The 228,729-nt window shown below is 69.9% G+C and carries 201 protein-coding genes, 9 tRNA genes, 6 pseudogenes and 1 riboswitch (1 of these 217 only partly in view); of the genes and pseudogenes, 64 read left to right on the forward strand and 152 right to left on the reverse strand.

Going from position 1 to position 228,729, the window contains the following annotated elements; all coding sequences use genetic code 11:
- The 7 genes from uvrA to QFZ26_RS00035 all read right to left on the reverse strand — a co-directional run.
- Positions 1–1,692, reverse strand: a 1,692-nt coding sequence (gene uvrA / locus QFZ26_RS00005) for an excinuclease ABC subunit UvrA (protein WP_307038429.1), incomplete at its 3' end; no start/stop codon positions are given.
- A 114-nt stretch (positions 1,693–1,806) separates the two neighbouring features.
- Positions 1,807–3,873 (reverse strand): excinuclease ABC subunit UvrB, encoded by a 2,067-nt coding sequence (uvrB, locus tag QFZ26_RS00010; RefSeq protein WP_307038431.1) that lies wholly within the window; start codon positions 3,871–3,873, stop codon positions 1,807–1,809.
- 28 nt (positions 3,874–3,901) lie between these two features.
- Positions 3,902–4,513 (reverse strand): dephospho-CoA kinase, encoded by a 612-nt coding sequence (coaE, locus tag QFZ26_RS00015; RefSeq protein WP_307038433.1) that lies wholly within the window; start codon positions 4,511–4,513, stop codon positions 3,902–3,904.
- 149 nt (positions 4,514–4,662) lie between these two features.
- Positions 4,663–6,114, reverse strand: coding sequence for a 30S ribosomal protein S1 (rpsA, locus tag QFZ26_RS00020; protein WP_307038435.1), 1,452 nt, complete (start codon positions 6,112–6,114; stop codon positions 4,663–4,665).
- Positions 6,115–6,302: 188 nt separating this feature from the next.
- Positions 6,303–7,967 carry a DUF885 domain-containing protein gene (locus tag QFZ26_RS00025; protein ID WP_307038437.1) on the reverse strand — a complete coding sequence of 555 codons (1,665 nt, stop codon included), beginning with the start codon at positions 7,965–7,967 and terminating at the stop codon, positions 6,303–6,305.
- 89 nt (positions 7,968–8,056) lie between these two features.
- On the reverse strand, positions 8,057–10,750 hold the full coding sequence (polA, locus tag QFZ26_RS00030; protein ID WP_307038440.1) for a DNA polymerase I: 2,694 nt from the start codon (positions 10,748–10,750) through the stop codon (positions 8,057–8,059).
- A gap of 116 nt (positions 10,751–10,866) precedes the next feature.
- Positions 10,867–11,472, reverse strand: coding sequence for an ANTAR domain-containing response regulator (locus tag QFZ26_RS00035; protein WP_022892009.1), 606 nt, complete (start codon positions 11,470–11,472; stop codon positions 10,867–10,869).
- Positions 11,473–11,508: 36 nt separating this feature from the next.
- Between QFZ26_RS00035 and QFZ26_RS00040 the strand changes: the two genes are divergently transcribed.
- Positions 11,509–11,594 (forward strand) — tRNA-Leu (locus QFZ26_RS00040).
- A 12-nt stretch (positions 11,595–11,606) separates the two neighbouring features.
- On the opposite strand, the gene QFZ26_RS00045 is transcribed toward QFZ26_RS00040, so the two are convergent.
- The 34 genes and pseudogenes from QFZ26_RS00045 to QFZ26_RS00210 all read right to left on the reverse strand — a co-directional run bounded on the left by QFZ26_RS00045 (position 11,607) and on the right by QFZ26_RS00210 (position 48,466).
- A complete protein-coding gene (locus tag QFZ26_RS00045; protein ID WP_307038442.1) occupies positions 11,607–12,059 on the reverse strand; it encodes an SRPBCC family protein in 453 nt (150 codons plus the stop codon).
- 73 nt (positions 12,060–12,132) lie between these two features.
- A complete protein-coding gene (gene pyk, locus QFZ26_RS00050; RefSeq protein WP_307038444.1) occupies positions 12,133–13,548 on the reverse strand; it encodes a pyruvate kinase in 1,416 nt (471 codons plus the stop codon).
- An 80-nt stretch (positions 13,549–13,628) separates the two neighbouring features.
- On the reverse strand, positions 13,629–15,086 hold the full coding sequence (locus QFZ26_RS00055) for a glutamate synthase subunit beta (protein WP_307038446.1): 1,458 nt from the start codon (positions 15,084–15,086) through the stop codon (positions 13,629–13,631).
- Between the two features lie 68 nt (positions 15,087–15,154).
- Positions 15,155–19,733, reverse strand: a pseudogene (gltB, locus tag QFZ26_RS00060) (glutamate synthase large subunit).
- A 110-nt stretch (positions 19,734–19,843) separates the two neighbouring features.
- Complete coding sequence (lgt, locus tag QFZ26_RS00065) at positions 19,844–20,854, reverse strand: prolipoprotein diacylglyceryl transferase (protein ID WP_373460660.1); 1,011 nt, start codon at positions 20,852–20,854, stop codon at positions 19,844–19,846.
- A 58-nt stretch (positions 20,855–20,912) separates the two neighbouring features.
- Positions 20,913–21,698 (reverse strand): tryptophan synthase subunit alpha, encoded by a 786-nt coding sequence (gene trpA, locus QFZ26_RS00070; protein WP_307038448.1) that lies wholly within the window; start codon positions 21,696–21,698, stop codon positions 20,913–20,915.
- The gene (trpB, locus tag QFZ26_RS00075; RefSeq protein ID WP_307038450.1) at positions 21,695–22,903 is read right to left on the reverse strand and encodes a tryptophan synthase subunit beta; all 1,209 of its coding nucleotides are present in this window, start codon (positions 22,901–22,903) and stop codon (positions 21,695–21,697) included. The genes trpA and trpB overlap by 4 nt, the downstream gene beginning before the upstream one ends.
- 1 nt (position 22,904) lies before the next feature.
- Positions 22,905–23,675: an indole-3-glycerol phosphate synthase TrpC gene (trpC, locus tag QFZ26_RS00080; RefSeq protein WP_307038452.1), complete on the reverse strand. Its 771-nt coding sequence runs from the start codon at positions 23,673–23,675 to the stop codon at positions 22,905–22,907.
- Positions 23,676–23,906, reverse strand: a complete 231-nt coding sequence (locus QFZ26_RS00085; protein WP_307038454.1) for a DUF6704 family protein — start codon at positions 23,904–23,906, stop codon at positions 23,676–23,678.
- 35 nt (positions 23,907–23,941) lie between these two features.
- Positions 23,942–24,598, reverse strand: coding sequence for a Trp biosynthesis-associated membrane protein (locus QFZ26_RS00090; protein ID WP_307038456.1), 657 nt, complete (start codon positions 24,596–24,598; stop codon positions 23,942–23,944).
- Complete coding sequence (locus QFZ26_RS00095; protein WP_307038458.1) at positions 24,598–26,124, reverse strand: anthranilate synthase component I; 1,527 nt, start codon at positions 26,122–26,124, stop codon at positions 24,598–24,600. The genes QFZ26_RS00090 and QFZ26_RS00095 overlap by 1 nt, the downstream gene beginning before the upstream one ends.
- Positions 26,125–26,133: 9 nt before the next feature.
- Positions 26,134–26,541, reverse strand: coding sequence for a phosphoribosyl-AMP cyclohydrolase (gene hisI / locus QFZ26_RS00100; RefSeq protein ID WP_307038460.1), 408 nt, complete (start codon positions 26,539–26,541; stop codon positions 26,134–26,136).
- Complete coding sequence (gene hisF / locus QFZ26_RS00105) at positions 26,538–27,299, reverse strand: imidazole glycerol phosphate synthase subunit HisF (protein WP_307038462.1); 762 nt, start codon at positions 27,297–27,299, stop codon at positions 26,538–26,540. The genes hisI and hisF overlap by 4 nt, the downstream gene beginning before the upstream one ends.
- 9 nt (positions 27,300–27,308) lie before the next feature.
- Entirely contained in the window at positions 27,309–28,148 is an 840-nt protein-coding gene (gene hisG / locus QFZ26_RS00110) for an ATP phosphoribosyltransferase (protein ID WP_307038463.1), read from the reverse strand.
- Between the two features lie 62 nt (positions 28,149–28,210).
- Complete coding sequence (locus tag QFZ26_RS00115; protein WP_307038464.1) at positions 28,211–28,474, reverse strand: phosphoribosyl-ATP diphosphatase; 264 nt, start codon at positions 28,472–28,474, stop codon at positions 28,211–28,213.
- 9 nt (positions 28,475–28,483) lie between these two features.
- Positions 28,484–29,155 carry a ribulose-phosphate 3-epimerase gene (gene rpe, locus QFZ26_RS00120; RefSeq protein WP_307038465.1) on the reverse strand — a complete coding sequence of 224 codons (672 nt, stop codon included), beginning with the start codon at positions 29,153–29,155 and terminating at the stop codon, positions 28,484–28,486.
- Positions 29,156–29,164: 9 nt separating this feature from the next.
- Complete coding sequence (locus QFZ26_RS00125; protein ID WP_307038466.1) at positions 29,165–30,667, reverse strand: RsmB/NOP family class I SAM-dependent RNA methyltransferase; 1,503 nt, start codon at positions 30,665–30,667, stop codon at positions 29,165–29,167.
- The gene (gene fmt, locus QFZ26_RS00130; protein WP_307038467.1) at positions 30,664–31,596 is read right to left on the reverse strand and encodes a methionyl-tRNA formyltransferase; all 933 of its coding nucleotides are present in this window, start codon (positions 31,594–31,596) and stop codon (positions 30,664–30,666) included. The genes QFZ26_RS00125 and fmt overlap by 4 nt, the downstream gene beginning before the upstream one ends.
- 26 nt (positions 31,597–31,622) lie before the next feature.
- Complete coding sequence (locus tag QFZ26_RS00135; protein ID WP_307038468.1) at positions 31,623–33,581, reverse strand: primosomal protein N'; 1,959 nt, start codon at positions 33,579–33,581, stop codon at positions 31,623–31,625.
- A gap of 1 nt (position 33,582) precedes the next feature.
- Positions 33,583–34,776 carry a methionine adenosyltransferase gene (gene metK, locus QFZ26_RS00140; protein ID WP_307038469.1) on the reverse strand — a complete coding sequence of 398 codons (1,194 nt, stop codon included), beginning with the start codon at positions 34,774–34,776 and terminating at the stop codon, positions 33,583–33,585.
- Complete coding sequence (gene coaBC, locus QFZ26_RS00145; RefSeq protein WP_307038470.1) at positions 34,773–36,053, reverse strand: bifunctional phosphopantothenoylcysteine decarboxylase/phosphopantothenate--cysteine ligase CoaBC; 1,281 nt, start codon at positions 36,051–36,053, stop codon at positions 34,773–34,775. Before coaBC ends, metK begins: the two co-directional genes overlap by 4 nt.
- 13 nt (positions 36,054–36,066) lie before the next feature.
- Complete coding sequence (gene rpoZ / locus QFZ26_RS00150) at positions 36,067–36,324, reverse strand: DNA-directed RNA polymerase subunit omega (RefSeq protein ID WP_307038471.1); 258 nt, start codon at positions 36,322–36,324, stop codon at positions 36,067–36,069.
- Positions 36,325–36,387: 63 nt separating this feature from the next.
- Positions 36,388–37,290, reverse strand: a complete 903-nt coding sequence (gene gmk / locus QFZ26_RS00155; RefSeq protein ID WP_373460741.1) for a guanylate kinase — start codon at positions 37,288–37,290, stop codon at positions 36,388–36,390.
- A gap of 4 nt (positions 37,291–37,294) precedes the next feature.
- Positions 37,295–38,173 carry an orotidine-5'-phosphate decarboxylase gene (gene pyrF, locus QFZ26_RS00160; protein ID WP_307038473.1) on the reverse strand — a complete coding sequence of 293 codons (879 nt, stop codon included), beginning with the start codon at positions 38,171–38,173 and terminating at the stop codon, positions 37,295–37,297.
- Entirely contained in the window at positions 38,170–41,457 is a 3,288-nt protein-coding gene (gene carB, locus QFZ26_RS00165; RefSeq protein WP_307038474.1) for a carbamoyl-phosphate synthase large subunit, read from the reverse strand. The genes pyrF and carB overlap by 4 nt, the downstream gene beginning before the upstream one ends.
- Positions 41,457–42,629 carry a glutamine-hydrolyzing carbamoyl-phosphate synthase small subunit gene (carA, locus tag QFZ26_RS00170; RefSeq protein WP_307038475.1) on the reverse strand — a complete coding sequence of 391 codons (1,173 nt, stop codon included), beginning with the start codon at positions 42,627–42,629 and terminating at the stop codon, positions 41,457–41,459. The genes carB and carA overlap by 1 nt, the downstream gene beginning before the upstream one ends.
- 31 nt (positions 42,630–42,660) lie before the next feature.
- Positions 42,661–43,212, reverse strand: coding sequence for a PH-like domain-containing protein (locus tag QFZ26_RS00175; protein ID WP_307038476.1), 552 nt, complete (start codon positions 43,210–43,212; stop codon positions 42,661–42,663).
- Positions 43,205–44,545, reverse strand: coding sequence for a dihydroorotase (locus tag QFZ26_RS00180; protein WP_307038477.1), 1,341 nt, complete (start codon positions 44,543–44,545; stop codon positions 43,205–43,207). Before QFZ26_RS00180 ends, QFZ26_RS00175 begins: the two co-directional genes overlap by 8 nt.
- A complete protein-coding gene (locus QFZ26_RS00185; protein WP_307038478.1) occupies positions 44,542–45,495 on the reverse strand; it encodes an aspartate carbamoyltransferase catalytic subunit in 954 nt (317 codons plus the stop codon). Before QFZ26_RS00185 ends, QFZ26_RS00180 begins: the two co-directional genes overlap by 4 nt.
- Positions 45,495–46,037: a bifunctional pyr operon transcriptional regulator/uracil phosphoribosyltransferase PyrR gene (gene pyrR, locus QFZ26_RS00190; protein WP_307038479.1), complete on the reverse strand. Its 543-nt coding sequence runs from the start codon at positions 46,035–46,037 to the stop codon at positions 45,495–45,497. The genes QFZ26_RS00185 and pyrR overlap by 1 nt, the downstream gene beginning before the upstream one ends.
- A 139-nt stretch (positions 46,038–46,176) precedes the next feature.
- Complete coding sequence (locus QFZ26_RS00195; RefSeq protein ID WP_307038480.1) at positions 46,177–46,710, reverse strand: DoxX family protein; 534 nt, start codon at positions 46,708–46,710, stop codon at positions 46,177–46,179.
- A gap of 231 nt (positions 46,711–46,941) precedes the next feature.
- Positions 46,942–47,355 (reverse strand): transcription antitermination factor NusB, encoded by a 414-nt coding sequence (nusB, locus tag QFZ26_RS00200; protein WP_307038481.1) that lies wholly within the window; start codon positions 47,353–47,355, stop codon positions 46,942–46,944.
- Positions 47,355–47,918, reverse strand: coding sequence for an elongation factor P (gene efp, locus QFZ26_RS00205; RefSeq protein ID WP_307038482.1), 564 nt, complete (start codon positions 47,916–47,918; stop codon positions 47,355–47,357). Before efp ends, nusB begins: the two co-directional genes overlap by 1 nt.
- A 107-nt stretch (positions 47,919–48,025) precedes the next feature.
- Positions 48,026–48,466 carry a type II 3-dehydroquinate dehydratase gene (locus QFZ26_RS00210; protein ID WP_307038483.1) on the reverse strand — a complete coding sequence of 147 codons (441 nt, stop codon included), beginning with the start codon at positions 48,464–48,466 and terminating at the stop codon, positions 48,026–48,028.
- Between the two features lie 144 nt (positions 48,467–48,610).
- Between QFZ26_RS00210 and QFZ26_RS00215 the strand changes: the two genes are divergently transcribed.
- Positions 48,611–50,863, forward strand: a complete 2,253-nt coding sequence (locus QFZ26_RS00215; protein WP_307038484.1) for an esterase-like activity of phytase family protein — start codon at positions 48,611–48,613, stop codon at positions 50,861–50,863.
- Positions 50,864–50,925: 62 nt separating this feature from the next.
- On the opposite strand, the gene aroB is transcribed toward QFZ26_RS00215, so the two are convergent.
- The 10 genes from aroB to QFZ26_RS00265 form a co-directional block, all read right to left on the reverse strand.
- The gene (gene aroB, locus QFZ26_RS00220; RefSeq protein ID WP_307038485.1) at positions 50,926–52,011 is read right to left on the reverse strand and encodes a 3-dehydroquinate synthase; all 1,086 of its coding nucleotides are present in this window, start codon (positions 52,009–52,011) and stop codon (positions 50,926–50,928) included.
- A complete protein-coding gene (locus QFZ26_RS00225) occupies positions 52,008–52,544 on the reverse strand; it encodes a shikimate kinase (protein ID WP_307038486.1) in 537 nt (178 codons plus the stop codon). Before QFZ26_RS00225 ends, aroB begins: the two co-directional genes overlap by 4 nt.
- Entirely contained in the window at positions 52,522–53,742 is a 1,221-nt protein-coding gene (gene aroC, locus QFZ26_RS00230) for a chorismate synthase (protein ID WP_307038487.1), read from the reverse strand. Before aroC ends, QFZ26_RS00225 begins: the two co-directional genes overlap by 23 nt.
- Positions 53,743–53,763: 21 nt before the next feature.
- The gene (locus tag QFZ26_RS00235) at positions 53,764–54,585 is read right to left on the reverse strand and encodes a shikimate dehydrogenase (RefSeq protein WP_307038488.1); all 822 of its coding nucleotides are present in this window, start codon (positions 54,583–54,585) and stop codon (positions 53,764–53,766) included.
- Positions 54,586–54,589: 4 nt separating this feature from the next.
- Entirely contained in the window at positions 54,590–55,963 is a 1,374-nt protein-coding gene (mltG, locus tag QFZ26_RS00240) for an endolytic transglycosylase MltG (RefSeq protein ID WP_307038489.1), read from the reverse strand.
- A complete protein-coding gene (gene ruvX, locus QFZ26_RS00245; RefSeq protein ID WP_307038490.1) occupies positions 55,960–56,436 on the reverse strand; it encodes a Holliday junction resolvase RuvX in 477 nt (158 codons plus the stop codon). The genes mltG and ruvX overlap by 4 nt, the downstream gene beginning before the upstream one ends.
- 5 nt (positions 56,437–56,441) lie before the next feature.
- Entirely contained in the window at positions 56,442–59,099 is a 2,658-nt protein-coding gene (gene alaS, locus QFZ26_RS00250; RefSeq protein WP_307038491.1) for an alanine--tRNA ligase, read from the reverse strand.
- A gap of 57 nt (positions 59,100–59,156) precedes the next feature.
- Positions 59,157–59,360, reverse strand: a complete 204-nt coding sequence (locus QFZ26_RS00255) for a hypothetical protein (RefSeq protein WP_307038492.1) — start codon at positions 59,358–59,360, stop codon at positions 59,157–59,159.
- Positions 59,361–59,501: 141 nt separating this feature from the next.
- Positions 59,502–60,125 carry a 30S ribosomal protein S4 gene (rpsD, locus tag QFZ26_RS00260; RefSeq protein WP_307038493.1) on the reverse strand — a complete coding sequence of 208 codons (624 nt, stop codon included), beginning with the start codon at positions 60,123–60,125 and terminating at the stop codon, positions 59,502–59,504.
- Positions 60,126–60,341: 216 nt separating this feature from the next.
- The gene (locus tag QFZ26_RS00265; protein WP_307038494.1) at positions 60,342–61,769 is read right to left on the reverse strand and encodes a replication-associated recombination protein A; all 1,428 of its coding nucleotides are present in this window, start codon (positions 61,767–61,769) and stop codon (positions 60,342–60,344) included.
- A 160-nt stretch (positions 61,770–61,929) separates the two neighbouring features.
- Between QFZ26_RS00265 and QFZ26_RS00270 the strand changes: the two genes are divergently transcribed.
- Entirely contained in the window at positions 61,930–62,715 is a 786-nt protein-coding gene (locus QFZ26_RS00270) for a peptidylprolyl isomerase (RefSeq protein ID WP_307038495.1), read from the forward strand.
- 88 nt (positions 62,716–62,803) lie between these two features.
- A pseudogene (locus tag QFZ26_RS00275) lies at positions 62,804–64,038 on the forward strand (DUF349 domain-containing protein).
- 711 nt (positions 64,039–64,749) lie between these two features.
- Here the strand turns inward: QFZ26_RS00275 and QFZ26_RS00280 are convergent.
- The 13 genes and pseudogenes from QFZ26_RS00280 to thrS form a co-directional block, all read right to left on the reverse strand.
- Positions 64,750–67,002 (reverse strand): RelA/SpoT family protein, encoded by a 2,253-nt coding sequence (locus QFZ26_RS00280; RefSeq protein ID WP_307038496.1) that lies wholly within the window; start codon positions 67,000–67,002, stop codon positions 64,750–64,752.
- A gap of 78 nt (positions 67,003–67,080) precedes the next feature.
- Positions 67,081–68,100: a protein translocase subunit SecF gene (secF, locus tag QFZ26_RS00285; RefSeq protein ID WP_307038497.1), complete on the reverse strand. Its 1,020-nt coding sequence runs from the start codon at positions 68,098–68,100 to the stop codon at positions 67,081–67,083.
- Positions 68,100–69,831, reverse strand: a pseudogene (gene secD / locus QFZ26_RS00290) (protein translocase subunit SecD). The gene secF and the pseudogene secD overlap by 1 nt, the downstream one beginning before the upstream one ends.
- Before the next feature lie 63 nt (positions 69,832–69,894).
- Complete coding sequence (yajC, locus tag QFZ26_RS00295; protein WP_307038498.1) at positions 69,895–70,290, reverse strand: preprotein translocase subunit YajC; 396 nt, start codon at positions 70,288–70,290, stop codon at positions 69,895–69,897.
- A gap of 71 nt (positions 70,291–70,361) precedes the next feature.
- Entirely contained in the window at positions 70,362–71,405 is a 1,044-nt protein-coding gene (gene ruvB, locus QFZ26_RS00300; protein ID WP_307038499.1) for a Holliday junction branch migration DNA helicase RuvB, read from the reverse strand.
- Positions 71,402–72,022 (reverse strand): Holliday junction branch migration protein RuvA, encoded by a 621-nt coding sequence (gene ruvA, locus QFZ26_RS00305; protein WP_307038500.1) that lies wholly within the window; start codon positions 72,020–72,022, stop codon positions 71,402–71,404. Before ruvA ends, ruvB begins: the two co-directional genes overlap by 4 nt.
- Positions 72,019–72,627, reverse strand: a complete 609-nt coding sequence (gene ruvC / locus QFZ26_RS00310; protein WP_307038501.1) for a crossover junction endodeoxyribonuclease RuvC — start codon at positions 72,625–72,627, stop codon at positions 72,019–72,021. The genes ruvA and ruvC overlap by 4 nt, the downstream gene beginning before the upstream one ends.
- A gap of 9 nt (positions 72,628–72,636) precedes the next feature.
- Positions 72,637–73,395, reverse strand: coding sequence for a YebC/PmpR family DNA-binding transcriptional regulator (locus QFZ26_RS00315; protein WP_307038502.1), 759 nt, complete (start codon positions 73,393–73,395; stop codon positions 72,637–72,639).
- Between the two features lie 80 nt (positions 73,396–73,475).
- Positions 73,476–74,006 (reverse strand): DUF1697 domain-containing protein, encoded by a 531-nt coding sequence (locus tag QFZ26_RS00320; protein WP_307038503.1) that lies wholly within the window; start codon positions 74,004–74,006, stop codon positions 73,476–73,478.
- Complete coding sequence (gene pdxT, locus QFZ26_RS00325; RefSeq protein ID WP_307038504.1) at positions 74,006–74,653, reverse strand: pyridoxal 5'-phosphate synthase glutaminase subunit PdxT; 648 nt, start codon at positions 74,651–74,653, stop codon at positions 74,006–74,008. The genes QFZ26_RS00320 and pdxT overlap by 1 nt, the downstream gene beginning before the upstream one ends.
- Entirely contained in the window at positions 74,650–75,567 is a 918-nt protein-coding gene (gene pdxS / locus QFZ26_RS00330) for a pyridoxal 5'-phosphate synthase lyase subunit PdxS (RefSeq protein WP_307038505.1), read from the reverse strand. The genes pdxT and pdxS overlap by 4 nt, the downstream gene beginning before the upstream one ends.
- A gap of 99 nt (positions 75,568–75,666) precedes the next feature.
- Complete coding sequence (locus QFZ26_RS00335) at positions 75,667–76,230, reverse strand: HIT family protein (RefSeq protein ID WP_307038506.1); 564 nt, start codon at positions 76,228–76,230, stop codon at positions 75,667–75,669.
- Positions 76,227–78,173, reverse strand: coding sequence for a threonine--tRNA ligase (gene thrS / locus QFZ26_RS00340; RefSeq protein ID WP_307044866.1), 1,947 nt, complete (start codon positions 78,171–78,173; stop codon positions 76,227–76,229). Before thrS ends, QFZ26_RS00335 begins: the two co-directional genes overlap by 4 nt.
- 172 nt (positions 78,174–78,345) lie before the next feature.
- Here thrS and QFZ26_RS00345 point away from each other — a divergent pair, with 172 nt between their 5' ends.
- The 3 genes from QFZ26_RS00345 to QFZ26_RS00355 all read left to right on the forward strand — a co-directional run bounded on the left by QFZ26_RS00345 (position 78,346) and on the right by QFZ26_RS00355 (position 82,226).
- Complete coding sequence (locus QFZ26_RS00345) at positions 78,346–78,945, forward strand: hypothetical protein (protein WP_307038507.1); 600 nt, start codon at positions 78,346–78,348, stop codon at positions 78,943–78,945.
- A gap of 207 nt (positions 78,946–79,152) precedes the next feature.
- On the forward strand, positions 79,153–81,189 hold the full coding sequence (locus QFZ26_RS00350; protein WP_307038508.1) for a glycosyl hydrolase family 28-related protein: 2,037 nt from the start codon (positions 79,153–79,155) through the stop codon (positions 81,187–81,189).
- Positions 81,190–81,257: 68 nt separating this feature from the next.
- Positions 81,258–82,226: an NAD(P)-dependent alcohol dehydrogenase gene (locus QFZ26_RS00355; protein ID WP_307038509.1), complete on the forward strand. Its 969-nt coding sequence runs from the start codon at positions 81,258–81,260 to the stop codon at positions 82,224–82,226.
- Between the two features lie 210 nt (positions 82,227–82,436).
- Here the strand turns inward: QFZ26_RS00355 and QFZ26_RS00360 are convergent.
- The 3 genes from QFZ26_RS00360 to QFZ26_RS00370 all read right to left on the reverse strand — a co-directional run bounded on the left by QFZ26_RS00360 (position 82,437) and on the right by QFZ26_RS00370 (position 82,737).
- Positions 82,437–82,511, reverse strand: a tRNA-Val gene (locus QFZ26_RS00360).
- A gap of 23 nt (positions 82,512–82,534) precedes the next feature.
- Positions 82,535–82,608, reverse strand: a tRNA-Cys gene (locus QFZ26_RS00365).
- Between the two features lie 57 nt (positions 82,609–82,665).
- A tRNA-Gly gene (locus QFZ26_RS00370) sits at positions 82,666–82,737 on the reverse strand.
- Between the two features lie 238 nt (positions 82,738–82,975).
- Here QFZ26_RS00370 and QFZ26_RS00375 point away from each other — a divergent pair.
- Together QFZ26_RS00375 and QFZ26_RS00380 are read left to right on the forward strand one after the other, a co-directional pair.
- Positions 82,976–83,048, forward strand: a tRNA-Val gene (locus QFZ26_RS00375).
- Positions 83,049–83,163: 115 nt separating this feature from the next.
- Entirely contained in the window at positions 83,164–83,523 is a 360-nt protein-coding gene (locus QFZ26_RS00380; RefSeq protein WP_307038510.1) for a VOC family protein, read from the forward strand.
- 46 nt (positions 83,524–83,569) lie between these two features.
- On the opposite strand, the gene QFZ26_RS00385 is transcribed toward QFZ26_RS00380, so the two are convergent.
- The 3 genes from QFZ26_RS00385 to zapE all read right to left on the reverse strand — a co-directional run bounded on the left by QFZ26_RS00385 (position 83,570) and on the right by zapE (position 86,647).
- The gene (locus QFZ26_RS00385) at positions 83,570–84,106 is read right to left on the reverse strand and encodes a type II toxin-antitoxin system PemK/MazF family toxin (protein ID WP_307038511.1); all 537 of its coding nucleotides are present in this window, start codon (positions 84,104–84,106) and stop codon (positions 83,570–83,572) included.
- Positions 84,107–84,148: 42 nt separating this feature from the next.
- The gene (locus tag QFZ26_RS00390; RefSeq protein WP_307038512.1) at positions 84,149–85,411 is read right to left on the reverse strand and encodes an ammonium transporter; all 1,263 of its coding nucleotides are present in this window, start codon (positions 85,409–85,411) and stop codon (positions 84,149–84,151) included.
- 183 nt (positions 85,412–85,594) lie between these two features.
- Positions 85,595–86,647, reverse strand: a complete 1,053-nt coding sequence (gene zapE, locus QFZ26_RS00395) for a cell division protein ZapE (RefSeq protein ID WP_307038513.1) — start codon at positions 86,645–86,647, stop codon at positions 85,595–85,597.
- 141 nt (positions 86,648–86,788) lie between these two features.
- Between zapE and QFZ26_RS00400 the strand changes: the two genes are divergently transcribed.
- Complete coding sequence (locus QFZ26_RS00400; protein ID WP_307038514.1) at positions 86,789–87,688, forward strand: sulfurtransferase; 900 nt, start codon at positions 86,789–86,791, stop codon at positions 87,686–87,688.
- 45 nt (positions 87,689–87,733) lie between these two features.
- On the forward strand, positions 87,734–88,174 hold the full coding sequence (locus tag QFZ26_RS00405) for a SufE family protein (RefSeq protein WP_307038515.1): 441 nt from the start codon (positions 87,734–87,736) through the stop codon (positions 88,172–88,174).
- A 32-nt stretch (positions 88,175–88,206) separates the two neighbouring features.
- Here the strand turns inward: QFZ26_RS00405 and QFZ26_RS00410 are convergent, their stop codons facing one another.
- Positions 88,207–89,430: an alpha/beta hydrolase family protein gene (locus QFZ26_RS00410; RefSeq protein ID WP_307038516.1), complete on the reverse strand. Its 1,224-nt coding sequence runs from the start codon at positions 89,428–89,430 to the stop codon at positions 88,207–88,209.
- Between the two features lie 81 nt (positions 89,431–89,511).
- Here QFZ26_RS00410 and QFZ26_RS00415 point away from each other — a divergent pair, with 81 nt between their 5' ends.
- From QFZ26_RS00415 to QFZ26_RS00430, 4 genes are all read left to right on the forward strand, one after another.
- Positions 89,512–90,102 carry a DUF3000 domain-containing protein gene (locus QFZ26_RS00415; RefSeq protein ID WP_307038517.1) on the forward strand — a complete coding sequence of 197 codons (591 nt, stop codon included), beginning with the start codon at positions 89,512–89,514 and terminating at the stop codon, positions 90,100–90,102.
- The gene (locus tag QFZ26_RS00420; protein ID WP_307038518.1) at positions 90,095–91,291 is read left to right on the forward strand and encodes an HRDC domain-containing protein; all 1,197 of its coding nucleotides are present in this window, start codon (positions 90,095–90,097) and stop codon (positions 91,289–91,291) included. The genes QFZ26_RS00415 and QFZ26_RS00420 overlap by 8 nt, the downstream gene beginning before the upstream one ends.
- Before the next feature lie 76 nt (positions 91,292–91,367).
- Positions 91,368–92,573: a thiolase family protein gene (locus QFZ26_RS00425; protein ID WP_307038519.1), complete on the forward strand. Its 1,206-nt coding sequence runs from the start codon at positions 91,368–91,370 to the stop codon at positions 92,571–92,573.
- Positions 92,573–94,711, forward strand: coding sequence for a 3-hydroxyacyl-CoA dehydrogenase NAD-binding domain-containing protein (locus tag QFZ26_RS00430; RefSeq protein WP_307038520.1), 2,139 nt, complete (start codon positions 92,573–92,575; stop codon positions 94,709–94,711). The genes QFZ26_RS00425 and QFZ26_RS00430 overlap by 1 nt, the downstream gene beginning before the upstream one ends.
- 79 nt (positions 94,712–94,790) lie before the next feature.
- Here QFZ26_RS00430 and dxs read toward each other — a convergent pair whose 3' ends face one another.
- The 5 genes from dxs to dut all read right to left on the reverse strand — a co-directional run bounded on the left by dxs (position 94,791) and on the right by dut (position 101,719).
- Positions 94,791–96,737 (reverse strand): 1-deoxy-D-xylulose-5-phosphate synthase, encoded by a 1,947-nt coding sequence (gene dxs / locus QFZ26_RS00435; protein ID WP_307038521.1) that lies wholly within the window; start codon positions 96,735–96,737, stop codon positions 94,791–94,793.
- A gap of 131 nt (positions 96,738–96,868) precedes the next feature.
- Positions 96,869–99,679 (reverse strand): aconitate hydratase AcnA, encoded by a 2,811-nt coding sequence (gene acnA, locus QFZ26_RS00440; protein ID WP_307038522.1) that lies wholly within the window; start codon positions 99,677–99,679, stop codon positions 96,869–96,871.
- A 155-nt stretch (positions 99,680–99,834) separates the two neighbouring features.
- Entirely contained in the window at positions 99,835–100,635 is an 801-nt protein-coding gene (locus tag QFZ26_RS00445) for a DUF3159 domain-containing protein (protein WP_307038523.1), read from the reverse strand.
- Positions 100,636–100,640: 5 nt separating this feature from the next.
- Positions 100,641–101,264 (reverse strand): DUF3710 domain-containing protein, encoded by a 624-nt coding sequence (locus QFZ26_RS00450; protein WP_307038524.1) that lies wholly within the window; start codon positions 101,262–101,264, stop codon positions 100,641–100,643.
- Positions 101,261–101,719 carry a dUTP diphosphatase gene (gene dut, locus QFZ26_RS00455; RefSeq protein ID WP_307038525.1) on the reverse strand — a complete coding sequence of 153 codons (459 nt, stop codon included), beginning with the start codon at positions 101,717–101,719 and terminating at the stop codon, positions 101,261–101,263. The genes QFZ26_RS00450 and dut overlap by 4 nt, the downstream gene beginning before the upstream one ends.
- Positions 101,720–101,757: 38 nt before the next feature.
- On the opposite strand from dut, the gene QFZ26_RS00460 reads away from it, so the two are divergent.
- The gene (locus QFZ26_RS00460) at positions 101,758–102,222 is read left to right on the forward strand and encodes a DUF3093 domain-containing protein (RefSeq protein ID WP_307038526.1); all 465 of its coding nucleotides are present in this window, start codon (positions 101,758–101,760) and stop codon (positions 102,220–102,222) included.
- Here QFZ26_RS00460 and QFZ26_RS00465 read toward each other — a convergent pair.
- Complete coding sequence (locus QFZ26_RS00465; RefSeq protein WP_307038527.1) at positions 102,219–102,512, reverse strand: DUF4193 domain-containing protein; 294 nt, start codon at positions 102,510–102,512, stop codon at positions 102,219–102,221. The genes QFZ26_RS00460 and QFZ26_RS00465 overlap by 4 nt on opposite strands.
- Positions 102,513–102,704: 192 nt before the next feature.
- Between QFZ26_RS00465 and sepH the strand changes: the two genes are divergently transcribed.
- Both sepH and QFZ26_RS00475 read left to right on the forward strand, forming a co-directional pair.
- Positions 102,705–103,781 (forward strand): septation protein SepH, encoded by a 1,077-nt coding sequence (sepH, locus tag QFZ26_RS00470; protein ID WP_307038528.1) that lies wholly within the window; start codon positions 102,705–102,707, stop codon positions 103,779–103,781.
- Positions 103,782–103,889: 108 nt separating this feature from the next.
- Positions 103,890–104,204, forward strand: a complete 315-nt coding sequence (locus QFZ26_RS00475) for a hypothetical protein (RefSeq protein ID WP_307038529.1) — start codon at positions 103,890–103,892, stop codon at positions 104,202–104,204.
- A gap of 12 nt (positions 104,205–104,216) precedes the next feature.
- Here the strand turns inward: QFZ26_RS00475 and QFZ26_RS00480 are convergent, their stop codons facing one another.
- From QFZ26_RS00480 to QFZ26_RS00510, 7 genes are all read right to left on the reverse strand, one after another.
- On the reverse strand, positions 104,217–105,440 hold the full coding sequence (locus tag QFZ26_RS00480; protein WP_307044868.1) for a benzoate/H(+) symporter BenE family transporter: 1,224 nt from the start codon (positions 105,438–105,440) through the stop codon (positions 104,217–104,219).
- Between the two features lie 24 nt (positions 105,441–105,464).
- On the reverse strand, positions 105,465–106,742 hold the full coding sequence (clpX, locus tag QFZ26_RS00485; protein WP_307038530.1) for an ATP-dependent Clp protease ATP-binding subunit ClpX: 1,278 nt from the start codon (positions 106,740–106,742) through the stop codon (positions 105,465–105,467).
- A gap of 208 nt (positions 106,743–106,950) precedes the next feature.
- Positions 106,951–107,619 carry an ATP-dependent Clp protease proteolytic subunit gene (locus QFZ26_RS00490; RefSeq protein ID WP_307038531.1) on the reverse strand — a complete coding sequence of 223 codons (669 nt, stop codon included), beginning with the start codon at positions 107,617–107,619 and terminating at the stop codon, positions 106,951–106,953.
- Positions 107,620–107,646: 27 nt separating this feature from the next.
- Positions 107,647–108,231, reverse strand: coding sequence for an ATP-dependent Clp protease proteolytic subunit (locus QFZ26_RS00495; RefSeq protein ID WP_307038532.1), 585 nt, complete (start codon positions 108,229–108,231; stop codon positions 107,647–107,649).
- A 73-nt stretch (positions 108,232–108,304) separates the two neighbouring features.
- Positions 108,305–108,787: a tetratricopeptide repeat protein gene (locus tag QFZ26_RS00500; RefSeq protein WP_307038533.1), complete on the reverse strand. Its 483-nt coding sequence runs from the start codon at positions 108,785–108,787 to the stop codon at positions 108,305–108,307.
- Positions 108,788–108,857: 70 nt separating this feature from the next.
- Positions 108,858–110,321, reverse strand: coding sequence for a trigger factor (gene tig / locus QFZ26_RS00505; protein ID WP_307038534.1), 1,464 nt, complete (start codon positions 110,319–110,321; stop codon positions 108,858–108,860).
- A 50-nt stretch (positions 110,322–110,371) separates the two neighbouring features.
- Positions 110,372–110,445, reverse strand: a tRNA-Pro gene (locus QFZ26_RS00510).
- Positions 110,446–110,626: 181 nt separating this feature from the next.
- On the opposite strand from QFZ26_RS00510, the gene QFZ26_RS00515 reads away from it, so the two are divergent.
- Together QFZ26_RS00515 and QFZ26_RS00520 are read left to right on the forward strand one after the other, a co-directional pair.
- Positions 110,627–114,334, forward strand: a complete 3,708-nt coding sequence (locus QFZ26_RS00515; protein WP_307038535.1) for an SCO7613 C-terminal domain-containing membrane protein — start codon at positions 110,627–110,629, stop codon at positions 114,332–114,334.
- 78 nt (positions 114,335–114,412) lie between these two features.
- Positions 114,413–114,486, forward strand: a tRNA-Gly gene (locus QFZ26_RS00520).
- A gap of 9 nt (positions 114,487–114,495) precedes the next feature.
- On the opposite strand, the gene QFZ26_RS00525 is transcribed toward QFZ26_RS00520, so the two are convergent.
- Positions 114,496–114,840, reverse strand: a complete 345-nt coding sequence (locus QFZ26_RS00525) for a DUF3467 domain-containing protein (protein WP_307038536.1) — start codon at positions 114,838–114,840, stop codon at positions 114,496–114,498.
- Between the two features lie 119 nt (positions 114,841–114,959).
- Here QFZ26_RS00525 and QFZ26_RS00530 point away from each other — a divergent pair, with 119 nt between their 5' ends.
- From QFZ26_RS00530 to QFZ26_RS00540, 3 genes are read left to right on the forward strand one after another with little or no spacing between them, the layout of a single operon-like run.
- Positions 114,960–115,448, forward strand: coding sequence for a Dps family protein (locus tag QFZ26_RS00530; RefSeq protein ID WP_307038537.1), 489 nt, complete (start codon positions 114,960–114,962; stop codon positions 115,446–115,448).
- A 44-nt stretch (positions 115,449–115,492) separates the two neighbouring features.
- The gene (locus tag QFZ26_RS00535; RefSeq protein WP_307038538.1) at positions 115,493–116,221 is read left to right on the forward strand and encodes a hypothetical protein; all 729 of its coding nucleotides are present in this window, start codon (positions 115,493–115,495) and stop codon (positions 116,219–116,221) included.
- 60 nt (positions 116,222–116,281) lie between these two features.
- Positions 116,282–117,148, forward strand: a complete 867-nt coding sequence (locus tag QFZ26_RS00540; RefSeq protein ID WP_307038539.1) for a hypothetical protein — start codon at positions 116,282–116,284, stop codon at positions 117,146–117,148.
- Between the two features lie 11 nt (positions 117,149–117,159).
- On the opposite strand, the gene QFZ26_RS00545 is transcribed toward QFZ26_RS00540, so the two are convergent.
- The 9 genes and pseudogenes from QFZ26_RS00545 to QFZ26_RS00585 all read right to left on the reverse strand — a co-directional run bounded on the left by QFZ26_RS00545 (position 117,160) and on the right by QFZ26_RS00585 (position 125,607).
- Complete coding sequence (locus tag QFZ26_RS00545) at positions 117,160–117,822, reverse strand: response regulator transcription factor (protein WP_307038540.1); 663 nt, start codon at positions 117,820–117,822, stop codon at positions 117,160–117,162.
- Between the two features lie 74 nt (positions 117,823–117,896).
- On the reverse strand, positions 117,897–118,451 hold the full coding sequence (locus QFZ26_RS18800; protein ID WP_373460742.1) for a sensor histidine kinase: 555 nt from the start codon (positions 118,449–118,451) through the stop codon (positions 117,897–117,899).
- A 207-nt stretch (positions 118,452–118,658) separates the two neighbouring features.
- A pseudogene (locus QFZ26_RS18805) lies at positions 118,659–119,298 on the reverse strand (sensor domain-containing protein); the annotation flags it as partial.
- Positions 119,288–120,832, reverse strand: coding sequence for a multicopper oxidase family protein (locus QFZ26_RS00560; RefSeq protein WP_307038542.1), 1,545 nt, complete (start codon positions 120,830–120,832; stop codon positions 119,288–119,290). The pseudogene QFZ26_RS18805 and the gene QFZ26_RS00560, both read right to left, overlap by 11 nt.
- Before the next feature lie 79 nt (positions 120,833–120,911).
- On the reverse strand, positions 120,912–122,405 hold the full coding sequence (locus tag QFZ26_RS00565; RefSeq protein WP_307038543.1) for an amidohydrolase: 1,494 nt from the start codon (positions 122,403–122,405) through the stop codon (positions 120,912–120,914).
- Positions 122,402–123,064 carry an FMN-binding negative transcriptional regulator gene (locus tag QFZ26_RS00570; protein ID WP_307038544.1) on the reverse strand — a complete coding sequence of 221 codons (663 nt, stop codon included), beginning with the start codon at positions 123,062–123,064 and terminating at the stop codon, positions 122,402–122,404. The genes QFZ26_RS00565 and QFZ26_RS00570 overlap by 4 nt, the downstream gene beginning before the upstream one ends.
- 25 nt (positions 123,065–123,089) lie before the next feature.
- Entirely contained in the window at positions 123,090–124,094 is a 1,005-nt protein-coding gene (locus QFZ26_RS00575; RefSeq protein WP_307038545.1) for an Fpg/Nei family DNA glycosylase, read from the reverse strand.
- Positions 124,095–124,101: 7 nt separating this feature from the next.
- A complete protein-coding gene (locus QFZ26_RS00580) occupies positions 124,102–124,605 on the reverse strand; it encodes a ribose-5-phosphate isomerase (protein ID WP_307038546.1) in 504 nt (167 codons plus the stop codon).
- Between the two features lie 9 nt (positions 124,606–124,614).
- A complete protein-coding gene (locus QFZ26_RS00585; RefSeq protein ID WP_307038547.1) occupies positions 124,615–125,607 on the reverse strand; it encodes a DUF2332 domain-containing protein in 993 nt (330 codons plus the stop codon).
- A gap of 84 nt (positions 125,608–125,691) precedes the next feature.
- Here QFZ26_RS00585 and QFZ26_RS00590 point away from each other — a divergent pair, with 84 nt between their 5' ends.
- The 10 genes from QFZ26_RS00590 to QFZ26_RS00635 all read left to right on the forward strand — a co-directional run bounded on the left by QFZ26_RS00590 (position 125,692) and on the right by QFZ26_RS00635 (position 139,673).
- Positions 125,692–127,176 carry an SDR family NAD(P)-dependent oxidoreductase gene (locus QFZ26_RS00590; RefSeq protein ID WP_307038548.1) on the forward strand — a complete coding sequence of 495 codons (1,485 nt, stop codon included), beginning with the start codon at positions 125,692–125,694 and terminating at the stop codon, positions 127,174–127,176.
- 154 nt (positions 127,177–127,330) lie between these two features.
- Entirely contained in the window at positions 127,331–129,877 is a 2,547-nt protein-coding gene (gene pepN / locus QFZ26_RS00595) for an aminopeptidase N (protein WP_307038549.1), read from the forward strand.
- A 103-nt stretch (positions 129,878–129,980) separates the two neighbouring features.
- The gene (locus QFZ26_RS00600) at positions 129,981–130,892 is read left to right on the forward strand and encodes an ABC transporter ATP-binding protein (protein ID WP_307038550.1); all 912 of its coding nucleotides are present in this window, start codon (positions 129,981–129,983) and stop codon (positions 130,890–130,892) included.
- Complete coding sequence (locus QFZ26_RS00605; protein WP_307038551.1) at positions 130,889–131,740, forward strand: ABC transporter permease subunit; 852 nt, start codon at positions 130,889–130,891, stop codon at positions 131,738–131,740. Before QFZ26_RS00600 ends, QFZ26_RS00605 begins: the two co-directional genes overlap by 4 nt.
- A gap of 10 nt (positions 131,741–131,750) precedes the next feature.
- Positions 131,751–133,046: a sensor histidine kinase gene (locus QFZ26_RS00610; RefSeq protein ID WP_307038552.1), complete on the forward strand. Its 1,296-nt coding sequence runs from the start codon at positions 131,751–131,753 to the stop codon at positions 133,044–133,046.
- Positions 133,043–133,744, forward strand: a complete 702-nt coding sequence (locus tag QFZ26_RS00615; protein WP_307038553.1) for a response regulator transcription factor — start codon at positions 133,043–133,045, stop codon at positions 133,742–133,744. Before QFZ26_RS00610 ends, QFZ26_RS00615 begins: the two co-directional genes overlap by 4 nt.
- Before the next feature lie 43 nt (positions 133,745–133,787).
- A complete protein-coding gene (gene pepN / locus QFZ26_RS00620; protein WP_307038554.1) occupies positions 133,788–136,355 on the forward strand; it encodes an aminopeptidase N in 2,568 nt (855 codons plus the stop codon).
- Between the two features lie 11 nt (positions 136,356–136,366).
- The gene (locus QFZ26_RS00625; protein WP_307038555.1) at positions 136,367–137,491 is read left to right on the forward strand and encodes a mechanosensitive ion channel family protein; all 1,125 of its coding nucleotides are present in this window, start codon (positions 136,367–136,369) and stop codon (positions 137,489–137,491) included.
- 53 nt (positions 137,492–137,544) lie between these two features.
- Positions 137,545–137,952, forward strand: coding sequence for a globin (locus QFZ26_RS00630; protein ID WP_307044870.1), 408 nt, complete (start codon positions 137,545–137,547; stop codon positions 137,950–137,952).
- 41 nt (positions 137,953–137,993) lie between these two features.
- Positions 137,994–139,673, forward strand: coding sequence for an FAD-binding dehydrogenase (locus QFZ26_RS00635; protein WP_307038556.1), 1,680 nt, complete (start codon positions 137,994–137,996; stop codon positions 139,671–139,673).
- On the opposite strand, the gene QFZ26_RS00640 is transcribed toward QFZ26_RS00635, so the two are convergent.
- Positions 139,670–140,350, reverse strand: coding sequence for a hypothetical protein (locus tag QFZ26_RS00640; RefSeq protein WP_307038557.1), 681 nt, complete (start codon positions 140,348–140,350; stop codon positions 139,670–139,672). The two genes, QFZ26_RS00635 and QFZ26_RS00640, sit on opposite strands and share 4 nt — an antisense overlap.
- A gap of 93 nt (positions 140,351–140,443) precedes the next feature.
- Here QFZ26_RS00640 and QFZ26_RS00645 point away from each other — a divergent pair, with 93 nt between their 5' ends.
- The 3 genes from QFZ26_RS00645 (at position 140,444) to QFZ26_RS00655 (ending at position 142,449) form a co-directional block, all read left to right on the forward strand.
- Positions 140,444–141,328, forward strand: a complete 885-nt coding sequence (locus tag QFZ26_RS00645; protein ID WP_307038558.1) for an acyl-CoA thioesterase — start codon at positions 140,444–140,446, stop codon at positions 141,326–141,328.
- A gap of 97 nt (positions 141,329–141,425) precedes the next feature.
- Positions 141,426–141,917: a QcrA and Rieske domain-containing protein gene (locus QFZ26_RS00650; protein WP_307038559.1), complete on the forward strand. Its 492-nt coding sequence runs from the start codon at positions 141,426–141,428 to the stop codon at positions 141,915–141,917.
- Between the two features lies 1 nt (position 141,918).
- A complete protein-coding gene (locus tag QFZ26_RS00655) occupies positions 141,919–142,449 on the forward strand; it encodes a hypothetical protein (RefSeq protein ID WP_307038560.1) in 531 nt (176 codons plus the stop codon).
- Between the two features lies 1 nt (position 142,450).
- Here QFZ26_RS00655 and QFZ26_RS00660 read toward each other — a convergent pair whose 3' ends face one another.
- From QFZ26_RS00660 to ssb, 4 genes are all read right to left on the reverse strand, one after another.
- Complete coding sequence (locus QFZ26_RS00660; protein ID WP_307038561.1) at positions 142,451–142,927, reverse strand: acyl-CoA thioesterase; 477 nt, start codon at positions 142,925–142,927, stop codon at positions 142,451–142,453.
- A 1-nt stretch (position 142,928) separates the two neighbouring features.
- The gene (ettA, locus tag QFZ26_RS00665; RefSeq protein ID WP_307038562.1) at positions 142,929–144,611 is read right to left on the reverse strand and encodes an energy-dependent translational throttle protein EttA; all 1,683 of its coding nucleotides are present in this window, start codon (positions 144,609–144,611) and stop codon (positions 142,929–142,931) included.
- A 5-nt stretch (positions 144,612–144,616) separates the two neighbouring features.
- A complete protein-coding gene (locus QFZ26_RS00670; protein WP_307038563.1) occupies positions 144,617–145,108 on the reverse strand; it encodes a DUF6993 domain-containing protein in 492 nt (163 codons plus the stop codon).
- A gap of 80 nt (positions 145,109–145,188) precedes the next feature.
- Positions 145,189–145,722, reverse strand: a complete 534-nt coding sequence (gene ssb, locus QFZ26_RS00675; protein WP_307038564.1) for a single-stranded DNA-binding protein — start codon at positions 145,720–145,722, stop codon at positions 145,189–145,191.
- Between the two features lie 221 nt (positions 145,723–145,943).
- On the opposite strand from ssb, the gene QFZ26_RS00680 reads away from it, so the two are divergent.
- The 3 genes from QFZ26_RS00680 to QFZ26_RS00690 all read left to right on the forward strand — a co-directional run bounded on the left by QFZ26_RS00680 (position 145,944) and on the right by QFZ26_RS00690 (position 148,203).
- Positions 145,944–146,951: an aldo/keto reductase gene (locus tag QFZ26_RS00680; protein WP_307038565.1), complete on the forward strand. Its 1,008-nt coding sequence runs from the start codon at positions 145,944–145,946 to the stop codon at positions 146,949–146,951.
- Positions 146,952–147,236: 285 nt separating this feature from the next.
- Positions 147,237–147,482 (forward strand): hypothetical protein, encoded by a 246-nt coding sequence (locus QFZ26_RS00685; RefSeq protein WP_307038566.1) that lies wholly within the window; start codon positions 147,237–147,239, stop codon positions 147,480–147,482.
- A gap of 73 nt (positions 147,483–147,555) precedes the next feature.
- The gene (locus QFZ26_RS00690; protein ID WP_307038567.1) at positions 147,556–148,203 is read left to right on the forward strand and encodes a hypothetical protein; all 648 of its coding nucleotides are present in this window, start codon (positions 147,556–147,558) and stop codon (positions 148,201–148,203) included.
- Between the two features lie 33 nt (positions 148,204–148,236).
- On the opposite strand, the gene nadE is transcribed toward QFZ26_RS00690, so the two are convergent.
- The gene (gene nadE, locus QFZ26_RS00695) at positions 148,237–149,058 is read right to left on the reverse strand and encodes an ammonia-dependent NAD(+) synthetase (protein WP_307038568.1); all 822 of its coding nucleotides are present in this window, start codon (positions 149,056–149,058) and stop codon (positions 148,237–148,239) included.
- A gap of 136 nt (positions 149,059–149,194) precedes the next feature.
- On the opposite strand from nadE, the gene QFZ26_RS00700 reads away from it, so the two are divergent.
- From QFZ26_RS00700 to QFZ26_RS00725, 6 genes are all read left to right on the forward strand, one after another.
- Positions 149,195–150,415 (forward strand): cation:proton antiporter, encoded by a 1,221-nt coding sequence (locus QFZ26_RS00700; RefSeq protein ID WP_307038569.1) that lies wholly within the window; start codon positions 149,195–149,197, stop codon positions 150,413–150,415.
- Positions 150,416–150,448: 33 nt separating this feature from the next.
- A tRNA-Arg gene (locus QFZ26_RS00705) sits at positions 150,449–150,521 on the forward strand.
- A gap of 63 nt (positions 150,522–150,584) precedes the next feature.
- Positions 150,585–151,205, forward strand: coding sequence for an oligoribonuclease (gene orn / locus QFZ26_RS00710; protein ID WP_307038570.1), 621 nt, complete (start codon positions 150,585–150,587; stop codon positions 151,203–151,205).
- Between the two features lie 43 nt (positions 151,206–151,248).
- Positions 151,249–151,324 (forward strand) — tRNA-His (locus QFZ26_RS00715).
- A gap of 66 nt (positions 151,325–151,390) precedes the next feature.
- Positions 151,391–151,783 carry a metallopeptidase family protein gene (locus QFZ26_RS00720; RefSeq protein WP_307038571.1) on the forward strand — a complete coding sequence of 131 codons (393 nt, stop codon included), beginning with the start codon at positions 151,391–151,393 and terminating at the stop codon, positions 151,781–151,783.
- A 24-nt stretch (positions 151,784–151,807) separates the two neighbouring features.
- Positions 151,808–153,109 (forward strand): hypothetical protein, encoded by a 1,302-nt coding sequence (locus tag QFZ26_RS00725; protein ID WP_307038572.1) that lies wholly within the window; start codon positions 151,808–151,810, stop codon positions 153,107–153,109.
- Positions 153,110–153,135: 26 nt separating this feature from the next.
- Here QFZ26_RS00725 and QFZ26_RS00730 read toward each other — a convergent pair whose 3' ends face one another.
- From QFZ26_RS00730 to QFZ26_RS00805, 16 genes and pseudogenes are all read right to left on the reverse strand, one after another.
- Entirely contained in the window at positions 153,136–153,393 is a 258-nt protein-coding gene (locus tag QFZ26_RS00730; RefSeq protein WP_307038573.1) for a hypothetical protein, read from the reverse strand.
- An 82-nt stretch (positions 153,394–153,475) separates the two neighbouring features.
- Positions 153,476–154,078 (reverse strand): ATP-binding protein, encoded by a 603-nt coding sequence (locus QFZ26_RS00735; RefSeq protein ID WP_307038574.1) that lies wholly within the window; start codon positions 154,076–154,078, stop codon positions 153,476–153,478.
- The gene (locus QFZ26_RS00740) at positions 154,075–154,884 is read right to left on the reverse strand and encodes an energy-coupling factor transporter transmembrane component T family protein (RefSeq protein ID WP_307038575.1); all 810 of its coding nucleotides are present in this window, start codon (positions 154,882–154,884) and stop codon (positions 154,075–154,077) included. The genes QFZ26_RS00735 and QFZ26_RS00740 overlap by 4 nt, the downstream gene beginning before the upstream one ends.
- Positions 154,881–156,398 carry an ATP-binding cassette domain-containing protein gene (locus QFZ26_RS00745; RefSeq protein ID WP_307038576.1) on the reverse strand — a complete coding sequence of 506 codons (1,518 nt, stop codon included), beginning with the start codon at positions 156,396–156,398 and terminating at the stop codon, positions 154,881–154,883. Before QFZ26_RS00745 ends, QFZ26_RS00740 begins: the two co-directional genes overlap by 4 nt.
- On the reverse strand, positions 156,395–157,033 hold the full coding sequence (locus tag QFZ26_RS00750; RefSeq protein WP_307038577.1) for an ECF transporter S component: 639 nt from the start codon (positions 157,031–157,033) through the stop codon (positions 156,395–156,397). Before QFZ26_RS00750 ends, QFZ26_RS00745 begins: the two co-directional genes overlap by 4 nt.
- A gap of 38 nt (positions 157,034–157,071) precedes the next feature.
- Positions 157,072–157,181, reverse strand: a riboswitch (TPP riboswitch).
- A 54-nt stretch (positions 157,182–157,235) separates the two neighbouring features.
- Positions 157,236–157,583, reverse strand: a complete 348-nt coding sequence (locus QFZ26_RS00755) for a hypothetical protein (RefSeq protein ID WP_307038578.1) — start codon at positions 157,581–157,583, stop codon at positions 157,236–157,238.
- A 30-nt stretch (positions 157,584–157,613) separates the two neighbouring features.
- Entirely contained in the window at positions 157,614–158,915 is a 1,302-nt protein-coding gene (locus QFZ26_RS00760; protein WP_307038579.1) for a DNA polymerase IV, read from the reverse strand.
- 48 nt (positions 158,916–158,963) lie between these two features.
- Positions 158,964–159,590 carry a hypothetical protein gene (locus QFZ26_RS00765; RefSeq protein ID WP_307038580.1) on the reverse strand — a complete coding sequence of 209 codons (627 nt, stop codon included), beginning with the start codon at positions 159,588–159,590 and terminating at the stop codon, positions 158,964–158,966.
- A gap of 79 nt (positions 159,591–159,669) precedes the next feature.
- On the reverse strand, positions 159,670–161,193 hold the full coding sequence (gene gatB / locus QFZ26_RS00770; protein WP_307038581.1) for an Asp-tRNA(Asn)/Glu-tRNA(Gln) amidotransferase subunit GatB: 1,524 nt from the start codon (positions 161,191–161,193) through the stop codon (positions 159,670–159,672).
- Positions 161,193–162,728 (reverse strand): Asp-tRNA(Asn)/Glu-tRNA(Gln) amidotransferase subunit GatA, encoded by a 1,536-nt coding sequence (gatA, locus tag QFZ26_RS00775; RefSeq protein ID WP_307038582.1) that lies wholly within the window; start codon positions 162,726–162,728, stop codon positions 161,193–161,195. Before gatA ends, gatB begins: the two co-directional genes overlap by 1 nt.
- A complete protein-coding gene (gene gatC / locus QFZ26_RS00780; RefSeq protein WP_307038583.1) occupies positions 162,725–163,024 on the reverse strand; it encodes an Asp-tRNA(Asn)/Glu-tRNA(Gln) amidotransferase subunit GatC in 300 nt (99 codons plus the stop codon). Before gatC ends, gatA begins: the two co-directional genes overlap by 4 nt.
- Before the next feature lie 36 nt (positions 163,025–163,060).
- Positions 163,061–164,824, reverse strand: a complete 1,764-nt coding sequence (locus QFZ26_RS00785) for an alkaline phosphatase family protein (protein ID WP_307038584.1) — start codon at positions 164,822–164,824, stop codon at positions 163,061–163,063.
- A 52-nt stretch (positions 164,825–164,876) separates the two neighbouring features.
- Positions 164,877–167,168, reverse strand: coding sequence for an NAD-dependent DNA ligase LigA (ligA, locus tag QFZ26_RS00790; RefSeq protein ID WP_307038585.1), 2,292 nt, complete (start codon positions 167,166–167,168; stop codon positions 164,877–164,879).
- Between the two features lie 155 nt (positions 167,169–167,323).
- Complete coding sequence (locus tag QFZ26_RS00795; protein ID WP_307038586.1) at positions 167,324–168,076, reverse strand: YrzE family protein; 753 nt, start codon at positions 168,074–168,076, stop codon at positions 167,324–167,326.
- Between the two features lie 127 nt (positions 168,077–168,203).
- Positions 168,204–169,311: pseudogene (gene mnmA, locus QFZ26_RS00800) on the reverse strand (tRNA 2-thiouridine(34) synthase MnmA).
- Between the two features lie 47 nt (positions 169,312–169,358).
- The gene (locus tag QFZ26_RS00805; RefSeq protein ID WP_307038587.1) at positions 169,359–170,576 is read right to left on the reverse strand and encodes a cysteine desulfurase family protein; all 1,218 of its coding nucleotides are present in this window, start codon (positions 170,574–170,576) and stop codon (positions 169,359–169,361) included.
- A 79-nt stretch (positions 170,577–170,655) separates the two neighbouring features.
- Between QFZ26_RS00805 and glgX the strand changes: the two genes are divergently transcribed.
- Entirely contained in the window at positions 170,656–172,737 is a 2,082-nt protein-coding gene (gene glgX, locus QFZ26_RS00810) for a glycogen debranching protein GlgX (RefSeq protein WP_307038588.1), read from the forward strand.
- The gene (gene ybaK / locus QFZ26_RS00815; RefSeq protein WP_307038589.1) at positions 172,734–173,231 is read left to right on the forward strand and encodes a Cys-tRNA(Pro) deacylase; all 498 of its coding nucleotides are present in this window, start codon (positions 172,734–172,736) and stop codon (positions 173,229–173,231) included. The genes glgX and ybaK overlap by 4 nt, the downstream gene beginning before the upstream one ends.
- A 10-nt stretch (positions 173,232–173,241) precedes the next feature.
- Here ybaK and glgP read toward each other — a convergent pair whose 3' ends face one another.
- Both glgP and QFZ26_RS00825 read right to left on the reverse strand, forming a co-directional pair.
- Positions 173,242–175,809 carry an alpha-glucan family phosphorylase gene (gene glgP, locus QFZ26_RS00820; RefSeq protein ID WP_307038590.1) on the reverse strand — a complete coding sequence of 856 codons (2,568 nt, stop codon included), beginning with the start codon at positions 175,807–175,809 and terminating at the stop codon, positions 173,242–173,244.
- 46 nt (positions 175,810–175,855) lie between these two features.
- Positions 175,856–176,773: an alpha/beta fold hydrolase gene (locus tag QFZ26_RS00825; RefSeq protein ID WP_307038591.1), complete on the reverse strand. Its 918-nt coding sequence runs from the start codon at positions 176,771–176,773 to the stop codon at positions 175,856–175,858.
- A gap of 171 nt (positions 176,774–176,944) precedes the next feature.
- Here QFZ26_RS00825 and QFZ26_RS00830 point away from each other — a divergent pair, with 171 nt between their 5' ends.
- On the forward strand, positions 176,945–178,957 hold the full coding sequence (locus tag QFZ26_RS00830; RefSeq protein WP_373460663.1) for an alpha-1,4-glucan--maltose-1-phosphate maltosyltransferase: 2,013 nt from the start codon (positions 176,945–176,947) through the stop codon (positions 178,955–178,957).
- The gene (glgB, locus tag QFZ26_RS00835) at positions 178,950–181,154 is read left to right on the forward strand and encodes a 1,4-alpha-glucan branching protein GlgB (RefSeq protein ID WP_307038593.1); all 2,205 of its coding nucleotides are present in this window, start codon (positions 178,950–178,952) and stop codon (positions 181,152–181,154) included. Before QFZ26_RS00830 ends, glgB begins: the two co-directional genes overlap by 8 nt.
- A 23-nt stretch (positions 181,155–181,177) precedes the next feature.
- On the opposite strand, the gene QFZ26_RS00840 is transcribed toward glgB, so the two are convergent.
- On the reverse strand, positions 181,178–182,125 hold the full coding sequence (locus QFZ26_RS00840) for a tetratricopeptide repeat protein (protein ID WP_307038594.1): 948 nt from the start codon (positions 182,123–182,125) through the stop codon (positions 181,178–181,180).
- The gene (locus tag QFZ26_RS00845) at positions 182,122–183,960 is read right to left on the reverse strand and encodes a hypothetical protein (protein ID WP_307038595.1); all 1,839 of its coding nucleotides are present in this window, start codon (positions 183,958–183,960) and stop codon (positions 182,122–182,124) included. The genes QFZ26_RS00840 and QFZ26_RS00845 overlap by 4 nt, the downstream gene beginning before the upstream one ends.
- Positions 183,961–184,164: 204 nt before the next feature.
- On the opposite strand from QFZ26_RS00845, the gene QFZ26_RS00850 reads away from it, so the two are divergent.
- Positions 184,165–185,778 (forward strand): DivIVA domain-containing protein, encoded by a 1,614-nt coding sequence (locus QFZ26_RS00850; protein WP_307038596.1) that lies wholly within the window; start codon positions 184,165–184,167, stop codon positions 185,776–185,778.
- 28 nt (positions 185,779–185,806) lie between these two features.
- On the forward strand, positions 185,807–186,871 hold the full coding sequence (locus QFZ26_RS00855) for an AI-2E family transporter (protein WP_307038597.1): 1,065 nt from the start codon (positions 185,807–185,809) through the stop codon (positions 186,869–186,871).
- Between the two features lie 6 nt (positions 186,872–186,877).
- On the opposite strand, the gene QFZ26_RS00860 is transcribed toward QFZ26_RS00855, so the two are convergent.
- The 9 genes from QFZ26_RS00860 to rpsB form a co-directional block, all read right to left on the reverse strand.
- A complete protein-coding gene (locus tag QFZ26_RS00860; RefSeq protein WP_307038598.1) occupies positions 186,878–187,624 on the reverse strand; it encodes an alpha/beta hydrolase in 747 nt (248 codons plus the stop codon).
- Entirely contained in the window at positions 187,621–187,929 is a 309-nt protein-coding gene (locus QFZ26_RS00865; RefSeq protein ID WP_307038599.1) for a hypothetical protein, read from the reverse strand. Before QFZ26_RS00865 ends, QFZ26_RS00860 begins: the two co-directional genes overlap by 4 nt.
- A gap of 68 nt (positions 187,930–187,997) precedes the next feature.
- Positions 187,998–188,663: a lytic transglycosylase domain-containing protein gene (locus QFZ26_RS00870; RefSeq protein WP_307038600.1), complete on the reverse strand. Its 666-nt coding sequence runs from the start codon at positions 188,661–188,663 to the stop codon at positions 187,998–188,000.
- A gap of 54 nt (positions 188,664–188,717) precedes the next feature.
- Positions 188,718–189,272: a DivIVA domain-containing protein gene (locus tag QFZ26_RS00875; RefSeq protein ID WP_307038601.1), complete on the reverse strand. Its 555-nt coding sequence runs from the start codon at positions 189,270–189,272 to the stop codon at positions 188,718–188,720.
- A gap of 20 nt (positions 189,273–189,292) precedes the next feature.
- Complete coding sequence (locus QFZ26_RS00880; protein ID WP_307038602.1) at positions 189,293–190,276, reverse strand: phosphatidate cytidylyltransferase; 984 nt, start codon at positions 190,274–190,276, stop codon at positions 189,293–189,295.
- 11 nt (positions 190,277–190,287) lie between these two features.
- Positions 190,288–190,842: a ribosome recycling factor gene (gene frr / locus QFZ26_RS00885; RefSeq protein ID WP_307038603.1), complete on the reverse strand. Its 555-nt coding sequence runs from the start codon at positions 190,840–190,842 to the stop codon at positions 190,288–190,290.
- A gap of 33 nt (positions 190,843–190,875) precedes the next feature.
- Positions 190,876–191,607, reverse strand: a complete 732-nt coding sequence (pyrH, locus tag QFZ26_RS00890) for a UMP kinase (protein WP_307038604.1) — start codon at positions 191,605–191,607, stop codon at positions 190,876–190,878.
- 163 nt (positions 191,608–191,770) lie between these two features.
- Positions 191,771–192,601 carry a translation elongation factor Ts gene (gene tsf, locus QFZ26_RS00895; RefSeq protein ID WP_307038605.1) on the reverse strand — a complete coding sequence of 277 codons (831 nt, stop codon included), beginning with the start codon at positions 192,599–192,601 and terminating at the stop codon, positions 191,771–191,773.
- A 27-nt stretch (positions 192,602–192,628) separates the two neighbouring features.
- Entirely contained in the window at positions 192,629–193,630 is a 1,002-nt protein-coding gene (rpsB, locus tag QFZ26_RS00900) for a 30S ribosomal protein S2 (protein WP_307038606.1), read from the reverse strand.
- A 260-nt stretch (positions 193,631–193,890) separates the two neighbouring features.
- Here rpsB and QFZ26_RS00905 point away from each other — a divergent pair, with 260 nt between their 5' ends.
- On the forward strand, positions 193,891–194,508 hold the full coding sequence (locus QFZ26_RS00905; RefSeq protein WP_307038607.1) for a M23 family metallopeptidase: 618 nt from the start codon (positions 193,891–193,893) through the stop codon (positions 194,506–194,508).
- Positions 194,509–194,544: 36 nt separating this feature from the next.
- Here the strand turns inward: QFZ26_RS00905 and QFZ26_RS00910 are convergent, their stop codons facing one another.
- The 10 genes from QFZ26_RS00910 to QFZ26_RS00955 form a co-directional block, all read right to left on the reverse strand.
- Positions 194,545–195,519 (reverse strand): tyrosine-type recombinase/integrase, encoded by a 975-nt coding sequence (locus tag QFZ26_RS00910; RefSeq protein WP_307038608.1) that lies wholly within the window; start codon positions 195,517–195,519, stop codon positions 194,545–194,547.
- Positions 195,520–195,585: 66 nt separating this feature from the next.
- Positions 195,586–196,494, reverse strand: coding sequence for a phosphodiesterase (locus QFZ26_RS00915; protein WP_307038609.1), 909 nt, complete (start codon positions 196,492–196,494; stop codon positions 195,586–195,588).
- A gap of 79 nt (positions 196,495–196,573) precedes the next feature.
- On the reverse strand, positions 196,574–197,839 hold the full coding sequence (gene dprA, locus QFZ26_RS00920) for a DNA-processing protein DprA (protein ID WP_307038610.1): 1,266 nt from the start codon (positions 197,837–197,839) through the stop codon (positions 196,574–196,576).
- Positions 197,836–199,380 (reverse strand): YifB family Mg chelatase-like AAA ATPase, encoded by a 1,545-nt coding sequence (locus QFZ26_RS00925; protein ID WP_307038611.1) that lies wholly within the window; start codon positions 199,378–199,380, stop codon positions 197,836–197,838. Before QFZ26_RS00925 ends, dprA begins: the two co-directional genes overlap by 4 nt.
- Positions 199,380–199,736 (reverse strand): YraN family protein, encoded by a 357-nt coding sequence (locus QFZ26_RS00930; protein ID WP_307038612.1) that lies wholly within the window; start codon positions 199,734–199,736, stop codon positions 199,380–199,382. The genes QFZ26_RS00925 and QFZ26_RS00930 overlap by 1 nt, the downstream gene beginning before the upstream one ends.
- 106 nt (positions 199,737–199,842) lie before the next feature.
- Entirely contained in the window at positions 199,843–200,166 is a 324-nt protein-coding gene (locus tag QFZ26_RS00935) for a DUF2469 family protein (protein ID WP_307038613.1), read from the reverse strand.
- Positions 200,167–200,172: 6 nt separating this feature from the next.
- Positions 200,173–200,856 carry a ribonuclease HII gene (locus tag QFZ26_RS00940; protein WP_307038614.1) on the reverse strand — a complete coding sequence of 228 codons (684 nt, stop codon included), beginning with the start codon at positions 200,854–200,856 and terminating at the stop codon, positions 200,173–200,175.
- Positions 200,856–201,599, reverse strand: coding sequence for a signal peptidase I (gene lepB / locus QFZ26_RS00945; RefSeq protein ID WP_307038615.1), 744 nt, complete (start codon positions 201,597–201,599; stop codon positions 200,856–200,858). The genes QFZ26_RS00940 and lepB overlap by 1 nt, the downstream gene beginning before the upstream one ends.
- Before the next feature lie 84 nt (positions 201,600–201,683).
- Positions 201,684–202,031, reverse strand: a complete 348-nt coding sequence (rplS, locus tag QFZ26_RS00950; RefSeq protein ID WP_307038616.1) for a 50S ribosomal protein L19 — start codon at positions 202,029–202,031, stop codon at positions 201,684–201,686.
- Between the two features lie 210 nt (positions 202,032–202,241).
- Entirely contained in the window at positions 202,242–202,751 is a 510-nt protein-coding gene (locus tag QFZ26_RS00955; protein ID WP_307038617.1) for a hypothetical protein, read from the reverse strand.
- A gap of 85 nt (positions 202,752–202,836) precedes the next feature.
- On the opposite strand from QFZ26_RS00955, the gene map reads away from it, so the two are divergent.
- Positions 202,837–203,604, forward strand: a complete 768-nt coding sequence (gene map, locus QFZ26_RS00960; protein WP_307038618.1) for a type I methionyl aminopeptidase — start codon at positions 202,837–202,839, stop codon at positions 203,602–203,604.
- Here map and QFZ26_RS00965 read toward each other — a convergent pair.
- Both QFZ26_RS00965 and nirD read right to left on the reverse strand, forming a co-directional pair.
- Positions 203,588–203,731 carry a hypothetical protein gene (locus tag QFZ26_RS00965; RefSeq protein WP_307038619.1) on the reverse strand — a complete coding sequence of 48 codons (144 nt, stop codon included), beginning with the start codon at positions 203,729–203,731 and terminating at the stop codon, positions 203,588–203,590. The genes map and QFZ26_RS00965 overlap by 17 nt on opposite strands.
- Positions 203,728–204,078 carry a nitrite reductase small subunit NirD gene (gene nirD / locus QFZ26_RS00970; RefSeq protein ID WP_307038620.1) on the reverse strand — a complete coding sequence of 117 codons (351 nt, stop codon included), beginning with the start codon at positions 204,076–204,078 and terminating at the stop codon, positions 203,728–203,730. The genes QFZ26_RS00965 and nirD overlap by 4 nt, the downstream gene beginning before the upstream one ends.
- Positions 204,079–204,276: 198 nt before the next feature.
- Between nirD and nirB the strand changes: the two are divergent.
- The 6 genes and pseudogenes from nirB (at position 204,277) to QFZ26_RS01000 (ending at position 214,132) form a co-directional block, all read left to right on the forward strand.
- A pseudogene (gene nirB / locus QFZ26_RS00975) lies at positions 204,277–206,890 on the forward strand (nitrite reductase large subunit NirB).
- The gene (cobA, locus tag QFZ26_RS00980; RefSeq protein WP_307038621.1) at positions 206,887–207,663 is read left to right on the forward strand and encodes a uroporphyrinogen-III C-methyltransferase; all 777 of its coding nucleotides are present in this window, start codon (positions 206,887–206,889) and stop codon (positions 207,661–207,663) included. Before nirB ends, cobA begins: the two are co-directional and overlap by 4 nt.
- Positions 207,660–208,793 carry a uroporphyrinogen-III synthase gene (locus QFZ26_RS00985; RefSeq protein ID WP_307038622.1) on the forward strand — a complete coding sequence of 378 codons (1,134 nt, stop codon included), beginning with the start codon at positions 207,660–207,662 and terminating at the stop codon, positions 208,791–208,793. Before cobA ends, QFZ26_RS00985 begins: the two co-directional genes overlap by 4 nt.
- Before the next feature lie 172 nt (positions 208,794–208,965).
- Entirely contained in the window at positions 208,966–210,366 is a 1,401-nt protein-coding gene (locus tag QFZ26_RS00990; RefSeq protein WP_307038623.1) for an MFS transporter, read from the forward strand.
- Between the two features lie 5 nt (positions 210,367–210,371).
- Positions 210,372–212,498 carry a molybdopterin oxidoreductase family protein gene (locus tag QFZ26_RS00995; protein ID WP_307038624.1) on the forward strand — a complete coding sequence of 709 codons (2,127 nt, stop codon included), beginning with the start codon at positions 210,372–210,374 and terminating at the stop codon, positions 212,496–212,498.
- Positions 212,498–214,132 (forward strand): FAD-dependent oxidoreductase, encoded by a 1,635-nt coding sequence (locus QFZ26_RS01000; protein ID WP_307038625.1) that lies wholly within the window; start codon positions 212,498–212,500, stop codon positions 214,130–214,132. The genes QFZ26_RS00995 and QFZ26_RS01000 overlap by 1 nt, the downstream gene beginning before the upstream one ends.
- Here QFZ26_RS01000 and QFZ26_RS01005 read toward each other — a convergent pair.
- The 8 genes from QFZ26_RS01005 to rpsP form a co-directional block, all read right to left on the reverse strand.
- Positions 214,093–215,313, reverse strand: coding sequence for a molybdopterin molybdotransferase MoeA (locus tag QFZ26_RS01005; protein WP_307038626.1), 1,221 nt, complete (start codon positions 215,311–215,313; stop codon positions 214,093–214,095). The genes QFZ26_RS01000 and QFZ26_RS01005 overlap by 40 nt on opposite strands.
- On the reverse strand, positions 215,310–215,600 hold the full coding sequence (locus tag QFZ26_RS01010) for a DUF6457 domain-containing protein (protein WP_307038627.1): 291 nt from the start codon (positions 215,598–215,600) through the stop codon (positions 215,310–215,312). Before QFZ26_RS01010 ends, QFZ26_RS01005 begins: the two co-directional genes overlap by 4 nt.
- A complete protein-coding gene (gene mobA, locus QFZ26_RS01015; RefSeq protein WP_307038628.1) occupies positions 215,593–216,240 on the reverse strand; it encodes a molybdenum cofactor guanylyltransferase in 648 nt (215 codons plus the stop codon). Before mobA ends, QFZ26_RS01010 begins: the two co-directional genes overlap by 8 nt.
- Entirely contained in the window at positions 216,237–216,938 is a 702-nt protein-coding gene (locus QFZ26_RS01020) for a sirohydrochlorin chelatase (RefSeq protein ID WP_307038629.1), read from the reverse strand. Before QFZ26_RS01020 ends, mobA begins: the two co-directional genes overlap by 4 nt.
- A 172-nt stretch (positions 216,939–217,110) precedes the next feature.
- Entirely contained in the window at positions 217,111–217,809 is a 699-nt protein-coding gene (gene trmD / locus QFZ26_RS01025; protein WP_307038630.1) for a tRNA (guanosine(37)-N1)-methyltransferase TrmD, read from the reverse strand.
- Between the two features lie 9 nt (positions 217,810–217,818).
- Positions 217,819–218,433 carry a ribosome maturation factor RimM gene (rimM, locus tag QFZ26_RS01030; RefSeq protein WP_307038631.1) on the reverse strand — a complete coding sequence of 205 codons (615 nt, stop codon included), beginning with the start codon at positions 218,431–218,433 and terminating at the stop codon, positions 217,819–217,821.
- Position 218,434: 1 nt separating this feature from the next.
- Positions 218,435–218,671, reverse strand: coding sequence for an RNA-binding protein (locus QFZ26_RS01035; RefSeq protein WP_022891825.1), 237 nt, complete (start codon positions 218,669–218,671; stop codon positions 218,435–218,437).
- A gap of 3 nt (positions 218,672–218,674) precedes the next feature.
- Positions 218,675–219,082 (reverse strand): 30S ribosomal protein S16, encoded by a 408-nt coding sequence (gene rpsP / locus QFZ26_RS01040; protein ID WP_307038632.1) that lies wholly within the window; start codon positions 219,080–219,082, stop codon positions 218,675–218,677.
- A 280-nt stretch (positions 219,083–219,362) separates the two neighbouring features.
- Between rpsP and QFZ26_RS01045 the strand changes: the two genes are divergently transcribed.
- On the forward strand, positions 219,363–220,529 hold the full coding sequence (locus tag QFZ26_RS01045; protein ID WP_307038633.1) for a glutamate--cysteine ligase: 1,167 nt from the start codon (positions 219,363–219,365) through the stop codon (positions 220,527–220,529).
- On the opposite strand, the gene QFZ26_RS01050 is transcribed toward QFZ26_RS01045, so the two are convergent.
- Positions 220,526–221,968 (reverse strand): GH1 family beta-glucosidase, encoded by a 1,443-nt coding sequence (locus tag QFZ26_RS01050; protein ID WP_307038634.1) that lies wholly within the window; start codon positions 221,966–221,968, stop codon positions 220,526–220,528. The two genes, QFZ26_RS01045 and QFZ26_RS01050, sit on opposite strands and share 4 nt — an antisense overlap.
- Positions 221,969–222,073: 105 nt before the next feature.
- Between QFZ26_RS01050 and QFZ26_RS01055 the strand changes: the two genes are divergently transcribed.
- Positions 222,074–222,886 (forward strand): spermidine synthase, encoded by an 813-nt coding sequence (locus QFZ26_RS01055; protein ID WP_307038635.1) that lies wholly within the window; start codon positions 222,074–222,076, stop codon positions 222,884–222,886.
- Between the two features lie 60 nt (positions 222,887–222,946).
- On the opposite strand, the gene QFZ26_RS01060 is transcribed toward QFZ26_RS01055, so the two are convergent.
- Positions 222,947–224,023, reverse strand: a complete 1,077-nt coding sequence (locus tag QFZ26_RS01060) for a lipid II:glycine glycyltransferase FemX (protein ID WP_307038636.1) — start codon at positions 224,021–224,023, stop codon at positions 222,947–222,949.
- Positions 224,024–224,200: 177 nt separating this feature from the next.
- On the opposite strand from QFZ26_RS01060, the gene QFZ26_RS01065 reads away from it, so the two are divergent.
- The 3 genes from QFZ26_RS01065 to QFZ26_RS01075 are packed head-to-tail and all read left to right on the forward strand — an operon-like array spanning position 224,201 to position 227,547.
- Positions 224,201–225,013, forward strand: a complete 813-nt coding sequence (locus tag QFZ26_RS01065) for a spermidine synthase (RefSeq protein ID WP_307038637.1) — start codon at positions 224,201–224,203, stop codon at positions 225,011–225,013.
- 3 nt (positions 225,014–225,016) lie between these two features.
- Positions 225,017–226,903, forward strand: a complete 1,887-nt coding sequence (locus QFZ26_RS01070) for an LVIVD repeat-containing protein (protein WP_307038638.1) — start codon at positions 225,017–225,019, stop codon at positions 226,901–226,903.
- The gene (locus QFZ26_RS01075) at positions 226,900–227,547 is read left to right on the forward strand and encodes a DUF305 domain-containing protein (RefSeq protein WP_307038639.1); all 648 of its coding nucleotides are present in this window, start codon (positions 226,900–226,902) and stop codon (positions 227,545–227,547) included. Before QFZ26_RS01070 ends, QFZ26_RS01075 begins: the two co-directional genes overlap by 4 nt.
- Before the next feature lie 35 nt (positions 227,548–227,582).
- Here QFZ26_RS01075 and ffh read toward each other — a convergent pair whose 3' ends face one another.
- Positions 227,583–228,729 carry the 3' portion of a signal recognition particle protein gene (ffh, locus tag QFZ26_RS01080; RefSeq protein ID WP_307038640.1) on the reverse strand. 437 nt of this gene lie beyond the right edge of the window, so only the last 1,147 of its 1,584 coding nucleotides appear in the window; the start codon falls outside the window, past its right edge; it ends in the stop codon at positions 227,583–227,585.

The following is a 228,729-nucleotide window of genomic DNA, read 5'->3' on the forward strand; positions in this document are numbered from 1 at the left end:
GATGGTGTCTTCGTCGTGCTCGACGACGATGAGGGTGTTGCCGAGGTCGCGCAACGCGATGAGTGTGTCGATCAGTCGCCGATTGTCACGCTGGTGGAGCCCGATGCTGGGCTCGTCGAGCACGTAGAGCACGCCCGTCAACCCGGAGCCGATCTGGGTCGCGAGGCGAATGCGCTGCGCCTCGCCGCCCGAGAGCGTGCCTGCCGCGCGTGCGAGGTCGAGGTAGCTGAGTCCGACACGGATGAGGAAGTCGAGCCGCACCTTGATCTCTCGGAGCACCTGCGCGCCGATGGCCTGCTCGCGGTCGGTGAGCTCGAGGCGATCCATGAAGGCTCGTGCATCGGTGAGGCTGAGGAGGCCGACGTCGGCGATGCTCGCGTTGTGCACGAGCACGGAGAGCACCTCGGGCTTCAGCCGCTTGCCGTCGCACACGGGGCAGGGCACCTCGCGGAGGTACTCGGACCAGCGCGCTCGCTGCACGTCGGTCTCGGCCTGGAGGTACTGGCGCTCGATGTAGGGCACGACGCCCTCGAAGCCCGAGGAGTAACTCATCTCGCGGCCGTAACGGTTGCGCCAGCGCACCTTCACCTCGAAGTTGTCGCCGCGGAGCACCGCCTGGCGGGCCTCGAGGTCGAGCTCTTCCCATGGGGTGTCGAGTGAGAAGTCGAGCTGTCGGGCCAAGCCGTGCAGCAGCTTCTCGTAGTAGTTGTAGAGGCTCTTGCCCTGCGAGGTCCACGGCAGGATGACGCCCTCGGCGATGCTGAGCGCGGGGTCGCCGAGCAGGAGCTCTTCGTCGACCGACATGCGGGTGCCGAGGCCGGAGCACTCGGGACAGGCGCCGAACGGCGCATTGAACGAGAAGGTGCGGGGCTCGATCTCGGTGAGCTGGATCGGGTGCTGGTTGGGGCACGAGAGCTTCTCGGAGAAGCTGCTCCACGCAGCCGGGCCTTCTTCGTCGACTCGGTTCACCTGCACGAGTCCGTCGGTGAGCCGGAGCGCGGTCTCGAGGGAGTCGGTGAGCCGGCCGAGCACGTCGGGTGAGGCGACGAGACGGTCGATCACGACCGAGATGTCGTGCTTCACCTGCTTCTTCAGCACCGGCGGCTCGTCGAGCCGGATGACCTCGCCGTCGACCACCGCGCGCGTGTAGCCCTGCGCCGAGAGGTCGCGGAAGAGGTCGACGAACTCGCCCTTCTTCTTCGAAACGACCGGGCTCAGCACCTGGTAGCGGGTGCCCTCGGGCAGCTCCATGAGCTGGTCGGCGATCTGCTGCACGGTCTGGCGCTGGATGCGCTCACCGCAGACAGGACAGTGCGGCACGCCGATGCGCGCCCAGAGCAGGCGCATGTAGTCGTAGATCTCGGTGATCGTGCCGACCGTCGACCGCGGGTTGCGGTTGGTCGACTTCTGGTCGATCGAGACTGCCGGGCTGAGCCCCTCGATGAAGTCGACGTCGGGACGGTCGACCTGGCCGAGGAACTGGCGGGCGTACGCCGACAGCGATTCGACGTAGCGGCGCTGCCCCTCGGCGAAGATCGTGTCGAAGGCGAGCGAGGACTTTCCCGAACCGGACAGGCCGGTGAAGACGACCATCGCATCGCGCGGGATCTCGACGTCGACGTTCTGCAGATTGTGAACGCGGGCCCCGCGGACACTCAAGTGCGAATGGGCATCGAGACGTGAAACTGGCACCCTTCGAGTCTAGAGAGGGCCACCGACACGGATGCCTCGATCACACGCGCTCTGAGCGAACATACGTTCGATCGACGGTTCGAAACGCCCGCTCATCAGGGCGCGGCACTCCCCTCAGCCGAGGTGGCCGGCCTTCTCCATTTGCCTCAGCTCGCGCTTGAGGTCGGAGACCTCGTCGCGAAGCCGCGCGGCGAGCTCGAACTTCAACTCGCCCGCGGCTTCGAGCATCTGCTCGTTGAGGTCGCGGATGAGGTCTTCCAGATCGTTGGCGCCCTCGGCCGCGATCCCCTGCCGCCGGAGGTTCGGCACGGGCGCCTTGCGCTTGGCGTCACGGCCCGCGAGCAGGGCGGCCGTATCGGCCTCTTCACGCGCCAGCACCTCGGTGATGTCGGCGATGCGCTTGCGCAGCGGCTGCGGGTCGATACCGTTCACCCGGTTGTACTCGAGTTGCCGGTCGCGGCGACGTGTGGTCTCATCGATCGCCGACTTCATCGAGTCGGTGAGGACGTCGGCGTACATGTGCACTTCGCCTGCCACGTTGCGGGCCGCGCGCCCGATCGTCTGGATGAGCGAGGTCGACGAGCGGAGGAAGCCCTCTTTGTCGGCGTCGAGGATCGCGACGAGCGAGACCTCGGGCAGGTCGAGGCCCTCGCGGAGCAGGTTGATGCCGACGAGGACGTCGTAGACACCAGCGCGCAGCTCGGTGAGCAGCTCGACCCGGCGGAGCGTGTCGACGTCGGAGTGCAGGTACCGGACACGCACGCCAGCCTCGGTGAGGAAGTCGGTGAGCTCCTCGGCCATCTTCTTCGTGAGCGTCGTGACGAGCACGCGCTCGTCGCGCTCGGTACGCGTGCGAATCTCGTCGAGGAGGTCGTCGATCTGGCCCTTCGAGGGTTTGACGACGATCTGCGGGTCGACGAGGCCGGTGGGGCGGATGATCTGCTCGACGATGCCGTCGGCGATGCCCATCTCATAGCGCCCGGGGGTCGCGGAGAGGTAGACGGTCTGGCCCACGCGGTTCTTGAACTCGTCCCACTTGAGGGGTCGGTTGTCGAGCGCGCTCGGCAGCCGGAATCCGTGCTCGACGAGGGTGCGCTTGCGCGAGGAATCCCCCTCGTACATGGCACCGATCTGCGGCACGGTGACGTGCGACTCGTCGATCACCACGAGGAAGTCGTCGGCGAAGTAGTCGAGGAGGCAATGCGGCGCCTCGCCGGGCGCGCGCCCGTCGATGTGGCGTGAGTAGTTCTCGATGCCCGAGCAGAATCCGATCTGCTCCATCATCTCGAGGTCGAAGGTCGTGCGCATGCGCAGGCGCTGCGCCTCGAGCAGCTTGCCCTCGCGCTCGAGCTCGGCGAGCCGCTCTTCGAGCTCGATGCGGATCGTGCCGATGGCGCGCTGCATGACCTCGGTGCTCGCGACGTAGTGCGACCCGGGGAAGACCGGCACGGAGTCGAGCTTCGCCACGACCTGGCCGGTGAGCGGATGCAGGCTGTAGAGCGCCTCGATCTCGTCGCCGAACATCTCGATGCGGATCGCGAGCTCTTCGTAGATCGGGATGATCTCGATCGTGTCGCCGCGCACCCGGAAGTTGCCGCGCGAGAAGTCGACGTCGTTGCGCTGGTACTGCATCGACACGAACTTGCGGATGAGCCAGTCGCGATCGACCCGCTGGCCGACCTGCAGCGGCATCATCGCGCCGAGGTATTGCTCGGGCGTGCCGAGGCCGTAGATGCACGAGACCGACGAGACGACGATGACGTCGCGCCGGCTGAGCAGCGAATTGGTGGTCGAGTGTCGCAGCCGCTCGACCTCGGAGTTGATCGACGAGTCCTTCTCGATGAAGGTGTCGGTCTGCGGCACGTAGGCCTCGGGCTGGTAGTAGTCGTAGTACGACACGAAGTACTCGACGGCGTTGTTGGGCATGAGCTCGCGGAACTCGTTGGCGAGCTGAGCCGCGAGCGTCTTGTTGTGCGCGAGCACGAGCGTGGGCCGCTGCACCTGCTCGATGAGCCATGCCGTCGTCGCCGACTTGCCGGTGCCGGTGGCGCCGAGGAGCACCACGTCGGTCTCACCGGCGTTGATGCGCGCCGCGAGATCGGCGATGGCCGCCGGCTGGTCGCCGCTGGGACGGTAGTCGCTCACGACCTCGAACGGGCGGACGGAACGTGTTGCCTGCATCTGTCCAGTCTAGGATCGCCCGCCGACACTACCGCCGGGCGCGCTCCTCGACGATGCGGCGCCAGAGCGCGTCGGTCTGGCTCATCGTGTGCGCCAGGGTGCCGTCGGTGTCGATGACGACGTCGGCGATCGCGAGCCGTGCCGTGTTGTCGACCTGCGCGTCGACGCGCGCCTCCGCCTGGATCGGATCGAGGCCGCGCTCCTCGACGAGCCGCTGCACCTGGGTGCGCCGCGGCGCACTCGTCACGACGACGAGGTCGAACGGGTGGTCGACGGATGCCTCGACGAGCAGTGGCACGTCGTACACGATGACCGCGTCGGGGTCTTCGGCCTCGGCCTTCGCGATGAGCCGCGCCGAGAGCTCTCGCACCGCGGGATGGACGATGGCGTTGAGCTTCGCCCGCGCCTCTGGGTCGCCGAACACGCGCTCACCGAGCTTCACGCGATCGAGCGAGCCGTCGGACCGCAGCACGCCGTCGCCGAACTCCGCGACGATCGCCGCGAGGGCCGGGGTACCCGGCTCCACGACCCGACGCGCGAGCTGGTCGGCGTCGATGTGCACCGCCCCGTGTTCGTAGAGTCGGCGCGCGACGGTGGACTTTCCGGAGGCGATTCCGCCCGTGAGACCGATCAGATACACGACACCCACTCTAACCGTGCGACACTCGGCGCGACGGTGGGCGTTCGTGCGCCGTCGGCGTGCACGGCGATCGCGGCATCCGTCATCTGCCCCGTGAACGCCGGAAGGCCGGCCCCCTGAGGGACCGGCCTTCCGTCGTGCAATTGCGACTAGTTGTTGCTCGAGAGCTTCTCGCGCAGCGCCGCGAGCGACGCGTCGTCGGCGAGGGTGCCCGCGCCGGCCGCTTCGTTCGTGAACGATGCGGCGCTCGAGGTGAACGAGTCGTCGGCAGCGGCAGCAACAGACGCCTGAGCGACCTGCTTCTTGTGCGCCTCCCAGCGAGCCTGGGCGGCAGCGTAGTCCTGCTCCCACTTCTCGCGCTGGGACTCGAAGCCCTCGCGCCACTCGTTGGTCTCGGGGTCGAAGCCCTCGGGGTACTTGTAGTTGCCCTGCTCGTCGTACTCCGTGAGCATGCCGTAGAGCGCCGGGTCGAACTCGGTGCCCTCGGGGTCGACACCCTCGTTGGCCTGCTTGAGGCTCAGCGAGATGCGGCGACGCTCGAGGTCGATGTCGATGACCTTGACGAAGACCTCTTCGCCGACCGACACGACCTGCTCGGCGAGCTCGACGTGCTTGCCCGAGAGCTCGGAGATGTGGACGAGGCCCTCGATGCCGTCGGCGACGCGAACGAACGCACCGAACGGAACGAGCTTCGTGACCTTACCCGGGGCGACCTGGCCGATCGCGTGGGTACGGGCGAAGACCTGCCACGGGTCTTCCTGCGTCGCCTTGAGCGACAGCGAGACGCGCTCGCGGTCGAGCTCGACGGAGAGCACCTCGACGGTGACCTCCTGGCCGACCTCGACGACCTCGCTGGCGTGCTCGATGTGCTTCCACGAGAGCTCGGAGACGTGGACGAGACCGTCGACGCCGCCGAGGTCGACGAACGCACCGAAGTTGACGATCGACGAGATGACGCCCTTGCGGATCTGGCCCGGGTGGAGGTTCGCGAGGAACGTCGAACGCGACTCGGACTGCGTCTGCTCGAGGAGCGCACGGCGTGAGAGCACGACGTTGTTGCGGTTCTTGTCGAGCTCGAGGATCTTCGCTTCGATCTCCTGGCCGAGGTACGGCGTGAGATCGCGGACGCGACGCAGCTCGATGAGCGAGGCCGGCAGGAAGCCGCGAAGGCCGATGTCGACGATCAGGCCGCCCTTGACGACCTCGATGACCGAACCGGTCACGACGCCATCGGCTTCCTTGATCTTCTCCACGTCGCCCCATGCACGCTCGTACTGAGCGCGCTTCTTCGACAGGATGAGGCGGCCTTCCTTGTCCTCCTTCTGGAGAACGAGGGCCTCGACGGTGTCGCCGACGCCGACGACCTCGCTGGGGTCGACATCGTGCTTGATCGAAAGCTCACGCGAGGGGATGACACCCTCGGTCTTGTAGCCGACGTCGAGGAGAACCTCGTCGCGGTCGATCTTCACGACGGTGCCCTCGATGAGGTCGCCGTCGTTGAAGAACTTCAAAGTCTTCTCGACCGCGGCGAGGAAATCGTCAGCAGATCCGATGTCGTTGATCGCGACCTGCTTGGGTGCCTTGGTCGTTGCGGTTGTCATGTAGTGAATGCTCCGTAAAGGACAAAATCGAGCCCGTCGCGTGGTAGAGCGTTATGTTGGTTCCGCGACGGGCATGCGGACAGGGATGTCACACGAGTGACGCTCCATCCTAACGGAAGCGCTCCCCGTGCGGCAACCGAGCCGCTCACTGCCCCGCTCGTGCTGGCCCCGGTACGCTCATCGGCGCCTCAGCCGAGGAGCGCCGAGCGCAGGGTGTCGAGCCCCACACCGCCCAGGTTCAGTGCGCGGCGGTGGAACTCGCGGATGTCGAAGTCGGCGCGCTCGCGACGCGCCACCTCGTCGCGCAGCTGCTCCCAGATGCGCTGGCCGACCTTGTACGAGGGCGCCTGTCCGGGCCACCCGAGGTAGCGGTTCACCTCGAAACGGATGAATCCCTCGTTCATGTTGACGTTCTGGGAGAGGAATTCGAGGGCGTACTCGCCGTTCCACGCGCCGAGGCCGTCGGGCCGCTGCTTGCCGAGGTGCACGCCGATGTCGAGCACGACTCGGGCGGCGCGCATGCGCTGGCCGTCGAGCATGCCGAGCCGGTCTGCCGGGTCGTCGAGGTACCCCAGACCCTGCATGAGCCGCTCGGCGTAGAGCGCCCATCCCTCGGCGTGACCCGACGTGCCCGCAAGCTGGCGCCGCCACGTGTTCAGCTGCCCGCGGTTCACGACCGCCTGCCCGACCTGCAGGTGATGCCCCGGCACCCCCTCGTGGTACACGGTCGTGAGCTCGCGCCACGTGTCGAACTCGGTGACGCCCTCTGGCACCGACCACCACATGCGGCCGGGCCGCGAGAAGTCGTCGGTCGGGCCGGTGTAGTAGATGCCGCCCTCTTGCGTGGGCGCGATCATGCACTCGAGGGTGCGGATCTCGGCGGGGATGTCGAACTGCGTGGCGCCGAGCTCGTCGACCGCGCGGTCGCTCGTCTCCTGCATCCACCGCTGCAGCGCGTCGGTGCCGTGGAGCTTGCGGCTCGCATCGCCGTCGAGGAACGCGATGGCTTCGGCGACGGATGCCCCGGGCACGATCTCGCGCGCGATCGACTCCTGCTCGGCGACCATGCGGGCGAGCTCCTCGATGCCCCACTCGTAGGTCTCGTCGAGGTCGATCACCGCTCCGAGGAACCGGCGCGACTGGAGCGCGTAGATATCGCGGCCGACCCCGTCGTGGTCGACGGCTGCCGGCAGGAGCTCCTGTTCGAGGAACTCCGCGAACCGTGCATAGGCCGCCCCCGCCTCGGCCGCCCCGCCCGCAAGATCGGCGCGGAGCCCGGCGGGCAGCTCGTCGGACGCTCCTCCGACGAATTCGGCGAAGAACCCGTCGTTGCGCTCGAGCTTGTGCGCCTGCACTGCCACTTCGCGCACTTGTCGCTTCGCGGGCACGATGCCGCGCTGGATGCCGAGCCGCAACGTCTGGGTGTAACCGTCGAGGGCGGCGGGAAGGGCGCCGAGTCGAGTCGAGATCGTCGCCCAGTCGTCGGCGTCGTCAGTGGCCATGAGGTCGAAGATCTCGCGGAGCTCTTGGGCGGGGCTCGCGATGACGTTGAGGTCGCGCAGCGGCAGGCCCGCCTCGTGCGCCTCGAGGTCGAGCGCGAGCTCGCTGCGCAGGTCGGTGATGGTCACGACATCGACGTCATCGGCCGGCGTCGCGGCATCGAGTTGCGCGATTGTGCGCCGGACGGCCTCGGCCGAGCGCTCGAGGCCCTCGGGCGAGTAGTCACCGAACCGCGAGTCGACGTCTTTGCGGCCGATGTAGGTGCCCAACGTGGGGTTCAACTCGACGGCGGTGTCGACCCACTGTTCTGCGATGCGGTCGACGTCGGTCGGAGTGCGCTCAGGGAATGCCATGCAGCGAGCCTATGACACGCCGCCGACGCCGCACGAGGCATCTGGCCCGGTCGATCGCCGACGGATGCCCCGGCGCGTATGTACGCGGTTCAGTGCGCCGCATCCTCCCAATTGGCGCCCCGGCCGATCTGCACGTCGAGCGGCACGAGCAGCTCGGCGGCGTGCGCCATGCGATCGCGGACGACGGCTTCGAGCACCTCGGACTCGCCGTCGGCGACCTCGAAGATGAGCTCGTCGTGCACGGTCATGAGCATGCGGCTGCCGAGCCCCTTCGCTGCGATGTCGCCCTCGACGCCCACCATCGCGATCTTGATGATGTCGGCGGCCGAGCCCTGGATGGGCGAGTTGAGCGCCGCGCGCTCAGCGTTCTCGCGGTGCACCCGGTTCGGGCTCGCGAGTTCGGGGAACGGTCGCCGACGACCGAAGATGGTCTCGGTGTATCCGTCGAGCTTGGCCTGTTCGACGACGCCGCGCAGGTAGTCGCGCACGGCGCCGAACCGCTCGAAGTACTCCTTCATGAGCGTCGTCGCCTCGGCCCGGTCGATGCGGAGCTGCTTCGAGAGGCCGAACGCGCTCAGGCCATAGGCGAGGCCGTAGGACATCGCCTTCACCTTGGTGCGCATGACCGGCGTCACATCGGCGGGGTCGACGCCGAAGACGCGAGCACCGACGAAGCGGTGCAGGTCTTCGCCCGCGTTGAACGCCTCGATGAGCCCGGGATCGCCCGAGAGGTGCGCCATGATGCGCATCTCGATCTGCGAGTAGTCGGCGGTGAGGAGCTCGGTGTACTCCGGCCCGTGTCGGAAGGCCTTGCGGATGCGACGACCGTCTTCGGTGCGGATCGGGATGTTCTGCAGGTTCGGGTCGTTCGACGACATGCGCCCGGTCGCCGCCCCGATCTGCCCGTAGCTCGTGTGGATGCGGCCGTCGGAGCCGATGGCCTTGTCGAGGGACTCGACGATCTGGCGGAGCTTGGTCGCATCGCGATGTTCGAGCAGGAAGCCGAGGAACGGATGCGGGTTCGACTCCTGCAGGTCGGCGAGGGCGCTCGCGTCGGTCGTGTAGCCGGTCTTCGTGGCACGGGTCTTCGGCATGCCGAGCTGATCGAAGAGGACCTCTTGCAGCTGCTTCGGCGATCCGAGGTTCACCTCGCGACCGATCTCGGCGAAGGCCGCCTCGGCGAGGCCCGCGGCGCGGTCGCCGAGCTCGGAGGAGAGCCCCGCGAGCTCGGCGTGATCGACGGTGACGCCGCGGAGCTCCATCGCCGCGAGCACCGGCACGAGCGGCATCTCGACGTCGGCGAGGAGACGCCGCGAGCTCTCGGAGAGCGCTCGCAGTACCACGGGAGCCAATCGCAGCGAGTACCACGCGTATTCGGGAGCGCCGGAGTCGGTGCCCTCTTCGGGCACGAGCTGCGAGGGGTCGCCCTGCGGCACCGTCTCGCCGAGGTGGCGCGAGACGAGGTCGGCGAGATTCTTCTCCTGCAGGATCGGGCGCACGAGCCAGCCGGCGACGAGCGTGTCGACCACGAGGCCGTCGAACTCGAGCCCCGATCGCGTGACGGCCTTCAACTGCGACTTCGCGTCGGTCATGATCTTCGGCGCGTCGCTCGCGAGCCAGGCCTCGAACGGTGCGTAGTCGGCGCGCCCGGGCTGCCACGGCAGCTGCACCGTCTCGTCGGAGGTCGCGATGCCGGCGCCGATGACCCGGCCGTCGATGACCTCGAGGCTGAGCCCGAGGCCCGCAGGCTCGGCGGCGACGGCCTTCTCGAGCCAGGCGGCGAGCTCTTCATCGAGCAACGTTCGCGGCGTGGGCGCGGTCGGCGCCGCTACCTCGGGTGTCGTCTCGACGACCTCTGCCGGGGCGGGCGCCCCGGCGCTGCCGTTCGCCTCGCCCGCGGCGATCTTCTTCAGGCGCTCGAACAGGGTGCGGAACTCGAGCCGCTCGAAGATCGGCCGCACCGACTCGATGTCGATCGGCTTGGCCACGAGCTCGTCGAGCGCCACCTCGAGTTCGACATCGTCGACGAGACGATTCAGCCGGCGGTTGCGAATTGCATTCTCTTTCTGGTCGCGCAGGTTCTGCCCCACGACACCCTTGATCTCGTCGGCGTGCTCGAGGATGCCCTCGAGGTCGCCGTAGAGCCCGAGCCACTTGACCGCGGTCTTCTCGCCGACCTTCGAGATGCCGATGAGGTTGTCGCTCGGCTCGCCCACCAGGGCCGCGATGTCGGGATACTGCTCGGGCCTGATGCCGTAGCGCTCCATGACCGCGTCGGTGTCGTAGCGCTTCAGCTGCGAGACGCCCTGCGTGTTCGGGTAGAGCAGTGTGACGTCGTCGTTCACCAGCTGGATGGTGTCGCGATCGCCCGAGACGAGCAGCACCCGGTAGCCCTCGGCACGGCCGCGTGCGGCGAGGGTCGCGAGGATGTCGTCGGCCTCGTAGTCCTCCTTCTCGAGGGTGCGCACGCCCATCGCCTTGAGGGCGTCTTGCAGCAGCGGAACCTGGCCCTTGAACTCGGGCGGGGTGTCGCCACGCGTGCCCTTGTACTCGGCGAACTCGCGCGTGCGGAACGAGAATCGCGAGATGTCGAACGCCACGACGAGGTGCGTCGGCTTCTCGTTCGCCAGCAGGAGGAGCAGCATCGACAGGAAGCCGTGGATGGCGTTCGTGTGCTGGCCGTCGCGAGTGGTGAAACTGTCGACGGGAAGGGCGTAGAACGCTCGGAAGGCCAGTGAATGACCATCGACGACGAGGAGGGTGGGCTTATCTGCGTCCGGCACCCACCAAGACTACAAGCGGCCGACGACACCGCCCGACGGTCGTTTCGAACCGGTGACGAGACAGCGGATGCCGCGGCGACAAGGTGTCGCCGCGGCATCCGCTGATCGGTTCTTGCCTACTTCTTGGCTGCGAGTTGCTCGATGATGGCTTGCGAGACGTCTTTCATGGTGAGGCGCCGGTCCATGGATGCCTTCTGGATCCAGCGGAACGCCTCGGGCTCGGAGAGTCCCATCTTCTCGTTGAGCAGGCCCTTGGCGCGGTCGACGAGCTTGCGGGTCTCGAAGCGCTCGACGAGGTCGCCGACCTCGGCCTCGAGCGCGATGATCTGCGCGTGGCGGGCGAGGGCGATCTCGATCGCCGGGAGGAGGTCGTTGGGCGTGAACGGCTTCACGACGTAGGCGAGTGCGCCCGCCTCGCTCGCCCGCTCGACGAGCTCCTTCTGGCTGAACGCCGTGAGGAGCACGACCGGGGCGATGTGGCCCTTCGAGAGGCGCTCGGCCGCGGAGATGCCGTCGAGCTGGGGCATCTTGACGTCCATGATGACGAGATCGGGCCGAAGCTCGGTCGCGAGCGCGACCGCGGTCTCGCCGTCACCCGCCTCGCCGACGACCTCGAAGCCGTTGTCGCGCAGGATCTCGACGATGTCGAGGCGGATGAGCGACTCATCTTCAGCCACGACGACGCGGCGCGGTGCCGGCTGGGTTGATTCGGTGTCTGTCACGCAGGAAAGCCTACGGTATTCTGGGCGGGGCCTCTGGCCGGTGTGGCGGAATGGCAGACGCGGAGCACTCAAAATGCTTTGCCCGAAAGGGCGTGTGGGTTCGACCCCCACCACCGGCACCATATGATCGCGCGTCACAGCTCGGCGCCATCGCGGAGATAGGCGTTTCGGCGTTCGATGAGGCGGCGCAGGTACGGCCCGACCACGAACTCGGCGGCACGGCCCGCGATGCCGAGCGGCGCGGTGAACCGGACGTGATCGGTCATCATCGTGCCACCGTCGGGATCGGGCGCGAATCGGTGCTCGTGGCTGAACGACGCGAACGGCCCGCGCACCTGTTCGTCGACGAACGATGTCGGCGGCTCCATCTGCGTGATCCTGCTCGTCATGCGTATCGGCATCCCGAAGTGCCACGCCCGCCACGTCACCTCCTGGCCGAGGCCGATCAGCCCCGACGTCACGCCCGCGACGGCGCGCTCGCGCGACGCCGACATTGACGCCGTGTGGGCGTCGATGCTGCGCGATCGATCGAATGCCTCCTGGACGCCCATCGCGAGGCGGGTACGACACTCGAACTCCACGGCCACCCTCGCATTCTGGCAGCTTCTGGGAACGTCGAGAGCCGGCCCCGAGTCGGGACCGGCTCTGCGCGAGTCGGAGTTAGAGCACGTCTCCGACGCGGTGCACGCGCACGTCGTTGGTCGTGCCCGGGATGCCGGGAGGGGAGCCCGAGATGATCACGACGGTCTCGCCGACCGCGGCCTTGCCGGTCTTCGCGAGCACGTCGTCGACCTGGCCGACCATCTGGTCGGTGTGGGTGACTCGGTCGACGACGTAGGACTCGACGCCCCAGTTGAGCGCCATGCGGCGACGGATGGCCGGATCGGGGGTGAAGGCGAGGATCGGGATGACCGAGCGGATGCGGGACATCCGTCGCACCGACTCCCCTGTCTCGGTGAAGACGCAGAGGTACTTCGCCTCGACGAAGTCGGCGACCTCGACCGCGGCGAGCGTGATGGCACCGGCCTGCGTGCGCGGCTTCGTGCCGAGCGGCAGGATGCGGTCGAGCCCGTGCTGCTCGGTCGACTCGACGATTCGCGCCATGGTCTGCACCGTGATGACGGGGTACTCCCCCACGCTCGTCTCGCCCGAGAGCATCACCGCGTCGGCACCGTCGAGCACCGCGTTCGCGACGTCGGAGGTCTCGGCGCGCGTGGGCACGGGACTGTGGATCATCGACTCGAGCATCTGCGTCGCCACGATGACGGGCTTCGCGAGACGGCGGGCGATCTCGACCGCTTGCTTCTGCACGATCGGCACGGCCTCGAGCGGGAGCTCCACGCCGAGGTCGCCGCGGGCGACCATGATCGCATCGAACGCCTCGGCGATCTCCTCGAGCGCGTCGACGGCCTGCGGCTTCTCGATCTTGGCCACGACCGGCACACGGCGGCCGACCTCGTCCATGATCTCGTGCACGCGCTCGATGTCGGAGGCGTTGCGCACGAACGACAGCGCGATGAGGTCGGCGCCGAGCTCGAGGCCCCAACGGAGGTCGGCCTCATCCTTGTCGGAAAGCGCCGGCACGTTGACGGCGACGCCGGGCAGGTTGATGCCCTTGTTGTTCGAGACGGGTCCCGCGACGATCACGCGGGTCGTGACGACGGTGCCGTCGGTCTCGAGCACCTCGACGCGCACCTTGCCGTCGTCGATGAGCAGGAAGTCGCCGGGCTTCACGTCGTTCGGCAGACCCTTGAAGGTGGTGCCGACGATCTCGCGGTTGCCGATGATGTCGTCGGTGGTGATCTTGAAGATGTCACCGGCGGCGAGGTCGTAGGGGCCGCCCTCGAACTTGCCGAGCCGGATCTTCGGCCCCTGGAGGTCGACGAGCACGGCGACGGCACGTCCGGAGTCGTTGGCGGCCTTCCGCACGTTCTGGTACACCCCCTCGTGCACGTCGTAGGTGCCGTGGCTGAGGTTCATGCGAGCGACGTCGACGCCGGCATCGATGATCGCCCGGATCTGCTCATAGCTCGATGTCGCCGGCCCGAGGGTGGCGACGATCTTCGCTCGTCTCATGTGTATTGCTCCCGGTGTTCCGCGCCGTGGCGCTGGGTCGTGGTCATGGTCGTGCGACGCGCCCGGTGGCGCGCCCTGGTTCAGATGGAGATCGCGTGCGCCGTCGCGGGGATCGGGGCAGGCAGCAGGGTCTCGCCTTCAAGGTACCGGTCGACCGCGGATGCCGCAGCGCGGCCTTCGGCGATCGCCCAGACGATGAGCGACTGGCCGCGTCCGGCATCACCGGCGACGAATACGCCCGACTGCGCCGTGGCGTAGTCGGCGTCGCGCGCGATGTTGCCGCGTTCGGTGGCGGGGAGCTGTAGTTGCTCGTCGAGCTCGCGGGTCTCTGGGCCCGTGAAGCCCAGCGCGAGGAGCACGAGATCGGCGGGGATCTCCCGCTCGGTGCCGGCCTTCGGAACCCGTCGGCCGTCGAGGTACTCGGTCTCGGCGACGCGGATGGCCCGCACCTCACCGACCTCGTTCGCGAGGAACTCGACGGTGGAGGCGAGGAAGTGGCGGTTTCCGCCCTCTTCGTGCGCACTCTGCACCTCGAACACGGTCGGGTGCATCGGCCACGGCTGCTCGGCGGGCCGGGTGGTGCCCGGCTCCTTGCCGATCGCGAGGTTCGTGACCGAGAGGGCGCCCTGGCGGTGCGCGGTGCCGATGCAGTCGGCACCGGTGTCGCCGCCGCCGAGCACGACGACATGCTTGCCCTCGGCGGTGATCTGGTCGAACACCTGGTCGCCTGCCAGCTGGCGGTTCGACTGCGTGAGGTACTCCATGGCGAAGTGCACGCCCGGGAGGTCGCGTCCGGGGATCGGCAGGTCTCGCGGCACGATCGCGCCGGTGGCGACCACCACGGCGTCGTAGCGCTCGCGCAGCTGCTCCCACGTGATGTCGACGCCGATGTTCACGCCGGCGCGGAACCGGGTGCCCTCGGCCGTCATCTGCGCGAGCCGCTGGTCGAGGTGCTTCTTCTCCATCTTGAAGTCGGGGATGCCGTAGCGGAGCAGGCCGCCGATGCGGTCGTCACGCTCGAACACGGCGACCGTGTGACCGGCGCGGGTGAGCTGCTGGGCCGCGGCGAGTCCGGCGGGACCGGAGCCGACGACGGCGACGGTCTTGCCGGTGAGGCGCCCGGGCGGCTGCGGCTGCACCCAGCCGTTGCCGAAGGCCTGGTCGATGATCGACACCTCGACCTGCTTGATGGTCACGGCCGGCTGGTTGATGCCGAGCACGCAGGCCGATTCGCAGGGAGCCGGGCAGAGCCGGCCGGTAAACTCGGGGAAGTTGTTCGTGGCGTGCAGTCGCTCGATGGCGGCGCGGCCCTCGCCGCGGTACATGAGGTCGTTCCACTCGGGAATGAGGTTGCCGAGCGGGCAGCCCTGGTGGCAGAACGGGATGCCGCAATCCATGCAGCGGCCGGCCTGTCGCCGGAGCTGGGCAGGGTCGCCCTGCTCGTAGACCTCTCTCCAGTCCATGATGCGGACCGGCACGGGACGCCGCTTGGGCAGCTCGCGCTCGGTGACCTTGAGGAAGCCCTTCGGGTCAGCCATTCGACACCTCCAGGTGGTCTGTGGGCACAGCGTCGGGGAGCACGGTGCGGGTGAGAACGATCAGCCGGTCAGCCACCAGTCACCTCCAGGATGCGGGTCCAGACGACGTCGCCGTCGGGGTCGAGCCCCTCGTCGACCGCGCTCTGGCGGGTGCGCAGCACTGCGGCGTAGTCGCGCGGCAGCACCTTCGTGAAGCGATCGAACGCGACATCGCCCTCTGCGAGCAGCTGTGCGGCGACCGCGGACTCCGTGTTGAGCAGATGCTGCTCGAGCAGATCGCGGACGATCTCGATGTCGGCGCTGCCGAGCGGGAGCAACTCGAGTTCGCCGCTCGTGAGCGCCTCCCGGTTGACCCGTCCCTCGCGCAGGCCGAGGACGTAGGCCGTGCCGCCCGACATGCCGGCGCCCAGGTTGCGCCCGGTCTCGCCGAGGATGAGCGCGAGCCCACCGGTCATGTACTCGAGCGCGTGGTCGCCGACGCCTTCGACGACCGCCGTCGCGCCGGAGTTGCGCACGAGGAAGCGTTCGCCGACGATGCCGCGGATGAACATGCTGCCGCGGGTCGCGCCGTAGCCGATGACGTTGCCGGCGATCACGTTGTGTTCAGCGACGAACCCGCTGTCACGCGGGGGGCGCACCACGATCTGTCCGCCCGACAGCCCCTTGCCGACGTAGTCGTTCGAGTCGCCCTCGAGCCGCAGCGTGATGCCGCTCGGCAGGAAAGCGCCCAGCGACTGCCCGGCCGAGCCCGTGAGGGTGACGTCGATCGAGCCGGTGGGGAGTCCGTGCTCGCCGCGCCGCTTGGTGACCTCGTGGCCCAGCATCGTGCCCACGGCACGTTCGGTGTTCTTGATGGGGAGCGCGATCTCGATGGTGCCGCCATCTTCGAGCACGATACGGCTGCGGCGGATCAGCTCGTTGTCGAAGTGCTCCTCGAGCTCGTGGTCTTGACCGCGGGCATTGTGTCGCGGCTCCGACTCCGAGAAGTCGGGGCCGACGAGCACGGGCGTCAGGTCGAGACCAGAGGCCTTCCAGTGCTCGACGGCGCGGTCGACGTCGAGCAGCTCGCGACGCCCGATGATCTCGTCGAGTGAACGGTAGCCCAGCTCGGCGAGGTACTCGCGTACCTCCTGTGCGATGAACTCGAAGAAGTTCACGACGAACTCGGGCTTGCCGGTGAATCGCTTGCGCAGCTCGGGGTTCTGCGTCGCGACGCCGACCGGGCAGGTGTCGAGGTGGCAGACGCGCATCATGACGCAGCCCTGCACGACGAGTGGCGCGGTCGCGAAGCCGAACTCCTCTGCGCCGAGCAGAGCGCCGATCACGACGTCACGACCGGTCTTCAGCTGGCCGTCGACCTGCACGACGACCCGGTCGCGCATGCCGTTGAGCATGAGCGTCTGCTGCGTCTCGGCGAGGCCCAGCTCCCACGGGGTGCCGGCGTGCTTCAGCGAGTTCAGGGGGCTCGCGCCGGTTCCGCCGTCGTGGCCGGAGACCAGGATGACGTCGGAGAGCGCCTTCGCGACACCCGCAGCGACGGCGCCGATGCCCGATTGGCTGACGAGCTTCGTGTGGATGCGCGCCGACGGGTTGGCGCGCTTCAGGTCGAAGATGAGCTGCTTGAGGTCTTCGATCGAGTAGATGTCGTGGTGCGGCGGCGGCGAGATCAGGCCGACCCCGGCGGTCGCATGACGAGTTCGTGCGACCCACGGGTAGACCTTCGCCGGCGGCAGCTGTCCGCCCTCGCCGGGTTTCGCGCCCTGTGCGAGCTTGATCTGGATGTCGTCGGCGTGCGTCAGGTACATGCTCGTCACGCCGAATCGACCCGACGCGACCTGCTTGATCGCACTGCGGCGCTGCGGGTCGAGCAGCCGGTCGAGGTCTTCGCCGCCCTCGCCGGTGTTCGACTTCGCGCCGATGCTGTTCATCGCGATCGCGAGCGACTCGTGCGCCTCCTTCGAGATCGAGCCGTAGCTCATCGCTCCGGTCGAGAACCGCTTGACGATGGATTCGACGGATTCGACGTCGTCGATCGGCACGGGCGGGCGCGTGCCGGTGCGGAGTGCGAACATGCCGCGCAGCGTCATGAGCTCCTCGGCCTGCGAGTCGACGAGCGAGGTGTAGTCGCGGAACACGTCGTATCGGCGGTTGCGCGTGGAGTGCTGCAGGCGGAACACGGTCTCGGGGTTGAAGAGGTGCGGCGACCCGTCGCGGCGCCACTGGTACTCACCACCCGTTCCGAGTCGCTCGTGCGCGCGCACGGCGACATCCTGCGGATACGCCGCAGTGTGCCGGCGCAGGTTCTCGGCGGCGACGACCTCGATGCCCACGCCGCCGAGCTTCGACGTCGTGCCGGTGAAGTACTCGTCGATGAAGTCCTGAGCGAGGCCGATGGCCTCGAACGCCTGCGCTCCCGCATACGACGAGATCGTCGAGACGCCCATCTTCGACATGATCTTCAGCACGCCCTTGCCGAGCGCCTTGATGACGTTGCGCACGGCCTCTTCGGGGGTGACCCCGGCGATGACGCCGGACCGCACGAGGTCTTCGCACGACTCCATGGCGAGGTAGGGGTTCACGGCGGATGCCCCGTAGCCGATGAGGAGCGCGACATGGTGCACCTCGCGCACGTCACCGGCTTCGACGACGAGTCCGACCTTCATGCGGTTCTGCGACCGGATGAGGTGGTGATGCACGGCCGAGAGCATCAGGAGCGACGGGATCGGCGCGAGGTCCTTGTTGGAGTCGCGGTCGCTGAGCACGATGAAGGCGGCACCGTCGTCGATCGCGGCGTCGACCTCGGCGCAGATCGCCGTGAGGCGGTCGCGCATGGCGTCGGCCCCCTCGTCGACGCGGTAGAGGCCCCGGATCGTCACGGTGGTGCGGCGACCCGGCGACGGGTCGATGTGCACGATCTTCGCGAGCTCGTCGTTGTCGATCACGGGGAACGACAGGGAGACCTGTCGTGCGTGCTCGGGTCCGGCGCTGAGCAGGTTGCGCTCGGGGCCGAGCGACGTGCCGAGCGAGGTGACGACCGCTTCGCGGATCGAGTCGAGCGGCGGGTTGGTCACCTGCGCGAACTGCTGCGTGAAGTAGTCGAAGAGCAGTCGTGGCCGTTCCGACAGCACCGCGATGGGCGTGTCGGAGCCCATGGCCCCGAGCGGCTCCTGACCCGTGCGCGCCATCGGGGCCAGCAGGATGCGCACCTCCTCCTCGGTGTACCCGAAGGTGCGCTGGCGACGGTTGACGGACGCCGGAGGATGCACGATGTGCTCGCGCTCGGGCAGCTCCGAGAGTCGGATGCGCCCGGCTTCGAGCCACTCGTCCCACGGCTCGGATGCCGCGAGGTCGGCCTTGATCTCGTCGTCTTCGATGAGGCGGCCCGCCTCGGTGTCGACGAGGAACATGCGACCCGGCTGCAGCCGTCCCTTGCGCACGATCCGGCTCTGCTCGATGTCGAGCACGCCGATCTCGCTCGCGAGCACCACGAGCCCGTCGTCGGTGACGACGTAGCGGCCGGGACGCAGCCCGTTGCGGTCGAGGGTCGCCCCGACGAGGGTGCCGTCGGTGAAGACGATGGCCGCCGGCCCGTCCCATGGCTCCATGAGCATCGAGTGGTACTCGTAGAACGCCCGCCGGCGCTCGTCGATCTCGGTCTGGTTCTCCCAGGCCTCGGGCACCATCATCATGATCGCGTGCGGGAGGCTGCGGCCGGCGAGGGTGAGCAGCTCGACGACCTCGTCGAAGGACGCCGAGTCGCTGGCACCGGGCGTCACGATGGGCAGGATCGGGGCGAGATCGCCGAGGAGCTCCGACTCGAGCTGCGATTGCCGGGCGCGCATCCAGTTGCGGTTGCCCTGGATCGTGTTGATCTCGCCGTTGTGCGCGATCATGCGGAACGGCTGGGCGAGCGGCCATGACGGGAAGGTGTTCGTGGAGTAGCGCGAGTGCACGAGCGCGAGCTTCGAGGCGAAGCGCTCGTCGGAGAGGTCGGGATAGAAGGGCTCGAGCTGGAGCGTCGTGACCATGCCCTTGTAGACGACGGTGCGGCTTGACAGGGACGCGAAGTAGAGCTCGAGTTCGCGTTCGGCGCGCTTGCGGAGCCGGAACGTGAGCCGGTCGAGCGCGATGCCCCCGAGCCGCTCGCCGTTCGACGTGGTCGCCGCCGACTGCACGAAGAGCTGCTGCACGACCGGCATCGCGGCACGAGCGAGGGTGCCGAGCTCTTCTGGTCGCACGGGCACCTCGCGCCAGCCCAGGACTTCGAGCCCCTCGGATGCCGCGAGCTCGCGGAGTCCGCGCTTCACCGCGCTGCGCGACGTCGGGTCGACGGGCAGGAACGCGTTGCCGACCGCATAGGAGCCCTCCGCGGGCAGCGGGAATGCGACGACCTCGCGCAGGAACCCGTCGGGAAATCTGGGTGACGATGCCCGCGCCGTCGCCGGTGCCGGCGTCGGAGCCGACGGCCCCACGGTGCTCGAGGTGACGCAGCGCGTCGAGGGCGGCCGTGATGATGTCGTGGCCGGCCGTGCCCCGGAGGGTGGCAACCATCGCGAGGCCGCAGGCGTCCTTCTCCGCGGCAGGGTTGTAGAGACCCTGTGCAGCGGGGATGGAACCGAACCTCGAGAAGGGTGGCGTGAGCGACATGGAGACCGTCCTCATCAACTAGTTTGCAGCGGGGGACGTCGTCGGCCCATCAAGGGAGTGTCGCGACGCATGGTGCGGCGTCACGTCGGAGAACGTGTGAGTGGGGGCGCCTACGGAGAGGTTGACCGGCTCGAGCTTGTGGCTGCGGTCTCGCCCTTGTCGTTCTCGCCCTCGACGCCATCGTCGAGAGAGTCGGAGTCGGACTCGGTTTCGTCTGAGTCTACCTCAGCGTCGGGTCCCTTCCATTCACGCCCGGGAACATAGGGTGTGGGCTCGTCGCCGGTGTGCCGGCGACGCTGCACGAGGAAGATCACGACGCCGAGCACGATCGCCGCGAACGACGCCCACACGTTCGACCGGATGCCGAAGAGCATCTCGCTCGGGTCGACCCGGATGGACTCGAAGAAGGCCCGGCCGGTGCCGTACCAGATGAGGTAGACGGCGAAGGCCTTGCCCCAGCGGAGGTTGATCTTGCGCTCGAGGAAGATGATGAGTGCCGCGCCGGCGAGGTTCCAGATGATCTCGTAGAGGAACGTCGGGTGGAAGAGGGTGCCGTCGGGCAGGCCCGCCGGGAACGCCGGGTTGCTCGACTCTATCTCGAGGCCCCAGGGCAGGTCGGTGGGCATGCCGAAGAGCTCGTGGTTGAACCAGTTGCCGAGTCGGCCCGTGGCCTGCGCGACGAGCAGGCCGGGTGCGAGCGCGTCGGCGAACGACAGGAACCGGATGCCGGTCATTCGGCATCCGATGAAGACACCGATCGCTCCGCCGATGAGGGAACCGTAGATGGCGTTGCCGCCCTCCCAGATGTTCCAGATCGCACCTGGCTCGAAGGGATTCCAAACGTTGGCGCCCTCGTAGAAGTAGTCGCCGGGGTGGGTCAGCACGTGGTACAGCCGCGCGCCGATGATGCCCAGCGGGACCGCCCACAGCGCGATGTCGAGCACGATGCCGGGCTCGGCGCCGCGCTTCGTGAGCCGCCGCGAGGTGATGATCGTGGCGAGGACGATGCCGACCAGGATGCAGAGCGCATAGGTGTTGATGTTGAACTGCAGGCCGAAGAGGTTGAGTTCCCAGGCCCGCCATGCCTCATCGGGGCTCGGGATGCTGAACGGTGCGATCACTCGGGCTGCTGCCTTTCCTCAGACGACGGGCGGCCCTGAAGGCCTCAGCCAGCGTACTTCACTCGGACCGGGCACCGCGCGCGAGCTCGGCCGCGAGCTCGCCGGCGGCTCGAATGCCGCCGGTGGCGAGCGCGTTCACGAGCGCCGAGCCCACGATGGCGCCATCGGCGTAGTCGAGGACTTCGGAGACCTGCTTCGCGGTGGAGATGCCGAGCCCGACGCAACTGGCCGGGGCTCCGGCATCGGCGAGCCGCGCGACGAGGCTGCGGGCGGCTTCGTCGACATCGCTCCTCGCGCCCGTGATGCCCATCGTCGACACGGCGTAGACGAAGCCGCGGCTCGCGTCGACCGCCTGCCGGATTCGCGCATCGCTCGAGCTCGGCGCCGCGAGGAAGACGCGGTCGAGCCCCGTGCGCTCGGAGGCCGCGATCCACTCGGCCGCCTCGTCGGGAATGAGGTCGGGCGTGATGAGTCCTGCTCCCCCTGCCGCCACGAGGTCGTCCGCGAAGCGGTCGACGCCGTACTGCACGACCGGGTTCCAGTAGGTCATGATCAGCACCGGGGCATCCACCCGCTCGGTGATGCGGCGCACCGCCTCGAAGCCGTCGCTGAGCCGGAAGCCGTTCGCGAGCGCCTGTTGGGTCGCCGCCTGGATCACCGGCCCGTCCATGACGGGGTCGGAATAGGGCAGGCCCAGCTCGAGCACGTCGACACCCTGCTCGACGAGCGCCACCGCTGCCTCGACGCTCTCGTCGAGCGTCGGGAAGCCGACCGGCAGGTAGCCGATGAGCGCACCCTTCGCCTCGTCGTTGCGACGGCGGATGACACCACCCACGGTTCTCACTTGGGATTCTCCTGGTCGTAGAGCTCGAAGTACTTCGCGGCGGTGTCCATGTCTTTATCGCCGCGACCCGAGAGGTTCACGAGGATGGTCGCGTCGGGCCCGAGCTCACGGCCGAGCTCGATGGTGCCGGCGAGGGCATGCGCCGACTCGATGGCGGGGATGATGCCCTCGGTGCGGGTCAGGAGGCGGAGCGCGCTCATGGCCGCGTCGTCGGTCACCGCGCGGTAGTGGGCGCGGCCCAGCGCGGCGAGCCAGGAGTGCTCGGGGCCGACGCCCGGGTAGTCGAGACCGGCCGAGATCGAGTGCGACTCGATGGTCTGGCCGTCGTCGTCCTGCAGCAGGTAGCTGCGCGCTCCGTGCAGCACGCCGGGGCGGCCCTTCGTGATGGTGGCCGCGTGACGCGGGGTTTCGACCCCCTCGCCGCCGGCCTCGAACCCGTAGAGCCCGACCTCGGTGTCATCGAGGAACGCGTGGAAGATGCCGATCGCGTTGGAGCCGCCGCCGACGCAGGCCGCGACCGCGGTGGGCAGCGCGCCGGTGAGGTCGAGCACCTGCTGACGGGCCTCTTCGCCGATGATCTTCTGGAAGTCGCGAACCATCTCGGGGAACGGGTGCGGACCCGCGACCGTGCCGAAGATGTAGTTGGTGGAGCCGACGTTGGTGACCCAGTCGCGCATGGCCTCGTTGATGGCGTCTTTCAGCGTTCGGGAGCCCGCCTTCACGGCGACGACCTCGGCACCGAGGAGGCGCATGCGTGCGACGTTGAGCGCCTGGCGCTCGGTGTCGACCTCGCCCATGTAGATGACGCAGTCGAGGCCGAAGAGGGCGGCCGCGGTCGCCGTCGCCACACCGTGCTGGCCGGCGCCGGTCTCGGCGATGACCCGGGTCTTGCCGATGCGCTTCGTGAGCAGAGCTTGGCCGAGCACGTTGTTGATCTTGTGCGAACCCGTGTGGTTCAGGTCCTCGCGCTTCAGGATCACTCGGGCGCCGCCGGCGTGGGCCGCGAACCGCGGCACCTCGGTGATGATCGACGGACGGCCGGTGTAGCTGCGCCCGAGCTCGGCGAGCTCGGCGGCGAATCCGGGATCGAGTTTCGCGAGGTCGTAGGCCTCACCGAGCTCGTCGAGTGCGGCGATCAGGGATTCGGGCACGAATCGCCCGCCGAAGTCGCCGAAGTACGGACCGGTCTGCGCTCTGAGCGCCATGTCACACCGCCAGGAAAGCTGAGAGGTTTGCGATCGGGTCGCCCGTGACGAGCGCCTCGCCGACGAGCACGACATCGGCGCCCGCCGAACGGTAGTGGGCGACATCCGCCGCCGTGAGCACCGCCGACTCGGCGACCCGGATGGCGCCGTCGGGGAAGCGCGACGCGAGACGGCCGAACAGGTCGCGGTCGAGCTCGAAGCTCGACAGGTCACGTGCGTTCACGCCGATGAGGCGAGCGCCGAGCGCTGCGGCCCGGTCGAGCTCATCGGCGGAGTGGGTCTCGATGAGCGGCGTCATGCCGAGCGCGACGACCAGGTCGTAGAGCTCGCGGAGCACCTCGTCGTCGAGCGCGGCGACGATGAGCAGCACGAGGTCGGCGCCCGCTGCTCGCGCCTCGAGCACCTGGTACGGCGTCGCGATGAAGTCCTTGCGGAGCACGGGCAGCGCCACCGCGGCGCGCACGGCCTCGAGGTCGGCGAGCGAGCCGCCGAACTTCCGACCCTCGGTGAGCACGCTGATGGCACTCGCGCCGCCCAGCTCGTAACGGCGCGCGAGTGCCGCGGGGTCTGAGATCGCGGCGAGCGAGCCGCGCGAGGGACTCGACCGCTTGATCTCGGCGATCACCTTGACGTGGTCGGCGGGGCGCAGCGACTCAAGGGCGTCGATGGCCGCAGGCTTCGCGAGGGCGGCCGCCTCGACCTCGGCGAACGGCCGGGTCTCACGGCGCGCCAGCGCGTCGGCCACCGCGTTCGCGGTCAGCTCGGACAGCACCTAGTGCGCCTTTTCAGCGACCTTCGAGCCGCCGACGCCGTAGCCGGCGCGCGACAGCACCCAGCCCACGATGATGCCGACGACGAGCAGCCCTGCCGATGCCCACACGAGCCACTGCACCTCGAAGAAGAAGGCGATGGTGCCGATCGTGACCGCGATGAGCATGATCGTGACGGAGGTCCATGCCGCGGGCGAGTGTCCGTGGCCGGGATCTACGTGGTCGGTGCTCATGATGCTCCTTCGTGCGCTGGGTTTCGGTGGTCAGTCTAGCGGTTCGGGCCCGCCGGGCCGTCGTCGCCGGTGGGGTCGTCGGTGGGGTCGTCGCCGCGGCTCAGCTCATCCCAGTCGTCGATGGCGCGGTCGGATGTCGCACGCTCGCCGGCGATCGGAGCCGACCCCTCGTCGTCGACCAGGCGCGTGGCGCCGTAGCGCCGCGACCCGGCTGGCCAGCGGGTGCCGGTCACGAGCACGGCGACCCCGGCGAGCACGAGCAGCGCCCCGCCGACGAGGGCGAGCGCCGGCCACGCCGTCGCGGTCACGGTGGCCACGAGGGCGGCCGTCGGTTCGGCACCCGAGACGCCCGTGGCATCCGTCACGGCCGGCGACACCGAGGCGACCGGGTCGGCCACGGAGATCCACGCCGCCGCGATCAGGCAGCCGCCGAGCACGACCTCGAGCACGCCGAGCACCACCCGGATGCCCGGCCCGGCGATCGCGAGCGCAGCGGCGAGTGCGAGACCGGCGAGGGCGAGTGCCGCGAGGGCCGGCGAGGCGATGCTGCCGGCGACCTCGATCGGGGCGTCGTTCGCGACGCCGGCCGCGAGCTCGAGCTCGAACCAGGCCTGACTCCACGAGATCAGCGCAAGACCGGCGCCGACGATCGTCGCCAGGATCACGGGCAGCTTCATGCGGTCGGCCCGCATCAGTCGACGCGCCGCATCGCGTTGGCGATCGCGACCGCCCTGAGCGGCGCTGCCGCCTTGTTGCGGGACTCCTCGTACTCGGACTCGGGGTCGGAGTCGGCGACGAGCCCGCCACCGGCCTGCACGCGGGCGATGCCGCCCGAGATCGTCGCCGTGCGGATCGCGATCGCGAGGTCGGCGTCGCCGCCGAAGCCGAAGTAGCCGACCACGCCGCCGTACAGCCCGCGCTGCGCCGGCTCCAGCTCGTCGATGATGTCGAGGGCGCGCGGCTTCGGGGCCCCCGAGAGCGTGCCCGCGGGGAACGTCGCGCGGAAGACCTCGATGGCGTTGGCGCCGGGCAGCAGGTCGCCCTCGACCGACGAGACGAGGTGCATGATGTGGCTGAACCGCTCGACCCGCATGAACTCGGTGACCTCGACCGACCCCGCCGTGCAGACCTTCGCGAGGTCGTTGCGGGCGAGGTCGACGAGCATCAGGTGCTCGGCCTGCTCCTTCGCGTCGGCGGTGAGCTCCGCTTCGAGGTCGGCATCTTCCTCGGGGGTCGCGCCGCGCGGCTTCGAGCCCGCGATCGGATGCGTGAACACGCGGCCGTCTTCGACCTTCACGAGCGCCTCTGGCGAGGAGCCGACGATCCAGTACGACTCCCCCGCCGTGTCCTCGAGGTGCATGACGTACATGTACGGGCTCGGGTTCAGGCTCCGCAGCACCCGGTACACGTCGATCGGATGCGCCGTGGCCTCCTGCTCGAAGCGCTGCGAGATCACGACCTGGAAGATGTCGCCGTCGTGGATGTACTCCTTCGAGCGCTCGACCGCCGCGAGGAAGTCGGCCTTCTCGGTGCGATGCCGCGGCTCGGCGGGCGCCCCGAGGTCGATCTCGGCGAGCCACGCCTCGGACGGGCTCGCGAGGTCGTGCTGCATGCGATCGAGACGGCGCTGGGCGTCGCTCCAGAGGGCATCGGCGGAGTTGGCGCCGTCATTCAGTGTCGACGCGACGAGCTGCACGGTCCCGGTGCGGTGGTCGATGACGACGAGGTCGGCGACGAAGGCGAACGCTTGTCCTGGCATCCGGAACTCCGCCGGCGGCCGGTTCGGGAGGTGCTCGATCTGGCGGATGGCCTCCCAGCCGATGAACCCGACGAGACCGCCGGTCAGCGGCGGAGCGCCAGGGACGTCGTCGGTGCGCCAGCGCTCGAAGAGCGCCTCGATCGCGGCGAGTGGGGCGAGTGGGGCCGCGTCGCCGAGGGCTCGCTCGGCACCGAGCCCGTAGTCGAGCCATTCGACGTGGTCGTCATGCTCGGTGAGCACGCCGTAGGAGGCGACTCCGACGAACGAGTAGCGCGACCAGATGCCGCCCTGCTCCGCCGACTCGAGGAGGAACGTGCCGGGACGCCCGCCCGCGAGCTTGCGGTAGATGCCGACCGGCGTCTCGCCATCGGCGAAGAGCTCGCGCACGACCGGCACGACGCGACGGCCGGCGAGGAGCTCGGTGAAGTCCTCGAAGCTGGTGGTGGCGGCCAAGTGCATCTCCTCGAGTCAGCCGGCTGGCGGGAAGCCCTGGACGACCTCGAGCGGGTCGCCGTCGAAGCAGGAGTGCGTGCCGGTGTGGCAGGCGGCGCCCACCTGCTCCACCTGCACGAGCAGGGTGTCGGCGTCGCAGTCGAGCGCAGCGGAGCGCACGTACTGCACGTGTCCGGAGGTGTCGCCCTTGCGCCAGTACTCCTGACGCGAGCGCGACCAGAACGTGACGCGCCCCTCAGTGAGGGTGCGGCGCATCGCCTCGCGGTCCATCCAGCCGAGCATGAGCAGCTCGCCGGTGTCCCACTGCTGGATCACCGCGGGCAGCAGCCCGTCGGCGTTGAACGTCGCGCGGTCGAGCGGGGACCCGCCGGGAACCCAGGACTCCTCATCGCGCTCGAGCTCCTCGTCGCCCGGCTCGCTCATCGCACGATCCTCCCGTCGGCGGCGAGGGCGGCCTTGACCTCGCCGATCGTCACCTCGGCATTGTGGAACACGGATGCCGCGAGCACGGCATCGGCACCGGCCGCGATCGCCGGGGCGAAGTCGCCGACCCGTCCGGCACCACCCGACGCGATGACCGGCACGGTCGAGAGCTCGTGCATGAGGGCCGTGAGCTCGAGGTCGAATCCGGCCTTCGTGCCGTCGGCGTCGATGGAGTTCACCAGCAGCTCGCCGGCGCCGAGCTCGATGGCCTGTCGCGCCCACTCGAGCGCGTCGAGGTCGGTCTCGGTGCGGCCGCCGTGCGTGGTCACCACGAATCCGGACGGGGTGCGGCCCGATCGCTTCACGTCGAGGGACAGCACGAGCACCTGCGCGCCGAAGCGGTCGGCGATCTCGCCGATGAGCGCCGGGCGGGCGATCGCCGCGCTGTTCACGCCGACCTTGTCGGCGCCGTGGCCCTGGAGACGGGCGACGTCGTCGACCGAGCGGATGCCGCCGCCGACCGTGAGCGGGATGAAGACCTGCTCGGCGACGCGCTGCACCATGTCGTAGGTCGTCGAGCGATCGTCGACCGTCGCGGTGACGTCGAGGAAGGTGAGCTCGTCGGCGCCCTGCTCGGCGTACCGGGCCGCGAGCTCGACGGGGTCGCCGGCGTCGCGCAGGTTCTGGAAGTTCACACCCTTGACGACACGGCCGGCGGCCACGTCGAGGCAGGGGATCACGCGGACTGCGAGGGTCATGCGCTCACCTCACAACCGGGCGGCGTGGATCGCGCTCACGAGGATCGCGCGAGCGCCGAGCGAGTAGAGCTCGTCCATGACGTGGTTCATGTCGACGCGCGGGATCATGACGCGCACCGCGACCCACTCGGGGTCGTGCAGGGGCGAGACGGTGGGCGACTCGAACCCGGGCGCCGCCTCGGTCGCCCGCTCGAGGTGCTCGATCGGCACGTCGTAGTCGAGGAGCACGTACTGGCGGGCCACGAGCACGCCCTGGAGCCGCCGCAGCAGGGTCTGCGCTCCGGCCTTCTCGACACCCGAGCCGATCAGCACGGCCTCGGAATCGAGGATGACCGGACCGAAGATCTCGAGGCCCGCCTGGCGAAGCGTCGACCCGGTCGACACGACGTCGGCGACCGCATCGGCGACGCCGAGGCGCACGGCCGATTCGACGGCGCCGTCGAGCTTCACGAGCTTCGTGGTGACGCCGTGACCGGCGAGGAAGTCGCCGACGAGGCCGGGATAGCTCGTCGCCACGCGCACGTCCTGGAGGTCGGCGAGCTCGGTGAACCGCCCGCCGGGACCGGCGAATCGGAACGTCGAGTCGCCGAACCCGAGCGGCGCGATCTCAGTGGCATCCGACCCGGAATCGAGCAGGAGGTCGCGACCCGTGATGCCGACGTCGAGTGCGCCCGAGCCGACGTAGGTCGCGATGTCACGGGGACGGAGGTAGAAGAACTCGACCCCGTTGCGCGGGTCGGCGGTGTGCAGGTCGCGGGGGTCGCGGCGGCCGGTGTACCCGGCCTCATACAGCATCTGCGCGGCGGTTTCGGCGAGCGAGCCCTTGTTGGGCACGGCGATTCGGAGCATTTCCTGCCTTATGTCTCTGGCGACACTGTCGTGTCGACGATTCTGATCGGCCATGGGCGGGATCAGAGATGTCGGTACACGTCGGCGGGCGAGAGCCCCTTCGCGAGCATGAGCACCTGCAGGTGGTAGAGCAGCTGCGAGATCTCTTCAGCGGTCTCGTCATCGCTCTGGTACTCGGCGGCCATCCACACCTCGGCGGCCTCCTCGACGATCTTCTTGCCGATGGCGTGCACGCCCGCGTCGAGCTGGCGCACGGTTCCGGAACCCTCTGGACGGGTGCGGGCCGTGTCGCTCAACTCGACGAAGAGGTCGTCGAAGGTCTTCACCCGTCTAGGCTACCGGTGCTCGTGCGTGTGCGCGGACGCCGCGAGACGCAGCGCCTCAATGCGCTCGGCGGGCACGTCGCCGCCGAATACGGCCGAGCCCGCGACGAAGGTGTCGGCGCCCGCCTCGGCGGCGATGCCGATCGTCTCGGCCGTGATGCCGCCGTCGACCTGCAGCCAGACGTCGAGCCCGGAACGGCGTACCGCCTCGGCGATGCGGGCCAGCTTCGGCATGGTGCGCGGCATGAACGACTGGCCGCCGAACCCCGGCTCGACGGTCATGACGAGCACCTGGTCGAACTCGCGGAGCAGCTCGAGGAACGGTTCGGGCTCGGTGTCGGGCTTCAGGGCGATGCCGGCGCGGGCGCCGATGTCGCGAAGCCGCCGAGCGAGCGCCACCGGGTCGGCCGCGGCCTCGGCGTGGAAGGTCACCGAGAAGGCGCCCGCCTCTGCGTATCCGGGAGCCCAGCGGTCGGGGTGGTCGATCATGAGGTGCACGTCGAGCGGGATGGGGCTCACCTGCTGGAGGCGTTCGACCATCGGCAGCCCGAAGGTGAGGTTCGGCACGAAGTGGTTGTCCATGATGTCGACGTGCACGAGATCGGCGGTCGCGATGCGCCCGAGGTCGCGCTCGAGGTTCGCGAAGTCGGCAGCGAGGATGCTCGGGTTGATCCGCGTCGTCATGCTGACACCCTATCGAGCCGGGTCCGCCGTCGCGGTCGGCGGCGACAGCGGGTCGAGCTTGCGCAGCAGGGCGATGAACATGGCGTCGGTGCCGTGGCGATGGGGCCACAGCTGCACCGTCTGGCCGTCGCCGGGGAGATCGAGCGGATGCCGCGACACCTCCTGCACGACGGCGCGCGTGTCGAGCTGTTCCACGCGTCCGGCCCACCGTTCGAGCCCTGCACCGAGAGTGCCCTGTGTCTCGGCCGTGTGCGGCGAGCACGTGATGTACGCCAGGATGCCGCCGGGCGCGAGCGCGCCGACGGCAGCGTCGAGGAGCTCGCCCTGGAGCTTCGTGAGCTCCGCGACATCCGACGGCATCTTGCGCCACCGTGCCTCGGGCCGACGCCGCAGGGCGCCGAGGCCGGTGCACGGCGCATCGAGGAGGATGCGGTCGAACCCGCCGGGCGCCCCGAGCGCGGCGAGGTCGAGCTCCCGGCCGTCGGCCACTCGCACGTCGACGTCGACGGGCACCCCCGCGACGGCGGCGCGCACGAGGTCGGCGCGGGCGGGCACCATCTCATTCGCGACGAGCCGTGCGCCGACCGTGAGCGCCTCGGCGGCGAGGAGCGCCGTCTTGCCGCCGGGCCCGGCGCAGAGGTCGAGCCACTGCTCGCCGTCGTGAACCGGCACAGCCCGGCTGAGCGCGAGCGCCGCGAGCTGCGACCCTTCGTCTTGAACGCGGACGCGGCCGTCAGAGGCCTCCGCCGTGGCGATCGGATCGTCGGCGACGCCGCCCACGGGCGAGAAGCGATCGGGCGCGAACCCCGGAATCTCCGCCTCGTCGACCCCGAGACCCGGCAACACCGCGAGGTTCACGCGCGGCGCGGCGTTGTCGGCGTCGAGGAGCGCCTCGAGCTCGTCAGCGCGGCCCTCGCGGGCCAGCGCGGTGCGGAACGCCCGCACGATCCACGTCGGATGGCTCGTGACCCGGGCGAGCCGGTCGTCGACGTTGCGGGCACCGTCGGCGACGAGCACGCGCCACGCCTCGGGCGAGGTGCGTGAGACCGTGCGCAGCACCGCGTTCGCGAATCCCGCCGCCTTCGGGGCGACCCGTCGCGCGAGTGCGACCTGCTCGTAGACGGCGGCGTGCGTCGGCACACGGGTGGCAAGCAGCTGGTGCACCCCGAGTCGCAGGACGTCGAGGATCGCGGCGTCGATCGCCGTGGTCGCGCGCCCGGCGGCGATCTCGATGACGCGATCGTAGAAGCCCTGCATGCGCAGCGTTCCATAGGTCAGCTCGGTCGCGAAGGCCGCATCGGACCGACTGAGCCTGGCACGGCCGAGTCGCACCGGCAGGAGGAGGTTCGCGTACGCCTCGTCGGAGCGCACCGCCTCGAGCACCTCGAAGGCGATCAGCCGGGCGTCGGAGACCCGATCCGCTCCCCCGGCCTGCGGCTCGCGGCTCGCGTTGCCGGATCGTGCGCCACTCTCGCGCCGGTCGCGGCCCTCACCGCCGGTGCCGCGGCTCATCGCACGACCGCCGCGGCTCGTGCGGCGCCCCGCCACCAGTCGGCTGCATCCATGGCCGTGCGGCCCGCGGGCTGCACGCGCCGCAGCTCCAACGGGGCGGTTCCGGTGCCGATCAGCAGTCGGCCACCGGCGAGGGCGATCCCGCCGGGCTCGAGCGCGGGGACATCCGACGGTGCGGCCTCGGCGAGGTCGAGGACCTTGAGGCGATCGTCGCCGATGGTCGTCCACGCACCGGGCTCGGGCGTCACACCCCGGAAGCGAGACCGCACCTCGTGCGCGGGCCGCCGCCAGTCGAGCCGTGCGTCGTCGATCGTGAGCTTCGGGGCGAGGCTCGGGTCGCCGGTCTGGGGTTCCGCGTGCGCGGTGCCGGCCGCGATGGCGTCGACGACCTCGGCCACGAGATCTGCACCCGAGGCGGCGAGGGCGGCGAGCAGGTCTTCGGCGGTGTCGGCCTCATCGATCGGGTGGGAGACGGTCGCGAAGACGTCGCCGGCATCGAGTTGGGGCACGAGCTGGAACACGGATGCCCCGGTCACGGTGTCGCCCGCCATCAGGGCGTGCTGAACGGGCGCGGCGCCCCGCCACGCGGGCAGCAGCGAGAAGTGCAGGTTGATCCATCCGTGGCGGGGGGCCGACAGAAGCGGCTCCCGCACGAGCCCGCCGTAGGCGACGATGACGCCGAGATCGGGCCGGAGCGCCTCGATGGCCGCCGTCGCGTCGGCGTCGAGACGGCTCGCGGCGATCACCGGGATGCCCAGCCGATCGGCCGCCTCCGCGACCGGGGACGGCGTCAGGATGCGCTTGCGCCCGAGCGGGGCGGGCGGACGGGTGACGACGCCGACGAGCGTGTGCCCGGTCTTCGCGAGTCGCTCGAGCGACGGAACGGCGGCGGCCGGAGTGCCGGCGAAGACGAGGCGGAGGTTCTGCACACTCCATTCTCGCCGACCCTGGACGGCTACGGCACCTCGGGGTCGTCGAAGCGAACGCGGAGGACCGCCGGCCGCTTCGGCGGGCGGCCGGCGACCGGCCTGCGCCGCTCGGTCGCGACCCGGATCATCTCGGCCCGAAGGGCCTTCGCGACCGCGGCGCCCGCGGCGAAGTCGAATCGCACGATGGCCCGGTCGAGGCCGTCGTCGACGCCCGTCGGTCCGAGTGCGTCGACGCCGTCGGCAGCGGCGCGAGCGGCCTCGATGGCCCGCTCGACCATGGCGGGCGCCGCGGTCACGCTCGCGACGCGCACCGCGGGTGGGAAGCGGAGCGCACGGCGTGCCTCGAGCTCGGTGGCCGCCCAGTCGGGCTGCCGCCACGACGCGAGCGCGGTCGCGAGCGCGCCCGCCACGCCGACGAGGAACACCGGTGCGCCCGGGGCGGCCAGCGCCGCAGCATTCGACCACCAGCGCAGGCAGTCCTCCGCCACGCGGAGCGACTCTCGAAGGAGCATGCGCTCGCCGTCGAGGAGGAGCACCGCGCGGTAGCCGCCCTCGGCGATCGGCTCCGCACCGCGGGTGGCCACGACGAGTGCAGGTTCGGAGCCGACGCCGAGCACCGGGCGCTCGCCGTCGGAGAGGATGACGCGCGCGTTCGGGAACGCGCGACCGAGTTCTTCGGCTGTGCGGCTCGCACCGACCGTGGCGGCACGCAGCTTGGTGCCCTCGCACACCGGGCACTTCCAGGCGCTGCCGCTCGTGCCGCAGAGCGCGCATCGAGGATCGCCGCCCGACCGGGGCACGACGAGTGCGCCGCCGCAGGCAGCGCACCGGGCCGGCTCCCGGCACCGGTCGCACACGAGCAGCGGCGCATGGCCGGGCCTGGCGACCTGCACGAGCACCGGGCCGGTGCGAACGGCCTCCTGCGCCTGCCGCCACGCCGCCGAGGGGATGCGCGCCGACCCGGGCTCGGGCGACGATTGCTGCTCGGTCAGGATGACGCGCGGTCGCACATGGCGGCGAGCGGGGATCGCGTGCACCCAGCCGATCTCGACGAGACGCTCGACCTCGACGCTGCGCGTGTGGCCCAGGAAGAGCAGCGCCGCGCCGGACTGCTCGCCCCTGATGAGCGCCACGTCGCGGGGATGCACGCCCGGCGCGAGCTGCTCGTTCTGCAGTGAGTCGCCGTCGTCCCAGATCGCGATGAGCCCGAGCCGAGCGGCCGGCGCGTACACCGTCGAGCGGTTGCCGATCACGATCCGAGCGAGCGGCCCCGTCGCGTCGAGGAAGGCACGGAAGCGGTCGCCACCCGATTGACGGGCATCGGTACGCAGCACGCGGCGCGAGTCGACGGATGCCGCGAGCGCGGCCTGCAATTGCTCCTGGTCGCGATAGTCGGGCACGATCAGCAGACTCGAACGGTCGGCGGCGAGGGCGTGCACCGCCGCTTGCGCGAGCGTCACGGCCCAGGCCCCGACCCACGTGCCGTCGGGGAGCCGGACCGGCCGCGGATCGGCGGCGAGCGACATCCGCTCGCCGTCGGCGATGCCCGCCTCGACGCGGCCGGCTTCGTAGCCGACGATGGGTGCGGGTGCGACGGGGAGTTCGCCCGCATCGGGCGTTGCAGCCCGCCATGCGCGTTCGACGCGCACGTAGCGGCTCGGGACCGCGAGACGGAGGATGTCGCTCGCGTTGCCCGCCGCCCGGTCGGCAGCCGCACGGACGAGTGCCCACACCTCGGCGGTGAGGATCGGCACCTCGGAGACGACGTCTTCGAGCTCGCTCAGGCGGCCCTCGTACTCGCTCGACTCGGCGAGCTCGACGAGCCAGCCGTCGGCGATGCGGCCGCCGGATCGAATCGGCACGCGCACGCGCACCCCTGGCTGTGCAGCGTCGCGGAGCCGCGCCGGCACGGCGTAGTCGAATAACTGGTCGAGTTGCGGCAGCGGCGAGTCGACGAGGACCCTGGCGACGGGCCCGCCCGTCACGTCAGAGTCCGGAGGCCGTGCGGAGGTCGTCGACGCGGTCGAGCCGCTCCCACGTGAAGTCGGGCAGCTCGCGCCCGAAGTGCCCGTAGGTCGCCGTCTGCGCGTAGATCGGCCTGAGCAGGTCGAGGTCGCGGATGATCGCAGCCGGGCGCAGGTCGAAGACCTCCCGGATCGCGTCGATGATTCGGTCGTCGGTGAGGTGCCCCGTGCCGAAGGTCTCGACGTAGAGGCCGACGGGAGACGCCTTGCCGATCGCATACGCGACCTGGATCTCGAGGCGGTCGGCGAGACCCGCGGCGACCGCGTTCTTCGCCACCCAGCGCATGGCGTACGCCCCCGAACGGTCGACCTTCGACGGGTCCTTGCCGCTGAACGCGCCACCGCCGTGCCGGCTCGCACCACCATAGGTGTCGATGATGATCTTGCGGCCCGTGAGCCCGGCGTCGCCCTGGGGACCGCCGATCTCGAACCGGCCCGTGGGGTTGATGAGCACCGCGAGCTCGGGTCGCGTGAGCTCGACCGTGTCGAGGACCGGACGGATCACGAGCTCCTCCACCTCGGCGCGGAGCTGGTCGGTCGAGATGGCGGGTGAGTGCTGCGTCGACAGGACCACGGTCTCGATCGTCTTCGGCACCTGGCCGTCGTAGCCGACCGTGACCTGGGTCTTGCCGTCGGGGCGGAGGTAGTCGAGGTCCCCCTGCTTGCGCACTGCCGCGAGTCGCTCGGCGAGCCGGTGCGCCAGCCAGATCGGCACGGGCATGAGCTCGGGCGTCTCGCGCGTGGCGTAGCCGAACATGATGCCCTGGTCGCCGGCGCCCTGGAGGTCGAGCGCGTCTTCACTGGCGCGCTCGCGCGCCTCGAAGGCATGGTCGACTCCCTGCGCGATGTCGGGAGACTGGCCGCCGATCGAGAGCGAGACGCCGCAGGAGCGGCCGTCGAACCACACGTCGGAGGAGTTGTAGCCGATGGCGGTGATGCGCTCGCGAACGATCGCCGGGATCTCGACGTATCCCGAGGTGGTCACCTCACCGGCCACGTGCACGAGTCCGGTCGTGACGAGCGTCTCGACGGCGACCCGGCTGTGCGGGTCGACGGTGAGCAGCGCGTCGAGGATCGTGTCGGAGACCTGGTCGCAGATCTTGTCGGGGTGCCCTTCGGTGACGGACTCGGAGGTGAACAGGCGGAGGGCGCTCATGTGTTCTCGTGTTCCTTCGTGGTCGTCGCGGCCTTCGCCGCGGTCGTCGCGTCGGCGACAACCACATCGAGGATCGCGTGCGCCACCGACAGTTTGCTTCCGTGCGCTCGGGCGACGATCTCGCCACCGGTGCCGATGATGACGACCGCGTTCTCGTCGGTCGCGAAGCCCTCGTGCCACCCGACGCGGTTCACCACGAGCAGGTCGGCGCCCTTCGCATCGAGCTTGGCACGCCCGAGCTCCAGCAATCGACCTTCGTCGGCCTCGGTCTCGGCGGCGAAGCCGACGAGCACCGTGCTTCCGTGCGGGGCGTGGCCGAGCTCCGCGAGGATGTCGGGATTGCGCACGAGCTCGAGCGTGAGGCCGGCATCTGACCGGTCTTTCTTGATCTTGCCCGCGCTGACGCTCGCCGGCCGGTAGTCGGCGACCGCGGCGGCCATGATCACGACGTCGGCACCGTGGGCGGCGTCGACGACGGCGTCGCGCAACTCGAGGGCGGTCGACACTCGGCGGATGTCGCATCCGTCGGGCTCGGCAACCTCGAGGTTCGCCGCGATGAGCGTCACGTCCGCGCCGCGCTGGCGGGCGGCCGAGGCGATGGCGATGCCCTGCTTGCCGCTCGAGCGATTGCCGAGGAACCGCACGGGGTCGAGCGGTTCGCGGGTGCCGCCCGCCGAGACCACGACCCGACGCCCGCTGAGGTCCTGAGCCGGCGCACCCGTGCCGTACGTGCCCGCTGCCACGTCGCCTGCGCGTGCCAGTGCCGCCTCGACGATCGCGTCGGGCTCCTCCATGCGGCCGGGGCCGCTGTCGGCGCCCGTGAGCTGGCCGATGGCCGGGCCGACGATCGTGACGCCTCGCGCGCGGAGCGTCTCGATGTTCGCCTGGGTCGCCGGATGACGCCACATCTCGGTGTGCATGGCCGGTGCGATGACGAGGGGCGCCTCGCTCGCGAGCACGGTGTTGCCGAGGAGGTCGTCGGCGAGCCCGGCCGCGAGCTTCGCGATCGAGTTCGCCGTGGCCGGCGCGATGACGATGAGGTCGGCCGCTTGCCCGATGGCGACGTGCCGCACTTCGGCGACGCCCTCGTAGAGCTCGGTGTGCACCGGATTCCGCGAGATCGCCTCGAGGGTCGGCCGCCCGACGAATCGCAGCGCACCCTCGGTGGGGAGCACATGCACGTCGTGGCCTGCGAGCACGAGGGCGCGCACGACGCCGACGGCCTTGTACGCGGCGATGCCGCCGGTGATGCCGACGACGATGTTGAGGGGCTTCACGCGGCCCTCAGGTTCATTCGCCGGTGGGGCGGAGCCGGAGCTTGTCCTCGTTGATCTCGTGGAGCGCGACCGAGAGGGGCTTGTCGTCGATCGAGGAATCGACGAGGGGGCCGACGTTGTCGAACAGGCTGCCTTCGTGCAGGTCGGCGTAGTAGTCGTTGATCTGGCGTGCGCGCTTGGACGCGAAGATGACCAACTGGTACTTCGAGTCGACCTTGGAGAGCAGGTCGTCGATGGGCGGATCGATGATGCCGGACAGCTTCTCAGCCATGGAATGACTCCTTGATCGTGGGGTGCGCGCGCCTGGTGCGCGAAAAATCGTGGCGAGGGCAGCTCAACGCCGACCCTTGCGAGGTCTCATCAAGTCTACGACCTTCTGCGCCGCCTCGCCGACCTCGTGGTTCACGACCTGGTGATCGAACTCGTCGACGGCGGCGAGCTCGACCTTCGCGGTCTCGAGACGCCGTTGCTGTTCTGCCGGACTCTCGGTGCCGCGACCCACGAGCCGGCGCACCAGTTCGTCCCAGGTCGGGGGCAACAGGAAGACGAGCGTGGCGTCGGGCATCGCCCGGCGTACCGACCGCGCACCCTGGATGTCGATCTCGAGCAGCACGCTGTCGCCGGCGGCGATCGCCTCCTCGACGGGCCGCCGGGGCGTCCCGTACCGGTGCGCATTGTGCACGGTCGCCCACTCGAGCAATTCGCCCGCCTCGACCATGCGGTCGAACTCGGCGTCGCCCACGAAGTAGTAGCTCTCGCCCTCGACCTCGCCCGGACGGGGCGCGCGCGTCGTCGCCGAGACCGAGAGTCGCACATCGGGATGGTGGCGGCGGATGTACGACGCGACCGTGCCCTTGCCGACCGCCGTCGGGCCGGCGAGCACCACGAGCCGGTCGCCGGTGCCGCCGTGGGAGGCGACCCAGTCGGCCACGAACTCGCGCAACCGCCGTCGTTGCAGGCGTCCGAGGCCGCCGAGGCGCTTGGACGTGGAGATCTCGAGGTCCTGCATGATGCGGGCCGACTTCGTCTGCCCGATCGCCGGGATGGACGTGAGGAACTCCGTGACCCGCAGGCGGCCCTCGACGCCCTCTGGCGCTTCGAACGCCTCACGCAGCACATCGAGCGGGCTGCGCGTGCCGTTCGCGATCTCGGCCTTCACGGCCGCCCGGGCGCGTCGGGCGGCGACCGCGGCTCGGGATGCCGCGACCCGGTCGACCTCGGGGGGTGACGTCTTCACCGCGTCAGACACCGACTGCTCCGACCTGGTCGGCGCGGCGGGCGATCGCGTCGGCGATGCCGTCGGGACCGGCGGCGAGGATCGACCGGGACTCGCTCACGATGACACCCGCGGCCAGCGATCCGTAGATCAGCCGCAGATCGGACAGCTCGCCGCCCTGGTGACCGAAGCCCGGTGCGAGCACCGGGAGCCCGGGACGCGGCGGTTCGGAGTTCGTGTCGATGCCCGCGAGGGCGAGGTCGGTGGTGGCGCCGAGCACGACGCCGGCCGAGCCGAGCGCGCGCGTCGAGGCATCCGCTCGCCCCTGGTTCCAGGCGACCACGCCGGAGGTGATCGCGCCGGCGACGGTGGAGCCCGCCCGGCTCGACTGCTGCAGGACGGCCCGCTGGATCGCGCTCGCCTCGGGATTCGAGGTGGCGGCGAGCACGAAGACGCCCTTGCCCGCCTCCTCGGCCGCGACCATGACCTGCTCGATCGATCCGAGGCCCTGGTAGGCGCTGATCGTCATCGCGTCGGCCTCGAGGCTCGAGCCCGGGCGAAGCCAGGCGTCGCCGTAGGCTTCGACGCTCGAGCCGATGTCGCCGCGCTTCACGTCGGCGATGACGAGGAGGCCTGCGTCGCGGGCCTCGCCCATGATGCGCTCGAGCGCCGCATAGCCGGCTGCGCCGTGCCGTTCGAAGAACGCTACTTGCGGCTTGACGATGCCGACCCGGTCGGCCGCAGCCTCGACGGCGCGGAGGCCGAACTCGCGCACGCCCTCGGCGGAGTCGGGCTGGCCCCACTCCGCAAGGAGCGACGCATGCGGGTCGATGCCGACGCAGAGCCGACCGTAGGCGGCGAAGACGGCCTCGAGTCGGTCGCCGAAGGGAACGGGCTCGCTCATGCGGTCGCCTCCCGACGCAGCGCGTACTCCTGCAGGCTCGTGACCTCGAAGCCGCCGCGCACCGCGTCGAGCGACGCGACGGCTGCCGACAGCTCGGCGATCGTCGTGAAGAGCGGGATATCGGCGGCCACCGCCGCGGCACGGATCTCGTAGCCGTCGGCACGAGCCGATCGACCGCTCGGCGTGTTGATCACGACGTCGACGTCGCCGCGGTTGATGAGCTCGACGACGGATGCCGCGTCGGCGGAGGTCTTCTCGCTGAACTTCAGCACCTCCTTCGCCCGGATGCCGTTGCGGCGCAGCACCTCGGCCGTGCCCTCGGTCGCGGCGATGTCGTAGCCGAGCTGCTGCATGCGCAGCACGGGCAGGATGATCGCGCGCTTGTCGCGATCGGAGACCGAGACGAACACGGTGCCCGAGAGCGGCATCCCGCCGTATGCGGCGAGCTGGCTCTTCGCGAACGCCGTCGGGAAGTCCTTGTCGATGCCCATGACCTCGCCCGTCGAGCGCATCTCGGGGCCGAGCACGGAATCGACGATGAGGCCCTCGCGGGTGCGGAACCGGTGGAACGGCAGCACCGCCTCCTTCACGGCGACGGGAGCGTCGAACGGCACTCGCGAGCCGTCGGACGCGGGGAGCATGCCCTCGGCGATGAGCTCGGCGACGGTGGCGCCGACCATGATGCGAGAGGCCGCCTTGGCGAGCGGGATGCCGAGCGCCTTCGACACGAACGGCACGGTACGGCTGGCACGGGGGTTCGCCTCGAGCACGTAGAGCACGCCGGCGCCGATCGCGAACTGCACGTTGAGCAGCCCCCGCACGCCGATGCCCTCGGCGATGGCACGCGTCGCCTCGCGGACCCGGTCGACCTCGGCACGACCGAGGGTGACGGGCGGCAGGGTGCAGCTCGAGTCGCCGGAGTGGATGCCGGCCTCCTCGATGTGCTCCATGACGCCGCCGATGTAGAGATCGGTCCCGTCGTAGAGCGCGTCGACGTCGATCTCGATCGCGTCGTCGAGGAACCGGTCGACGAGCAGCGGATGACTCGGCCCGACGATGCCCTGCCCCTCGATGCGCACGAAGTAGTCGGCGAGCGAGGCGGAGTCGTAGACGATCTCCATGCCGCGGCCACCGAGCACGTAGCTGGGTCGCACGAGCACCGGATAGCCGATGCCCTCGGCCACGTGCACGGCGCCGGCGACGTCGATCGCGGTGCCGTTCTTCGGGGCGAGGAGTCCGGCCTGGTCGAGGATGCCGGAGAAGAGCCCGCGCTCCTCTGCGAGGTCGATCGCGTCGGGGCTCGTGCCGAGGATCGGGATGCCCGCGGCCTCGAGCCCCTTGGCGAGCCCGAGCGCGGTCTGCCCGCCGAGCTGCACGACGACGCCGACGAGCTCGCCCGTCTGCGACTCGGCGTGGATGACCTCGAGCACGTCTTCGAGCGTCAGCGGCTCGAAGTAGAGCCGGTCGCTCGTGTCGTAGTCGGTCGAGACCGTCTCGGGGTTGCAGTTGATCATGATCGTCTCGAACCCGGCCGCCGAGAGGGCGAACGAGGCGTGCACGCATGAGTAGTCGAACTCGACGCCCTGGCCGATGCGGTTCGGACCCGAGCCGAGGATGACGACCTTGCGCCGATCGGACGGCTCGACCTCGGTCTCGAGGTCGTAGCTCGAGTAGTGGTACGGCGTGAGCGCCGGGAACTCGCCGGCGCACGTGTCGACGGTCTTGTAGACGGGCCGGATGCCGAGGATATGGCGCACCTCGCGGGCATCCGATTCGCCGAAGCCGCGGAGCTGGCCGATCTGCGCGTCGGAGAACCCGTGGTCCTTCGCGAGGAGGAGGAGCTCGGTGTCGAGGTTCTCGGCCGAGGCGATCGTGTCGGCCACCTCGTTGATGAGCACGATCTGGTCGAGGAACCACGGGTCGATCTTCGTCGCCTCGAAGACCTGCTCGACGCTCGCGCCCTTGCGGAGCGCCTGCTGCACGAGCACGATGCGGCCGTCGGTCGGCGTGCGGGACTCCTCGACGAGCTCGTCGGCGCTGCGCGTCTCGTCGCCCCAGTGGAACGACGAGCCGCGCTTCTCGAGCGAGCGGAGCGCCTTCTGCAGTGCCGTCGCGAAGTTCCGGCCGATCGCCATCGCCTCGCCGACCGACTTCATGGTCGTCGTCAGCGTGGGGTCGGCGGCGGGGAACTTCTCGAACGCGAACCTGGGCACCTTCACCACGACGTAGTCGAGGGTCGGCTCGAAGCTCGCCGGCGTCACGCGCGTGATGTCGTTCGGGATCTCGTCGAGTCGGTAGCCGATCGCGAGCTTCGCGGCGATCTTCGCGATCGGGAAGCCGGTCGCCTTCGAGGCCAGGGCGCTCGACCGGGACACGCGCGGGTTCATCTCGATGACGATGACACGGCCGTCGGCCGGGTCGATCGCGAACTGGATGTTGCAGCCGCCGGTGTCGACGCCGACGGCGCGGATGATGTCGATGCCGATGTCGCGGAGCTTCTGGTACTCGCGGTCGGTCAGTGTGAGCGCCGGCGCGACCGTGATCGAGTCGCCGGTGTGGACGCCGACCGGATCGACGTTCTCGATGGAGCAGACGACGACCGTGTTGTCGGCCGTGTCGCGCATGAGCTCGAGTTCGTACTCCTTCCAGCCGAGGATCGACTCCTCGAGGAGCACCTCGGTCGTGGGCGAGTTCTGGAGCCCCTGCGTGACGATGCGCACGAGGTCTTGCTCGGTGTACGCGAAGCCGGAGCCGAGCCCACCCATGGTGAAGGAGGGCCGCACGACGAGCGGGTAGCCGAGGTCGAGGGCGAACTCCTTCGCCTCTTCGAGGGTCTTCGCGACGTGCGAACGAGCGACTCCTGCGCCCGCCTCGATCACGAGGTCCTTGAAGAGCTGACGGTCTTCGCCCTTGCGGATGGCCTCGACCTTCGCGCCGATGAGCTCGACGCCGTGCTTCTCGAGGATCCCCGCGTCGTGCAGCGCGATGGCCGCGTTCAGCGCGGTCTGGCCGCCGAGCGTCGGCAGCACCGCGTCGGGCTTCTCCTTGATGATGATCGACTCGATGATCTCGGGCGTGATCGGCTCGATGTACGTCGCGTCGGCGAAGTCGGGGTCGGTCATGATCGTGGCCGGGTTCGGGTTCACGAGGATGACGCGAACGCCCTCGGCGCGGAGCACCCGGCACGCCTGGGTGCCGGAGTAGTCGAACTCGGCGGCCTGTCCGATGACGATCGGCCCGGAGCCGATGACGAGGACGCTGTTGATGTCGTCGCGCTTGGGCATCAGGCGTTGGTCTCCTTGTTCGCGACGACCATCTCGCGGAATCGGTCGAAGAGGTAGTTGGCGTCGTGCGGGCCAGCGGCCGACTCGGGGTGGTACTGCACGGAGAACGCCGGGATGTCGAGGCAGTTGAGGCCCTCGACGACGTTGTCGTTGAGGTCGTAGTGGCTCACCTCGACCCGCCCGAAGCCCTCGGACGATTCGCTCACGCGGTCGATCGGCGCGTCGACGGCGAAGCCATGGTTGTGCGAGGTGATCTCGACGCGGCCGGTGGCCTTGTCGAGCACGGGCTGGTTGATGCCGCGGTGTCCGAACGTCAGCTTGTAGGTGCCGAAGCCCAGGGCTCGCGCGAGCAGCTGGTTGCCGAAGCAGATGCCGAAGTAGGGCAGGCCCTCGCGCAGGGTGGTGCGGAGCAGGTCGACATGGCGGTCGGATGCCCCGGGATCGCCCGGTCCGTTCGAGAAGAAGAGCGCGTCGGGCGACATCGCGAGCACCTCCTCGGCCGTGATCGACTGCGGCACGACGTGCACGTCGAATCCGCGCTCGGCGAGGTACTTCAGGGTCGACGTCTTCACACCGAGGTCGAGGACGACGACGGAGCCGACCCGCTCACCCTCGGCGGGCAGCGTGTACGCCTCGGTCGTCGAGACGGTGCCCGAGAGGTTCAGTCCCGCCATCTCGGCGCCCCCGCGCACCAAGTCGAGCTGCTCGCCCGCCGACAGCAGGGCGTCGTCACCCGAGAAGATGCCGGAGCGCATCGCACCGGCCGAACGCAGGTGCCGCGTGACGGCGCGTGTGTCGATGCCGCTGATGCCCACGATGCCGGCCTCGGCGAGATCGTCATCGAGGCTCCGCTGCGAGCGGAAGTTCGAGACGACGCGCGAGGGGTCGCGCACGATGAATCCGGCGACCCAGATGCGGGCGGACTCCATGTCCTCGTCGTTCATGCCGGTGTTGCCGATGTGCGGCGCGGTCATCATGACGATCTGGCCCGCGTAGGACGGGTCGGTGAGCGTCTCTTGATAACCCGTCATGCCCGTAGCGAACACGGCCTCGCCGAGCGTGCGCCCGCGGGCGCCGTAAGCGCGGCCGTCGTAGCGGCGTCCGTCTTCGAGGACGAGCACGGCGGGTTCGCTCGTGCGGCGGTCGGCGGATGCCCCCGCGGTCTCAGTCATCCCGATGGACTCAGTCATCTGTGTTGGGGTCTCAGTCATCCGAGGCCTCGCTCTCCTGCTTCGGCCGCTGCGCGGCGGGCGCGGCGGCGATGTCGTTGACAGCCCGGATGATCCGGACTGGATCGCCCGGGTGCCGGGCGCGGACGTAACTGTCGACGCGGAGCTCGGCCCCGGCCGGCTCGCGTTCGAGCGGGATCCAGGTGAGGGCGATGAGGCCCTCTGGCTCGACGCCACGGTCGATGGCATAGCTCGCGAAGCCGGCGCCGAGGAGACGATCTGCCGGGATGAAGGTCGTCGACTCCCCCGCGATGCGCAGGATGACGCCCTCGGCCAGCACCTCGATGCGTGCCGAGCCCCGGAACGCGAGGCCGGGGAGGGCGAGGCGCTCGAGCGGTTCCGCCGCCGGAGTCGTCGCCACGTAGAGCACTTCGGTCTCGAGTACCGGAGCGCCCAGCGTGGCGGGGACCGGATACGACGAGAGCGTCTCGTCGCGCGCGCTGCGGCGCCTCCACGAGCGCAGCATCAGCAGCGCCACGACGGCGAGGACGGCCGCGGCGGCGAGCACGCCGATCCACCTATCCATGCGACACCACCTCCTGGGCCGCGGCGCGGGCCACCTCGTCGGCGGGTCGGACCGCACCGTCGAGGAACGTCGGGTAGCCGCCGTGGAACGTCGCGATGACGCGACCCGGCAAGGTGCGCCCGAGGTAGGGCGAGTTGACGCTGCGGCCGGCGAGGCGGTCGAGGTCGAACGCGGATGCCGCGTTCGCGTCGTAGAGCGTGAGCTCCGCCGCAGATCCGGCAGCGATCGGCGCGCCGTGCCCGTGCAGTCGCCCGATGCGCGCCGGCGCCGCGGACAGCACGCGGGCGACATCCGCCCACTGCAGGAGGCCCGTCTCGACGACCGCCGCGTGCACGACCGCGAGTGCGGACTCGAGCCCGACCATGCCGTTCGCTGCGGCATCCCATTCGCTCTGCTTCGCCTCGGCGGGATGCGGGGCGTGGTCGGTCGCGACGATGTCGATCGTGCCGTCGGCGAGCGCGGCACGGAGCGCCTCGACGTCTTCGGCGCGGCGCAGCGGCGGGTTCACCTTGAATCGGGGGTCGTAGCTCGACACGAGGTCTTCGGTGAGGAGGAGATGATGCGGGGTGACCTCGGCGGTCACGTCGATGCCACGGGCCTTCGCCCAGCGGATGACCTCGACGGAGCCGGCGGTCGAGACGTGGCACACGTGCAGGCGACTGCCCACGTGCTCGGCGAGCAGCACGTCGCGCGCGATGATCGACTCCTCGGCGACGGCGGGCCAGCCCGTGAGGCCGAGCTCGCCCGAGAGGGCGCCCTCGTTCATCTGCGCACCCTCGGTGAGGCGCGGCTCCTGCGCGTGCTGGGCGATCACGCCGTCGAAGGCCTTGACGTATTCGAGGGCGCGGCGCATGAGGAGCGGGTCGGCGACGCAGAACCCGTCGTCGGAGAACACCCGCACGTTCGCGCGCGACCGGGCCATGGCGCCGAGCTCGGCGAGCTGCTGCCCCTTGAGCCCGACGGTGACCGCGCCGATCGGTTGCACGGTCGCATAGCCGGCGGCGCGTCCGAGGCTCGCCTCCTGTTCGACGACACCGGCGGTGTCCGCGACCGGTGAGGTGTTCGCCATCGCGAACACGGCGGTGAACCCACCGGCGGCAGCGGCCTGCGTGCCCGTGAGCACCGTCTCGCTCTGCTCGTAGCCCGGCTCGCGGAGGTGCGTGTGCAGGTCGACGAGGCCGGGGAGGGCGATGAGCCCATCGGCGTCGACCACCGTGGCGCCCGCGCCATCGGATACGCGGCCGGCCTCGACGATCCGGCCGTCGCGCAGCAGCAGGTCGGCGCGCTCGCCCGATGGCAGCGTGGCGCCGGTGATGAGGAAGGACTCGGTCATCGGGCTTCACCCCGCTCGCCGGACAGCAACAGGTAGAGGGCGGCCATTCTCACTGATACTCCGTTCGCGACCTGCTCACGCACCGTCGACTGCGGCGAGTCGGCGGCGCGCGCAGCGATCTCCAGCCCACGGTTCATCGGGCCGGGATGCATGACCATCGTAGTCGGGGGCAACCGGTCGAACCTGGCGTCGTCGAGCCCCCAGGTGCGGGCGTACTCCCGGCTGTTCGGGAAGTAGGCGCCGTGCATGCGCTCCGCCTGGATGCGGAGCATCATCACGACGTCGGGGGTGGAGGCGAGCGCCGTGTCGAGGTCGTACCCGACGGTCGCCGGCCACCCTGAGGTGTCGACGGGCACGAGCGTCGGCGGCGCGACGAGCTCGACCTCGGCGCCGAGCGTCGTGAGCAGCCAGACGTTCGAGCGGGCCACACGCGAGTGCAGGAGGTCGCCGACGATGACGACCTTCACGCCGTCGAGCCCACGCCCACGCGAGACCGCGCCGTGCAGCCGGCGGCGGATCGTGAACGCGTCGAGCAGGGCCTGCGTGGGGTGCTCGTGGGTGCCGTCGCCGGCGTTCACCACGCCGGCGTCGATCCAGCCGCTCGTCGCGAGCGTGTACGGCGCGCCCGAGGCATGATGGCGGATGACCACCCCGTCGGCGCCCATCGCCTGCAACGTCTGCGCGGTGTCCTTGAGGCTCTCGCCCTTGGAGACGCTCGAGCCCTTCGCGCTGAAGTTGATGACGTCGGCGGAGAGCCGCTTCGCAGCTGCCTCGAACGAGATGCGGGTGCGCGTGGAATCCTCGAAGAAGAGGTTCACGACGGTCTTGCCGCGGAGGGTCGGGAGCTTCTTCACCTCGCGGTCCTGCACCGCGGCCATGTCTTCCGCGATGTCGAGGAGGCCGACGGCCGTGTCTCGTGAAAGCTCGCGCGTGCTGAGCAGGTGGCGCATCAGTCGTCGCCCCCGTCGATCGTCACGGCGTCTTCGCCGTCGGTCTCGGTGAGGTGCACGTTGATGCGCTCGCGGGCCGAGCTCGGCAGGTTCTTGCCGACGAAATCCGCGCGGATGGGGAACTCGCGGTGGCCACGGTCGACCAGCACCGCCAGCCGCACCGCCCGGGCGCGACCGAGATCGGCGAGCGCGTCGAACGCTGCGCGGATGGTGCGGCCGGAGTAGAGCACGTCGTCGACCAGCACGACGGTCTTGCCGTCGATGCCGCCGGGCGGAACCTCCGTCGGCGACGGCGTGCGGGTGCGGGTGCGGGTGAGGTCGTCACGGTACATCGTGACGTCGAGCGCACCGGCGAGGGCGGGCGGGGCGTCGGGCTCGATGCGGGCGATCGTCTCGGCGATGCGACGCGCGAGGATCACCCCCCGCGTGGGGATGCCGAGGAGGACGAGATCCGAACTGCCGCGATTGGATTCGAGGATCTCGTGCGAGATGCGGGTCAGTGCCCGCGAGATGTCAGCCTGACCGAGCACAGCTCGTGCCATCTACCGACTCCCTTCTCCGCCTCACGGGACGGCCTTAAAGGTTGCCAACTCCATCGAGTCTAACGTGCCCGATGGGCGGGAACGGTCGAGGGGCGGGACGCAGATGCGTCCCGCCCCTCGAGCGGCATGGTGCGGCCGATCATCGAGACGTGCGTCCCGGGCCGCGCAGCACTCGCGATGCGACCACGAGTGCCGCGGCGATGAGCACGATGTTCTTCAGCACGTACTGCCCCAGCAGGGTCGGTCCACCGTCGGCGAAGAGTTCCGCGGGGAAGAACACGAGCGGCGAGAGGATGCCGACGAAGGCGATCGCGAGCATCACGAGACCGAGCCGTGCGAAGACGCCCGAGATGAGCGCGAGGCCGGCGACGGTCTCGATGGCGGCGGTGAGCACGAGGGCGAGTTGTCCGCCGACGACGCCGAAGGTGAGCGCGCCCCACGTCGCCTCGACGAGGGGCTCGACCGGGCTTACGCCCGGGAAGAACTTGAGCACGCCGAAGGCGACGAAGACGGCGCCGAGCGCCACGCGGAGCGCCGGGATGCTCCAACGCTCGAGCAGCGCCTTGAGCATCGCCTCAGCGGCGGCGAGGCGGGCGACGACGTCGATGCGGGTGATCGGCGTGGGACGAGGTCCGACGGGCTGGAGACCGGTCGGGGCGGGGATCGATGACATGGCTGAGATGCTCCTTCCAGAGCGGGTTCGAATCGGGTTCCGATGCCGCATTCGGCACCGTCATCCAGTGAACCTGCCCTGATCGGAGCTGGTATCCGGGCGCACTCGGGAATCCACCGAGGGACTCCACGCATCCGGTGCAGGGGCCAGCCCTGACACCATCCTCAGTGTGGAGCCCGCGTTCCCCCCAACGGTGGGACACGCCGTGGCCCGCCCCGGGGCTCGACCGGCTCAGGCCTTCGCGTGCGAGATCGCGGCGAGCAGTCCGTTCACGAACCCGGCCGAGTCGTCGGTCGAGAGCACGGTTGCGGCCTCGACGGCCTCGGAGATCGCCACCGGGTCGGGCACGGCGTCGTTGTAGACGATCTCCCACACGCCGATGCGGAGCAGGGCGCGGTCGACCGCGGGCATGCGCTCGATCGTCCAGCCGCGCGAGTGCGTCTCGATGAGCTCGTCGATCTCGTCGCGATGGTCGACGATGCCGTCGACGATCTCGCGTGCGTACAGCCACGAGGCCTGGCGCTCAGGCTCGCTCACGGCCCGCTCGGCCTCGACGACGAGCACCTGCTCGACCGGCACCTGGCGCATGTCGGCCGAGTAGAGCATGTCGAGCGCGCGCTTGCGCGCCTTGGTGCGCGCGCTCACTAGTCGTTCACGCGGCCGAGGTAGTCGCCCGTGCGGGTGTCGACCTTGACCTTGGTGCCGGTCTCGAGGAACAGCGGCACCTGGATCTCGTAGCCGGTCTCGACGGTCGCGGGCTTCGTGCCACCGGTCGAGCGGTCGCCCTGGAGTCCGGGCTCCGTGTAGGTGATCTCGAGCACGACCGACGCGGGCAGCTCGACGTAGAGCGGGTTGCCGTTGTTGAGCGCGACCGTGACCGACTGGTTCTCGAGCATGAAGTTCGCTGCGTCGCCGACCACGGTGCCGGGCACGGTGATCTGGTCGTAGTCGCTCGTGTCCATGAAGACGAATCCGTCGCCGTCGGCATAGAGGTAGGTGAAGTCGCGGCGGTCGACGTTCTCGACCTCGATCTTCGCGCCCGCGTTGTAGGTGCGGTCGACGACCTTGCCGGTCACGACGTTCTTCAGCTTCGTGCGGACGAACGCGCCACCCTTGCCGGGCTTGACGTGCTGGAACTCGATGACGCTCCAGAGCTGGCCGTCGATGGAGAGAACGACGCCGTTCTTGATGTCAGCGGTGCTTGCCATGCGAATGTGATCCGTTCAGTTGCGAAGAGGCTCGGCCGGAGTCGGCCCAGAAGTTCAGTCGGTCGAGTTTAGTCGTTGCGCTCTGGGGGCGCCAATGCGCCAGGACGTCACGCGTTCCTGACGACCCAGTCGACGGCGAGCCGGTAGGAATCGGCGCCGAAGCCGGCGATGACGCCCGTCGCGATGCCCGAGATCACGCTCGTGTGCCGGAACGTCTCACGGGTGTGCGGGTTCGAGAGGTGCACCTCGACGAGCGGGACGCCGGCCTGCTTCAGCTGGGCGGCGGCGTCGCGCAGCGCGTAGCTGTAGTGCGTGAACGCCGCCGGGTTCAGCACCACGGGCATGCGACGGTCGACGGCTTCGTGGATCCAGCCGATGAGCTCGGCCTCGTCGTCGGTCTGGCGCAGGTCGATGGAGACCTCGGCGGGCACGGATGCCCCCAACTGGGCCTCGATGTCGGCGAGGGTCTCGCTGCCGTACACCTCGGGCTCGCGGGAGCCGAGCCGGCCGAGGTTCGGGCCGTTGAGGACGAGGATGGTGGTGGTCACGCGGCAAGCCTATCCACCGGTGAACGGGAGGGGCCACGGTGGGTTGCGCCTCGTCCACGAGCGCACCCCCTGTTCACCGGCTGGTCCGCATCGGGTACGCCGGTGGACATGTGCGCGTGCCCTCCGGCCGATTGGGTGGCAGGCATGGCACATCGCAACCCACGCGCGCAGACGCGCTTCCTCGCACTGGCCGCCGCGGCCGCCGCCGCGGCCGTCATCCTGATCCCCTCCCCCGCGAGCGCAGCCGGCGACGGTGAGCACCAGGGCCCTTCGGCCAAGATCGTCGAACCGACGCTCGTCGCCCGTGCGACGTTGTCGGCCGACCACCTCGAGGCGGGACCGGCGTCGGGCGCGCTCGCCTCGGCGGCGAACGGCCGAACCGGTCCGTTCCCGGGCCAGGTCGTCCCCGGCTTCTCAGCGATGATCGACAACGGCGACGGCACCTTCTGGGCGCAGCCCGACAACGGCTTCGGCTCGAAGGCGAACTCGGCCGACTTCCTCCTGCGCAACTATCTCGTGCGCCCCGATTGGGAGACCGCCGACGGCGGCGACGGCGCGATCGAGATCGAACGCTTCATCTCCTACAACGACGCCGACCACGTGCTCGATTTCCCGATCGTGAACGAGGGCACGCCCGAGCGTCTCCTCACGGGAGCGGACTTCGACATCGAGTCGATCGTGCAGGCCAAGGACGGCACGTTCTGGGTGGGCGAGGAGTTCGGTCCGTTCCTCCTGCACTTCGACGCCGACGGGACCCTCCTCGAGCGACCCGTTCCGCTGCCGAGCGGCGCGAAGTCACCGCAGAACCCGTACCTCGCCCCCGGGGAGACGCCTCGGGTGCGCGCAAGCCGAGGATTCGAAGCCCTCGCGCCGTCGGCGAATGGGCGGTACCTCCATCCCATCCTCGAGGGCTCTTACGCCGACGATCCCGACCTCCGGCGGCGCGAGGTCCTCGAGTTCGACACCCGCAAGCACGCGTACACCGGTCGCTCGTGGAGCTACCAGACCGATCAGGACGCGAACGTCGTCGGCGACGCGTTCACCGTGCGCGGCGACGTGCTCCTGCTCGTCGAGCGCGACGACTTCGAGGGCGACCAGTCGGTCACGAAGCGCGTCTACGAAGTCGAGCTGTCCCGCGCCGACCACGAGGGCTATCTCGAGAAGACCCTCGTGCTCGATGCGCTGCGCATCGCGAACCCCGACCTCCTCGGCGCCGGCGATGGCTACGGGACGGGCGAGGTGTTCTCCCTGCCGGTGCAGTCCTTCGAGACGGTCGTGCGACTGCGTGACGGTCGGCTCCTCATCGGCAACGACAACAACTACCCCGGCAACGATGCGCGCATCGCGGGGACGCCGGATGACACCGAGTTCGACCTCATCGACCTCGACAAGGAGCGCGTCCCCTCGTCGGACGTCACCGTCGTGAGCCACCGGGGCGCCAGCGGGTATCGGCCGGAGCACACGCTCGCCGCCTACGAGACCGCGATCACGCAGTGCGCCGACTTCATCGAGCCCGACATCGTCGCCACGAAGGACGGCGTGCTCGTGGCACGTCACGAGAACGAGATCAGCGGCACGACGGATGTCGCGTCCCGCGCAGAATTCGCCGGTCGCAGGGCCACGAAGACGATCGACGGCGCCCCGGTGGCGGGCTGGTTCACCGAGGACTTCACCCTCGCGGAGCTCAAGACGCTCCGCGCGATCGAGCGGCTCCCCCAGGTGCGTCCGCAGAACACCGCGTTCAACGGGCTGTACCAGGTTCCGACCCTCGACGAGGTCATCGACCTCGCGCGGCACTCCGTGAGCTGCCAGGGCGAGCCCATCGGCGTCTACCCCGAGACGAAGCATCCGACGTACTTCGACGCGATCGGCCTCTCGCTCGAGGAGCCGCTGGTCGCCCAGCTCGCGGCGAACGGAGTCGATCACGCCGGCGCGCCCGTCATCGTGCAGAGCTTCGAGGTCTCGAACCTCAAGGAGCTCGACGGACTGACCGAGGTACAGCTCGCCCAGCTCATCAACGCGAGCGGCCGGCCGTACGACTTCACGGTTGCCGGCGACGCACGCACCTACGCCGACCTGGTCACGCCCGCCGGGCTCGCCGAGATCGCAGGCTACGCCGACGGGATCGGCGTCGAGAAGAGCGTGGCGATTCCCCGCAAGGCCGACGGGACGCTCGGCACTCCGACCACCGTGATCGCCGACGCGCACGACGCGGGTCTGGAGGTGCACGGCTGGACCTTCCGTCGCGAGAACGCGTTCCTGCCGGCTGAGTTCCGATCGAGCACCGACCCGGCTGGAATCGGCGACCTGGCGGGCGAGATCCGCGTCTTCGCGGCCGCGGGGCTCGACGGCTTGTTCAGCGACAACCCCGACGTGGCGGTCGCCGCGATCGACTGAGCGCCGCACGCGGAGCGAGGGTGGGCGGATGCCGGCGGCATCCGCCCACCGTTCGTTCCTCGTCAGGAACCGATCTCCTGGTATGCGGCGAAGAGCAGCGACGGGTCGGGGGCGAGCATCACCGTGGGCTTTGCGAGATCGTCGAGCACGATGAAGCGAAGCTGTCCTGCTCGCGCCTTCTTGTCGCGCTGCATGGTGGCGAGCAGGGTGTTCCACCGGCCCGCCGGGTAGGTCGTAGGCAGGCTCAGGAGATCGAGCACCCGCTTGTGGCGATCGGCGACCTCGTCGGAGAGCCGCCCCGAGAGTCGCCCGAGCTCGGCGGCGAACGCCATGCCCACCGCGACCGCGGCACCGTGACGCCACTGGTAGCGCTCGGCGTGCTCGACCGCGTGGCCGAGGGTGTGCCCATAGTTCAGGATCTCGCGGAGGCCCTGCTCGGTGAAGTCCTCGGAGACGACGTCGGCCTTCATCTGGATCGCGAGTTCGACGACGCGCCGGAACTCGGGGGTCGATGGGTCGGTCGCCACGTCGGGATCCGCCTCGATGATGTCGAGGATCTCGGGGTAGCGGATGAAGCCGGCCTTCACGATCTCGGCGAAGCCGGCGAGGATCTCGTTCTTCGGGAGGGTGTCGAGCAGGTCGAGGTCGCAGAGCACCGCGGCCGGTGCATGGAACACCCCGACGAGGTTCTTCCCCTCGTTCGTGTTGATGCCGGTCTTGCCGCCCACCGCCGCGTCGACCATGCCGAGCACGGTCGTCGGCACCTGCACGACGCGCACGCCGCGGAGCCACGTCGCGGCGACGAAACCGGCCAGGTCGGTGATCGCTCCCCCGCCGAAGCCGACGACGGCATCGGTGCGCGTGAAGTCGGCTTGGCCGAGCACCTGCCAGCAGAATGCCGCCACCTCGATGCGCTTGCCGGCCTCGGCGTCGGGCACCTCGGCGAGGAAGACCTCGAACCGGTCGGAGAGCGCCTCACGGAGTGCGGCGGCTCGCGCGCCCAGCGTCGCCGGATGCACCACGAGCACCTTGCTCGGTGCGCTGCCGAGCGCATCGGCGAGCTCGCCGAGCGTGCCGCGACCGACGACGACGTCATAGCCGGATTCGCCACCCACCCGGATGTTGGTGCGATCGTCGCGTGCCGTCATCGTGTGCCTCCGAGCTGCCCGGTGATGTCGTCGACGATCCGCGCGACCGGGCGGCGCGAGGTGTCGATGGCGAGGTCGGCGAGGGCCTCGTAGATCGGGCGCCTCGCCTCGAGGATCGCCTTCCAGGTCTCGAGACCGCCCTCGGCCAGCAGCGGCCGGTTGCCGCCTGAGAGTCGAGGGGCGACCGCCTTGGGCGAGACCTGGAGCCATACCACCGGCAGGTCGGCGAGGTCTTCGCGAGTCTCGGGGTGGAGCACTGCGCCACCGCCGAGGGAGATCACCGCCTCCTCGCGCAGCGCATCGGCCACCACCTCTCGCTCGACGATGCGGAAGTACTCCTCGCCCTCGCGCGTGAAGATCTCGTCGATCGGCCCGTACCGATCGGCGATGCGAGCATCGGTGTCGACGAACGGTGCACCGAGGGTCGCCGCGAGCCGCTGTCCGACCCGGGACTTGCCCGCCCCCATCGCGCCGATGAGCACGACGGGGAGGGGGACGCCGTCGCGACGGTCAGGCACGTTCGGCCGGGGCATCCGCCGACGCGACCTCGCTGCGGAGCGCGTCGGGGATCGCCGCGAGATAGGACTCGAGGTTGCGGCGCGTCTCGGCGATCGAGTCGCCCCCGAACTTCTCGAGCACGGCGTTCGCGAGGGTGAGGGCCACCATCGCCTCGGCGACGACACCCGCGGCGGGCACCGCGCACACGTCGGATCGCTGGTGGTGAGCCGCGGCCGCCTCGCCCGTGGCGACATCGACGGTGGGCAGGGCGTGCGGCACGGTCGCGATGGGCTTCATGCCGGCGCGCACGCGGAGCACGGTGCCGGTGGACATGCCACCCTCCGTGCCGCCCGCACGGTCGCTGGCGCGCACGATGTGCCCGTCGCCCTGGTGCAGTTCGTCATGTGCGGCGGACCCTCGGCGCGTGGTCGTGAGGAAGCCGTCGCCGACCTCGACGCCCTTGATCGCCTGGATGCCCATGAGGGCGGCCGCGAGCTGCGCGTCGAGGCGGCGGTCCCAGTGCACGTAGGAGCCGAGACCCGGTGGCACGCCATAGGCGAGCACCTCGACGACGCCGCCGAGCGTGTCGCCGTCTTTGTGAGCGGCGTCGACCTCGGCGACCATCAGCGCAGAGGTCTCGGCGTCGAAGCAGCGCAGCGGGTCGGCGTCGAGCCGATCGACATCACCGGGGAGCGGCAGGGGGCGACCCTCGGGAACGCGCACAGGGCCGATGGCGATCGTATGTGCCACGAGTTGGATGCCGAGCTCTCGGAGGAAGGCACGGGCGACGGCCCCGAGTGCGACGCGCGCCGCGGTCTCACGTGCGCTCGCGCGCTCGAGCACCGGGCGTGCCTCATCGAAGCCGTACTTCTGCATGCCGGCGAGATCGGCGTGGCCCGGACGGGGGCGGGTGAGCGGCGCCCCTCGACCGCGGCCGAGCTTCGCGGGGTCGATGGGCTCGGGGCTCATGACCTCCTGCCACTTCGGCCATTCGGTGTTGCCGATGCGCAGCGCCACGGGACTGCCGAGGCTGAGGCCGTGGCGCACGCCGCCCGAGATCGCCAATTCGTCTTGCTCGAACTTCATGCGCGCACCGCGGCCGTAGCCGAGCTTGCGACGCGCGAGATCGGCGCGGATGTCGTCGAGTGAGACGGGGGTACCGGCGGGAAGACCCTCGAGGATCGCCACGAGCTCAGGCCCGTGCGACTCTCCGGCAGTGAGCCAACGGAGCATGCCCACTATCCTTCCACAGGCTCAGGAGAGGGATTCGCGCATGACGGCGAGCACGGCGTCCTCGTCATCGAGCGGTGAGTGCTGGTCACCGTTCACGAAGACGCGGACCTGCAGCAGCGCCTGGTGCAGGAGCATCCCGAGGCCGTGCACGACGGTGCCGCCCGTCGCAAGCCATGGTGCCGCGAGCCGAGACGGCCACGGGTCGTACGCGGCGTCGAGGAGCACCGCGTGGCGCGCGAGGGCGTCGGATGCCGCGACGCCGAGGTCGGTGCCGCCTGGCACCGTGCTGACGACGAGATCGGCGCCGTCGGCTGTGGCGAGGTCGGCGATCGGCGCCTCGTCGACCGCGAGGCCCAGGCTCGTGCCGAGCGCTTGGAGCGGCGACGCGGCGCCCGGCCGCCGGACGAGCACGCGGACGTGTGCGGCCCCGAGCTGCGCCATCGCGATCAGCGCGGATGCCGCGGTGGCACCGCCCCCGATCAGGAGGCCCCGGTGCACCGAGTCGAGACCGTGCTCGCCGAGCGTGCGCACGATGCCGCCGACGTCGGTGTTGAAGCCGCGGAGCGTCGGCCCGTCGAAGAGCACGGTGTTGGCTGCGCCGGCTTGCACGGCGACCTGGTCGACGTCATCGAGCAGCGGCAGCACATCCTGCTTGAGCGGCATCGTGAGCGAGAGGCCGCGCCAGGACTCGTCGCGGGTGTCGAGGAAGGCCGGCAGGCGTGGTCGGTCGAGGTCGATCGCCGTGTACTGCCAGTCGAGACCGAGTTGCGCGTAGGCCGCGCGGTGCAATGTCGGGCTCTTCGAGTGCTCGATCGGCGAGCCGAGCACGGCGAGACGGTGCACGGCGTCAGTTCCCGTACTCGGGGTGCTCTTCGAGCCAGGCGAGGAAGCGCTCGACGGCGGCATCGTGTTCGTCGATGGTCGACGAGAACACCGTCTCGCCCGTGTCGAGGTCGACGGTGACGAAGTACAGCCACGGGCCATCGGCGGGATGGAGCGCCGCGTCGATCGCCAGGTCTCCGGGATTGCCGATCGGCCCGGGCGGCAGCCCGGGGTGCACGTAGGTGTTGTAGGGGTTCGCGGGGTCGGCCCGTTGGGCGTCGGTGGTCGTGACGACCGAGTCGTCGCCGACGCCGTAGTGCACGGTCGAGTCGAACTGGAGGAGGCCGCTGTCGAACAGCTCGGGGTTCAGGCGGTTCTCGATCACCCTCGACACCTTGTAGTAGTCGTCGCGGAGTCCCGCCTCCCGCTCGATGAGCGATGCCTTGACGACGGTGCGCCAGCGGTCCGCCGGGGCGACCCCCGCGGCATCGAGTGCTTCGAACGAACGGTCGACGAGCATCTTCACGACGCCGTCGGCCGTCATGCCCGGCTCGACCGTGTAGGTCGCCGGGAAGAGGAAGCCCTCGACACTCGTCGCCTCGGGCGGCAGGCCCAGGGCCGGGAGGTTCGCGGCGGCGGCCTGCAATTGCTCGATGGGGATGCCGGTGACGAATGCGACCTCGGCGAGGGCGTTCTTCGCCCACATTCCCTCTTGGATCACGAACGTGTTCTCGAGCTTGTTCGCCGGATCGAGCAGGGCATCGAGCGCCGCCTGCGCGCTCATCTCCTCGGCCATGAGGTAGGCGCCCGGGTGGAACTCGGGTTCGGGAGTCTCCTCCAGGAGGAGGTCGTAGAACGCGTCGTACGACGCGGTGACGCCCTCATCGACGAGGTTCTCGGCGATGCTCGAGCCGGTGTCGCCCTCGTGGATCATGAAGACGACCTCGCCGGTGCCCTCGCCCGAGTAGTCGGCGGCGGGAGTGAAGCGCTCGACGAGCGAGTTGATCGGACCCTGGAGGAAGAAGAAGGCGCCGGCCCCGAGCGCGACGACCACGATGAGGCCGATGAGGCAGCCCCACGCGCCGCGCCGCCTCGGCTTCTCGGGCTCGCCGTAGGGGTCGGTTGTCACGTCACGCGGATCGGTCCGCAACGGACGCACCTCGACCGGCTCGGCGACGTCCGCCTCCGCCTGCTCGGCGAGCGCCTGACGCCGTTGCTCGGCCTCGCGCGCCTCACGGCGGGTCATCGGCTGCGAGCTGTCAGAGGCCGGGGCAGCGCCGCGGGAGTCGGCTGCGGGAACGCCCGCACCGGTGGTCGGCCGCACGTCGCCGGCGAGCAGCGCGTGCCAGTCGATGGGTGCAGGGCCCTCGTCAGGTCGCTCTGGGGGGAGCTGGGTCACAGGGTTGGAAGCCCTTCTTCAGTGCCGAGCGCCCGCCCCGGGGCGATGCCCGAGGAGCGCTCCGCGTCGATCGCGTGTTGCAGAATGATAACGGCTGCGACTTGGTCGACGATGGGACGCTGCTTCCGCGACGACTTGCCCGATGCGCGGAGCGCCTGTTGGGCGCTCACCGTCGAGAGACGCTCGTCGACGAGGCGCACTCGTGCACCGGCATCCGCGAGCCGTTGGGCGAAGCCGATGGCGTCGTCGGTCGATGCCGTCGGGTTGCCCGAGAGTGAGAGCGGGTTGCCGACGACCAGCTCGACGACGCCGAATTCGTCGGCGAGCTCGAGGATGCGGCGCACGTCGGCGTCGCCCTCAGCCGCTCGCACGACAGTCTCGACGGGCACGGCGAGCACCGCGCCGGCGTCGCAACGGGCGACGCCGATGCGCGCCCGACCGACGTCGATGCCGAGCCTCGCACCCGTTCGCACGCGCGCTACCGGCTGAGCCCTGTGCGCACGGCCTCGAGTGCAGCAGGGATCGCCGACACATCGCTGCCACCGCCCTGCGCCAGGTCGGGCTTGCCGCCGCCGCCGCCGCCGAGCACGCTGGCCATGGCCTTCGCGAGCGAGCCGGCGTTGGCGCCGGCGTCGCGGGCAGCAGGCGAGGTGGCCACGATGGCGAGCGGCTTGCCGCCGACGACACCGGCGAGGGCGACGACGGATGCCGCATCGCCGATCTGCCCGCGCACCGAGAGTGCCAGCGAACGCAACTCGTCGCCGGAGCCGAGTTCACCGACGGACTCCGCCACCAGCAGCACGTCGCCCACCCGTGCCGCCTTCGCCGCGAGCGCCGGCACTCGGTCGCTCAGCGCCCGCGCCTCGAACGCCTGGATGCGCTTCTCCGCCGCCTTCAGGCTCGACACGAGTTCGCCCACCCGGTCGACGAGCTGCTCGGGTCGCGTCTTCAGGGTCGTCGTGAGCTCGGAGACGAGCGCACGCTCGGAGGCGAACCTGCGGAACGCGTCGAGGCCGACGAGCGACTCGACACGTCGGTTCGAGGCTCCGACGGATGACTCGCCGACGATGTTGATCATGCCGACCTCGGCGCTCGTGGACACGTGCGTGCCCGCGCAGAGCTCGCGCGACCAAGGACCGCCGATGTCGACGACGCGAACGACGTCGCCGTACTTCTCGCCGAAGAGGGCCATCGCGCCGAGCGACTTCGCCTCCTCGAGGGGCATCTCGCGAGTAACGACCTCGAGATTGTCGCGGATCGCCGCGTTGGAGATGTCCTCGATCTCGCTGCGGGTATCGGCCGAGAGCGCAGAGTTCCAGCCGTAGTCGAGCCGGAGGTAGCCCGCCTTGTTGAACGAGCCCGACTGGTGGGCATTGGGGCCGAGCACCTGTCGAAGGGCCGCGTGCACGAGATGCGTGCCCGAGTGGGCCTGCGTCGCGCCGCGACGGTACTGCTCGTCGACCAGGGTGGTCGCGGGAACGCCCACGCCGACCTCTCCGGTGGTGACCTTCACGGTGTGGCTGATGAGGCCCTTGATGGGCTTCTGCACGTCGAGCACCTCGAGCTCGAATCCGTCGCCGACGATGCGGCCCTGGTCGGGTGCCTGCCCGCCGGACTCCGCGTAGAGCGAGGTCTCGGCGAGGATGACCTCCGCGGTCTGGCCGGCCGTCGCGAACGGCACGGGGCGGCCGTCGACGAGCAGGCCGAGCACCGTCGACTGGGTCGTGAGATCGGTGTAGCCGGTGAAGATCGTCTCGCCCTTGGCCCGGAAGTCGGCGTACACGGAGAGGTCGGCGAGCACCTTCTTCTTCGACTTCGCGTCGGTCTTCGCGCGGGTGCGCTGCTGCGTCATGAGCGTGTCGAAGGCGGCACGGTCGACCGAGAGCCCGGCTTCGTCGGCCATCTCGAGGGTGAGCTCGATGGGGAATCCGTACGTGTCGTGCAGGAGGAACGCGGTGTCGCCCGCGAGCTCGGCCTGCCCCGAGCCCTTCGTCTTCGTGACGGCGAGGTCGAGGATCGAGGTGCCGGCCGTCAGCGTGCGGAGGAAGGTCTCCTCCTCGCCGAGCGCGAGCTGCTCGATGTGCGTGTAGTCGGCCGCGACCTCGGGATACGCGGACTTCATCGCGTCGCGCGACGCCGCGAACAGCTCGCGGAACGTCGGCCCCTCCACCCCGAGCAGCCGCATGGCACGGATGCTCCGGCGGAGCAGTCTCCGCAGGATGTAGCCGCGCCCTTCGTTCGACGGGCTCACCCCATCGCTCATCAGCATCAGCGCGGAGCGCACGTGGTCGGCGATGACCCGCATGCGCACGTCATCGTCGTGGTTCGCGCCGTAACGTCGCCCCGAGAGTTCGGCCGCGCGGTCGAGGACCGGCCGCACCTGGTCGATCTCGTACATGTTGTCGACGCCCTGCTTGATGAACGCGACGCGCTCGAGCCCCATGCCGGTGTCGATGTTCTTCTTCGGCAGGTCCTTCACGATGCGGAAGTCGGTCTTCGACACGACATCGTCGATGAGGTACTGCATGAACACGAGGTTCCAGATCTCGACATAGCGGTCATCGTCGGTCGCCGGACCGCCGTCGGCGCCGTACTCCGGTCCACGATCGAAGAAGATCTCCGAGCACGGGCCGGCGGGCCCGGGCTGGCCGGTGTGCCAGTAGTTGGTGTCCTTGCCGAGACGCTGGATCCGCTCTTCGGGGAGGCCCGCGATCGCCTTCCAGAGCTCGATCGCCTCGTCGTCGTCTTCGTACACCGTGACCCAGAGGTCGTTCGGGTCGAAACCGTAGCCGCCGTCGGCCTCGGACGTGGTGAGCAGCTCCCACGCCATGCGGATGGCGCCTTCCTTGAAGTAGTCGCCGAACGAGAAGTTGCCGCTCATCTGGAAGAACGTGCCGTGACGGGGCGTCTTGCCCACTTCTTCGATGTCGTTCGTGCGGATGCACTTCTGCACGCTCGTCGCACGCGGGTACGGCGGGGGAACGAGGCCGGTGAGGTACGGCACGAACGGCACCATGCCGGCGACCGTGAAGAGCAGCGTGGGGTCATCGGAGACGAGCGACGCCGACGGCACGACCGTGTGGCCGCGCTCGGCGAAGAAGTCCAGCCAGCGCTGGCGGATGTCGGCAGTCTGCATGGTTCCGTTCTGGTCCCGCCCGGTGCTTCCGGGCCGTCGAAGAGGTGGGTCGGCGTGTCAGCGAGCTGCAGGGGCGTCGCCGGCCTCCGCGCGGAGCTCGGCGTCACGGGCGTGGTAGCCCTCGGCGATCGCGTTGCCGAACGCCCGTGCCTTCGCGTCGACGCTGGAGAAGAAGTCCCTGCCCTGCGAGGTCTGGTTGACCTGATGCGCGACGACGAATCCGGCCGCGACGCCGACGGTGAACCACAGAATGCTCTTCACGAGGTGCTCCCTGATCGATTTCTCGCCGGCGCACTGCGCTCGGCACGCCTCGCAATAGTCTAGTGGCGCGCGCGGAGCGGCCGGCGAGACGAAACAGGGGCCGCGGGAAACATCCCGCGACCCCTGCTCGAGTGCTGTACGTCAGCGAGCGGCGTAGTACTCCACCACCAGCTGCACGTCGCAGGTCACGGGGACCTCGACGCGCTTCGGACGACGGAGGAGCTGCACCTGGAGCTTGTCGAGCTCGACCTCGAGGTAGCCGGGGAGCTTGGGCAGCACGTCGACGTGACCGCCGGCGGCCGCGACCTGGAAGGGCTCGGTGCCCTCGCTGCGTGCCTTGACGTGCACGAGCTGGCCCGGCTTCACGCGGAACGAGGGGCGGTCGACGAGCTGGCCGTCGACCAGGATGTGACGGTGCACGACGAACTGGCGGGCCTGTGAGATGGTGCGGGCGAAGCCGGCGCGAAGCACGATGGCGTCGAGACGCATCTCGAGCAGCTCGACCAGGTTCTCACCGGTCAGGCCCTCGGCGCGACGGGCCTCGTTGAAGGCGATGCGCAGCTGCTTCTCGCGGATGCCGTACTGGGCGCGCAGGCGCTGCTTCTCACGAAGACGCACCGCGTAGTCGCTGTCCTGCTTGCGCTTGGTGCGGCCGTGCTCGCCCGGGGCGTACGGACGCTTCTCCATGTAGCGGGCGGCCTTCGGGGTGAGGGCGACGCCGAGCGCACGGGAGAGGCGGGTCTTGCTGCGTGACTGGTTCGACACGAATGTCCTTTCGGAAGAATCTCAAGTGAATTCACGGCGCGATCATGCGCCGAAAAACTGTGTCAGAGGGATTCGCCAAGGGTGGATCGGCTACAGATCGCACCCATTCGCCGGTGACTCTCTCGCAGCCGCGCTCGAGAATCAGGCTTCAGGCCAACGGACAGGATATCACGCCGGCCGGGCCCCGCCCAATGCGCCGCGGTCGCCCGATTCGCATCAGCGCCCGCCACGCACGATGCGTCGCAGTTTCGCGAGCCGCGCGGAGACCTCGCGCTCGTTGCCGTGCTCGGTCGGCTCGTAGTAGAGCGCCCCGCGCAGGGATTCGGGCAGGTACTCCTGGGCGACGACGCCGATCTCCTCGTCGTGCGGGTAGCGGTAGCCCTTGCCGTGGCCGAGCCGCTTCGCTCCGGGGTAGTGCGCATCGCGCAGGTGCTTCGGCACGCGGCCGGCCTTACCCTCTCGCACGTCGGCGATCGCCCGGTCGATGCCGACGTACGCGGCATTCGATTTCGGTGCGGTCGCGAGGTGCACGACTGCCTGGGCGAGCGGAATGCGCCCCTCGGGCATGCCGATGTACTGCACCGCGTCGGCGGCGGCCACGGCCACGCCGAGTGCGGTGGGGTCGGCGAGGCCGATGTCCTCGGAGGCGAGCACGATGATGCGGCGCGCGATGAACCGCGGGTCTTCGCCCGCCTCGATCATGCGGGCGAGGTAGTGCAGTGACGCGTCGACGTCACTGCCACGCACCGACTTGATGAATGCGCTGATCACGTCGTAGTGCTCGTCGCCGTTGCGGTCGTAGCGGAGCAGGGCCCGGTCGACCGCGCGGGCCACGACCTCGGTGGTGATGACGGGCTTCACGGATGCCGCGGCATCCGCCTGCTCGTCGTCGTGGCCGTGCTCATCGTCGGGGGCCTCGTCGGCGTCAGTGTCGTCGGCGGCCGGAGGCACGGCGGCTGCCGCCGACTGGGTCGCGGCGACGGATGCCGCCTCGAGAGCGGTGAGCGCCCGGCGCGCGTCGCCCGAGGCGAGCCTGATGATCGTCGCGCGGGCCTCTGGGTCGAGGTCCACCGCGCCGGCGAGACCGCGCGGGTCGGCCACCGCGCGATCGACGAGCATGCCGAGGTCGTCGTCGGTGAGGAGTTCGAGCGTGAGCAGGAGCGAACGCGACAGGAGCGGGGAGATGACCGAGAACGACGGGTTCTCGGTGGTCGCGGCGACGAGGATCACCCAGCCGTTCTCCACGCCCGGGAGCAGGGCGTCTTGCTGCGCCTTCGTGAACCGGTGGATCTCGTCGAGGAAGAGGACCGTCGAGAGGCCGTAGAGGTCGCGACTCGCGCGCGCCTCCTCCATGACCTGGCGAACGTCGCGCACACCCGCGCTGACCGCGGAGAGCTCGACGAACTTGCGGCCCGACGACCGCGCGATCGCCTGCGCGAGGGTCGTCTTGCCGGTGCCGGGCGGGCCCCAGAGGATCACCGAGACCGAACCCGACTCGCCCGTTCGGTCGCCGGCAAGCGCAACCAGGGGCGAGCCCGGCGTCAGGAGATGGCGCTGGCCGGCCACCTCGTCGAGGCTCGTCGGGCGCATGCGCACCGCGAGGGGCGTAGCCCCCGAACGGAGGCCCAGGCCAGAATCCACCATGCTGCAAGCGTAGCCGCGGCATCCGACACCGCCGCCTGCCGGTGCAACGCGGACCGGCAGCCTGGAACCGGCCGCGAGCACCCCGTTTCAGCCCCGCGATTGGTGCGGGCACCGGGGCTTGCGTAGAGTCGGCACGCAGGAGTCCCGAGAAGGAGCATGCGTGGCAACGAATGACCGTCAGGCGCGTGAAGAACGAGCACGCCTACGCACGTACCAGGCCCGACAGGAGGTGCACGCGAGCAAGCAGCGCCGACGCACCCGCGACAACGTCATCGCGGTGATCGCACTCGTCGTCGTGCTCGCCCTCGCAACCGGCGCGCAGCTCTTCTACTTCAGCGGTGGTCCGGGCACGCCCGAGCCGGTCGCCTCCGAGACGCCCACACCCACGCCTTCGGCTCCAGCCGGCGAGAACCAGGGCGACGTGCCGTCGCCCGACCTCGCCGAGGCCCGCACCTGGACCGGCACGCTGACGCTCAACGAGGTCTCCCTCGGCATCGAGCTCGACGGCGCCGCAGCCCCCCAGGCCGTCGCGAGCGAGATCAGCCTCATCCAGTCCGGCTTCTACGACGGCACGACCTGCCACCGCCTCACGAAAGACAGCATCTGGGTGCTCCAGTGCGGCGACCCGGCCGGCGACGGCACGGGCGGTCCCGGCTACAGCTACGGCCCCGTCGAGAACGCGCCCCAAGACGGGCTCTACCCCGCAGGCACCATCGCCATGGCCCGCCAGCAGCAGAACGGCTACAGCAACGGCAGCCAGTTCTTCCTGGTCTACGAGGACACCACGCTGACGGCCGACGAAGCCGGCGGCTACACGGTCGTCGGTCGCGTCACGAGCGGCCTCGACGAGCTGAAGGCCGGCATCACCGACGCCGGCACCGCAGATGGCAGTACCGACGGCTCCCCCGCCGTCCCGGTGACGATCACCGGGTTCACGATCCAATGACGGTCCCGCGCCGCACTTTTCAGGTGCAATAGGCTTGATGCCGTCATCGCCGCGACCCGCGGCATCCGACCTACGACAAGGTGAGGCCGTGTCCGATTCAGAGCAGCAACCGTGGGGCCGCGTCGACGAGACGGGCACCGTCTTCGTGCGGACGAGCGACGGCGAGCGCGCCGTCGGGCAGTTCCCCGACGGCTCGGCTGAAGAGGCACTCGCCTACTTCGAGCGGAAGTACGCAGATCTCGCGGGCCAGGTCGGCCTCCTCGAGCAGCGCGTTCGGCGCGGCGCTCTCCCGCAGCCGACGTCTCGAAGGCGGTCGCCTCGCTCCGCGAGTCGGTGGCGACGGCCAACGCGGTCGGCGACCTCGAGTCGCTCGCGCGCCGGCTCGAGGCGCTCTCGGGCACCACGAAGGAACTGACCGAGCAGCAGCAGGCCGAGGCCAAGGCGGCCGTCGCAGAGGCCATCGCCGAGCGCACGAAGATCGTCGAGCAGGCCGAGGCGCTCGCGGCGCAAGACCCCGCGAAGACGCAGTGGAAGCAGGCGACCGCCGAGCTCGACGAGCTGTTCGCGACGTGGCAGCGTCACCAGCAAGACGGCCCGCGCCTGCCCAAGAACGAGGCGAACGAGCTGTGGAAGCGCTTCCGCGCGGCTCGATCGACCATCGAGCAGCACCGAAAGGCGTTCTTCGCCGAGCTCGATTCCGCGCACCGCGACGTGCGTACCCGCAAGCAGGCGCTCATCGAGCGCGCAGAGGCACTCGCGCCCCGAGGGGCCGATGCCGTCGGCGACTACCGCAACCTGCTCGACGAGTGGAAGCTCGCCGGCCGCGCCGGCAAGAAGCTCGACGATGCGTTGTGGGCGAAGTTCAAGGCCGCCGGCGACGTGCTGTTCCACGCCAAGGCAGAGATCGACGCTCAAGAAGACGAGGCGTACCGAGCCAACCTCGACGAGAAGCTCGCGCTCCTCACCGAGGCCGAGCCGCTCCTCACCGAGAAGGATCCCAAGCAGGCGCGGGCCGCGCTCAACCGCATCCAGCGCAAGTGGGACGAGATCGGCAAGGTCCCGCGCGACCAGGTCCGCGTCGTCGAAGACCGGCTCCGCAAAGTCGAGAACCACGTCAAGTCACTTGAAGACGAGCGCTGGCAGCGCGAGGACCCCGAGAAGAAGGCGCGCTCCGAAGGCATGCTCGGGCAGCTCCAAGCCGCGATCGACAAGCTCGAGGCCGAGCTCACCGCGGCCGAGGCGTCGGGCGACGAGCGCGCAGCGGCATCCGCTCGCGAGGCCCTCGAGGCACGTCGTGCGTGGCTGAAGGCCGTCGGCGGCTGACCCAGGCCAGCAGGGCCGCTCCACCACTCGACCGCACAACCGCCCCGGGGCTACGGGTTGTCCACAATTGCGGCTCCGACGCGCCGATGAGCTCAGCGGATGCTCCAACATGGGCTCATGGCGCGACTTCCCACGGTGCTCGGCACGCATGACCTCCCACTCGCCGAGCTCTGCGCGGCGCGCATCGACGGCGAACTCGTCGCGATCGACGACGGCTGGGCACCCATCGACGAACCCGACCTCCCGTCGCTTCGCGCCGCCGTCGTCGCCCTGCGTGTGCCGCGCTCGCTCATCATCGAGCGACGGTCGGCCGCATGGGTGCACGGCGCCCTCGACGCGCCACCCGCGATCGCGCAGTTCTGCGTTCCCCATCACGAGCGCATCGCGGCGATCAGCGACCGTCGAACCCACGTGCGCGAGGTGACCCTCAGCGACGGCGATGTCGACGATTACCGCGGCGCGCGATGCACGTCCGTATCGAGAACCGCATTCGACCTCCTCCGAGACCCATCGCCCGTCGAGGGCGACACGGTCGCGGTCGTGACGCGCCTCCTGCGCGGTCGGCCCGACGTCACCGAAGCGGTTCGACTGCGACTCGACTCGTCACGGCGCATGCCGCACCGAGCGCGTGCCGTCGACCGGCTCGATCGCGCGAGCGCACTTGCGACCTCCTCCCCGGGCACACCGGGGGCGCAGGCGACGCGTGGCCGCTCAGCCGTCGCTGACGCGGTAGACGTCGTACACCGCGTCGATGCGGCGCACGGCGTTGAGCACGCGGTCGAGGTGGGTGGTGTCGCCCATCTCGAAGACGAAGCGGCTGAGCGCGAGTCGATCGGTCGAGGTCGAGACGTTCGCCGAGAGGATGTTCACGTGATGCTCCGAGAGCACGCGAGTGACGTCTGAGAGCAGCCCCGCCCGGTCGAGCGCTTCGATCTGGATCTGCACGAGGAACACGCTCTTCGAGCTCGGCGCCCACTCGACATCGATCATGCGTTCCGGCTCACGCAGCAGCGATTGCACGTTGTGGCAGTTCGCCTGGTGCACGGAGACGCCCGAGCCGCGGGTGATGAACCCGACGATCTCGTCACCGGGCACCGGTGTGCAACAGCGCGCGAGCTTCACGAGGATGTCGGGCGCACCCCGTACCAGCACTCCGGAGTCCGAGCTCCGCGGAAGGGGTCGTGAGCGCACCGGCATCGGCAGGTCGGGCTCGTCGCCCTCCTCGACATCGCGCACGAGGGCGACGACCTTCTCGAGCACCGACTGCGTCGACACGTGCCCCTCGCCCACGGCGGCATAGAGCGACGACACGTCGTCGTAGCGCAGCTGCGCCGCCACCTCGGCGAAGGACTCCTGGTTCATGAGCTTCTGCAGCGGCAGGTTCTGCTTTCGCATCGCCCGCGCGATGGCGTCGCGACCCTGTTCGATCGCCTCGTCGCGGCGTTCCTTGGTGAACCACTGCCGGATCTTGTTGCGCGCACGCGGGCTCTTGACGAACCCGAGCCAGTCCTTGCTCGGCCCGGAGTCGGGATTCTTCGAGGTGAAGACCTCGACGACGTCGCCGCTCAACAGCTCGCTTTCGAGGGGCACCAACCGGCCGTTGACCTTCGCACCCATCGTGCGATGGCCGACCTCGGTGTGCACCGCATAGGCGAAGTCGACCGGCGTTGCGCCCGCGGGCAGTCCGATCACTCGACCCTTCGGCGTGAAGACGTAGACCTCCTTCGCGCCGATCTCGAAGCGGAGTGAGTCGAGGAACTCGCCGGGGTCGGCCGTCTCGGCCTGCCAGTCCGAGATGTGCGCGAGCCACGCCATGTCGGTCTCGTTCTGGCCCCCCTTCTCGGCCGTGCGACCGGCCGCCATGCGCTCCTTGTACTTCCAGTGCGCGGCCACACCGTATTCGGCACGCTGGTGCATGTCGTGAGTGCGGATCTGGATCTCGACCGCTCGGCCCTTCGGTCCGATGACCGTGGTGTGCAACGACTGGTAGAGGTTGAACTTCGGGGTGGCGATGTAGTCCTTGAACCGGCCGGGCAGCGGGGTCCAGCGGGCATGGATCGCACCGAGCACGGCGTAGCAGTCGCGTACCGAGTTGACGAGCACGCGGATGCCGACGAGATCGTAGATCTCGTCGAAGTCGCGTCCGCGCACGATCATCTTCTGGTAGATCGAGTAGTACTGCTTCGGCCTGCCCACGACCTTGCCGCGGATCTTCGCCACCTTCAGGTCATCGCTGACGAGATCGATGACGTTCTGGACGAACTCCTCGCGCTGCGGTGTGCGCTGCTTCACGAGGCTCTCGATCTCGGCATAGAGCTTGGGGTAGAGCACGGCGAACGAGAGGTCCTCGAGCTCCCACTTGATCGCCTGGATGCCGAGTCGGTGCGCGAGCGGCGCATAGATCTCGAGGGTCTCGGTCGCCTTGCGCGAGGCGGACTCGGCCGGGACGAAGCCCCACGTGCGCGCATTGTGCAGCCGGTCGGCGAGCTTGATGATGAGCACGCGGATGTCCTTCGACATCGCGACGATCATCTTGCGAACGGTCTCGGCCTGCGTCGAGTCGCCGTACTTGACCTTGTCGAGCTTCGTGACGCCGTCGACGAGCATCGCGATCTCGTCGCCGAAGTCGGCGCGCACCTGGTCGAGCGTGTACGCGGTGTCTTCAACGGTGTCGTGGAGCAGCGCCGCAGCGACCGTCTTGGATCCGATGCCGAGGTCGGCGAGGATCTGGGCCACGGCAACCGGATGCGTGATGTACGGCTCGCCGCTCTTGCGCTTCTGCCCCTCGTGGGCGCGCTCAGCGACCGAGTAGGCGCGCTCGACGAGCGAGAGGTCGGCTTTCGGATGGTGCATCCGCACCGTGCGCAGGAGCGTGTCGACCGCACCCGACGGCTGGGCCTTCGAAAAGATCCGAGGGACCAGACGGCGCAGCGATGCCGTCGAGTTGACCCCGGTCTCCGTCATCGCTCAGCACCTCCAGAACTCAATTATCGCCGTTTCTCGGGCACCGGGTGACCGGCCGCATCTCGCCTGACGCGAACATCACGCCGTGGGCAGCGCCTCAGCGTCGGCCGATGCGACGCCCGCACGCTCGCGTTCCTTCAGGACCTTCTGATCGTGACGGTGGATCGCGGTCTCTCCCTCGCGAAGCTGCGAGTAGAGCGGCGCAGCGATGAACACCGTCGACCACGTGCCCACGAGGATGCCGATGAGCAGCGCCAGCGAGATGTCGCGCAACGTGTCGGCACCGAGCACGCCGGCGCCGATGAAGAGGATCGCCGCCACCGGCAAGGCCGCCACGACACTCGTATTGATGGAGCGGACGAGCGTCTGGTTCACCGCGAGGTTGACCGACTCGGCGAAGGTCCGACGAGACTCCTGGCCGTCTTCGGCCGTGTTCTCCCGGATCTTGTCGAACACGACGACCGTGTCGTAGAGGGAGTAGCTGAGGATCGTGAGGATGCCGATCATGGCCGCGGGGCTGATCTCGAAACCGAACGCGGCGTAGAAGCCCGTGGTCACGATGAGGTCGGCCATGAGCGCGAGGATCGCGGCGACCGACATCTTCCAGGTTCGGAAGTACAGCGCCATGACGAGCGCGGCGAGGAGGATGAAGGCGAGCAGGCCGACGATCGCCTGGCGGGTGACGTCCGCACCCCAGCTCGGGCCGATGAACGAGGACGCGACCTCGGCCTCGGGAACGTCGTAGGCCTCGGCGAGGGCCGTGGTGACCTCGCGGGAGTCGGCCTGAGACAGTTGGTCGGTCTGCACGCGCACGCCGTCGTCTCCGACGATGGTCACCTTCGTCACCGCGTCGGGCACGACGGACGCGACGGCCTCGTGGGCGGGCTCGGGCGAGGCGTCCTCGACGCCGACGATCTGGAACTGCGACCCGCCGCGGAACTCGATGCTGAAGTTCACACCGGTGAACAGCGGCACGATCACCGACAGCAGGATCAGCACACCGGCGATGGTGTACCACTTCTTGCGTCCGCCGACGAAGTTGAACGAGCGCTTGCCCGTGTAGAGGTCGTTGCCGAAGGTCGTGAGACGGTTGGCCATCAGGACTCCTTCCCGTCGTTCGACGTAGTGCCGGCGCCGACCGACTCCGCCTTGCGCTCGGCGATCGTCTGGCGGCGCTGCGCCTCCTTCGAGCTCGACGCGGCCTTCCTTGCGGACACCGCGACGGGTTTGCGGAACTCGGCACGACCGCGATAGACGGCGCCGAGCGCGTTCGGGTCGAGACCTGACCACGGGTTGCCGCTCGAGAAGAACCTCGTCTGGGCGAGGAGCTGCAGCATCGGGTGCGTGAAGAGGATCACCACGACGACGTCGATGATCGTCGTCAGGCCGAGGGTGTAGGCGAAGCCCTTGACGCTGCCGACCGCGAGGATGAACAGCACGATCGCGGCGAGCAGGTTCACGCCCTTCGAGGCGAGCACTGTGCGGAACGCGCGCTTCCAGCCGGCCTCGACGGCGCCGACGAGCGGCCGGCCGTCGCGCAACTCGTCTCGCACACGTTCGAAGTACACGATGAACGAGTCGGCGGTGAAGCCGATGGCGACGATGAGGCCCGCGATGCCCGCGAGCGAGAGGCGGTAGCCCTCTCGCCACGACAGGATCGTGATCATCAGGTAGGTGATGAGTGCGGCGATCACGAGCGAGGCGATGGTCACCGAACCGAGCGCGCGGTACTGGAAGAGCGTGTAGATCACCACGAGGATGAGGCCGATGAGGCCCGCGATGAGGCCGCTCTGCAGCTGCGAGGTGCCGAGCGTCGCCGAGATCGTGTCGGATGACTGCACGGTGAAGCTGATCGGCAGTGCACCGAACTTCAACTGGTCGGCGAGAGACTTCGAGCTCTCCTGCGTGAAGCTGCCCGTGATCTGCGGCCGCCCATCGGTGATCGCGCCGTTCATCGACGGGGCCGTGAGCACGGCGCCGTCGAGCACGAAGGCGAACTGGTCGCGCGGTGTCTGGCCCTGGAGTCCGAAGAGGCGGGTGCTGACCTCCGCGAAGTCCTCGGTGCCCTTGCCGTCGAACTCGATGTTGACCGCCCACGTGCCGGTGGAGGCGCCGGTCTGGGTCTGCACCATGCCGTTCGTGGCGTCGACGATGTTCTCGCCGCTCGCCTCGACCGGGCCGAGGAGGTACTTCGCGGTGCGCGAGAGGTCGCACGTGACGAGCGGCTCGTCGGCGGGGGCGACATTCGTGGCGGCCTCGTCGATGGTGGCGCAGTCGAAGTTGTCGAACTCGTCTTGCAGCGCCGGGGTGACCCACGCGAGGTCGCTGCCGTCGGTCGGTTCCGTGGTGGGCGTCGACTCCAGCTCGGCGGGCTCTTCGGTCGGCTCCGCGCTCGCCTCGATCGACGTGTTGGTCGCCGCGTCGGCGAGCAGCACGGCGCGCAGCTCGAGCTTCGCCGACGACTCGATGCGGGCTCGCGTCTGGTCGTCGAGCTCGCCCCGGGATGCGGACGACGACGTTGTCACCCTCGGTGTTGATCTCGGCCTCGGCGACACCCGACGCGTCGACACGCTGCCGGATGATCGAGACCGCCTGGTCGAGCTGCTCTTGCGAGACGTCGGCGCCGGTCTCGACCTTCGGCGCGAGGATGATCTGCGTGCCGCCCTCGAGATCGAGCGCGAGCTTCGGGGTCCAGGATCCTCCGCCCCAGATGACTCCCGCGGCATTGATGCCGAAGAGGATCGCAATGATCACACCCAGCCAGGTGAGTGAACGCCATGCCTTACGGACGGGCGCCGGCCGGGATGACCGCTTCGATGGTGCAGCCACGGTGTTCTGCTTTCTTTGCAGGAGCCCGCGCAAGAAGCGCGGGCCGAGCGTCGGGGAGGAGTCTTAGTCGTCCGACTTCTTGGTGTCGGGCGTCTCGTCGGTGGTCACGTCGGTCGTTGCGTCTTCGACGCGCTCGCCGTACTCGGGCGAACCCTCGACCGCGACCGGAGCATCGTCGACGACCACGTCGGCCTTCGGCTCGACCACGCGCGCGACGGTCTGGCGGTGAACCGTGAGCACGGTGCCGGGCGAGGTCTCGAGCAGCACCTGGTTCTCGTCTTCATCGATCGAGAGGATGGTGCCGAACACGCCGAAGTTCGTCATGACCTTCGCGCCCGCCTGGACCTTCGACTGCAGCTCGCGCGCATCTGCCTGGCGCTTGCGCGAGTTACGGAACATGAAGAAGATCAGGACCGCCAGGACGGCGAGCATGATGATGGTGAACGGATCGAACGTCATGAGAGGGAGGTACCTTCCGGTGTGCGGCAAGCGCACGAAGTCAGTGGCGTTGAGGGCTGTGCCTCAATGGATTATAGGTCATCGATCGGAAGGGCGGTTCCCACGTCGGGAGCGCGGTCGGACAAGCCGAAGTGACGCCACGCGGCTGAGGTCGCGACGCGCCCGCGAGGAGTGCGCGTGATGAGGCCGATGCGAACGAGGAACGGCTCGACGACCGCCTCGATGGTCTCGGACTCCTCGCCCACCGATACGGCGAGCGTGTTCAGGCCGACGGGACCGCCCCCGAAGCGCGTGAGGATGATCTGCATGACCGCGCGATCGAGACGGTCGAGCCCGAGCGGGTCGACGTCATAGAGCTCGAGCGCGGCTCGCACCGCGGAGATGTCGGCTCGTCCGCCGTGCACGAGCGCGTAATCGCGCACCCGTCGAAGCAGGCGGTTCGCGATGCGCGGCGTGCCGCGGCATCGACCGGCGATCTCGGCGAGCGCCTCCTGATCGACGTCGAGGCCGAGTAGGACGGCAGCGCGGGCGAGCACCCGCTCGAGCTCGGCCTCGTCGTAGAACTCGAGGTGTGCGGTGAAGCCGAACCGGTCGCGCAGTGGATTCGGCAGGAGTCCGGCTCGTGTGGTGGCGCCCACGAGGGTGAACGGCGAGAGGTCGAGCGGCACCGACGTGGCGCCCGCACCCTTGCCGACCATGATGTCGATGCGGAAGTCTTCCATGGCGAGGTAGAGCATCTCTTCGGCCGATCGCGCCATGCGGTGGACCTCGTCGATGAAGAGCACCTCGCCCGGTACGAGCGAGCTGAGGATCGCGGCGAGGTCGCCGGCATGCTGGATCGCCGGCCCGCTCGACATGCGGAGCGGTCGGCCGCCCTCGAAGGCCACGATCATCGCGAGCGTCGTCTTGCCGAGCCCGGGTGGCCCCGCGAGCAGGATGTGGTCTGGCGTGCGCTGCTGCAGGGTGGCGGCGGTGAGCAGCAGCTGCAGTTGGCTGCGCACTCGAGTCTGGCCGACGAACTCCTCGAGGCTCTTCGGACGGAGCGCCCCTTCGAACGCGAGCTCGGCTTCGGACGCGAGGACCGGGTCGGTGAGATCGAGGTCGGCTTCGCTCATCGGGCTCTCCCGTGCTGTTGTGCTGGGCCGAGCCGCGCGAGCGTCAGCCTGAGCAGGGTGGGCACCGAGGCCGCTTCGATGTCGGATGCCCCGGCGATCGTCTCGTCGACCGCCTCGGCGGCGACTCGCTCGGACCAGCCGAGGCCGGTGAGGGCCGCGAGCACGCTCTCGGCCGCCCCGCCGGACACGACTGGGGTAGCCCGGGAAGGCGCTGCAGTGGCGATGAGCTTGCCGGCCAGCGACACGGTGATGAGCTTCGCGGTCTTCGGCCCGATGCCGCTGACCTTGCGGAACACCGCGTCGTCGTCGCGCTGCACCGCCTCGGCGATCTGGTCGGGGGACAGCGCCGACAGCACGCCGAGTGCCGACTTTGGCCCGACCCCGGTGACGCCGATGAGCAGGTCGAACACGTCGAGCTCGTCGCGAGTGGCGAAGCCGAACAGCGTGAGCGAGTCCTCGCGCACGACGAGGGTCGTGTGCGCGCTCACCTCGTGTCCGGCTCGACTGGCGAGCGCGAATGCGGGCGTCGTGTTGACGTGGAACCCGACACCGCCGACCTCGATGACGACCGAGTTGCCGGCAGCGGTGAGCACGCGGCCGTGAAGAGAGGAGATCACTCCTTCAGCCTACGGGCGGCACCCGACACGGCTGCGGAGCGCTCTGCGGCGATCCACGCCCGCTGCGCCGGCGTGAGGGTCGCACCGTCGGAGGTGCCGGCCGCCGCGTCGCGGACGGCACCTCCTGCCACTCCCCCGGTGCGCCAGGCGTGGCAGATGGCGAGGGCGAGCGCGTCGGCGGCATCCGCCGGCTTGGGCACCGCGTCGAGCCCGAGGATGCGCGCGACCATCGCGCCCACCTGCTTCTTGTCGGCACGGCCGTATCCGGTGATGGCGGCCTTGACCTCGCTCGGCGTGTGCAGCGCGACGGGCAGCCCTCGACGCGCCGCGATGAGCATCGCGACGCCCGAGATCTGCGCCGTGCCCATGATGGTCGACACGTCGCTGCGGGCGAAGACCCGCTCGAGCGCGACCGCGTGCGGCCGATGCTCCTCGATGATCGCCTCGAGCCCGTCGGCGATGCGCGCGAGGCGCTGCGGCGTCGCGTGTTCGGCCGGCGATCGAAGCACGATGACGTCGACGAGGCGCGCCGTGCGGTTCGGGTCGACGTCGACCACCCCGACGCCGCATCGCGTCAGGCCCGGGTCGATGCCGAGCACTCGCACGGCGATCGGCTACTCCGCCTCGAGCTCGGCCTGCACCTCTGGGGTGAGGTCGAAGTTCGAGTAGATGTTCTGCACGTCGTCGCTGTCTTCGAGTGCGTCGATGAGGCGGAACACCTTGCGGGCCGTCTCGGCGTCGACCTCGACCTTGAGCGACGGCACGAACGCGGCATCCGCCGAGTCGTAGTCGATGCCGGCCTCCTGCAGCGCGGTGCGGGCGGCGACCATGTCGGATGCCTCGGTGATCACCTCGAACGTGTCACCCTCGTCGGTGACCTCTTCGGCGCCCGCGTCGAGCACGGCGCTGAGCACGTCGTCTTCGGTGAGGCCGTCGGACTTGCTGACGACGATGACGCCCTTGCGCGCGAAGTTGTAGGCCACCGAGCCCGGGTCGGCCATCGTGCCGCCATTGCGGGTCATGAGGGTGCGCACTTCGGCGGCCGCGCGGTTGCGATTGTCGGTGAGGCACTCGATGAGGAGGGCGACGCCGTTGGGGCCGTAGCCTTCGTACATGATGGTCGTGTAGTCGATCGACTCACCCGACAGCCCAGCGCCGCGCTTGATGGCGCGGTCGATGTTGTCGTTCGGGACGGAGGTCTTCTTCGCCTTCTGCACGGCGTCGACGAGGGTCGGATTGCCCGAGAGGTCGGCGCCGCCCATCTTCGCCGCGACCTCGATGTTCTTGATGAGCTTCGCGAACGACTTCGCACGACGCGAGTCGATGATCGCCTTCTTGTGCTTCGTCGTCGCCCACTTGGAATGCCCGGACATGCGTCTCCTGAATCGAATGCTCGCGCGCGACATCGCCTGCCGTGCCCAGCCATTCTAAGACAGCGGTGGTTCCACGCAGTTCAGACGAGCAGCTTCTGCAGGGTGCGGAGATTCCGATTCGTCGTGGTGGGCTTGTAGCGGGGCTTGGCGAGCAGCTTCGCGAAGGGCGTCTGCACGGTCGTGCCCTTGACGGGGTTCCAGTAGACGACGCCTTCACCGCGGGCGATGGGGTCGACCTGGGGGTCGGGCTCTCCTGCCGACGCCACGAGGTCATCGAGCACCGCGTCGTCGGAGCCGAACACGACCCACGGCTGTCGAGCGGCGTCGGATGCATCGAACGGGAACGCCTCGATCACCCGTTCGACCTGCTTGCGGGTGACGAGCACGATCCACGCGTCGTAGCCGAAGCGATCGCGAAGCGCTTGCTCGATGCGCTGCTTCGGGTCGGCGGATGCCGCGTCATCGGTCGCCGTGAAGACGACGTTGCCGCTCGCCAGCACCGTGCGCACCTCGTCGAACCCGAGCTCGTCGAAGAGCGCTCGGAGGTCGGCAGACCTGATCGTGATGCCGCCGACGTTCACGCCGCGGAGCAGGGCGATGTACCGGGTCATCAGTCCACCGTACGGGCGCGCACCTTGCCGAGGAAGTACTCGTGAAAGCGATACTCCCCCGTGATCTCGGGGTGGAAGCTGGTTCCGAGGAGGTTGCCCTGCTCGACGGCGACGACCCTGCCGTCGGTCAGCGATGCGAGCGGCGTCGCGGCCGCTCCGACCGACTCCACGACGGGGCCCCTGATGAACACCGCGTGCACCGGCTCATCGCCGAGGGCCGGGATGTCGAGGTCGGTCTCGAACGACTGGTTCTGCGAGCCGAAGGCGTTGCGGCGAACGACCACGTCGAGCCCGCCGAGCGATTGCTGCCCGGTGATCGCATCGAGCACGGTGTCGGCGAGCATGATGAGCCCGGCGCACGTTCCGTAGACCGGGAGCCCGTCGGCGATGGCCGTCTTGAGTGGCTGCTGCAGGCCGAAGGTGCGGGCGAGCTTGTCCATGACGGTCGACTCGCCGCCCGGGATCACCAGGCCGTCGATCGCCGCGAGCTCCTCGGGCCGACGCACGAGCGACACGTCGGCGCCCAGCTTCGCGAGCACGTGGGCATGCTCACGGAAGTCGCCCTGGAGGGCGAGCACTCCCACACGCGGGCCCGACTCGGCGGGATGCGGTGCGTCGAGCGATTCGGTCCGGAGGTTCGACGTCACCAGCCGCGCTCGGCGAGGCGATGCGGGGCCGCGAGGTCGCCGACGTTGATGCCGACCATGGCCTCACCGAGGCCACGCGACACCTCGGCGATGACCGACGGGTCGTCGTAGAAGGTGGTGGCCTTCACGACGGCCGCGGCACGTGCCTCGGGGTTGCCCGACTTGAAGATGCCCGAGCCGACGAAGACGCCGTCGGCGCCGAGTTGCATCATCATCGCGGCGTCGGCGGGGGTGGCGACGCCGCCTGCGGTGAAGAGCACGACCGGCAGTTTGCCGGTCTCGGCGACCTCGAGCACGAGCTCGTAGGGCGCCTGCAGGTCTTTCGCCGCCACGTAGAGCTCGTCGCGGGTCATCGACTTCAGCTGGTTGATCTCGGAGGTGATCTTGCGGATGTGCTTGGTCGCCTCGGACACGTCGCCCGTGCCGGCCTCACCCTTCGAGCGGATCATCGCGGCGCCCTCGTTGATGCGGCGAAGCGCCTCGCCGAGGTTCGTCGCACCGCAGACGAAGGGGGTGTTGAACGCCCACTTGTCGATGTGGTTCATGTAGTCGGCAGGCGAGAGCACCTCGGACTCGTCGATGTAGTCGACGTCGAGCGCCTGCAGCACCTGCGCCTCGACGAAGTGGCCGATGCGGGCCTTCGCCATGACGGGGATCGAGACCTCGGCGATGATCGCCTCGATGAGGTCGGGGTCGCTCATGCGCGCGACGCCGCCCTGTGCACGGATGTCGGCGGGGACGCGCTCGAGCGCCATGACGGCGACGGCGCCGGCGTCTTCGGCGATGCGCGCCTGCTCGGCCGTGACGACGTCCATGATGACGCCGCCCTTCAGCATCTCGGCGAGGCCGCGCTTCACACGGCTGGAGCCGGTGTGAGAGGTGGCGGCGGGCGCGGGGGCGGAGGCTTCGGTCATGGGGTCAATCCTAATCGTCGGAACGGATGCGGCGGTCGCCGCGATGTCATGCTCGGCCGCACGCAGTGGACGTCGTGTCCATCGGCGCGATGCCACCGGTCAGGCCGGCCAGGCCTCGGCGATCTCCTGGCGTACCTCGCCGAGCAGGCGCGGTAGCGCCTTGGTGCCGGCGATGATCGGGAAGAAGTTCGAGTCGAGCGCCCAGCGCGGCACGATGTGCTGGTGCAGGTGCTCCGCGATGCCCGCCCCGGCGATGCGACCCTGGTTCATGCCGATGTTGAATCCGTCGCATCGGGACACCTGCTTCACGACCCGCATCGCGACCTGCGTGAGCTCGCCGATCTCGGCGACCTCCTCGGGCGTCGCCTCGTCGTAGGTGGCGACGTGGCGGAAGGGGCACACGAGTAGGTGGCCGCTGTTGTACGGGTAGAGGTTCAGCAGCACATAGGCATGGGTGCCGCGCGCCACGATGAGCGCCTGCTCGTCGCTCATCTCGGGGGCACGGCAGAACGGGCACGCGTGCTCGTCGGGCTGCTGCCCGTGCTGGATGTAGACGAGGCGATGCGGGGTCCAGAGTCGCTGGAACGCGTCGGGCACGCCGGCGAGGTCGGCCGCGGCATCCGTCGGCACGCCCTCGAACTCGTCGGCCTGATACGCGCTCATGCCACCAGATCGTCTTTCGTGACCACCTGTCGGCGCTCGTCGATGGCGAGGCGGATGCGGCGCACGGCCTCGGCGATCGGCACGCCGTTCTCCTGGCTGCCGTCTCGGAAGCGGAAGCTCACCGTCTCGCCCGCGCGGTCTTCTTCGCCGGCGATCAGCTGGAACGGCACCTTGAGCTTGGTGTGCGTCCGGATCTTCTTCTGCATGCGGTCGTCACTCGAGTCGAGTTCGGCGCGCACGCCGTGGCGCTGCAACTGTTCGATGACGGCACCGAGGTAGGGCGCATACTCGTCGGCGACCGGGATGCCGACGACCTGCACGGGCGCGAGCCACACGGGGAAGGCGCCGGCGTAGTGTTCGAGCAGGATCGCGAAGAACCGCTCGATCGAGCCGAACAGCGCACGGTGGATCATGATCGGGCGCTTCTTGTGCCCGTCGCGGTCGGTGAACTCGAGCTCGAAGCGCTCGGGCAGGTTGGGGTCCACCTGCACGGTCGAGAGCTGCCAGGTGCGGCCGATCGCGTCACGCGTCTTGAGGTCGATCTTGGGCCCGTAGAACGCGGCCTCACCGGGCATCTCGGTGAGCTTGAGCCCGCTCGCGCGAGCCACGTTGCGGAGCGCGTTGGTGGAGTACTCCCAGAACTCGTCGGAGCCGATCCATTTGTCTTTGTGGTCGTCGCGCATCGACAGCTCGAGTTCGAAGTCGTCGAGGCCGAAGTCGCGCAGCATCGAGATGACGAACGCCAGGACCTTTGCGGTCTCCTCCTCGAGCTGCTCGGGGGTGACGAAGAGGTGCGAGTCGTCTTGCGTGAAGCCGCGCACCCGGGTGAGTCCGTGCAGTGCACCGGAGAGCTCGTTGCGGTACACGGTGCCGTTCTCGGCGAGCCGCATCGGCAGGTCGCGGTAGCTGCGCCCGCGCTCCTTGTAGATGAGGATGTGCATCGGGCAGTTCATGGGCTTCAGGTAGTAGTCCTGGCCATGCTTCGTGATGTTGCCCTCGGCGTCGCGCTCCTCGTCCATGTGGATGGGCGGGAACATGCCCTCCTTGTACGTGACGAGGTGGTTCGACTGGAGGAAGAGGTCCTCCTTCGAGATGTGCGGGGTGTACACGTAGGTGTAGCCGTCGGCGATGTGGCGACGGCGCGCGTGCTGCTCCATCTCCATGCGCACGACGCCGCCGCGCGGGTGCCACACCGAGAGACCGGAGCCGATCTCCTCGGGGAAGCTGAAGAGGTCGAGTTCGCGCCCGAGCTTGCGGTGGTCGCGCTTGGCCGCCTCCTCGAGGCGGTGCTGGAAGGCACGCAGCTCGTCTTTCGTCGGCCAAGCGGTGCCGTAGATGCGCTGCAGCTGGGGGTTCTTCTCGGAGCCACGCCAGTACGCCGCTGCGAGACGAGTGAGCGCCCAGCCGTTGCCGATCATGCGGGTGTTCGGCAGGTGCGGTCCGCGGCAGAGGTCTTTCCAGACGGTCTCGCCGGTCTTCGGATCGACGTTGTCGTAGATCGTGAGCTCGCCGGCGCCGACCTCGACCGACTCGTGGTCGTCGCCGCTCGACTCGCCGTGCCCGGCCGCGCCCTTCAGCCCGATGAGCTCGAGCTTGTACGGCTCGTTCGCAAGCTCGGCCCGGGCCTCCTCGTCGGTGACGACCCGGCGCATGAACCGCTGCCCGGCCCGAACGATGCGGGACATCTCCTTGTCGAGCGCCTTCAGGTCTTCGGGCGTGAACGCCTCGGCGACGTCGAAGTCGTAGTAGAACCCGTCGGTCACGGGCGGGCCGATGCCGAGTCTCGCCTCGGGGTTCACCGCCTGCACCGCCTGCGCGAGCACGTGTGCGGCCGAGTGGCGGAGGATGCTGAGCCCGTCGGGAGAGTCGATCGTGACCGGCTCGACCGCATCGGCGTCGGTGACCGTCGTGGCGAGGTCCTTCAGCTCGCCGTTGACGCGCATTGCGACAACGGACCGGTCGGTGAAGAGCTCGAAGCCGTCGGCCACCTTGGTGTACTCCCTGCGTATCGGAACACGAAACCCTTCAACTGTAGTGCGAGCCCGGCGCCACGCCCGCCGGTCGTCAGGGGCCCCACTGATGCAGCGTCGCGAGGTCAGTTCTAGAGTTTTCCTCATGACTACCGAATCGAACGACCTGACCCCGACCGGGCTCGGCGAACACGTGGTCGACGCGGCGGAATTCGAACCGGATCTCTCCGCCGCCGACTGGGCCGCCAAGTTCCGCGTCGACGACGTCAGGCTCACGCCCATCCACCTCGCGCCCTTCGAGGTCCTCAGCCCGGTGAAGACCATCGGCCGCGGGCGCACGAACCTCACCCTCATCCGTCCCACCATCTTGCAGACGGATGCCGCGACGCCCTTCGCCTCCTTCGACCGGCGCGAGTCGCCGAACCGGAACCCCGCCGTCTCGGTGCACTTCAACGCGAGTGCGTACGGCGTCACGTGGACCGGCACCTACGTCTTCGCGTTCGCCGTCGACGCGCCGACCCGCGCGGCCTTCACGCCGAGCGGGTTCGCGGGCAGCGGCACGGTGGATGCGCCGGGCTCGATCCGGTTCGCCGGGCGACGCGTGATCACCGTGATCCTGCGCAGCGTCCCGCCGAACCAGGACGTCTTCGCCGCGATCGAGCAGACGTCGGGCGAGTCCTGGTCGTGGTTCTCGACCTCGATCGGCCGGCCGCCCATCGTCATCGACACGGTCGCCGGCGGCTGACGCCCGCATGCGCAATTCTTGAGCGCTCCACCGCACGAGCTGCCACCGACTTGCGCTGCCCATCGCAAGAACTCGACAACCTCTCGACAATCGCTCGCAGCTGCTTGTGCGGCGGCGTCGCGCAGTCGTACAGTCGCCACATCCGGCGGCTCCACCGGATGCCCGGCGCACGAATCGAGCTGAAACGAGTCGATGATGACACGTCCGATGAGCACCCGCACGCGTTCGTCCGGCCGGCCCCGCCGCCGGTTGCGGTCCTCGATCCTCGTCGCCGCGCTCGCGTGCGGCGCAGTGGTCGGGGCGGGCTCCCCCGCCGCGGCGAGCGCGGAGCCCACACCGGTCACCCGTGCAGCGCTCGACCCCGTCCTGGTCGAGGGACGAGGCGCCCAGGTGGCCTTCCTCGAGCAGGAAGCCGAGAACGCGGAGACGAACGGCGAGCTCATCGGGCCCGATCGCTCGGCGTACACGCTGCCGGCTGAGGCATCCGGTCGCACCGCTGTGCAGCTCGATCCCGGCGAGTACGTGGAGTTCACCCTGCCCGCGCCCACGAACGCCATCACGGTGCGGTACAGCATCCCCGATGCGCCGAACGGCGGCGGCATCACCGCGCCGCTCGCGGTGAGCGTCGACGGTGGGACATCCGAGACGATGACCCTCACCTCCCAATACGCGTGGCTCTACAACCAGTACCCGTTCACGAATGACCCGAACGCGGGACTCCTGCACCCCGACTGGTGGATCACCGAGTGCGGTTGCGTGCCCGGCGAGGGCTTCGAGGTGACGAAGCCGTTCCGCCCGATGCACTTCTACGACGAGCAGCGGATGCTCCTGAGCCGCACCCACCCGGCCGGTTCCGTCGTGCGCCTCACGGCACCGCAGGGCACGGATGCCGCATGGACCGTCATCGACCTGCTCGACTCCGAGTTCGTCGCACCGCCTGCGACGCGACCCGCCGGCTCGGTGAGCGTGACGAAGTTCGGCGCAGACCCGACCGGACGACGCGATGCGGGCAATGCCTTCCGCACGGCGATCGCGTACGCCCAGCGACACGATCTCACGGTGTACGTGCCGGCCGGCACGTTCCAGGTCAACGAGCACCTGATCGTCGACGACGTCACGATCGAGGGCGCAGGCAACTGGCACACGATCATCCGCGGGTCGCAGGTGGCGCTGAAGAAGCTGGCACCCGACGGGTCGGTGCACACCGGCGTCGGCTTCTACGGCCGGGATGCCGCGGCAGGCGGGAGCTCCAACGTGCACCTCGCCGACTTCGCCATCGAGGGCGACGTGCGCGAGCGCATCGACACCGATCAGGTGAATGCCGTCGGCGGCGCCATGAGCGACTCGACCATCAGCGGACTCCACATCAGCCACACCAAGGTCGGGCTCTGGTTCGACGGGCCCATGCAGGGCGTCGCGGTGACCGGCAACATCGTCGTCGACCAGATCGCGGATGCGCTGAACTTCCACACCGGTGTCGCCGACTCGGTCGTCTCGGGCAACTACGTGCGCAACACCGGCGACGACGGCCTCGCGATGTGGTCGGAGGCGACGGCGAACGCCGGCAACACGTTCGACCGCAACACGGTGCAGACGCCCACGCTCGCAAACGGCATCGCGATCTACGGCGGCACCGACAACACCGTGTCGAACAACCTCGTCGCCGACCCGATCCGTGAGGGCAGCGGCATCCACGTGGGCTCTCGCTTCGGGGCCGAGGCGTTCACCGGGCACCTCTGGATCACCGACAACACCACCGTGCGCGCCGGCACCTCTGAGCTCAACTGGAACATCGGACTCGGCGCGATCTGGCTCTACGCCCTCGACCGGCCGATCGACGCCGATGTGCAGGTGGTGGGCAACCATCTGCTCGACAACACCTACAACGCGATCCTGCTCGTCGCCGACTGGCCGGTGAAGGACTTGTACTCGATCACGAACGTGCACTTCAGGGACCTTCGCATCGACGGCACCGGCACCTCCGTCGTGAGCGCGCGCGTTGCGGGCTCGGCCTCATTCGAGAACGTCGACGCCCGTAACGTCGGGGCGGTCGGTGTGAACAACTGCGGCTCGTTCAACTTCCCGCCCACCGGGTCGGAGTTCTCGCTCATCGACCTCGGCGGCAACGACTCGAGCGGTGCGAACACGACCGGGCCGTGGCTCGCCCCATGGGAGCTGCCGAACACCATCACGTGCGACGACCGGCCCCCGGTCGTGGCGCCGCCGGCACCGAGTCCGTGGTGATGCCCGGGCGCTCCACTGACCTCGCTTCCACCTGAACGTGCGACCCGCCGAGGTGCGAGGATGACGGGATGCGGGCAGTCGTGTACGACCGGTACGGCCCACCCGAGCACGTGCTCAGGCTCGAGGAGCTCGACCCGCCGTCGATCGGCGAGCACGAGGTGCTGGTCCGCGTCCGCGCTGCCTCCGTCAACTCGTGGGACTGCGACAACCTGCTCGGCAGGCCGTTCCTGACTCGAGCAGGATGGGGCCTCCGGCGACCGAAGCGCCGGGTGCTCGGCGCGGATGTCGCGGGTGACGTCGTCGCCGCAGGGCGAGGAGTGACGAGGTTCCGGCCCGGTGATCTCGTGTTCGGCGACCTCTCGGCTTCGAACTGGGGCGGCTTCGCAGAGTTCGCGAGCGCCCCCGAGCACGCGCTCGAGCGCAAGCCCGCCGGACTCCCCTTCGAGCAGGCCGCAGCCATCCCGCAAGCCGGTGTGATGGCGCTCCAAGCAGTCGGCCAGGCAGGCGGGGCCGGTCGGCGTGCGCTCGTCAACGGTGCCGGCGGCGGTGTCGGGACGTTCGCGATCCAACTCCTTCGCGCCTCCGGAACCCACGTCACAGGCGTGGACTCAGCGGAGAAGCTCGATCTCATGCGGTCGCTCGGCGCCGAGACGGTGATCGACTACACCCGGGAGAACGTCGCAGACCGCACCGAGCGCTTCGACCTGATCATCGACGTCATCGCCAGGCGATCGATGTTCGACTACAAGCGCCTCCTGGCTCCTGGGGGGCGGTACATCATGATCGGCGGTGCCACGAGTCGGATCGCACAGGTGCTGCTGTTCGGCGCCTGGGAGGTGATGACCCGCAGCAGCCGGAGCATGGGATTGCTCGTTCATCGGCCGAACCACGATCTCGAGCGGCTCGGAGCCCTCGCAGCGCAGGGGGCCCTCGTTCCCGTGATCGGCCGGACGTTCGAACTCGCGGAGGTGGCAGAGGCGATGCGGATGGTGATCGACGGCCGAGCCCTGGGCAAGGTGGTCGTCACGATCGCCTGACGTCGGAGAGCTTGCGCCCGGTACGTGGGGTCAACGGGAATGCCGGCGTCTTCGTCGACACCCCGGACCCTCACGACCAAGGCTGCGGCATCAGCATAGGCCTGCGCGGCCCCGTCAAACTCGGAGTTTGCTCGGAACTTCGGCGGCCAGTGCCGACGCCTGCCGGACGACCACCAGACGAGAAAAGCCCCGGCTGATGCCGGGGCTTCGTGGTGGGCGATACTGGGATCGAACCAGTGACCTCTTCCGTGTCAGGGAAGCGCGCTACCGCTGCGCCAATCGCCCAAGTCGAGAACGGGTTCTCGGCCTGGAGGTGGATACGGGATTCGAACCCGTGTATACGGCTTTGCAGGCCGCTGCCTCGCCTCTCGGCCAATCCACCGTGTCTGGGTTCTCCACCAAAAGAACAGGAATCGGGCTTGCGCCCGATCCTGATCAGAGCGGATGACGAGATTCGAACTCGCGACCCTCACCTTGGCAAGGTGATGCGCTACCACTGCGCCACATCCGCGTTGCTCGCATTTCTGCGTGCAGAGAGACTCTAACCGATTGCCGGATCGATTCACAAACCGAGCGGGTTCCACTGCCCGTTCCTCCCGGTCATTCCCGGTTTCCGCCCCGTGAACCCGGGCGTGTCCACACCTCCGCGGGAGGCGTCGGCAGCCCTGCGGTCGGTCGATGTGCATTCGCCATGCTCGGTCGGCTAGTATCGAGTCCGCGGTCACCTCGAGTGCGCCGCGAACCCATATGGGCGATTGGCGCAGCTGGTAGCGCGCTTCCTTCACACGGAAGAGGTCGTCGGTTCGAGCCCGGCATCGCCCACGAACGCCCCCACTCCACTGGGGGCGTTCTTCATTTCCCGGTCCACCCGTTGTGGCATCCGCGCGCCGCGTCTACCGTGTCACGCAGCACGCACGCATCGAGGCGAGGGGGAACCATGACCGGCGAGGTGTCGTTCATCGAGTTCGGGGCAGCGGATGCCATGACCGCACGCTCGTTCTACGGCAAGCTGTTCGGCTGGTCGTTCGAACCGGGGCCGGGTGGCGGAGGCGGATACGCCATCGACGGCGCCGGGGTGCCGGCCGGGGTGCACGGCGGTGACGCAGGAGCAGCGCCGTACGTCTTCTTCCGCGTGGACGACCTCGATGCGGCGGCCGCCACCGTCGAGAAGCTCGGTGGCACCGTCGAAGATCTTCCGGGTGCCGACGAGGAGTCCACCGCCATCTTCGGCGAGTTCCGACTCTGCCGCGACGACCAGGGCTCGCCATTCGGCCTGCACCGGCCACCTCGAGCCTGATCGGCCCTCCGCGCCGCCCTGCGCGCAAGGACGGCGGTCGGATGCCTCAGCGCCAGCCGTAGCGCTCGTCGAGCGCCGTCGCGACCAGCGCATACCGGCGCGCGTCGAGCGACGCGGCCTCGCGCCGCATGCCGTCGGGGCGCACGCGGAACACCCGATCGATGCGCGCCCAGCTCGGCCGGCCCTGCGCGTCCCAGGCGCCGTCGCCGAGGGAGATGAAGTCGTGGTCGCCGTCGTGCGCCCTGCTCGTGAGCTGCACCGCGAGGAAGTCGCCGGAGCCCGACGCCGCGACGATCACCACGGGGCGGTCCTTGCCGCGGCCGTCGTTCTCCTCGTAGGGCACCCAGGTCCAGACGATCTCTCCCGGGTCGGGCTGGCCGTCGCGCGACGGCGCGTAGCCGAGCTTCACGCCGCGGAGTCGACGCGGGTCGACCTCGATCGTGGCCGATGCGCCGGCCTGGCCGGGCGACATGGGTTCCGTGGGAGCCGGCCGGCTCGAGGCATCCGTCGACTTCGCAGCACCGCCGGTGAGGGAGCGGATGACACGACCGAGGGCGGTGAGGAGGCGGCTGGTGTCTGGCACACCCGCACACTACCCCACCGCCCTCGGGCGGGTCGGGACTCCCTAGACGGTCTCGAGCTTGTACGCGTCCTCACCGTGCACGACGGTGTCGATGCCGGCGATCTCGTCCTCGTTCTTCACTCGGAAGCCCATGGTCTTCTGGATGATGAACCCGATCACGTAGGCGAGCACGAACGAGTACAGCATCACGGAGAGGGCCGCGATCGCCTGCACGAGCAGCTGCGTGCCGTCGCCACCGGTGAACAGGCCCTTGTCCGTCGCGAAGAGGCCCAGGTAGAGCGTTCCGATGAGGCCGCCGACGAGGTGGATGCCCACGACGTCGAGCGAGTCGTCGAAGCCCCACTTGAACTTCAGGTCGACCGCCAGTGCGCAGACGGCGCCGGCGATGATGCCGAGCAGGATCGCCCAGACCGGGGTGAGGAACGCACACGCGGGCGTGATCGCGACGAGGCCTGCGACGGCGCCGGATGCTGCGCCAACGGAGGTGGGCTTGCCGTCCCTGATCTTCTCGACGACGAGCCAGGCGAGCAAGGCCGCGGCCGGCGCTGCCAGCGTGTTGACCCAGGCGAGCGCCGCAGTGCCGTCTGCGGCGAGCTCCGAACCGGCGTTGAACCCGAACCAGCCGAACCAGAGGAGGCCCGCGCCGAGAAGCACGAAGGGCGGGTTGTGGGGCACGTGCGCGCCCTTCGAGAATCCGACGCGCTTGCCGAGCACGAGCGCCAGGGCGAGCGCAGCCGCACCGGCGTTGATGTGCACCGCCGTGCCGCCGGCGAAGTCGAGTGCGCCGGTGCCGAAGAACTCCTGCATGCCGTAGGTGATCCAGCCGCCGTACGCGAAGCTGCCGTCGTCAGCGAGGCCGAAGTTGAAGACCCAGCTCGCGACCGGGAAGTAGACGACGGTCGCCCACACGGCGGCGAACACCATCCAGGCACCGAACTTCGCCCGGTCGGCGATCGCGCCGGAGATCAGGGCGACCGTGATGATCGCGAAGGTGGCCTGGAATGCGACGAACGCGAGCGGCGGGTACGCAGCCCCTTCGGGAGTCTCGAGGAGGCTCGTGAGGCCGATCGCCGACCAGTCGATGGACCACGGCTCGGCAAGGCCGTCGGCCGAGGGGAACGCGATCGCGTAGCCGTACAGCACCCAGATCACGCCGATGAGGCCGATGGCGCCGAAGCTCATCATCATCATGCTGATGACGCTCTTGGCCTTGACCAGGCCGCCGTAGAAGAATGCGAGTCCGGGGGTCATGAGCAGCACGAGTGCCGCCATGATCAGGAGAAACGCTGTGTTGCCTTGATCCATCTCGAACCTCTCTTGGGGAATCAGGTGGGGATCCTGTGGCCCAAGTTTCAAGGGGAATCGTTTCGGGAGAGACCGTCGCAGGTTTCGTGATTGTTACGTACCACGCGCTTGTGTAAACAGCGCGTTTCGCAGAGCGGGGCAGCTCAGGTGAATCGCTGGATCGCCGCGGATCGACGTTCGCCGTCAGTCGTGCGGCGGCAGCTCACCCGTCGTGAGCGCGATCATGCGCGACATCGCCCGCAGGTACTTCTTGCGGTAGCCGCCGGCCATCATGTCGGCGGCGAACACCTGGTCGAGCGGCGTGCCGCTCGCGATGATCGGCACCTCGGCGTCGTACACACGGTCGATGAACGCGACGAGCCGCAGCGCGGCGTTCTGGTCGGTGAGCTCGTGCACGCCCTCGAGGGCGATGTACTCGACGTCGTCGATGAGTTTGATGTACTTCGACGGATGCACCGTGGCGAGATGCGCGATCAGCTCATCGAACCCGTCGAGCGACACCCGATGGCCGCGTGAGGCGAGCGCCTCGGCCGTGTGCACCACGCCGGCGTCGGTCGGGAGGGCCTCTGCATGGCCCTCGGTGTCGCGGCGGCGGTAGTCGAGGCCGTCGATGCGCAGCGTCTCGAAGTTCGAGGAGAGCGCGTGGATCTCGCGGAGGAAGTCGGCGGCGGCGAACCGGCCCTCGCCGAGCGCGTTCGGGGGCGTGTTCGAGGTCGCGGCGACTCGCGTTCCGCTCGCCATGAGCTCGCCGAGGAACCTCGTCATCAACATCGTGTCACCGGGATCGTCGAGCTCGAACTCGTCGATGGAGATGAGTCGAGCACCGGTCAGCAGCTTGACGGCCTGCGCGTACCCGAGGGCGCCGACGAGAGCCGTGTACTCGATGAACGTGCCGAAGTACTTCGGGCCGGGTGCGACGTGCCAGAGGGCGGCGAGCAGGTGGGTCTTGCCCACGCCGAAGCCGCCGTCGAGGTAGACGCCCGGCAACTCGGACTTCGGCTTCCGGTTGCGTGAGAAGAACCCGCCGGGGCGTTGCGCCCGCCACGCTGCGGCGAACTCGCCGAGTCCGTCGAGGGCGGCCTGCTGCGACGGGAAGTCGGGGTCGGGCCGGTACGACTCGAACGACGCACGCTCGAACTGCGGCGGCGGCGAGAGCTCCGAAGCGATCTCGGCACCGGTGATCGTGGGATTCCGGCCGACGAGATGAATGAGAGCATGGGTCGATCCCGAGGTCATGCTGGAGAGGCTCCCGTATTGCATCGGATGACGGGCCTACTGACTTCGCCCCGTACGCCGCGTAGATTCGTGGTGGACAGGTCATCAGCCTAGTCCGCTCCCCCGCCCACCCCGCCCGACCGGGCGACCCCAGGAGGTTCCATGTCCGCCGAGTTCGACACAGCAGCGAAGTTCGCCGAGTACGCGCATCCCGAGCGTCTCGTCACCACCGAATGGCTCGCCGAGCACCTCGGTGAACCGGGGCTCGTCGTCGTCGAATCCGATGAAGACGTGCTGCTCTACGAGACCGGTCACATCCCGGGTGCCGTCAAGATCGACTGGCACACCGACCTCAACGACCCCGTCGTGCGCGACTACGTGAACGGCGAGCAGTTCGCCGCGCTCCTCGGCTCGAAGGGCATCGCCCGCGACACCACCGTCGTGATCTACGGCGACAAGAACAACTGGTGGGCCGCATACGCCCTCTGGGTCTTCACGCTCTTCGGCCACGACGACGTGCGGCTCCTCGACGGCGGTCGCGACCTCTGGATCGCCGAGGGCCGCGACGTGACGACGGATGCCCCGGAGGTCACGCCGGTCGAGTACCCCGTCGTCGAACGCGACGACCGCGTCGTGCGTGCCTTCAAGGAGGACGTGCTCGCCCACCTCGGCAACCCGCTCGTCGACGTCCGCTCCCCCGAGGAGTACAGCGGCGAGCGCACCACGGCGCCCGCCTACCCCGAAGAGGGTGCCCTCCGCGCCGGCCACATCCCGACCGCGGCATCCGTGCCCTGGGCCCGCGCTGCGGCATCCGACGGCACGTTCAAGACGCGTGAGGAGCTCGACGCGATCTACCGCGGCGAGGTCGGCCTCGAAGACGGCGACGACATCATCGCCTACTGCCGGATCGGCGAGCGTTCGAGCCACACGTGGTTCGTGCTCAACCACCTCCTGGGCTTCGAGAAGGTGCGCAACTACGACGGCTCGTGGACCGAGTGGGGCAGTGCCGTGCGCGTGCCGATCGTCACCGGCCCCGAGCGCGGCGAGGTTCCCGCCCGCTGAGTCCGTGCGGGCCGGGTCGTCCGCGCCCATGGGAGAATGGAACCGATGGACGCGACGACCCTGCCCGCCAAACTCGCCGAGACGCGCGAGGACTTCCTCGCGCTCGGCGTGAAAGACCGCCTGCAGCTGCTGCTCGAGTTCTCGAACGAGCTCCCGCCGCTGCCCGAGCGCTACGCCGAGCACCCCGACCTCCTCGAGCGCGTCGAGGAGTGCCAGTCGCCGGTGTTCATGTTCGTCGAGGTCGATGACGACGGGCTCGTGCACCTCTACGCGACGGCCCCGGCGGAGTCGCCGACGACGCGCGGCTTCGCCTCGATCCTCGCGCAGGGCCTCGACGGACTGACCGTGCAGCAAGTGCTCGACGTCCCCGCCGACTACCCGCAGTCGCTCGGGCTCGCCGAGGCGGTGTCGCCCCTCCGGGTGCGCGGCATGACCGGCATGCTCGCCCGCACGAAGCGGCAGCTGCGCGAGCGCATCGCCGCCTGACGGCCACGCCGAAGCGGTGGCCCGCCGCCGCGTCAGCCGACGATCTCCGCCTCGTCGCCCAGACGGTCGACGCCATCGGCGCGCCGTTCGAGCCAGCCGCGCACGAGCCCGTTCCACCGCACCGGGTCGTGGTTCCAGAGCTTCGTGTGCCTGGCCTCGTCGAAGACCTCGAACTCGATGAGGTCGGGGCGGGCCTCGGCGAATCGTCGTGAGCCGTCGATCGGCACGAACCCGTCGTCGACGCTGTGCATCAGCAGGATCGGCACGATGAACTCGTCGGCGCGCACCACCGGATCGAGCTCCTCGACGCTGATCGGGGCGGCGATGCCCGTGAGGCCGCCGCCGAACGGGCCTCCGAGGAGGCGGGACACCGCATCGCCGAGCTCATCGGGGAAGCCGTAGGCCCGCCCCTGTGAGCGGAGGATGTCGACCCAGTCGATGGCCGGGGAGTCGAGGATGACCCCGACGAGCCGCTCGCGTACTCGCGACGACCGCAGCACCGCCTGCAGCGAGATCATGCCGCCCATCGACCAGCCCATGAGCACGATCTGCTCAGCGCCGTGCTCGACGGCGAAGTCCACGGCGGCGACCACGTCGGCCCATTCGGTGCCGCCGAGGCCGTACCGGCGATCCTCGCTCTCGGGCGCCTCGCCGTCGTTGCGATAGGAGATGAGCAGGGTGTTCCAGCCCGCCTCCCGCGTCGACGGCACGGCGCGCAGCCCTTCGGTGCGCTGCGCGCCGCGACCGTGCACTTGGATCACCCACCGTGCGGAGGGTTCGTCGGTGCGCACGACCCAGGCGGGCGCCGGGCCCAGCGCGGTCTCGACGAGCACGTTCTCATAGGGGAAGTCGAGCTCCCAGGGCCCGAGGTGGTACCAGCCGTTCATGCGCCCGCGCACCGCTCGATCGAGGCGACCGAAATCGACCGACTCGATTCGACGACGCACGGTGCGGTCGTCGGCCTCGATGACCTCGCCGAGCCTGGCATGTCCCGAGTCCCGGTCGAACCAGAACCCGTACCGGCCGGCCATGCGGGACTCCTCGGATGCCGCGAGGGTGATCTGCTCGCCGGCGAGGTCGACGCCGATGATCCGCACGTCTTCCTCGCGCTTGCGGACCGGAGTGACGACCTTCCTGGCGAAGTGCACGGTCACCGCCGCCGTCGCACCGGCGACGACGACGACCGTCGCGGCGACGAGCCCGATCGCGATCGCCGCGATGCCGATCGCCTCGGCTGAACCGTTCCGTCGATGCATCCGTACCCTCCCTGCGAAGCGGTCGCGGGCGGCCCGGCGTGCCGCCGACCTGCGCCCCTTTCGAGACTCTAGTCTGCACTCGTGCCCGACTCTGCGACTCAGCCGCCACCCGAGTTCGAGGCCGCACTCGACTCGCTGCGTGCGGCCGCACCGCGTGCGGAGCTCACCGTCACCGAGATACCGGCGCCCGCAGCGCTCGCTCCGTATGCGGTGGCGCTCTCGGCGGATGTCTCGCCGAGCGCCCACGGCGACGACTCCGATCTCGGCACCGGCCGGTTCGTACTGCTGTACGACCCGAGCGAACCCGAGGCATGGGGCGGTCGCTTCCGTGTGGTCTGCTTCGCGCAGGCGCCGCTCGAGACCGACATCGGGCTCGACCCCTTCCTCGCCGATGTCGCGTGGTCGTGGCTCGTCGACGCCCTCGACACGCGGGGCGCGCACTACATGGCGGCCTCGGGTACCGCGACCAAGATCCTCTCGACGGGATTCGGTGAACTCGCCCGCCAGGGTGACGGTGCGCAGATCGAGCTGCGCGCCTCCTGGACCCCGCTCGACGCGAATATCGGCCCCCATGTGGAAGGCTGGGGCGAGTTGTTGTGCATGCTCGCAGGACTCCCGCCCCGGTCAGAGGGGGTGACGGCCCTGCCCCGACGGAGGACGAATCGTGGATGAATACCGGGTGATCGAGTCGCCCGCCGCGTTCGACGATGCCGTCGCGCGCCTCATCGGCGGTGAGGGTCCCATCGCGGTCGACGCCGAGCGCGCGAGCGGGTTCCGCTACTCGCAGCGGGCGTACCTGATCCAGATGTTTCGCCGCGGTGCGGGCACGTTCCTGTTCGACCCGCCCCAGATCCCCGATTTCTCGGCCCTCCAAGACGCCATCCACGGCGACGAGTGGGTCCTCCACGCTGCGAGCCAAGACCTCGCATGCCTCCGCGAGGTCGGCCTCGACCCCGAGCGCATCTTCGACACCGAGCTCGCCGCGAGACTGCTCGGGATGCCCCGAGTCGGCCTCGGGTCGGTCGTCGAGGAGCTCCTCGACATCAAGCTCGCGAAGGAGCACTCGGCGTCCGACTGGTCGACTCGCCCGCTCCCCCAGTCGTGGCTGAAGTACGCCGCGCTCGACGTCGAGCTCCTCGTCGATGTGCGCGACCGCCTCGCCGAGCGCCTCGTCGAGACCGGCAAGGTCGAGATCGCCGCGCAGGAGTTCGAGGCGGTCCTGCACCGCGAGGCGAAGCCGCCGGCAGCCGAGCCATGGCGCCGCCTCTCGGGCATCCACGCGTTTCGCAGCCCGCGCAACCTCGCCGTGGCACGTGAGCTCTGGCTGGCGCGCGACGCGCTCGCGACCGAACTCGACACCGCGCCGGGCCGCCTCGTCCCCGATGCATCATTGCTGGCCGCGGCGAAGGCCATGCCGTCCACCCGGCGTGCACTTGCCGATCTCCGCGAGTTCAACGGCCGCGCGAGCCGTTCCGAGCTCGACCGCTGGTGGAACGCGATCGAACGCGGCCTGACCACGACCGACCTGCCAGCCGTGCGGGTGCCGAGCGATGCGCCGCCGCCACCGCGTGCGTGGGCGGCCCGTCACCCAGAGGCCGACGCACGGCTCCGGCTCGCGCGAGCCGCGATCGTCGAGGTCGCCGAGCAGTACGACATGCCCGTCGAGAATCTCCTCACGCCCGACCACCTGCGGCGCGTCGCGTGGTCGCCGCCTGCGGAGGCGACCGCCGAGGCGATCAGGGCCGAGCTCACCGCCCTCGGTGCACGCCCATGGCAGATTGAGGCAACCTCACAGACAATCGCCGATGCCTTTGTGGAGGCATCACAATCCGTGCAGGATGCCACGACCAGCCCTTCGTAGGTTCCGTCAAGCGATTCAACGGGCTCTCTGGCGCATTCGTAGGATCGAAGCATCCTGATCGAAAGTGAGCTGCAGCGTGGCTGATCAAGCTGAAGTCGTGTTCGTCGATGGGGTCCGCACCCCATTCGGCAAGGCCGGCGACAAGGGCATGTACTGGAACACCAGGGCCGACGATCTCGTCGTCAAGGCGATCGTCGGGCTCCTCGAGCGCAACCCGAACGTGCCGAAGGACCGCATCGACGACGTCGCCATCGCGGCGACGACGCAGACGGGCGACCAGGGGCTGACGCTCGGCCGCACCGCCGCGATCCTCGCGGGCCTGCCCAAGACGGTGCCGGGCTTCTCGATCGACCGCATGTGCGCCGGCGCGATGACCGCCGCGGCGATGATGTCCGGCTCGATCGGCTTCGGCATGTACGACCTCGCGATCGCCGGCGGAGTCGAGCACATGGGCCACCACCCCATGGGTTCCGGCGTCGACCCGAACCCGCGCTTCCTCAGCGAGAAGCTCGTCGGCGAAGACGCCCTCGTGATGGGTGCCACCGCCGAGCGCATCCACGACCGCTTCCCGCAGCTCACGAAGGAGCGCAGCGACCGCTACGCCCTCGCCAGCCAGCAGAAGACCGCTGCCGCCTACGCGGCGGGCAAGATCCAGCAGGACCTGGTGCCGGTCGCGATCCGCACCGAAGAGGGTTGGGGCCTCGCCACCCGCGACGAGGTCATGCGGCCCGAGACGACCCTCGAGGGCCTCGCCGCGCTGAAGACCCCGTTCCGGCCCCACGGCCGCATCACGGCCGGCAATGCGTCCGGCCTGAACGATGGCGCGACCGCGGCCATCCTGGCGTCGGGCGCCGCAGCGAAAGAGCTCGGCCTCACGCCGAAGATGAAGCTCGTGAGCTTCGCCTTCGCCGGCGTCGATCCCGAGATCATGGGCATCGGGCCGATTCCCGCGACCGAGAAGGCACTACGCAAGGCGGGCCTCACGATCGACGACATCGACCTGTTCGAGATGAACGAGGCGTTCGCCGTGCAGGTGCTCTCCTTCCTCGATCACTACGGCATCGCCGACGACGACCCGCGCGTGAATCCCTGGGGCGGCGCAATCGCGGTGGGCCACCCGCTCGCATCCTCGGGTGTTCGCCTCATGAACCAGCTCGCGACCCAGTTCACCGAGCGCCCCGACGTGCGGTACGGCATCACGAGCATGTGCGTCGGCCTCGGCCAGGGCGGCACCATGATCTGGGAGAACCCGAACTTCAACAAGAAGGCGAAGAAGGCCTGATGACCGACTACACGACGATCGATTTCGGTTCCCTGCTTTCACTCGCCGACGACGAGGTCGTCACGCACTCGTACGTGCGCGACGTCCCCATCTCCGACGGCAAGACGCTCGCCCTGGTCACCCTCGACAACGGCCGCGACCACACCCGGCCCAACACGCTCGGGCCGGTCACGCTGCTCGAGTACGCGAAGACGCTCGATGCGCTCAAGGAGCGCGCGGTGGCCGGCGAGATCCACGCGGTGGCGATTACGGGCAAGCCGTTCATCCTCGCAGCGGGCGCCGACCTGTCGAAGGTCGCCGAGGTGCCCGATAGAGACACCGCGCGCAAATTCGGCCAGCTCGGTCATCACGCGCTCGGCAAGGCATCCGAGCTCGGCGTACCGTCGTTCGTGTTCATCAACGGGCTCGCGCTCGGCGGAGGCCTTGAGATCGCGCTCAACGCCGACTACCGCACGGTGGATGCCTCGGTGCCGGCCGTCGCGCTCCCCGAGGTCTTCCTCGGACTCATCCCGGGCTGGGGCGGCGCCTACCTGCTGCCGAACCTCATCGGCATCGAGAACGCGCTCAAGGTCGTCATCGAGAACCCGTTGAAGCAGAACCGCATGTTGAAGGCCGACGACGTGAAGGAGCTCGGCATCGCCGACGCGCTCTTCCCGTCGGTCAACTTCCTCGAGGACTCGATCAGGTGGGCCGACGGTGTCGTCTCCGGCCGCATCAACGTGAAGCGGCCGAACGAGCCTGGCAAGATCGAGCGCCTCGTCAAGTGGGATGCTGCGATCAGCATTGCGACGAAGATGCTGAAGAGCCGCATCGGCTCGGTTCCCAAGTCGCCGTATTCCGCGCTCGAGCTCATGAAGGCTGCGAAGAGCGGCACGAAGGCCGAGGCCTTCGCTCGCGAAGACGAGATGCTGGCCGAGCTCGTGGCCGGCGACCAGCTGCAGGCGTCCGTGTACGCCTTCAACCTCGTGCAGAAGCGAGCGAAGCGGCCCGCCGGCGCCCCCGACAAGGCCGTCGCCAAGCAGGTCACCAAGGTCGGCGTGCTCGGCGCCGGATACATGGCGAGCCAGCTCGCGCTGCTCTTCGTGCGCCGCCTGCGAGTGCCGGTCGTCATCACCGACATCGACCGAGAGCGCGTCGACAAGGGCGTCGCCTACATCTCCGACGAGATCGACGCGCTCCTCTCGAAGGGCCGCATCTCCCCCGACGAGGCGAACCGCCTGAAGGCGCTCGTCACCGGTACCACCGACAAGTCCGACTTCGCCGACTGTGACTGGGTCATCGAGGCGGTCTTCGAAGAGCTCGAGATCAAGCAGAACGTCTTCGCCGAGGTCGAGCAGTTCATCTCGGCCGAGGCGGTGCTGGCCACCAACACCTCGTCGCTGTCGGTCGAGCAGATCGGTGCCAAGCTCGCCCATCCCGAGCGTCTCGTGGGCTTCCACTTCTTCACCCCGGTCGCGGTCATGCCCCTCATCGAGGTCGTGAAGACGCCGCACACCGACGAGGCGACGCTCTCGACCGCCATGGTCACGGCGAAGAACCTGCGGAAGAACGCGGTCATCACCGCCGACACCCCTGGTTTCGTCGTCAACCGCGTGCTCGCGGTGCTGCTCGGCGAGGCGATGCGCGCCGTCGACGCGGGCACTTCGTTCGCCACCGTCGACGAGGCCATCGCCCCGCTCGGCCTGCCGATGGCGCCGTCGGCGCTGCTCGATCTCGTCGGGCTGAAGGTCGGCGCGCACGTGCTCGACACCCACCACGCCGCGTTCCCCGAGCGGTTCTACCGCAGTGAGAACCTGCACAAGCTCGCCGACTACGGGAAGCTGCTCGACAAGGACGACAAGGGCCGGGTCAAGGGCTTCCACAAGGGCGCGATGAAGCTCGTCGCCGGCGGAAATCACCCGAAGTCGGCCGACGAGATCCTCGTCACCCTGCAAGACGGGCTCGCCCGCGAGGTGCACCTGATGTTGGAGAGCGGCGTCGTCGCGGCTCCCGAGGACATCGACCTCTGCATGGTGCTCGGTGCGGGCTTCCCGTTCCAGATGGGTGGCCTCACGCCCTACCTCGATCGGGTGGGCGCGTCTGAGCGCGTCTTCGGCGACACGTTCCACCACCCCGTCATCCGGGGCGTCGGCGCGTAGCCTGCGACTTCACGAAACGGCCCTCGGTGCAGACCGGGGGCCGTTTCCGTTGGTCTCTCGCAGGGGCCCGCGGCCGTGTTCAGCGGTCGGAACCGGCGACGACCGAGTTCGAGCCCGTGTCGGCTGAGGCCGGGCGCGCGTGCGGGAGCTTCGAGCCCAGCACCATGGCGGTGACGTCGCGCGCGATGTGCTGCGGGGTCAATCCGGTGCGTTCGAGGATGTCGCCCCGTGAGCCGTGCTCGAGGAACTCGTCGGGCAGGCCGATCTCGGTGACGGCCGTGTCGACGCCCGCCTCGCGGAGGTCTTGCCGGATGCGAGTGCCGATGCCGCCGACACGGATGCCGTCTTCGAGGCTCACCAGGATGCGGTATTCGCCCGCGAGCTCGATGACGGTGCGCGGCACCGGAACGACCCAGCGAGGGTCGACGACCGCCGCCCCGATGCCCTGCGCCTCGAGGCGCTCGGCGACGTCGAGTGCAATGCCGGCCATCGGCCCGACGGCGACGAGCAGCACGTCTTTGCGTTCGGATTCGGCGAGCACGTCGACGCCGTCGTCGGTGCGCCGCAGCGCGGGGTAGTCGACCCCGACAGTGCCCTTGGGGAATCGCAACACCGTCGGGGCATCGTCGACGACGACCGCTTCGGCGAGCTCCTCGGCGAGTCGCACCGAGTCACGAGGAGCGGCGATGCGGATGCCGGGCACCACCTGCAGGATCGAGAGGTCCCAGACGCCGTGGTGGCTCGGGCCGTCGGGGCCGGTGACACCCGCCCGGTCGAGCACGAACGTGACGCCCGCCTTGTGCAGTGCGACATCCATGAGGACCTGGTCGAAGGCGCGATTGATGAACGTGGCGTAGACGGCGACGACGGGATGCAGGCCGCCGAATGCGAGGCCCGCGGCGGAGGTCGCGGCGTGCTGCTCGGCGATGCCGACGTCGAAGACCCGGCTCGGGAACCGCTCGGCCATGCGGTGCAGGCCGGTCGGCCGCAGCATCGCGGCCGTGATGCCCACCAGGCGCGGATGCGTCTCGGCGAGCCGCACGAGCTCGTCGGCGAAGACACTCGTCCATGAGGGCGCCGACGCCGTCTCGAGGGACTCCCCCGTCTCGGGATCGATCTGGCCGACCGCATGGAACTGGTCGGCTGCGTCACGGAGCGCGGGCTCGTAGCCACGGCCCTTGTCGGTGATTGCGTGCACGATGACCGGAGCGCCGTAGTCCTTCGCCTGACGAAGCGCGGATTCCATCGCGCTCTCGTCGTGGCCGTCGATCGGGCCGATGTACTTGATGTCGAGGTTCGAGTAGAGCGCCTCGTTGCCGGTGAAGCGACTGAGGAAGCCGTGCAGGCCACCCCGAACACCGCGGTAGAACGCCCGGGCCGGCTCGCCGAGGCGGTCGAAGGCGCGCCGGCTCGAGAGGTGCAGGTTGCGATAGGTCTGCTTCGTGCGGACGGTGTTCAGGAACCGCGCCATGCCGCCGATCGTCGGTGCATAGGAACGGCCGTTGTCGTTCACGATGACGATGAGCTTGCGCGTGTTGTCATCGGAGATGTTGTTGAGGGCCTCCCACGTCATGCCACCCGTGAGCGCGCCATCGCCCACGACGGCGACCACGTGCCGGTCATACTGGCCCGTCATCTCGAACGCCTTGGAGATGCCGTCGGCCCACGACAGCGAACTGGACGCGTGCGAGCTCTCGACGATGTCATGCTCGGATTCTGAACGCTGCGGGTAGCCCGCGAGTCCGCCGGTCTTTCGGAGGGTGGACAGGTCTCTGCGCCCGGTGAGGAGTTTGTGCACGTAGGACTGGTGCCCGGTGTCGAAGACGATGGCATCGCGCGGTGAGTCGAACACCCGGTGGATCGCGATCGTGAGTTCGACCACACCCAGGTTGGGGCCGAGGTGTCCGCCGGTCTGCGACACCGACCCGACGAGGTACTCCCGCACCTCGCCTGCCAGCTGCACGAGTTGCTCAGGACTCAGCGCATCGAGATCACGCGGTCCCGAAATCGTCTCGAGCAAGGTCATGCGGGTGTCCTCCGGAGTGGTGCGTCGGGGTACGGCCGAACGGAAACGAGTCTACGCCGGGCCATCTGGCGGTGCCGGGCAGGCAACGGGGCGATCGGCGGGATCGCCGATCGCCCCGTTTGCGAAGCGAGCTAGACCAGGCTTCGCAACACGTACTGGAGGATGCCCCCATTGCGGTAGTAGTCGGCTTCGCCCGGCGTGTCGATGCGCACGACGGCGTCGAACTCGACCGTCTGCTTGCCGGCCGGCGAGTGCTCGGTGGGTGCGGCGACCACGTGCACCGTGCGCGGCGTGACGCCGTCGTTGAGTGCTTCGATGCCGGTGATCGACACGACCTCGGTGCCGTCGAGGCCGAGCGAGTCGGCCGACTGGCCGGCCGGGAACTGCAGCGGAACGACGCCCATGCCGATGAGGTTCGAGCGGTGGATGCGCTCGAAGCTCTCGGTGATGACCGCCTTGACACCGAGAAGGCTCGTGCCCTTCGCCGCCCAGTCGCGCGACGATCCCGATCCGTACTCCTTGCCGCCGAAGATCACGAGCGGGGTGCCCTGAGCCTGGTAGTTCTGGCTCGCGTCGTAGATGAACGACTGCGGGGCATCCGCCTGCGTGAAGTCACGCGTGTAGCCGCCCTCGACGCCATCGAGCAGCTGGTTCTTCAGCCGGATGTTCGCGAACGTGCCGCGGATCATGACCTCGTGGTTGCCGCGGCGCGAGCCGTAGGAGTTGAAGTCCTTGCGGTCGACGCCGTGCTCGGTGAGGTACCGGCCGGCGGGGCTGTCGGCCTTGATGGAACCGGCCGGACTGATGTGGTCGGTCGTGACCGAGTCGCCGAGCTTCGCGAGCACCCGGGCGCCGACGATGTCGGTGACCGGGGTGGTCTCCATGGTCATGCCGTCGAAGTACGGCGGCTTGCGCACGTAGGTCGACTCGGCGTCCCACTCGAAGGTGGCGCCCGTCGGCGTCTCGAGATTGCGCCAGCGCTCGTCGCCCTCGAACACGCTCGCGTACTGGTGCGTGAACATGTCCTTGTTGATCGAGGTGTCGATCGTGTGCTGCACCTCGGCGGCGTCGGGCCAGATATCTTTCAGGAAGACGTCATTGCCCTCGGTGTCGGTGCCGAGCGCGTCGGCCTCGAAGTCGAAGTTCATCGAACCGGCGAGCGCGTAGGCGATGACGAGCGGCGGGCTCGCGAGGTAGTTCATCTTCACGTCGGGGTTGATGCGACCCTCGAAGTTGCGGTTGCCCGAGAGCACCGCCGTGACGGCGAGGTCGCTCTCGTTGACCGCAGCCGAGATCTCCTCGATGAGCGGCCCGGAGTTGCCGATGCATGTGGTGCAGCCGTAGCCCACCGTGTAGAAGCCGAGGTCTTCGAGATAACTCGTGAGGCCGGCCTTCTCGTAGTAGTCGGTGACGACCTTGGAGCCGGGAGCGAGCGTGGTCTTCACCCACGGCTTCGCCTTGAGGCCCTTCTTCGCCGCGTTGCGGGCGAGGAGCCCGGCGGCGAGCATCACGGAGGGGTTCGACGTGTTCGTGCACGAGGTGATCGCCGCGATCGCGACCGCGCCGTGGTCGAGCGTGAACTGCTGGCCATCGGGCAGGCTGACCGGCGTCGGGTTCGACGCGGCAGCGGGCGCGTGGCTGCGGTGGTGGTGCTCGTGGTGGCTGTGCTCGTCTTCGGGCGAGTTGCCCGGCGGGTCGGAGGCCGGGAACGATTCGGCGATCTCGAGGTCGACGAGGTCGTGGTCGACCGTCGCGTAGTTCACGAGGTCGAGCTCGAACTGGGCCTTCGAGCCGCTGAGCTCGATGCGGTCTTGGGGACGCTTCGGGCCGGCGATCGACGGCACGACCGTGCCGAGGTCGAGCTCCATGTACTCGCTGAAGACCGGCTCGCTGTCGGCGTCGTGCCACAGCCGCTGCACCTTCGAGTACGCCTCGACGAGGGCGACCTGCTCGTCGCTGCGGCCCGTGAGGCGCAGGTAGTCGAGCGTGACGTCGTCGATCGGGAACATGGCGGCCGTCGAGCCGAACTCGGGGCTCATGTTGCCGATGGTGGCGCGGTTGGCGAGGGGGACGGAGGCCACGCCCGAGCCGTAGAACTCGACGAACTTGCCGACCACGCCGTGCTTGCGGAGCATGTCGGTGATGGTGAGCACGACGTCGGTGGCGGTGACGCCGGCCGGGATCGTGCCGGAGAGCTTGAAGCCGACGACCTTCGGGATGAGCATCGACACGGGCTGGCCGAGCATGGCCGCCTCGGCTTCGATGCCGCCGACGCCCCAGCCGAGCACGCCGAGGCCGTTGACCATCGTCGTGTGCGAGTCGGTGCCGACGCACGTGTCGGGGTAGGCGCGCAGCACGCCGTCGACCGTGCGGGTGAAGGTGACCTTCGCGAGGTGCTCGATGTTGACCTGGTGCACGATGCCGGTGCCGGGCGGCACGACCTTGAAGTCGTCGAACGCGGTCTGGCCCCAGCGGAGGAACTGGTAGCGCTCACCGTTGCGCTCGTACTCGATCTCGACGTTGCGCTCGAGCGCGTTCTCGGTGCCGAAGAGGTCGGCGATGACCGAGTGGTCGATGACCATCTCCGCGGGGGCGAGCGGATTGATCTTCTTGGGGTCGCCGCCGAGCGCTTCGACCGCCTCGCGCATGGTGGCGAGGTCGACGATGCAGGGAACGCCCGTGAAGTCCTGCATGACCACGCGTGCCGGCGTGAACTGGATCTCGGTGTCGGGTTCGGCCGTCGGCACCCATGAGCCGAGCGCCTCGATCTGCTCCTTGGTGACGTTCGCACCGTCTTCGGTGCGGAGCAGGTTCTCGAGGAGCACCTTCAAGCTGAAGGGCAGCTTCTCGAAACCGGGCACGGTGTCGAGACGGAAGATCTCATACGACTTGTCACCGACGTGGAGCGTGTCCTTCGCCCCGAAACTGTTCACTGCAGACACGATGTCCTCTCCTTCGCGGATGCCGCAGAACACGCGTGCGGCACTCCATCTTCTTCGTCAGACAGGGGCTGATCCAGCAAGGGTAACCTAACGGACCTACCCGCCGTCAGCGCTCGCACGGTGTGCGAATTTATCTCGACGTCGAGATAACTCTATCACTCGGGCGTGCGCGCCGATGACGGATACACGGCGCGTACGACGAGCCAGGAGAAGACGAGTACGAGCGCGTAGAGCGGCACGCCCATGAGCAGGCGCGTCGCGCCGAGGGCCTCGACGTTGTCGACCAGGTAGAACGGCACCTGCACCGCGAGCCGCGCGACGAAGAGCCCGATCCACACGAGCGTCAGGAACTGCGCCGCACGGTACTTGCGGCGGTCCTGCCTCCACGCGAGCCCGTCGCCCATGAGGAATCCGACGATGAGCCCGATCGCCGGCCAGCGCACGAGGAGCGAGATGATCAGTGCGAGCGCGTATGCCGCGTTCGTGAAGAAGCCGAGCACGTAGTTGTCGCGTGCATCGCCGGTCCAGAGGGCGAGTGCCGCAGAGGCGAGCACGCCGATGAGCCCGGCGATCGCCTGCGTCGGCTGGCCCTTCGTCGCGACCCGCACGATCGTGAAGACCACGGCGAGGCCGACGGATGCCCCGAGCGATGGCACGAGCGCCGATTGCGTCTCCCAGCCCGCGAAGCTCGTGAGCACGCTGTACACGACGAGGAAGACGAGGCCGGGCAGGAGCGCCTCGAGGATGCCGCGCACGCCGCCGACCGCGGTGAGCAGGTCGCGACCGCTGAGCTTCTCATCGCGCGCGAGCGCCCCGAGTCCGCTCTGCGCCATCGCGGAGGCGAACTGGCGGCCGAACTCCCCCGCCTCGCCGGTGGACGGATCGCCGATGGCGCCCGGCGTGGTCGACGGCTCGTCGTCTCGTTCGGGTCGGGGTGCGCCCGGGGCATCCGTCATCGTGACTACGCCGTGGGAGCGCCGGCTGAGGACGCCGGCATGCGGAGCGGGATGAGATCACGCGGCGGCATCGGCGTCGACCCGCGCACGACGACGATCGACCGGAACAGGTCCTCGACCTGGGCCGCGGCAGCGGGGTCGACAGCGGCCTCGCCGGCGATCACGCCACGGAGGAACCAGCGCGGTCCGTCGACGCCGATGAAGCGCGCGAGGCGCATCTGGCCGGTCGGCTGGGCATCGCCCGCCGCGACGGGGATCTGCGCGAGCAGCTCAGGTCCGAAGGTGCCCTCGCGCACCGTGGTGGTGCCGCCCTGCCGCGCGATCTGCTCGGAGATCTGCGCACGGATCTCGTGCCAGAGCCCGCTCGTTCGGGGCGCAGAGAACGGCTGCACCTGCAGCGTGGAATTGGCGTAGTCGAGCCCGATGGCCACGACGCGCTTCGTGCCCTCCTCAACCTCGAGGCGGAGGTGCAGGCCCTCGCGCGGCAGCACCTTGACGCCGCCGAGGTCGACGTACGGGCGAACCGGGTTGGCCTCCGACTCGTCGAAGGGACCGGCGGTGGCCCGATCGTCGGGTGCGGACTTGGGCTGGTCGACGGGGTTGGCGTCGATGTTCTCGATGTCGCTCACGCGTTCACTCCTGACTTGTGCTCCCCGAATCCGGTCGAGCCGAATCCCCCCTCGCCGCGCAGGCTGCCGGGGAGCCGCTCGACTTCGACGAACCGAGCGCGGGTCACCGGCATCACGACGAGCTGGGCGATGCGGTCGCCGGCCTCGATCGTGTACGACTCGGTCGCGTCCGTGTTCAGCACGGCCACCTTGATCTCGCCGCGGTAGCCCGCGTCGACGGTGCCGGGCGCGTTGACGATCGTGATGCCGTGCTTGAACGCGAGGCCCGAGCGCGGCACGACGAACGCGACGTATCCGTCGGGCAGTGCGATCGCGACGCCGGTGCCGACGGTGGCACGCTGGCCCGGCCCGAGGACGACGGCTTCGGAGGCATGGAGATCGGCTCCCGCGTCGCCCGCGTGGGCATACGACGGGACGCGCTCGGCCGTGATCAGTACATCGACGGAATCGGTCACTGTTCGAGGGTAGTCCAGAAGTCTGGTCGAATAGATCCATGCCCGACTACCGCGAGAGACTCTGGCCGACGCCGTGGATCTACATCGCCAGCCTGCTGTTCATCCCCGCCAGCATCCTCGTGCTCGCGCCGGTTTCACTGCCCGCCGGCATCATCACCGGGGTGCTCCTCTACGGCGGCGTCGTGGGTGCGCTGTCGGTCACGGCACCGGTCATCGAGGTGCGCGAGGGGCGGCTGCGCGCCGGCCGCGCCGAGATCTCGCTCGACGACACCGGCGTCGCAGTCGGAGCGACGGATGACGCGGCGCGCGTCGAACGCGGCACCGGTCTCGACGTCCGTGCCTACCTCGTCATCCGCGGATGGGTGCGGCACGTCGTGCGAGTGCCGATCGTCGACCCGGCCGACCCGACGCCGTATTGGCTCGTGTCGACGCGGCATCCGAAAGAACTGGCCGCCGCGATCAATGGATCACGACGGCCTGAGCGTACCGAGCCTGGCGCCTAGGAGGCGCACTCCAGGCAGATCGGTCCGAGCTTCGTGTCGTGGTCGATCTGTGAGCGGTGCTTCACGAGGAAGCAGTTCACGCAGGTGAACTCGTCGGCCTGGGGCGGAAGCACCACGACGTCGAGTTCGACGTCGGAGAGATCGGCACCGGCGAGGTCGAAGCCTCCGGGGTTGTCGGCGTCGTCGACGTCCACAACTCCCGACATCTTGTCGGGGACGCGCTCCTTGAGGGCCTCGATCGACTCGGAGTCGTCTTCGGTCTTGCGCGGTGCGTCGTAATCCGTTGCCATTCCCATCCTTCTTCTGTGCCGATGATTCGGCGGCCATAGTCTGCATCAAATCGGTTGCGTAAGCAAACCACTGAACTGGGGGTTGCGCGCTGCTACGTGCTCAACTTCCGCCGCGCCCGGTCTATTCCCAGCCCCACCCCGCCGGACATGGCATCCTTGGGGCGAGACGAAGGTACGGAAGGGCTTGTCGCGATGCAGGAACTCAAGGTAATCGGAGTCGAGAACGGCGCGTTGCTCGCAGCGTCCGACGACGGCGCGCGCTTCCGGATCGAGATCGACGAAGTGCTCCAATCTCGCATCCGGCAGGCACAGCCCGAGCAGCACACGGGGCCGAAGGTCTCTCCGCGCGAAGTGCAGATGCACATCCGCTCCGGGCTGTCCGCTGAAGACGTCGCGCAGGTGACGGGCGCCTCGATCGAGTACATCCGTCGTTTCGAGGGCCCCGTCCTCGCCGAACGCGAGCACGTCGTGACCTCGGCGCTCGCGGTGCCGGTGCACGTGGCCGTCGAGGCGGAGCCCGCCGACGAGCCGGCCTCATTCGGCGGGGTCATCCGCGACCGCCTCGCGAAGCTCGGTGCTCATGGCGAGCGCTGGGCGAGCTGGAAAGACGAAGAACGCGGCTGGATCGTCAAACTCGAGTTCACCGCCGACACCATCGACCACGATGCCCGGTGGGGGTTCGAGCCGCGCAAGCAGTCGCTCCATCCCCTCAATTCCGAGGCGGTCACACTGTCGCAGCAGGGCGAGCTGAAGGGCGGGCTCATCCCCCGGCTCCGTGCGGTCAGCCCGGATTCCGACGAGTCCCGCTTCGACAGCGGCGCGTTCACCTTCGAGGAGACCGAGCAGGGCGAGTTCGACACCGCCCCGCATCTCGAGCCGCTGCCCTACTCGCGCAGCCCACAGACGTCGAGCCCGGCAGCCGCACGCGCTGCCATCAAGCGCGCCGATGAGCCGAAGCAGACGCTCGGCGAGACCGCCGACCTCCTCGAGGCACTGCGCCGCCGTAGGGGTGAGCGCGAAGCGGCCGGCGCTGGGCCCGAGGAGCTTCCGTCGCCGATCGCGCCCGCGGCACCGGCGTCGCACCACGAGACCCCGAAGCCCGTCGAAGCACCTCCGACCGAGGAGAAGCCCGGCGCGGGTGCCCGCAACATCTGGGGCGCCAAGGCCGTCACCGGTCCCACGACCCGCGGCGCCAAGAAGGGCCGCGCCTCGATGCCGAGCTGGGACGAGATCGTGTTCGGCGCTCGTACCGACGACGACCTGGCCTGAGCCGAAGGTCCGCTCGCCCGCACTCGGGTGACGGCTGCCCCACCGCACACCCTTCGACCGGGCGCCGTCGGCGCGCTCGCATGGTGCTACCATCGAACACATCTTCGAATGTCGGTGGAGGTGCAGATGCCGCTCGTGCAGGAGTTCGTCGAAGTCTGGACGAACGATGCGGGCCAGCCCGAGCGCCTCGTGTGGCGGGCGCGCCGGTTCCGTGTCACCGACACGCCCACCGCCCTGGTCGGGCCGTGCGACTGGTGGAGCCCGTTCACCGGCCACGACGTCTCCCCCGGGCGCGTGCCCCTCGAGATCTCCGGCTGGCGCTTCCAGGCGACCGCCGCCGACGGGGAGACCCACGTCTTCGACGTCGAACGAGTCGCAGGGCGATGGCAGGTGGTGCGCGTCTTCGATTTAAGCCGAGCATGACGCCGCCGAGCCCTACTCGTGGGCGGTCTCCGGTTCTCGCCCGACCGGCGACGATTCCGGGCTCGGCTCGCGCACCCTGCGTGCCGTCGACCCTGCTCGAGGTCGCAGCCAGAGCATGAGCACTCCGCCGACCACGAGGCCCCAGAACGCCGACCCGATGCCGGCGACCGCGATGCCCGACGCCGTGACGAGGAATGTGCCGATCGCGGTGATGCGATGCGCCGGCTCTTCGAGGGCGCCGGTGATCGAGGTCACGAGCGCGCCGAGCAGTGCGAGCCCGGCGACGGCCGTGATGATGATGGGCGGCGACGCCTGCACCACGGCGGCAGCAAGGCCGGCACCTGCCCCGAGCAGGAGGTAGACGATTCCCGAGGTGAAGGTCGCGACCCACCTGCGCGCCGGATCCGGGTTCGACTCGGGGCTCGCCATGATCGCCGCCGTGATCGCCGCGAGGTTGATCGCGTGCCCCCCGGCGAACGCCGCGGCCACCGAGGCAGCACCGGAGGTCACGAGCACCGGACGCGGCGCGAGCCGGTAGCCGAACGTGGACATCACGGCGAACCCCGGCACGTTCTGGCCGGCCATCGTCACGATGAAGAGGGGCACCCCGAGGCTGACGATCACGAACGGGTCGAACACCGGCGCCACGAGCTGAAGTTGCGGACGCACGGCGTCGCTCGCGAGCACCGCCGGTCCCGCGAGCACCCCGATGCCGATCACCGCGACCAGCATGGCCGCGGGAACCGCCCAGCGGGGTGCCAGGCGCGCGAGCAGCAGCCAGACGAGCACCATGGGCACCGCGATCGCCGGCTGCTCCACAGCGGCCGCCACTGGCGCCAGGCAGATCGGGAAGAGGATGCCGGCGAGCATGGCGCTCGCGATGGGCTTCGGGATGTTCGTGATCGCACGCCCGAGCGCCGGCCAGAGTCCGGCGAGCACGATGAGCACGCCGCACACGATGAACGCGCCGATGGCCGCGGCGAACTCCTGCGTGGTCGCGGCGGCCGCGACGAGGAGCGCAGCTCCCGGTGTCGACCAGGCGAATGAGACGGGCAGGCGCATGACGAGCGGCAGCACGATGCAGGTGACGCCGGTGGCGATGCAGAGCGCGAAGAGACCGGATGCCGCCTGCGTCTCGTCGGCCCCGACCGCGAGCAGTCCGGCGATGACGAGCGCGAAGGAACTGGCGAAGCCGGTGATCGCGGCGATGACGCCCGCGACGACGGTGTGGAAGATGGGCGGTGCTCTCTCGTTGCGCCGCTACGCGGACTTCTCGGCGCGACGCGGCTTCATCGGCACGATCGTCGGCGCCGCATTGTCGAGCACCGCCGCCTTGGTCACGACGACTCGCGCGACGCCTGTCGAGGAGGGCACCTCGAACATGATCGGCCCGAGCACCTCCTCCATGATCGCTCGAAGGCCGCGGGCGCCGGTCTGGCGGAGCACGGCGAGGTCGGCGATCGCCCCGAGTGCGTCTTCCTCGAAGTCGAGCTCGACGCCGTCGAGTTCGAACATGCGCTGGTACTGCCTGATGAGGGCGTTCTTGGGAACCGTGAGGATCTCCATGAGCGCATCCCGGTCGAGCGGCGTCACGGTGGCCACGACGGGCAACCGGCCGATGAACTCGGGGATCAGGCCGAACTTGTGCAGGTCTTCCGGCAGCACCTCGCTGAAGATGTCGGCCTCGTCTTCCTTGTTGTGCAGGGGTGCGCCGAAGCCGATCCCCCGCTTGCCGGCGCGCGAGGAGATGATGTCTTCGAGCCCCGCGAAGGCACCGGCCACGATGAACAGCACGTTCGTCGTGTCGATCTGGATGAACTCCTGGTGCGGATGCTTGCGCCCGCCCTGCGGCGGCACCGATGCGACGGTGCCCTCGAGGATCTTCAGGAGCGCCTGCTGCACGCCCTCGCCCGAGACATCCCTCGTGATCGACGGGTTCTCGGCCTTGCGGGCGATCTTGTCGATCTCGTCGATGTAGATGATGCCGGTCTCGGCGCGCTTCACGTCGTAGTCGGCGGCCTGGATGAGCTTGAGGAGGATGTTCTCGACGTCTTCACCGACGTAGCCGGCCTCGGTCAGCGCCGTGGCATCCGCCACCGCGAAGGGCACGTTCAGCTGCTTCGCAAGAGTCTGCGCGAGGTAGGTCTTGCCGCAGCCCGTGGGGCCGATGAGCAGAATGTTCGACTTGGAGATCTCGACGTCGTCGTGGGCACGATCGGCGCTCGTGAGCGTCGTGCGTGCACGAACGCGCTTGTAATGGTTGTAGACCGCGACGGCGAGGGCCTTCTTCGCGGCCTCTTGACCGATCACGTACTCTTCGAGGAATCCGAAGATCTCTTTCGGCTTCGGCAGCTCGAACTCGCCCGACTCGGTCTCGCCGGCTTCGGCGAGACGCTCTTCGATGATCTCGTTGCAGAGCTCGACGCACTCGTCGCAGATGTAGACGCCGGGTCCGGCGATGAGCTGCTGGACCTGCTTCTGGCTCTTTCCACAGAAGGAGCACTTGAGCAGATCGGCGCTCTCTCCGATGCGTGCCATCGAAACCCTCCCTGTCGACGAGTCTGTTCCGAGCCTAGCCCGAGATGGGGCTGTTGGAGCGTAGCGCGTCGGATTCGACACGCCTTGCGGTTCGCCCGCGGCGAACCCGGGCGGCGCGCGTCTCGATTGCGGCATCCGGATACAGCGAAACGCGGCGGATGGCTCGGCTGTCATGCAGCCGGTCATCCGCCGCGTTCACGGTGGGAGGTTATCTCGCGATCGCCGGCAGGCTCTTGCGAGACGAGAGCACCTGGTCGATGAGGCCGTATTCGAGCGCCTCGGCGGCCGACAGGATCTTGTCTCGGTCGATGTCGGTGTTGACCTGCTCCTGCGAACGGTTCGAGTGACGCGAGAGCGTCTCTTCGAGCCACTCGCGCATGCGCATGATCTCGGCCGCCTGGATCTCGATGTCGGATGCCTGGCCGTGCCCCGCCTCGCCCATGGCGGGCTGGTGGATGAGCACGCGGGCGTTCGGGAGCGCGAGTCGCTTGCCGGGGGTGCCCGCCGCCGCGATGACCGCCGCCGCCGACGCCGCCTGGCCGAGCACGACCGTCTGGATCTGCGGACGGATGTACTGCATCGTGTCGTAGATCGCGGTCATGGCGGTGAAGGAGCCACCGGGCGAGTTGATGTAGAGGATGATGTCGCGGTCGGGGTCCATCGACTCGAGCACGAGCAGCTGCGCCATGATGTCGTCGGCGGATGCGTCGTCGACCTGCACGCCGAGGAAGATGATGCGATCCTCGAAGAGCTTGGCGTAGGGGTCTTGGCGCTTGTAGCCGTAGGCGGTGCGCTCCTCGAAGCTCGGCAGGATGTAGCGCGAGCCCGGTGCCTGGACGCCGTTGAAGGCGGTGCCACCGAAAGCAGGGATGTTCATTCGCTCGTTCTCTCTTCTCTCGAGTGCCTACGCCTGGGTTCCGCCGCCGCCGGCCACGTCGAGCGCCGATTCGCGGATGTGGTCGACGAAGCCGTACTCGAGGGCCTGCTGTGCGTTGAACCAACGGTCGCGGTCGCCGTCGGCGTTGATCTGCTCGACGGTCTTGCCGGTCTGCGCCGCGGTGATCTCGGCGAGGCGCTTCTTCATGTCGAGGATGAGCTGCGCCTGGGTCTGGATGTCGCTCGCAGTGCCGCCGAAGCCGCCGTGCGGCTGGTGCAGCAGCACTCGGGCGTTGGGGGTGATGTAGCGCTTGCCCTTGGTGCCGGCCGTCAGGAGGAGCTGCCCCATCGAGGCCGCCATGCCGATGCCGACGGTCACGATGTCGTTCGGCACGAACTGCATGGTGTCGTAGATCGCCATGCCCGCCGTGATCGATCCGCCGGGCGAGTTGACGTAGAGGTAGATGTCCTTCTTGGCGTCTTCCGCTGCGAGCAGTAGCAGCTTCGCCGCGATCTCGTTGGCGTTCTCGTCGCGCACCTCGGAGCCAAGCCAGATGATGCGGTCCTTCAGCAGTCGATCGAAAACACCGGTGCCTGGTGTCGGTTCGGCCATGTGTCGCTCCGTTTCCGTTGTCGCGTTCACTCGAATCTATCCGGTGCAACGCACGCGAACGGGGCTGTTCGCCCTAGGCGGATGCCGCGAGGTCCGCGGCGTATGCGGCGACCGACACGCGGTAGCGCTGCAGGTGCGGTGCGAGGGCTGCGAGTGCGTCGGATGCCGCACGGCGGGCATCGCCCGCGTCGACGAGCGCGAGCGCCCGGAACGCGACCACGGCGTCGTGGAGCTCGCCGGCGTCGGGCTCGATGGCGTCGAGCAGCTCGATCGCCTCGAGGGGCCGCCCGAGGTTGCGGATCGTGGAGGCGAGCTGCACGTGGGCCTGCACACGCTCGGAACCGGCGAGCCCGTTGGCGAGGGCTGCCCGGTAGAGCGGCTCGGCATCGACCTCGAGACCCGCCGAGTCGCGAGCGCCCGCGCGCTCGAAGAGGGCGGCCGGATCGCCTTCGGGCCGTTCGGCGGCGATCGCATCGATGCGGCGGATCACCTCGGCGTCACCCAGGTCGTCGGCCGCGGCCCAGACGGCGTCGATGCGGTGCTGCCAGTCGCTCATGCTGCTCCTCGTGAGATGACGAACGGGGCCGGGCGAATCGCCCGGCCCCGTTCACTGGTTCGATCGTCGACTACTCGTCGTCGGCCTTCTTGCCGGCGCGCTTGCGAGCCGGCTTCTTCGGCTCTTCGGCGTCGGCGGCGGGCGCCTCGGCAGCGTCGGCGGCGTCGGCCTTCTTCGCGTCGCGCTTGCGAGCCGGCTTCGCCTCTTCGGCGGGAGCCTCGGCTGCATCGGTCTCGGTCTCGCTGTCGCCGGCGTCACCCACCGCCGTGAACTCGGAGAGGTCGACGGGGTTGCCTGCGGCATCCGACACCTTCGCCTTGCCGAGCGCGATCGCGAGCGCCTTGTTGCGCGCCACCTCGCCGACCATGGCGGGGATCTGGCCGTTCTGGCTGAGGGCCTGCACGAACTCGTTGGGGTCCATGCCGTATTGCGCTGCGCCCTGCACGAGGTACTGGGTCAGCTCGTCTTGGCTGACCTGCACCTTCTCGGCCTCGGCGATCGAGTCGAGGAGGATCTGCGTCTTGAACGCCTTCTCGCTCGACTCGGCGACCTCGGCACGGTGCTCGTCGTCTTCGAGGCGGTTCTCGTTCTCGAGGTGGCGGTGCACCTCGTCGTCGATGACGGCCTGCGCGACGGGCACGTCGACGAGCTCGAGGAGCTTCTCGACGAGGAGGTCGCGGGCCTGGTTGCCCTGGCCGAACGACTTCGACGTGGCGACCTGGCCCTTGAGGCTGTCGGTGAGCTCGGCGAGCGTGTCGAACTCGCTCGCGATCTGGGCGAAGTCGTCGTCGGCCTCGGGAAGCTCGCGCTCCTTCACGGCGATGACCGTGACGGTGATCTCGGCGGTCTCGCCCTCGTGGTCGCCGCCGAGCAGCTTCGACGCGAAGGTCGTGGTCTCGCCTGCGGAGAGGGTGTCGAGGGCCTCGTCGATGCCCTCGATGAGCTCGCCGGAGCCGAGCTCATAGGAGATGCCGCTCGCGGTGTCGACTTCGGTGCCGTCGATGACGGCGACGAGGTCGAGGGTCACGAAGTCGCCGGTCTTGGCCGGGCGGTCGACCGTGATGAGGGTGCCGAAGCGGCTGCGGAGACGCTCGAGCTCCTCGTCGACCTCGGCGTCGGTGACTTCGACCGAGTCGACCGTGAGCTCGAGGCCGTTGTAGTCGGGCAGCTCGATCTCGGGGCGCACGTCAACCTCGATCGCGAGGAGGAGGTCGCCTGAGAAGTCCTTGTCGCTCGGCCACTCCACGATGTCGGCCTCGGGCCGGCCGAGGGGACGCAGCTCGTGCTCGGCCACAGCGGCACGGTAGAAGCCGTCGAGGCCCTCGTTGACCGCGTGCTCGAGCACGGCGAGCTTGCCGACGCGCTGGTCGACGATGGGCGGCGGCACCTTGCCCTTGCGGAAGCCGGGCACGTTGATCTGCTCGGCGATGTGGCTGTAGGCGTGGGTGATGCTGGGCTTCAGCTCCTCGGGCGTCACCGAGATGGTGAGCTTGGCGCGCGTCGGGCTCAGCTTCTCAACCGAAGTGGTCGGCATGTGGAAGATCTCCTGATTGTCTGGAAGTTCGTGTCGAGTCGTGGAACTCGTCGGGGCGACAGGATTCGAACCTGCGACCTCCCGCTCCCAAAGCGGGCGCTCTACCAAGCTGAGCTACGCCCCGAGTCGCGACTCAACTCGTCGATTCACCCGCGCAGGCATGCCGAAGCACGCGCCAGTCGGGGTGGACCCACGAAAGTCTACTGCACACGCGGGCGGCGTCGCTTGCCGCCCGCCACGCCGAGCCTCGACGGTACTTGTGGATGGTCTCCCGCTGAGCCGATCACGCATGGCAGAGTGTGGCCATGACTGACCGACCCCTCGGCGCCGCGCGCGATCTTCAGCGCTGGCCGGCCGATCCCGACCAGCTCGTCGACACGACGCGCTGCCCGGCCTGCTTCGCACCGCTCGACTCCACTCGCTGCCGCGAGTGCGGCCTCGAGCTCGGCGTGCCGGCGGCGGCCGAGCTGCTCGCCCTGTCGACGCGCGTGCACGCCGAGCTGATTGCGCGCCGGAGCCTCATCACGCGCATGCGAGTGGAGCAGGCGACGGCCGAGCGAGCGGCGGCGGTTGCGGCCGTGCCACCGGTCGCGATCGCGCCGGCAACCTCCGCTCCCACGGTCGCGACAGTCGCCGCAGTGCCGCCAGCCGCATCCGCCCCGCCGTCGCCACTGCCGCCCGCGGCATCCGTCGGCGAGGCCGCACCACGTTCATCGCGGTCGAGCGTGCAGGTGCTGCTCCTCACCCTCGGCGTGGTGCTCATCTCGATCACGGCGATCGTGTTCCTCTTCGTCGCCTACCTCGTGGCGACGCTCGAGGTGCGCTCGGTGATCATCGCGGTCGCGAGCGTGCTCGTGCTGGGTGTGGCGTGGCTCCTTCGGGCGCGCCGGCTGCCGGGCACGGCCGAGGGCGTGGCATCCGTCGCCATCGTGCTGCTGCTGCTCGATGTGTGGATCGTTCGCGCGAACGGGCTGTTCGGCACCGATTCCGTCGATGCCGCGGGCTATACGGGCGCTGCGCTGCTCGTGGTCTCGATCGCCTTGCTCGGCGTGCGCGCGGTCAGCGGCATCCGGGTCGCCGGCTTCGCTGCAGCTGGGCTCGCGCCGGTGGGCGTGTTCCTGCTCGCCTTCCAGGCAGCACCCGAGGGCGAGTTCGCCACCGGCGTGTGGCTCGGATGCCTCGCGGCGTCGCTGCTCGGCACGCTCGCGGTGCTGACCCCGCGCACGGTCGAGCGGGTGATCGTGCTCGGGGCCGGCTTCGCGGCCGGCATCGTCGCGCTCACCGCAGCCGTGTGGGCGCTGCCCGAGTCCGACTGGAACCAGCTGTGGAGCTTCCTCGCGGTCGGTGCGGCCTGGCTACTCGCCCTCATCGCGTTGCGGGCACGCGGTGGCAACCTCTCAGTGGGGTGGACGCGCATCGCCGCCCTCGCACTCGGCGCGAGCCTCGCGCTCGCCCCGGCGGTCTCGATCTTCTCCGAGCTCGACCTGGAGGAACAGGCGCTCTGGCTCGCGCCCGCGGCCGCAGGCGCGGTGGTGAGCGTGCTCGCCGCCGTCGCACGCCTCGTGGCCACGGCATCGCGTGATGCGTTCCGGGCGGCGGCGGCTGCCGTCGTCGTCACGCTCGTCGCCGCCGTGCCGGGCCTCGTGGTGGGCGTTGCCACCGTCGCCGCGCGCCTCTTCGCGAGCGCGCCGCCGTGGCAGCTCGGCGCCGACTCGCCCGTCGTCTCGTTGGTCGCGGAAGCGGAGCTCGCCGCAGTGCTCGTGCCGTTCGTGCTCGCAACGGGTGCGCTCGTCGTCACGGCGCTCGCCCGTCGCTTCCGCACCTTCGCAGCGCTGCCGATCGGCGCGGCACTTGCCGGGGTGCTCGTCAGCGGCGCCGTCGCACCCGGCGTGGCACTCTCAGCGGCGGTACTCCTCGCGCTGGGAGCGGTTGCGCTCGCCCTGGCCGCGATGCTCCGTCCACTTGCGGTACGCGGGCTCCTGACCACGCTGCTCATCGTCGGTGCGAGCGGCGGCGCGCTCGCGTGGTGGGTCGGCTACTCGAGCGCCGACGTCTGGCCGTGGGCGGTCGTGCTCGTGATCGCCACCATCATCGCCGGCCGGGTGTTCGGGCGCCAGGTCTGGACTGCACCTGCCGCGCCGGCGGCCGGCGCAACGCACCTCGCGCTCGCGGCGACACTCGCCGCCACCGCCGTGTTCTCGATCGTGCCGTGGCTCGAGTCGACCGGGGTCGTGCTCGCCGCCCCCTGGGCCTCACCGTGGATGTGGCTCGCGACCATCGGCTCGGCACTGCTCATCGTTGCCGCGTTCGCGCGAGTCGGTACCCCGGCTGACCGCCTGGCGACCGTCGTGCCGATCTTCGCTGCATCGGCGATCGCGCTCATCGGTGTCGCATTGGAAACGGATGCCCCGCTGCGCTGGCTGCCCGCCGTGATCTTCGTCGTCGCGGGCCTCCTGTGGCTGCGCACCGGCACGCTGCCGTCGATGCAGGCGAGCTTCGGGGCCGCGACCCCGCTCGCTCTGGCGCTCGGCGCAGGCCTGGCGGCCGACGAACTGTTCGGCCCCGAGTTCGTGGGCGCCGGCGTGGCCGGTGCGTCCCTGCTCGCCGCCGCACTCGCCCACGTCGTGCTGCCCGCCGACGCTCGCGCTGCGCGGCTCGGCTGGAGCATCGCGGTCGGACTCGCCGCGTTCGCGGCGCTCCTGCTCGGCGCAACCGGCCCGAACTTCACCGACCAGCTCTGGCTCGTGCTGCTGCTCCTGACGCCCATTCCGATCGTCATGGCGGCGCTCGACGGCGACCCGATCGCCGGTCGGCAGCCGAGCCGGCATCTCGCCTGGCTCAGCCTCGGCCTCGCCGTGGCCACCGTGTGGGCGTGGCTCGCCGGCGACGGCGTCGACAACGTCGAGGCCTACACGCTGCCGCTCGCGGTCGCGCTGGCGGTGACGGGCGGCCTGATCACCTGGCGACGCGGCACTGGCGACGCGCGTGCGTCCGGGCGCACGGCACTCTTCGGCGTCGCGGCCGCGGTCGCGGTGCTTCCGAGCGTCGCGTCGAGCGGCGACTCCGAGCTGCGCACGATCGTGCTGAGCTCGATCGGCATCGTGGTGGCGATCGCGGCCGGGTTCCTGCCGGAGTCGGCGCGCGGCGTACCCGTGCGGTTGCTCGGCGTGGCCGCCGGATGGGTCGCGGTCAGCGGTGCGGCGCTCGTGCGCGGTTCGGCGGTGGCGACCGGCACGGAAGACGGCGTCCTCGTCATCGAGTTCTGGCCGCTCGTGGCGCTCGTGGCCGGCATCGCGATCGCGATGACGTGGGCGCGCTCGGCGTCGCGACCCGCGTGGCTCGGCGAAGCGCTGCTCGCGGCATCCGTCGCGCTTGCAACCATTCCCACGGTGCTCGCGATCGTCGCGGGCGACCAGCCGACCCTGCGTGCCGCCGTGCTCTTCCCGTTGCTCGCCGCCGTGCACGTCGCGGCGTCGGCGACGACGGCGCGACCCGTCGGTGGGCCGATGCTCGGCTGGACGTCGCTCGGTGCGCTCGTGCTCGGCGGGCTCGCGGCGCTCGTGTCCGGCGACGTCGACCCGTTCGACATCGTGACCGTATCGGTGGGCGGCGCACTCATCGGCGCCGGCGCGTTCCGCATGCGCCGCTCCCCCGAGCTCGGCAGCTGGCCGGCACTCGGACCGGGCCTCGCGGTGCTGTTGCTGCCGGCGCTCCTCGCCGACTTCACCGACCCCGAAGTCTGGCGGAACGTCGCGCTCGGCATCGCCGCCGTCACCGCGGTCGTGGTCGGCGCGATGCATCGCCTGCAGGCGCCGCTGCTGCTCGGCGGCGCCGTGTTGCTCGTGCACGCGATCGTGCAGCTCTGGCCGTGGATCACCGAGCTCTACGAAGCCGTCTGGTGGTGGCTGTGGCTCGGCATCGCGGGCGTGCTGCTCGTGGTGCTCGCCGCGACCTACGAGCGCCAGCTGCGCCTCGCCCGAGGCACCGTGCGATCGATCGCGGCACTGCGATAGCGAGCGGCTGCCGCGCGCGCGTGGCAGCGGCGGATGCATCGTGTACTACGATGATCCAGTGCCCGCGAGCGGGCGCGCGGGGATGTAGCTCAATGGTAGAGCCTCAGTCTTCCAAACTGATTACGCGGGTTCGATTCCCGTCATCCCCTCCACAACGGCGACTACTGCCCGGGCCCGTGCGGCGCCCACGCATCGGGCGGCTCGACTCGGCCGGTCTCGGCGAGCCACTGGTCGCCCTGGGTCTGCAGCGCCTTGATGAGCATGAAGATCTGCTCCGGGGGAATCCGCACGCGCGCCGCGACGCGGGACTCGAGCACCGCGTGCGGAGGCTGGCCGGTTGCGGCATCCGCCGACGCATGCGCCGGCCGCTTCACGGTCAGGAAATCGAGCACGAAGGTGTTGGGCGTGTGCCAGATGTTCGCGAAGTCGGCGAAGACGCCCACCTCCTGCTCGGGAGGAAGGCTGACGGCGAACTCCATTGGGGGGCGCTGCACTGGATCGGTCATGTGCGCAGGGTATGCGAGGAAGCTTCCAGCCCGGTGAGTGCAGCCTCCCCTTCCTTGAAATAGATCGGCAGCGGCGTAGCGTTGAACCGGACATACGTTCCAGGGAAGGTGGATTGCACATGACCGACACCAAGACCACGCCGAAGACGGGTGCGAACGCGGATGTCGCCGCTGGCGTCGCGCAGTTCCTCACGCCCGTCGTGCAAGAGCTCGTCGCGCTCGCCGTCAACGGCAAGCAAGCGCACTGGCACGTTCGCGGCGTGAACTTCATCGCCGTACACGAGCTGCTCGACGTGGTCGTCGGCCACGCCCAGGACTGGGCCGACCTCGCGGCTGAGCGGGTCGTCGCGTTGGGTCTGCCGGTCGACGGCCGCCTCAAGTCGGTCTCCGACAAGAGCGGCGCGGCCAACCCGAAGCTCGGCTTCCAGCCCTACGACGAGGCGATCGCCGACGTCGTCGCGCAGATCGACCTCGCCGCGGCGAAGGTCGATGAGGCCATCGAGGGACTCGAGGAGCTCGACCCCGTGAGCCAGGACGTCGCCATCGAGATCCGCCGCGGCCTCGACAAGGACCGCTGGTTCCTCTTCTCGCACGTCGCCGTGAAGTAGATCCGCGATAGCGGGGCTGACGGGCCCGGGTGCAGAATGCCGATATGACGGCGGATGCACCCGGGCCCGACTCGTCCCCGAGTGACGATGCCACGCGACTCACCGACGCGCAGAAGTCGTTGCGCGCGCAGATGCTCGCGACCGAGCACTGGAGCCTCCTCGCATCGCGGAGCACGACGCAGAGCGAGGTGCTCACCCGCATCGCGATCTTCCTCACGCTCGTGTCGGCAGGGCTCGTCACGCTCGGCGTGCTCGGCAACGCGACCGAGTTCCGGGGGTGGTTCGGCGTCGCCGCACTCGGCGTGCTGTTCCTGCTCGTGCTGCTCGGAGTGATCACCCAGTTGCGGGTGTTCAATACGGCGACCGAGGATCTGGCGTATGTGCTCGCGATGAATCGGCTTCGCGGCGCCTATCTCGACCTCGATCCCGGGCTCGAGCGGTACTTCATCATGGGCGTAACCGACGACGAGGCGGGAGCGGTCAAGACCTACTACCCGTTCGCCGTTCGTGACCGTTCGCAGGTCTTCGCGAGCTCGATGATGCTGATGCTGGTCGTGAACACCGCACTCGTCGGACTCTTCGTGGGAGCGCTGACCTACGCGATCGCGGGTTCGGTGGGCTGGTCGATCGCGCTCGGCGTCGTCATCGCGATCGCCGTGTTCGCGCTCTGGATGTCATGGGGATACCGCGGCTATCGCCATGTGCTGCGCGCGCACGTGCCGCTGCGCCGCGGCGACGGCGAGGCGCGGCGATCCGGGCCGCCGACGCTGTGACGACTGAGCTGTCGTAAACGTTGTCTGTCGGCTCCAGCCCATCCGCCCTAGCCTGACCTCATGCGTCACGTCTTCCTCGTCATCCTGAGCGCCCTCCTGCTCGTCGGGTGTGCGAGCAACCCCACGCATCCTGACCCGCGCGAGTCTCCGCCGGTCGAAACACCCTCGGTGGCCCATCCGAACCTCTCCGACGAGTCGCGGGCACTCGGCCTCATCGGACTGTGGCGCGTGTCCGGCGCCGCCGGCGAGCAGTCGGACACCTGGCTGCGCCTCGACACCGTCGACTTCCAGTTGTGGCGGGACTGCGGCATGATCCAGGGCTCGTGGACCGCGGGAGAAGCGGCGTTCATCGCCTCGACCTACGGCGCGAGCGGCGGATGCGCCGATGGCGGGCTGCCCGACGTCGCCTGGCTCGAGTCCGCGACCGCCTACGAACCCACGGGTGAGGGATGGCGGCTCACGGATGGCGGCGGCAGCGTGGTCGCGACGCTCACCGTCGACGGCGCTCCGGAACCGATCGAGACCGCCGCCGACTTCTACGCGCAACCGCCCGAGGTGACGGCGGAGACCCGCGAGGCGTTCCGAAGGAACGTGCCACTGCCCCTCGGCATCGAGGCAGCGACACCGGAGTCGCTCACCGGCCGATGGGTTCCGGTCGAGACCACAGGAGCGACCGACCCGCACGTCGACTTCGTCGCCGCCGGATCGTGGGAGGGCTCCGACGGCTGCAACGGTGCGGCGGGCCGTTGGTCGTCGGGTTCCGACGGCGAGTTCCTCGCCACCTCGGGGCCGTCGACGCTCATGGCCTGCGACGGCGCCCCCGTCCCGTACTGGGTCGCGGCCGCCCGCATCGCGGGCTTCGACGGCGATCGCCTGCTCCTCTTCGACGGTGACGGGAACGAGCTCGGCCGCTTGATGCGGGGCTGAGGAGGCGTCGGCTACCGCTGCAGCCAGGTGAGCACCGCGAGCACGCGCCGGTGGTCGGTGCCCGAGTCTTCCAGGTTGAGCTTCTGGAAGATCGAGGTGACGTTCTTCTCCACCGCGCCGACGCCGATGTAGAGCTGTTTCGCGATGCCTGCATTCGTGCGGCCCTCGGCCATGAGCGTCATCACCTCGCGTTCGCGCGGGGTGAGCGATTCCAGCGGGTCGCTGCGCCGCGAGAGCAGCTCGCGAACGACCTGCGGGTCGAGCACGGTGCCGCCCTGACTCACCCGCTCCACCGCGTCTTCGAGCTCGTCGAGCGATGCCACGCGGTCCTTCAGCAGGTAGCCCATGCCGCCTTCGCCCGATGAGAGCAGTTCGTGGGCATACGTGCCCTCCACGTATTGGCTGAGCAGCAGCACGCCGAGCTTCGGCTTGCGCCGCCGCAGTTCGATCGCGGCACGCACGCCCTCGTCGCGGAACGTGGGCGGCATCCGCACGTCGAGGACGGCGAGGTCGGGGTCGGTCTCATCGATCGCGGCAAGCAGCGAGTCGGCTTCGCCATAGGCCGCGACCGTCTCGAATCCCGCCTCGTCGAAGAGCCGTACGAGGCCCTCGCGCAAGAGCACCGAGTCCTCGGCGAGCACGATTCGAAGCGGGCCGCGGGCGGGGTCGGTCATGCCCCCACATTAGCGGCGCGACGGCCGCCATCGCCCGCCCGGCGGGGTCACCGCCGGGCGGGCGACGTCGACGATCAGACGATGCCGGATGCCCCGAGCGGCGTATACGGAATGTGCGCGCCGATCATGGTCGGCCCGCCCGGGGGGCTGTCGACCACGAGAGTTCCCCGCAGCCCGTAGACGCGCTCGGTGAGTCCGGCGAGGCCGTGACCCGGCGTCGAGACGGCGCCGCCTGTTCCGTTATCGGTGACCCAGACATCCAGCCAGTGCCCGGTCGCTCCGGTGTCGCGCGTCGAAACGCGCAGTCGGATGCCCGTGGCATCGGCGTGCTTGACCGCGTTGGTGAGGAGCTCGGCGGCCACGAAGTAGGCGTTGCGTTCGATCGCGGTCGGGAGCGCGGCATCCGGCGGCAGGTCCATCTCGACGGTCACCGGCACCGGACTCCGCGTGGCGAGCGACTCCAGCCCCGCGGCGAGGCCGCGGTCCTGGAGGATCGGCGGGGCGAAGCCGCGCGACAGGGCGCGCAACTCGTCGAGGGTCTCCCGCGCCTGGTCGCGCGCCTCGACGATGAGCTCGCGGGCCGCATCCGGGTCGCGGTCGAGCTTGCGCTCGATCGTGGCGAGGTCCATCTGCAGGCGCACGAGGCGCTGCTGCGGTCCGTCGTGGATGTCGCGCTCGAGGCGTCGCAGCGAGGCGTCTTCGGCCTGCACCGCCGCGCCACGGGATGCCGCGAGCTGCTGCACCTCCCGTTCGAGCGCCTCGGAACGCCACGAACCGAGCAGGCCCCGCGCGATGACATCGTGAAGCAGCGTGAGTCCGCGGAACACGAACGGCAGGGTGGCGAGGAAGATCAGCCCGATGATGAACTCGAAGATGCCCTCGCCGATGCGGGGATCCACCGACAGCGCGTTGCCCGGGAAGAGGAAGTCGACGACGACGTCGTACAGCCAGAAGTCGCGGCCGTCGCTGCCGTCGGGGATGTAGCGCTGCCAGATCCACCCGGTGAGCCCGCCGAGCGCCACCGAGGTCCACACCACGGTGAGGACCCACGAGACGATGCTGACGATCGGGTTGATGATCACGCCGTGCAGGAGGGAGAGCCAGTAGTGACCGTCGATGAACGGCGCGAACATCGTGCGCCAGAAGCCCTGGTCGCGGTCGACGTGATCCCACGCCGGCCGGCCGCACGGCCGGGCGCCCGGCCCACTCGAGCCGCACGAGCTCGAGCGTGCCGAAGCCGCGGGCGATGAAGAGCGATGCGACGACGATGAAGATGCCGAACACGATGAAGATGAGCCCGAGTCCGGTGAAGAACGTCGTCGAGAGCACGACGAGGCCGACGATCGCGATCGGCATCGTGAGGATGAGGAAGCCGAACTCGCGCGGCACCGTCTTCCACAGCGACCAGTAGCTGCGGCCGTGGCTGCGCGCGGGCGCGACATCCGTCGGCGTCTCGGTGATGATCTCAGTGCTCATGGTGGGTTCCCTCAGTCATCGTCGCACGCTGACCCGGCTCGACGACGGCGAACTGCCCCATCATCCCCTGGTCCTCGTGCCACAGCAGGTGGCAGTGGTACATGTACGGCGTGTCGGGATCGGAGTAGTCCTCGAAGCGCATCAGGAGCTCGTACTCGGTCTCGGGCTCGGTGAAGATCGTGTCCTTCCAGCCGGCGAGCTCGGGCGGCGGCGCAGCGCCGTCGATGGAGGCGACGCGAAACTGCACGTCGTGCACGTGGAAGCTGTGCGGCACCGAGGTCGCGTTCTCGACCACCCAGCGCTCGAGGGTGCCGACCGTGACGGTCTCATCGATGCGGCCCATGTCCATCGCCTCGCCGTTGATCTCGAAGCTGTCGTTCAGTTCGAACGTGCGGGTCGTCACGACCTCGGCCTCGTCGAAGGCCGGGATGCTGTTCAACTGCTCGGGCACTGCCGGGGCCGGGTCGAGCTCGTCGGCCGCACGCACCTGAAGTACGTCGAACGAATCCGTGCCGCCGTTCGTCGCAGCGACGGGTCCCACGAGCGCGGCGATCTCGGGGGTCATCCGCGACTGCAGGACGACCTCCTCGCCGGGCGTGACGCGCAGGAGCACTTCGGCCCGCTCCCCCGGTGACAGCCGCACGTGGTCGAGCTCGACGGGTGCTTCGAGGAGGCCGCCATCGGTGCCGATGAGCTCCATCGGCCGGCCATCGCTCCAGGCGAAGGCGTAGCTGCGCGCCGTCGACGCGTTCAGGAGCCGGAGGCGCACGACCTCGTCGTGGACGTCGAGGTAGGGGCCGCGCGTTCCGTTGACGATGAGCTCGTCGCCGAGTCCGCCCGCGTACCCGCGCGGGTTCGCCTCCTGCTCGCCCTCAGCCGAGAACCCGGTGTCCTGGACGATGACCGGCACGTCGTCGACCCCGTACTCGCGCGGCAGTGCGAGCGCGGCCTCGGCGTCGTCCTGTACGAGGAACATGCCCGCGAGCCCGCGGGAGACGTGGTCTTCGGTCTCGCCGTGAGGGTGCGGGTGGTACCAGAGCGTCGCGGCCTGCTGGTCGATGTCCCATTCGGGCGACCATGAGCCGCCCGGCTCGACCATCTGGTGCGGCCCGCCGTCCATTTCGGCGGGCAGGTGCATGCCGTGCCAGTGCACGGTCGTGGGCTCGTCGAGCGAGTTCGTCATGTCGACCCGCACGTGCTCGCCGCGCTTCGCGACGATGGTCGGGCCGAGGTAGCGGCCGTTGAAGCCCCAGGTGTCGCTCGACTCCCCGGGTTCGAACTCGGTCGCGCCGGCCTGGGCGTCGAGGGCGAAGACCCGGGTGCCGTCGGCGTCGACGGTCGACTCGGCGAGCGGAGGGATCGCGAGGGGCTTGTCGAAGTCGACCTTGCCGATCGTCGAGACCTGGCCGGGGCCGGCGATGCCGCAGCCGGCGAAGGCCACGGCGATGAGGCCGCCGGCGGCGACTGCGGCGAGGGCGCTGAGCGTCGCCCGCGGGCGACGGAGACGAGAGGTATGGGTGCGTGCTTCAGGCATGCTTCCAGCCTCGTGAGCGCGGCTGGGCCGCCACAGCCGGTGGGCAGCCGGATCGGGTCGGGGGTTTTCCCCCGAAGTCTCAGCGCGCGTCGTGCGTGAAGCGGCCTGCGAGCAGCGTCGCCGCGACGGGCATCGTGCGAAGGTCGTCGGCGGATGCCGCGAGCGGATCGAGCTCGACGATGGCGAGATCGGCCGGGGCTCCGGACCGGACCACTGCTCCCCGACCACCGGTGGATGCGACCAGCGCGGCACGCGCCTCGATCGCCTGCTCGGGATGCCACGGCTCGCGCCCGTCGCGGGCGCGGCCGACCGCCGCGGAGATCGCGACCCAGGGGTCGAGCGGCGCCACCGGCGCGTCGGAGCCGAGGGCGAGCTCGACGCCGGCCGCCGCGAGGTCGGCCAGCATGAAGGCGCGGTCGGTGCGTCCGGCCCAATAGCGGTCGGCGACGTCGCGGTCGTCCATCGCGTGCTCGGGCTGCACGCTCGCGACGACGCCGAGTTGCGCGAAGCGGGCGACGTCTTCCCTGCGCAGCAGCTGGGCGTGCTCGATCGAGCCGCTGCATCCGACCGCCTCGAACGCGTCGAGCACTCGAGCGTTGGCCCGGTCGCCGATCGCGTGCACCGCCGGGGCGATGCCGGCCTCGTGCGCGCGGCGCATGAGCGGCACGAGCTCGTCGTACGACACGGTCGCGAGGCCGTAGGGGTGCTCGTCGGGCGCCAGGCCCGGGTACGGGTCGAAGCACCACGCGGTGCGGGTGTTCAGGGAGCCGTCGGTGATGACCTTGTAGGCGCCGACGGTGACGAGGCCGTCGGTGCCGGGAACGACCTCGCCGGTACGAAGGCCCTCGGCGATCGCCCGATCGAGATGCTGCGTATAGATGCCGAACGACACGCGCAGCGAACGGAGGCCCGAGCCCACGCGCCGCACCCAGTCGTCGCGATTCCAGCGCATCTCGTAGTCGACGATGCCGACCACGCCGCGAGCCGCCGCGCGTGCGGCGGCCTCGGCCACCCATTCGTCGAGCACGTCGTCGGCGACGTCATCGATCGCGCGAACGAGGCGGAAGCAGTCGTCTTCACGGAGCAGCCCGCTCGCGCCCGCGAGCTGCTCGACGCCGTGGCGGCGGACCGCGGCCGAGTTCAGCCAGCACGCGTGCAGGTCGGCCGCGACGAGCACGACCGGCACGTCGCCCGAGACCGCATCGAGCACGGCGCGAGTCGGGGCATCGGTCCACAGCCCGTCGCGGTAGCCGAACCCGATCACCTCGGCGTCGCCACGGTCGACGGATGCCGCGACAAGCGCCGCGACCGCCGCCGCCGAGTCGGCGCCCGCCAGGTCGAGCCTGCGCGACACCATCGCCCATTGCGAGGCGTGCACGTGGCGGTCGTGGAGCCCTGGGATCACCCAGCGACCCTCGACGTCGATGTCGCGAACGGCGACGGATGCCCCGTCGCGAGGCGGTGCGGCGCCCGCAGGCGTGATCGCCGCGACGATCCCACCGGCCACGTGCACGTCGACGAGCCCCTCGACGCCGGGCAGCCGCGCCGACGTGAGGCGCACGTCGCCGTTCACGCGCCGGCCGCCGAGTTCGCCCGCGCCGCTCGCAGCGCCTCATGCGTTCGCCGCATCTCCGCGGCGAGCGCGGGACTCGCGTACGGGCCATCGCCCTCGAGTTCGTCGATGATGCGGTCGACCGTCTCAACCGGTCGGTTCTGGCTCATCTTGTTCTTCGCCGTGAACCGCGTGATCGGGATGCGCAGTCCGACGGTGCCCGTCGCGATGCGGTCGGCGTACTCCGAGTTCTCGGCCGTGCCGCGCATGCGGCGAGGCTCGGGCATCGCGTCTTCGAAGTGGTCGACGAGCGACTCCAGCACGCGCAGGTTCTCGTGGGCGGGGAGCAGCTCGGGCGTGCCGTAGAGGTGCGCGGTGACGAAGTTCCAGGTCGGCACGGCGGGATTCGCGTCGTACCAGCCGGGCGAGATGTAGCCGTGCGGGCCCTGCACGATGATCATCACCTCGTGGCGTCCGAGCTCGTGCACGACCTCGTCTGGGCGACCGACGTGCGTGAGCAGCACGATGCCGTCGGCCTCCTCGTCGAGGAGCACCGGGTAGTGGGATGCCACGAGTCCTGCGGCATCCGTCATGCTCACGATCGTCATCCACGGGTGCTCGCGGATCAGGCGCTTGATGCCCTCGTCGCTCGCGAGCGTGAAGCTGGGGTTCTGGCGCATGCGATTCCTTCGGCGGGCGGGTGGTTCAGGCCTGGCAGTAGGGGCACCAGTAGAGCTTTCGGGCACCCAGTTCCTCGAGCACGATGTTCGTGCCGCACACGCGGCATGGCAGACCCTCGCGCTTGTAGACCCAGTGCCGGTCGGCCCGGTTGGCGAGCGCCGCGCGATACGCCTCGGGGTCGAGGTCGTCCATGGTCATCATCTGGCCGGTCTCGACGCCGAGGCGGAGGAGCTTGGCCCAGTCGTGCCACAAGTGGCGAACGTGCTCTTCGGGCACGAGCCGGCCCGGCGTGTGCGGGTTCTGGCGGGCGCGGAAGAGCAGTTCGGCTCGGTACACGTTGCCGATGCCGGCGACGACGTTCTGGTCCATGAGGAGCAGCGCGATGGGCGTGGGCTTCTTGGTGACGGATGCCACGAACCGGTCTTCGGCCGCACGGCCCGCGTCGATGAGGGGGTCGGGGCCAAGCCTCGCGACCACGGCCTCGACCTGGGCAGGGTCGAGCACCTCGCACGCCGTGGGGCCGCGCAGGTCGGCGCAGATCGTGTCGGTGAGCAGGCGCACGCGGACCTGCCCGACCGGTTCGGGCGGGAACGTCGCGAGGTCGCCACCCTCCTTCTCGGACTCGGACATGCGAAGACGCGCCTTGCGAGGCGCCCCGATCGAGGTGAGCGAGTTCTCTCCCGCCGTGTCGAACACGACCGCGTCGGGGTTCGGGCCCTCGAGGAACGTGCCCTTCTGGTTGGTCTGGCCCATGCGGCCGTTCGCCGACGCGATCGTGGCATCCATGCGGATGTCGCCGGCGAAGTCCCATGCGCCGTACATGCCCAGGTGCACGCGCAGCCACACGTCGCCCTCGAAGCCGAGGAACATCTGCTTGCCCACGGCACGGGCATCGGTCATCCGTCGCCCGTCGATCTCAGCGGCACCCAGGGCGAACCGGCCCTGCGGGCTCCACGCGTGCACGACGTGGCCGACGAAGTTGCGCTCGAACTGGCGGGTGATGCGATGGACGGAGTGACCCTCGGGCATCGCGCTGCTAGGCCTCGCCGGGGTCGACGTCGACGCCCTTGCCGGTGATGTCGCCGGTCGTCTCGTACTCGGCGAGCTGCGCGATGCGGCGCACGTGCCGCTCGTCGCCCGAGAACGGCTCGGCGATGAACGCGTCGATGTAGCGGATCGCCTCTTGGACGGTGTGCTGCCTGGCACCGATCGAGATGACGTTGGCGTCGTTGTGCTCGCGGGCGAGCATCGCGGTGTCCATGCTCCAGACGAGGGCCGCACGGATGCCCCGGACCTTGTTCGCGGCGATCTGCTCGCCGTTGCCCGAGCCGCCGAACACGACTCCGAGTGCACGGACGCCCGCAGCCTGGTCGCGTGCGACCCCGAGTGCCGCGTTGATGCAGAACGCCGGGTAGTCGTCGAGCGGGTCGTACTCGGTGGGGCCGTGGTCGACGACCTCATGACCGCCGTTGGTCAGGTGGTCGACGAGGGTGCGGCTGAACTCGAGGCCGGCGTGGTCGGTCGCGATGTGGATGCGCATGCGCCAAGTCTAGGGATTCGGCACCCACCGGAGGGCGCGTCCATGCGGCTGCGCCCACGCGAGCTGCTCGCCGTCGAGGGCGAGCACGAGATCGGAGCTGTCGTTCGGCACATCGTCGCGCACGCGGATGCCGCGAATGACGGTTCGGCCTTCGGCTGACAGCCAGTGGCCGGGCAGGTCGCGCACCTGCCGGACGAAGTCTCCGCGACCGGCCTCGTCGAGGTACATGAGCACGGCGGTGTGGAAGACGACGAGCGTGGCATCGGACGGCGCGGACGCGGCGAGCGCGGCGAGCTGCTCGTTGAGGTCGCCGCTGACGAGGCGGGGCGGGTCTTGCGCGGCGATCGCGGCGGCCATGCGGAGCCTGGCGCGACGATCGTCGTGCTCGGGCCAGACGAGGGCGTCGAGCCAGTCGACGTCGGCCGGCGAGCGCACGTCGAGGGGGCTGAGGTCGATGCCCGCACGCCAGACGATCTCAGGAAGGTGCGGCGGCACGGGTGCGGGCGTGTCGCCGAGGAGGGTGCACTCGAGGACGACAGGGCTGGGCCCGTCGGCCGGGTCGAGCGGTTCGCGTCCTGAATAGCGGTAGCTGTAACGGTCGGGGTAGAGGCAGAGTCCGGCCGAGGCGCCGACCTCGAGCAGTGCGATCGGTCCCTCGATGCCGCCGAGCACGGGAACGTGCAGTGCACAGCGGGCGGCCTCGTTCGTCTGCGTCGCGTGGGTGAGCGCGACCTCGCGCACCTCGCTCCAGTGCTCGGCGAGCCAGCCGGCGAACGCCGGATACGGACCGGGCTGCGCTCCGAGCAGGCGCGCGGCCGAGAAGACGAGGTTCGGTTGGCGCTTCGGCGACGGCAACTCGTCGATGAGCGCCAGCGTCGTGGCATCCGTCGCGACTCCGGCTGCCCAGGCCTCATAGGTGGCGGACATGCCGCGCGCCTCGACCTCGGCGAACGAGCGATACCGGTCGGCCGTCGCAGCCGACGCATCCGTGCTGGTGACCATGCGGTCACGCTACTCTGTCGACTCCACCGGCAACGGCTGTTCGCACACAGGTGCTCGGAGGCCTGCAGCCCGTAGAATGCGCGGATGCCCTCCGCCGACTCCGAATCCGCCAGCGCGCCCATGATCGACGCGCGAGATCTCGAGACGACGCTGCGGGTCCTGGCCACGCTCAGCGAGCTCGACGAGCACGACCCCGACTTCGAGACCGTGCGCCGGGCGACGGCGAAGATGTTCAAGGCCGTCAAGGTCGCACGCCGCCTCGAGAAGCGGCGAGTCGTGCAGGACGCCGACCGCGCCGTCATCGCCGCGACGGCGACCGGCGCTCCGACCCGGATCGATGACGAGACGCGCGGCGCAGACCTCATCAGCGGCACCGATGCGCGCACTGCGGGCGAACTCCGCGTGGCGCGCCCCTGCTACATCTGCAAGCAGCGGTACACGCTCGTCGACGCGTTCTACCACCAGCTCTGTCCGTCCTGTGCCGCGACCAGCCATGCCAAGCGCGACGCACGCACCGACCTCACAGGCAAGCGCGCACTGCTCACCGGCGGTCGCGCGAAGATCGGCATGTACATCGCGTTGCGGCTGCTGCGTGACGGCGCCCACACCACGATCACCACGCGGTTCCCGCGCGACGCCGCGCGTCGGTTCGCTGCGATGCCCGACGCGGGCGAGTGGCTGCACCGGTTGCGGGTCGTCGGCATCGACCTGCGCGACCCGGCGCAGGTCATCGCGCTCGCAGACGACGTGGCAGCACAGGGCCCGCTCGACATCCTCATCAACAATGCGGCGCAGACGGTGCGCCGCTCGCCCGGCTCGTACGCCCCGCTCGTCGAGGCGGAGTCCTCGCCGCTGCCTGATGGGCCGATGCCCGAGCTCGTGAGCTTCGGTCACACGAGCGATGCGCATCCGCTCGCCCTCGCGGAGTCCGTGTCGAGTCATCCGGTGCTCTCGTCCGGCCTCTTCGCCGGCACGATGACCGCCGACGACCTGACCGCGCTCGCGCTCGCCCCCGGATCGAGTTCGCTCGCCAGGCTCGCCGAGCGCACTGCGATCGATGCCGGCGGCCTCGTGCCCGACCTCCACCACGAGAACAGCTGGAGCGCCGTGGTGCAGGACGTCGACCCGCTCGAGATGCTCGAGGTGCAGCTCTGCAACACCACGGCGCCCTTCATCCTCGTGAGCCGCCTGCGAGCGTCGCTCGCTGCGACGACCGCTCGCCGCAGCTACGTCGTCAACGTGTCGGCCATGGAGGGCGTGTTCAGCCGTGGCTACAAGGGGCCGGGGCATCCGCACACGAACATGGCGAAGGCGGCGATGAACATGCTCACGCGCACGAGCGCCAAGGAGATGTTCGCCGACGGCATCCTCATGACGAGCGTCGACACAGGCTGGATCACCGACGAGCGCCCGCATCCGACCAAGGTGCGGCTCGCCGAGGAGGGCTTCCACGCACCGCTCGACCTCGTCGACGGCGCCGCGCGGGTCTACGACCCGATCGTGCGCGGCGAGGCGGGCGAGGACCTGACGGGGGTGTTCCTGAAGGACTACGAGCGCGCCGGCTGGTGACGCGCCGCCCCCGTCGGCAACCCCGCGCCGCGAGGCATCCGATGCTGCCACGTTCGTGCGCAGGATGACCCCGCCGATCCGGCGTCCGCGGGACTAGGCTGTTCCTCATTGCCTGCGGCCACGAGCCGCGTCGATGAGCTGCGAAGGAGCCCACGTGCCCGGAGAGAACCTCACCCGAATCGAAGCCGAGGAGCGCGCCGCGCTGGTCTCGGTGCACGACTATGACGTCGTGCTCGATGTGACCACTGGGCCGGAGGTGTTCCGCAGCGAGACGACCGTGCGCTTCTCGGCGCAAGCCGGCGCCTCCACGTTCATCGACGCGATCACCGCGGCGGTGCACTCGATCACCCTGAACGGCGTCTCACTCGACCCGGCCGAGGCGAGCGACGGCGTTCGCATCCAGCTGCCAAATCTCGAAGCCGAGAACGAGCTGACGGTCGTGGCCGACGGGCGCTACATGAACACCGGCGAGGGCCTGCACCGCTTCGTCGACCCGGTCGACGGCGAGGTGTACCTCTACACCCAGTTCGAGGTGCCCGACTCCCGGCGCATGTTCGCCGTGTTCGAGCAGCCCGACCTGAAGGCGTCGTTCCGGTTCACCGTGACCGCACCCGCCCACTGGGAGGTCGTGTCGAACTCCCCCACACCCGACCCGGTCGACGCGCACGACGGCGCGAAGACGTGGGCGTTCACGCCCACCGCCCGCATCTCGAGCTATATCACCGCGCTCATCGCCGGCCCGTACGCCGTGGTGCGCGATGAGCTGACGAGCAGCGACGGCCGGGTCATCCCGCTCGGTGTCTTCAGCCGCAAGAGCCTGTCGCAGTACCTCGACGCCGACTACATCTTCGAGAAGACGAAGCAGGGCTTCGAGTACTTCGAGGCGAAGTTCGACGTGCCGTACCCCTTCGAGAAGTACGACCAGCTCTTCGTTCCCGAGTACAACGCCGGCGCCATGGAGAACGCGGGTGCGGTGACGTTCACCGAGTTCTACGTGTTCCGCTCCAAGGTGACCGACGCCGTGCGCGAGCGCCGCGTCGTCACGATCCTGCACGAGCTCGCCCACATGTGGTTCGGCGACCTCGTCACGATGAAGTGGTGGAACGACCTCTGGCTGAACGAGTCGTTCGCCGAGTGGGCGTCGACGATCGCCACCGCCGAGGCCACCGAGTGGACCGAGGCGTGGACCACCTTCAACTCCATGGAGAAGAGCTGGGCGTACCGCCAAGACCAGCTGCCCTCGACCCACCCGGTGGTCGCGACGATCAACGACCTCGAAGACGTGCTCGTCAACTTCGACGGCATCACCTACGCGAAGGGCGGGTCGGTGCTCAAGCAGCTCGTCGCCTGGGTCGGCGTCGAGGCGTTCTTCACCGGTGTCTCGGCCTACTTCAAGAAGCACCAGTGGGGCAACACGACGCTGGCCGACCTGCTCGCCGAGCTCGAGGTCGCGAGCGGCCGCGACCTCTCCGACTGGTCGGGCCTCTGGCTCGAGACGGCCGGTGTGAACACGCTGCGTCCCGAGATCGAGGCCGATGACGCGGGAACGATCACCTCGTTCGCCGTGCTGCAGACGGCCGAAGCCGACTACCCCACCATCCGCCCGCACCGCCTCGCCATCGGCTTCTACAACCTCGTCGACGACAAGCTCGTGCGCGAGCACCGCGTCGAGCTCGACGTCGACGGCGACCGCACCGAGGTCGCCGAGCTCGTCGGCCTCGAGCGTCCCGCGCTCGTGCTCCTCAACGACGACGACCTCGCCTACGCGAAGATCCGGCTCGACGATCCCTCGCACGGGGTGGCGCTCGCGAACCTCTCTGCGATCGAGGACCCCCTGGCTCGGGCTCTCGTGTGGAGTTCGGTGTGGGATGCCACGCGCGACGCCGAGACCCGCGCGAGCGACTACCTCGCGCTCGTGCTCGGCAACATCGCCGCCGAGACCGAGTCGACGACACTGCGCATCGTGCTCGCGAACGCCGTGCTCTCGGCGAGCGCCTACACCGCTCCCGAGCGACAGGCCGAGGCTCGTCGCTCGCTGGCCGACGGCTTGTGGCGTCTTGCCCAAGAGGCCGCGCCGGGCAGCGACGCCCAGTTCCAGTTCGTGATGAACTTCGCGGGCATCGCTGAAGCCGGTTCGCACGTCGACGAGCTCGCCGCACTCTACGACGGCTCGCTCGAGCTCGAGGGACTCGAGATCGACACCGACCTCGGCTGGGAGCTGCTCATCGCGCTCGTTGCCGCGGGTCGAGCCGGCGATGCAGAGATCGACGCTCGCCTCGAGTCCGACAACACGGCGACGGGCCAGCAGTCGGCCGCGCACGCCCGTGCGGCGATCCAGACCCTCGAGGGCAAGGAGCGCGCCTGGGCCTCACTCGTCGACGTCGACACCGCGACGAACACCGTCGTGCGCGAAACTGCAGAGGGCTTCCTTCGAGCGACCGACCCGGCGCTGCTCGAAGCCTTCGTCGAGCGGTACTTCGCGATGCTCGAAGACGTATGGGAGAACCGCAGCTACGCCATCGCCGAGAAGCTCGTCGACGGCCTCTATCCGTCGCCGCTCGCGAACCGCGCCCTCGCCGACGCGAGCCGTGCGTGGCTCGAGTCGCACCCCGAGGTACCGGCACTGCGTCGCCTCATCGTCGAGCGCCTCGCGGGTGTCGACCGCGCCCTGGCCGCGCAGGAGCGCGACGCGCAGCAGTAGCGCCACGGGCGAGGGCGGCGTGGTACTCCGGTACCACGCCGCCCTCGCCTGAACCATTCCTGCGACGGATGCCCCCGCGCCGCGTTCTCCCTAGCGTTGAGCCATGATCACTGCAGAGGGGCTCGTCAAGCGCTATGGCGCGAAGACGGCCGTCAACGACATCAGCTTCACCGTGCGGCCGGGGCAGGTCACCGGCTTCCTCGGTCCCAACGGCGCCGGCAAGTCCACCACGATGCGCATGATCGTGGGTCTCGACCGACCCAGCGACGGCCGCGTCACCGTGAACGGCAAGCCGTATGCCGCCCACCGGGCGCCGCTGCACGAGGTCGGCGCGCTCCTCGACGCGAAAGCCGTGCACACGGGCCGCACCGCGTTCAACCACCTCCTCGCGATGGCCGCGACCCACGGCATCGGCGCGAGCCGCGTCCGTGAGGTCATCGAGCTCACCGGGCTCGAGTCCGTCGCACGCAAGCGCGTCGGCGGCTTCTCGCTCGGCATGGGCCAGCGACTCGGCATCGCGGCAGCGATGCTCGGCGACCCCGCCACCCTCATCCTCGACGAGCCGGTCAACGGCCTCGACCCCGAGGGCGTGCTCTGGGTGCGCCAGTTCGTTCGGCACCTCGCCTCCGAGGGCCGCACGGTGTTCCTCTCCTCGCACCTCATGAGCGAGATGGCGGTCACGGCAGATCACCTCATCGTGCTCGGTCGCGGTGAGATCATCGCCGACGCCCCGGTCGCCGACATCATCGCCGGGGGCACCCGCCCCCGCGTCCGCGTGCGGTCGCCGCACGCCTCGCAGCTCGCCGACCTGATCGCCGCACCCGAGATCGCGGTCGTGCGCTCCGAGGCGGGGGTGCTCGAGATCACCGGCCTCGAAGCATCCGGCATCGGCGACCTCGCCGCATTGCATGGAATCGCGATCCACGAACTCACCCCGCAGAGCGCGTCGCTGGAAGAGGCCTATATGGCCCTGACCGCCGACTCGGTCGAATACCGCACGGAGGCCGTCCGATGACCACGCTCACCCCGCCCGTCGCCCGACCCGCGCAGCGCGCCACGACCGCGCTGAACTTCCCGGGTGTGCTCCGCTCCGAGTGGATCAAGCTCCGCAGCCTCCGATCGACCATCTGGTCCTATGTGATCCTCGTCGTGCTCGCGCTCGGCATGGCGCTCCTGATGTCGCTGAGCTTCATCAGCGGCGGCGGTCCCGCAGCCGAGATGGGCCCCGCAGGCCTCTCGAGCGAGGCGCAAGCCGGGCTGCTCGTGCAGGCGTCGACGTTCGGCGCGTTCTTCGGCCAGCTCGTGGTCGCGGTGCTCGGCGTGCTCGTGATCACGGGTGAGTACTCGACCGGGATGATCCGCTCGACGCTCGCCGCCGTGCCGACCCGGTTGCCGGCCCTCGCCGCGAAGGCCATGGTGCTGTTCGCCGTGACCTTCGTGATGGCGACGATCTCGGCCGTCGGCGCGTTCTTCGTGGCGTCGGCCGTCTTCGCCGACTCGGACATCACGGCGAGCCTGCTCGACGCCGACGTGATCCTGCCGATCCTCGGCTCCGCGCTCTACCTCGGTCTCGTCGCCCTGTTCGCCCTCGGAGTCGGCACGATGCTCCGCTCGAGTGCCGGCGGCATCGCGACCGTGGTCGGCGTGCTGCTCGTACTGCCGCTCGTGCTGCAGATGATCCCCGCCGAATGGGTCGCCGACGTGCTGCCCTACGTGCTCTCGACGGCGGGCGTCGGCATGTTCTCCGACACCTCCGCTGCCGCCGATGCGCCGTCGTTCTGGGAGAACCTCCTCATCGTGCTGGCCTGGGTGGGGGCATCCATCGCCGGCGCAACGGTGCTCCTGAAGAGGCGCGACGCGTAGAGTCCAGTCCATGACGGAAGCACCGCTCTCCCCCGGCTACCCGGCTTCGGTAGTCGGGGGAGAACTTCGTCTGCCGAAGCCGCCGGGAGTCGTTCGGCAGTTCTGGGCGCGGCATCCGCGGCTCACCGACGCACTGATCGCCGCGCTCTACTTCGTGCCGACGTTCCTCGGCACCCTCTCATTCGTGTTCGTGCCGACCGGGCCGCCGCTCTGGCTCGGACTCGCGCAGCTCGTCGCCGTCGCCGCATCCGCCGCCGCCATGCTCGTCCGCCGCAGCAGGCCCTGGCTCCTCATGGGCGTGGCCTGGGTCGTCTGCCTCGTCGTCTACCCGTTCGGCTCGGTCGACCTGTTCCCGGTGCTCGTCGCGCTGTACGCGCTCGCGGTCTACCGGTCGACGCGAGCCGCGTGGATCGCCTTCGGCGGATCTGTCGTCGTCGGCATCGCGTCGGCCAACCTCGCCCTCCTGGCACAGGCCGGCGACACGGTGGCCCCCTTCGGCGCCGGGGCCCCGGAGTCCGCCGTGCAGTTCGCGATCCTCATGCTCATCGCGACACTCATCGGCGTCACGGTCGGCAACCGGCGCCGCTACCTCAACGCCCTCATCGCCCGAGCGCACGACCTCGCACGCGAGCGCGACCAGCAGGCGCAACTCGCCACCGCCGTCGAGCGCTCGCGCATCGCACGCGAGATGCACGACATCGTCTCGCACAGCCTCACCGTCATGGTCACGCTCGCCGACGGCTCCGCAGCGACCGCGGAGCGCGATCCCGAGCGAGCCGCGGAGGCGATGCGCCATGTCGCCGAGAGCGGCCGCACCGCACTCGGCGACATGCGGCGCATGCTGGGCGTGCTCGCCGAGCCCGCCACGCTTCCCGCGGACCTCTCGCCGCAGCCCGGCGCGGCGGCGATCCCGGCGCTCATCGGGAGCTTCCGGGCGGCCGGCATGCCGGTGCGCCTCACGACGACGGGCGCGGGCGTCTCGGACCCGAACCTTCAGCTCACGATCTACCGCATCGTGCAGGAAGGCCTCACGAACGCGTTCCGCTACGCGGCGAGCGCGACGCGGGTCGACGTCGACCTCGAGCACCGCGACACGGAGGTGCTCGTGACCGTGACCGACGACGCGACCTCGCCATCGGTCCCCGATCTCGAGGGCGGCGGGCTCGGCCTCGTCGGCATGCGCGAGCGGGTGGCGCTCTACGGCGGAACCCTCGAGGCCGGGCCGCGTGCACAACGCGGGTGGCGGGTGAGTGCGATGCTGCACACCGACGCCGGCTCGACGAACGACGCGGAGACCGATCGATGACGGCAATCGGCTCCCCCATCCGTGTCGCGATCGTCGACGACCAGGCGCTCGTTCGGGCGGGCTTCCGCATGGTGCTCGAGGCCGAAGCGGGCATCGAAGTCGTCGGTGAGGCCGTCGACGGTCGCACCGCGATCGCGCTCGCCGGGGCGCGCGAGATCGACGTGATGCTCATGGACGTACGGATGCCGGGCGTCGACGGCATCGCCGCGACCGAGGCGATCGTGGCATCCGCTCGCCCCACCCGCGTGATCGTGCTCACGACGTTCGACCTCGACGAGTACGCCTTCGCCGCGCTCCGGGCGGGCGCGAGCGGATTCCTCCTCAAGGACGTCCGCCCAGCCGAGCTCCTCGCCGCCATTCGCACGGTGCACACCGGCGACGCGGCGCTCGCTCCTCGCGTCATCCGGCGCATGATCGACTTGTTCGCGGCCGATCTGCCCGCTCGGGACGGCGATCGGGCGGGCACGACCACCGATGAGCTCGACACGCTCACCCCGCGCGAGCGGGAGGTGCTCGTGGCCGTCGCCCAGGGCCGCAGCAACTCCGAGATCGCCGAGACGTTCTTCCTCTCCGAGTCGACCGTGAAGACCCACGTCGGGCGGCTCCTGCAGAAGCTCGCCGCGCGCGATCGCGTGCAACTCGTGATCTTCGCCTACGAGCACGACCTCCTCCCGGGGACCAGCTCCCCCGGCGGATGAGTCGCTAGGCTGGCTGGGCTCCGACCACTCGAAAGGCCCGCCAATGCCCGCTGCCAATCTCACGCGAATCGAAGCCGAGGAGCGTGCCGCCATCGTCAGCGCCCCCAGCTACGAGGTCACGCTCGAGCTCAGGGCCGACGGCGAGACGTTCAGGACCGAGACGTTCGTGCGATTCAGCGCCGTCGAGGGGGCATCGACCTTCATCGAGGCGTGCACCGAAGCCGTGCACGAGATCGTGCTCAACGGCCGGTCGCTCGACCCGGCGAGCGCGAGCGACGGCACCCGCATCCGCCTCGAGGGACTCGCCGCCGACAACGAGCTGCGCGTCGTGGCCGACGCCCGCTACACCAACACCGGTGAGGGCCTGCACCGGTTCATCGACCCGGTCGACGGCGAAGCCTACCTGTACACCGAATTCGCGGTCGCCGAGGCCAACCGCGTCTTCGCCGTGTTCGACCAGCCCGACCTGAAGGCCTCGTTCCGGTTCACCGTGACGGCACCGGAGCGCTGGCTCGTGCTGAGCAACGCGCCGACCCCCGAGCCGGCACCGGGCAGCTCCCCCGCGACGACCACCTGGTCGTTCGAATCCGGCCCGGTCATCTCGAGCTACATCGTCGCCCTCATCGCGGGGCCCTACGCGTCCTGGCGGGCGACCGCTCAGAGCCGCGACGGCCGCAGCATCCCCCTCGGCGTGTTCACTCGCGCCTCGCTCGCCCGCTATGCCGAGCCCGACGTGATGTTCGAGGCCGTGCAGGCGGGTCTCGCGTTCTATGAAGACGCCTTCGGCGTGCCCTACCCCTACGGCAAGTACGACCAGATCTTCGTGCCGGAGTACAACTGGGGCGCCATGGAGAACGTCGGCGCCGTCACGTTCAACGAGTCCTACCTGTTCCGCGCGCGCGTCTCGGATGCGCGACGCGAGCAGCGCGCGATCGTCGTGCTGCACGAGCTCTCGCACATGTGGTTCGGCAACTCGGTCACGATGAAGTGGTGGAACGACCTGTGGCTGAACGAGTCGTTCGCCACGTGGGCGTCGACCCTCGCGACCTCGCAGGTCACCGAGTTCACCGGCGTGTGGGCCACGTTCGCGAGCGATGAGAAGACCCACGCCGCCGAGCAGGACCAGCTGCCCTCGACGCACCCGATCGTCGCCGAGATCGCCGACCTCGCCGACGTCGAGGTCAACTTCGACGCGATCACCTACGACAAGGGCGCCTCGGTGCTGAAGCAGCTCGTCGCCTGGGTCGGCCTCGACGCGTTCCAGCGCGGTGTCGGCGCGTACCTCACCGCGCACGCCGGCGGCAACGCCACACTCCGCGACCTGCTCGACGAGCTCGAGCGCGCGAGCGGTCGAGACCTCACCCGGTGGTCCGAACTGTGGCTCGAGACCGCCGGCGTCAACACCATGCGGGCAGTGGTCGAGAGGGATGCCGCGGGCACGATCATCGCGGCACGCATCGAGCAGACGGCGAGCGCGGGGCATCCGACCCTCCGCCCCCATCGCATGGCGATCGGCTGCTACGAGCTCGGCGACGACGGACTGACCCGCACGCACCGCATCGAACTCGACGTCGACGGCGCTGCGACCGAGGTGCCCGAGCTCGTCGGCCGTCGTCACCCCGACCTGCTGCTCGTGAACGACGACGACCTCACGTACGCCAAGGTGCGACTCGACGAGCGCTCGTTCGCGAACGCGACCGAGCACCTGGCGACGATCGCCGACCCGGTCGCGCGTGCCGTGATCCTCGGTTCGGCGTGGGATGCCGTGCGCGACGCCGAGCTGTCGTCGAGCGAGTTCGTGCGGCTCGTGGTCGGCAGCATCGGACACGAGACCCAGTCGGCCGCGCGCGGACTCGCGCTCTCCCGCCTCGAGCTCGCGCTCTCGCGCTACCTCGCGGAGGAGCATCGTGAGCGCATCGCCGCCGAGACCGGCGACGCGCTGTGGGCCTTGGCCGAGCTCGCGCCCGCCGGGTCCGACGCGCAGCTGCAGTTCGTGAAGGCGTTCACCCGCATCGCGGCGACGGCTGCCCACGCCGATGTGCTCGGCAGCCTGCTCGACGGCTCGATCAAGCTCGCCGGGCTCGGCATCGACCTCGACCTTCGGTGGGAGCTCGTCATCGCCAGGGCGACACTCGGCGCGGCATCCGATGAAGAGATCGCCGACGCCCTCGCGCGCGACGACACCGCCAAGGGACGCCAGCTCGCCGAGACCGCGCGCGCTGCACGCCCCGATCAGGCGGTGAAGGATGCCGCGTGGCGGCGGGTCGCCACCGACACGAGCCTCTCGAACGACCTCGCCCGCGCCATCGCCGAGGGCTGGCGACGCACGACGGCACCCGAGCTGCTCGCGGGAACGGCGGTCGAGTACTTCTCGATGCTGCAGTCGGTGTGGGCGAGCCGCAGCTTCACGATGGCCTCCCTCGTGGTCTCGCGCCTGTTCCCCGCTCCGCTCGTGTCCAACGAGCTCGCGGCCATGGCCCGCGACTGGCTCGCGACGAACACCGAGCCGGCACCGCTGCACCGCCTCGTCTCGGAGCAGCTCGCCGAGCTCGAGCGTGCGCTCGCGGCGCAGGCCCGGGATGCCAGCGAGCTCTCGGTCGCGGCTCAGTAGACTTGCTGACCATGTTCGGTGCAGGAGAACCCCCCACGGATCCCAACCCCGTGAGCGGTGAGTGGTGGACGAACATCGCCGCGTACTGGGCGTCCGACTGGGACGTCGTGCTCGGCAAGCTCATCTCGATCGTCATCATCATCGCGATCGCGTTCCTGATCCGCTGGGTGCTGCACTTCGTCATCGACCGGGTTGTCACCCGCATCGTCACGGGCGTCAAGCAGAAGCAGGACGTCACCGACACGCAGGCGCTCCAGGCTTCGCCGCTCGCCGCCGTGCGGCTCGTGCAGCGAACCCGCACGCTCGGCTCCGTGCTCACGAACATCGTCAACGTGACCCTGTTCATCATCGTGGTGCTGCTCATCGTCAACACGATCAACGATGCGATCCTCGGCTCGTTCGCACTGCTCACCGCCGCGGTCGGCGCTGGCCTCGGCTTCGGTGCGCAGAACATCGTGAAGGACGTGCTGAACGGGATGTTCATGGTCGTCGAAGACCAGCTCGGCGTCGGCGACGTGGTCGACCTCGGCCCTGCGACCGGCATCGTCGAGGAGGTGCAGATCCGCATCACGAAGGTCCGCGACGTGAACGGCACACTGTGGTTCGTGCGCAACGGCGAGATCCTGCGTATCGGCAACATGTCCCAGGGTTGGGCCCGGGTCATCCTCGACCTGGCCGTGCCCTACGACGTCGACGTCGACGCCGTCGAGGCCGAGATGCTGCGCACGGCGACCGAGATGTCGCAATCCGGCAAGTGGCGTTCGCGCGTGCTCGAGAAGCCCGAGATCTGGGGCCTCGAGTCCATCAGCGACGATGCGCTCGTCATTCGCGTCGTCATGAAGGTGCGTTCATCGGTGAAGGACGACGTCGCGCGCGAACTCCGCATGCGCCTGAAGCGCTCGCTCGACGCGATGGACGTCAAGCTGCCGAGCCTGAACAGCGTCGTGCTCACGGGCTTCGACGGCGCCACTCGGGTGAAGGGCGCGAAGCCGCCGCGTACGGCGCCGACCTCGGTCGTCGCCGGCTCGGCCGCCGAGATCGCGACCGCCGCCCGGCCCAAGCAGCCGCGCGCACTCCGGGCGCCGAAGGTGCCGAAGCCGCCGACCCCACCGGCATCAGGAGGGGGTGCATCGTGAGCGAGCAACCGCCCATCGGGGCATCCGGTCGCGTGCAACCGGCCAACGTGCCGCTGCGCGGCACCGAGCACGGCGCGGCCCTCGGACCGTCGTTCTACGAGAGCGTCGGCGGGTTGCCCACGTTCGAGCGGCTCGTCGCCGAGTTCTACCGCGGCGTCGCCGACGACCCCGTGCTGCGCCCGATGTATCCCGAGGAAGACCTTGGGCCGGCCGCCGAGCGTCTCACGATGTTCCTCGTGCAGTACTGGGGCGGGCCGGGCACCTACAGCGAGCAGCGCGGGCATCCGAGGCTCCGGATGCGCCACCAGCCGTTCAAGGTCAACCCCGACGCTCGCGACCGGTGGCTGCAGCACATGCGTGTCGCGGTCGACTCGCTGGAGCTCCCACCGCTCGCCGAAGAAACGCTGTGGGACTATCTCCAACGGGCGGCCTTCGCGATGTTGAACACCTTCGACGACTGACACCCCGGCACCGACCCACCACCCGAGACGAAGGAGTCCCCGTGGCCGCAACCTCCCCCGCGTCGAGTCGCGCCAAGCCCGAGCCCCACGCGATCATCGTCGGCGCCGGCCTCTCGGGCCTCGTCGCCGCGGCCGAGCTCGTCGACGCCGGCAAGCGCGTCGTCATCGTCGACCAGGAGCCCGAGGCGAGCCTCGGCGGGCAGGCGCACTGGTCGTTCGGCGGCCTGTTCCTCGTCGACTCGCCCGAGCAGCGCCGGCTCGGCGTCAAGGACTCGCTCGAGCTCGCGAGACAGGACTGGGACGGCACGGCAGGGTTCGACCGGGACGAAGACGAGTGGGGCCGCCGCTGGGCCGAGGCCTACCTCGACTTCGCCGCCGGCGAGAAGCGCGCATGGCTCCACGAGAAGGGCGTGCGCTTCTTCCCCATCGTCGGCTGGGCCGAGCGCGGCGGCTACAACGCCATCGGCCACGGCAATTCGGTGCCGCGGTTCCACATCGTGTGGGGCACCGGCCCCGGCGTCCTCGCCCCGTTCATCGCGAAGGTGAAGGCGGGCGAGGCGGCTGGTCTGGTCGAGCTCCGGCACCGTCACCGCGTCGACGAGCTCATCGTCGAAGACGGCGCCGTGGTGGGCGTGCAGGGCACGCTGCTCGCACCCGACGACGCAGCCCGCGGCGAGGCATCCAATCGCGACGGGGTCGGCGAGTTCGAGCTGCGCGCACCCGCGGTCGTCGTCGCGTCGGGCGGCATCGGCGGCAATCACGAGCTCGTGCGGCAGTTCTGGCCGAAGCGCATGGGCACGCCGCCCACCTCGATGCTCTCGGGCGTGCCCGCGCACGTCGACGGGCGGATGCTGCCGATCACCGAGCGCGCCGGCGCGCGCCTCGTGAACGGCGACCGCATGTGGCACTACACCGAGGGCATCACGAACTGGGACCCGATCTGGCCGATGCACGGCATCCGGATCCTCCCCGGACCGTCTTCGCTCTGGTTCGATGCGACCGGCAAACGGCTGCCCGTGCCGCTCTTCCCGGGATTCGACACGCTCGGCACACTCGAGCACATCGCCGCGACCGGGCACGACCACTCCTGGTTCGTGCTCACGCAGAAGATCATCGAGAAGGAGTTCGCCCTGTCGGGCAGCGAGCAGAATCCCGACCTCACGGGCAAAGACGTGAAGCTCCTCGCCCAGCGGCTCGGCTCGGGTGCGCCCGCTCCGGTCGAGGCGTTCAAGCAGCAGGGGGTCGACTTCGTCGTGGCCGACACGCTCGCCGAGCTCTTCGATGGCATGCGCGCGATCTCCCCCGACGTCGAGCTCGACACGGCGAACATCGAGCGCGAGATTGTGGCACGAGATCGCGAGGTCGACAACGAATTCTCGAAGGACCTGCAACTCACCGCGGTGCGCGGCGCCCGGAAGTACCGGGGCGACAAGCTCATCCGCGTCGCGACGCCGCACAAGGTGCTCGATCCGAAGGCCGGGCCCCTCATCGCGGTGAAGCTGCACATCCTCACCCGCAAGTCCCTCGGCGGCATCCAGACCGACCTCCACTCCCGCGCGCTCGGCGCCGACGGCACTCCGGTGCGCGGCCTGTACGCGGTCGGCGAGGCGGCCGGCTTCGGCGGCGGCGGCGTGCACGGCTACCGCGCGCTCGAGGGCACATTCCTGGGCGGATGCCTCTTCACCGGGCGCACGGCAGGGCGGGCGATCGCGAGGGGCTAGGCCTTCAGCGTCCAGGGCTTGCGCCGCACGAGCACGTGTCCGCGACGCGACGACAACCGCGTCCACGGGCCGGTCTCGAAGAGCTTGACGAGGTCGTCGCCCAGGAATCCGAGGCTGTACGCCGCGAAGGCCGCACCGGTCGGCACGAATTCCAGGCCTTCGACACCGCGGCCCCACACTTCGGAGCGAACGCGCTGCACGAGCTGCTCACCGGTGCCGGCGGGAATGGCCTCGGCGACCTCCTCGATGCCCGCTCGCGCCGCGGTCTCGAGCGTTGCGGCATCCGTCTCGCCGAGCGGTCGCCAGCCGCCCCGAGGCGGCGAGATGCCCGCCCAGGTGACCGTGTTCACCTCGGGCGGTCTCGACATCGACACCGGGCGGGAATCGGCGTCGTCGTCGAGCTCGCCGCGGGCCCGCACGATGCGCTCGACGAGCGAGCGCATCGGCACGACCGAGTCGAACTCCTCTTCGTCGGCGAGCGCGAACGTGCGGAGCCCGAGCACGGTCGGGCTCTCGTCGAGGATGCCTCGAGGGTAGAGGATCGCGGTGTACACCGCGAGGATGCCGGAACCCGCGATGAGGCGCACCGACCCGTCTTCGACACGGCCGGCGCGCTGGAGGTACGTGTGCAGGTCGCCGAGCGACAGGCTGTCTGCGAGCGTGATTTGCTGAACCATCTGCTGTCTAAACTACCAAGGGAGCGCCGCCGCCCGGGGCGGACTCGCGCTCGGCGGGCGCCGGCGGCCATTGCCCACCGACACGGAGGAACGATGAACGGTCCCATCGACGGCCTGCTGAGCACCCTGCACCTCACTGACACTGGGGCTCGCACCACCGAGGACATCTTCACCGGTCCGTCGCAATGGATGCCGCTCGGCCGCGTGTTCGGCGGCCAGGTGCTCGCCCAGTCGCTCGTGGCGGCGATGCACACGGTGGCATCCGACCGCACGATCCACTCGATGCACGGCTACTTCCTTCGCCCGGGCGACGTCGAGCATCCGATCACCTTCTCGGTCGACCGTCTGCACGATGGTCGCTCGTTCTCGACCAGGCGCACGCACGCCTACCAGAACGGCGAGCCGATCCTCTCGCTCATCGCGTCGTTCCAGACCGACGACGAGGGCGTCGAGCACCAGCTCGACATGCCAGCCGACCTGCCCGACCCCGAGAGCCTTCCCTCGACGGCCGACGTGCTCGGTGCACTCGATCATGACGTCGCGCGCTACTGGTCGAACGAGCGCGCGTTCGACGTGCGTCACATCCCGTCGCCGATCTACCTCTCGGTCGAGGGTGAGCGCATCCCCCGCCAGGCCGTGTGGATGAAGGCCTTCGGCCGCCTGCCCGACGATCCGAAGCAGCATCGCGCGGCGCTCGCGTACGCGAGCGACTACTCGATCCTCGAGCCCGTGCTGCGCGCCCACGGCGCGGCGTGGGCCACGCCCGGCCTCAAGATCGCGAGTCTCGACCACGCCATGTGGTGGCATCGCGACGCCCGCGTCGACGAGTGGTTGCTGTACGTCCAGGAATCGCCTTCGGCGAGCGGTGGGCGGGGCCTCTCGCTCGGCCGCATCTACACACGCGAGGGCGTGCTCGTCGCGAGTGTCGCTCAGGAGGGCATGGTGCGGATTCCCGCACCGATCCATTCGCCTGAATGAATCCTGTGGGTTCACACCATCGCGGTGCGCACTCGCCCACAATGGGGGCAATGGGCGCGCACACGGCGCGAGCGACTCGAACGAAGGAGCTCCTGCGATGACTGATCCCACCGATCTCACGCGGCGCACGGTGCTGGCCCTCGGGTCGGTCGGCGCGGTCGGCGGCGCGCTCGCGCTCGCCGCGTGCACGACGGATGCCCCGGCCGGCACGCCGTCGGCCACGGCGACGCCGTCGCCGACGCCCACCGACGAGTCCACGCCAGACCCGAGCGCCGGGCCCGACGCTCCGCACCTCGGCGACGACATCGCCGCGCTCGCCGATGTGCCCGTCGGCGGCAGCATCGACGCGAGCATCAACGGCGAGCCCGCCCTCCTCGCGCAGCCGACGGCGGGTCAGGTCGTCGCGTTCAGCGCGATCTGCACGCACCAGGCGTGCGTGGTCGCGGCGGCAGGGTCGGAGTTCCACTGCCCGTGCCACGGCTCGATGTTCGACGCCGCAACGGGCGACGTGCTCCAGGGACCCGCCCTCGAACCGCTCACGCCGATCCAGGTCGCCGTCGCGGGCGATCGCATCGTCGCGGCGTCCTGACATGGACGGGTTCGATTACACGTTCGCGGGCCTGCCGCTGCACGTGCTCCTCGTGCACGCCGTCATCGTGGCGACGCCGCTCGTCGCGTTGGCGCTCGTGCTCGTCGCGGCGTGGCCCGGCGCCAGGCGGGTGCTCTGGTTGCCGGTGCTCATCGGTGCGGTGTTGCTGTTGCCGCTCGGCCTGCTCACGATCGAGGCGGGCAAGTGGCTCGAGCAGCGGGTGCCGCCTGCACCGCTGATCCAGAAGCACACGGCGCAGGGCGAGGACATCGTGCCGTGGCTCATCGCGCTGCTGGTGGTCGCTGCACTCGTTGCCGCGTGGGCCGTCGTCGAGCTCGTCTCCGCGCGCCGGGGTGCGGACTCGGGGCGCCTGGAGCTCGGCCGAGGCATCCGCGTGAGCGTGGGTATCGTGCTCACGGTCGCTGCGGTCGGGGTGGCGGCGGGCACCACGTGGACGCTCGTGCAGATCGGCGAGGCGGGCAGCCGCGCCGTCTGGGAGGGATCGTTCAGCGACGAGCCGCTCGACGGGTGAGTCAGCGCCGGCGGAACTCGATGGTCTCGCCGACGTAGGGCTGCCAAGCCGCGCGCTCGGCGTCGCTCATGCGCCTCGGCCGCTCGGTCTCGGCGTCGACGAGCACGATCGTGGTGACCGCGCGGGTGTAGAGCACGCGCGGGGTGTTGCCTGCGGGCGAGTAGACCTCGTAGCAGACGTCGAGGCTCGCGCCGCCCATGTGCCCGATCCAGAGCTCGATGTCGACCGGCTGGCGCTGGTACGGGATCGGCGCGAGGTACTCGACCTCTTGACGGGCGATCAGCGTGATCGTCGTCGCGCCGGGCGTCGCGTCGAGCACGGCCGTCGACGCGCCGACCGCGTGCTCCGAGGTGTCGTCGCTCACCCAGAACGCCTGGATGCGCGCCTCTTCGAGGAGGCTGAGCATGCGGGCGTTGTTCACATGCCCGTAGGCGTCGAGGTCACTCCATCGCAGCGGGGTCGGCACGTGGAGGCGCATGTCAGTCTCGCGTGAGCTTGCGGTATGCGGAGCGGTGCGGCTTCGCGGCATCGGGGCCGAGCCGCTCGATCTTGTTCGCCTCGTAGGACTCGAAGTTGCCCTCGAACCAGTGCCAGTACGACGGGTTCTCGTCGTTGCCCTCGTAGGCGAGGATGTGCGTGGCGATGCGGTCGAGGAACCACCGGTCGTGGGTGATGACCACGGCGCAGCCCGGGAACTCGAGCAGCGCGTTCTCGAGGCTCGAGAGTGTCTCGACGTCGAGGTCGTTCGTGGGCTCGTCGAGGAGGAGCAGGTTGCCGCCCTGCTTGAGCGTCAGCGCCAGGTTCAGGCGGTTTCGCTCGCCGCCCGACAGCACGCCGGCGGGCTTCTGCTGGTCGGGGCCCTTGAAACCGAACGTCGAGACGTAGGCGCGGCTCGGGACCTCGGTCTTGCCGACCTGGATGTAATCGAGTCCGTCGGAGACGACCTCCCACAGGGTCTTCTTCGGATCGATGCCGCCACGCGACTGGTCGACGTACGAGATCTTCACGGTCTCGCCGACCTTCAGCTGGCCGTCGTCGAGGGGCTCGAGACCCACGATCGTCTTGAAGAGGGTGGTCTTGCCGACACCGTTCGGCCCGATGATGCCCACGATGCCGTTACGCGGCAGCGTGAAGCTGAGCCCGTCGATGAGCACTCGCTCGCCGAAGCCCTTCTCGAGGTTCTTCGCTTCGAGCACGATGTCGCCGAGACGGGGGCCCGGCGGAATCTGGATCTCCTCGAAATCGAGCTTCTTCGTGCGATCGGCTTCGGCCGCCATCTCTTCGTAGCGCGCGAGACGTGCCTTGGACTTGGCCTGGCGCCCCTTGGCGTTGGAGCGGACCCATTCGAGCTCGCTCGCGAGTCGCTTGGCGAGCTTGGCGTCCTTCTTGCCCTGGACGGTCAGACGCTCTTGCTTCTTCTCGAGATAGGTCGAGTAGTTGCCCTCGTAGGGGTAGAGGCGGCCTCGGTCGACCTCGCAGATCCACTCGGCGACGTGGTCGAGGAAGTACCGGTCGTGGGTCACGGCGAGCACGGCACCGGGATACTTCGCGAGGTGCTGCTCGAGCCAGAGCACGCTCTCGGCGTCGAGGTGGTTCGTGGGCTCGTCGAGCAGGAGGAGGTCGGGCTTCTGCAGCAGGAGCTTGCAGAGGGCGACGCGACGCTTCTCACCGCCCGAGAGGACGGCGACGAGCTCGTCGCCGGGCGGACAGCGCAGTGCGTCCATCGCCTGGTCGAGCTGGGAGTCGAGGTCCCACGCGTCGGCCGCGTCGATGGCTTCCTGGAGGGTGCCCATCTCGGCGAGCAACGCGTCGAAGTCGGCGTCGGGCTCGGCCATCGCGAGCGAGATCTCGTTGAACCGGTCGAGCTTCGCCTTGATCGGGCCGACGCCCTCCTGCACGTTCTCGAGCACGGTCTTCGTCTCGTCGAGAATGGGCTCCTGCATGAGGATGCCCACGGTGTAGCCGGGCGTGAGCTTCGCCTCACCGTTGGACGGTTGGTCGAGCCCCGCCATGATCTTCAGGATCGTGGACTTACCGGCACCGTTCGGGCCGAGGACGCCGATCTTCGCGCCGGGCAGGAACGCCATCGTCACGTCATCGAGAATGACCTTGTCGCCGACCGCCTTGCGGGCGCGCACCATCGAGTAAATGTAATCCGCCATATTGGTTACCAGTCTATGGGGCGCGTCTGGCCGACGAGGCAGCCACCAGTGCCGAGCGCCGGACGCACGACGCCGTGGTAGCCGCCGGACTTCGGACCGTACTGCCCGACGAGGCACTCGCCCTGGAAGAGCACCGCGAACTGCACCGAGTCGGCCGGGTCGCCGATCGTCGTCGTGTCAGCGGTGACTTCCATCGCCGCCTTGTCGAACCCCGCCGCGACGAGTGCATCGATGAAGTCACGCCCGCCGGCTGCGCCGTTCGCGGCGACCACGCCCTGATTGACCAGGTCGAAGAACGCCAGGTTCTCGGAAGCGGGGAGCTCCGGCCGCAACGCCGGCGGAGTCGTCGGCGTGGGCCGCGGGGAGACGGAGCCCGTCGCGGACGGCGACGGCGACGTGGAGGACGTTGCGCCCCCGAACGTGCATGCCGTCATGCCGACGATCATCGCGGCCCCGACGATCGCCAGGGCCGCGGAGGTACCGAGCCGCCGAGCCATCGTTCCCCTCATCCGGCGGTGCCGACCGCCCGAGCCGAGTCTATGCGTTCATACCCTGCACGAGCGGTCGCGCAGCGCCGTCAGACGGTGACTCTCTTCGCCTCGAACTCGCCCTCAGCGGGCTGGTCGGCTGTCGATCCGGCGCGGGCGACCGACTCGTCACCCGGCCAACCGGACGCGGCGCCGGGGTCGGGGTCGGCGCCGGCGTCGTGCGAGCCGTCGGGCTCGGCGCCGGTCGGGGCATCCGCTGCTCGTGCACTGCGCACCTTCGTGTAGGACGCGATGCCCCACGAGAGGTCGTGGCCGATCGCGTCGGCCTCGATCTCGACCGCGGTGCCGGACTTCTCGCCGGTCTCCCACGCGCGGAGACGAAGTCGACCGAACACGACGACACGTTCGCCCTTGCGGATCGACTGGCTCGTGTTCGACGCGAGCTGCCGGAATGCGGAGACGGTGTACCAGTTGGTCTCGCCGTCTTCCCAAGAGGCCTTCGCACGGTCGAAGTACCGTCGCGTCGAGGCGAGGCGGAACGAGGTGATCGGGAGGCCCTGGGTCGTGACGTGGTGGTGGGGATCGGTTCCCACGACGCCGGTGATGGTGATGTTGTCGGTCATGTGCACTCCTCGGTCGGATGCCGCCGCGGTTCGGCGGCTCGCGGCCCCGGGGCATCCTCGTGCCGGGACGACACCCCGGAGCCGCTGCGCCCAGCATCGCCGCGTCGGCCGCGGCATCCGGGCGCGAGACGCCGTCTCGTGTGCAACCGGCTGCGCGCGGGTGCTGTCGAGGACGAGTCGCGCCGTCGGGAACGCGGTTTCCCGCGCCATAGGGTTGTCACATGAACTTCGTCGCCGATTCCGCTCGATACGCACGCATGCAGTACAACCGAGTCGGGCGCAGCGGCCTGAAGCTGCCCGCGCTCTCGCTCGGTCTCTGGCACAACTTCGGCCACGATCGGCCGCTCGACACGCAGCGCGCCATCGTGCGCCGCGCATTCGACCTCGGCGTCACCCATTTCGACCTCGCGAACAACTACGGCCCGCCCGCCGGGAGCGCCGAGGAGAACTTCGGCCGCATCCTCGCCACCGATCTGGCCCCGTACCGCGACGAGATCATCGTCTCGTCGAAGGCCGGTTACGACATGTGGCCCGGCCCGTACGGAGACTTCGGATCGCGCAAATACCTGCTCGCCTCGCTCGACCAGAGCCTCGGGCGCCTGGGGCTCGAGTACGTCGACATCTTCTACTCGCACCGGCCCGACCCCGAGACGCCCATCGAGGAAACGATGGGCGCGCTCGCGAGCGCGGTGCGCCAGGGCAAGGCCCTCTACGTCGGCATCTCCAACTACGATCCCGACCAGACCCGCGCCGCGGCCGCGGCGCTCGCCGCCGAGGGCGTGCCGCTGCTCATCCACCAGCCGCGGTACTCCATGTTCGATCGGCACATCGAAGAGGGCCTCTTCCCCGCCCTCGAGGAGGTCGGGGCGGCGAGCATCGTGTTCTCACCTCTGGCGCAGGGCCTGCTCACCGACCGCTACCTGACGGGCGATGTCCCGGCCGACTCCCGCGCGGCGACGAGCCGGTTCCTGTCGGCCGACCGCATCAGCGCCGACTACCTCGATCGCGCTCGTGCCCTCGATGCGATCGCCCGCGAGCGCGGCCAGACACTCGCCCAGCTGGCTCTCGCCTGGGTGCTCCGCCAGCCGCTCGTCGCGAGCGCGCTGATCGGCGCCTCGAGCGTCGCCCAGCTCGAGCAGAACGTCGCCGCACTCGACGCCGCTCCGCTCTCCGACGACGAGATCGCTCGCATCGATCCCTTCGCCGCGACCGGCACGGTCCTCGTTTGAGTGGGCTGCCCCTTCGCGCTCCTCCTCGCCGCCCTCCTGTTCGGCACGAACGGGAGCGTGACGAAGGTCGTCATCGAGGCGGGGTCACCCCGGCGCGACTGATCGCGGTCGTGCTCGCGCAGACCGCGCCATCCGCCGGTGCGGCCGATGCCGACCTCGCCACCCAGTCGATGGCCGCCCGGGAGTCGCTTCCCTGATCGCGCGCGCAGGCGCACATCGCGATGTCGGCGGGTTCTCGTAGGTTCGAGCCACATCGCAGGGCCGGCTGCACACGAGAGGAGCGACATGTCCGCCACCACCCTCACGCGGTCGCGTGAACCGTTCCCGGTCACGATCCCCGGACTCCGCATCTCGCCGGCAGCCGGTGGGCTCTGGCGGGTTGCACGCCCCGACGGCGTCGTACTGGGGCACATCGAGCGCGCCGGTGAGTCCGAGCCGTATCGAACGCGCCGCCTGCTCCCCGGAGGCATCCGCTCGATGCCGCTCGGCGAGTTCTGGTCGCCGAGCGACGCCGCCGACGTCTTCCGGTGAGCCTGGTCAGCGCGAATCGGGCACGCCGCGACCGGTCGGTGATCGCGGCGCTGGCCCGGGGTACGCTGCGGCCATGCAGTGGTGGAACGATCTCATCTCATGGCTCTCCTCGAGCGCCGCGCGCGAAACGGTCTTCGCAGCCGTCGTGCTCTTCGTCGCGGTCCTCGTGGCCGGACTCCTCGCCGCGTGGATCGCCAGCGCGGCCATCAAGCGCGTCGTCGGCCAACGCGACCGCGAGGTGAAGACAGCGGCGATCGCCGCACTCGTCGACGCTGCCACCGAGGCCTCGGTCTGGAACTCCCTCACCCCGCAGGAGCAGGTGCTCGCCGATCGAGCCGTCGGGCAGGCCGACATGCTCGTGCGGCTGCTGCCGATCCGCGGCTCGGATGTCGCGGCCAATTGGGCCGCCCACCAGCTTCACGAGCTGAAGCGCGCCTCCGCGACCTTCGGCTACCAGCTCGACCCGGCCGTCGTCGAGTTCCGCGACCGGCTCCTCGAATGGCAGCGGCACCCGTCTCGCACGCGCCGCCAATTCCAGAACGACCTCGTGCGCTGGCGCACCGAGCGGCCCGAGCCCGATCAGGCATCTGCCGAAGCGCAAGACGCCTGGGTCGCCCAGCAGCACCACGATCGTTACCGCGAGACCGTCACCCTCAGCGAGACGGCGACGGCGGGCCCTCAGACCGCCCCCACACCGACGCTCGAGTCAGAGCGGCGCTGACCCGCGGGGCGAACGCCCCGCACGCATCACCCGTCAGCGCCACCAGTCGTCGAACATCGACACTGGAACGGCTCGCTTGTGGCGGGTCTGCAGGAACCGTGCCTCGATGCGCTCGGCCACGCCGGGATCGATCTCCTCGCCCTCGAGGAAGGCATCGATGTCACGATAGGTCAGTCCGAGATTCGCCTCGTCGGATTGGCCGGGATTCGCGTCGAGCAGGTCGGCGGTGGGCACCTTCGCGGACAGTCGCTCCGGCGCCCCGAGGTACTCGAGGAGCGCCCGCCCCTGCCCCTTCGTCAGACCTGCGAGCGGCAGGACGTCGGCACCGCCGTCGCCGTGCTTCGTGAAGAAGCCGGTGACCGCCTCAGCGGCGTGGTCGGTGCCCACCACGAGCAACGCACGTTCGCCCGCGAGGGCGTACTGGGCGACCATGCGCATACGTGCCTTCACATTGCCCTTGCCGAAGTCGCTGAGCGAGGCACCGGTGGCGTCGGCGAACTCCTCGGTGAGCCCGTCGACCCCGCGCTTGATGTTGAAGGTCACCGACTCCTGGGGATCGATGAACTCGATCGCGAACTGCGCATCCGCTTCGTCGCGCTGCACGCCGTAGGGCAGGCGAACGGCCACGAACCGTGCCGGTACGCCGTCGGCGACGAGCTCGTCGACGGCGATACGGCAGAGGCGCCCGGCGAGTGTCGAGTCCTGGCCGCCGCTGATGCCGAGCACGAAGCCGCCGGCGCCCGTGGCGCGCAGGTACTCCTTGAGGAAGTCGACGCGGAGGCGCACTTGCGCGGCGGGGTCGATGACCGGGCTGACGTTGAGTTCGGCGATGATTCGCGCCTGCAGGTCTCGCATGCCCACGACGATACCGCCGACATGTTTCGGCGACGAAACGTGCCGCGCGGGGCATCCGCTCGATTGCCGCGCGGCGGCGACACCGCTCCGTTAGCATCGCGAGTGGCGCACCTGCGTGCGCGAACGGGGGCGCGGCATGGACATCTCGATCGGCACGATGGTGCTCTTCCCGGCGATCGCGGTCGCCGCGCCGCTCCTCGTGCGTGGGCTGGGTCGCTGGATCGCGATCCCCCTCGTCGTCTTCGAGATCGTGCTCGGCCTGCTGCTCGGCCCCGCAGTGCTCGGATGGATCGAGCCCGACGACTTCACCTCGGTGCTCGCCAACTTCGGCCTCGCGATGCTGTTCTTCCTCGCCGGCAACGAGATCGACTTCCGCACCATCCGGGGTCGCCCGCTCAGCCGCGCAGCAATCGGGTGGATCATGTCGCTCGCGGCGGGCATCGGCCTCGCCGCACTGCTCGCCAGCCATCTCTCCGCCGCGATCTTCATCGGCATCGCCCTGAGCTCCACGGCACTCGGCACGATCCTGCCGGTGCTCCGCGACTCCGGTGACCTCGGCACCCCCTTCGGCATCGCGGTGATCGCGCTCGGCGCGGTCGGCGAGTTCGGGCCGTTGCTCGCGATCTCCCTCTTCCTCAGCGGTCGATCGGCACTCCTCGCCGGAATCGTGCTCGTCGCCTTCGCGGTGGTGACCGGCATCGCGATCTGGCTCGCTTCTCGCGGCGTCGGCAGGCGACTCCACCGGGTGATCACGACGACGCTGCACACGAGCGGCCAGTTCGCGGTGCGCCTCGTCGTCCTGCTGCTGCTCGCGCTCGTCGCCCTCAGTGTCGTGCTCGACCTCGACATGCTGCTCGGAGCGTTCACCGCGGGAGTGCTCTTCCGGTTGCTGTTGAGCGGCGCACCCGAGCGCGACGTCGAGATGGTCGAGTCGAAGCTCGAGGCCGTCGGCTACGGATTCCTCGTGCCGATCTTCTTCATCAACACGGGCGTCACCTTCGACCTGGCCGCGCTCATCGGCGACCCGCTCACCCTGCTCCTCCTGCCGATCTTCCTCCTCTTGCTGCTCATCGTGCGCGGCGTGCCGTCGCTGTTCGCGGCCCCACGGGGGTCGAGCCGGCGCGACCTCGCTGCGACGGCGCTCTTCGGCGCCACCGCACTGCCGATCATCGTCGCCGTCACCGCGATCGGCGTCGATCAGGGTGATCTCCCGAGCGGCACGGCAGCCGCACTCGTCGGCGCGGGCATGCTGTCGGTGCTGCTCTTCCCGTTGGTCGCATTGGCACTGCGCAAGGGCTCTCCGGATGCCGCCCGCCGGCCGACACCCACCGACGTGCACGTGCCCACGGAAGGCTGAGTTCCAAGCGACCCCGGTATGCTTGGCACGCCCGCCCCCGTAGCTCAGCGGATAGAGCAGGAGCCTTCTAATCTCTTGGTCGCAGGTTCAATTCCTGCCGGGGGCACCGACCATCGCGCGCTCATCGGCTGACGTCGGCACTGTCCGAGCGCCCCGGTAGACTCGCCGCATGGCTTCCTCGAGCGACCGTCTGGTCTGGATCGACTGTGAGATGACCGGGCTCGACCTCGACATCGACGAGCTGGTCGAGATCGCCGTCGTGATCACCGACTACGACCTGAACCCCGTCGATGCAGGGCTCAGCATCGTGATCAAGCCCGATGCGAGTGCACTCGAGTCCATGGGCGAGTTCGTCCGCACGATGCACACGCAATCGGGCCTCATCGAAGAGATCCCCAACGGGGTCAGCGTCGCCGAAGCCGAGTACGAAGTCCTCGAATACGTCCTCAAGCATGTCCCCGAAGAGCAGCGGGCGCCGATCGCCGGCAACTCCATCGGCACCGACCGCGCCTTCCTCGCGAAGTACATGCCGCGCCTCGACTCGCACCTGCACTACCGAAGCGTCGATGTGTCCTCCATCAAGGAGCTCGCGAAGCGCTGGTACCCCCGCGCGTACTTCAATTCCCCGGCGAAGAACGGCGGCCACCGCGCCCTCGCCGACATCCTCGAGTCCATCCGCGAACTGCACTACTACCGGCGCGCCGTCTTCATCGCCGAGCCAGGGCCGACGAGCCACGAGCTGCAGTCCCTCGCGACCGAGGTCGTGCACGAGTTCGACCAGAAGGTGTAGTAGGCTCTTTGAGTTGCCTGATTGCGTCAGCGATCGACACATGGTGGGTATAGCTCAGTTGGCAGAGCGCCTGGTTGTGGTCCAGGAGGTCGCGGGTTCAAGCCCCGTTACTCACCCCAATAGCGCCTGGTCGTGGTGCAGATTCGAAGAACAGGTCGCGGGCTCGAACCCGTTGCTCACCCCCAATGCACGTCTCGGGTTCATCCCGATTCTCCCGATCGGAGCAGGTCGTGGAACTCGATGCCGAAGCGTTCGAAGCGATCGTCGTCGATGAGCTCGACCAGCTTCCCGACGACATGGTCGACGGCCTCGAGAACATCGTGTTCGTCGTCGAAGACCGCCCCGAAGACGGCTCGCTCGACCTCCTCGGCCTGTATGACGGCTGGGCCCTCACCGAGCGCGACCGCTACGGCTTCGGTGAGATGCCCGATCGCATCGTCCTCTACCGCGAGCCGCTGCTCGCCATCTCCGCCGACGAGCAGGAGCTCCGTGAAGAGATCCACGTCACGCTCGTGCACGAGATCGCGCACTTCTACGGCATCGACGACGCCCGCCTTCACGAGCTGGGCTGGGCCTGACCCGGCTCGGGTTAGCCTGATTCCATGACTCTGAACCCCGGCCGAATCGTCGGCATCGCCCTCGGCGCCATCGCGATCCTCGGCGTCGGCGTCTACGGGCCCGCGATGCTCCTGGGGCCGCTCCCCGCCGTCGCGGTGCAGATCGACGACGCCGCCGTCGCGGCATCCGGGCAGACGGCGACGACGCCGATCAGCTTGCCCGACACGGGTTCGAGCGCCCTCGCGCTCGTCGCCGACGACGCATCCGCGCAGACGCTCGCGCTCGCCGGCGATCCGGCCGCCGTGCCCATCGGCGGCGCCGCGAAGCTCGTCACCGTGCTCGCCACCCTCGACGCCCTGCCGCTTCCCCTGCCCGCTGACGGCGACGGACCGGGCATCAAGATCGGGCCAGACGACTACACCGACTACCTGCGGCACGCAGCAGAGGGATCGAGGGTGCTCCAGGTCTCGCCCGGCGAAACGTGGTCGGAGCGCGACGTCATCCGCGCCGTCCTGCTCGCCTCGAGCAACAATCACGCCGACACGCTCGTGCGGTGGGCGTTCGGCGGCGTCGAGTCCTATGTCGAGGCCGCCAACGCCTGGCTCGCTGACAATGGCTTCACGGCGACCCGCGTCGACGACGCCACCGGCCTCTCGGGCGACAACGTCGGCACGGCGGAAGAGGTCACGCGCCTCGCTGCACTCGTGCTCGCCAATCCCGAGCTCGCGGAGATGTACGGTGAGTCGGCCGATTCCGACACTGGAACCCCGGCCCCATCGACTCCGGGCGCAGCCACGCCGCGCAACGTTCCCGACGTCGTCGCCCACCCGATCGGTGTCGGCGTTCGCGCACTGGCACGCAGTTTCACCGACCAAGCGGGCGTGACGTTCATCTACACCTCGATGGTGCCCGTCGCCGAGGGCGAGCAACCGCGCCGCGTCGTCGGCGCCATGCTGTTGATGCCCGACTACGAGACGCTCGACCCGGCCGTCATCGCGACGCTCGATTCAGCGGCGGTCGCGGCACAGCCCGTCACCGTCATCACCGCCGGAACGCGCTACGGAAGCATCGAGTCCGCCTGGGGCGAGCGCGCCGAGCTCGTCGCATCAGTCGATCGAGCGGATGCCTCGTGGGGCTCCGCGCGCGGCGAGGCATCCGTCACCGTCGAGTCGTTCACGACCGCGCCCGCCGGCCGTGATGTCGGTCGCGTCAGTGTGCCGTCGGCCGCCGGCGACCTCGCGTCGCCGCTTCAGCTGACCGACGCCATCCGCGACCCCGGACCCTTCTGGCGCCTGATGAACCCGATCCCGCTCGTGGGCGCATTCTTCGCCGGTCAAGAGGGCTGAGCGCGGAGTTCGGCGCGCCCGACGCGTCAGTCGTTCTCTTCGTCGGACTCGACAGGGTCGGAGTCGCCGGCATCGAAGCGGAAGCGCACCCGCAGCTGCCCGTTGACGTGGTGCTCGTCGATCGCGTCGTACCAGAACACCGATTCGAGGCCGTCGACCGCGGCGACCATGCCGACACGCGACTCGGGCTTACCGCCCACGAGGATGCGATGCTCGAAGTCGCCCTCGAGGGGGCCGTCGACGAACTCGGCGACATACTGCGTTCCAGCCGTGTCTGCGCTCATACCTCTACCGTAGTCCTCGGCACTCCCGGGCGGCAGGCGGGCGCCGCCACGGTTCGCCGATGGCGATCACGGCACCGGCTGCTCACATCGCAGTCGCGCTGACGCGCACGGTCGCACGCGCGGCCGGTGCAGTGCGTCGCACATAGTGGCGCCATTGACGCTCCCACAGGTCCCAGAACGGGTCGTACGCGCCGCCGTCCCGGCCGAGGGCGCGCCGCTTGCGCACCACGTCGGCCGCATCGATCCACACCCTCACGGTGCCGGATGCCGCTCCCCCGACCTCGAAGGCACCGCAGCCCTCCACGATGAGCGGTGAGCCCGGACGAAGCCGAACGAGGTCGGCGGGTGCCCCCCGCGCCCAGTCCCATCGGCGCCAGGTGCCCACAGCTCCGCGCCGCACCGGCGGTACGAGCGTGCGCGCGAGCTCGAGGCCGGCCCGCTCGAGCCCCGACCAGCCCGGATAGGCGTCATCGAGGCGCACGAGCGCTGGCGGGCCGCCGGGCCACGACGCGGAGAGGGCGTCGGCCAGCGTGCTCTTGCCCGCACCGCTCGGCCCGTCGATCAGCACGAGCGGGCGACGGATGCCGCGGACCGCATCGAGCACGGCGCGCACCGACGCGGCGGCGACTCGCGGGTCCGCGATGGCGTTGATCGTCGTCGCTTCCGCCCCCACGGCGCGCGTCACGCCCACACCGGGTGGAACGTTCCGGCCCACACGGCGATCGCGATGGACGTCGCCGCGATCACCGCCGCGATCACGAGGAGCACCGCATCCGAGGCACCCACTCGTGACTGCCTCGCCCACGTGCGCGGGATATCGGATCCGAAGCCGCGCGCCTCCATGGCGGTGGCGAGCTTGCTGCCGCGGCGGATGGCGAGCACGAGCAGTGCGAACGCCATCGTCGCGACGCGACGCACCGCACCGTGGTCGCCGATGCCGCGTGCCCGGCGCGAGAGCGCCATTGCACGCCAGTCCTCGACGAAGAGGCCGACGAGGCGCGTCGCCGCGAGGGCCCCGAGGACGAACCGTGCCGGCAGGTGCGCGATCTGCGCAAGGCCGTCGGCGAGGTCGGTCGGGTCGACGCGGAGGAAGAGCAATGCAGCCGGCAGGCCGATCGCGAGCACGCGGACGGTGACCGCGACGGCGAGCTCGATCGATCCGTCGGTGATGCTGGCGAGCCAGAAGCTCCAATACTCGGTGCCCTCGGGGCGTCCGTACAACAGCATGCTGACACCGGCGATCGGCGCCGCGATGAGGATCGGCCACGTGCGCGCGACCAGGAGCCGCGGCGTCACGCCGGCGAGGGCGAAGAGCACGAGCTGGATCCCGAGGGCGACAGCGGCGCTCAGCCAGTCGACGGTGAGCAGGAGCGGCGTCGTGAGCACCATCACCGCCGCGAGACGGGTCACCGGGTTGACGCCGTCGATGAACCGGAGCCGCGGCGCATCCGGAAGCATGCCGACGGCCGGCTCGGTCAGCTGTGCGCTCATGCTGCGCCACCGAGCGGGCGCGACACGACGGTCTCATCGGATGCCGCGAGCTCGAGCCGATGCTCGCCGAGCATCTCGCGGAACGCCGTGTCATGCGTCACCGAGAGGAGCGTGACGCCGTCGTCGACGAGTTCGCGTAGGAGCCGCACGAGCTCGAGCCACGTGATCCGGTCCTGTCCGAAGGTCGGTTCGTCGAGGATCACGACGCGTGGGCGGGCGACGAGCACGGCGGCGACCGACAGTCGCCGCTGCTCGCCTCCCGACAACGTGAAGGGATTCGCTCCCGCCAGCCGATCGAGGCGGAGCCGGGCGAGCACCTCGTCGGCGCGGTTCTCGATCTCGGCTTGTGGCAGGCCGAGCGCGCGCGGCGCCACCGCGACCTCGCCCCGCACGGTCGACGAGACGAACTGGTGCTCGGGCTCCTGGAAGACCGTGCCGATGCGGGTGAGCAGGTCTCGCGAGCGCCACCGGATGGGAGCGGCCGCGAGACCCGCCGCGAGCGAATCGGATGCCGCGACGCGACCGGCGAGCGGGGTCAGCAGCCCGCCCAGGGTGAGCGCCAGCGTCGACTTGCCGGCACCGTTCGGTCCTGACAGCACCGTGGAGCGTCCCTCGGGGAGCACGAGGTCGAGTCCCGCGCGCACGACCGCGCCCGGGCGCCGTCCGACCCCGAGCTGCTCGCCGGAGAGGAACGGCTCGATCGGACCCCGGCTCGCGGCATCCGACGCGCCGATGACCGGAACAGGGACGCCCGGCACCCAGACGCCCGCGGCGAGGAGGGCATCCCGGTGCCGATCGAGCACCTCCGACGGCGACCCGTCTGCGATGAGCCGCCCATCGCCGCCGAGCACGATCACCCGGTCGACGAGGTCCACCCAGACGTCGACCCGGTGCTCGACGACCACGAACGTGGCACGCGTGCGATCGAGTACGCGAGCGACGGCGTCGCGCACCTCGGCGACGCCTGACGGGTCGAGGTTCGCGGTGGGCTCGTCGAGGAGCAGGAGGCCCGGCCGCATTGCGATCGCGCCGGCGAGCGCCAGGCGTTGCTTCTGTCCGCCGGAGAGCGCCGAGGTGGAACGCGAGAGCGGCAGGTCGAGCCCGACGGCCTCGAGCGCCTCGTCGACGCGTCGCCAGATCTCGTCACGTGGAACGCCGAGGTTCTCGCAACCGAACGCCACGTCGTCGCCGACACGAGCCAGGATCACCTGGGAGTCGGGGTCCTGCAGCACGAGGCCGGCCTGTCCGCGCGACTCGGCCGCCGGCGCACCGTCGATGAGGAGCTGACCCCGCTCTTCGCCCTCGTCGTCACCGCCGTGCACGCCGGCGAGGGCGTGCAGGAGCGAGGACTTGCCCGAGCCCGACGGACCGAGCAGGAGCACCCGCTCGCCCGGTTCGATCATGAGGTCGATGCCGTCGATCGCCCACCGGATGCGCCCTGCGTGGCGCCAGCCCCACTCGCGGGCCTCGACGCGGACCGGCCGCGGTGCGAGCGCGGAGTGCGACACCGTCATACCCGCTCGGTGACGTCCCGCCCTGCGGCGAAACGGTGCAGTGCGCCGGTCGCCGCGAGCGCGCGTACCACGACCCAGCCGAGGAGACCGGCGAGGAGTGCGCCCGAGGCCACGACGGCCACGAAGTAAAGGCCGAGGAACTCGGCGGACTTCTGCAGGTTGCCCGACAGGAACAGCTCGAGCGTCCATGCGGCGGCGCCGGCTGCCGCGCCCGCGAGCATGGCCTGGAGCACGCCGAAACGCTTGTAGGCGAACACGGCGAAGACGAGCTCGGCGCCGAGGCCCTGCACGACCCCGGAATAGATCGTCTCGATCCCCCACTGGTTGCCGACGAGCGCCGAGACGACCGCGGCGAGCAGCTCCACGTAGAGCGCCGCACCGGGCTTGCGGATGACGAGCCCGCCGATCACGCCGCCGATGAGCCAGAGGCCGACGGCGATGCCGCCGAGCCCCGGGGTCACGGCGTCGGCCGCGGAGAACCAGGCGTAGCCGACGTTGTTCCAGAAGAGGAAGACGAGGCCGGTGGCGACGCCGATGACACTCGCCACGACGATGTCGACGACCCGCCAGCGGAAGCGTCGCGCCCCGGTGTCGACGGAGGATTCGGATTCGGATGCGGTGACGGTTGCGTGCACTGTTCGTGCCCTTTCAGTTCGAGGAAAGAGGCACGGGAATTGAGATGTGATGCCCTCCCTGCGCTGGCATGACCCAGATCAGGTTCGACGGTCGAAGGTTGAGAACCTTCCTCTCAGCCCGGCTCACCGGACTCCCGTGTTCGCTCACGAGTATACGCCGCGTCGAGGACGACGGCGCTCGAGTGCGTCGCTTCGTGACCGCTCAGTGCTTGAGCGCGCGGATGACCGCCTTCAGCGCCTTGCCGGTGACCCATACGAGCGGGGTCGCCACGAGCAGCAGTCCGATGAGGTTCGGTTCGAACCGCACGTCGCCGCCGCGACCGACGTATGCACCGAGCGGAATGGAGATGCCGCCGCCGCCGCCACCGCTGCCCTGGCCGTGCAGGTCGCTGGCAGCGCGATCGCCGCTGCCGCTGCCTGCGCCGAAGCCGTAGTAGCCGAGTGCGACCGGAACGACCGTGGCTCCGCCGATGTCGATCCTCTCGCCGTACGACGTCTTCACGCCGACGCCGGCGACGGTCTCTGCGAGTTCCAGTACGAGTTCAGCCATGCCGGCAACGCTACTCGCGGACGCCGCGGTCTACCAGCCCCAGCCGGCAGCGGCGGTCTCTGCGTCGCTGTCGCCCTCGGGAGGCTTCGGGGCATCATCTGCGCGTTGGGCGCGACCATCGTGGCTTCGGCGCACGAGGGTGGCCGGACGGATCGCCCCCTTGCCGAACTTGGCCGTGACCTCATCGATCGTGCGCTCGGCCTCGCGCCACTCCTCATCGGGGTCCCAGAGCAGGGCCCCGGAGCCTGAGACACGGAGGTGCTCGGCGCGAACACCGATCAGTCGCACCCGCTCACCGTCGCCGATCAGCTCGCTGAGCGCCTCGGATGCCTCGTCGTAGATGCGCCGCGCGACATCGGTGGGCTCGCCCAGCGTGCGCGACCGAGTGACCGTGCGGAAGTCGCCGTACCGGAGCTTCAGCACGACCGTGCGGCCCACGAGTCCGGCCTTGCGCAGCCGCACGGCGACGTTGTCGGAGAGTCGAAGGAGTTCGCGTCGGATCTCTTGGGGATCGGTGAGGTCGTAGCCGAAGGTGTTCTCGTGCCCGATGCTCTTCTCGACACGGGTGGTGTGCACGTCGCGCGGGTCGATGCCGTTCGCGAGCCGCTCGAGCTTCGAGGCGAGCGCCGGACCGACCGCGCGTTCGAGTGCATCGTGCGGCATCGCGGCGACGTCGCCGATCGTGCGGAGACCGAGCCGGAGAAGGGACTCCTCGGTGACCCGCCCGACCCCCCACAAGGCGGAGACCGGCAACGGGTGCAGGAACGCAATGGTGTCGGCGGCGGGAACGACCAGCATGCCATCGGGCTTCGCTCGACTGGAGGCGACCTTCGCAACGTACTTCGTGGCCGCGACGCCGATGGAGCAGGTGAGCCCCGTCTCGGCCTGCACGCGCCGGCGGATCGTCCAGGCGATCTCTGCCGGGCTGCCGTGCAGGCGTCTCGCACCCGACACATCGAGGAAGGCCTCGTCGATCGAGAGCGGTTCGACGAGCGGAGTGAGCTCTTCGAAGATCGTCATGACCTGCTTGGAGTACCTGGCGTACTGCGAGTAGTCGCCCCGGAGCACGACCGCGTTCGGACAGCGCTGCAACGCGGTGGACATGGGCATCGCGGAGTTCACGCCGAAGCGTCGGGCCTCGTAACTGGCCGCAGCGACCACGCCGCGCCCGGCAGTGCCCCCGACAAGCACCGGCTTGCCGCGCAGTTCTGGGCGCTTCAGCAACTCGACGGACACGAAGAACGCGTCCATGTCGACGTGCAGGATGGGAGTCGCCGAATCGTCGACCGGGCCGGTCGTGACGTGGCGCGACGAGCCGTCCTGCTTGCTCATGCTGTGACCCTAGCCGGTACCGCTGTCATCGAAGCAGGCGGGGTCGGCTCAGAATCCGAAGTCGCCACCACCGCCGAAGTCGCCACCACCGAAGTCACCGCCACCGTCGTAGCCGCCCGCGTCGGCACCCGACGCATCGGCCGAGCCCGCGTCGCCCGTGGCATCCGTGCCGGCATCGCCGCCCTCGGCGCCCGCATCGGACGAGCCGACATCGGGCAGCAGCGCCTGCGCGAGCGCGGAGCCGACCACGACACCGGCGATCGTGCCGAGCATCGAGCCGGCGAACATCGACCCCATCGACGGACCGCCCGCGTTGCCACGGCCGTTCGCGGCGTTCGCGCCGCCGAAGGCGCGCTCCATCGTGCCGGGCGACCGGATCTCGGCACGCGTCGCTGCACGGGCGAGCGCGGCCGGCTCGTCGGACACGATGCGCTCACCGGGAGGCGCCTGCTCGGCGAGCGAACGGTAGACCTCGGCACGCTGCTCGGGAGTGAGCTTCGCGAACGCCTCGGCGTGCACAGCCTCGATCGACTCGGGAGGTGCGGTGCGCAGCAGGTACCGGTAGCGCTCGATCGCGAGCTCGTCGTCGCTCAGCGTTCGTGCAGGCGGAACCGGACGTGCCGGCTGCGCGTCGCGCTCGTCGGAACCACCGAACAGTCGGTCCAGGAAGCCCATGATGTGCTCATCTCTCGCTCAGCGGACGACCAATCTATGGCCGACAGCATTGAGCATGCTGTGAATGGCGCGGATGCCGCTAGGCGCCGTCACCCGACGCGCGCTCGAGCACCAGCTCGCGCACCCGTGCGGCATCGGCCTTGCCGTGCATCGCCTTCATCACCGCACCGATGACGGCGCCGGCAGCCTGCACCTTGCCGTCACGGATCTTGGCGAGCACGTCGGGCTGAGCGGCGAGCGCATCGTCGATCGCCGCGATGAGCGCGCCGTCGTCGGAGACGACCGCGAGTCCGCGGGACTCGACGACCTGCGCGGGCGAGCCCTCGCCGGCGATGACGCCTTCGAGCACCTGCCGGGCGAGCCGGTCGGTGAGCGTGCCGGCGTCGACGAGCTGCGCGAGCTCGGCCACGTGCACGGGCGACACGAGGCCGGTGGCATCCTGATCGCTCGCGTTCGCGAGCCGGGCGATCTCACCGGTCCACCACTTGCGGGCGGCTGCAGGTGATGCGCCGGCTGCGACCGTCTCGGCGACCTCGATGAGCAGGCCCGAGTTCGCGACGTCCTGGAACTCGAGATCGGTGAAGCCCCATTCCCCCTTGAGCCGACGACGGCGCACCGCCGGCGGCTCGGGCAACGCGGCACGGAGCTTCTCGATGAGCTCGGGCGTGGGCACGACGGGCAGCAGGTCGGGCTCGGGGAAGTACCGGTAGTCGTCGGCGTCGGACTTCGGTCGCCCGGCGCTCGTCGTGCCGGTGTCTTCGTGCCAGTGCCTCGTCTCTTGCGTGATCGTGGCGCCCTTGGCGAGGATGGCCGCCTGACGCTGGATCTCGTAGCGCACCGCGCGCTCGACCGAGCGCATGGAGTTCACGTTCTTCGTCTCGGTGCGAGTGCCGAGCTTCTCCTGCCCGCGAGGACGGAGCGAGACGTTCGCGTCGCACCGGAGGTTGCCCCGCTCCATGCGCGCCTCGGAGATGCCGAGCGAGAGCACGATGTCGCGGATCGTCGACACGTACGCGCGAGCGAGCGCCGGGGCATCCGCTTCGCCCCCGAAGATGGGTCGCGTGACGATCTCGACGAGGGGCACGCCCGCGCGGTTGTAGTCGACGAGCGAGTACTCGGCACCCTGGATGCGGCCGGTCGACCCGCCGACGTGGGTGAGCTTGCCGGCGTCTTCTTCCATGTGGGCGCGCTCGATCGGCACCGTGAAGGTGCGACCGTTCTCGAGCTCGACCTCGACGGACCCGTCGAACGCGATGGGCTCGTCGTACTGCGAGATCTGGTAGTTCTTCGCGAGGTCGGGATAGAAGTAGTTCTTGCGCGCGAAACGGCTCGACGGTGCGATCGAGCAGCCGAGCGCGAGGCCGAGGCTGATCGAGTACTGCACGGCCTGGCCGTTGACGACGGGCAACGAGCCGGGAAGTCCGAGGCACACGGGGGTGATGAGTGTGTTCGGCTCGGCGACGTGGAACTCCGAGTTCGCGGGGTTCGGCGCGGCCGAGAACATCTTCGTCTTGGTGTTGAGCTCGACGTGCACCTCGAGCCCGATGACCGGCTCGAAGAGCTCGAGCGCCTGGTCGAAGTCCATCAGTTCTGCGCGCGCCATCAGAGTGCGCCTTCCTCGGTCGCGGTGAGCTCGTGGCGGGAGAGGTCGGGTGCCCGGTCGAGCAGCGGCCCACCCCACTGGGCGAGGAGCAGCTGCTCGAGGGCGCCGCCGACGTTGTAGAGACGCGCGTCGGCGCGAGCCGGGGCGAGGAACTGGATGCCGACCGGCAGCCCGTCTTCGGGCGCGAGGCCCGCCGGCACCGCGATGCCCGGAACCCCCGCGAGGTTCGCGGGAATCGTCGCGACGTCGTTGAGGTACATCGCGAGGGGGTCGTCGAGCTTCTCGCCGAGCTTGAACGCGGTGGTCGGCGCGGTCGGGGTGGCCAGCACGTCGACCTTCGTGAAGGCCGCGTCGAAGTCGCGCTGCACGAGCGTGCGCACCTTCTGGGCGCTGCCGTAGTAGGCGTCGTAGTAGCCCGCCGAGAGGGCATAGGTGCCGAGGATGATGCGGCGCTTCACCTCGGGGCCGAAGCCGGCCTCACGCGAGGCCGACATGACCTGCTCGACCGTGCCGCCGCCTTCGGGCGTGACCCGGAGGCCGAAGCGCACCGAGTCGAACTTCGCGAGGTTCGACGACGCCTCGGCGGGCAAGATCAAGTAATACGCCGCGATCGCGTACTCGAAGTTCGGCGCGCTCACCTCGACGATCTCGGCACCGTGCTGCTCGAGGAGCGCGAGCGCTTCGTGGAATCGCGAGCGCACGCCCGCCTGGAAGCCGTCGGAGTCGAGCTCCTTCACGACGCCGATGCGCAGGCCCGAGACATCCGCCCGCCTGACCGCCTCGGCCATCGACGGCCACGGCTCGGGGATCGACGTGGAGTCGAGCGGGTCGTGCCCGGCGATCACGTCGTGCAAGAGGGCCGCGTCGAGAACGGTGCGCGTGACGGGGCCGATCTGGTCGAGGGAGGACGCCAGCGCGATCGAGCCGTAGCGGCTCACCGCGCCGTACGTCGGCTTCACGCCGACGGTGCCGGTGACGTGCGCGGGCTGGCGGATCGAGCCGCCCGTGTCGCTGCCGAGCGCGAGCGGCGCCTCGAAGGCGGCGACGGATGCCGCGGAGCCGCCGCCCGAACCGCCGGGGATGCGCTCGAGGTCCCATGGGTTGTAGGTGGGGCCGTAGGCGGAGTGCTCGGTCGAGGAGCCCATCGCGAACTCGTCCATGTTCGTCTTGCCGAGCGGGATGAGCCCCGCCTCACGGATCTTGCGCACCGGCGTCGCGTCGTACGGCGGGATCCAGCCCTCGAGGATGCGTGAGCCGGCCGTCGAGGGCATGCCCTTCGTGACGAGCACGTCTTTGATGGCGATCGGCACGCCGGCGAGCGGGCCGAGCTCGTCACCCGCCGCACGGCGGCGATCGATCTCGGCGGCAGACTCGATGGCACGCTCGCCTTCGACGTGGAGGAACGCGTGCACGGCGCCGTCGACCGCGGCGATGCGGTCGAGGTGTGCGCGGGTCGCCTCGACCGACGAAACGTCGCCGGCCGCGAGGCGCGCGCCGAGCTCGGAGGCGGTCAGCCGGATGAGGTGCTCGCTCACTGCTCCTCCCCCAGGATCGCCGAGACCACGAACCGCGAGCCGTCGGACTCGGGAGCGCCCGCGAGGGCCTCTTCGGCCGTCAACGTGTTGCCCACGACGTCGTCGCGGAACACGTTCTGCATGGGGATGGGGTGGCTCGTCGGCGGGACGTCGGGAGTGGCCACCTGGTTGACCTGCTCGACGGCCTGCATGATCTGGCCGAGCTCCTTGGTGAGGTGCTCGATCTCTTCCTCGGTGAGCGCGATGCGGGCGAGGTTCGCGAGATGCGCGACCTGCTCCGCACTGATTTCAGACATGCTGCTCCGTCGTCTCGGGGTGGGGATGCACCGATTCTATCGGGGAGCGCCGAAGAGCCCGATGCCGTGGCGGTGCAGCAGTTCGTAGGCGTCGGCGTACGTCTCGGGCTCGGGCTCGCCGGCGGTGCCGTACTTCGCGAGCAGCAGCCCGAGGAGTCCGCGCGCGGGTGGGCTCAGCGGCTTGTCCTTGTGCGCATGCCCCGGATGCGGCGCCTCGCTCTGCGGGTTCGGCGGGAGGTACTGCGGCACGGTCGAGGGCCACGTGATCGGATGCCGCGGTGCGTCCAGGTTGACGGCATTGAACATCTCGTTCGCCCCGGCGTCGCGCCGCGTGAGCGGCTTGAGCCCGTGCAGCCGCGTGAGAGTCGCGATGACCGAGCCGTGGTGCATGGTGTCGTTGATGACGGTGCCGGCGCGGGTGTAGGCCGAGACGGCGATGGCCGGCACGCGGCATCCCAACCGGTCGAACGTGAACCCCATCTCGCCCGGCTGCGCGTCCACGCGGGGCGGCGTCGCCGAGGGCGGCGCGACGTGATCGAAGGTGCCGCCGTGCTCGTCGAAGGTGATGAGGAGCATCGTGTTGAGGGCGTTGGAACCGCCGTCGGTGGCGCTCGCCTTGATGGCCGAGTAGATCTCGTGGATCAGCGCCTCGCCGGCGCGCACGTCGGAAACCGCGCTGTCGATGACCACGGCTCCGTCGACGGTCGACTCCCGGAGCCTGCCCACGGGCGGGTGGAAGTCGTTGTGGTTGTACGTCATGCGCGGTTCGATGAAGGAGTACGCGGGAAGCTTGCCGGTACGCACGTCGTCGTGGAATCGATCCATTGTCGCGAAGTGATCGGTGCGCCAGTACTGCTCGAGCACCGGCGCGTGCAGCACGCCCGTGAAGGAGACGAGCTGCAGCTCGTCGAAGTAGATGCGCCAGTCGAGCCCGGCCTCTTCGAGCCGGTTGAAGATCGTCGGCGACGGATCGGCGTCGAGCCACTTGCGGTAGCCGCCGCCGTGCTTGTTGGTCACGAATCCGTGCGAGGTCGAGGCGTGGAAGAACGAGCGGTTGCAGAAGGTCTGCGACGGCACCGCGCAATGCCACGCGTCGTAGACCGCGAAGTTCCTCGCGAGCGTCGACAGCACCGGCAGCATCTCGGGCGAGAACGAGCCCATGATCTGGCGGGCCTCGGCGGTCGTGGGCGCCGTGCCCTTGTTCAGTCGCCGGTAGTTGACCACGTAGTCGGTGAGGAAGCCCTGCATCGTGGGCGAGTCGCCGAGCGCTGGAGCGTTGTACGGGGCCTCCATGGCCTCGACGAACAGGTCGGCGTTGCCGGGCGGCCGGATGGTGCCGAACAGCTGGGTGTTGACGTGCGGGTACTCTTCGCCGGGGTCGGGATTCGGCCGGCCCATGATCTCGTCGGTGGCGCCGTCGTAGACATGCGCCTCGACGACCGTGCCATCGGGCGCGGCATTCGAGTACGGCCCGAACGCCAGCCCGTCGAAGCTCTGGTCGTCGGGCAGGTTCTTGTCGGTGTACAGCCAGCCGAGCAGGTTGTCGAACGAGCGGTTCTCGCCCATGACGACGACGAGATGGTCGAATCCGGCCTTCTCGCGCGGAGTGAGGGCGGCGAAGTCTTCAGTTCCCTCGGCGAATCCGATCGAGTGCCCGATCGCGCCGCCCGCCGCAGCACCGGCGCCGCCGGCCACGACCGCACCGGCCGCCGCCGCGCCACCGAGCTTCAGGAAGTCGCGGCGCGTCGACCCCCCTGCGCCGCCGTCGGATGTGCCAGACCTCTCGCTCGCTTCCGCCATGTCTCCCCCATTCACCGGCCCCCGCCGGTCTGATCATCGTGTGGCCGTGCGCCTACTCGTCGAGTGCGGCCGGACCGCGGGTGACGAGCACGGCGAACTGCGCCGCATCGAGCACCCGGATGCCGAGCGCCTCGGCCTTCGCGAGCTTCGACCCGGCACCCGGCCCCGCCGCGACGAAATCGGTGTTCTTCGAGACGCTCGACGCGGCCTTGCCGCCCGCCGCGATGATGGCCTCTTGCGCGCCTTCGCGGCTGTATCCGTCGAGCGACCCGGTCGCGACGATCGTGAGCCCCGCGAGCACGCCGCCCGCCGCGGCCGCGGCACCGGGTCCGGGGTGCCCAGGCGTGGCGAACTGCACGCCGGAGGCGGCCCACCGCTCGATGATCTCGCGATGCCAGTCGACGTCGAACCATTCGCCAACCGACTCGACGATGGTCGGCCCGACGCCGTCGACCTCGGCGAGCTCGGCGGGGCTCGCCGCACGGATCGCCTCGAGCGAGCCGAAGTGATCGGCGAGCGCGCGCGCCGCGACCGGCCCGACGTGACGGATGTTGAGCGAGACGAGGATGCGCCACAGCGGCTTCGTCTTCGCGAGCTCGAGGTTCGCGATGAGTTCGTATGCGGCCTTCGACGGCACTTGCGTCTCGTCGCCGGTGAACTCGGCGGAATCGGGATCGAACGACGGGTCGGCATCTCTGCCGCTGCGCTTGCGATTGCGGCGGAACGGTGCCCGGTAGACCGGGGTGCCGTCGTCTTCGAGGCGGGGCAGGCCGGTCTCGATGTCGCGCACGACGACCTCGATCGGGAACAGCTCGGCGACGGTGAGCTCGAAGAGCCCGGCTTCGGTCGGAAGCGGCGGGACCTCTGGCACCGCGGGGTGCGTGAGCGCGGCCGCCGAGACCTCGCCGAGCGCCTCCACGTCGAGCGCGCCACGAGAGCCGATGTGCTCGACGCGGCCGCGGACCTGCGCCGGGCAGCTCTTGGCGTTGGGACACCGCAGGTCGATGTCGCCCTCTTTCATGGGGCGCAGCGGCGTGCCGCACTCGGGGCACTCGGTCGGCATCACGAACGCCCGCTCGCTGCCGTCGCGGAGTTCGACGACCGGACCGAGCACCTCGGGGATGACGTCACCGGCCTTGCGCAGCACGACGGTGTCGCCGATGAGCACGCCCTTGGCCTTCACGACGTCTTGGTTGTGCAGCGTCGCCTGGCGGACGACCGAGCCGGCGACTCGCACCGGCTCCATGACGGCGAACGGAGTGGCCCGGCCGGTGCGGCCGACGCTCACGACGACGTCGAGCAGCTTGGTGTTGACCTGCTCGGGCGGGTACTTGTAGGCGATCGCCCACCGCGGTGCCCGGCTCGTCGCACCGAGCTCGTCGTGGAGCGCGAGCTCGTCGATCTTGACGACGATGCCGTCGATCTCGTGTTCGACATCGTGGCGGTGCTCGCCGTGGAAGGCGACGAACTCTTGAACCCCGGCGACCGAGTCGAGCACGCGGAAGTGCGAGCTCGTGGGGAGCCCCCAGCTCGCGAGCAGTTCGTAGATCTCGGACTGCGAGCTGACCGGCGGGTTCGACCAGGCACCGATGCCGTGCACGAGCATGCGGAGGCGACCGAGGCGGTCGCGCATGAGCGCGAGCTGTGCCGCATTCTTGCTCTCGGCCTTCTGGCGGAGGGATCCGCTCGCGGCGTTGCGGGGGTTCGCGAACTCGCGTTCGCCGGCGGCCGCCTGGTTGGCGTTGAGCTCGTTGAAGGCCGCGACCGGGAAGAAGACCTCGCCCCGAACCTCGACGAGGGGCGGATGCCCGGTGCCCGCGAGTCTCGTGGGGATCGACGGGATGTACCGCATGTTCTCGGTGACGTCTTCACCGACGCGTCCGTCGCCGCGGGTCGCGGCGGTGACGAGTCGACCGTGCTCGTAGCGGAGGTTCAGCGCCAGGCCGTCGATCTTGAGCTCGCAGAGCCAGTGCACGGGGCGCCCGGCGGCCGCCTCGGCCCGCCTCGCCCACTCGGCGAGCTCGTCGGCCGAGAACACGTTGTCGAGGCTGAGCATGCGCTCGGCGTGCTCGACCGGGGCGAACAGCGTCGTCTCGCCGCGGCCACCGACCGTGAGGGTGGGGCTGTCTTGGCTCTGCAGCTGCGGATACGACCGCTCGAGCGCCTCGAGCCGATGCATGAGCTCGTCGTACTCGGCGTCGGAGATGATGACGGTGTCGCGCTCGTAGTACGCATCGCGTGCCTCGTTGATGCGGATCGTGAGGCGCTCGACCTCGTCGGCCGCGTCGGCCAGGCTGATGCCCTGGTCGATGTCGTCGTCGGCTTGCCCAAGTCTGTCGTCCACGTGCCAATTCTAGGGACGACCGCCGACGCGGTCCCGCTCTGATCGCACGCGTCGCGGGCAAACCTGCTGCCCGCGACTGCCCGCCGACGCTGCGGCGTGTCGAAGACCCGCGACGGCTTCAGCCGTCGAGGGTCTTCGCGTGGTGGCGGTCGCTGTCAGGCAGCCACTCCGGCGAGGTCGACCCGGCGGTGGTACCGGGTGCCGGCCATCCCGCCGAGGATGGCGCCGCCGAGGCTCGCGAGGGCGACGATCACCGCGGTGATGATGCCCGCCGTCGTCAGCTCGCCCTCGCTCAGGGGAATGCGCGGGAAGGCGTTGAGATCGACCAGGATGTCGAACTGGTCGCCCAAGGCGAGGCTCACGAGCGCGACGACGATCGCGATGACGATCGCCCACACCCAGACCGCGATGCCCTGGAGCATCCCGTTGAAGCGGGCCATGCGGCCGGCCACGTACCCGCCGCACCAGTACGCGACGAAGAGGATGACGAGCAGGGCGATGCCGCCGACCCATCCGACCGTCTCGGGGTTCTGAGCGGCCTCCTCGGCGGCGGCCTCCGGGTCCTCGATGACGCCGAGCCCGATTGCAGCGCCGGTCGCGGCGAGGAGCGCGGTCAGCAGCACTCCCATGCCGGTCGCGGTCAGCCACCCGAAGAACGCAGAGCCGATCTTGACACCGCCGAACTGCTCGCGCTGCCGCTCGACCACGCCATCCCTGACGTCGCCACGCTCGGCGGCCACGACACGTTCCGCGGGAACGGCCCGGTCGTCCGCGGGCACGACCCGCCGGTCGTCTGCGGGCACGACCCGCGGGTCACGGGCGGCGACCGGTTCGGCCGGCCGGTCCGTGTAGGCATCTGCCGGCGGCCGATCGTCGTATCGGTCGGCCGGGTCTCTTGGAGTTGTCACGGTGATTCCTCCTCGTCAGGCACTGCTTCGGCGCGCTTCGCGGCGCGTGCACGAAATCTACGCGCGCGTGCGCCGAGCCCGCAGGGGCTTGACAGGCGGCGACGGGCGCCCTCGACGGGGGGTGCGGTCAGGCGTCGACCGGCACGGCGCTCACCGTGCGGTCGATGGTGCACTGGCCGAGCACGCGGGTGCCGACGTAGACGACGGCCGTCTGGCCAGGAGCGACTCCGTCGAGCGGATGCTCCGGGGTGACCACGAGCTCGCCGCCGGCGACGACCGCCACGGCCGGCACGGGGTCGGCGTGTGCGCGGATCTGCACCTCGCACGCGAACGGCGTCGTGGGGTCGGCGGGAGGCTGCCCTGCCCACGTGTAGCGCGACCCGGCGATCTCGCCGATGGCGAGCGCCTCCTTCGGTCCGACGACGACGGGTGTTCTCCTTCGGCCGCACCTCGAGCACGAAGCGGGGTCGCCCGTCGGGCGCCGGGGTACCGAGGTGGAGGCCGCGGCGCTGGCCGACGGTGTAGGCGTGCGCACCCTCGTGGGCGCCGACGACCGCACCGGAGCGGTCGACGATGTCACCCGTCTCGACGCCGACGCGCTCGGCGAGCCAGCCCTTCGTGTCGCCGTCGGGGATGAAGCAGATGTCGTGCGAATCGGGCTTCTGCGCGACCGAGAGGCCGCGCCGGGCGGCCTCTTCACGCACGAGCTGCTTCGACGGGGTGTCGCCGAGCGGGAAGTACGCGTGCTCGAGCTGCGCAGCGGTGAGCACGCCGAGCACGTAGCTCTGGTCTTTCGCCCAGGCGCTCGCGCGGTGGAGCTCGCGGTTGCCCGCGGCATCCGTCACGATCGAGGCGTAGTGGCCGGTCGCGACCGCGTCGAAGCCGAGCGCGAGCGCCTTCTCGAGGAGTGCGGCGAACTTGATGCGCTCGTTGCAGCGCATGCAGGGGTTCGGCGTGCGGCCGGCCGAGTACTCGGCGATGAAGTCGTCGACGATGTCGGCCTTGAAGCGCTCGGAGAAGTCCCACACGTAGTACGGGATGCCGAGCACGTTGGCCGCGCGCTGCGCGTCCATCGAGTCCTCGATGGTGCAGCAGCCGCGGCTGCCGGTGCGGAGGGTGCCGGGCATGCGGCTGAGCGCGAGGTGCACGCCGACGACCTCGTGGCCCGCGTCGATGGCGCGCGCGGCCGCGACGGCGCTGTCGACGCCGCCGCTCATCGCTGCGAGAACCTTCACCCCTCCAGTGTAGGCAGGGCTGCCTGAACGGATGCCGCGCGCGGGCGTCAGCGGTCGAACGAGGTGGCCCGCGCCGCGAGTCCCGCCTTCGAGGCCTGCGCGTAGGCGGCCGGCAGCGCGGCGAGGAACGCATCGACGTCGGCGTCGGTCGAGGAGTGGCCGATCGTGATGCGGAGCGCTCCGCGGGCATCGGCCTCGCTGCGGCCCATCGCCATGAGCACGTGCGAGGGCTCGGGCACGCCCGCCTGGCACGCCGATCCTGTCGACACCGAGACCCCGGCCGCGTCGAGCAGGAAGAGGAGCGAGTCGCCCTCGCACCCGGCGAACGAGAAGTGCGCGTTGCCGGGCAGCCGGCCGGACGGGTCGGGGTCGCCCGAGAGCCGGGCCTCGGGCACGGCGGTGAGCGCGCGCGCGATGAGGCGGTCGCGCAGCTCCGACATGCGCTCGGCGTCGGCTTCGAGCCGCGAATCGATGGCGGATGCCGCGGCCGCGAACGATGCCGCAGCGGCCACGTCTTGAGTTCCGGAGCGGACCTTGCGCTGCTGCCCGCCGCCGTGGATGAGCGGTTCGACGGCAGCCGAGCGATCGAGCACGAGCGCACCGATGCCGGCGGGGCCGCCGATCTTGTGGGCGGAGACGCTGAGGGCGACGGGACCGGCGCCCCGCGGGGCATCCGTCGCCGTTCGCAACCCGTGGAAGTCGATGGGCAGCTGGCCGTAGGCCGCGATCGCATCGAGGTGCAGGGGCACGCCCGCCCTGGCGGTGAGCCGCGCGACCTCCTCGACGGGCTGCACCGTGCCGACCTCGTTGTTGGCCCAGAGCATCGTGACGAGGGCGACGGATGCCGCGTCGGCCAGCGCCGCCTCGAGCGCGTCGAGCCGCACACGGCCGAGCTCGTCGACGGGGAGCTCCTCGACGAGCGCGCCCTCGTGGTGCGACAGCCACTCGACCGTGTCGATGGTGGCGTGATGCTCGCCCGCGGGCACGAGCAGGCGTGGGCGCGGGGCATCCGACTGCCGCTGCCACCAGATGCCCTTGACGGCGAGGTTCACGGCCTCGGTGCCGCTGCCCGTGAAGACGATCTCGATGCCGTCGGCACCGAGGGTCGCGGCGATGACCTCGCGGGACTCCTCGAGGAGCCGCTTGGCCCGTTGGCCCGCGCTGTGGATCGAGGCGGGGTTTCCGACCACGGCGAGCGCGGCGGTGAGCGCGTCGATCGCCTCGGGCCGCATCGGGGTCGTCGCGGCGTGGTCGAGGTAGACCATGTGCACTCCCCTCGCTCTGCTCCGACGCGCGTGTCCGCGCTCTCAGGCGGTGTCGCCTCCACGAACTACTGTAGATCGCATGTCTGCGCCCGATCCCCTCCGCGACCTCGGCGTCCGCGTCGGGGTCGACGGCGGTGAGCTCCGTGTCTGGTCGGAGCATGCGAGCGCGATCGACCTCGTCGTCTTCGACGCCGACGACCTCGACTGGGCGATCGAGCGAACGCCGCTCGTGCGCGATGAGCACGGCGTCTGGCAGGGATCGTCGGCGGCGCTCGTGCCCGGCGCGCACTACGGCCTGCGGGTCGACGGGCCGACCGGCGCCGATCACGCGTTCAATCCCGTGCACACGCTGCTCGACCCGTACGCGCGGGGGCTCTCCCGCGCCGACGACGGGTCATGGCGCGGGGTCGCCCTCGCGCCGCTCGCCGAGACCGCGTTCGATTGGGGCGGCGTGGCGAAGCCCCGCGTGCCGCTCGACCACACGGTCGTCTACGAGGCGCACCTGCGCGGGTTCTCCAAGCTGAACCCGGCGATTCCCGAGCGCCTGCGCGGAACCTACGCCGGCCTCGCCCACGACGCATCGCTCGAGTACCTCACGAGCCTCGGAGTGACGACGATCGAGCTGCTGCCGGTGCACGCGTTCGTCTCCGAAGAACGGCTCGTGCGACAGGGCAAGCTCAACTACTGGGGCTACAACACGCTCGCGTTCTTCGCCGCCCACGCTCCCTACGCCTCGGCCGCCGCGCAAGCGGATGGAGCAGCCGCGGTGCGGCGCGAGTTCGCCGGCATGGTGCGCCGGCTCCACGAAGCCGGACTCGAGGTCGTGCTCGACGTCGTCTACAACCACACCGCCGAAGAGGGCCGTGAGGGGCCGACCTTCTCGTTCCGCGGCATCGACAATGCCGCCTACTACCGGCACGACGCGCACGGTCGCTATGTCGACACCACCGGCTGCGGCAACACGCTCGACTTCGGCCGCGAGGTCACGCAACGACTCGTGCTCGACTCGATGCGCTACTTCGCCGAGGAGCTCCAGGTCGACGGGTTCCGCCTCGACCTCGCCGCAACGCTCGGCCGTGACGACCACGGGCGTTACACCCCCGAGCACTCCCTGCTCCAGACCATGCTCGACGACCCCGTGCTCGGCGCGTCGAAGCTCATCGCCGAGCCGTGGGACGTCGGCCCCGACGGATGGCAGACCGGCAATTTCCCGCGCGGCTTCAGCGAGTGGAACGACCGCTACCGCGACCGCATGCGCGACTTCTGGCTCGGCGACCTGCGACGCGAACGACAGACGGGCTCGGCCGGCAGCGGCATCGGCCGATTCGCGACGCGCCTCGCGGGTTCCGCGAACACCTTCTCGAACGAGCGGGGGCCGCTTGCCAGCCTCAACTTCGTCACCGCCCACGACGGCTTCACGCTCGCCGACCTCACTTCCTACGACGTGAAGCACAATCAGGGCAACGGCGAGCAGAACCGCGACGGCACCGACTCCAACAACTCGTTCAATCACGGGATCGAGGGCCAGGCGGCCGACCCCGTCATCCGGGCGGCGCGCCGGCGGAGCATCCGGAACCTGCTCGGCACCCTGCTGCTCTCGGCCGGCGTGCCGATGCTCACGGCGGGCGACGAGTTCGGCCGCAGCCAGCGCGGCAACAACAACGCGTACTGCCACGACTCCTCGCTCACGTGGCTGGCGTGGGACGCCGGGCAGCGCCCGCGCTCCGCGCCCGACCTGCTCGCGACCGCGCGGCACCTGATCCGCATTCGCGCCGAGAACCCGGCGTTGCGACCCGTGCGCTTCGGCGTCTTCGGCGAGCCGACGCCGAACGCGTCGCAGATGGACTGGTTCAACGCCGACGGCGGCACGATGACGATCGATGACTGGAACTCCCCCGCCGAGCGCACGCTGCAGTACCTCGCCGCGTCGACCCCCGAGTTCGAGGAGTTCAACCGCATCCTCCTGGTCGTGCATGCGCACGAGTCCGAGACCGAGGTCGTGCTGCCACAGCACGCCGGCGTGACCGGCTACACGCTGCTCTGGGACTCCGCCGACGAGGCACCGGCCGAGCCCACCGGCGACGAGTTCGCACCCGGTGAGCGCATCTCCGTGATCGGGCCGTCGATGCGCCTGTTCCGTGCCCTCGGGTCGGCAGCGTGACGAAACGCGCGGATGCCTCGGCGGCGACGCCGGCGACCCTCGCCCTCGCGCGGGCCGGCGTCGCCTTCACGGCCCGCGCGTACGAGCACGATCCGCGGGCGGCGGCCTACGGCCTCGAGGCCGCCGAGAAGCTCGGCGTCGAACCCGAGCGCGTCTTCAAGACGCTCCTGGCCGACGTCGACGGCGAGCTCGCGGTCGGCATCGTGCCCGTCGCACTGCAGCTCGACCTGAAGGCGCTGGCCGCCGCCGTCGGCGGCAAGCGGGCCGAGATGGCCGATCCCCGCGTGGCCGAGCGCAAGACGGGCTACGTCGTCGGCGGCATCAGCCCCATCGGCCAGAAGACAGCGCTGCCGACCGTGCTCGACGAGTCCGCGATCCTGTGCGAGACGATCCTCGTGTCGGGCGGGCGGCGCGGACTCGACCTCGAGCTCGCACCCGATGACCTGCTCGTCGCCACGGGCGGGCGGTACGCCCCGATCGCCCGCGCCCGCTGACGCGGCCCGGTCAGCCCGCCGTCGCGACGAGCCCGAGCTCGGCGGTCGACAGGAGCAGCGGATGCCGCGGCACGACGCGCACCGTGTACCCGAACGCGCCCGCCCGGTCGAGCACCACGGTGCCCGTGTACAGGGCCGGCCCGGTCGACGCACCGGCCCCGGCATCCGTCGTCGGGTGGAGCGCCGCCTGCCGTGCCGCATCGATGACGTCGCCGGATCGGCTGCGACCGTAGACCACCTCGACCGTCACGTCGTCGGGGGCGAGCCCGTCGAGCTCGACGTGGGCGCGCAGGTGCAGCTCGTCGCCGACGTGCGGGGCCTCGACGCCGCCGGACTCGACGTGCACGACGTGCACGCCGGGCCACGCGGCGCGGACCTTCGCCGACCAGGCGGCGAGCTCGCGTGCGCCGCGAGCGCCGTCGGCGATGACGCGGCTCGCGTGCTCGGCCGCCGGCCGGTAGAGGCGTTCGACGTACTCGCGCACCATGCGGTCGGCGCCGAGCTCGGGGACGAGCGTCGCGAGCGTCTGCCGAACACGACGCACCCACTCGGCCGGGACCCCGTCGCCGTCGCGCTCGTAGTAGCGAGGGGCGACCCGATGCTCGAGCACGTCGTAGAGCGCGGCCGCCTCGAGGGCGTCGCGCTCGCCGGCATCGCCCGCGGAATCGGCTGAGGGGATGACCCAGCCGTAGTCGTCGCCGGCGTACTCGGCCCACCAGCCGTCGAGGATCGACAGGTTCAGCGCCCCGTTCATCGCGGCCTTCATGCCCGAGGTGCCGCACGCCTCGAGGGGGCGCAGCGGGTTGTTCAGCCACACGTCGCATCCGGGGTAGAGGATCTCGGCCATGCCCATGTCGTAGTCGGGCAGGAAGACGATGCGCTCACGCAGCTCGGACTGCTGCGCGAACTGCACGAGCTGCTGGATGAGTCGCTTGCCCTCGTCGTCGGCCGGATGCGACTTGCCCGCGATCACGAGCTGCACGGGCCGTTCCGGGTTCGTGAGGATGGCGGTCAGCCGCTCGGGATCCTGCAGCATGAGGGTGAGTCGCTTGTAGGTCGGCACACGCCGCGCGAAGCCGACGGTCAGCGTGTCGGGGTCGAGCACCTGGGAGATCCACTGCGGCACGGCGGAGCCGGGGTGCTGCTCAGCCCAGGACGCCGCGAGGCGGCGTCGTGCGTCTTCGACGAGCTGGAGGCGCATGCGCCGCTTCACACCCCAGAACTCGCCATCGGAGAGCGCGGGGCTGCGCCAGTCGGCGTGCTCGGTGTCGCCCGTGCCGAGTGTCTCCTCGGCGATGCCGAGCAGGGCGGGGTCGGTCCAGGTCGGCGCGTGCACGCCGTTCGTGATCGACGTGATCGGCACCTCGTCGGCGTCGAATCCGGGCCAGAGATCGCCGAACATGCGCCGGCTCACCTGCCCGTGCAGCTTCGACACCCCGTTCGCGTGCTGGGCCAGCCGGAGTCCCATGACAGCCATGTTGAACGCACTCGTGGCCGGATCGGCGCCGGGCTCGACGCCGAGCGCGAGCGCGTCGGCAGGATCGACTCCGGGCAGCAGCGAGCTCGAGAGATAGCGCTCGACGAGCGCCCGGTCGAACCGGTCGATGCCGGCCGGCACGGGCGTGTGCGTGGTGAACACGGTGCCCGCACGCACGAGCTGCAGCGACTCGGCGAACGTGAGTCCTTCGCCGATGTACGTCGCGATGCGCTCGAGCCCGAGGAATCCGGCGTGCCCTTCGTTCATGTGGAAGACGTCGGGCGCCGGCGTGCCGGAGAGCTCGGTGAACGCGCGAACGGCGCGGACGCCGCCGATGCCGAGCAGGAGCTCCTGCAGGAGCCGATGCTCCCCGCCGCCGCCGTAGAGGCGGTCGGTGACGGAGCGCAGCTCGTCGGCGTTCGCCGGGATATCGGTGTCGAGCATCAGCAGGGTGATGCGGCCGACCGACGCCTTCCACACCCGGGCATGCAGGCTGGCATCGCCGGGCAGGGCGAGGGTGACCTGCACCGGGGTGCCGTCGGCCCCGCGCAGCACCGAGAGTGGCAGACCGTCGGGGTCGAGCACCGGATAGCGCTCCTGCTGCCAGCCGTCGGGCGAGATCGATTGCGAGAAGTACCCCGCCTTGTAGAACAGGCCGACCCCGACGATCGGCACGCCGAGGTCGGATGCCGCCTTCAGGTGGTCGCCCGCGAGGATGCCGAGCCCGCCCGAGTACTGCGGCAGCGCCGCGGTGATGCCGAACTCGGGCGAGAAGTACGCGATCGTCCTGGGCGTCTCGGCGCCGAGCGACTGGAACCAGCGCGGCTCGGAGAGGTACTCGCGAAGGCTCGCCCGCTCGCGCTCGGCCCACTCGACGTACCCGCCGTCTGCGGCGAGCTCGGAGAGCCTCGCGGGGTCGACCTCGCCCAGGAACGCCACGGGGTCGCGCTGCGAACTGCGCCACAGCTCGGGGTCGATGTGCTCGAAGAGGCGGCGCGTCGGCTCATGCCACGACCACCGGAGGTTGGCCGCGAGCTCGTCAAGCGCGCTGAGCGAACCGGGGACGACGGCACGGACGGTGAACTTGCGGATCGGCTTCACGCGCTCCACCCTAAGCGGCGCGGATGTCGGAAATGTGAACGGCTCCTCAGCGGCCCTTCGGCGGCGGATGCTTCGGGCCCCGGTGGATCTCGTGCAGCCGGGAGTGGCCCGGCGAGTCGGGGTCGTCGATGATGGGCTCGTCGGCCATGAACAGCCGGATGAGGTGGGACAGCTCGCCCGGATGGCTGAAGTTGATCGCGTGCGCCGCGCCCTCGATCATGACGAGCAGCACGTGGTTGTCGGTCTGGCTGGCGACCTCCTTCACGCGCGCGGGTCCGGGCATCAGCGGATCCCGGTCGCCGATGACGACCAGCGTCGGAATCTGCAGCTCGAGCAATCGCTCGAGTGTCGGGTACTGCGTGAGCGCCCGGAACATCTTGAACGTGCTGGGCACTCCGAATCGGAGATAGTCAGGCGTCGCCACGCGTGCCATGCGAGGTGGCTCACGGCCGCCGTCACGAGCGAGTTGTCCGACCGCCCGGCGCAGCGGCTGGTTGTGGAGTCCGCCCGCCGGTGAGACGAGGATCGCGCGATCGAGGCGTTCGGGATAGTGGTGCGCGAATTCGAGGATGACGGGGCATCCCATCGAGTTGCCGACCAGGGTGGCCGACGCGACGCCGCGGTCGTCGAGGAACCTCGCTGCGGAATGTGCGAGGTCGGGCACGTCGAGGAGGGCGGCGGCTTTCGCGCTGCGACCGAACCCCGGGAGGTCGGGAACCAGGGTGTGGAACTCCTCGGCGAGCCGCTCGGCCGTCGGCAGGAGGTAGCGGCCCGAGAGGCCGAAGCCGTGGATGTGCATCATCACCGGCGCGTCGGGCGGCACCGGTGACTCCCGGTAGAACACGTCGAGGTCGTCGATCGTGGTCCACCGCTCGGCCAGGCTCGAGGCCGGCCGCCTGGGCGTCCGCCGAGGCCGAGGCCGGGGCCGGGACCCGTCGGACGCGTCGGAATCCGCCGTCATCATGAACCCCCGTCCATGCGAGGCGGTGCTCGCTGCGGCAACCGCGTCGCGCTCGTTCCTGTGAGGAACGTCGCAGACCTGCGATGCGAAGTCAAGACCCCTCGCCCGAACGGATCGCAACGGGTCGCGGCGCGTCGCGGCCACGACGAGCGGGCGAATCCGCGCTACGGTCGGATGGTGACCACCCATCCAGTGCTGGCCGGCCGGATCCCCGTGACGCGGGTCACCCCCGCCCTGCCCGACCCGCGATGGCGACCGAAGGCATACGAGGGCGAGGTCGTGCCCTTTCGCGCGACCGTCTTCCGCGAGGGACACGACCAGGTCGGCGCGATGCTCGTGCTCACCTCGCCGTCGGGCACGGTGCTGAGCGAGCGGATGTCCCCGCTGGCGGCAGGCACCGACCGGTGGGAGGCGAAGGTGCTCCTCGGCGAGACCGGTGTCTGGCACTGGCACGTCACCGGCTTCGACGACGAGGTCGCCACCTGGCGGCACGACGCCGCACTCAAGGTCGATGCCGGCGTCGACGCCGAGCTGATGTTCGAGATCGGCGCCCGCCTGCTCGACCGGGCGGTCGCAGAGAAGACCCGCCCGCTCGCCGCACGCAAGCGGCTCACCGCGATCGCCGCCGCGTTGCGTGAGACCGCGGCATCCGTCGCCGACCGCCGCGTGCTCATCGACGACCCCTCGCTCGACGAGTTCCTCGAGCGGCCGCTCGCGCGGCTCGCGACCGACTCGCCCGAGCACGAGATCCTCGTCGAGCGTCGCCGTGCCGGAGTCGGCTCCTGGTACGAGTTCTTCCCCCGCTCCGAGGGCGCGAAACAGCTGAAGGACGGCAGCTGGAAGTCGGGCACGTTCCGCACGGCCGCCAAGCGCCTCGACGCCGTCGCCGCAATGGGCTTCGACGTCGTCTACCTGCCGCCGATCCACCCGATCGGGCTCACCAATCGCAAGGGGCGCAACAACACGCTCGACGCCGGGCCGAACGATCCCGGCTCGCCATGGGCGATCGGCGGTGCCGCGGGCGGCCACGACGCGGTGCATCCCGACCTCGGCACGCTCGCCGACTTCCGCGCGTTCGTGCGCCGCGCTTCGGCCCTCGGCATCGAGATCGCACTCGACCTCGCACTGCAGGCCTCCCCCGATCACCCGTGGGTGGCCGAGCATCCGGAGTGGTTCACGCAACTGCCCGACGGCACCATCCGCTTCGCCGAGAACCCGCCGAAGAAGTACCAGGACATCTACCCGGTGAACTTCGACGACGATCCCGAGGGGCTCCACGACGAGGTACTGCGCATCGTGCATCACTGGATCGCGCAGGGCGTGACGATCTTCCGCGTCGACAATCCGCACACGAAGCCCCTGCAGTTCTGGGAGCGGCTCATCGCCGCCCTGAATGCCGAGCACCCCGGCGTCGTCTTCCTCGCCGAGGCGTTCACCCGCCCGGCGATGATGCAGGCGCTCGCGATGGTCGGCTTCCAGCAGTCGTACTCGTACTTCACGTGGCGCAACACCAAAGAGGAACTCGAGGAGTTCCTCACCTCGGTGTCGCAGGAGACCGCCGATTTCATGCGGCCGAACCTGTTCGTGAACACGCCCGACATCCTCACCGAGTACCTCCAGTTCGGCGGGCCGGCCGCGTTCACCGTGCGCGCAACCATCGCCGCGACGGCGGCGCCGACGTGGGGCGTGTACTCGGGATTCGAGCTCTTCGAGTCGGTGGCACGGCCCGGTGCCGAAGAGGCGATCGACAACGAGAAGTACGAGTACAAGCCCCGCGACTTCGCCGCCGCCGAGCAGGTCGAGGGCCGCTCGCTCGCGCTGTACCTCGGCATCCTCAACGCCATCCGCAACGCGCACCCCGCGCTCGGGCAGCTGCGGAACATCCGCTTCCATGCGAGCGACGACGACGCGGTGCTCGTCTACTCGAAGCACCTCGAGGGACGCTTCACCGCCGACGGCGTCGACGACACGATCATCGTCGTCGCCAACGTCGACCCCCACTCCGTCAGGGAGACCACCGTGCACCTCGACCTCGCCGCCATCGGGCTCACGCCCGGCATCCGCTTCGAGGTCGAAGATCTCGTGACCGGCCACCGCTGGGAATGGGGCGACGCGAACTACGTGAGGCTCGACGCCTTCACGCGTCCGGCGCACATCCTGCACGTCGTGCGAGCACCGAATGCCTGACACGACGCCCACCACGGGCCCGGCCATCGCCGACGACGTGCTCGCCGCGATCGCTGCCGGCCGCCATTCCGATCCGCACTCGGTGCTCGGCCAGCACGGGTTCGAGCTGCAGGGCAGCTCGGTCGCGCACACCGTGATCCGCACGCGGCGCCCACTCGCCGACACGGTCGAGGCACTCTTCCACGACGGCACCGCGCTGCCGCTCGCACACGTCGGTCATGGTGTCTGGGCCGGCGCGGGCGCTTTCGGACCTGTCGACTACCGCGTCCGTGCCCGCTACGGCGACGACGAGTGGACGAGCGACGACCCCTACCGATTCGCTCCGACGATCGGCGAGCTCGACCTGCACCTCATCGGCGAGGGCCGGCACGAGCAGCTCTGGCAGGTGCTCGGCGCGCAGCATCGCGAGCACTGGGGCCCGGGCGGCGGTGTTCGCGGCACCGCGTTCACCGTCTGGGCGCCCCGGGCCCGCGCCGTTCGCGTCGTGGGCGACTTCAACCGCTGGGACGGCGCGGCACATGCCATGCGCAGCATGGGCGGCTCCGGCATCTGGGAGCTCTTCATCCCCGACCTCGAGCCCGGCACGGTCTACAAGTTCGAGTTGCTCACAGGCGAGGGCGAGTGGCGCATGAAGGCCGACCCCATGGCCCGGCAGGCCGAGATCGCCCCGGCCACGGCATCGATCGTCAGCGTGAGCTCGCATGAATGGCACGACGGCGAGTGGATGTCACGACGCGCGCGCACGAATCCCCACGACCACCCGATGAGCGTCTACGAGCTGCACCTCGGCTCATGGCGGCCCGGCCGTGGGTACCGCGACGTGGCCGACGAGCTCATCGAATACCTCGACTGGCTGGGCTACACGCACGTGGAGTTCATGCCCCTTGCGGAGCATCCGTTCGGCGGCTCATGGGGCTACCAGGTCACCGGCTACTACGCCGTGACCTCCCGATTCGGGAGCCCCGACGACCTGAAGTACCTGATCGACCGGCTGCACCGTGCCGGCATCGGCGTGATCATGGACTGGGTGCCCGGGCACTTCCCGAAAGACGACTGGGCGCTCGCCCGCTTCGACGGCGAGCCGCTCTACGAGCACGCCGACCCGCGCCGCGGCGAGCAGCTCGACTGGGGCACCTACGTGTTCGACTTCGGCAACCCGCGCGTGCGCAACTTCCTCGTCGCGAACGCGCTGTTCTGGCTCGAGGAGATGCACGTCGACGGGCTGCGGGTCGACGCGGTCGCCTCGATGCTCTACCTCGACTACTCCCGCGAGGAGGGCGGCTGGCTGCCGAACGTGCACGGCGGCCGAGAGCACCTCGAGGCCATCGCGTTCCTGCAGGAGGCCACCGCCACGGCCTACAAGCGCAACCCCGGCATCGTCATGATCGCCGAGGAGTCGACGAGCTGGCCCGGCGTCACCGCGCCGACCTCGACAGGCGGGCTCGGCTTCGGCTTCAAGTGGAACATGGGCTGGATGCACGACACGCTGCAGTACATCTCGAAAGACCCCATGTACCGCGCCCACCACCACCACGACCTGACGTTCTCGTTCCTCTACGCGTTCAGCGAGCACTTCGTGTTGCCGATCAGCCACGACGAGGTCGTGCACGGCAAGGGCTCGCTCATCCGCAAGATGCCGGGCGACCACTGGCAGCAGCTGGCGAACGTCCGCGCCTATCTCTCGTACATGTGGGCGCACCCCGGCAAGCAGCTGCTCTTCATGGGGCAGGAGTTCGGGCAGCTCTCGGAATGGAGCGAAGAACGCGGACTCGACTGGTGGATCCTCGACCAGCCCTCGCACCGCCAGCTCGCGGAGTTCGTCGGTGCGCTGAACCGCACGTATCGCGCGACCGCGGCGCTCTGGCAGCTCGACGACGACGCGGCCGGATTCGAATGGGTCGAGGGCGGAGCCGCCGCCGAGAACGCGATCGCATTCCTGCGCTACGACCGCGATCGACGGCCGCTGCTCTGCATCGTCAACTTCGCGGGCGTGCCGCACGAGGGATTCCGGCTCGGCCTGCCGTCTGCCGGCCACTGGCGCGAGGTGCTGAACTCGGATGCCGCGGAGTTCGGCGGCTCGGGCGTCGGCAACCTCGGCGGGGTCGACGCGACCGATGCACCTTGGGCCGGGCGTCCGGCCTCGGCGTCGTTCACCCTGCCGCCGCTCGCCGCAGTCTGGTTCACGCTCGACGCGTGAACCGGCGTCGGTCCGGCGCGGGCTCAGTAGAGCAGGTTGGTGAGGCGTCGCCGGGCCGCCACCACGCGCGGCTCGTCGGTGCCGACGACCTCGAAGAGCTCGACGAGTCGCTCGCGCACCCGACGCTTGCCCTCGGCGTCGAGCGTCGGGAACAGGGTGAGCAGGCGGTCGAACGCGTCGTCGACGTGGCCGCCCGAGAGGTCGAGATCGGCGACATCGAGCTGGGCATCGAGGTCGCGCGGCGCCGCGGCGGCGGCGTTGCGGATCGTGTCGAGCGTCTTGCCGTCGAGCCGGCCCAGGAGGTTCGCCTGCGCGAGCCCGGCGACCGCGAGCGCGTCGCGCGGATCTTGCGCGATCGCGGTGCGGTAGGCGGTCGCGGCTGCCGCGAAGTCGCCGCGCTCGATCGCGTCGTAGGCCTCTTGGTGGAGGGGCGGGAGGGGCTCCTCGACGGGCTCTGCCGCTTCCGTGCTCTCGGCGGCCGTGCTCGACTCGACACGACCTGCGACGCCGTGCTGCGCACCGAGCTCGAGGAGCTGGTCGAGCACCTGGTCGATCACGTCGTCGGGCTGCGCGCCCGCGAAGAGCGGAACCGGCTGCCCCGCAACGACCGCCACCACCGTGGGGATCGCCTGCGCCTGGAACGCCTGCACGAGCTGCGGGCTGCGGTCGGCATCGGCGGCGGCGAGTACGAGGCGGCCGTCGCGCGCTCGGATGAGTCGTTCGAGGCTCGCGAGGAGCGTCGTGGACTGCTCGCTCCACGAGGCCCAGAGGGCGACGACGACCGGGACGGTACGCGAGAGCTCGAGTGTGGAACCGAACGCCGCGTCATCCGTCTCGAAGATGATCGGGTCGGATGCGCCGGACGCCGAGTGCGCGCCGGATGCAGCCCGCTCGGGCTGCTGCGATCGTTGCACGAGTGCCGACAGGTCGATGGCACCGCGCAGGCCGTCGGGAGGGATCGGGTTCGTCACGGGATCTCCGATGCTGCGATGAGGCTCTCGGACCAGCCGAGCAGGCGAATCTGTTCATTCTCGCCGGCGCCGACGCCGGGAACATAGAAGAGCAACTGGATGCCGCTCGACCGCTGTACGCCCTTGGCGCTCTGGCCGGTGAACCCGGACAGTGCCGCGGCGACGCCACCGGCCTGGAAGCCGGCGGTGCCACCGTCGTTGGGCACGCTCTGCTCGCCGCGTTGCAGCTCGACCGCGACCATGGCGCCGGCGTCGACGGTCGACAAGGCGATCGTCGGGGCGTCGCCCTCGACCGTCGTCACCGTGAGCGTGGCCGTGGGGTTCGCCGTCTCGGCCTCGGTCTTTCGCGTGGCCGCGTTGAGCAACTCGTCGAGGTCGGATGCCGCCAGGTCGAACATCGGCGCGAACGGGCTCGCCTCGCCGTTCTGCAGGATGTCGGCGTAGGCGGACGCGACCTGGCCCGTCGGCATCACGAGTCCCTTGAACTCGGGGCTGATGGGCGCGGCGCCGACGCTCGCCGGAGCGACGAGCGGCATGTCGGCGTCGGGTGCGAGCGCCATCGCGTACTCGACCTTGTAGTTCTCGCGCGGCGACTCCTGGACCAGCACGAGCGCGGTCGGCGCGATCGTGGGGTCGTCGGCGTTCTTGGCGATCGTGAGCACGGTGCGGGGCCATCCGGTGACCTGCTGGGGAAGGGTCAGGGTGAGCGGAGAGGCGGGGATGGCGGACGGTGCAGGGTGCTCAGCCAGCACGCCGCGGATCGCGTAGTTCGCAGTGCGGGCCTCGAGCGCGGGGCCCGTGAATCGCTCGGCGGCCACCGCCGCGTCACGTGAGGCGTCGACCTCGTTCGCGAACACGGCCACGCGGCGCATGATGCGCTCCATCTGCGGCACGGTGACGGCGGGCTCGGCCGCGAGCTCACCCTCGGCGGGCTCTTCAGCCGGCTCGCCGGCCTCGGTCGGGGTCGGCGGCGCGGACGTTGCCGGAGCGCCGAGGTCGAAGCTCGGCCAGTAGTCGGCCGAGCACGCGCTGAGGGCGAACGCCGGGATCACGATCAGCGGAACGAGCGCCACCCGCTTGGCGCGGCCGATCGCACGGCGGCCGCCGCCGGTGACCTGGTTGCGCCGCGAGGGCTTGGGCGCGCTGGGCAGCCTGCCGCGGGGACCCTTCGGAAGGTTGCGGCGCGGACCGCGCGAGCGGCGATGATGCGCGAAGCCCGAGACGACGAGGGCGATGCCGACGAGGAAGACGAGGGCGCCGCCGACGATGAGCGGCCCGGCCCACGGGGTCGAGTTCTCGAGCGGCCAGTCGATCGAGACCTGTGACGGTGCCTGCTCGGCTCCGGGTGCCGCGATGAGCACGGAGATGCCGTCGGGTACGTCGACGGTCGTCGTGATCGAGCCTTCAGCGGTGAATTCGTCGAGCCACAGGTCTGAGCCGGCCGGCGATGGGGCGGGTTCGGCGGCGGTCGTGGCATCCGTCGCCTCCGGAGGCGCGGTCGTAGCCGGCGGCGCCGCAGGCTCCTCGGACTCCGCGACGACGACCTCGCTCACGAGCGTCTCGGCGTCGGCGTCGTAGTGCACCGAGGTGTAGGGCTCGTCGGCGAGCCAGGCCTGCACGTCGGAGCTGCGGCCATAGGAGAGGAACACCTCGGGCGAGCCCGACACCGTGAGCGTCTGCTTCCCGGGGTGCGCCGCGAGCGCGTCGGGCTCGAGCACGATGAAATCCTCCTCGCCGTCGAATTCACTCGACAAGGACACGCGATCGGGCTCGAGGAACACGGTGCGCTGGGCGATGCCGAACCCGATCATCACGGCCGCGGCGATGAACGCCACGATTGCGAGGACAAAGCGCACGAATTACCTCCAGTGCCGCGGTATCGCGGCTTCCGACAAAGACATTCCACACTACCGGCCGTGTCTGGGAGTCTCCTAACCGCGCGCTGGGGATCGGGTGACCGTGGCACATCCGCTTGCCCGTACAATCGGATCACATCCCGCATGCGCCCCCACAAACGCGGGACACGATCCGGAGGAAGAATGGCCGTCGAAGAGACCGAGTTCACGCAGGTGTTCCGCGGATACGACAAGGACGAGGTCGATAAGGCCCTCAACGGGCTGCGTCGCGACATCATCGCCGCGAACAACCAGTCCGCTGACAACGCGAAAGAGAACAAGCGCCTGCTGGCGCGCATCGAGGAGCTCACGGCCGAGCTCGAAGAGGTCGGCAGCCCCACCTTCTCCGGCCTCGGCACCAAGCTCGAGAACACGCTCCGCGTCGCCGAAGAGCAGTCGACGCGACTCATCGCACAGGCGGACATCGACGCCGAGAAGCTTCGCCGCGCGGCCGAAGACGAGGCGCACCTCCTGCGCTCCGACGCGCACGAGCTCGCCGAGCGCACGCTCACCGAGGCGCGCTCGCAGGCGAACCGCATCCTCGAGAACGCCCGCGCCGAAGCCGACGACATGATCTCGCGCTCGCATGAGTCGAGCGAGCAGCTTCGTCAAGACGCCGCACGCGATGCCGCCGCCATCCGCGGCGCCGTCGCCACTGAGACGGCCGAGCTGCGCTCGAGCGCGAAGCGCGAGTCCGCGGCGATGACCGCTGCCGCCGAGCGCAAGGCCTCCGAGATCCTGGTCGCGGCGAACGCCGAGGCGACTGAGGCACGCGCTACCGCAGCCGGCCTCACCCAGGAGACCGAGCAGACCCGCGCCGAGGTCGCCATCGAGCTCGACCGTGCCCGTGCAGACCTCGCCCGCGAGACCGAACAGGCGCGCATCGACCTGGCCGCCGAGACCGAGCAGGCCCGCCTCGACCTCGAGCGCGAATCAGCCGAAGCCCGCGCCGCCATCGACGCCGAGATCGCCGAGCGCCGCGCAGCGCTCGTGCACGAGCTCGAGCAGGCACGCACCGATCTCGACCGTGAGCTCGAGGCCAGCCGCGTCGAGCTCGCCGAGCAGCGCGAGCAGGCGAAGGTCGACCGCGAGCGTGAGGCCGAGGCAGCACGCCTCAAGCTCCAGCACGAGCTCGAGCGCATCCGCGCCAAGCACGCGGCCGACCTCGAGCAGATGCGCGCAGACCTCGCCCTCGAGCAGGAGCAGGCTCGAGCCGACTTCGATGCGGAGTCCGAGCAGGCCCGCATCGATCTCGACAACCAGCTCACCGCCATGCGCAAGAAGACGACGCACGAGGTCAACCGCATGCGGCGCGAGATCGAGAAGGCCCACCTCGACCTCGAGTCCGAACTGTCGACGAAGCGCGACGAGGCCGAGCAGGAGCTGCTCACCGCGCACCAGGAAGCCGTCGCGCAGACGCAGAAGTTCCTCGACGACGCGAACGCCGAGCTCGCCGAGGCGGTCGCCCGCACCGCCGAGAGCCGTGCCGAGGCCGACCGCCTCGAGACCGAGGTCCGCGCCGAGATCGCCGTCGTTCGCGACAAGGCCGACGATGAGGCGCGCGATCGCATCGCCGCGGCGCACGACCACGCGCGCAAGCTCATCGCCGATGCCGAGGAGCGCACCCGTGCGCTCGTGGCCGACGCCGAAGACCGCTTGTCGCAGATTAGGATCGAGCGCGACGCTGTCGCCGGCTACTTCGAGAGCCTGCGCGGCGTGCTGACGCAGGCCGAACAGGTGGCTGCCAAGACGAAGTAGTCGACGAGCGAGGGGCGCTGCTCTGTTCATGAAGATCCAGAACGCGTTCCGCATCGGCCTCGTCGGCACCCTCGGTGTCGGCGTGGGCCTGCTCATCCTCACCTCGATCGCGACGCTGTCGACGATCATCACCTACATCGGCGCTGCACTCTTCCTGGCCCTCGGCCTCGACCCGGCGATCAGCTGGCTCGAGCGCCGGGGGCTGCCACGTTGGGCGGCCATCCTCATCGTGATGACGGGAGTCGGACTGCTCGTCGCCGCGTTGGTGCTCGCGGTCGTGCCGATCATCGTCGACCAGGTCGGCCAGCTCGTCGAGGAGCTCCCCCGCATCATCGCCCGGGTGAACTCGGAAGACTGGATCGAAGCGCTCAAGCAGCAGTTCCCCCAAGTCCCGATCGACGAGATCAACGCCCAGGTCACGAACGGCATCAACGACTTCTTCACCAACCCCGACAAGCTCAGCGAGCTCGCGGGCGGGGTACTCCAAGTGGCTGTCGCCATCGGCGCGGGCGTCTTCGCCGTGGTCATCGTCTTCATCCTGACGCTCTACTTCGCGGCCGCCCTGAACACCATGAAGCGGGCGACGTACCAGCTCGTGCCCGCGTCGAAGCGTGCCCGTTTCGCCGACCTCACCGAGCAGATCACGCAATCGGTCGGTCGGTACGTGCTCGGGCAGGTCTCGCTCGCCGCCATCAACGGCGTCCTGAGCTTCGTGTTCCTGTCGATCATCCAGGCACCGTTCCCCGCAGTGCTGGCGTTTCTCGCATTCTTCTTCTCGCTGATCCCGCTCGTCGGCACGCTCACGGGCTCGGTGCTGATCGTCCTCGTCTGCCTGATCCCCGGCCTCGGCTCCCCGCTCACCGCACTGGTCGCGGCGATCTACTACGTCGTCTACATGCAGGTCGAGGCCTACATCCTGAGCCCGCGCGTCATGAACCGCGCCGTGAAGGTGCCTGGCGCGCTCGTGGTGATCGCCGCCCTCGCGGGCGGTTCCCTCCTCGGGATCCTCGGCGCACTGATCGCGATCCCCGTCGCCGCGGCGGCGCTGCTGATCATCAAGCAGGTCGTGATTCCGCGGCAGAACGAGCTGTAGCGGCCGTCAGCCCTGAACGGATGCCGCCGGCCAACGCGTCGGCAAAGGAAGCGCAGCCGGATTCACCGTCGCCACGATCTCGTCGAGCACGCGGCGCGTCTGTGCCTCGCCGACCCAGAGGTGCTTGCCGCCCGCGACGTCGATGCGGCGTACGTGCGGCAGGCCGGCGAATCGCTCGGCGGCCTCTGCCGGCCGCAGGTAGTCGTCGTGCTCGGGGATGATCGCGACGAGCGACGGCGTGGCGCCCTGCCACCGGGCCAGCTCCTCGGCGCTCGTGCGATGCAGTGGAGGCGAGAGCAGGATCGCACCCTCGATTCGATGCTCGAGGCCGTACTTCAGGGCGAGCTCGGTGCCGAAGGACCAGCCCACGAGCCACGGATGCGGCAGGGCGCGGGCTTCGACGAAGGCCATCGCGGCCGCGACATCCGCTCGCTCCTCGATGCCCTCGCCGAAGGCGCCGTCGCTCGTACCGCGCGGAGACGCCGTGCCACGGGTGTTGAAACGCAGCACCGCGAGATCGGCGAGAGCCGGCAGGCGGGCGGCGGCCTTACGCAGGATGTGGGAGTCCATGAAGCCACCGGCCGTGGGCAGCGGATGCAACGTCACGAGCGTCGCCACCGGGTCGCGCTCGAGCGGCGTCGCCAGTTCGCCGACGAGCGTGAGCCCGTCGCCGGTGCGCAACTCGATCTCCTCACGGCGCGCAGGCAGTTCGATGCCCGCACGGATCTCGACCTCGTCGTGTTCGCTGCTCACCGTGCTCCGATCCTCCAGCAGTGCGTGTGCCAGTGCCGGCGTGCGGCGAGGTCCGCCGCGTCGCCGAGGACGCCGTCAGCCCGCCAGGCGACGAGATGCGCCGTGCCCGGCTCGACGTCGAGTCCGCAGCCCGGGCAGAGGTAGGCCTTCACGGCCTGGACCTCGGAGACCGGCTGCACGTTCCATTCACGGCCGGCGCGCTGCTCGGTGCGGCGCCATCCGGTGGTGAGCCGCTCGACATCGAGGTCGGGATGCCCCTCGCGTGCACGGGCCGCTCGACCCTTGGATCGGTTCGAGCGCACCATGCTTCCAGTGTAGGCGCGCCTGACGCGCGCCTTGGTCGCCCGAGCGCGTCTGCCGGGCGACGGATGCCTCAGTACCAGCCGACGTCTTGCGAGTGGGCCCAGGCGCCGCAGGGCGTGCCGTACCGCCCTGACACGTAGCCGAGGCCCCATTCGACCTGGGTGGCGGCGTTCGTCTCCCAGTCGGCGCCTGCGGTGGCCATCTTCGAGCCGGGCAGCGCCTGCGGGATGCCGTACGCTCCGCTCGAGGCGTTGTAGGCGTTCACACGCCAGCCCGATTCCTTGCTCCAGAGTGCGACGAGGCAATCGAACTCGCTCGAGGACCAGCCTCTCGCGGCGACGGCGCCGGCAGCGTACGCCTGCGCCGAACCGGGGTCGGGGGTGATCGCCGGCGGCGCCCAGCCGCTCGCGGAGCTCGTGGACGCCGGGGCAAGCCGCACCGGCTCGGGCTTCTTCTCGACGACGTACTCCTCGCGGCCGACCGCGATCGTGTACTCGCCGTCGACCGTCACGTCTTGGACCTGCTCTCCGCCGAACCGTTCGCGGTCGAAGGCGAAATCGGGCGATGCCGTCGCGCCGGAGAACGGGTCGACGACGTTGACGAGCAGGAAGCTCACGGATGCGACGAACGCGAAGACGACGGTTGCCGCCTGCTTCACGCCACCGGGCTTGCGTGCGGCGCTCACGACGACACGGCGCGGTTCAGCCGCCTCATCGATGCCATTGTGCCTACCCACGATTCGTCGAGTGTATCGGAGCCGCCGAGACGGTGACGAACCGGGCTCGGGATGTCATCGCACCGCCAGCATGACGTCGACGACCGCGTCGAGCAGCAGGTCGACCTGGGCCTCTCGGTAGCCGCCACGCTGGGTCTTGAACACGACCGTACGCACGTCGTCGACGGAGATCGGCCAGCCGTCGCGGAAGTAGCGCGTCAGCTTGTCGGCGAACCGGTCGACCTCGCGAGTGCTGTAGCCGCGGACGAGGGGGTTCACCCGGTCGAAGCGGTGCCCCTCCGGCCGAGCGAGCCGGTTGGAGACGACCTGAGCGGTCGTGCGTGCCTCGTGCAGCCACGCCTCGTTGCCGCGCAGGCGCGCCGCCACCTGGCGTTCCTGTGCCGCGAAGGCGTCTTCGAGCCGCTCGAGAGCTGCATCGACGTGCGAAGTGGAGTAGCCGCCCTTCTGCATCGCGAAGGCGGTGAGTCGGATGCGATCGGAGGTCAGCGGCGGGTCGTCCGGCCTCGCGGTGCCGTCATAGGCACGGCGCGCCAGCTGGAGGAACTCCTCGACTTGGATCGTGTTGTAGCCGAGCCGGGGCTTGCGCGCGCGAGGGAAGGTGGAATCCACCGCCCCATTATCGCGGACGTTCACCCGAAGATCCGGAACGCCACGAACGCCACGGCGGCCGAGGGCAGGATCGAGTCGAGGCGATCGAGGAAGCCGCCGTGGCCCGGCAGCCAGGAGCTCATGTCCTTGATGCCGATGTCGCGCTTGATGAGCGACTCGACGAGATCGCCGAGGGTGGCGCTGAGGAAGATCGCCGCGCCGAAGATGAGCCCGAACCACCAGGTGTTGCCCAGCATCAGCGTCGACAGCAGGACGCCGGCGACGAGGCTCGCCGCAGCACCCCCGGCGAATCCCTCCCACGTCTTCTTCGGGCTGATGATCGGCGCCATCTTGTGCTTGCCGAACGCCAGCCCGAACGCGTATGCGCCGGTGTCGGCCGCGACCGCGACGATGATGAACGCGAGGGTCCACCATTGGCCGCCCTCGGCGGCGGTCAGCACGACGGCGAACGTCGCGAGGAACGTCACGTATCCCTGCACGAACGCACCCGCGGCGAGGTCGCGCGCAAGCGAGGCTCCTGAGCGGCGGAGCGCGGGTACGGCCTGCTCGCCGAGGCGCCACAGCGTGACGACGAGGATGCCGCCGAGCACCGCCAGGAGCTGGCCGCCTGCGCCGCCGTAGTACGCGATCGGCACCGCGAGGACCGCCACGACCACGGTCGGGATCCTCGGCACGAGGTAGCCGCCCTTGCGCAGGGCCTGGGTCAGCTCATAGCTCGCGAAGCCCGCGATGAGCACCGCGAACACGAGGAACAGTTCCTTGATGACCAGGAGGCTCAACAGCACTGCCGCGCCGAAGGCGAGGCCGATCAGGATCGCGACGATGAGGTTGCGACCGGTGCGCGCCTTGATCTTCTCCTGTGCCTCGTCGAACTGCGCCTTGGAGGCCCCGAACTGCCGCTCGAGGTCCGCCTTGCGGGCGTGCACCTGTGCGCGGAACTCATCGCGCGAGGTTCGTTCATGCCCCCCGGCGTCCGACTGGTCCTCTTCTGGGACGCCCGACATGATCGCTTCCCTCAGACCTCGAGGAGTTCGGCTTCCTTGCGCTTCAGCGCGTCGTCGATCGCATCGACGTTCGACTTCGTGATCTGCTCGAGTTCCTTCTCACCCCGCGAGACCTCGTCGTCGCCGACCTCGCCCTTCAGGGCGTCGAGGTCGTCTTTCGCCTTGCGCCGGATGTTGCGCACCGACACCTTCGCGTCTTCGGCCTTGCCCCGGACGATCTTGACGTACTCCTTGCGCCGCTCCTCGGTGAGCTCGGGCAGCGTGACCCGGATGATGTTGCCGTCGTTCGACGGGTTCGCACCGAGGTTCGGCGTGTCGCGGATAGCCTGCTCGATGTCGCGGAGCGCGCCCTTGTCGTAGGGCGTGACGAGCAGCGTGCGAGCCTCGGGGTTCTGCAGCGACGCGAGCTGCGCGAGCGGAGTCGGCGTGCCGTAGTAGCTCACGAGGATCTTCTGGAAGAGCTGGGGGTTCGCCCGGCCGGTTCGCACGTTCGAGAAGTCGTCTTTGGCGACTTCGACGGCCTTGTGCATGCGTGCGGTGGCATCGGAAAGTACATCCGCGATCACGGGAACTCCTTCTGGTTCGCTACTCGGGACAGTCTATCGAGTGGAGGGCTGCTCGCCGTTGCTCACGATCGTGCCGAGGTCGGCTCCGAGGATCGCGGCGGTCACGTTGCCGGCGGGCGCCATGCCGAAGACCTGCATCGGCATGCCGTTGTCCATGCAGAGGCTGAACGCGGTCGAGTCGACGACCTTGAGGCCGCGCTGCAGCGCCTCCTGGTAGCTGATCCGGTCGATCTTGTGGGCATCGGGATTGGTTCGGGGGTCGTCGGAGTAGACGCCGTCGACGCCGTTCTTCGCGACGAGCACGACCTCGGCGTCGATCTCGAGCGCACGCTGCGCGGCGACGGTATCGGTCGAGAAGTACGGGAGTCCTGCGCCCGCGCCGAAGATCACGACCCGGCCCTTCTCGAGGTGCCGCTCGGCGCGACGCGGGATGTAGGGCTCGGCGACCTGCGTCATCGAGATCGCCGACTGCACGCGCGTCTCCGCGCCGGCCTGCTCGAGGAAGTCCTGCAGCGCCAGCGAGTTCATCACGGTGCCGAGCATGCCCATGTAGTCGGCACGGCCGCGGTCCATCCCGCGCTGCGAGAGCTCGGCGCCGCGGAAGAAGTTGCCACCGCCGACCACGATCGCGACCTCCACGGTGCGCGCGGCATCGGCGATCTCCTTCGCGAGCGCGCCGACGACGTCGGGATTCACGCCGAGCGCACCTCCGCCGAATGCCTCGCCCGACAGTTTGAGCATCACCCTGCGCTTGCGTTCAGTCATCACGACCGTCCTTCCCGTCTGGTCAAAGCTACTGGTTCACCGGGGCCGGCGCGCAGCCGGTTCCGGGGCGAGGTCCCGCGCATGCGCGGCGGGGTCCGGGAGCCAGTCCGGACATGGCAAAGGGAGTCCGGATCGCGGTGCGATCCGGACTCCCCTGCGGTGACTAAGCGCCGACCTTGAAGCGAGCGAAGTCGCTCACCGTGAGGCCCGCGTCGGAGAGGACCTTGGCGACGGACAGCTTGTTGTCCTTCGCGTAGTCCTGCTCGAGCAGTGCGACCTGCTTGAAGAACGCGCCGAGGCGGCCTTCGATGATCTTCGGAAGGGCGGCCTCAGGCTTGCCCTCCTCGCGCGAGATCTGCTCGACGATGCCGCGCTCCTTCTCGACCGCGTCAGCCGGGACGTCCTCGCGGGCGAGGTACTCGGGGTTCGCGAACGAGATGTGCTGTGCAACGGAACGAGCGGTCTCACCGTCGGCACCGGCGTACCCGAGCACGACGCCGACCTGCGGCGGGAGGTCCTTCGACGTCTTGTGCAGGTAGATCGAGAAGTGCTCGCCCTTGACGAGGCGGATGCGCCGCAGTTCGACCTTCTCGCCGAGGATTGCCGCCTCGTCGCCGATCACGTCGGCGACGGTCTTGCCGTCGGCGGGTGCAGCGAGCGCGGACTCGACCGAGTCGGCGCGAGCCGCCGCGACGGCCGCGAGCACGCGGTCGGCGAGGCCGACGAACTTGTCGCCCTTGGCGACGAAGTCGGTCTCGCAGGCGAGCTCGATGAGTGTCGCGGTGCCGTCGCCGTTGTCGACGGCGGCCACGAGGCCCTCGGCGGTGGAGCGGTCGGCACGCTTGGCATTGCCCTTCGCGCCCTTCAGGCGGAGGATCTCGACCGCCTTCTCGACGTCACCGTCGGCCTCCACGAGTGCGTTCTTCGTGTCGACCATGCCGGTGCCGAGGCGCTCGCGCAGGTTCTTGACGTCTTCCAGAGTGAAGTTGGCCATATCTTGCAGTCTCCTGGACTCGGGGGCTTACTTGGACTCGGCAGCGGGCTCGGTCTCGACGACCGGCTCGGCCTCGACTGCGGCGTCGGCCTCAGCCTCGACGACCGGCTCAGCCTCGACAGCGGCCTCGGCGTCGGCGGGCGACTCGGTCGCAGCCTCTGCGGTGGCATCCGCCGACACGGCCTCGACGACCTCGGCGAGCTCTTCGGCCTCAGCGGTCTCGCCATCGACCTTGGCGGTCTCGGGCGAGGACTGCTCGGGGGTCTGCACCTGGAGGAGCTCCTGCTCCCACTCGGCGAGCGGCTCGACGGCGGAGACGTTGCCTTCGGCCTCGGGCTTCTGGTGACGCTCGATGAGGCCCTCAGCTGCAGCATCCGCGATGATGCGGGTCAGCAGGCTGACGGAACGGATCGCGTCGTCGTTACCCGGGATCGGGTACTGGACCTCGTCGGGGTCGCAGTTCGTGTCGAGGATGCCGATGACGGGGATGCCGAGCTTCTTGGCCTCGTCGATCGCGAGGTGCTCCTTCTTGGTGTCGACCACCCAGAGGGCCGACGGCGTCTTCGACAGGTTGCGGATGCCGCCGAGCGACTTGTGCAGCTTGTCGAGCTCGCGCTTCTTGATGAGGAGTTCCTTCTTGGTGAAGCCACTCGTGGTGCCTTCGAAGTCGAGCTCCTCGAGCTCCTTCATGCGCGCGAGGCGCTTGGAGACCGTCTGGAAGTTGGTGAGGAGGCCACCGAGCCAGCGCTGGTTGACGTAGGGCTGGCCGACGCGCGTCGCCTGCTCGGCGATGGACTCCTGGGCCTGCTTCTTCGTGCCGACGAAGAGGATGGTGCCGCCGTGGGCGACGGTGTCCTTGACGAAGTCGTAGGCCTTGTCGATGTAGCCGAGCGACTGCTGCAGGTCGATGATGTAGATGCCGGAACGCTCCGTGAAGATGAACCGCTTCATCTTCGGGTTCCAACGGCGGGTCTGGTGCCCGAAGTGCACGCCGCTGTCGAGCAGCTGGCGAATGGTGACGACGGCCATGAGCCGTTCTCCTTTGTTCTCAGTTGTCGCCCCGGCCGGCGGCCTGGAGCCCTGGTGCCCGGCACGGCTCCGCCCGCTCCGAAGAGTGGGACTGAGTGGAGTCGTCGGCCGAAATGGCACGCGTAGTCACCCCGGAAGGCCGAGGTGCTCCCGACACTCTATCATCGGGACCGGTCCTCCCCAACCGCAGCCGCGCGCCGTTCCTGCACATCGCGCGACTGGGTCGGCGACGGATGCCGCGAGCCGCCGATCATCGCAGGATGACCGCCACTCCCCCGAACATCGCCGGCCCCGCCGGCCCCGCCGCCCGAGCCCGTCATCGACGCAACGGCGCCGGCATCGCTGCAGCATCTGTGCTCGTCGTCGGGACGTTCGCCGCATTCGCGTCGATCTCGCCGGCAGCGGCCGGAGCCCTCGCGCTCGGCATCGACGAGCCGGCCCGCTCCTCGCCTCCGCTCGAGTACGCGTTGCCGTGGCACTGGCCGGTGCCCGCGCCCATCCGCGTGATCGAGCCGTTCCGCGCACCGGCCACGCCGTATGCGGCGGGACACCGGGGCGTCGACCTCGCGGCGGAGCCGGGTGCCGCAGTCGTCGCTCCCGACGGGGGCGTGGTGAGCTTCGCGGGATCGGTCGCGGGGCGGGGCGTCGTCGCGATCGACCACGGCGACGGCGTCGTCAGCGCGATCGAGCCGGTCTCTGCCGCCGTGGCCGCCGGCACGGTGGTGATCGCCGGAGATGTGATCGGCACGGTTTCCGCCGGCGGTCACTGCGATGCGCGATGTGTCCACTTCGGCGTGCGCGTGCACGGCGAGTACGTGTCGCCGTTCCTCTTCCTCGGCGGCTTGCCGCGTGCGGTGCTGCTCCCCACTGCGGAGTGAGTCGCGGCGCACCGCGTTCGCGGTAGCGATCGCGGGTCACGCGCGCGGATGCGCCGTGCGGTAGCTCTGCTTGAGTCGTTCGGCCGAGACGTGCGTGTAGATCTGCGTGGTGCCGAGACTCGCGTGGCCGAGGAACTCCTGCACCGCGCGCAGGTCGGCGCCGCCGTCGAGCAGGTGCGTCGCGGCACTGTGGCGGAGCGCGTGCGGGCCGCTCGGCCCGGTGCCTGGAATCGACTCGAGCAGCGACGCCACGAACCGGTGCACGCTGCGGACTCCCATCCGGGCACCACGTGAACCAAGGAAGACCGCGTCGATCTGGGGTGACGCAATTGGAGACGGGCCGGCGGCGGTCTCGCGGCGGGCCGCCTGGGCCGCCTGGGCCGCCTGCGCTGCGGCGATCATCGCGGGGCGCGCCTCGTCGAGATAGCGGTCGAGCGCTCGGGCCGCCGGCGCACCGTAGGGCACGACGCGCTCCTTGGATCCCTTGCCGGTGACGCGCACCGTGCGCCGTCGACGATCGACGTCGCCGAGGTCGAGGCCGACGAGTTCCGACACACGAAGCGCCGAGGCATAGAGGAGCTCGGCGATGGCGGCGTCCCGCACCGCCACAGGGTCACCGCCCGCGGCCCGCGCGTGCAGGCCGGCGAGGGCTTCATCGAGCGCGGGGGCCGCCACGACCCGTGGCAGCGTCCGTTGCGCGCGGGGCGCCTTGAGGCGCACGCCCGGATCGTTGGCGAGGTGTCCGCTGCGTGCGAGCCACGCGGTGAAGCCCCGTGCCGATGCCGCGCGGCGGGCGATGCTCGCACGGGCGAGGCCTCGCTCGGTGGCGCTCCACAGCCAGTCGCGGAGCAGGGGGAGATCGATCGCCTCGGGCTCTGCGCCGCCCCGTTCCTCGGCGAAGGTGAGCAGGTCGGCGAGGTCTCCCCCATACGCGGCGACCGTGTGCTCGGAGTAGCCACGCTCGAGGCGCACGTGCGCGAGATAGTCGTCGAGGAGTCGGTCGAGGCTCACGCTTCCAGCCTGCACCCACCGGAGCACGTGAGCCTGCGGACTCGCCCGCCCGTGGCGGACTGGACCTCAGCGCTGAGGCGGCTTGCGCGAGAACCGCTCGAGGCGCTGTTCGGGGGTGAGCGTCTCGATCTCGGCGAGGAAATCGGCGCTGAAGCTCGTGACCACCGGGAAGGGGCCGACCGGCACCACCGAGGTGGTGATGTCGTCGTCGAAGAGGTGCACGAGTGTGAACGAGCGGCCGCCGTCGACACCGACGAGCTCGCGCGGAGGCGCCGACAGGTCCATCGTGTAGGCGGTGGCGCCGGCGACCGAGACGGGGACGCCGGCGAAGGACCCGTTCGTCGCGTAGTGCAGGTGTCCGCCGAGGATCAACCGTACGTTTCGCCCGCGCACGACGCCGGCCAGCTCGTCTTGGCCGCGAAGCTCGAGGATGTCCATCAGGGCGAGTGGACTCGCGATCGGCGCGTGATGCATGGCGAGGATCGTGCCCTCGGGCGCCGCCTCGGCGAGTGCGGCATCGAGCCAGTCGAGCGCGGCCGTATCGACGGCCCCGTGGTGGTAGCCGGCCACGCTCGTGTCGAGGACGATGACGCGGAGCCCCTCGATCATGGCGACGTGGTGCACCGGCTCGTCGCTCGGCGGCTCGTCGAGGAGTTCGGAGCGGAAGGCCGACCGTTCGTCATGGTTGCCCATCACCCAGATGAGCCTCGCCCCGGTCGCCTCGGCGAGGGGTTCGAGCGCGGTGCGCACGAGGCGGTAGGCATCGGGCTCGCCGAGGTCGGCGACGTCACCCGTCACGATGACCGCATCGAGGCGGTGCCCGAGTCGAGCGAGTTGCGCAGCGGATCGCTCGAGCGCGTCGACCGTGTCGGCCACGCCGCCGAGTGGTGCACCTCCGTGGAGCAGGTGCGTGTCGCTCACGTGCGCGATCACGCGCCGCGCCGCCGGGTACCTGCCGAGTTGCACTGCCGTCATGATCACACCCCCTCGCGACGTCAGCCTAAGGCGTACCCCCGATACTGCGGGCGTGCCGGCGTCGGCGTCGGCCGGCGTGTCAGCGTGAGCGAGGACGCAGCCACCCCTCAGCCCGCCTCACCGCCCCGCCGTCTGCCTCGAGCGGGCCGAGCACCGACATCAGCTCGGGCACCGACATCCCGGCCCGGCGCGCCACATCGGCCAACGTCCGGGGGCTGCGAGTGCTGAGCGCGTCGATGACTCGCAACGCCTCGGGCGCAAGCGCCGACGAAACGACCCGCGCCACCGCCGGCGCGGCACCACCGCGCGCGCCCGCGCCGGCACGCTCACCACCGCGCGCACTCGCCTGGACAGCGCCGCCCACGAGTTCGGCCATCTGCTCGGCGTCGACGACGCAGGTGGCGTCGAACTCGCGCAGCAGCCGGTGGCATCCGCGCGACGCCGGACTCGTCACCGGCCCTGGGACCGCACCGATCGGACGGCCCAGTGCGGCGGCGTGGCCTGCGGTGTTGAGTGAGCCCGAGCGGATGCCCGCCTCGAGCACGACCGTCGCGTCGCTTGCCGCGGCGATGAGGCGATTGCGCTGCAGGAAGCGCCACTTGGTGGGCGCCGCGCCGCAGGGCAGCTCGGAGGCGACGGCACCAGTGGCGGCGATGCGCGAGAGCAGCGCCTCGTGTCCGAGCGGATAGAACCGGTCGACGCCGCCGGCGAGGAAGGCCACTGTGGCCCCATCGCTCGCGAGCGCCGCGCGGTGGGCCATGCCGTCGATGCCGTAGGCACCGCCCGAGATGATCGTGAACCCGCGGTCGACGAGACCGGCGGAGGCCTCCATGGCCACGTGCTCGCCGTAGGCCGTGGCGGCACGCGCGCCGACGAGTGCGATCGGGGCGGAGGAACTCGACAGCACCCCGAGGTGTCCGCGGACCCAGAGGCCGATGGGCGCGTGGGCTCCCAGGTCGTCGACGCCGGTCGGCCAGCTGGCATCGCCGGGCACGATGAACCGCGCACCGACCCGCGCCGCCTGGGTGAGCGTGCGAGCGAACGCAGCCGGGTCGAGGCGGGGCAGCCAGCGCTCGAGGCCGGCAGCGGCCTCGCGCTCGTCGAACGGGTCACCCGACTCGGCGACGAGAGCCGCCAGCTGCTCCGCCGAGCGGCGTTCGATGAGGGCCTCGGCGGTGCGAACCGCGCCGATCGCCGCGATCGCGCGCCCGAGCACGCCATCGCCGGGCTCGCCCACATGGCCGAGCACCGCCCGTGCGACCGTCTCGACCTGAGGCCCGGTGTCGGCACGGACGGCCGCGAACTCGCGGCTCCATTGCGCTGCCGACCGTTCGACGACGTTCATACGGGGATCCCCTGCCTGAGGAAGAGTGCGCGCCCGACGTGCTCGGCGCGTGGCGAAACGGCACCCGCGAGGTCGGCGAGCGTCCACGCGGTCTTCAGCACGCGGTCGTAGCCGCGCATGGTCACGCTGCCGCGCTCGAGCGAGCGGTCGAGCTCGCGCGTGGCCTGCCCTCCGGGATGCAGGCCACCCGCACCGCGCAGCCACGGCCCGGGCATCTCGGCGTTCGTACGCCACGGCGTTCCGCGGAGCCGCTCGCCGGCCACCGCGCGAGCCTCCGTGACCTTGACGCGGGCCTCGGCACTCGAGAGCCCCGGCGTCTCTGCGGCCACCCGGAGTCCGGCGGCGGTGATGCGCGGAACCCAGATCTGAAGGTCGATGCGGTCGAGGAGCGGACCGGAGATGCGTGCGAGATAGCGCCGGCGCATGACCGGCGTGCAGGTGCAGTTGGATTCCTTGACTCCGTGATGTCCGCACGGGCACGGGTTCGCCGCGATCACGAGCTGGAACTTCGCGGGGAACGAAGCGACGGCACTGGCTCGGTGGATGTCGATCGTGCCCGACTCGAGGGGCTGCCGCAGCACGTCGAGCACGGTCGACGGGAACTCGGGCGCCTCGTCGAGGAACAGCACCCCGTGCGACGCCCGAACCGCGGCACCCGGCCGAATGAGCCGGCTGCCACCGCCCACGATCGCGGCGGCACTCGCCGTGTGGTGCGGTGACTCGAACGGCGGGCGGTGCGAGAGGCCGGAGCCGAGGTGGCGGCCGGAGAGCGACTTGATCGAGGCGACCTCGAGCGCGGCATCGGCCTCGAGGTCGGGCAGGATGCCCGGAAGGCGGGAGGCGAGCATCGTCTTGCCCGCCCCGGGGGGCCCGAGCAGGTAGAGGTGGTGACCGCCGGCGGCGGCCGCCACGAGGGCCTCGACCGCCTCGTCGTTGCCCGCGACGTCGGCGAGGTCGCCGCCGGTGGCAGGCTCGCCGAGGTCGGTGCGCGGCGCGATGGGCACCGGGTCGACGACGCGCTGCTCGTATTCGCCGCCATGCCGGATCGCGGCCTCGAGGAGCGACGACACGCCGATCACCTCGACGCCGGGCACGAGGCCCGCTTCGGCGGCGTTCGCCTCGGGCACCATGACGGTGTCGTGCCCGGCGCGCACTGCAGCGAGCACCGCGGGCAGGATGCCGTCGATCGGCCGCAGCCTGCCGTCGAGTCCGAGCTCGCCGAGGTGCACAACGCGATCGATCGACTCGATCGAGACCTCACCGGATGCTGCGAGGCAGGCGAGCGCGATCGCGAGGTCGAACCCGGAGCCGTGCTTGGGAAGGGCCGCAGGCGAGAGGTTGACCGTGAGCTTACGTTGCGGAAGCGGACAGCCGGCGTTGACGGCGGCCGACCGCACGCGTTCGCGCGCCTCGCCGAGGGCGGCATCGGGCAGGCCGATGATGACGAAGCCCGGCAGTTGCGCGGAGAGGTCGGCCTCGACCTCGACGACCGAGCCGGTGAGCCCGAGCAGCGCGACCGAGCGGGTGCGAGCGACGGCCATCAGCTGATGCCCTCGAGGTGCTCGATGAGCGCCGGCGCCTCGGTTGGGGCGAGCACGGCGACGGCGTCGATGCGGATGCGTGAGATCGGGGCATCCGTCGCCTCGCACCAGGCGATCGCGAGACGCCGCATGCGCGCGAGCTTCACCGGCGTGATCGCCTCGAACGGGTGGCCGAAGTCACTCGTCGTGCGCGTCTTCACCTCGATGAACACCGTCTCGGCACCGTCGCGCGCGACGATGTCGATCTCACCGAGCCGGCACCGCCAGTTGCGGTCGAGCACCGCCATGCCGCGCCCGACCACATGGTCGACCGCGAGCTGTTCGCCGCGCCGACCGAGTTCTGCATTGTGCGCCATCCGCACCACCTCCGCGCCAAGCGTGGCGTGGTGCGGCGACGGCATCGGTGGCGTGCGGGCTCAGCGGTGAACATCCGCCGGGAACGGCGGATGGGGAGGACGAGTGCTACTCGTCGAGCGCGAGCTCTTTCGGCAGTTCGAAGTCGCGAGTCGCGAGTTCTTCGACGTTCACGTCTTTGAACGTGAGCACGCGCACCGACTTCACGAAGCGGTCGGCACGGTAGACGTCCCAGACCCAGACGTCTTTCATGGTCAGCTCGAAGTAGAAGTCGTGCTCGGTGTCGCGGCGCACGAGCTCCACCTCATTGGCGAGGTAGAAGCGCCGTTCTGTTTCGACCACGTACTTGAACTGCGACACGATGTCGCGGTACTCGCGGTACAGGGCAAGCTCGACCTCTCGGTCGTAGTCTTCGAACTCGTCTTCATCCATCGTGGTTCATCCTACGCCGAGCTCGAACAGCGCCGGCGCGGGCTCCGAGCGATCGTGGAGCCACGTGGCGCGGTGCAGCTCGCTCGGACCGTGCTCGTCGATGGCCGCGAAATGGGCCGCACTGGAATAGCCCTTGTTCTCGTTCCATGCGTAGAGGGGCGTTGCGTCGTGGGCACGGCGCATGCCGCCGTCGCGGTGCACCTTCGCGATCACGGATGCCGCAGCGACCGAGGCGCAGTCGCGGTCGGCCTTGATTCGAGTCACGACGCGCGCGCGGTGCTCGATCGAGCGGCTCAGCCAGTCGTAGTTGCCATCGAGGATGAGCGGGGCACCGTCGAGCTCGTGTTCGGCGGCGGCGAGTGCGGCGAACGCCCTCGCACCGGCGAGGCCCAGGCACGCCATGATGCCGAGTTCGTCGATCTCGGCAGCGGATGCCTCGCCCACCGCCCAGCCGCGCACCCACGCCGTGGCCCTCGGCGCCATCGCCTCGCGTCGCGGCTCGCTCATGAGCTTCGAGTCGCGCAGCCCTGCGGGCATGCGCCGCACGCTCGCGTCGATGAGCACGAGTCCGACGCTCACCGGTCCGGCGAGCGCGCCCCGACCGACCTCGTCGCAGGCGAGCACGATGGGTGCCCCGCCGTCGAACAGCTCGCGCTCGGCGCGGAGTGAGGGAACAGGGACCGGAACCATCACCCGTTGCCCTCCGCGACGCCGTCGAACACCTGCGGGTAGTTGTCGAGCCAGATCCAGTGCGAGACGGGCCAGCTGACGACGAACGCACGACCGACGACATTGTCGATCGGCACGAAGCCCTCGAGCGGAGTGTCGGTGTTGTAGCGCGAGTCCTTCGAGTTGTAGCGGTTGTCGCCCATGACCCAGAGCGAGTCGTCGCGCACGACGACGTCGAAGTCGTCGCGCGAGACCTTGCTCTCGCCGGGCGGCAGCGCGACGTACGGTTCGTCGAGCGGCACGCCGTTGACGCTCATCTGGCCGAGTGCGTTGCAGCAGACGATGTGGTCGCCGGGCAGGCCGATGACCCGTTTCACGAGGTGGTCGTTCGAGTCGGGTGCCGAGAGGCCGACGAAGGCGAGGAACCAGTCGACGGCGGCCACGAGCGGTGGCTGCGGCGTCTCGACTCGTGCCGGGAGCCATCCGCCCGGATCTTTGAACACGACGACGTCGCCGCGCTCGATCGGGGTGACCTCGGGAACGAGCTGGTTGACGATGATGCGATCGTCTTTCACGAGCGTCTCCTCCATCGACTGCGATGGGATGAAGAACGACCTGATGAGGAACGTCTTGATGAGGAACGAGACCAGTACCGCCACCACGAAGATGACGAGCAGGTCTCGCAGGAAGAGGAGAATTCCTCGTTTCCTACGTGCCGATTCCGAGCTCGCGCGATCTGTTCGCGTGCTTGTGTCTTGTGTCATTTAACCGCCCGAGCTCCCCACCCAGTCTAGGGGTGGAGAGCTCGGGGTCGAGTCTCGCTCGACGGGTGATCCGGGTGTGTCGGATCAGCTGTCGCGCTTCTCCTTGATCTTCGCCTTCTTGCCGCGGAGCTTGCGCAGGTAGTAGAGCTTCGCGCGACGGACGTCACCGCGGGTGACGACCTCGATGTGGTCGATGACCGGCGAGTGCACGGGGAACTTGCGCTCGACACCGACCTGGAAGCTGACCTTGCGGACCGTGAACGTCTCGCGAACGCCCTCGCCCTGACGGCCGATGACGACGCCCTGGAAGACCTGGATGCGCGAACGCGAGCCTTCGACGATGTTGACGTGCACCTTGACGGTGTCGCCGGGGCGGAAGTCGGGGATGTCCGACCTCAGGCTCGCGGCGTCGACGTGGTCGAGGATATGCATGATGGTTCGCTCTCTGCGCCCGCAACCGGTCGAACGCTGATCTCTGGATGGAAGTGTCTGGTGCCGCCCGTGCGATCGATCGTGATCATTCGCACTGTGCATGCTCCCCGGAGGCAGAGACTCGCGGCGGCACAATCCTCTATTGTGCCATGCCGGACGCCTGTCGGGCAAAGCGGAGGTCATGTCACGGAGCTCAGCACGTGGATGAGTTCAGTCGCGCACCTCGTGCACGATGATGACGTCGTCATCGCCGTCATCGGGCGAGCGGCGTGCGGGCCCGGCATCCGCCCGCGAACCGGGCACCTGCTGCTGCGCGGCGAGCCGTTCGAACTCCGCCATCGAAGCCTGCACCCGCCGCGCGCCGTCGCCCACGAGCTGCCAGATGGCGACCCAGAAGGCGGCGATCGCGAGCAGGATGGCGAGCACGCCGAAGGTCGTGGCGGATGCCCCGTAGAACCCGATGCCGATGATCGCGGCGTGCCACGCCCCGATCACGCCGACATCGATCCACGACACCGCGCGCTCTTCGCGCACGGTCGGGCGGACATTCACCAGGAGCGCGACCACGCCGAGCGAGACGAAGGCGATGGGCACGGCGAACACGAGCCCGAGCGTGCCCCAGCCGCCGCCGCCGAAGATCGCCCAGCCCACGGCGAGCCAGACCGGCAGCACGACGATGGCGAGGTACTGCCAACGGCGGAAGAGGCGGCGGATCAGCATGCCCACAGCGTAACTCCGGACGCTCCACGTGCGCCGGGTGTTCACTCAGGGCGGAGCCGACAGAATAGACGCGGAGAGGATGAGCGTGATTGAACTGAGGACCCCGGCCGAGATCGAGCAGATGCGGCCCGCCGGCCGCTTCGTGGCAAGCGTGCTCGAGGCCACGTCGAAGGCCGCGGCCGTCGGCGTGAACCTGCTCGAGCTCGATGCGCTCGCGCACGAGATGATCCGCGCTGCCGGCGCCGAGAGCTGCTACATCGACTACCACCCCTCGTTCGGCGCGAGCCCGTTCGGCAAGGTCATCTGCACCTCGGTCAACGACGCCGTGCTGCACGGCCTCCCCCACGACTACCGGCTGCGCGACGGCGACCTGCTGAGCCTCGACTTCGCGGCATCCGTCGACGGATGGGTCGCCGACTCGGCGATCTCGATGGTCGTCGGCACTCCCCGCACCGAAGACCTGCGGCTCATCGACACCACGCGTCGCGCCCTCGACGCCGGCATCGCCGCCGCGCGCGTGGGCAACCGCATCGGCGACATCTCCCGGGCCATCGCCGACGTCGCGAAGTCCGAGGGGTACGCCATCAACACCGACTTCGGCGGCCACGGCGTCGGCCGCACCATGCACGGCGACCCGCACATCCCCAACAACGGGCGTCCCGGCCGTGGGCTGCCCCTGAAGGCGGGCCTCGTCGTCGCGATCGAGCCGTGGTTCCTCGAGACGACCGATCGCATCTTCACCGACGCCGACGGATGGACCCTGCGCAGCGCCGACGGCTCCCGTGGTGCGCACTCGGAGCACACGATCGCCATCACCGAGGGCGACCCGATCGTGCTCACGCAGCGCGCGTGAGCGCGGCGGCCTCGAAGTAGCGGTCGAGCACGAGCTCGACGAGCGGCTCGGGCGGCGAGGCATCCGTGCGGCCCTCGGGCGACGACGTGCCGTGCGAGGCGGCCACGAGCGCCGGCGGCCGGGTCATCGGTCGAGCTCGACCTCGATCATCCCGCCCACGATGCGCGTGCGATAGGTGCGCAGGGCGAGGCCGGGGTCGGTGAAGCACTCGCCCGTCCCGAGGTCGTAGACCTCCTTGTGCAGCGGCGAGGCGATCGTCGGCCGATCGCCGCGCGAGCCGACGATTCCGCGGGCCATCACGGGCGCACCCGTGTGCGGGTCGTGGTGGGTCACGGCATACACCTCCTCATCGGTGATTCGAACGAGCGCGACCTGGTGGGTGCCGAGCAGCGCGACCTCACCCCATCCCGGCTCGAGGTCCGCGACCTCGCACGTGCGCTCCCAGGTGGTCGTCATCTCGATCGTCGGCGGCATCGGGGCTCCTCTCATCCTGGCACCGACGCTACGTTCCGGGTGTTTCCCCTGCGGCCTCCGAGTGTTTCACCGAGGTGAAACCGCCCTCACATCGACGACGAGCGCGCGTGCGTTCGAGGTTGGTCGCGGTTACCTCGACGTAACAGGGCGGAAACGGCCCGGCCCTACGCTCGCCTCATTCGAGACCCGGAGGCAGCCATGACCGAGAGCACCCACGCCGCGCCCGGCGTGCGCGACGTCGTCATCGTCGGCGGCGGGCCTGCGGCGCACCGACTCGCCGACAGCCTGCACGCCCGCGACGCCGACCGCACGCTGCGGGTGACCGTCGTCGGCGAGGAGCTCCACGAGCCCTACGACCGCGTGGCGCTGAGCACGAGGCTCGCGGATGCCGCAGCCGACCTCACCCTGCAGCCGTCGTCGATGTGGGACGACGAGCACATCCGCCTCGTGACCGGCGAGCGTGTCGTCGCCGTCGATCCCGTCGCTCACACGGCGACGACCTCCGGCGGTCTGGCCCTGCACTGGGACGAGCTCGTGCTCGCCACCGGGTCGAGCGCTCCCGTGCCCGAGATCCCGGGCCACCAGCACGCGCGGGTGTACCGCACCATCGACGACGTCGACTCCCTGGTCGCCGAGACCCGCACGCTCGCCCAGCGTCACGGCCGACCCGCTCGCGTCGTGGTCGCGGGCGGCGGCCTCCTCGGACTGGAGGCCGCCGGCGGCCTCGCCAAGCTCGGTGCCCACGCCGCGGTCGTGCACTCGGGCGGCTGGCTCATGTCGGCTCAGCTCGATGAGGGCGCCGGCCGCGCCCTCGGCCGCATCATCGCGGGCCAGGGCATCGGACTGCACCTGGGCACCAGGCCGGCAGCCGTGCTCGTGGAGGACGACGCGGTCGTCGGCGTGGAGCTCACGAACGGGCGGACCAATCGAGATCGACCTCGTGGTCTTCGCCATCGGCATCAGCCCGCGCGATGAGCTCGCCCGCGGACTCGGGCTCGAGCTCGGCCCGCGCGGCGGCGTCGCGATCAGCACGGCGTGCGCGGCATCCGCCCCCCACATCTGGGCGATCGGCGAGGTCGCGAGCTTCGAGGGTCGTTGCACCGGCCTCGTCGCGCCGGCGAACGCCATGGCCGAGGTCGTCGCCGACCGGCTGCTCGGCGGTGCCGCGGAGTTCACGAGCGTCGACGACGCGACGAAGCTGAAGCTCTCGGGCGTCGACGTGGCGAGCTTCGGCGACGCTCTCGCCCGCACCGAGCAGGCGCTCGAGATCGTCTACGCCGACCCGGCGCGCGGGCTCTACCAGAAGCTCGTGATGACCGACGACGCGAAGACGCTGCTCGGTGGAATCTTCGTCGGCGACGCCTCGCCCTACGCGTCGTTGCGGCCACTGCTCGGCACGCAGCTCTCGAGCGAGCCTGCCGCGTACCTCTCGGCTTCGGGCATGGAGGCGCCCGCGGGCGACGAGCTACCCGCCGCGGCGCTCGTCTGCGCGTGCAACAACGTCAGCGCCGGCACGATTCGCGACGCCGTCGCCGGCGGTCACGCCGACCACGCCGACGGCTGCACCGAGCTCGGCGCCCTCAAGACGTGCACGCGTGCCGGAACGCAGTGCGGCTCGTGCGTGCCGCTCGTGAAGAAGCTGCTCGAATCGGAGCTGAAGAAGTCGGGCATCACGCCCTCCCGGGCGCTGTGCGAGCACTTCGAGCTCTCGCGTCAGGAGCTCTTCGAGTCGATCCGGGTGCTCGAGCTCGCCTCGTTCGACGAGATCATCGCCCGCCTCGGCACCGGGCGCGGTTGCGACGTGTGCAAGCCCGTCGTCGGCTCGATCCTCGCCACCCAGCACGGCTCGTACATCCTCGACGGCGGCCGTGGCGGACTCCAGGACACCAACGACCGGGCCATGGCGAACATGCAGAAGGACGGCACCTACTCGGTCGTGCCGCGCATCCCCGCCGGCGAGATCACGCCGCAGAAGCTCGCCGTGATCGCGCAGGTCGCCACCGACTTCGGGCTCTACACGAAGATCACGGGCGGGCAGCGCATCGACCTCTTCGGCGCCCGGCTCGACCAGCTGCCCGAGATCTGGAAGCAGCTCGTCGACGCGGGATTCGAGTCGGGCCAGGCCTACGGCAAGGCCCTCCGCAACGTGAAGAGCTGCGTCGGCTCGACGTGGTGCCGCTACGGCGTGCAGGACTCGGTCGCGATGGCCGTGCAACTGGAACTGCGCTACCGCGGCCTCCGTTCACCGCACAAGTTGAAGTTCGGGGTCTCGGGATGCGCCCGCGAGTGCGCCGAGGCCCGCGGCAAGGACGTCGGCGTGATCGCCACCGACCAGGGCTGGAACATGTACGTCGGCGGCAATGGCGGCTTCCAGCCCGCCCATGCGCAACTGCTCGCGAGCGACCTCGACGATGAGACGCTCCTGCGCTACATCGACCGATACATCATGTACTACATCCGCACCGCCGACCGGCTGCAGCGCACCGCCCGGTGGATCGAAGACCTCGAAGGCGGCGTCGACCACGTGCGCGACGTGGTCGTGAACGACTCCCTCGGCCTCGCCGACGAGCTCGAGCAAGCCATGGCCAGGCACGTCGACACCTATGAGGACGAATGGGCGGCGACCCTCGCCGACCCCGAGCGGCTCCGCCGGTTCCGCTCGTTCGTGAACGCGCCGAACGTGCCCGACCCCTCGATCGCCCGCGTCTCCGAGCGCGGGCAGTTCCGCCCCGCCACCGACGAAGAGCGCGAACGCGGCGAGGCCGTGCTCGTCGCCGGTCCGACGATCCCCGTGCGGGGAGCCGGCGCATGACCGGCCGGGTGACCCTCGTGGGAGGCGGCCCGGGCACCGACGACCTCCTCACCGTCGCCGCCGTGCGAGCGCTCGCCGCGGCCGACGTCGTGCTCTACGACCGGCTCGCGCCGCACGCCCGGCTCGCCGAGCACGCGCCGAACGCCGAGCTCATCGACGTCGGCAAGCGGCCCGGCCACCACGCCATTCCGCAATCCGAGATCGAGGCGCTCATCGTGGGGCACGCCGAGGCGGGCGCGCGGGTCGTGCGGCTGAAGGGCGGCGACCCGTATGTGCTCGGTCGCGGCAGCGAGGAGGTGCTCGCGTGCCATCGCGCCGGCATCCCGGTCGAGGTCGTCCCGGGTGTCACGAGCGCCGTCGCCGTTCCCGCCGCCGCGGGGATCCCGCTCACGCACCGCGGCGTGAGCCACCTCTTCACGGTGGTCTCGGGTCACGCCCCGCTCACCGAGGCCGAGCTCACCCACCTCGCGGGCCTCGGCGGGACCATCGTGGTGCTCATGGGCGTGAGCGCGCTGCCCTCGCTCACCGCGGGCCTCGCGCGCGCCGGACTCGACGCCGAGATGCCCGTCGCGATCATCGAACGCGGCTTCCAGGCCGGCCAGCGCACGACGACCGGCACGCTCTCCGACATCGTCGGGGCGGCCGGCCGTGCGCAGGTCGCCTCACCCGCCGTCGTGGTGATCGGAGAGGTGGTGCGCCTCGCCCACGACGGCGAGGCCGACTCGCTCGCACTCATCGACCGGGCGGCGCGCCTCGCCGCGGTGTTCCCGTGACCGACACGATCGACGAGCGAGCCCTCGGCTTCCGCCCCGACCAGCTCGAGGGATTCCGCATCGGGGTCACGAGCGATCGGCGCTCCGGCGACCTCATCGACGCGCTCGAACGTCGTGGGGCGCAAGTGGTGCACGCGCCGACGCTCCGCATCGCGAACTCGCAGTCCGACGAGCCGGTGATCGCCGACACCCGGCGCATCATCGAGGCCCGCCCCGACGTGCTCCTCGCGACCACCGCCTACGGGGTCCGGCGCTGGTTCGAGGTGGCGGATGCCGCGGGCCTCGGCGAGGAGCTCGTCGACGCGCTCGCCGAGACGGCGATCCTCGTGCGGGGCCCCAAGGCTCGTGGGGGCATCCGCGCCGCCGGCCTCAACGACGTCGGCATGAGCCCGGAGGAGACGACGGGCTCGCTCATCGACACGGTGCTCGCCGACTACCCGTCGGGCCTGACGGTCGCGGTGCAGATGCACGGGTTCCTCGCGTCCGAGGAGCTCGACCGGCTGCGCGCGGCGCACACGCGGGTGCTCACGGTGGAGCCGTACCGCTGGATCCAGCCCGATTCCTCCGATGAGCGGGTGAGCCGGCTGATCGAGGCGGCCTGCGGCGGCGGCCTCGACTGCATCATGTTCACGAGCGCTCCGGCGGTGCACGCGTTGTTCAGTGCCGCCGAATCGCTCGGCCGGCTCGACGACCTCATCGACGCGATGTACGGCGCGGTGGTCACTGCCGCGGTCGGCCCGGTGACCGCCGCCCCGCTCATCGCGCTGGGCATCGAGCCGATCCAGCCCGAGCGCTACCGCATGGGCGCCCTCATCCGGCTCGTGTGCGAGCACCTCGAGCAGGATCGCGTCGCCCGCCTCGAGACCCGTCACGGACCGCTCGGGCTGCGCGGCACGGTCGTCGAGCTGGAGGGGCGCAGGATCTCACTCGCGCCGACCGCCCACACCATCATGCGCACGCTCGTGCGTGCGGGCGGCTCCGTCGTCGGCCGCGATCGGCTCGCCGCATGCCTGCCCGGCACCGACGACGACCACGCGCTCGAGGTCGCCGTGAGCCGGCTGCGACGCACGCTCGGCGTGCCCGGCCTCATCGCGACGGTCGTCAAGCGCGGGTATCGGATCGACGTATGAGCGCGCGGCGCGTGCGGCGTGGCCTGATTGCGTCGACGACCTCACGCGGCGTGATCCGCGAGGTGAGCAACACGAGACAGAGCGTTCACCGTGCGCGCGAACCGCGGAAATACCAGCTGGATAGCTTCGGTGGCACGAGCTTCACCCACCTCTCCCCTCACCGGAGGCTGCGATGACCGACACCACGACATCCACCACGACCACCACGACCACCGGATCCGAATTCACCGAGACGACGGCCGGCACCCTCACCCATCGGCCGGGTCGCTGGATCGACGGCTGGAACCCCGAAGACGATGCGCAGTGGTCGTCGGCGGGTCGTGCCATCGCGCGCCGGAACCTGGTCTGGTCGATCTTCGCCGAGTTCCTCGGATTCGTCGTCTGGCAGCTCTGGAGCGTCGTGGCGGTGAAGCTGCCCGACGCCGGATTCGCGTTCGGATCGAACGAGATCTTCTGGCTCATCTCCATTCCGAGCCTCGTCGGCGCGACGCTGCGAGTGCCCTACTCGTTCCTCGTCCCCCGCTTCGGCGGCCGCAACTGGACGATCATCTCCGCTGGACTCCTCCTCATCCCGACCATCGCCCTCGCGGTGTGCGTCGGCAATCCCGAGACGCCGTTCGGCGTGATGCTGGCGGTCGCGGCCCTCGCCGGGTTCGGCGGCGGCAACTTCGCGAGCTCCATGTCGAACATCACGTTCTTCTACCCGAAGCGCGAGAAGGGCTGGGCGCTCGGGCTGAACGCCGCAGGCGGCAACCTCGGGGCATCCGTCGCCCAGTTCATCGTGCCGATCGTCATCACCATCGGCGCGAGCGCCACCCTGAACCTGCCCATCGCCGGCTGGATCTGGGTGCCGTTTATCCTCCTCGCCATGATCGGCGCCGCACGGTACATGAACAACCTGTCGTCGGCGAAGGCCGACTTCGCGGGCTCGGCGGCAGCGTTGCGCGAGCCGCACCTCTGGATCCTGTCGCTGCTGTACATCGGCACCTTCGGCTCGTTCATCGGCTTCGCGAGCGTGTTCCCGAAGCTCATCGCCGACCAGTTCCCCGAGTTCTCGAGCATCGCCGTCGGCGGGGCATCCATCTCGCTCGCCTTCCTCGGGGCCCTCGTCGGCTCGCTGGCCCGCCCGTACGGCGGACGCCTCTCCGACCGGTTCGGCGGTGCCCGCATCACGATGCTGGTCTTCGCATCGATGGCCGTGATCACCATCGCCGTGATCTGGACGCTGCCGCTCGGCAACTTCTGGCTGTTCCTCGGCTGCTTCCTGCTGTTGTTCGCGGCCGCCGGCATGGGCAACGGCTCGACCTACCGGATGGTGCCGATCGTCTTCGCCATCCGGGCATCGGGCGACGACGGGGCGCGGGCACGCAAGGCCGCGGCCGCGCTCGGGCTGATCTCCGCGATCGGCGCGTACGGCGGCTTCCTCATCCCGCAGGCGCTGAACGTCTCGTTCCAGGCCTCGGGCGGCTACCAGGCGGCATTCCTCGCATTCGTCGCCTTCTACGTCGTGCTCCTCGCCGTCACGTACCTCGTGTACGTCCGGTCGGGCCAGCTGCGCGAGCACCGGGTCTGAACCACATGACCGGCGCCTCGACCCCCACCCACTGCCCCTATTGCGCGCTGCAGTGCGCGATGTCGCTCACGGCGTCGCCCGCTGCGTCATCTGCAGGGTCGGCGGATGCCCCGAGCGCGCCGGTCACGGTCGCGGGCCGCGACTTCCCGACCAATCGCGGCGGACTCTGCAAGAAGGGCTGGACCTCGGCCGAGCTCCTCCGCGCGCCATCCCGCCTCCTCGCCCCGCTCGTGCGCGGCGAGGACGGCGAGCTCCACGAGAGCGGATGGGACGAGGCGCTCGATCTCGTGGCGGCGCGGCTCCGGGGCATCCGTGCCTCGCATGGCGCCGACGCGGTCGGCGTGTTCGGCGGCGGCGGCCTCACGAACGAGAAGGCGTACCAGCTCGGCAAGTTCGCGCGGCTCGCGCTCGGCACGAGCCGCATCGACTACAACGGCCGGTTCTGCATGTCGTCGGCGGCGGCAGCCGGCAACCGGGCGTTCGGCGTCGACCGCGGACTGCCGTTCCCGCTGGAAGACCTCGACGGGGCGGCCACCGTGCTCCTCCTCGGCAGCAATCCCGGCGAGACGATGCCACCGTTCATCGGGCACCTCGCGGGAGCGCAAGCGGCAGGCGGTCTCGTCGTCGTCGACCCGCGTCGCACCGCGACCGCCCGCCTCACCGACGACGGCAAGGGGATGCACGTGCAGCCCGCGCCCGGCACCGACCTCGTGCTGCTGCTCGGACTCATCCACCTCGTGATCGCCGAAGGGCTCGTCGACGACGAGTACGTGGCGACGCGCACGACGGGATTCGACGGCCTGCGGCGAAGCGTGGCCGCGTGGTGGCCCGAACGCGTGCAGTCGATCACCGGCGTGGCGGCACTGACGCTGCGCCGTCTCGCGCGGCGCCTCGCGTCGGGCGCGCCGACGTTCATCCTCACCGGCCGCGGCGTGGAGCAGCACGTCGACGGCACCGACACGGCGACCGCCGCCATCAACCTCGCGCTCCTGCTCGGACTCCCCGGACGACCGGGGTCGGGCTACGGCACGCTCACCGGCCAGGGCAACGGGCAGGGCGGGCGGGAGCACGGGCAGAAGTGCGACCAGCTCCCGGGGTACCGGAAGATCACCGACCCCGACGCCCGTGCGCACGTCGCGCGCGTGTGGGGCGTCGCCCCCGACGTCATCCCGGGTCCCGGCATCCCCGCCGTGGAACTGCTGCAGTCGCTCGGGCGGCCCGGCGGACTCCGGGCACTCATGGTGCACGGCTCGAACGTCGTCATCTCGTCGCCGAACGCCGGCGCCGTGCGGCACGGACTCGAGTCGCTCGACTTCCTCGTCGTGTGCGACTTCTTCCGCTCGGAGACGGCCGACCTCGCCGACGTCGTGCTCCCCGTTGCCCAGTGGGCCGAGGAGGAGGGCACGATGACCTCGCTCGAGGGGCGGGTCATCCGTCGACTGCCTGCCCTCGACCCGCCCGAAGGGGTGCGTGACGAGCTCTGGATCCTCCATGAGCTCGCGCGTCGGCTCGACGCACCCTCGGTGTTCCACGTGCGACCGGAAGACGTGTTCGAGGAACTGCGACTCGCCTCGGAGGGCGGCATCGCCGACTACTCCGGCATCGACTACGCCATGCTCGACGCCGGCGAGGCCGCCTACTGGCCGTATCCGCGCGGGAGCCGCGGCACGCCGCGCCTGTTCGCCGACCGGTTCGCGCACGCCGACGGGCTCGCGAGGCTCGTGTCGGTGAGGGTGCGCGCCGAGGTGGAGCATCCGTCGCCCGCCGACGTGCTCACGCTCGTCACCGGCCGCCTGCTCGAGCACTACCAGAGCGGTGCGCAGACGCGACGGGTCCCCGAGCTCGCCGACGCCCAGCCCGAGGCGCTCGCGACGGTGCATCCGGCGACCGCGGCCCGGTTCGACATCCGCGACGGCGACACCGTCGAGCTCGTCAACTCCCGTGGCGTGGTGCGATGCCGCGCACGACTCTCGACCGACATCCGACCCGATGCCGTGTTCGTGCCGTTCCACTTCGCGGGCCTCCAGACCGCGAACCTGCTCACCTCCGACGCCGTCGACCCGGTGTCGGCCATGCCCGAGTTCAAGACCAACCTGGTCTCGATCCGGCCGATCTCCGAGGCGGTGGCCTGATGACCCGACCGATCGTCCCGAATGGATCGACCCCGTTCCGGGTCGTGCTCGTCGGCTTCGGCCCGGTGGGAGCGCGCCTCGTCGAGGAGCTGCTGCCCGCCGTGCGCTCCGGCGAGATCGGCCTCACGGTCGTGGGCGTCGAATCCGCCCACGCGTACAACCGCGTGCTCGTCGCCGAGTACGCCGTCGGTGGCACGTCGCTCGACGCGATGAGCCTCGCCGACCGCGACGAGATGGAGCTCGCCGGTGTTCGACTGCTCACCGGCGTGCAGGTGGCGTCGATCGAGCGTGAGGCGCACACCGTCACGCTCGACGACGGTGAGCTCCTCCCCTACGACCGGCTCGTGCTCGCCACTGGCGCTCGCGCGAACGTGCCGACCCTCGACGGCGTCGAGCGGCATCGCCGCGACCGGATGTCGCTCGAGAAATACGGCGCCGCACTCATCGGGCGCGACGACGCACTGCCGGCGGGCATCACCTCGCTCCGCGACCTCGACGACGCGGAACGCGTGCTCGAGGCGGTGCGCGACCGCCGTCGCATCGTCGTGCTCGGCGCCGGCGTGCTCGGACTGGAGATCGCGCTCGCCGCCGCGCACGCGGGCGCCCAGGTGTGCGTCGTGCATCACGGGCCGCACCCGATGCCCCGCAACCTCGACCGAGGCGGCGGGCAGGTGCTGCGCACGGCGCTGCGCCGCACCGGGGTCTCGGTGATCGCGCACAGCCGCGCCGAGGCCGTCGGGTTCCGCACCGACGACGACGGCACCCGGCGCTTCGACTTCCTCGTCACGGCCGACGGCAAGACGTTGCACGGCGACCTGCTGCTCCTCTCCTGCGGCGTGACGCCGCGCACCGACCTCGCCGTGCTGGCGGGCCTCCGCACCGCGACGGGCATCGTCGTTGACGCCGACCTCCGCAGCTGGACCGACCCCGACATCTCGGCCATCGGCGACTGCGCACAGGTCGTCGAACGCACCGAGGAGACCGCGGGCCGCCGGGACCTCCCCGGCGCGCCGTCAGGGCTCATCGGTCCCGGCTGGCGGCAGGCGGCGTGGCTCGCCCGGCAACTCGTGGCGGTGGCGCGCGGCCAGGAGCCCGAGACGTCGGCGCCGGCCGAGCGTGACGCCATCGTCGCCCTCAAGGCAGAGCACGTCGACGTCGTGGCGGTCGGCCAGGTGACCGCCGACCCGTGGGAGGACGATGCACTCGTGCCGAGCCGCGGCATCGCCCAGTGGGCCGACGCCGAGCACGGCCGGTACGTGAAGATGATCACCGACGGCGGCGTGCTCACGGGGTTCGTGAGCATCGGCATGCCGAGGACCGCCGCCGAGCTCACGTTGCTGTTCGAGCGCCGCGCGGAGCTTCCGGCCGATCGATCGATGCTGCTGCGCTTCGACGGCCCCGACTACGACCCGCGCGATGACGCCGACGCGTTCGCGCCGACCTCGACGGTGTGCTGGTGCAACGCGGTCACCGTCGAGGGCATCGAGACGTCAGCCTCGTGCGGCAACACCACGGTCGACGGGGTCGGCCGCGACACCCGTGCTGGCACCGGCTGCGGCGGCTGCAAGGGTCGCATCGCCGAGGTGCTCGCGCGCTACGCCGACAACGAAGAGGCGACGAGGCTGACCGGCTGAGCCGCGCCGTCGGCGCCCGGCATCGGCAGGAGCAGCGGCACGCCGTCGGGCGGCACGACCACGAACCCGTCGGAGCCCGCGAGGCCCATGAGCATCGCCGAGCCGTCTCGACCGGTGAGCTCGGGCACGCCGTCCACGAGTCGCACGGGCCGGAGGAGTGTGCGGCGCGCGTCTCGCGTGACGCCGGCGTCGGCGGATGGCGCCGGCTCCGACATCGGCACCCCGGCCATGCCCTCGAGGAGCGGCGGGGCGAAGCTCAGGAGGCACGCGAAGGCCGCGAGGGGGTTGCCGGGGAGCCCGAGGATCGGGACGCCGGCACCGGTTCGGCCGAACAGCACCGGATGCCCCGGCCGCATCGCGACCCCGGCGACGACGAGCTCGCCACCACCGGATCGGACGGCTCGCTGCACGTGGTCGGAACGCCCGGCCGCGGTGCCGCCGGTCGTCACGATGAGCTGCGCCGAGGTCGTGGCGATCGCCTCGGCGAGCCGGTCCGCCTCGTCGGCGCCGCGTCGTGCCCGTACGTCACCCGCACCGAGCCGACGCAGCAGGGACGGCAGTGCCGGCCCGAAGGCGTCTCGCACCCGGCCCGGCTGCGGAACGCCGCGGTCGATGACCTCGTCGCCGGTCACGACGACGTCGACGTCGGCTGCGGCGGTGACCTCGACCGTGTCGACTCCCGCGGCTGCCGCGAGCGCGATCAGCGCTGGATGCACCCGGCGGCCGGCCTCGGCGAGGAGGGTGCCCGCGCCGAGCTCCTCGCCGCGGCGTCGGAGGTCGGCGCCGCGCTCTGGCACTGGACGCCCGTCACGCATCGCGAGCAGCCCGCGTGGACCGTCGAGAATCGTGGCGTGTTCCTGCCGCACGATCGCGGTGGTGCCGGGGGGCACCGCTCCCCCCGTCGTGATGGCGCGCGCGCGACCGGGCCGGAGCGGCGCCCCGGGTGCCGAGCCGATGCGGATGGTCGCGCCGATGGCCCACGGACCACCGCCCGCGACAGCCCACCCGTCCATCGCGCTCGCGTCGGCGGTGGGGAGGTCGACGAGCGCCCGGACCGCCCGCGCGAGCATGAGCCCGTCGGCGTCGGCGAGCTCGACGATGCGCGCCGTGGTCGGCGCGAGGCCGCCGACCCTCCATGCGAGCCGGCGAGCGGCGCGCCAGCTCGGCGCGGCGTCGCTCATCGCGGTTCCGCACCGGCGTCGGCGTGGGCATCGGCATCGGCATCAGCGCCCCGCGCGAGCCGTGTGACGATGTCGGCCACCTGCTCGAGCGTCGCCCCTCTGGCGAGCGCGAATCCCGCGAGGAACGTGGTCACGGGCGCTGCCGGCCTGGCCACCCGGTGCGCAGCGAGCCTGGCGAGGTCGAGCACGCCGGCGATGTCGACGGCGCGGTCGAGACCGCGTGCGTCGAGGCCGAGGGCCGCCACGAGGTCGGTGGTCCACTGCTCGAGGTCACGTGGCTCAGCCATCGTCGGTGCTCCCATCGGGAGTGGCGTGCGCGGGAAGCGTCACACCGAAGTGCGCCGCGTCGTCCGGAGTGTCGAGATCGCGACACCACTCCTCGGGCATCACGGCCTCGAGCAGTGGCATCCGCTCGAGCACCGCGCGCATGGAGGCCCCTCGGCCGTCGCGCCGCGCCGCGGATTCGACGACGGCGGCCACCGCGGCGCGCAGCCGGTCGCTGCGGTACACGGCGAGCAGGGGCTGGCGGATGCCACCGCCGGCGACGGCGACGACGCCCTCGGCATGGGACCCGTGGGCGGTTGCGTCGCCCGCCAGGCCGAGCAGACGCTCGACGGCCGGCGACGCAGACGGGAGGTCCGCCGCGAGCACGATCGTGAAGGGCGAGCTCGACTCGATCGCGGTGAGCCCGGCCGCGAGCGCTGCCACCGGACCAGACCATCGCGGCGTCTCCTCGGCGAGGCTCACGCGCGAGTCGGACGATGACGTCACCCGGTGTCCCACGAGCACGACCCGACGGGCGCCGGCGACCGACGCGACCGCACGATCGGCGAGACTCACGCCGCGCACGACGAGCGACGGCTTGTCGACCCCGCCGAGCCGCGAGCCGCGGCCGCCGGCGGGAATCACCGCGTCGTACTCGATCACGACGCCCCGCCGTGCACGAGCTCGATGGCCGAATACCGGTCGAGCACCAGTTCGACGAGCGCTGAGGGAGCTTCCCGGTCGGGAAGCAGCAACGGCTCGGCGATCACGTCGCCGCCGAGCGTGGCTGCGGTGTCGTAGAAGGCGCCCGGCGCGAGCAGGTAGGCGCCGACGACGATGCGGGCGCCGGGATGCACCTCGCGCACCATCTCGATGGCGTCGGGAAGCCGTGGAAGCCCGGCGGCGATGAACCCGACGGTCACGGGCCGGCTCAGGCGCTGCGCAAGCAGGCGCGCCGTCTCGAAGCATTCGCGCACGGCGCGCGGGTCGTTCGACCCGGCGGCGGCGAGCAGCACGGCGTCGCGGTCGGTGAGGTCGAGTGCTTCGAGTCGTTCGGCGAGCACGTCGGCGATGCGCGCGTCGGGGCCGAGCTCGGGGGCGAGGCTGCTCGACCCGCCGATGCGGTCGAGTCCGAGCCCGAGGCCCGTGCGCACGTGGAACCCGGCCGACAGCACGAGGGGCACGATGACGGCGCCGGGCGACGCCGCGTCGCCAGCGACGGCGGCCGCGACATCCGTCGACCGCGCATCGACGAAGCTGATCGAGACGTCGAGCTCGGGGCGCACGGTGGCGACCGCGTCGACGAGCCGGATGACGGCGGCACGATTCGCCGGTGACGGCGAACCGTGCGTGACCGCCACGAGTCGGAGTGGCGATGGTGCCGTTTCATCGCGAGTGGCCGTTGCGGCTTCGCTCGACCCGACCATGCATGCACCCGCTCTCCGGCGGGTGGAGCTCAGCCGCCGGTTTCGACGCTATGCACGGCGTGTTTCGCGGCGGGCACTCACGTGTTTCGGGCAGGTGAATCCCTGCTCACGGCGAGGCGTCGCCGAGCAGCTCGGGTCGCACGCGTCGCGTGCGGTCGAGCTGCTGTTCGCGGCGCCACGCCGCGATGGCCCCGTGATGTCCCGACAGGAGCACCGGGGGCACCTCGAGGTCGCGCCAGACCGCCGGCTTGGTGTAGCTCGGGTACTCGAGCAGGCCGTCTTCGTGCGATTCCTCGACGAGGCTCTCGGGGTTGCCGACGACGCCGGGCACGAGTCGTCCGGCCGCCTCGATCATGGCCATGACCGCGACCTCGCCGCCGTTCAGCACGTAGTCGCCGAGGCTGATGAGGCGCACACGCATTCGCGCGGCGTAGTGGTCGACGACCCGCTGGTCGATGCCCTCGTAGCGGCCGCACGCGAACACGAGATGCGACTCGGCGGCCAGTTCGCGGGCGATCGCCTGCGTGAACGGCTCGCCGGCAGGCGACGGCACGATGAGCAGGGCGTCGGATGTCCCGTCGCCGACGATCGCGTCGAGCGCCTCGCCCCACGGCTCGGGCTTCATGACCATGCCGGCTCCCCCGCCGTAGGGGGTGTCGTCGACGGTGCGGTGCCGGTCGTGCGTGAAGTCGCGGAGGTCGTGGGCGACGACGTCGATCAGCCCCGTCTGCCGGGCCTTGCCGAGCAGCGAGAGGTCGAGCACCGAGAAGAACTCGGGGAAGATCGTGACGATGTCGATCCGCATGCGGCGACCCTACTCGGTGGGTGCGTCGCTCGGGCCCGATGCACCGTCGCTCGGGCCGGATGCACCCGGCTCGGCGTCATCGGGCTCGACCAGTTCCTCGAAGAGTCCCGGCGGCGGCGTCACGGTGAGGGTGCCGGCGGCGAGGTCGACCTCGGGCACGATCGCCGAGACGAAGGGCACCATGACCTCGCGCCCCTTCGTCTTCACGATGAGCAGGTCTTGGGCCGGGAAGTGGTCGACGTGGGTGACCTCGCCGACCTTCTCGCCGTCGCGCAGGACCGTGAGCCCGATGAGCTGGTGGTCGTACCAGGCGTCGGGTTCCGGCGTCTCCTGTTCGGAGTGCTCGACCCAGAGGATCGCCTTGGCGAGTGTCTCGGCCGCCGAACGATCGTCGACGCCCTCGAAGAACCCGACCGGGTGGCCGTTGTACCAGCGAAGCTCGCGGAGCTTGAGGCGCTTGCCGTGCCACGGCGACGTGTCGGGCACCTGGAGCGAGAACTCGGCGCCCGGCACGAAGCGCCGCTCGGGGTCGTCGGTGTAGAGCTCGAGCTTGATGGCGCCCTTCAGGCCGTGCGCCTTCGTGAGGCGGCCGACGCGGAGCTGTGATCCGGGTGCGTCGGACACGTCAGTCGTCGGTGTCGACGACGTCGACGCGAACGCGACGGCCGTCGGCGAGCGCGGTCACGAGCGTGCGGAGCGCCTTCGCGGTGCGCCCGGCACGGCCGATCACGCGACCGAGGTCCTCGGGGTTCACGTGAACCTCGAGGACCTCGCCGCGTGCGCTCGACGCGGAGACGACCTTGACCTCGTCAGGGTGATCGACGATCCCCTTGACGAGGTGTTCGAGCGCGGACTGGAGCAAGGCTTACGCCTCGTCCGTCGCGGTCTCGGCGGGGGCCTCTTCGACCTTCGCCGCAGGCTTCTCGGCCTTGGGCTTGAGGACCGGCTTCTTCTTCTCATCGACGACGAAGGCGGGCTTCGGCTCGGCGACCTGCACGGTCGAGACGGCGTTCTTGTCGCCCTTGAACTTGCCCCAGTCGCCGGTGAGCTTGAGGATCGCCGCGACCTGCTCGGTCGGCTGCGCGCCGACGGAGAGCCAGTACTGGGCACGCTCGGAGTCGACCTCGATGAACGAGGGGTTCTGGGTGGGGTGGTACTTGCCGATCTCTTCGATGACGCGACCGTCGCGCTTGGTGCGCGAGTCGGCGACGACGATGCGGTAGTACGGCGCACGGATCTTGCCGAGGCGCTTGAGACGGATCTTGACAGCCACAATTCTCCTGAAATGTTATGAGGTGGGCGAACTGACAGCCGTGAGCGTGGGGTGCACACTCGGCGGAAGCTCAATAGATTCTGCGCGCCGGATAGAGGGTCGGGCGTTACAGAACTCGACTGACCATTCTTGCAGATTCCGCGCCGAAACGAGAATCGCCCGGGTGCGGTCCGCGCCAGCGCGCCAGAGGACGCCGCATGACGCACCGCACGCCGATGCAAGAACCGCCGTGTCATGATGTCCCCACGTCGGCGCTCGCAGGCTGGAAGGGGGTCCGGACATGGCGATCGAGTTCGCGCAATCGCCGCGGTCGACCATCGGGCTGGAGTGGGAGATCGCGATCGTCGATCGCGCGACGGGTGAGCTCGCGTCGGTCGCCGACCGGGTGCTCGAGGTGCTCGATGCGCGCAGCGCCGGGGGGCGGCATCCGTTCATCACCTCCGAGCTCCTCACGAACACCGTCGAGCTCGTGACCGGCGTGCACACGACCGTCGCCGGCGCCGTCGCCGACCTCGAGGGCCAGATCGCCGAGGTGCGAGCGGTCATCGACGAGCTCGGCGAGTACGAGCTCGTGTGCAGCGGCTCCCATCCGTTCAGCCAGTGGTACGACCAGCACCTCACCGACAAGCCCCGCTACCACAAGCTCATCGATCGCACGCGGTGGTGGGGCCGCAACATGATGATCTGGGGCATCCACGTGCACGTGGGCATCGACGAGCGCGACAAGGCCCTGCCGATCCTCGACGGACTGCTCGCCTACCTCCCCCACTTGCAGGCCCTCTCCGCGTCGAGCCCGTTCTGGGCGGGGGTCGACACGGGGTACGCCTCCAACCGGGCGCTCATGTTCCAACAGCTGCCGACGGCTGGGCTGCCGTACCCCCTCGCCGACTGGGCAGCGTACGAGCGCTACGTCGACGACCTCGTGCGCACCGGCGTCATCGAGGACCACAGCGAGGTGCGCTGGGACATCCGGCCGTCGCCGAAGTGGGGCACCGTCGAGGTGCGCGTGTGCGACGGGGTGTCGACGGCCGCCGAGATCGCCGCGATCGGCGCCCTGGTGCAATGCCTCGTCGAATGGATGAGCACCCGCCTCGACGAGGGCGAGACGCTCCCCGTGCTGCAGCCGTGGTACGTGCGCGAGAACAAGTGGCGCGCCGCCCGCTACGGGCTCGAAGCCGAGGTCATCACGGATGTCGCGGGCACCGAGCGGCTCGTCACCGACGACCTCCGCGACCTCCTCACCACGCTCGCACCGGTGGCCGACCGCCTCGGCTGCGCCGTCGAGCTGCAACAGGTTCGCCAGACGCTCGACGGCGGCGCGAGCTACCAGCGGCAGCTGAGGGTCGCCGAGGCGGCCGGAAACGACCTGCGCGCGGTGGTTGCGCACCTCGCGCGCGAGCTGCGCGACGGCGTCGACGAGACGCCGCCCGGGGCATCCGCTCGCTAGTTCGAACCCCCGGGGATGCTTCGGGTGCGGATGAGCTCGGAGTACCAGCGCGCGCTGTCCTTCGGCACGCGCTCGAGCGTCTCGTAGTCGACGTACACGATGCCGAAGCGCTTCGAGTAGCCGTAGCCCCATTCGAAGTTGTCCATGAGCGACCACACCTGGTAGCCGCGGAGATCGACGCCGCGCTGCATGGCGCGGTGCGCGGCGGTGAAATGCCGGCGCAGGTAGTCGATTCGCTCGGTGTCGTGCACGGCCCGGCCGCCGGCCTCCTCGATGACGACGTCGTCGAAGGCGGCGCCGTTCTCGGTGACCATGAGCGGCAGCGACGGGTAGGCCTCGTGCAGGGCGACCAGGAGGTCTTCGAGCCCCGAGGGGTCGATGTTCCAACCCATCTCGGTGTACGGGCCGGGCTGCACGAGGAACTCGACGTGCTCGGATCCGGGCCACGCGGTGCCGCCCATGTCCTTGTGCCCGTCGGCCTTCACGCGCGGTGACACGCCGTCCCACATCTCGACGGTGACGGTCGAGTAGTAGTTCACGCCGAGCAGATCGATGGGCTGGCGGATGAGCTCGGCGTCGCCCGGCTTGACGAACGACCAATCGGTCACGTCGCTCGTGTCGGCGATCACGTCGGCGGGGTACTCCCCGTCGAGGAGGGGGCCCAGGAACACGCGGTTCGCGAGCCCGTCGATGCGGCGGGCCGCCTCGGCGCCGGTCGCACCCGAGGGGCGGATGACGTGCAGGTTCAGCGTGATCGAGTAGCCGGGGTCGTTCGTCACGACCTCGCGGAGCGCGGCGACCGCGAGACCGTGCGCGAGGTTCAGGTGGTGCACCGCCGCGAGCGCCTTCGCGCCGTCCATGAGTCCCGGCGCGTGGGCACCGGAGCCGTAGCCGAGGTACGCGCTGCACCAGGGCTCGTTGAGGGTCGTCCACACCGTCACGCGGTCGCCGAGCCGCTCGCCCATGATGCGCGCGTAGTCGGCGAAGGCCTCGGCGGTGGCGCGGTTCGTCCAGCCGCCCTCGTCTTCGAGCGCCTGCGGCAGGTCCCAGTGGTAGAGGGTCGCGATCGGCCGGATGCCGCGGGCGATGAGCCCGTCGACGAGGCGCTCGTAGAACGCCAGGCCGGCCTCGTTCGCGGGCCCGCGGCCGATGGGCTGGATGCGCGGCCACGCGATCGAGAATCGGTACGCCTCGAGGCCGAGCTCGGCCATCAGGTCGAGGTCGGCGTCGAGCCGGTGGTAGTGATCGTCGGCGACGTCGCCGGTGTCGCCGTTCCATACCTTGCCGGGAGTGTGGCTGAACGTGTCCCAGATCGACGGCCCGCGGCCGTCTTCCTGCGCGGCGCCCTCGATCTGGTACGCGGCCGTCGCCGAGCCGAACAGGAAGTCGTCGGGGAAAGCCAGTCCCGCGTCGCGGTAGTCGGCGTTGCCGGTCGTCATCGTGGGTTCTCCAGTCGTCGGAAAGCGGCATCCGCACCGCCCGCAATACTGTAGCGCGCCCGTGCGTGCTGGCTCCCGGATGTGACGCCGCCTAGGGTGGAGGGCATGGGCGACCCCCGACTCGAACTCGACGGCGAGCACGTGAACGCCAGGCTCCTCCCCGATCGAGGCACGAAGGGCGGATACACGCTCGTGGTCGAGGGCACCACGCAATCGCACGTGAATCCACGCGATCCCCTCGACCTGCAGCTCGAGTACACGCGGTTCGTCGCCGCCATCATCGACGGATGGCGCGAAGCGGGCCGCCCCCTGAGGGTCTTGCACCTCGGCGCCGGTGCACTCACCATCGCGCGGTACGTGGCCGCCACGCGGCCCGGCTCCGTGCAGCACGTCGTGGAGCTGCACCGCGAGTTGCTCGAGTTCGTGCTCGACGTGCTCCCCCTCGATCCCGACGCCGAGCTGACCGTCGAGTTCGACGACGCCCGTGCGGCCGTCGAGCGGTCCGTGCGCACGGCGGGCGGCTACGACCTCGCGATCGTCGACGTGTTCTCCGGCAGCAGCTCACCCGAACACCTCACGACGCTCGAGTTCTTCGACCATCTCGGTCATCTGCTCGCCCCCGACGGCCTCATCGTGGTCAACACCATCGCGAGCCCCGGTCTCGGCCGGAGCCGGGAGGTCGGCGCGACCCTCGCCGCGCTGCGGTCCGACGTCGTGGTCGTGTCGGCGCCAGAGGTCGTGGCGGGGAAGAGCCTCGGCAACCTCGTGTTCGCCGCCGCCGACGTACCATTGCCGACCGGGGAGTTCACGCGTCGCGCCGACGGCGGACCGCGCCGGATCGAGATCCTGAGCGGTGCGAAGTTCCTGGCCTTCGTCGGCGACGCTCCGGTGCGGCGCGACACCGGCCGCGGCGACTGACGCCGCCGCGCCAGGCGCTCGCCGTCGGGCGGCATGGCGTTCGCACCGGAGCCATCGCGGTCAATACCAGTAGTCGCCGGTTCGCCGATGGTAGTCCGCGAGGAAGTCTCGCTCGCCGCGGCGCCAGTCGTCGGCTCCGGGCTCATGGGCAAGGAAGAACGCCGGCATGTACTCGACGACCTCACTCGCGAAGGCCCGCTTGAAGATCAGCAGGCCGCGGCCCGGCGCCTCGGGCTCGCTCGGCGAGGGCACGTGCCCGAGATCGTAGCGCTCGATCCCGGTGGCGGCGAGGTCGCACATGATGCTCCACTGCAGCAGCCGCGACGCCATGAGCTGCGGCTGGTCGCGCAACGAGCCGCCGTCCTTGTACCAGGCGGTGGGCCCGAAGCGCGCAACGAACGCCCCAGCGACCACGCGCCCCTCATGCGTGGCGAAGTACAGATGCCCGCGGTCATCGTCGGCGAATGCGGTCCACACTCGCTCCGCGTAGTCGCCCGTCCGGAAGAACGCTCCCGAGCGCTCCTCCGTCTCCCGCATGAGGTCGAGCATCCGCGAGCGGTTCTCCTCGCTGAGCTCGACCCGGCCGGCGACGACGCCGTTCCGCTCGGCCGCGCGGATCTCGGCCCGGGCCCGACTCTTCATCGCGGCGAGCAGTCGCTCCTCGCCCACGGCGGGCTCGACGACGACCGCGTGACGATACTGCGACGCCCGCGTCGGCAGCCAGCCGGCCGCGGCGAACGCGGCGATCAGGGCCTCATCCCGCGGCTGGTACACCTCCACCTTGGATGCGAAGGCCACACCTCGCTCGGCTCGGACGCGGTCCGTGAACGCCTCGACGTCACCGGGGCCGAGGCCGCTCAGCCTCGGCACGTGCTCGAGGACACCGACCCCCTCGACGTGCCGCTCGAAGACGAGCGCCGGATGCTCGCGCCCGCTGCCGAACTCTCGACGGACCACGTGCCATGGTCCCGCGGTGCGCACGCGTTCCCAGGTGCTGCTCTGCATGAAGTGCGGGCGACTGTGGGACGAGAGCACGCGATCGTCCCACTCGGCCGCGACGCCCTGGCGGCGCGGTGCCGGCGTCGGCGGGGTCGGCTTGGTCGGCGTGGTCGCCGCGACCGACTGGACCGACCGCACCGCTCGCACCGCGCCTCCAGCCCGACCACGTGCGCCGGCACCCCATCCGCGTCGATCCGGTGGCCTCTGGCGCACAGTCTAGACACCCACCTGCGTCGTCGCCCCGAGCAACCCCGGGGATGACGAAATCGCCGAGTCATCTGGCCCGCCACTTCGAGCCGACCTAGGGTGGGACGCATGAGCGACCCCCGACTGGAACTCGACGGCGAGTCTGTCAGTGCGCGGCTCCTCCCCGGGCGCGGCACCAACGGCGGCTACTCCCTTGTCATCGAGGGGGCGACGCAGTCGCACGTGAATCCGGCCGACCCCCGCGACCTCCAACTCGAGTACACCCGGCTGGTCGCCAGTTTCATCGACGGTTGCAGTGATGCCGGCCGGCCGATCCGCATCCTGCACCTCGGCGCGGGTGCCCTCACCATCCCCCGCTACGTGGCGGCCACGCGACCGGGCTCGGTCCAGCACGTCGTCGAGTTGCACCGCGAGGTTTTCGATTTCGTGCTCGAGGTGCTCCCCCTCGATGACGGCGTGGAACTCACCGTCGAGTTCGACGACGGGCGCGCCGCCGTCGAACGCGCGGCTCGAGTGGGGGGCGGCTACGATCTGGCCGTCGTCGACGTGTTCTCCGGCAGCGTCTCCCCGAGGCACCTGTCGACGGTCGAGTTCTTCGAGCACCTCCGCCTGCTGCTCGCTCCCTCTGCCCTGATCGTCGTGAACACGCTCGCATCCGCCGGGCTCACGATGAGCCGGGAGGTCGCCGCGACCCTCGAGTCCGTCATGCCGGAGGTCGTCGCTCTCGCCGCGTCCGCGGTCGTGGCAGGCACGAGCCTCGGCAATGTCGTGTTCGCGGCATCCGAATCGCCGCTCCCCGCGGAGTTCCTCGTCGACCGGGCGAATGCCGACGGTCGGCCCATCGCGCTGCTCCACGACGCGAGTCTCGCCGACTTCGTCGACGGGGCGTCGGCCCGGCGCGACGACGACCGCTTGGACTGATCGATGCGCGCCGGTCGTGTCGCCGCCATAGCGAGGCCGGTCGCCGCGGCGGCGCTGCTCGTCACGCTCGTCGCGTCGGTGGCCGCGGGAGCGCCCGTCCCCGCCGGCGCGCGAGAACCCGCCCGCGACCCATCCATCGGGCCCGGGCTCGAATGGGTTGCCCACCGCGAGAACCCGTTCCGGCGGGGCGACGACGCCGACTTCATCAATTCCGACCTCGCCTTCACGGGTGACCACCTCATCCAGGGCAACTTCGGGGGATTCTCGGTGTGGGACATCGCCGATCCGGCAGTGCCCACGCTGGTGAGCACGGTCTCCTGCCCCGGCGGCCAGGGCGACGTCAGCGCCGTCGGCAACCTCGTGTTCGTCTCGGTCGACGAGACGATGTCCGACGACTCCTGCCAGGCCGAGCGCGTGCCGGAGACCGACGAGAACTGGGAGGGCGTGCGCATCTTCGACGTCAGCGATCCCGCGTCGCCGCAGTACGTCGCGGCGGTCCGCACGCGCTGCGGGTCGCACACCCACACCGTCGTGCCCGACCCGGCGAGCGCGGATCGCGTGTTCGTCTACGTGAGCGCGTACAGCAGGGGCGCCTCCCGGAACTGCACCGGCCGCAATCCGCTGCAGATCATCGAGGTGCCGCTCGCCGCACCGGAGGGAGCGAGCGTCATCGGTGAGCTCGAACTCTTCGACGACGAGTCGGCGTTCGGCCCCGAGGACCGCGTCGCGGGTGGAGCGGAGACCCGGTCCACGACCGGATGCCACGACATCACGGCCTACCCGGCGAAGGCGCTCGCCGTCGCGGCGTGCCGTGGCGACGGGCTCCTCCTCTCGATCGCCGACCCACTCGCCCCGGTCGTGCTGCAGCGGGTCCGCGATCCCGCGGTCGCCTTCTGGCACTCGGGGATCTTCGACCATGCCGCGTCGACGGTCGTCTTCCAGGACGAGCTCGGCGACGGGTTCATCAACACGTGCTCCCCCGCGTTCGGGGCCGATCGGGGCGCGGATGCCGCGTGGCGGATCCAGCCCGACGGGCTCGTGAAGGCCGGCACCTTCAAGCTCCCTCGTGTCCAATCCGACCTGGAGAAGTGCGTCGCCCACTCCGGCGGACTGGTGCCGGTGCCGGATCGATTCGTGATCGCGCAGGCCTGGCTCGAGGGCGGGGTCTCCGTGATCGATTTCACCGAACCTGCCGCCCCGGTCGAGCTCACGTGGTTCGACCGACCCGACTACGGGTACTCCATGGACTACACCGCGGGCATCTGGTCGGTCTACCCGTACCGGGGCCACCTCTACGCGAGCGACATGTACGAGGGGCTCGAGGTGCTACGACTCACCGATCCCGCGTTCGCCGATGCAGCCCGGTACGACGACACCGGCCTCAATCCGCAGACGCAACCCGAGTACGCGTGGGTGTGGCGGGATGCACCGGTGGTGCCGAGTTCTGCGGCCGAGCGAACCCCCATGGAGATTCTGTCGGTGCACCCAGCGACGCTCGAGCCGTCCCCCGTCGCGGAGATCACCGTGTCACTGCCGGCGGGATCCCTGGCCGCCGGCGAGACCGCCGACATCTGGTGGATGCCGACGCAGAGCGTGCTGGCGACCGTCACCGCCGCGTCCGACGGATCGATGGCCGCAACCACGGTGACCCTCCCCGGGCCACTCGGGCCGGGGAGCTACGACGTGGTGGTGCGCGGCGACGTGTCGGCACCGCGGCTGGCGCTTGCGACCGTGGTCGTCGCGGCGCCGGCGCCGAGTCTCGCTCCGGATGCCGCGCCGGCGACCAGCGACGCGAGCGCGTGGTGGCTCGTCGTACTCCTGTCGTTCGCGGCCGTGCTCGTCTCTCACTCGGCACTCGCGAAGCGACGACGACGGCGGAGCCGGCCGTGAGGACTGTGCGACGACGACCCACCGCCGCGACGGCTGCGCTCATCGCGATGGTCGGCCTGTCGATCACCGCGTGCACCGCCGTCCCCGACCCCGCGCCGCCGACCGCCGCCCTCGTGACGCCGTCGGCGCCACCGGGAGCGGAGTCGGCACGCAGTCCGGCTTCTGGTCGTGCGTACACCCAGGAGGCGATCGCGGCGGACTTCGCGTTCGTCGCGGCCATGGTCGTGCATCACGAGCAAGCGGTCGAACTGGCCGAACTGGCGGTCGGTCGAGCGGCGGACCCCGAGATCGTCTCGCTTGCGGAGCGGATGTCACTGGCGCAGGCGGCCGAGGCGAGCACGATGCGCTCGTGGCTCGAGCGGCGTCAGGCGACGGGCGAATCCCACGAGCACGGGGCTGCCATGGAGGGCGAGATCAGCCGCGCCACTCTCGATCGCGCCGCCCAGGTGCGCGGTGCCACGTTCGATCGCCTGTTCATCGCCGCGATGGTGCCGCACCATCTCGGCGCAGTGCGGATGGCCGAGGATCGGCTTGCGGAACCCGGCGACCCGGCGGTCGCCCGCTGGGCGAGGGCGATGGCAGAGGGGCAATCGCTCGAGGTCGACCGCCTCCGCGAGATCGAGGCGCGGCTGCCGCGTGCCTGATCGCGACGTGGCCCCGGGGTCGGGTCGGGGCCCGGTTACCTGCCGAGGAGCTTCTGCAGCGCGGCGAGGTCCGCTTCGCTCGGTGCTTCTGTTGCGCTGCCGCCGCCGCCGAGGCCGAATCCTGATCCGGCGGGCGCCGCGCCCTGGCCGGCAGGTGCCGCCCCCGACTCGATCGCCGCGTTCTCGGCGGCGCGCTTGGCGGGGTTGCCCGAGCGCGATCCCGATGACTTCTTGCCCTTGGGCTTGCGGGACGCGCCGCCGCCGCCGAATCCGGCGCCCGGAATCGGCCCCATGCCCGGGATCTGCGGCATTCCGCCGCGGGCCACGGTCTTCATCATCTTCGCCGCCTGCTCGAACCGCTGCACGAGCTGGTTGACGTCGGTGACGGTCATGCCGGAGCCCTTCGCGATGCGCAGTCGCCGCGAGCCGTTCAGGAGCTTCGTGTTCTTGCGTTCGGCCGGCGTCATCGACTGGATGATCGCCTCGGTGCGCACGATCTCACGCTCGTCGAAGTTCTCGAGCTGCTGCTTCATGCCGCCGGCGCCCGGGAGCATGCCGAGCATCTTCTTGATGGACCCGGCGCCGCGGAGCTGCTGCATCTGCGCGAGGAAGTCGTCGAGGGTGAACTGGTCGGTCGCGAACTTCTCGGCGACCTTCATCGCCTCTTCCTCATCGAAGGCCGACTGCGCCTGCTCGATGAGGGTCAGGATGTCGCCGAGGTCGAGGATGCGGCTCGCCATGCGGTCGGGGTGGAACGGCTCGAAGTCGTCGAGCCCCTCACCCGTGGACGCGAAGATGATGGGGCGCCCGGTGACGGATGCCACGGACAGCGCCGCGCCACCGCGCGCGTCGCCGTCGAGCTTGGTCAGCACGACTCCCGTGAAGTCGACGCCGTCTTGGAAGGCCTTCGCGGTCATGACGGCGTCCTGGCCGATCATGGCGTCGATGACGAAGAGCACCTCGTCGGGGTTCGTGGCCTTTCGGATGTTCGCGGCCTGCTTCATGAGCTCGGCGTCGACGCCGAGTCGACCGGCAGTGTCGATGATCACGACGTCGTGCAGGGCGCGCTCGGCGTGCTTGACGGCGTCTTTGGCAACCCTGACGGGGTCGCCGACGCCGTTGCCCGGCTCGGGGGCGAAGACCGGCACGCCCGCCTGGCCGCCCACGACCTGCAGCTGGTTG

It is taken from the genome of Agromyces ramosus (assembly GCF_030817175.1).
GTDB classification, from domain to species: domain Bacteria; phylum Actinomycetota; class Actinomycetes; order Actinomycetales; family Microbacteriaceae; genus Agromyces; species Agromyces ramosus_A.

What these genes read in the sequence shown, in the direction of transcription:
- pyrH (WP_307038604.1), bottom strand. Translation starts at nt 191,607, where the DNA reads ATGACTGAACGCAAGCGCAGGGTGATGCTCAAACTGTCGGGCGAGGCA.
- QFZ26_RS00445 (WP_307038523.1), bottom strand. Translation starts at nt 100,635, where the DNA reads ATGACGGATGCCCCGGGCGCACCCCGACCCGAACGAGACGACGAGCCG.
- QFZ26_RS00880 (WP_307038602.1), bottom strand. Translation starts at nt 190,276, where the DNA reads ATGTCGGGCGTCCCAGAAGAGGACCAGTCGGACGCCGGGGGGCATGAA.
- ruvB (WP_307038499.1), bottom strand. Translation starts at nt 71,405, where the DNA reads ATGAGCGAAGCCGACCTCGATCTCACCGACCCGGTCCTCGCGTCCGAA.
- metK (WP_307038469.1), bottom strand. Translation starts at nt 34,776, where the DNA reads ATGAGCGCCCTCCGCCTGTTCACCTCCGAGTCCGTCACCGAAGGGCAC.
- QFZ26_RS00855 (WP_307038597.1), top strand. Translation starts at nt 185,807, where the DNA reads ATGAAGATCCAGAACGCGTTCCGCATCGGCCTCGTCGGCACCCTCGGT.
- QFZ26_RS00685 (WP_307038566.1), top strand. Translation starts at nt 147,237, where the DNA reads ATGTCCGCCACCACCCTCACGCGGTCGCGTGAACCGTTCCCGGTCACG.
- QFZ26_RS00355 (WP_307038509.1), top strand. Translation starts at nt 81,258, where the DNA reads ATGCGGGCAGTCGTGTACGACCGGTACGGCCCACCCGAGCACGTGCTC.
- nirD (WP_307038620.1), bottom strand. Translation starts at nt 204,078, where the DNA reads ATGCCGCCGACGATCGAGATGACGACCACCTGGGAGCGCACGTGCGAG.
- rplS (WP_307038616.1), bottom strand. Translation starts at nt 202,031, where the DNA reads ATGCATATCCTCGACCACGTCGACGCCGCGAGCCTGAGGTCGGACATC.
- QFZ26_RS00180 (WP_307038477.1), bottom strand. Translation starts at nt 44,545, where the DNA reads ATGACCGAGTCCTTCCTCATCACCGGCGCCACGCTGCCATCGGGCGAG.
- QFZ26_RS01050 (WP_307038634.1), bottom strand. Translation starts at nt 221,968, where the DNA reads ATGACGACCGGCAACGCCGACTACCGCGACGCGGGACTGGCTTTCCCC.
- QFZ26_RS00610 (WP_307038552.1), top strand. Translation starts at nt 131,751, where the DNA reads ATGACGGAAGCACCGCTCTCCCCCGGCTACCCGGCTTCGGTAGTCGGG.
- QFZ26_RS00530 (WP_307038537.1), top strand. Translation starts at nt 114,960, where the DNA reads ATGACCGACACCAAGACCACGCCGAAGACGGGTGCGAACGCGGATGTC.
- QFZ26_RS00095 (WP_307038458.1), bottom strand. Translation starts at nt 26,124, where the DNA reads ATGCACTTGGCCGCCACCACCAGCTTCGAGGACTTCACCGAGCTCCTC.
- pdxS (WP_307038505.1), bottom strand. Translation starts at nt 75,567, where the DNA reads ATGACCGAAGCCTCCGCCCCCGCGCCCGCCGCCACCTCTCACACCGGC.
- sepH (WP_307038528.1), top strand. Translation starts at nt 102,705, where the DNA reads ATGCAGGAACTCAAGGTAATCGGAGTCGAGAACGGCGCGTTGCTCGCA.
- QFZ26_RS00640 (WP_307038557.1), bottom strand. Translation starts at nt 140,350, where the DNA reads ATGGTTCAGCAAATCACGCTCGCAGACAGCCTGTCGCTCGGCGACCTG.
- QFZ26_RS00570 (WP_307038544.1), bottom strand. Translation starts at nt 123,064, where the DNA reads ATGCGCCAGAACCCCAGCTTCACGCTCGCGAGCGACGAGGGCATCAAG.
- dxs (WP_307038521.1), bottom strand. Translation starts at nt 96,737, where the DNA reads ATGACCTTGCTCGAGACGATTTCGGGACCGCGTGATCTCGATGCGCTG.
- QFZ26_RS00720 (WP_307038571.1), top strand. Translation starts at nt 151,391, where the DNA reads ATGCACGTCTCGGGTTCATCCCGATTCTCCCGATCGGAGCAGGTCGTG.
- QFZ26_RS00380 (WP_307038510.1), top strand. Translation starts at nt 83,164, where the DNA reads ATGACCGGCGAGGTGTCGTTCATCGAGTTCGGGGCAGCGGATGCCATG.
- QFZ26_RS00125 (WP_307038466.1), bottom strand. Translation starts at nt 30,667, where the DNA reads ATGAGCCGCGGCACCGGCGGTGAGGGCCGCGACCGGCGCGAGAGTGGC.
- QFZ26_RS00760 (WP_307038579.1), bottom strand. Translation starts at nt 158,915, where the DNA reads ATGAGCAAGCAGGACGGCTCGTCGCGCCACGTCACGACCGGCCCGGTC.
- QFZ26_RS00465 (WP_307038527.1), bottom strand. Translation starts at nt 102,512, where the DNA reads ATGGCAACGGATTACGACGCACCGCGCAAGACCGAAGACGACTCCGAG.
- rpe (WP_307038465.1), bottom strand. Translation starts at nt 29,155, where the DNA reads ATGACGACGCGGATCAACCCGAGCATCCTCGCTGCCGACTTCGCGAAC.
- tig (WP_307038534.1), bottom strand. Translation starts at nt 110,321, where the DNA reads ATGCCGACCACTTCGGTTGAGAAGCTGAGCCCGACGCGCGCCAAGCTC.
- QFZ26_RS01065 (WP_307038637.1), top strand. Translation starts at nt 224,201, where the DNA reads ATGAGCGACCCCCGACTGGAACTCGACGGCGAGTCTGTCAGTGCGCGG.
- hisG (WP_307038463.1), bottom strand. Translation starts at nt 28,148, where the DNA reads ATGCTCCGAATCGCCGTGCCCAACAAGGGCTCGCTCGCCGAAACCGCC.
- uvrB (WP_307038431.1), bottom strand. Translation starts at nt 3,873, where the DNA reads ATGCAGGCAACACGTTCCGTCCGCCCGTTCGAGGTCGTGAGCGACTAC.
- trpB (WP_307038450.1), bottom strand. Translation starts at nt 22,903, where the DNA reads ATGGCGCTCAGAGCGCAGACCGGTCCGTACTTCGGCGACTTCGGCGGG.
- aroB (WP_307038485.1), bottom strand. Translation starts at nt 52,011, where the DNA reads ATGACGGCACGCGACGATCGCACCAACATCCGGGTGGGTGGCGAATCC.
- alaS (WP_307038491.1), bottom strand. Translation starts at nt 59,099, where the DNA reads ATGCAGACTGCCGACATCCGCCAGCGCTGGCTGGACTTCTTCGCCGAG.
- QFZ26_RS00215 (WP_307038484.1), top strand. Translation starts at nt 48,611, where the DNA reads ATGGCACATCGCAACCCACGCGCGCAGACGCGCTTCCTCGCACTGGCC.
- QFZ26_RS00515 (WP_307038535.1), top strand. Translation starts at nt 110,627, where the DNA reads ATGACTGACCGACCCCTCGGCGCCGCGCGCGATCTTCAGCGCTGGCCG.
- QFZ26_RS00740 (WP_307038575.1), bottom strand. Translation starts at nt 154,884, where the DNA reads ATGAGCGCACAGCTGACCGAGCCGGCCGTCGGCATGCTTCCGGATGCG.
- cobA (WP_307038621.1), top strand. Translation starts at nt 206,887, where the DNA reads ATGACCGGCCGGGTGACCCTCGTGGGAGGCGGCCCGGGCACCGACGAC.
- QFZ26_RS00055 (WP_307038446.1), bottom strand. Translation starts at nt 15,086, where the DNA reads ATGGCTGACCCGAAGGGCTTCCTCAAGGTCACCGAGCGCGAGCTGCCC.
- secF (WP_307038497.1), bottom strand. Translation starts at nt 68,100, where the DNA reads ATGGCCAACCGTCTCACGACCTTCGGCAACGACCTCTACACGGGCAAG.
- QFZ26_RS00500 (WP_307038533.1), bottom strand. Translation starts at nt 108,787, where the DNA reads ATGAGCGACTGGCAGCACCGCATCGACGCCGTCTGGGCCGCGGCCGAC.
- carB (WP_307038474.1), bottom strand. Translation starts at nt 41,457, where the DNA reads ATGCCCAAGCGCGACGACATCAACAGCGTCCTCGTCATCGGCTCCGGG.
- dprA (WP_307038610.1), bottom strand. Translation starts at nt 197,839, where the DNA reads ATGAACGTCGTCGAACGGTCGGCAGCGCAATGGAGCCGCGAGTTCGCG.
- pepN (WP_307038554.1), top strand. Translation starts at nt 133,788, where the DNA reads ATGCCCGCTGCCAATCTCACGCGAATCGAAGCCGAGGAGCGTGCCGCC.
- QFZ26_RS00915 (WP_307038609.1), bottom strand. Translation starts at nt 196,494, where the DNA reads ATGACGGCAGTGCAACTCGGCAGGTACCCGGCGGCGCGGCGCGTGATC.
- QFZ26_RS00930 (WP_307038612.1), bottom strand. Translation starts at nt 199,736, where the DNA reads ATGGCGCACAATGCAGAACTCGGTCGGCGCGGCGAACAGCTCGCGGTC.
- QFZ26_RS00495 (WP_307038532.1), bottom strand. Translation starts at nt 108,231, where the DNA reads ATGGCCGAACCGACACCAGGCACCGGTGTTTTCGATCGACTGCTGAAG.
- QFZ26_RS00185 (WP_307038478.1), bottom strand. Translation starts at nt 45,495, where the DNA reads ATGCGCCACCTGCTCAGCACGCGCGAGCTTTCACGAGACACGGCCGTC.
- pyrF (WP_307038473.1), bottom strand. Translation starts at nt 38,173, where the DNA reads ATGAGCGAGCCCGTTCCCTTCGGCGACCGACTCGAGGCCGTCTTCGCC.
- QFZ26_RS00625 (WP_307038555.1), top strand. Translation starts at nt 136,367, where the DNA reads ATGTTCGGTGCAGGAGAACCCCCCACGGATCCCAACCCCGTGAGCGGT.
- QFZ26_RS00195 (WP_307038480.1), bottom strand. Translation starts at nt 46,710, where the DNA reads ATGTCATCGATCCCCGCCCCGACCGGTCTCCAGCCCGTCGGACCTCGT.
- QFZ26_RS00745 (WP_307038576.1), bottom strand. Translation starts at nt 156,398, where the DNA reads ATGACGGTGTCGCACTCCGCGCTCGCACCGCGGCCGGTCCGCGTCGAG.
- QFZ26_RS00825 (WP_307038591.1), bottom strand. Translation starts at nt 176,773, where the DNA reads ATGATGACGGCGGATTCCGACGCGTCCGACGGGTCCCGGCCCCGGCCT.
- QFZ26_RS00865 (WP_307038599.1), bottom strand. Translation starts at nt 187,929, where the DNA reads ATGGTGCGCTCGAACCGATCCAAGGGTCGAGCGGCCCGTGCACGCGAG.
- rpoZ (WP_307038471.1), bottom strand. Translation starts at nt 36,324, where the DNA reads ATGGCTGAGAAGCTGTCCGGCATCATCGATCCGCCCATCGACGACCTG.
- nadE (WP_307038568.1), bottom strand. Translation starts at nt 149,058, where the DNA reads ATGCGAGACCTGCAGGCGCGAATCATCGCCGAACTCAACGTCAGCCCG.
- zapE (WP_307038513.1), bottom strand. Translation starts at nt 86,647, where the DNA reads ATGACCTCGGGATCGACCCATGCTCTCATTCATCTCGTCGGCCGGAAT.
- rpsA (WP_307038435.1), bottom strand. Translation starts at nt 6,114, where the DNA reads ATGACAACCGCAACGACCAAGGCACCCAAGCAGGTCGCGATCAACGAC.
- rpsB (WP_307038606.1), bottom strand. Translation starts at nt 193,630, where the DNA reads ATGGCCGTCGTCACCATTCGCCAGCTGCTCGACAGCGGCGTGCACTTC.
- QFZ26_RS00400 (WP_307038514.1), top strand. Translation starts at nt 86,789, where the DNA reads ATGTCCGCCGAGTTCGACACAGCAGCGAAGTTCGCCGAGTACGCGCAT.
- ettA (WP_307038562.1), bottom strand. Translation starts at nt 144,611, where the DNA reads ATGGCGGATTACATTTACTCGATGGTGCGCGCCCGCAAGGCGGTCGGC.
- pyrR (WP_307038479.1), bottom strand. Translation starts at nt 46,037, where the DNA reads ATGGCACGAGCTGTGCTCGGTCAGGCTGACATCTCGCGGGCACTGACC.
- gatC (WP_307038583.1), bottom strand. Translation starts at nt 163,024, where the DNA reads ATGTCTGAAATCAGTGCGGAGCAGGTCGCGCATCTCGCGAACCTCGCC.
- QFZ26_RS00345 (WP_307038507.1), top strand. Translation starts at nt 78,346, where the DNA reads ATGACTACCGAATCGAACGACCTGACCCCGACCGGGCTCGGCGAACAC.
- QFZ26_RS00995 (WP_307038624.1), top strand. Translation starts at nt 210,372, where the DNA reads ATGACCGGCGCCTCGACCCCCACCCACTGCCCCTATTGCGCGCTGCAG.
- QFZ26_RS00335 (WP_307038506.1), bottom strand. Translation starts at nt 76,230, where the DNA reads ATGAGCGCGTATCAGGCCGACGAGTTCGAGGGCGTGCCGACGGATGCC.
- QFZ26_RS00725 (WP_307038572.1), top strand. Translation starts at nt 151,808, where the DNA reads ATGACTCTGAACCCCGGCCGAATCGTCGGCATCGCCCTCGGCGCCATC.
- glgB (WP_307038593.1), top strand. Translation starts at nt 178,950, where the DNA reads ATGCCTGACACGACGCCCACCACGGGCCCGGCCATCGCCGACGACGTG.
- orn (WP_307038570.1), top strand. Translation starts at nt 150,585, where the DNA reads ATGGCTTCCTCGAGCGACCGTCTGGTCTGGATCGACTGTGAGATGACC.
- QFZ26_RS00935 (WP_307038613.1), bottom strand. Translation starts at nt 200,166, where the DNA reads ATGGATGAAGACGAGTTCGAAGACTACGACCGAGAGGTCGAGCTTGCC.
- QFZ26_RS00585 (WP_307038547.1), bottom strand. Translation starts at nt 125,607, where the DNA reads ATGGTCACCAGCACGGATGCGTCGGCTGCGACGGCCGACCGGTATCGC.
- pyk (WP_307038444.1), bottom strand. Translation starts at nt 13,548, where the DNA reads ATGAGACGAGCGAAGATCGTCGCCACCCTCGGGCCGGCGACATCGAGC.
- aroC (WP_307038487.1), bottom strand. Translation starts at nt 53,742, where the DNA reads ATGCTCCGTTGGCTCACTGCCGGAGAGTCGCACGGGCCTGAGCTCGTG.
- QFZ26_RS00955 (WP_307038617.1), bottom strand. Translation starts at nt 202,751, where the DNA reads ATGCTGATCCGCCGCCTCTTCCGCCGTTGGCAGTACCTCGCCATCGTC.
- QFZ26_RS00560 (WP_307038542.1), bottom strand. Translation starts at nt 120,832, where the DNA reads ATGCCTGAAGCACGCACCCATACCTCTCGTCTCCGTCGCCCGCGGGCG.
- carA (WP_307038475.1), bottom strand. Translation starts at nt 42,629, where the DNA reads ATGACTGAGACCGCGGGGGCATCCGCCGACCGCCGCACGAGCGAACCC.
- QFZ26_RS00680 (WP_307038565.1), top strand. Translation starts at nt 145,944, where the DNA reads ATGAACTTCGTCGCCGATTCCGCTCGATACGCACGCATGCAGTACAAC.
- QFZ26_RS00475 (WP_307038529.1), top strand. Translation starts at nt 103,890, where the DNA reads ATGTCGGTGGAGGTGCAGATGCCGCTCGTGCAGGAGTTCGTCGAAGTC.
- QFZ26_RS00315 (WP_307038502.1), bottom strand. Translation starts at nt 73,395, where the DNA reads ATGTCCGGGCATTCCAAGTGGGCGACGACGAAGCACAAGAAGGCGATC.
- QFZ26_RS00320 (WP_307038503.1), bottom strand. Translation starts at nt 74,006, where the DNA reads ATGACCCGGTACATCGCCCTGCTCCGCGGCGTGAACGTCGGCGGCATC.
- QFZ26_RS00830 (WP_373460663.1), top strand. Translation starts at nt 176,945, where the DNA reads ATGGTGACCACCCATCCAGTGCTGGCCGGCCGGATCCCCGTGACGCGG.
- trmD (WP_307038630.1), bottom strand. Translation starts at nt 217,809, where the DNA reads ATGCGGATCGACATCGTCACGATCTTCCCCGAGTTCTTCTCGGTGCTC.
- QFZ26_RS00650 (WP_307038559.1), top strand. Translation starts at nt 141,426, where the DNA reads ATGACTGATCCCACCGATCTCACGCGGCGCACGGTGCTGGCCCTCGGG.
- QFZ26_RS00280 (WP_307038496.1), bottom strand. Translation starts at nt 67,002, where the DNA reads ATGACGGAGACCGGGGTCAACTCGACGGCATCGCTGCGCCGTCTGGTC.
- QFZ26_RS00605 (WP_307038551.1), top strand. Translation starts at nt 130,889, where the DNA reads ATGACCACGCTCACCCCGCCCGTCGCCCGACCCGCGCAGCGCGCCACG.
- QFZ26_RS00430 (WP_307038520.1), top strand. Translation starts at nt 92,573, where the DNA reads ATGACCGACTACACGACGATCGATTTCGGTTCCCTGCTTTCACTCGCC.
- lepB (WP_307038615.1), bottom strand. Translation starts at nt 201,599, where the DNA reads ATGACACAAGACACAAGCACGCGAACAGATCGCGCGAGCTCGGAATCG.
- QFZ26_RS00850 (WP_307038596.1), top strand. Translation starts at nt 184,165, where the DNA reads ATGGCCGTCGAAGAGACCGAGTTCACGCAGGTGTTCCGCGGATACGAC.
- QFZ26_RS01045 (WP_307038633.1), top strand. Translation starts at nt 219,363, where the DNA reads ATGGCGATCGAGTTCGCGCAATCGCCGCGGTCGACCATCGGGCTGGAG.
- gatB (WP_307038581.1), bottom strand. Translation starts at nt 161,193, where the DNA reads ATGGCGCGCGCAGAACTGATGGACTTCGACCAGGCGCTCGAGCTCTTC.
- QFZ26_RS00690 (WP_307038567.1), top strand. Translation starts at nt 147,556, where the DNA reads ATGCAGTGGTGGAACGATCTCATCTCATGGCTCTCCTCGAGCGCCGCG.
- QFZ26_RS00660 (WP_307038561.1), bottom strand. Translation starts at nt 142,927, where the DNA reads ATGCGCCTCCACGTGCCGACCCCGCTGCGATGGAGTGACCTCGACGCC.
- hisI (WP_307038460.1), bottom strand. Translation starts at nt 26,541, where the DNA reads ATGAGCGAGCCGGGCGACGAGGAGCTCGAGCGCGATGAGGAGTCCTGG.
- QFZ26_RS00905 (WP_307038607.1), top strand. Translation starts at nt 193,891, where the DNA reads ATGACCGCCACTCCCCCGAACATCGCCGGCCCCGCCGGCCCCGCCGCC.
- QFZ26_RS01055 (WP_307038635.1), top strand. Translation starts at nt 222,074, where the DNA reads ATGGGCGACCCCCGACTCGAACTCGACGGCGAGCACGTGAACGCCAGG.
- QFZ26_RS00175 (WP_307038476.1), bottom strand. Translation starts at nt 43,212, where the DNA reads ATGGATAGGTGGATCGGCGTGCTCGCCGCCGCGGCCGTCCTCGCCGTC.
- QFZ26_RS01070 (WP_307038638.1), top strand. Translation starts at nt 225,017, where the DNA reads ATGCGCGCCGGTCGTGTCGCCGCCATAGCGAGGCCGGTCGCCGCGGCG.
- QFZ26_RS00590 (WP_307038548.1), top strand. Translation starts at nt 125,692, where the DNA reads ATGCCCTCCGCCGACTCCGAATCCGCCAGCGCGCCCATGATCGACGCG.
- QFZ26_RS00350 (WP_307038508.1), top strand. Translation starts at nt 79,153, where the DNA reads ATGAGCACCCGCACGCGTTCGTCCGGCCGGCCCCGCCGCCGGTTGCGG.
- QFZ26_RS00410 (WP_307038516.1), bottom strand. Translation starts at nt 89,430, where the DNA reads ATGCATCGACGGAACGGTTCAGCCGAGGCGATCGGCATCGCGGCGATC.
- QFZ26_RS00265 (WP_307038494.1), bottom strand. Translation starts at nt 61,769, where the DNA reads ATGGTGGATTCTGGCCTGGGCCTCCGTTCGGGGGCTACGCCCCTCGCG.
- clpX (WP_307038530.1), bottom strand. Translation starts at nt 106,742, where the DNA reads ATGGCACGCATCGGAGAGAGCGCCGATCTGCTCAAGTGCTCCTTCTGT.
- glgX (WP_307038588.1), top strand. Translation starts at nt 170,656, where the DNA reads ATGTCTGCGCCCGATCCCCTCCGCGACCTCGGCGTCCGCGTCGGGGTC.
- QFZ26_RS00575 (WP_307038545.1), bottom strand. Translation starts at nt 124,094, where the DNA reads ATGCCCGAGGGTCACTCCGTCCATCGCATCACCCGCCAGTTCGAGCGC.
- QFZ26_RS00700 (WP_307038569.1), top strand. Translation starts at nt 149,195, where the DNA reads ATGGACATCTCGATCGGCACGATGGTGCTCTTCCCGGCGATCGCGGTC.
- tsf (WP_307038605.1), bottom strand. Translation starts at nt 192,601, where the DNA reads ATGGCCAACTTCACTCTGGAAGACGTCAAGAACCTGCGCGAGCGCCTC.
- QFZ26_RS00645 (WP_307038558.1), top strand. Translation starts at nt 140,444, where the DNA reads ATGAACGGTCCCATCGACGGCCTGCTGAGCACCCTGCACCTCACTGAC.
- QFZ26_RS00545 (WP_307038540.1), bottom strand. Translation starts at nt 117,822, where the DNA reads ATGACCGACCCCGCCCGCGGCCCGCTTCGAATCGTGCTCGCCGAGGAC.
- QFZ26_RS00490 (WP_307038531.1), bottom strand. Translation starts at nt 107,619, where the DNA reads ATGAACATCCCTGCTTTCGGTGGCACCGCCTTCAACGGCGTCCAGGCA.
- QFZ26_RS00405 (WP_307038515.1), top strand. Translation starts at nt 87,734, where the DNA reads ATGGACGCGACGACCCTGCCCGCCAAACTCGCCGAGACGCGCGAGGAC.
- QFZ26_RS00535 (WP_307038538.1), top strand. Translation starts at nt 115,493, where the DNA reads ATGACGGCGGATGCACCCGGGCCCGACTCGTCCCCGAGTGACGATGCC.
- QFZ26_RS00580 (WP_307038546.1), bottom strand. Translation starts at nt 124,605, where the DNA reads ATGCGCATCCACATCGCGACCGACCACGCCGGCCTCGAGTTCAGCCGC.
- thrS (WP_307044866.1), bottom strand. Translation starts at nt 78,173, where the DNA reads ATGCGCGTCAACGGCGAGCTGAAGGACCTCGCCACGACGGTCACCGAC.
- QFZ26_RS00765 (WP_307038580.1), bottom strand. Translation starts at nt 159,590, where the DNA reads ATGGGCTTCCTGGACCGACTGTTCGGTGGTTCCGACGAGCGCGACGCG.
- QFZ26_RS00655 (WP_307038560.1), top strand. Translation starts at nt 141,919, where the DNA reads ATGGACGGGTTCGATTACACGTTCGCGGGCCTGCCGCTGCACGTGCTC.
- QFZ26_RS18800 (WP_373460742.1), bottom strand. Translation starts at nt 118,451, where the DNA reads ATGGACCTCGCCACGATCGAGCGCAAGCTCGACCGCGACCCGGATGCG.
- efp (WP_307038482.1), bottom strand. Translation starts at nt 47,918, where the DNA reads ATGGCAAGCACCGCTGACATCAAGAACGGCGTCGTTCTCTCCATCGAC.
- QFZ26_RS00755 (WP_307038578.1), bottom strand. Translation starts at nt 157,583, where the DNA reads ATGGCTGAACTCGTACTGGAACTCGCAGAGACCGTCGCCGGCGTCGGC.
- QFZ26_RS00990 (WP_307038623.1), top strand. Translation starts at nt 208,966, where the DNA reads ATGACCGACACCACGACATCCACCACGACCACCACGACCACCGGATCC.
- QFZ26_RS00940 (WP_307038614.1), bottom strand. Translation starts at nt 200,856, where the DNA reads ATGGTTCCGGTCCCTGTTCCCTCACTCCGCGCCGAGCGCGAGCTGTTC.
- yajC (WP_307038498.1), bottom strand. Translation starts at nt 70,290, where the DNA reads ATGACGTTCGATCCGTTCACCATCATCATGCTCGCCGTCCTGGCGGTC.
- hisF (WP_307038462.1), bottom strand. Translation starts at nt 27,299, where the DNA reads ATGACCCTCGCAGTCCGCGTGATCCCCTGCCTCGACGTGGCCGCCGGC.
- QFZ26_RS00925 (WP_307038611.1), bottom strand. Translation starts at nt 199,380, where the DNA reads ATGGCCGTCGCTCGCACCCGCTCGGTCGCGCTGCTCGGGCTCACCGGC.
- QFZ26_RS01010 (WP_307038627.1), bottom strand. Translation starts at nt 215,600, where the DNA reads ATGGCTGAGCCACGTGACCTCGAGCAGTGGACCACCGACCTCGTGGCG.
- QFZ26_RS00965 (WP_307038619.1), bottom strand. Translation starts at nt 203,731, where the DNA reads ATGACCCGGCCGCCGGCGCTCGTGGCCGCCTCGCACGGCACGTCGTCG.
- QFZ26_RS00600 (WP_307038550.1), top strand. Translation starts at nt 129,981, where the DNA reads ATGATCACTGCAGAGGGGCTCGTCAAGCGCTATGGCGCGAAGACGGCC.
- QFZ26_RS00670 (WP_307038563.1), bottom strand. Translation starts at nt 145,108, where the DNA reads ATGGCTCGGCGGCTCGGTACCTCCGCGGCCCTGGCGATCGTCGGGGCC.
- QFZ26_RS01005 (WP_307038626.1), bottom strand. Translation starts at nt 215,313, where the DNA reads ATGAGCGACGCCGCGCCGAGCTGGCGCGCCGCTCGCCGGCTCGCATGG.
- QFZ26_RS00805 (WP_307038587.1), bottom strand. Translation starts at nt 170,576, where the DNA reads ATGGTCTACCTCGACCACGCCGCGACGACCCCGATGCGGCCCGAGGCG.
- QFZ26_RS00785 (WP_307038584.1), bottom strand. Translation starts at nt 164,824, where the DNA reads ATGGCGGAAGCGAGCGAGAGGTCTGGCACATCCGACGGCGGCGCAGGG.
- QFZ26_RS01000 (WP_307038625.1), top strand. Translation starts at nt 212,498, where the DNA reads ATGACCCGACCGATCGTCCCGAATGGATCGACCCCGTTCCGGGTCGTG.
- QFZ26_RS00730 (WP_307038573.1), bottom strand. Translation starts at nt 153,393, where the DNA reads ATGAGCGCAGACACGGCTGGAACGCAGTATGTCGCCGAGTTCGTCGAC.
- QFZ26_RS00085 (WP_307038454.1), bottom strand. Translation starts at nt 23,906, where the DNA reads ATGAGCACCGACCACGTAGATCCCGGCCACGGACACTCGCCCGCGGCA.
- QFZ26_RS00225 (WP_307038486.1), bottom strand. Translation starts at nt 52,544, where the DNA reads ATGCCCCGGCCGAACGTGCCTGACCGTCGCGACGGCGTCCCCCTCCCC.
- QFZ26_RS00540 (WP_307038539.1), top strand. Translation starts at nt 116,282, where the DNA reads ATGCGTCACGTCTTCCTCGTCATCCTGAGCGCCCTCCTGCTCGTCGGG.
- QFZ26_RS00390 (WP_307038512.1), bottom strand. Translation starts at nt 85,411, where the DNA reads ATGGATCAAGGCAACACAGCGTTTCTCCTGATCATGGCGGCACTCGTG.
- QFZ26_RS00525 (WP_307038536.1), bottom strand. Translation starts at nt 114,840, where the DNA reads ATGACCGATCCAGTGCAGCGCCCCCCAATGGAGTTCGCCGTCAGCCTT.
- ssb (WP_307038564.1), bottom strand. Translation starts at nt 145,722, where the DNA reads ATGACCGACAACATCACCATCACCGGCGTCGTGGGAACCGATCCCCAC.
- QFZ26_RS00090 (WP_307038456.1), bottom strand. Translation starts at nt 24,598, where the DNA reads ATGCGGGCCGACCGCATGAAGCTGCCCGTGATCCTGGCGACGATCGTC.
- QFZ26_RS00615 (WP_307038553.1), top strand. Translation starts at nt 133,043, where the DNA reads ATGACGGCAATCGGCTCCCCCATCCGTGTCGCGATCGTCGACGACCAG.
- QFZ26_RS00025 (WP_307038437.1), bottom strand. Translation starts at nt 7,967, where the DNA reads ATGGCATTCCCTGAGCGCACTCCGACCGACGTCGACCGCATCGCAGAA.
- QFZ26_RS00460 (WP_307038526.1), top strand. Translation starts at nt 101,758, where the DNA reads ATGCCCGACTACCGCGAGAGACTCTGGCCGACGCCGTGGATCTACATC.